194 protein-coding genes, 7 pseudogenes and 1 riboswitch (2 of these 202 running past the window's edge) are annotated in these 230686 nt (G+C 62.7%); of the genes and pseudogenes, 82 read left to right on the top strand and 119 right to left on the bottom strand.

The window, feature by feature from the left end; genetic code table 11:
• From P0D80_RS01730 to P0D80_RS01675, 12 genes are all read right to left on the bottom strand, one after another.
• A protein-coding gene (locus P0D80_RS01730) for a trifunctional serine/threonine-protein kinase/ATP-binding protein/sensor histidine kinase (RefSeq protein ID WP_408280562.1) crosses the window boundary here: on the bottom strand, nt 1-2643 show its start. It extends 2868 nt beyond the left edge of the window; 2643 of the gene's 5511 nt are visible here — the first part of the coding sequence; it begins with the start codon at nt 2641-2643; its stop codon lies off the left edge, out of view.
• Between the two features lie 379 nt (nt 2644-3022).
• Nucleotides 3023-5542, bottom strand: coding sequence for a glucose/quinate/shikimate family membrane-bound PQQ-dependent dehydrogenase (locus P0D80_RS01725; protein ID WP_408280559.1), 2520 nt, complete (start codon nt 5540-5542; stop codon nt 3023-3025).
• Between the two features lie 84 nt (nt 5543-5626).
• On the bottom strand, nt 5627-6730 hold the full coding sequence (locus tag P0D80_RS01720; protein WP_408280556.1) for a porin: 1104 nt from the start codon (nt 6728-6730) through the stop codon (nt 5627-5629).
• 369 nt (nt 6731-7099) lie between these two features.
• Nucleotides 7100-7720 carry a response regulator transcription factor gene (locus P0D80_RS01715; protein WP_408280553.1) on the bottom strand — a complete coding sequence of 207 codons (621 nt, stop codon included), beginning with the start codon at nt 7718-7720 and terminating at the stop codon, nt 7100-7102.
• Between the two features lie 40 nt (nt 7721-7760).
• A complete protein-coding gene (locus tag P0D80_RS01710; protein WP_408280551.1) occupies nt 7761-8447 on the bottom strand; it encodes an orotate phosphoribosyltransferase in 687 nt (228 codons plus the stop codon).
• Between the two features lie 37 nt (nt 8448-8484).
• On the bottom strand, nt 8485-9954 hold the full coding sequence (gene aspA, locus P0D80_RS01705) for an aspartate ammonia-lyase (RefSeq protein ID WP_408280547.1): 1470 nt from the start codon (nt 9952-9954) through the stop codon (nt 8485-8487).
• A 20-nt stretch (nt 9955-9974) separates the two neighbouring features.
• Nucleotides 9975-11033 (bottom strand): dihydroorotase, encoded by a 1059-nt coding sequence (pyrC, locus tag P0D80_RS01700; protein ID WP_408280542.1) that lies wholly within the window; start codon nt 11031-11033, stop codon nt 9975-9977.
• Nucleotides 11034-11060: 27 nt separating this feature from the next.
• Nucleotides 11061-12314, bottom strand: coding sequence for an allantoate amidohydrolase (locus P0D80_RS01695; RefSeq protein ID WP_408280539.1), 1254 nt, complete (start codon nt 12312-12314; stop codon nt 11061-11063).
• Nucleotides 12315-12403: 89 nt separating this feature from the next.
• A complete protein-coding gene (locus P0D80_RS01690) occupies nt 12404-13354 on the bottom strand; it encodes a dihydroorotate dehydrogenase (protein ID WP_408280536.1) in 951 nt (316 codons plus the stop codon).
• Nucleotides 13347-14000, bottom strand: coding sequence for an iron-sulfur cluster-binding protein (locus P0D80_RS01685; RefSeq protein ID WP_408280533.1), 654 nt, complete (start codon nt 13998-14000; stop codon nt 13347-13349). The genes P0D80_RS01690 and P0D80_RS01685 overlap by 8 nt, the downstream gene beginning before the upstream one ends.
• Before the next feature lie 265 nt (nt 14001-14265).
• Nucleotides 14266-15522 (bottom strand): MFS transporter, encoded by a 1257-nt coding sequence (locus P0D80_RS01680; protein WP_132374921.1) that lies wholly within the window; start codon nt 15520-15522, stop codon nt 14266-14268.
• Between the two features lie 338 nt (nt 15523-15860).
• Complete coding sequence (locus tag P0D80_RS01675; protein ID WP_408280531.1) at nt 15861-16919, bottom strand: porin; 1059 nt, start codon at nt 16917-16919, stop codon at nt 15861-15863.
• Nucleotides 16920-17185: 266 nt separating this feature from the next.
• Here P0D80_RS01675 and P0D80_RS01670 point away from each other — a divergent pair, with 266 nt between their 5' ends.
• On the top strand, nt 17186-18094 hold the full coding sequence (locus P0D80_RS01670) for a helix-turn-helix domain-containing protein (protein ID WP_408175732.1): 909 nt from the start codon (nt 17186-17188) through the stop codon (nt 18092-18094).
• Nucleotides 18095-18187: 93 nt separating this feature from the next.
• Here P0D80_RS01670 and P0D80_RS01665 read toward each other — a convergent pair whose 3' ends face one another.
• The 3 genes from P0D80_RS01665 to P0D80_RS01655 all read right to left on the bottom strand — a co-directional run bounded on the left by P0D80_RS01665 (nt 18188) and on the right by P0D80_RS01655 (nt 20525).
• Nucleotides 18188-18511, bottom strand: coding sequence for a hypothetical protein (locus P0D80_RS01665; RefSeq protein ID WP_408280528.1), 324 nt, complete (start codon nt 18509-18511; stop codon nt 18188-18190).
• A gap of 142 nt (nt 18512-18653) precedes the next feature.
• Complete coding sequence (locus tag P0D80_RS01660; protein ID WP_408280525.1) at nt 18654-19985, bottom strand: chloride channel protein; 1332 nt, start codon at nt 19983-19985, stop codon at nt 18654-18656.
• A gap of 165 nt (nt 19986-20150) precedes the next feature.
• Nucleotides 20151-20525, bottom strand: coding sequence for an MAPEG family protein (locus P0D80_RS01655; protein WP_408280522.1), 375 nt, complete (start codon nt 20523-20525; stop codon nt 20151-20153).
• Between the two features lie 401 nt (nt 20526-20926).
• Here P0D80_RS01655 and P0D80_RS01650 point away from each other — a divergent pair, with 401 nt between their 5' ends.
• The 8 genes from P0D80_RS01650 (at nt 20927) to P0D80_RS01615 (ending at nt 33282) form a co-directional block, all read left to right on the top strand.
• Nucleotides 20927-22147 carry an MFS transporter gene (locus tag P0D80_RS01650; protein ID WP_132374926.1) on the top strand — a complete coding sequence of 407 codons (1221 nt, stop codon included), beginning with the start codon at nt 20927-20929 and terminating at the stop codon, nt 22145-22147.
• Between the two features lie 359 nt (nt 22148-22506).
• Nucleotides 22507-23373, top strand: a complete 867-nt coding sequence (locus P0D80_RS01645) for a TetR/AcrR family transcriptional regulator (RefSeq protein ID WP_408280519.1) — start codon at nt 22507-22509, stop codon at nt 23371-23373.
• A 426-nt stretch (nt 23374-23799) separates the two neighbouring features.
• Nucleotides 23800-26298 carry an acyl-CoA dehydrogenase gene (locus P0D80_RS01640; RefSeq protein WP_408280516.1) on the top strand — a complete coding sequence of 833 codons (2499 nt, stop codon included), beginning with the start codon at nt 23800-23802 and terminating at the stop codon, nt 26296-26298.
• Nucleotides 26299-26455: 157 nt separating this feature from the next.
• Nucleotides 26456-27877, top strand: a complete 1422-nt coding sequence (locus P0D80_RS01635) for a 3-oxoacyl-ACP reductase (RefSeq protein WP_408280513.1) — start codon at nt 26456-26458, stop codon at nt 27875-27877.
• 2 nt (nt 27878-27879) lie between these two features.
• Nucleotides 27880-28815, top strand: a complete 936-nt coding sequence (locus P0D80_RS01630) for a MaoC family dehydratase (RefSeq protein ID WP_408280510.1) — start codon at nt 27880-27882, stop codon at nt 28813-28815.
• 140 nt (nt 28816-28955) lie between these two features.
• The gene (locus tag P0D80_RS01625; RefSeq protein ID WP_408280507.1) at nt 28956-30257 is read left to right on the top strand and encodes an acetyl-CoA C-acetyltransferase; all 1302 of its coding nucleotides are present in this window, start codon (nt 28956-28958) and stop codon (nt 30255-30257) included.
• A 135-nt stretch (nt 30258-30392) separates the two neighbouring features.
• Entirely contained in the window at nt 30393-32207 is a 1815-nt protein-coding gene (locus P0D80_RS01620) for an AMP-binding protein (RefSeq protein ID WP_408280504.1), read from the top strand.
• A 37-nt stretch (nt 32208-32244) separates the two neighbouring features.
• Nucleotides 32245-33282, top strand: a complete 1038-nt coding sequence (locus P0D80_RS01615) for a DUF1571 domain-containing protein (RefSeq protein ID WP_408280503.1) — start codon at nt 32245-32247, stop codon at nt 33280-33282.
• Here P0D80_RS01615 and P0D80_RS01610 read toward each other — a convergent pair.
• The 6 genes from P0D80_RS01610 to P0D80_RS01585 all read right to left on the bottom strand — a co-directional run bounded on the left by P0D80_RS01610 (nt 33279) and on the right by P0D80_RS01585 (nt 37666).
• Entirely contained in the window at nt 33279-33719 is a 441-nt protein-coding gene (locus P0D80_RS01610; protein WP_408280500.1) for a hypothetical protein, read from the bottom strand. The genes P0D80_RS01615 and P0D80_RS01610 overlap by 4 nt on opposite strands.
• A 39-nt stretch (nt 33720-33758) precedes the next feature.
• A complete protein-coding gene (locus tag P0D80_RS01605; RefSeq protein WP_408175749.1) occupies nt 33759-35336 on the bottom strand; it encodes an FAD-binding oxidoreductase in 1578 nt (525 codons plus the stop codon).
• A 52-nt stretch (nt 35337-35388) separates the two neighbouring features.
• Nucleotides 35389-35862 (bottom strand): hypothetical protein, encoded by a 474-nt coding sequence (locus P0D80_RS01600; RefSeq protein WP_408280497.1) that lies wholly within the window; start codon nt 35860-35862, stop codon nt 35389-35391.
• 270 nt (nt 35863-36132) lie between these two features.
• On the bottom strand, nt 36133-36984 hold the full coding sequence (locus P0D80_RS01595; RefSeq protein ID WP_408175752.1) for a zf-HC2 domain-containing protein: 852 nt from the start codon (nt 36982-36984) through the stop codon (nt 36133-36135).
• The gene (locus P0D80_RS01590) at nt 36984-37514 is read right to left on the bottom strand and encodes a sigma-70 family RNA polymerase sigma factor (protein WP_132374936.1); all 531 of its coding nucleotides are present in this window, start codon (nt 37512-37514) and stop codon (nt 36984-36986) included. Before P0D80_RS01590 ends, P0D80_RS01595 begins: the two co-directional genes overlap by 1 nt.
• A gap of 14 nt (nt 37515-37528) precedes the next feature.
• Nucleotides 37529-37666, bottom strand: a complete 138-nt coding sequence (locus tag P0D80_RS01585; protein ID WP_165923847.1) for a hypothetical protein — start codon at nt 37664-37666, stop codon at nt 37529-37531.
• A 352-nt stretch (nt 37667-38018) separates the two neighbouring features.
• Here P0D80_RS01585 and hfq point away from each other — a divergent pair, with 352 nt between their 5' ends.
• Nucleotides 38019-38522, top strand: a complete 504-nt coding sequence (gene hfq, locus P0D80_RS01580) for an RNA chaperone Hfq (protein ID WP_408175754.1) — start codon at nt 38019-38021, stop codon at nt 38520-38522.
• Between the two features lie 20 nt (nt 38523-38542).
• Here the strand turns inward: hfq and P0D80_RS01575 are convergent, their stop codons facing one another.
• Nucleotides 38543-38773, bottom strand: coding sequence for a hypothetical protein (locus P0D80_RS01575; protein ID WP_132376922.1), 231 nt, complete (start codon nt 38771-38773; stop codon nt 38543-38545).
• A 331-nt stretch (nt 38774-39104) separates the two neighbouring features.
• Between P0D80_RS01575 and P0D80_RS01570 the strand changes: the two genes are divergently transcribed.
• A complete protein-coding gene (locus P0D80_RS01570) occupies nt 39105-39293 on the top strand; it encodes a hypothetical protein (protein ID WP_132374938.1) in 189 nt (62 codons plus the stop codon).
• Between the two features lie 377 nt (nt 39294-39670).
• Here P0D80_RS01570 and P0D80_RS01565 read toward each other — a convergent pair whose 3' ends face one another.
• Together P0D80_RS01565 and P0D80_RS01560 are read right to left on the bottom strand one after the other, a co-directional pair.
• Nucleotides 39671-40393 carry a DUF2968 domain-containing protein gene (locus tag P0D80_RS01565; RefSeq protein ID WP_408175756.1) on the bottom strand — a complete coding sequence of 241 codons (723 nt, stop codon included), beginning with the start codon at nt 40391-40393 and terminating at the stop codon, nt 39671-39673.
• A gap of 47 nt (nt 40394-40440) precedes the next feature.
• Nucleotides 40441-40509, bottom strand: a pseudogene (locus tag P0D80_RS01560) (helix-turn-helix domain-containing protein); the annotation flags it as partial.
• Between P0D80_RS01560 and P0D80_RS01555 the strand changes: the two are divergent.
• The 3 genes and pseudogenes from P0D80_RS01555 to P0D80_RS01545 all read left to right on the top strand — a co-directional run bounded on the left by P0D80_RS01555 (nt 40487) and on the right by P0D80_RS01545 (nt 42246).
• The gene (locus tag P0D80_RS01555; RefSeq protein WP_408280492.1) at nt 40487-41101 is read left to right on the top strand and encodes a hypothetical protein; all 615 of its coding nucleotides are present in this window, start codon (nt 40487-40489) and stop codon (nt 41099-41101) included. The pseudogene P0D80_RS01560 and the gene P0D80_RS01555 overlap by 23 nt on opposite strands.
• A 188-nt stretch (nt 41102-41289) precedes the next feature.
• Nucleotides 41290-41496, top strand: a pseudogene (locus tag P0D80_RS01550) (ShlB/FhaC/HecB family hemolysin secretion/activation protein); the annotation flags it as partial.
• 264 nt (nt 41497-41760) lie between these two features.
• Entirely contained in the window at nt 41761-42246 is a 486-nt protein-coding gene (locus tag P0D80_RS01545; protein ID WP_408280489.1) for a DUF2147 domain-containing protein, read from the top strand.
• A 112-nt stretch (nt 42247-42358) separates the two neighbouring features.
• Here the strand turns inward: P0D80_RS01545 and P0D80_RS01540 are convergent, their stop codons facing one another.
• The 6 genes from P0D80_RS01540 to typA form a co-directional block, all read right to left on the bottom strand.
• Nucleotides 42359-42808 (bottom strand): transposase, encoded by a 450-nt coding sequence (locus P0D80_RS01540; protein ID WP_408280487.1) that lies wholly within the window; start codon nt 42806-42808, stop codon nt 42359-42361.
• A gap of 160 nt (nt 42809-42968) precedes the next feature.
• Nucleotides 42969-44066, bottom strand: a complete 1098-nt coding sequence (gene zapE / locus P0D80_RS01535) for a cell division protein ZapE (RefSeq protein ID WP_408280484.1) — start codon at nt 44064-44066, stop codon at nt 42969-42971.
• A gap of 89 nt (nt 44067-44155) precedes the next feature.
• A complete protein-coding gene (gene lpdA, locus P0D80_RS01530) occupies nt 44156-45586 on the bottom strand; it encodes a dihydrolipoyl dehydrogenase (RefSeq protein WP_408280481.1) in 1431 nt (476 codons plus the stop codon).
• 150 nt (nt 45587-45736) lie between these two features.
• Nucleotides 45737-47023, bottom strand: a complete 1287-nt coding sequence (gene odhB / locus P0D80_RS01525; protein WP_132374944.1) for a 2-oxoglutarate dehydrogenase complex dihydrolipoyllysine-residue succinyltransferase — start codon at nt 47021-47023, stop codon at nt 45737-45739.
• Between the two features lie 140 nt (nt 47024-47163).
• Nucleotides 47164-50025 (bottom strand): 2-oxoglutarate dehydrogenase E1 component, encoded by a 2862-nt coding sequence (locus tag P0D80_RS01520; RefSeq protein ID WP_408280476.1) that lies wholly within the window; start codon nt 50023-50025, stop codon nt 47164-47166.
• Between the two features lie 375 nt (nt 50026-50400).
• A complete protein-coding gene (gene typA / locus P0D80_RS01515; RefSeq protein ID WP_408175761.1) occupies nt 50401-52227 on the bottom strand; it encodes a translational GTPase TypA in 1827 nt (608 codons plus the stop codon).
• A gap of 318 nt (nt 52228-52545) precedes the next feature.
• Between typA and P0D80_RS01510 the strand changes: the two genes are divergently transcribed.
• From P0D80_RS01510 to P0D80_RS01495, 4 genes and pseudogenes are all read left to right on the top strand, one after another.
• Nucleotides 52546-53061, top strand: coding sequence for a MarR family winged helix-turn-helix transcriptional regulator (locus tag P0D80_RS01510; protein WP_408175763.1), 516 nt, complete (start codon nt 52546-52548; stop codon nt 53059-53061).
• Nucleotides 53062-53110: 49 nt separating this feature from the next.
• Complete coding sequence (locus tag P0D80_RS01505; RefSeq protein WP_132374948.1) at nt 53111-54619, top strand: efflux transporter outer membrane subunit; 1509 nt, start codon at nt 53111-53113, stop codon at nt 54617-54619.
• 81 nt (nt 54620-54700) lie between these two features.
• Nucleotides 54701-55984: an EmrA/EmrK family multidrug efflux transporter periplasmic adaptor subunit gene (locus tag P0D80_RS01500; RefSeq protein ID WP_408280471.1), complete on the top strand. Its 1284-nt coding sequence runs from the start codon at nt 54701-54703 to the stop codon at nt 55982-55984.
• 1 nt (nt 55985) lies between these two features.
• Nucleotides 55986-57578, top strand: a pseudogene (locus P0D80_RS01495) (DHA2 family efflux MFS transporter permease subunit); the annotation flags it as partial.
• A 114-nt stretch (nt 57579-57692) separates the two neighbouring features.
• On the opposite strand, the gene truB reads toward P0D80_RS01495, so the two are convergent.
• From truB to P0D80_RS01450, 9 genes are all read right to left on the bottom strand, one after another.
• Nucleotides 57693-58628 (bottom strand): tRNA pseudouridine(55) synthase TruB, encoded by a 936-nt coding sequence (gene truB, locus P0D80_RS01490; protein ID WP_408280469.1) that lies wholly within the window; start codon nt 58626-58628, stop codon nt 57693-57695.
• A gap of 94 nt (nt 58629-58722) precedes the next feature.
• Entirely contained in the window at nt 58723-59088 is a 366-nt protein-coding gene (gene rbfA, locus P0D80_RS01485; protein WP_408280466.1) for a 30S ribosome-binding factor RbfA, read from the bottom strand.
• A 214-nt stretch (nt 59089-59302) separates the two neighbouring features.
• On the bottom strand, nt 59303-62269 hold the full coding sequence (infB, locus tag P0D80_RS01480) for a translation initiation factor IF-2 (protein WP_408280464.1): 2967 nt from the start codon (nt 62267-62269) through the stop codon (nt 59303-59305).
• Nucleotides 62270-62362: 93 nt separating this feature from the next.
• Entirely contained in the window at nt 62363-63838 is a 1476-nt protein-coding gene (gene nusA / locus P0D80_RS01475) for a transcription termination factor NusA (protein ID WP_091794906.1), read from the bottom strand.
• Entirely contained in the window at nt 63835-64293 is a 459-nt protein-coding gene (gene rimP, locus P0D80_RS01470) for a ribosome maturation factor RimP (protein WP_007182297.1), read from the bottom strand. Before rimP ends, nusA begins: the two co-directional genes overlap by 4 nt.
• Nucleotides 64294-64824: 531 nt before the next feature.
• Nucleotides 64825-66702 (bottom strand): 23S rRNA pseudouridine(2605) synthase RluB, encoded by a 1878-nt coding sequence (gene rluB / locus P0D80_RS01465; protein ID WP_408280460.1) that lies wholly within the window; start codon nt 66700-66702, stop codon nt 64825-64827.
• 64 nt (nt 66703-66766) lie between these two features.
• Nucleotides 66767-67981: an SMC-Scp complex subunit ScpB gene (gene scpB / locus P0D80_RS01460; protein ID WP_408280458.1), complete on the bottom strand. Its 1215-nt coding sequence runs from the start codon at nt 67979-67981 to the stop codon at nt 66767-66769.
• A gap of 370 nt (nt 67982-68351) precedes the next feature.
• Nucleotides 68352-69578 (bottom strand): pyridoxal phosphate-dependent aminotransferase, encoded by a 1227-nt coding sequence (locus P0D80_RS01455; RefSeq protein ID WP_408280455.1) that lies wholly within the window; start codon nt 69576-69578, stop codon nt 68352-68354.
• Between the two features lie 308 nt (nt 69579-69886).
• A complete protein-coding gene (locus P0D80_RS01450) occupies nt 69887-70789 on the bottom strand; it encodes a LysR family transcriptional regulator (RefSeq protein ID WP_408280453.1) in 903 nt (300 codons plus the stop codon).
• 409 nt (nt 70790-71198) lie between these two features.
• Between P0D80_RS01450 and P0D80_RS01445 the strand changes: the two are divergent.
• Both P0D80_RS01445 and P0D80_RS01440 read left to right on the top strand, forming a co-directional pair.
• A pseudogene (locus P0D80_RS01445) lies at nt 71199-71594 on the top strand (transposase); the annotation flags it as partial.
• 298 nt (nt 71595-71892) lie between these two features.
• Entirely contained in the window at nt 71893-72147 is a 255-nt protein-coding gene (locus P0D80_RS01440; RefSeq protein ID WP_132374956.1) for a hypothetical protein, read from the top strand.
• 328 nt (nt 72148-72475) lie between these two features.
• Here the strand turns inward: P0D80_RS01440 and P0D80_RS01435 are convergent, their stop codons facing one another.
• A complete protein-coding gene (locus P0D80_RS01435; protein WP_132374957.1) occupies nt 72476-72799 on the bottom strand; it encodes a hypothetical protein in 324 nt (107 codons plus the stop codon).
• A gap of 266 nt (nt 72800-73065) precedes the next feature.
• Here P0D80_RS01435 and P0D80_RS01430 point away from each other — a divergent pair, with 266 nt between their 5' ends.
• The 3 genes from P0D80_RS01430 to P0D80_RS01420 all read left to right on the top strand — a co-directional run bounded on the left by P0D80_RS01430 (nt 73066) and on the right by P0D80_RS01420 (nt 74798).
• Nucleotides 73066-73785: a YdcF family protein gene (locus tag P0D80_RS01430; protein WP_408280450.1), complete on the top strand. Its 720-nt coding sequence runs from the start codon at nt 73066-73068 to the stop codon at nt 73783-73785.
• 262 nt (nt 73786-74047) lie between these two features.
• On the top strand, nt 74048-74284 hold the full coding sequence (locus tag P0D80_RS01425; RefSeq protein WP_132374959.1) for a hypothetical protein: 237 nt from the start codon (nt 74048-74050) through the stop codon (nt 74282-74284).
• Nucleotides 74285-74540: 256 nt separating this feature from the next.
• Nucleotides 74541-74798: a hypothetical protein gene (locus P0D80_RS01420; RefSeq protein WP_007182306.1), complete on the top strand. Its 258-nt coding sequence runs from the start codon at nt 74541-74543 to the stop codon at nt 74796-74798.
• Between the two features lie 75 nt (nt 74799-74873).
• Here the strand turns inward: P0D80_RS01420 and P0D80_RS01415 are convergent, their stop codons facing one another.
• Nucleotides 74874-75164 carry a putative quinol monooxygenase gene (locus tag P0D80_RS01415; RefSeq protein WP_408280447.1) on the bottom strand — a complete coding sequence of 97 codons (291 nt, stop codon included), beginning with the start codon at nt 75162-75164 and terminating at the stop codon, nt 74874-74876.
• Between the two features lie 518 nt (nt 75165-75682).
• On the opposite strand from P0D80_RS01415, the gene P0D80_RS01410 reads away from it, so the two are divergent.
• On the top strand, nt 75683-77005 hold the full coding sequence (locus P0D80_RS01410) for an EAL domain-containing protein (protein ID WP_408280445.1): 1323 nt from the start codon (nt 75683-75685) through the stop codon (nt 77003-77005).
• Here P0D80_RS01410 and arfB read toward each other — a convergent pair.
• On the bottom strand, nt 77002-77406 hold the full coding sequence (arfB, locus tag P0D80_RS01405) for an alternative ribosome rescue aminoacyl-tRNA hydrolase ArfB (RefSeq protein WP_408280443.1): 405 nt from the start codon (nt 77404-77406) through the stop codon (nt 77002-77004). The genes P0D80_RS01410 and arfB overlap by 4 nt on opposite strands.
• A 153-nt stretch (nt 77407-77559) precedes the next feature.
• Here arfB and P0D80_RS01400 point away from each other — a divergent pair, with 153 nt between their 5' ends.
• Entirely contained in the window at nt 77560-78201 is a 642-nt protein-coding gene (locus P0D80_RS01400; protein WP_408280440.1) for a VC0807 family protein, read from the top strand.
• A gap of 192 nt (nt 78202-78393) precedes the next feature.
• Here P0D80_RS01400 and P0D80_RS01395 read toward each other — a convergent pair whose 3' ends face one another.
• The 3 genes from P0D80_RS01395 to recC are packed head-to-tail and all read right to left on the bottom strand — an operon-like array spanning nt 78394 to nt 87709.
• The gene (locus tag P0D80_RS01395) at nt 78394-80640 is read right to left on the bottom strand and encodes an AAA family ATPase (RefSeq protein ID WP_408280438.1); all 2247 of its coding nucleotides are present in this window, start codon (nt 80638-80640) and stop codon (nt 78394-78396) included.
• On the bottom strand, nt 80637-84329 hold the full coding sequence (gene recB / locus P0D80_RS01390) for an exodeoxyribonuclease V subunit beta (RefSeq protein WP_408280435.1): 3693 nt from the start codon (nt 84327-84329) through the stop codon (nt 80637-80639). The genes P0D80_RS01395 and recB overlap by 4 nt, the downstream gene beginning before the upstream one ends.
• Nucleotides 84326-87709, bottom strand: coding sequence for an exodeoxyribonuclease V subunit gamma (gene recC / locus P0D80_RS01385; RefSeq protein WP_408280432.1), 3384 nt, complete (start codon nt 87707-87709; stop codon nt 84326-84328). Before recC ends, recB begins: the two co-directional genes overlap by 4 nt.
• Nucleotides 87710-87912: 203 nt before the next feature.
• On the opposite strand from recC, the gene P0D80_RS01380 reads away from it, so the two are divergent.
• Nucleotides 87913-90447 carry an FUSC family protein gene (locus tag P0D80_RS01380; RefSeq protein ID WP_408280667.1) on the top strand — a complete coding sequence of 845 codons (2535 nt, stop codon included), beginning with the start codon at nt 87913-87915 and terminating at the stop codon, nt 90445-90447.
• Between the two features lie 133 nt (nt 90448-90580).
• Here the strand turns inward: P0D80_RS01380 and P0D80_RS01375 are convergent, their stop codons facing one another.
• Both P0D80_RS01375 and P0D80_RS01370 read right to left on the bottom strand, forming a co-directional pair.
• Nucleotides 90581-90790: a hypothetical protein gene (locus P0D80_RS01375; protein WP_408175779.1), complete on the bottom strand. Its 210-nt coding sequence runs from the start codon at nt 90788-90790 to the stop codon at nt 90581-90583.
• A 203-nt stretch (nt 90791-90993) separates the two neighbouring features.
• Nucleotides 90994-91467: an Lrp/AsnC family transcriptional regulator gene (locus tag P0D80_RS01370; RefSeq protein ID WP_132376926.1), complete on the bottom strand. Its 474-nt coding sequence runs from the start codon at nt 91465-91467 to the stop codon at nt 90994-90996.
• A 236-nt stretch (nt 91468-91703) separates the two neighbouring features.
• On the opposite strand from P0D80_RS01370, the gene P0D80_RS01365 reads away from it, so the two are divergent.
• Nucleotides 91704-92273: a cysteine dioxygenase family protein gene (locus P0D80_RS01365; protein WP_408280664.1), complete on the top strand. Its 570-nt coding sequence runs from the start codon at nt 91704-91706 to the stop codon at nt 92271-92273.
• 111 nt (nt 92274-92384) lie between these two features.
• On the opposite strand, the gene P0D80_RS01360 is transcribed toward P0D80_RS01365, so the two are convergent.
• The 5 genes from P0D80_RS01360 to P0D80_RS01340 form a co-directional block, all read right to left on the bottom strand.
• Complete coding sequence (locus tag P0D80_RS01360) at nt 92385-95009, bottom strand: mechanosensitive ion channel domain-containing protein (protein ID WP_408280427.1); 2625 nt, start codon at nt 95007-95009, stop codon at nt 92385-92387.
• A gap of 178 nt (nt 95010-95187) precedes the next feature.
• Entirely contained in the window at nt 95188-95835 is a 648-nt protein-coding gene (locus tag P0D80_RS01355; RefSeq protein ID WP_408280425.1) for an NAD(P)-dependent oxidoreductase, read from the bottom strand.
• Between the two features lie 144 nt (nt 95836-95979).
• Nucleotides 95980-96435 carry an Rrf2 family transcriptional regulator gene (locus P0D80_RS01350; protein ID WP_408280423.1) on the bottom strand — a complete coding sequence of 152 codons (456 nt, stop codon included), beginning with the start codon at nt 96433-96435 and terminating at the stop codon, nt 95980-95982.
• 87 nt (nt 96436-96522) lie between these two features.
• The gene (locus P0D80_RS01345) at nt 96523-96996 is read right to left on the bottom strand and encodes a BCAL1086 family glycoprotein (protein ID WP_132374969.1); all 474 of its coding nucleotides are present in this window, start codon (nt 96994-96996) and stop codon (nt 96523-96525) included.
• Entirely contained in the window at nt 96993-97484 is a 492-nt protein-coding gene (locus P0D80_RS01340) for a GNAT family N-acetyltransferase (protein ID WP_408280419.1), read from the bottom strand. The genes P0D80_RS01345 and P0D80_RS01340 overlap by 4 nt, the downstream gene beginning before the upstream one ends.
• Nucleotides 97485-97604: 120 nt before the next feature.
• Between P0D80_RS01340 and P0D80_RS01335 the strand changes: the two genes are divergently transcribed.
• Both P0D80_RS01335 and P0D80_RS01330 read left to right on the top strand, forming a co-directional pair.
• Nucleotides 97605-98186 (top strand): DJ-1/PfpI family protein, encoded by a 582-nt coding sequence (locus tag P0D80_RS01335; RefSeq protein ID WP_132374971.1) that lies wholly within the window; start codon nt 97605-97607, stop codon nt 98184-98186.
• Between the two features lie 126 nt (nt 98187-98312).
• Entirely contained in the window at nt 98313-98636 is a 324-nt protein-coding gene (locus P0D80_RS01330) for a hypothetical protein (RefSeq protein ID WP_408179221.1), read from the top strand.
• A 3-nt stretch (nt 98637-98639) separates the two neighbouring features.
• Here the strand turns inward: P0D80_RS01330 and P0D80_RS01325 are convergent, their stop codons facing one another.
• The gene (locus P0D80_RS01325) at nt 98640-100385 is read right to left on the bottom strand and encodes a sensor histidine kinase (protein ID WP_408280416.1); all 1746 of its coding nucleotides are present in this window, start codon (nt 100383-100385) and stop codon (nt 98640-98642) included.
• 401 nt (nt 100386-100786) lie between these two features.
• Here P0D80_RS01325 and P0D80_RS01320 point away from each other — a divergent pair, with 401 nt between their 5' ends.
• Nucleotides 100787-101974 (top strand): ammonium transporter, encoded by a 1188-nt coding sequence (locus tag P0D80_RS01320; protein WP_408179223.1) that lies wholly within the window; start codon nt 100787-100789, stop codon nt 101972-101974.
• 147 nt (nt 101975-102121) lie between these two features.
• Nucleotides 102122-102183, top strand: a riboswitch (Fluoride riboswitch).
• Nucleotides 102184-102261: 78 nt separating this feature from the next.
• Nucleotides 102262-102642 carry a fluoride efflux transporter CrcB gene (crcB, locus tag P0D80_RS01315; RefSeq protein ID WP_132374975.1) on the top strand — a complete coding sequence of 127 codons (381 nt, stop codon included), beginning with the start codon at nt 102262-102264 and terminating at the stop codon, nt 102640-102642.
• A gap of 190 nt (nt 102643-102832) precedes the next feature.
• Here the strand turns inward: crcB and P0D80_RS01310 are convergent, their stop codons facing one another.
• Nucleotides 102833-103255, bottom strand: coding sequence for a tautomerase family protein (locus tag P0D80_RS01310; RefSeq protein ID WP_132374976.1), 423 nt, complete (start codon nt 103253-103255; stop codon nt 102833-102835).
• A 15-nt stretch (nt 103256-103270) separates the two neighbouring features.
• A complete protein-coding gene (locus tag P0D80_RS01305; RefSeq protein WP_408280412.1) occupies nt 103271-104329 on the bottom strand; it encodes an aminotransferase class I/II-fold pyridoxal phosphate-dependent enzyme in 1059 nt (352 codons plus the stop codon).
• A 366-nt stretch (nt 104330-104695) separates the two neighbouring features.
• Here P0D80_RS01305 and gcvA (P0D80_RS01300) point away from each other — a divergent pair, with 366 nt between their 5' ends.
• The gene (gcvA, locus tag P0D80_RS01300) at nt 104696-105580 is read left to right on the top strand and encodes a transcriptional regulator GcvA (protein WP_408280408.1); all 885 of its coding nucleotides are present in this window, start codon (nt 104696-104698) and stop codon (nt 105578-105580) included.
• Between the two features lie 163 nt (nt 105581-105743).
• Here gcvA (P0D80_RS01300) and P0D80_RS01295 read toward each other — a convergent pair whose 3' ends face one another.
• Nucleotides 105744-106469, bottom strand: a complete 726-nt coding sequence (locus tag P0D80_RS01295) for a haloacid dehalogenase type II (protein ID WP_408280405.1) — start codon at nt 106467-106469, stop codon at nt 105744-105746.
• A 197-nt stretch (nt 106470-106666) separates the two neighbouring features.
• Between P0D80_RS01295 and P0D80_RS01290 the strand changes: the two genes are divergently transcribed.
• From P0D80_RS01290 to P0D80_RS01280, 3 genes are all read left to right on the top strand, one after another.
• Entirely contained in the window at nt 106667-106930 is a 264-nt protein-coding gene (locus P0D80_RS01290; RefSeq protein ID WP_132374980.1) for a PepSY domain-containing protein, read from the top strand.
• A 15-nt stretch (nt 106931-106945) separates the two neighbouring features.
• Nucleotides 106946-107467, top strand: a complete 522-nt coding sequence (locus tag P0D80_RS01285) for a cytochrome b/b6 domain-containing protein (RefSeq protein WP_408280403.1) — start codon at nt 106946-106948, stop codon at nt 107465-107467.
• A gap of 426 nt (nt 107468-107893) precedes the next feature.
• Complete coding sequence (locus P0D80_RS01280) at nt 107894-109246, top strand: dicarboxylate/amino acid:cation symporter (RefSeq protein WP_132374982.1); 1353 nt, start codon at nt 107894-107896, stop codon at nt 109244-109246.
• A 45-nt stretch (nt 109247-109291) separates the two neighbouring features.
• On the opposite strand, the gene P0D80_RS01275 is transcribed toward P0D80_RS01280, so the two are convergent.
• Together P0D80_RS01275 and P0D80_RS01270 are read right to left on the bottom strand one after the other, a co-directional pair.
• On the bottom strand, nt 109292-110122 hold the full coding sequence (locus P0D80_RS01275) for a DUF8737 domain-containing protein (protein ID WP_408179230.1): 831 nt from the start codon (nt 110120-110122) through the stop codon (nt 109292-109294).
• Complete coding sequence (locus tag P0D80_RS01270) at nt 110122-110973, bottom strand: SAM-dependent methyltransferase (protein ID WP_408179231.1); 852 nt, start codon at nt 110971-110973, stop codon at nt 110122-110124. The genes P0D80_RS01275 and P0D80_RS01270 overlap by 1 nt, the downstream gene beginning before the upstream one ends.
• 131 nt (nt 110974-111104) lie before the next feature.
• On the opposite strand from P0D80_RS01270, the gene P0D80_RS01265 reads away from it, so the two are divergent.
• Nucleotides 111105-112040, top strand: coding sequence for a LysR family transcriptional regulator (locus P0D80_RS01265; protein ID WP_408179232.1), 936 nt, complete (start codon nt 111105-111107; stop codon nt 112038-112040).
• Nucleotides 112041-112181: 141 nt separating this feature from the next.
• On the opposite strand, the gene P0D80_RS01260 is transcribed toward P0D80_RS01265, so the two are convergent.
• The gene (locus P0D80_RS01260; protein ID WP_408280397.1) at nt 112182-113144 is read right to left on the bottom strand and encodes a GlxA family transcriptional regulator; all 963 of its coding nucleotides are present in this window, start codon (nt 113142-113144) and stop codon (nt 112182-112184) included.
• A gap of 155 nt (nt 113145-113299) precedes the next feature.
• Here P0D80_RS01260 and P0D80_RS01255 point away from each other — a divergent pair, with 155 nt between their 5' ends.
• On the top strand, nt 113300-114028 hold the full coding sequence (locus P0D80_RS01255; RefSeq protein WP_408280395.1) for a GNAT family N-acetyltransferase: 729 nt from the start codon (nt 113300-113302) through the stop codon (nt 114026-114028).
• Nucleotides 114029-114058: 30 nt separating this feature from the next.
• Nucleotides 114059-114472 carry an SDR family NAD(P)-dependent oxidoreductase gene (locus P0D80_RS01250; RefSeq protein WP_408280662.1) on the top strand — a complete coding sequence of 138 codons (414 nt, stop codon included), beginning with the start codon at nt 114059-114061 and terminating at the stop codon, nt 114470-114472.
• A 93-nt stretch (nt 114473-114565) separates the two neighbouring features.
• Here P0D80_RS01250 and P0D80_RS01245 read toward each other — a convergent pair whose 3' ends face one another.
• Nucleotides 114566-114967, bottom strand: a complete 402-nt coding sequence (locus P0D80_RS01245) for a hypothetical protein (RefSeq protein WP_408179235.1) — start codon at nt 114965-114967, stop codon at nt 114566-114568.
• A gap of 345 nt (nt 114968-115312) precedes the next feature.
• On the opposite strand from P0D80_RS01245, the gene P0D80_RS01240 reads away from it, so the two are divergent.
• Nucleotides 115313-115621, top strand: a complete 309-nt coding sequence (locus P0D80_RS01240) for a DUF4148 domain-containing protein (protein WP_408179236.1) — start codon at nt 115313-115315, stop codon at nt 115619-115621.
• A gap of 962 nt (nt 115622-116583) precedes the next feature.
• Here P0D80_RS01240 and P0D80_RS01235 read toward each other — a convergent pair.
• Nucleotides 116584-117486, bottom strand: coding sequence for a LysR family transcriptional regulator (locus tag P0D80_RS01235; RefSeq protein WP_132374990.1), 903 nt, complete (start codon nt 117484-117486; stop codon nt 116584-116586).
• A gap of 172 nt (nt 117487-117658) precedes the next feature.
• On the opposite strand from P0D80_RS01235, the gene P0D80_RS01230 reads away from it, so the two are divergent.
• The 4 genes from P0D80_RS01230 (at nt 117659) to P0D80_RS01215 (ending at nt 122405) form a co-directional block, all read left to right on the top strand.
• Complete coding sequence (locus P0D80_RS01230) at nt 117659-118912, top strand: MFS transporter (RefSeq protein ID WP_132374991.1); 1254 nt, start codon at nt 117659-117661, stop codon at nt 118910-118912.
• A gap of 11 nt (nt 118913-118923) precedes the next feature.
• Nucleotides 118924-119811: an amidohydrolase family protein gene (locus tag P0D80_RS01225; protein WP_408280387.1), complete on the top strand. Its 888-nt coding sequence runs from the start codon at nt 118924-118926 to the stop codon at nt 119809-119811.
• A 231-nt stretch (nt 119812-120042) separates the two neighbouring features.
• On the top strand, nt 120043-121377 hold the full coding sequence (locus P0D80_RS01220; protein WP_408179238.1) for an MFS transporter: 1335 nt from the start codon (nt 120043-120045) through the stop codon (nt 121375-121377).
• 80 nt (nt 121378-121457) lie between these two features.
• Nucleotides 121458-122405, top strand: coding sequence for a LysR substrate-binding domain-containing protein (locus P0D80_RS01215; protein WP_408179239.1), 948 nt, complete (start codon nt 121458-121460; stop codon nt 122403-122405).
• Nucleotides 122406-122416: 11 nt separating this feature from the next.
• Here the strand turns inward: P0D80_RS01215 and P0D80_RS01210 are convergent, their stop codons facing one another.
• Nucleotides 122417-123220, bottom strand: a complete 804-nt coding sequence (locus P0D80_RS01210; RefSeq protein WP_408280383.1) for a class II aldolase/adducin family protein — start codon at nt 123218-123220, stop codon at nt 122417-122419.
• 440 nt (nt 123221-123660) lie between these two features.
• On the opposite strand from P0D80_RS01210, the gene P0D80_RS01205 reads away from it, so the two are divergent.
• From P0D80_RS01205 to P0D80_RS01195, 3 genes are all read left to right on the top strand, one after another.
• On the top strand, nt 123661-125217 hold the full coding sequence (locus tag P0D80_RS01205; RefSeq protein WP_408179242.1) for a M81 family metallopeptidase: 1557 nt from the start codon (nt 123661-123663) through the stop codon (nt 125215-125217).
• 76 nt (nt 125218-125293) lie between these two features.
• The gene (locus P0D80_RS01200) at nt 125294-126637 is read left to right on the top strand and encodes an MFS transporter (protein ID WP_408280380.1); all 1344 of its coding nucleotides are present in this window, start codon (nt 125294-125296) and stop codon (nt 126635-126637) included.
• Nucleotides 126638-126685: 48 nt separating this feature from the next.
• On the top strand, nt 126686-127654 hold the full coding sequence (locus P0D80_RS01195) for an ornithine cyclodeaminase family protein (RefSeq protein ID WP_408280377.1): 969 nt from the start codon (nt 126686-126688) through the stop codon (nt 127652-127654).
• 75 nt (nt 127655-127729) lie between these two features.
• Here P0D80_RS01195 and P0D80_RS01190 read toward each other — a convergent pair whose 3' ends face one another.
• The 7 genes from P0D80_RS01190 to P0D80_RS01160 form a co-directional block, all read right to left on the bottom strand.
• Nucleotides 127730-128779: a LysR family transcriptional regulator gene (locus P0D80_RS01190; protein WP_408280374.1), complete on the bottom strand. Its 1050-nt coding sequence runs from the start codon at nt 128777-128779 to the stop codon at nt 127730-127732.
• A gap of 1029 nt (nt 128780-129808) precedes the next feature.
• A complete protein-coding gene (locus P0D80_RS01185; protein WP_408280372.1) occupies nt 129809-130480 on the bottom strand; it encodes a DUF429 domain-containing protein in 672 nt (223 codons plus the stop codon).
• Between the two features lie 51 nt (nt 130481-130531).
• Nucleotides 130532-130819: a hypothetical protein gene (locus P0D80_RS01180; RefSeq protein WP_408280369.1), complete on the bottom strand. Its 288-nt coding sequence runs from the start codon at nt 130817-130819 to the stop codon at nt 130532-130534.
• 260 nt (nt 130820-131079) lie between these two features.
• Nucleotides 131080-132357 carry a DUF3734 domain-containing protein gene (locus tag P0D80_RS01175; protein WP_408280366.1) on the bottom strand — a complete coding sequence of 426 codons (1278 nt, stop codon included), beginning with the start codon at nt 132355-132357 and terminating at the stop codon, nt 131080-131082.
• A gap of 10 nt (nt 132358-132367) precedes the next feature.
• Nucleotides 132368-133150 (bottom strand): 3-hydroxybutyrate dehydrogenase, encoded by a 783-nt coding sequence (locus tag P0D80_RS01170; protein WP_408280364.1) that lies wholly within the window; start codon nt 133148-133150, stop codon nt 132368-132370.
• A gap of 18 nt (nt 133151-133168) precedes the next feature.
• On the bottom strand, nt 133169-133948 hold the full coding sequence (locus tag P0D80_RS01165) for an acetoacetate decarboxylase (RefSeq protein WP_408179251.1): 780 nt from the start codon (nt 133946-133948) through the stop codon (nt 133169-133171).
• A 308-nt stretch (nt 133949-134256) separates the two neighbouring features.
• Entirely contained in the window at nt 134257-134745 is a 489-nt protein-coding gene (locus P0D80_RS01160) for a MarR family winged helix-turn-helix transcriptional regulator (protein ID WP_408280362.1), read from the bottom strand.
• Nucleotides 134746-135165: 420 nt separating this feature from the next.
• Here P0D80_RS01160 and P0D80_RS01155 point away from each other — a divergent pair, with 420 nt between their 5' ends.
• From P0D80_RS01155 to P0D80_RS01140, 4 genes are all read left to right on the top strand, one after another.
• Nucleotides 135166-135537: a hypothetical protein gene (locus P0D80_RS01155; RefSeq protein WP_408179253.1), complete on the top strand. Its 372-nt coding sequence runs from the start codon at nt 135166-135168 to the stop codon at nt 135535-135537.
• Between the two features lie 203 nt (nt 135538-135740).
• Nucleotides 135741-136109 carry a hypothetical protein gene (locus tag P0D80_RS01150; protein WP_408179254.1) on the top strand — a complete coding sequence of 123 codons (369 nt, stop codon included), beginning with the start codon at nt 135741-135743 and terminating at the stop codon, nt 136107-136109.
• Nucleotides 136110-136776: 667 nt separating this feature from the next.
• Nucleotides 136777-137331, top strand: a complete 555-nt coding sequence (locus P0D80_RS01145; RefSeq protein WP_408280660.1) for a fasciclin domain-containing protein — start codon at nt 136777-136779, stop codon at nt 137329-137331.
• Nucleotides 137332-137557: 226 nt separating this feature from the next.
• Nucleotides 137558-137842: a hypothetical protein gene (locus tag P0D80_RS01140; RefSeq protein ID WP_408280359.1), complete on the top strand. Its 285-nt coding sequence runs from the start codon at nt 137558-137560 to the stop codon at nt 137840-137842.
• 104 nt (nt 137843-137946) lie between these two features.
• Here the strand turns inward: P0D80_RS01140 and P0D80_RS01135 are convergent, their stop codons facing one another.
• On the bottom strand, nt 137947-138201 hold the full coding sequence (locus tag P0D80_RS01135) for a hypothetical protein (RefSeq protein WP_408280356.1): 255 nt from the start codon (nt 138199-138201) through the stop codon (nt 137947-137949).
• A gap of 604 nt (nt 138202-138805) precedes the next feature.
• Here P0D80_RS01135 and P0D80_RS01130 point away from each other — a divergent pair.
• A complete protein-coding gene (locus tag P0D80_RS01130) occupies nt 138806-140797 on the top strand; it encodes an acyl CoA:acetate/3-ketoacid CoA transferase (RefSeq protein ID WP_408280354.1) in 1992 nt (663 codons plus the stop codon).
• Nucleotides 140798-140868: 71 nt separating this feature from the next.
• Here the strand turns inward: P0D80_RS01130 and P0D80_RS01125 are convergent, their stop codons facing one another.
• Nucleotides 140869-141780 carry a LysR family transcriptional regulator gene (locus P0D80_RS01125; protein ID WP_408280351.1) on the bottom strand — a complete coding sequence of 304 codons (912 nt, stop codon included), beginning with the start codon at nt 141778-141780 and terminating at the stop codon, nt 140869-140871.
• A gap of 81 nt (nt 141781-141861) precedes the next feature.
• Here P0D80_RS01125 and P0D80_RS01120 point away from each other — a divergent pair, with 81 nt between their 5' ends.
• Entirely contained in the window at nt 141862-142785 is a 924-nt protein-coding gene (locus tag P0D80_RS01120; protein WP_408280658.1) for a carbon-nitrogen hydrolase family protein, read from the top strand.
• Between the two features lie 189 nt (nt 142786-142974).
• Here the strand turns inward: P0D80_RS01120 and P0D80_RS01115 are convergent, their stop codons facing one another.
• The 6 genes from P0D80_RS01115 to catA all read right to left on the bottom strand — a co-directional run bounded on the left by P0D80_RS01115 (nt 142975) and on the right by catA (nt 148198).
• Complete coding sequence (locus P0D80_RS01115; protein ID WP_408280348.1) at nt 142975-143373, bottom strand: RidA family protein; 399 nt, start codon at nt 143371-143373, stop codon at nt 142975-142977.
• Between the two features lie 98 nt (nt 143374-143471).
• Nucleotides 143472-144248 (bottom strand): benzoate diol dehydrogenase BenD, encoded by a 777-nt coding sequence (gene benD, locus P0D80_RS01110; protein ID WP_132375013.1) that lies wholly within the window; start codon nt 144246-144248, stop codon nt 143472-143474.
• Nucleotides 144245-145267 carry a benzoate 1,2-dioxygenase electron transfer component BenC gene (gene benC / locus P0D80_RS01105; RefSeq protein ID WP_408280344.1) on the bottom strand — a complete coding sequence of 341 codons (1023 nt, stop codon included), beginning with the start codon at nt 145265-145267 and terminating at the stop codon, nt 144245-144247. The genes benD and benC overlap by 4 nt, the downstream gene beginning before the upstream one ends.
• Before the next feature lie 39 nt (nt 145268-145306).
• Nucleotides 145307-145795, bottom strand: coding sequence for a benzoate 1,2-dioxygenase small subunit (benB, locus tag P0D80_RS01100; RefSeq protein WP_408280341.1), 489 nt, complete (start codon nt 145793-145795; stop codon nt 145307-145309).
• The gene (locus tag P0D80_RS01095; RefSeq protein WP_132375016.1) at nt 145792-147150 is read right to left on the bottom strand and encodes a Rieske 2Fe-2S domain-containing protein; all 1359 of its coding nucleotides are present in this window, start codon (nt 147148-147150) and stop codon (nt 145792-145794) included. The genes benB and P0D80_RS01095 overlap by 4 nt, the downstream gene beginning before the upstream one ends.
• Nucleotides 147151-147262: 112 nt before the next feature.
• A complete protein-coding gene (catA, locus tag P0D80_RS01090; protein ID WP_408280338.1) occupies nt 147263-148198 on the bottom strand; it encodes a catechol 1,2-dioxygenase in 936 nt (311 codons plus the stop codon).
• Between the two features lie 174 nt (nt 148199-148372).
• Here catA and P0D80_RS01085 point away from each other — a divergent pair, with 174 nt between their 5' ends.
• The 3 genes from P0D80_RS01085 to catC all read left to right on the top strand — a co-directional run bounded on the left by P0D80_RS01085 (nt 148373) and on the right by catC (nt 150899).
• Nucleotides 148373-149296 carry a LysR family transcriptional regulator gene (locus P0D80_RS01085; protein ID WP_408179263.1) on the top strand — a complete coding sequence of 308 codons (924 nt, stop codon included), beginning with the start codon at nt 148373-148375 and terminating at the stop codon, nt 149294-149296.
• A gap of 105 nt (nt 149297-149401) precedes the next feature.
• Nucleotides 149402-150529 carry a muconate/chloromuconate family cycloisomerase gene (locus P0D80_RS01080; protein ID WP_408280656.1) on the top strand — a complete coding sequence of 376 codons (1128 nt, stop codon included), beginning with the start codon at nt 149402-149404 and terminating at the stop codon, nt 150527-150529.
• Between the two features lie 91 nt (nt 150530-150620).
• Nucleotides 150621-150899, top strand: coding sequence for a muconolactone Delta-isomerase (gene catC / locus P0D80_RS01075; RefSeq protein WP_408179265.1), 279 nt, complete (start codon nt 150621-150623; stop codon nt 150897-150899).
• A gap of 29 nt (nt 150900-150928) precedes the next feature.
• On the opposite strand, the gene gcvA (P0D80_RS01070) is transcribed toward catC, so the two are convergent.
• Nucleotides 150929-151843 carry a transcriptional regulator GcvA gene (gcvA, locus tag P0D80_RS01070; protein ID WP_408280335.1) on the bottom strand — a complete coding sequence of 305 codons (915 nt, stop codon included), beginning with the start codon at nt 151841-151843 and terminating at the stop codon, nt 150929-150931.
• Between the two features lie 238 nt (nt 151844-152081).
• Nucleotides 152082-152828 carry an SDR family oxidoreductase gene (locus P0D80_RS01065; RefSeq protein ID WP_408280332.1) on the bottom strand — a complete coding sequence of 249 codons (747 nt, stop codon included), beginning with the start codon at nt 152826-152828 and terminating at the stop codon, nt 152082-152084.
• A gap of 721 nt (nt 152829-153549) precedes the next feature.
• Here P0D80_RS01065 and P0D80_RS01060 point away from each other — a divergent pair.
• From P0D80_RS01060 to P0D80_RS01045, 4 genes are all read left to right on the top strand, one after another.
• On the top strand, nt 153550-154386 hold the full coding sequence (locus P0D80_RS01060) for an IclR family transcriptional regulator (RefSeq protein WP_408179268.1): 837 nt from the start codon (nt 153550-153552) through the stop codon (nt 154384-154386).
• Between the two features lie 364 nt (nt 154387-154750).
• Nucleotides 154751-156142: an MdtA/MuxA family multidrug efflux RND transporter periplasmic adaptor subunit gene (locus P0D80_RS01055; RefSeq protein WP_408280329.1), complete on the top strand. Its 1392-nt coding sequence runs from the start codon at nt 154751-154753 to the stop codon at nt 156140-156142.
• Between the two features lie 18 nt (nt 156143-156160).
• The gene (locus P0D80_RS01050; protein ID WP_408280327.1) at nt 156161-159283 is read left to right on the top strand and encodes an MdtB/MuxB family multidrug efflux RND transporter permease subunit; all 3123 of its coding nucleotides are present in this window, start codon (nt 156161-156163) and stop codon (nt 159281-159283) included.
• Nucleotides 159284-159286: 3 nt separating this feature from the next.
• On the top strand, nt 159287-162607 hold the full coding sequence (locus tag P0D80_RS01045) for an efflux RND transporter permease subunit (RefSeq protein ID WP_132375025.1): 3321 nt from the start codon (nt 159287-159289) through the stop codon (nt 162605-162607).
• Between the two features lie 104 nt (nt 162608-162711).
• Here the strand turns inward: P0D80_RS01045 and P0D80_RS01040 are convergent.
• Both P0D80_RS01040 and P0D80_RS52020 read right to left on the bottom strand, forming a co-directional pair.
• Nucleotides 162712-163113, bottom strand: a pseudogene (locus P0D80_RS01040) (IS30 family transposase); the annotation flags it as partial.
• 22 nt (nt 163114-163135) lie between these two features.
• Nucleotides 163136-163225 (bottom strand): annotated as a pseudogene (locus tag P0D80_RS52020) (hypothetical protein); the annotation flags it as partial.
• A gap of 267 nt (nt 163226-163492) precedes the next feature.
• Here P0D80_RS52020 and P0D80_RS01035 point away from each other — a divergent pair.
• From P0D80_RS01035 to P0D80_RS01005, 7 genes and pseudogenes are all read left to right on the top strand, one after another.
• Nucleotides 163493-165043: a type VI secretion system Vgr family protein gene (locus tag P0D80_RS01035; protein ID WP_408280325.1), complete on the top strand. Its 1551-nt coding sequence runs from the start codon at nt 163493-163495 to the stop codon at nt 165041-165043.
• Nucleotides 165022-166245 carry a DUF2345 domain-containing protein gene (locus P0D80_RS01030; protein ID WP_408280654.1) on the top strand — a complete coding sequence of 408 codons (1224 nt, stop codon included), beginning with the start codon at nt 165022-165024 and terminating at the stop codon, nt 166243-166245. Before P0D80_RS01035 ends, P0D80_RS01030 begins: the two co-directional genes overlap by 22 nt.
• A 38-nt stretch (nt 166246-166283) precedes the next feature.
• Nucleotides 166284-167669 (top strand): N-acetylmuramidase family protein, encoded by a 1386-nt coding sequence (locus P0D80_RS01025; RefSeq protein WP_408280323.1) that lies wholly within the window; start codon nt 166284-166286, stop codon nt 167667-167669.
• A complete protein-coding gene (locus P0D80_RS01020; RefSeq protein ID WP_408280321.1) occupies nt 167653-168345 on the top strand; it encodes a hypothetical protein in 693 nt (230 codons plus the stop codon). Before P0D80_RS01025 ends, P0D80_RS01020 begins: the two co-directional genes overlap by 17 nt.
• A gap of 950 nt (nt 168346-169295) precedes the next feature.
• Nucleotides 169296-169856, top strand: coding sequence for a hypothetical protein (locus P0D80_RS01015; protein ID WP_408280319.1), 561 nt, complete (start codon nt 169296-169298; stop codon nt 169854-169856).
• Nucleotides 169853-170521: a hypothetical protein gene (locus P0D80_RS01010; protein ID WP_408179276.1), complete on the top strand. Its 669-nt coding sequence runs from the start codon at nt 169853-169855 to the stop codon at nt 170519-170521. Before P0D80_RS01015 ends, P0D80_RS01010 begins: the two co-directional genes overlap by 4 nt.
• Nucleotides 170522-170603: 82 nt before the next feature.
• A pseudogene (locus P0D80_RS01005) lies at nt 170604-170839 on the top strand (PAAR domain-containing protein).
• A gap of 238 nt (nt 170840-171077) precedes the next feature.
• Here the strand turns inward: P0D80_RS01005 and P0D80_RS01000 are convergent.
• The 3 genes from P0D80_RS01000 to P0D80_RS00990 all read right to left on the bottom strand — a co-directional run bounded on the left by P0D80_RS01000 (nt 171078) and on the right by P0D80_RS00990 (nt 173562).
• Nucleotides 171078-171542, bottom strand: coding sequence for a hypothetical protein (locus P0D80_RS01000; protein WP_408179277.1), 465 nt, complete (start codon nt 171540-171542; stop codon nt 171078-171080).
• 110 nt (nt 171543-171652) lie between these two features.
• Nucleotides 171653-172216, bottom strand: a complete 564-nt coding sequence (locus tag P0D80_RS00995) for a peroxiredoxin (protein WP_132375034.1) — start codon at nt 172214-172216, stop codon at nt 171653-171655.
• Between the two features lie 200 nt (nt 172217-172416).
• Nucleotides 172417-173562, bottom strand: coding sequence for an EAL and HDOD domain-containing protein (locus P0D80_RS00990; protein WP_408280315.1), 1146 nt, complete (start codon nt 173560-173562; stop codon nt 172417-172419).
• A 12-nt stretch (nt 173563-173574) separates the two neighbouring features.
• Here P0D80_RS00990 and P0D80_RS00985 point away from each other — a divergent pair, with 12 nt between their 5' ends.
• The 3 genes from P0D80_RS00985 (at nt 173575) to P0D80_RS00975 (ending at nt 177442) form a co-directional block, all read left to right on the top strand.
• The gene (locus P0D80_RS00985; RefSeq protein ID WP_408280312.1) at nt 173575-173847 is read left to right on the top strand and encodes a hypothetical protein; all 273 of its coding nucleotides are present in this window, start codon (nt 173575-173577) and stop codon (nt 173845-173847) included.
• A gap of 207 nt (nt 173848-174054) precedes the next feature.
• Complete coding sequence (locus P0D80_RS00980; protein WP_408179279.1) at nt 174055-175869, top strand: putative bifunctional diguanylate cyclase/phosphodiesterase; 1815 nt, start codon at nt 174055-174057, stop codon at nt 175867-175869.
• Between the two features lie 115 nt (nt 175870-175984).
• A complete protein-coding gene (locus P0D80_RS00975) occupies nt 175985-177442 on the top strand; it encodes an HDOD domain-containing protein (RefSeq protein WP_408256956.1) in 1458 nt (485 codons plus the stop codon).
• A gap of 136 nt (nt 177443-177578) precedes the next feature.
• Here the strand turns inward: P0D80_RS00975 and P0D80_RS00970 are convergent, their stop codons facing one another.
• Nucleotides 177579-178949, bottom strand: coding sequence for an EAL and HDOD domain-containing protein (locus P0D80_RS00970; RefSeq protein WP_408179282.1), 1371 nt, complete (start codon nt 178947-178949; stop codon nt 177579-177581).
• Nucleotides 178950-179209: 260 nt separating this feature from the next.
• Between P0D80_RS00970 and P0D80_RS00965 the strand changes: the two genes are divergently transcribed.
• Complete coding sequence (locus P0D80_RS00965; RefSeq protein ID WP_408179283.1) at nt 179210-179968, top strand: acetoacetate decarboxylase; 759 nt, start codon at nt 179210-179212, stop codon at nt 179966-179968.
• 131 nt (nt 179969-180099) lie between these two features.
• Here P0D80_RS00965 and P0D80_RS00960 read toward each other — a convergent pair whose 3' ends face one another.
• Entirely contained in the window at nt 180100-180894 is a 795-nt protein-coding gene (locus tag P0D80_RS00960) for an ABC transporter substrate-binding protein (RefSeq protein ID WP_408280308.1), read from the bottom strand.
• 246 nt (nt 180895-181140) lie between these two features.
• The gene (locus P0D80_RS00955; protein WP_408280305.1) at nt 181141-182049 is read right to left on the bottom strand and encodes a LysR family transcriptional regulator; all 909 of its coding nucleotides are present in this window, start codon (nt 182047-182049) and stop codon (nt 181141-181143) included.
• 127 nt (nt 182050-182176) lie between these two features.
• Between P0D80_RS00955 and gstA the strand changes: the two genes are divergently transcribed.
• The gene (gene gstA / locus P0D80_RS00950) at nt 182177-182797 is read left to right on the top strand and encodes a glutathione transferase GstA (RefSeq protein WP_408280303.1); all 621 of its coding nucleotides are present in this window, start codon (nt 182177-182179) and stop codon (nt 182795-182797) included.
• Between the two features lie 63 nt (nt 182798-182860).
• Here gstA and astE read toward each other — a convergent pair whose 3' ends face one another.
• The 14 genes from astE to P0D80_RS00880 form a co-directional block, all read right to left on the bottom strand.
• Nucleotides 182861-183913 carry a succinylglutamate desuccinylase gene (gene astE, locus P0D80_RS00945; RefSeq protein WP_408280300.1) on the bottom strand — a complete coding sequence of 351 codons (1053 nt, stop codon included), beginning with the start codon at nt 183911-183913 and terminating at the stop codon, nt 182861-182863.
• Nucleotides 183897-185237, bottom strand: a complete 1341-nt coding sequence (astB, locus tag P0D80_RS00940; protein ID WP_408179288.1) for an N-succinylarginine dihydrolase — start codon at nt 185235-185237, stop codon at nt 183897-183899. The genes astE and astB overlap by 17 nt, the downstream gene beginning before the upstream one ends.
• A gap of 9 nt (nt 185238-185246) precedes the next feature.
• Nucleotides 185247-186710 carry a succinylglutamate-semialdehyde dehydrogenase gene (gene astD / locus P0D80_RS00935; RefSeq protein WP_408280296.1) on the bottom strand — a complete coding sequence of 488 codons (1464 nt, stop codon included), beginning with the start codon at nt 186708-186710 and terminating at the stop codon, nt 185247-185249.
• Nucleotides 186711-186712: 2 nt separating this feature from the next.
• Complete coding sequence (astA, locus tag P0D80_RS00930; RefSeq protein WP_408280294.1) at nt 186713-187744, bottom strand: arginine N-succinyltransferase; 1032 nt, start codon at nt 187742-187744, stop codon at nt 186713-186715.
• Nucleotides 187741-188799 (bottom strand): arginine/ornithine succinyltransferase subunit alpha, encoded by a 1059-nt coding sequence (gene aruF, locus P0D80_RS00925; RefSeq protein WP_408280292.1) that lies wholly within the window; start codon nt 188797-188799, stop codon nt 187741-187743. Before aruF ends, astA begins: the two co-directional genes overlap by 4 nt.
• A gap of 41 nt (nt 188800-188840) precedes the next feature.
• Nucleotides 188841-190076 (bottom strand): aspartate aminotransferase family protein, encoded by a 1236-nt coding sequence (locus P0D80_RS00920; protein ID WP_342960979.1) that lies wholly within the window; start codon nt 190074-190076, stop codon nt 188841-188843.
• A 191-nt stretch (nt 190077-190267) separates the two neighbouring features.
• Nucleotides 190268-191317, bottom strand: a complete 1050-nt coding sequence (locus P0D80_RS00915; protein WP_132375048.1) for a GlxA family transcriptional regulator — start codon at nt 191315-191317, stop codon at nt 190268-190270.
• A gap of 37 nt (nt 191318-191354) precedes the next feature.
• On the bottom strand, nt 191355-192146 hold the full coding sequence (locus P0D80_RS00910) for an ABC transporter ATP-binding protein (protein ID WP_132375049.1): 792 nt from the start codon (nt 192144-192146) through the stop codon (nt 191355-191357).
• Between the two features lie 81 nt (nt 192147-192227).
• Entirely contained in the window at nt 192228-192941 is a 714-nt protein-coding gene (locus tag P0D80_RS00905; protein WP_106285972.1) for an ABC transporter permease, read from the bottom strand.
• A gap of 4 nt (nt 192942-192945) precedes the next feature.
• Nucleotides 192946-193635, bottom strand: a complete 690-nt coding sequence (locus P0D80_RS00900) for an ABC transporter permease (protein WP_132375050.1) — start codon at nt 193633-193635, stop codon at nt 192946-192948.
• A gap of 269 nt (nt 193636-193904) precedes the next feature.
• Nucleotides 193905-194858 (bottom strand): patatin-like phospholipase family protein, encoded by a 954-nt coding sequence (locus tag P0D80_RS00895; protein WP_132375051.1) that lies wholly within the window; start codon nt 194856-194858, stop codon nt 193905-193907.
• Nucleotides 194859-194886: 28 nt separating this feature from the next.
• Entirely contained in the window at nt 194887-195438 is a 552-nt protein-coding gene (locus P0D80_RS00890; RefSeq protein WP_408280288.1) for a hypothetical protein, read from the bottom strand.
• Nucleotides 195439-195984: 546 nt separating this feature from the next.
• On the bottom strand, nt 195985-197175 hold the full coding sequence (locus P0D80_RS00885) for an acyl-CoA dehydrogenase family protein (protein ID WP_408280285.1): 1191 nt from the start codon (nt 197173-197175) through the stop codon (nt 195985-195987).
• A 22-nt stretch (nt 197176-197197) separates the two neighbouring features.
• Nucleotides 197198-198184 carry an ABC transporter substrate-binding protein gene (locus P0D80_RS00880; RefSeq protein ID WP_408179296.1) on the bottom strand — a complete coding sequence of 329 codons (987 nt, stop codon included), beginning with the start codon at nt 198182-198184 and terminating at the stop codon, nt 197198-197200.
• 187 nt (nt 198185-198371) lie between these two features.
• On the opposite strand from P0D80_RS00880, the gene P0D80_RS00875 reads away from it, so the two are divergent.
• Nucleotides 198372-199283, top strand: coding sequence for a LysR family transcriptional regulator (locus tag P0D80_RS00875; protein ID WP_408280281.1), 912 nt, complete (start codon nt 198372-198374; stop codon nt 199281-199283).
• Between the two features lie 55 nt (nt 199284-199338).
• Here the strand turns inward: P0D80_RS00875 and P0D80_RS00870 are convergent, their stop codons facing one another.
• The 5 genes from P0D80_RS00870 to P0D80_RS00850 form a co-directional block, all read right to left on the bottom strand.
• Complete coding sequence (locus P0D80_RS00870) at nt 199339-200940, bottom strand: rhodanese-related sulfurtransferase (RefSeq protein WP_408280278.1); 1602 nt, start codon at nt 200938-200940, stop codon at nt 199339-199341.
• On the bottom strand, nt 200937-201545 hold the full coding sequence (locus P0D80_RS00865) for a cysteine dioxygenase family protein (RefSeq protein ID WP_408280275.1): 609 nt from the start codon (nt 201543-201545) through the stop codon (nt 200937-200939). The genes P0D80_RS00870 and P0D80_RS00865 overlap by 4 nt, the downstream gene beginning before the upstream one ends.
• A gap of 33 nt (nt 201546-201578) precedes the next feature.
• A complete protein-coding gene (locus tag P0D80_RS00860; RefSeq protein ID WP_408280272.1) occupies nt 201579-202592 on the bottom strand; it encodes an ABC transporter substrate-binding protein in 1014 nt (337 codons plus the stop codon).
• Nucleotides 202593-202653: 61 nt separating this feature from the next.
• Nucleotides 202654-203478, bottom strand: coding sequence for a class II aldolase/adducin family protein (locus P0D80_RS00855; protein WP_408179302.1), 825 nt, complete (start codon nt 203476-203478; stop codon nt 202654-202656).
• A gap of 11 nt (nt 203479-203489) precedes the next feature.
• Nucleotides 203490-204569: an LLM class flavin-dependent oxidoreductase gene (locus P0D80_RS00850; protein WP_132375060.1), complete on the bottom strand. Its 1080-nt coding sequence runs from the start codon at nt 204567-204569 to the stop codon at nt 203490-203492.
• A 307-nt stretch (nt 204570-204876) separates the two neighbouring features.
• Between P0D80_RS00850 and P0D80_RS00845 the strand changes: the two genes are divergently transcribed.
• Nucleotides 204877-205872, top strand: a complete 996-nt coding sequence (locus P0D80_RS00845; protein ID WP_408280268.1) for an LLM class flavin-dependent oxidoreductase — start codon at nt 204877-204879, stop codon at nt 205870-205872.
• A gap of 84 nt (nt 205873-205956) precedes the next feature.
• Here the strand turns inward: P0D80_RS00845 and P0D80_RS00840 are convergent, their stop codons facing one another.
• Nucleotides 205957-207108, bottom strand: coding sequence for an alpha/beta fold hydrolase (locus P0D80_RS00840; protein WP_408280265.1), 1152 nt, complete (start codon nt 207106-207108; stop codon nt 205957-205959).
• 402 nt (nt 207109-207510) lie between these two features.
• Here P0D80_RS00840 and glgC point away from each other — a divergent pair, with 402 nt between their 5' ends.
• From glgC to P0D80_RS00815, 5 genes are all read left to right on the top strand, one after another.
• Nucleotides 207511-208773 carry a glucose-1-phosphate adenylyltransferase gene (gene glgC / locus P0D80_RS00835; protein WP_408179306.1) on the top strand — a complete coding sequence of 421 codons (1263 nt, stop codon included), beginning with the start codon at nt 207511-207513 and terminating at the stop codon, nt 208771-208773.
• Between the two features lie 61 nt (nt 208774-208834).
• A complete protein-coding gene (gene glgA / locus P0D80_RS00830) occupies nt 208835-210295 on the top strand; it encodes a glycogen synthase GlgA (RefSeq protein ID WP_408280263.1) in 1461 nt (486 codons plus the stop codon).
• A 294-nt stretch (nt 210296-210589) separates the two neighbouring features.
• A complete protein-coding gene (pdxY, locus tag P0D80_RS00825) occupies nt 210590-211456 on the top strand; it encodes a pyridoxal kinase PdxY (RefSeq protein WP_132375065.1) in 867 nt (288 codons plus the stop codon).
• 231 nt (nt 211457-211687) lie between these two features.
• A complete protein-coding gene (locus tag P0D80_RS00820; protein WP_132375066.1) occupies nt 211688-212149 on the top strand; it encodes a hypothetical protein in 462 nt (153 codons plus the stop codon).
• A 427-nt stretch (nt 212150-212576) separates the two neighbouring features.
• Nucleotides 212577-213728: a branched-chain amino acid ABC transporter substrate-binding protein gene (locus P0D80_RS00815; protein WP_408179308.1), complete on the top strand. Its 1152-nt coding sequence runs from the start codon at nt 212577-212579 to the stop codon at nt 213726-213728.
• Between the two features lie 55 nt (nt 213729-213783).
• Here P0D80_RS00815 and P0D80_RS00810 read toward each other — a convergent pair whose 3' ends face one another.
• A complete protein-coding gene (locus P0D80_RS00810) occupies nt 213784-215697 on the bottom strand; it encodes a DUF3857 domain-containing transglutaminase family protein (RefSeq protein ID WP_408280261.1) in 1914 nt (637 codons plus the stop codon).
• Entirely contained in the window at nt 215694-216701 is a 1008-nt protein-coding gene (locus tag P0D80_RS00805) for a helix-turn-helix domain-containing protein (protein ID WP_408280259.1), read from the bottom strand. Before P0D80_RS00805 ends, P0D80_RS00810 begins: the two co-directional genes overlap by 4 nt.
• 108 nt (nt 216702-216809) lie before the next feature.
• On the opposite strand from P0D80_RS00805, the gene P0D80_RS00800 reads away from it, so the two are divergent.
• Complete coding sequence (locus tag P0D80_RS00800; protein ID WP_408280256.1) at nt 216810-217370, top strand: hypothetical protein; 561 nt, start codon at nt 216810-216812, stop codon at nt 217368-217370.
• A gap of 27 nt (nt 217371-217397) precedes the next feature.
• Here P0D80_RS00800 and P0D80_RS00795 read toward each other — a convergent pair whose 3' ends face one another.
• Nucleotides 217398-218063: a hypothetical protein gene (locus P0D80_RS00795; RefSeq protein ID WP_132375071.1), complete on the bottom strand. Its 666-nt coding sequence runs from the start codon at nt 218061-218063 to the stop codon at nt 217398-217400.
• Between the two features lie 335 nt (nt 218064-218398).
• On the opposite strand from P0D80_RS00795, the gene P0D80_RS00790 reads away from it, so the two are divergent.
• Nucleotides 218399-218536, top strand: coding sequence for a hypothetical protein (locus P0D80_RS00790; protein ID WP_165923849.1), 138 nt, complete (start codon nt 218399-218401; stop codon nt 218534-218536).
• Nucleotides 218537-218791: 255 nt separating this feature from the next.
• Here P0D80_RS00790 and hutG read toward each other — a convergent pair whose 3' ends face one another.
• From hutG to P0D80_RS00750, 8 genes are all read right to left on the bottom strand, one after another.
• On the bottom strand, nt 218792-219607 hold the full coding sequence (hutG, locus tag P0D80_RS00785) for an N-formylglutamate deformylase (RefSeq protein ID WP_408280252.1): 816 nt from the start codon (nt 219605-219607) through the stop codon (nt 218792-218794).
• 76 nt (nt 219608-219683) lie between these two features.
• Nucleotides 219684-221090, bottom strand: a complete 1407-nt coding sequence (locus P0D80_RS00780) for a formimidoylglutamate deiminase (RefSeq protein ID WP_408179314.1) — start codon at nt 221088-221090, stop codon at nt 219684-219686.
• An 8-nt stretch (nt 221091-221098) separates the two neighbouring features.
• Nucleotides 221099-222322, bottom strand: a complete 1224-nt coding sequence (hutI, locus tag P0D80_RS00775; RefSeq protein WP_408280248.1) for an imidazolonepropionase — start codon at nt 222320-222322, stop codon at nt 221099-221101.
• 97 nt (nt 222323-222419) lie between these two features.
• On the bottom strand, nt 222420-223034 hold the full coding sequence (locus P0D80_RS00770; RefSeq protein WP_408179331.1) for a HutD/Ves family protein: 615 nt from the start codon (nt 223032-223034) through the stop codon (nt 222420-222422).
• A gap of 17 nt (nt 223035-223051) precedes the next feature.
• A complete protein-coding gene (hutU, locus tag P0D80_RS00765; protein ID WP_132375075.1) occupies nt 223052-224740 on the bottom strand; it encodes a urocanate hydratase in 1689 nt (562 codons plus the stop codon).
• A 62-nt stretch (nt 224741-224802) separates the two neighbouring features.
• Nucleotides 224803-225498, bottom strand: a complete 696-nt coding sequence (hutC, locus tag P0D80_RS00760; protein ID WP_012432558.1) for a histidine utilization transcriptional repressor HutC — start codon at nt 225496-225498, stop codon at nt 224803-224805.
• Nucleotides 225499-225519: 21 nt separating this feature from the next.
• On the bottom strand, nt 225520-227043 hold the full coding sequence (gene hutH, locus P0D80_RS00755) for a histidine ammonia-lyase (RefSeq protein ID WP_207915640.1): 1524 nt from the start codon (nt 227041-227043) through the stop codon (nt 225520-225522).
• Nucleotides 227044-227413: 370 nt separating this feature from the next.
• A complete protein-coding gene (locus P0D80_RS00750; protein WP_132375076.1) occupies nt 227414-228310 on the bottom strand; it encodes a LysR family transcriptional regulator in 897 nt (298 codons plus the stop codon).
• A gap of 106 nt (nt 228311-228416) precedes the next feature.
• On the opposite strand from P0D80_RS00750, the gene P0D80_RS00745 reads away from it, so the two are divergent.
• On the top strand, nt 228417-229340 hold the full coding sequence (locus P0D80_RS00745; protein ID WP_408179319.1) for an NAD-dependent epimerase/dehydratase family protein: 924 nt from the start codon (nt 228417-228419) through the stop codon (nt 229338-229340).
• Nucleotides 229341-229537: 197 nt separating this feature from the next.
• Nucleotides 229538-229720 carry a hypothetical protein gene (locus P0D80_RS00740; RefSeq protein ID WP_012432554.1) on the top strand — a complete coding sequence of 61 codons (183 nt, stop codon included), beginning with the start codon at nt 229538-229540 and terminating at the stop codon, nt 229718-229720.
• 84 nt (nt 229721-229804) lie between these two features.
• Here P0D80_RS00740 and P0D80_RS00735 read toward each other — a convergent pair whose 3' ends face one another.
• Nucleotides 229805-230686: the 3' portion of an APC family permease gene (locus tag P0D80_RS00735; RefSeq protein ID WP_408280243.1), read on the bottom strand. It continues 477 nt past the right edge of the window; the window shows 882 of its 1359 coding nt (coding positions 478-1359); its start codon lies off the right edge, out of view; it ends in the stop codon at nt 229805-229807.

Genomic DNA, 230686 nt, shown 5'->3' with positions numbered 1-230686 from the left:
GATCGCGGGATCCGTCGCCACCGGCACCTCGACCAGTTCGCCGATGGGACGCCCGGCCTGATTGACGCGAATGTCCCGCAATCCGTCATCGACGGCCGCCTGGATGTCCTGATCCGTCTCAGGAAAGAGGATGCCGAAATCGCGCAGCGCAACCAGCGCGACCGCGAAGCTCTCGTCATATCTCCCGGCGAGCTGATACAACTCGATCCGCAGGCTGAAGACCTTCGCACGATCGAGATTGGAGCGTGCTCTCGTGAGCATCATGTCGGCCAGCGCGTCGGCTTCCGCAAAATCGCCGGCCAGATATTCGCACTCCGAAAACGCGAGATAGAGTTCGAACGTGCTGTCGTAGCGCTGCGTCCACGCATCCGGCGACAGCAGCGCCACGGCTTGCGCCAGATAGCTGCGAGCGGCCGCGTAGGCGGTCGAATTCATCGCGCGCCGGCCCGCGCTGAGGTTCAACTCGACGACCTGCTCACGCTCCGGCTCCGCCTGGATCAGCGCCGCGCCGCGATTGAGATGGTTGACGATATCGAAGATGGGATCCTCGAGCGCTTCCGGCGGGGTCCGCGACACCAGCGCCCGGCCGATCCGCAGATGCGCGGCGGCCCGCTCGTCGGCGGGAATCAGCGCATAAGCGGCCTCCTGCACGCGGTCGTGTGCGAATTCATAGGCGTTGCCCACGCGAAAAACGAGACCCGTCCGCACGGCTTCCCACAGGTTCGTGTGCATCTTCTCTTCAGAGCCGCCCTGAACCCACGTCAGTGCGGTGACTTCAGCGACGTTGCCGAGACACGCCAGTTGCCCCAACGCGTCGCGCGTCAGCGCAGGCAAGCGGCTCAGCTTCGCCGCCATCAGATCGGCGACGTTCTCGGTAAAACCCTTCGCGCGAATGCGTGGCAAATCCCAGCACCACGCCGCGGCGCGCTGATCGAATGTGAGCAGGTCTTCATCGGCGAGCGCCGTCAGAAACTGGATCGCGAAGAACGGATTGCCGCCGGTCTTCTCATGCACCAGTTGCGCGAGCGGCCCGGCTGTCGCGCTGTCGCAGTGAAGCGAATCGGCCACGAGTTGCGTGACGCTGTCCGGTGTGAGCGGCGCGAGCTCTATCTGCTGCACCTTTCTTTCGGCGTGGCTGATCGACTCGAGCGTGCGCGCAAACGGGTGCGACGCGTCCACCTCGTTGTCCCGGTAGGCGCCGACCAGCAGAACGTGCTTCACGTCCGGATGCGTGACGAGGTGGGCAAGCAGGTCGAGCGTCGCCGTATCGACCCATTGCAGATCGTCGATAAACAGCGCGAGCGGATGCTCAGGTCGCGCAAACACGCCGAGAAAACGTCGAAATACCATCTGGAAGCGGTTTTGCGCATCCTGCGGCGGCAGAACTGGCGCCGGTGGCTGCTCGCCGATGATGAGCGCAAGTTCGGGGATCAGATTCACAATCAATTGACCGTTGGGCCCGAGCGCTTCAATCAGCGCATGCCGCCACGGCTCGACCTCTGCGTCGCTCTGGCTCAGCAGGTTGCGTACGAGCGTCTGGAAGGCCTGTGCAAAAGGCACATACGGAATGTCACGTTTGTACTGGTCGAACTTGCCGGACGCGAACAGGCCGCGTGGCGGCACCAGCACCCTGTGCAACTCGTTGACGACCGACGACTTGCCAATTCCCGGATAGCCCGAGATAAGCACCAGTTCGACCGCCCCGCTACCCACGACACGATCGAATGCTGTCACGAGCGCTTCGATCTGTGCCTCGCGTCCGTACAGTTTTTCGGGAACGAGCAACCGGTCGGACGCGTCGTGCGCCCCCAGCGGGAACGGGTCGACGCGCTGGTGCGCCTCCCATGCCGCGAGGCACGACCGCAGGTCGGCTTCGACACCCGCCGCGGTCTGGTAACGATCCTCGGCGGCCTTGGCGAGGAGTTTCAGCACGATGCCCTCGACCGCCTTCGGAATACCGTCGACGCGCTCGCATGGCGGTGCCGGCCTGCGCGCAATATGGCAATGAATCCATTCCATCGCGTCCGATGCGGTGAACGGCAGCGAGCCGGTAAGCATCTCGTACAGTGTGACGCCAAGCGAATAGAGATCGCTGCGCGTGTCGATCGAACGGTTCATGCGGCCCGTCTGCTCAGGCGCCATATACGCGAAAGTCCCGGCGACGATCTCCGGCGGCGCGGGCGGCTGATGTTCGTGCGGCAGTTGCGACGCGATGCCGAAGCCGGTGAGCCGCACGTTGCCGTTCCCGTCGACGAGCACATTCGCCGGCTTGATGTCTTTGTGAACGAGCCCGCATCGGTGAACGTGACCGACTACTCTCGCCAGATTGACGGCGATGCGCAAAAAACGCGTGAGCTCCAGCGGACGGCCGAGTGAGCGATGGAGGGGCTCGCCGCCGTCGTCGTCGAGAACGAGCATGGGCGGCTCTCTGCGGTGATAGAGCGCGAGCGGCTGAGCGGCCCAGCTGGAATCGAGCAACGAGGCCAATCCGTATTCGTGCTCGAGCCGTGTAATGCTCTGCGTGACCGTACGGGTGGCGACCAGCGCGAGCACCGAGACGGGATGGCGGGGTCTCCGGGCGCGATACAGGGAGAAGTCGCCGTCATCGTGCAGCGGCTCCAACTCATATCCGGTGAGATCCACGGTGGACTCCACTGTCGACCGGAGCTAGTGGTTTGGCGATCGACCGGAGCAGGCCGTCGACCAGAGTTGGCGCTTTAGCGCTTACTCTGGTTCATAGCGCGCTACTCTGGTCCCATGCAAAGCACTGACTCCGATCCCATGCAAGATGGTTGCTGTAAGGCTGCGAATTCCATTTAGAAATTATTGTCCACGCTTCCCGCCTTCCCGGCTATGGCTTGCACCGCCGTCCCATTTATTGGATCACCGCCGGCGTGACGCCAGAAACCGGATCCAAAAAAAACGGCATGCGCGACGCGCTTCTCGCGCGCGCAGCATGCCGCTGCACCAGCCTGGAGCCTTCCGATACGCCGCACTGAAACAACCCGGCGACGCGTGCCGCTTACTGCTGCGGCAACGCGTAGGCAATCACATAGTCGCCAAGCTTCGTGCCGAACGAGCCATGCCCGCCCGCCGCGATCACCACGTACTGACGGCCGTTGATCGAATAGCTCATCGGCGTGGCCTGGCCGCCCGCGGGCAGGCGGGCCTCCCAGACCTGTTTGCCGTTGTTCACGTCGAACCCGCGAATGTAGTTGTCCGCCGTCGCGCCGATAAACGCGACACCGCCTCCGGTGACGATCGGACCACCCAGCATCGGCATGCCCATCCTGAACGGCAGCGGAATCGGCGAACTGTCGCGCACGGTGCCGATGCGCTTCTTCCACACGATCTCGTTGGTCCTGAGATCGATCGCGGAGATGTAGCCCCATGCCGGCTGCTTGCACGGCAAGCCGAACGGCGAGAGGAACGGGTTGATCACCACGCCGTACGGCAGGCCGTATTGCGGCTGGATGCCTGACTCGGTGCCGCTGCCCTTGGCGCCTGGCACCGGCTCCAGCGGATTGCCGGGGCCGCGCGGAATCAGACGCGAGACGAACGGCAGCGCGATCGGGTTCGCGACGGCGAACTGGCGGTCGGTGTCGACGGCAATGCCGCCCCACTCGAACATGCCCAGGTTGCCCGGGAACACCAGCGTGCCCTGCAGCGAAGGCGGCGTAAACGTGCCTTCATACCGCAGCTTGTGGAACATCACACGGCACACGAGCTGGTCGTACATCGTGGCGCCCCACATGTCGGCGTCGGTCAGGTCCTTCGACGGGCGATACGTGAGCTGCGAGAACGGCTGCGTCGGCGCAACGTGGTCGCCGGGGGCGGCGCCTTGCGGCACAGGCGTTTCGGGTGCCGGCACGACGGGTACACCCGTGCGGCGGTCGAGCACGAACAGGTTGCCGGTCTTGGCCGGCGCGTACACGACCGGCACGGTCTGGCCGTCCTTGCCGGTGATGTCGGCGAGCGTGGGCTGCGACGGCTGGTCCATGTCCCACAGATCGTGGTGCGCGGTCTGGTAGAACCAGGCGAGCTTGCCGGTCGATGCGTTGAGCGCGAGCAGGCCGCTGGCGTAGCGCTCCTGATCCGGCGTGCGGTTGCCGCCCCAGATGTCCGGCGTCGTGACGCCCATCGGCAGATAGACGATGTCGAGTTTCGCGTCGTAGGCGGACGGTGCCCACGAGTTGGGCGAATTCCACGTGTAATGCTCGCCCGCGCCCGGAATGTGATTCGGATCCTTCGCGCCCGGATCGAACGCCCAGAGCAATTCGCCCGTGCGCACATCGAAGCCGCGGATGACGCCCGACGGCTCGCGGTTCGAGAAGTTGTCCTCGACCGCGCCCGCCACGACGATCACCTTGCTGGTGATGATCGACGGCGAAGTGGGCTCGTACATGCCCGGCGTCGTGACCGGCTGGGCGTGTTGAAGGTCGAGGTCGCCGTGGTTGCCGAAGCCCTCGCAACGTTGGCCTGTCAGCGCGTCGAGCGCATAGAGGTGGCCGTCGTTGACCGGCAGGTAGATGCGGCGCGTGCAGGCGGCCGTGGCATCGCTCGCTGGGGTGGTAGCGGCTGCGGCGGCGTCGCTCGCTGGCGGGGCGGCAGTTGCGGCTGCGTCGCTCGTTGGCGTGGCAGCCGCGGTGTCGCTCGTCGGCGCGGTAGCGGCTGCTGCTGTATCGCTCGACGGCGCAACCGCGGGTGCGGCCGCCGTGGCGCTAGCCGACAAATCGACATACGACACGCCGCGGCACGTCACGTGCTGGAACGACGGATCGGCCTGCAGCTTCGGATCGAACTTCCACTTGAGCGTGCCCGTCTTCGCGTCGAGCGCGAACAGAATCTGATGCGGCGAGCATAGGTAAAGCAGATCGCCGATCTTGATCGGGGTGACTTCGTTGGTAATCTCGACAGGATCGTTGGGCCCTTTCATATCACCCGTGCGGAAGGTCCAGGCCACCTGGAGATCCTTCGCATTCTCAGGCGTGATCTGCTGCAACGGCGAATAGCGCGTGCCTTCCTGGGTGCGCCCATAGGCGGGCCAGTCGGCGGCGTCGATCGCGGCGCTGGCGCCGCTCGCGGGCGCAGCAGCGCTCAGTGTGCCGTTGACCTGCTGCGGATCGTTGAAGTTCGCGTACACGAGCACGCCCGCCCATGCCACGAGCGCGACCACGAGCGACGCGACACCCAGCTTGCGCTCGCCCTCCAGCCGCCAGCTCATGAGCAGCAGCAGCCATACGCCGAAGATGACGAGCACACCGGAGCGCGGCGCGAGCGCCCAGAAGTCGGGCCCCGACTCCAGCAGAGCCCAGATCGCCGTGCCGATCAGCACGAGCGCATAAAGCACGAGCGCGGCGGGACTGCGCCGCCAAAGCAGCCAGGCCACGCCCAACAGCACGATGCCTGTGATGAGATAGTAGGCGGAGCCGCCGACCGCGAGCAGCCATGCGCCACCGATCAGCAGATAGAGCGCGGTCAGCACCGTAAAGAGCAATGTGATGACGCCGATCACGCCCCGCGAATTCGACTGACTGGTCATGATGATCTCAACCCTCTTGAGTGGATGCAGCCTGCCGCCAGTACCGACGCCGAATTCACGCGCCGGAGCACGGTAAAAAGCATATCAGAACGTGTGCATCATTCCGACGTACACGCCGGTTTGCGATTCGCCGGCTATCGGGCTCGTCGGCGAGGACGAATCGCGCGGCGTCGCGAACACCGAGAACGTACCGTTCCTGCTGTTGTTCACGTAGGCGACGGTCCCGTAAAGAAAGGTACGCGAGTCTAGGTTATAGGTGGTCCCGAGCGCATAGAGCAAGGCATGGCTGCCAGGATCGTGCGAAGCATCTCCGGTACCTTCGCCTACCCGGATATAGAAGCCCGCCGCCGTCATGGCCCAGCGTGGCGTAGCCTGATAGGTGGCGCCCAGCCAGTAGTGGTCGGCGCTGTCGGCCACGCCTGCGGGCGAATCGGGCGCCGCGTAGTGCGTGTAGGCCGCCTGGATCTTGAACTTCTGCACGCGCACGTTCGCACCGACGAAATACTCGCGCGAGGCCGTGAAGATGTTGGATAAGCGCCCGCTCGAATCGCGTAGCTCGTCGTAGATGCCGCGCACGTCGAAGAGCGGTGAATGGTACGTGAGCATGATGCCGTCCGAGCGGCCGAACTCGCCTTCGGCGCCGTTGTTGAAGCCGCTCGCCTGATTGCCAAAGGCATACTGGCCCTGAACGTCGAAGCCATGAAAGACCGGGCTGTGGTACTCGACGTTGTTGCTGGTCTGCTGCCAATTGCGTCCGCGCACGAGCGAAGCCGACGACACGGCCTGCTGCACGAACGGATCGAATTCCCAGACACCGTCGCTGTCGATAAAAAGATTGCGCCCGGCCTGCAACTGGCCCCACGTCTCGTTCTTGAGGCCTACATACGCGCGGCGCGAGAAGAGCCTGCCGCCGCCAGTCGTGCCGTTCATGATCTGCAGCGCGGTTTCGAGGTCAAACAGTGCGGACATGCCGCCACCGAGATCTTCGGTGCCCTTGAAGCCCAGCATGCTGGTACCCCAATCGCCGCCTTCCGCGCTCCAGCGGCTCGAACTGCCACCCGTGCCGTTGGCAATGTGATTCAGGTATTCGACACCGCCATCGAGACGGCCATACAGCGTCACGCTCGATTGTGCCGAAGCAGCCGTGCTGGCCGCGAGCAGGACGATACCGCACAGTTGATATTTCACGAGAGGTTCCAGGTTGATTCTCCTTTCGTTCTCCTTTCTGCCCGAGCCTCCGCTGTGCTGATGGATAGCGTCGTCAGGCACGAGTCAAAGCCGGACCGCCAACACAATCGCTCCCTCCAATCCTCGTTGTGATTCGCCCGGATCGTTGAGCACTTCCATGACGTACGAAACATGGGAATGCACTCTGAGTCTGCATACTACGAGGCGCAGCGGCCACTTGGTATGACATATTTGTTGTAGCCGGTTACCCTGAATCGCTTGCGGATCTGCTGGAAGAGCCGCAATGGCAATGGTCACAAGAATGGTCACGCCGCGGATGCGCGGGTGCAATGCAGTCCACCTTCAAAAGCCAGGCGGCATAGAACGTCGTCAAGGCGATGTTTCGAGTTGCAGCTTGCTTGCCTGCCTGACCAGAGTGGCAAATGAACCCGCCTGCATTTTTCTCATGATGTTGCCGCGATGCACCTGCACGGTGTATTCGGTGATGCCAAGGATGGCTGCCGCCTGCTTGTTGAGCAAACCGCTCGCGAGTAACGGCAACAGTTCCTGCTCACGAGGCGTCAGCGATCGATAGAGCGCCTGCAGCATCGCTGCCTCTTGCGCCTCCTTGCGAAGGACGTGCGCCGTGGCAAGCGCCACCTCGACCGCGCGTATCAACGCATCCTCGTCGAGCGGCTTGGTGAGGAAATCGACAGCCCCGCTCTTCATGGCAAGGACCGCGGACGGCACATCGCCTCTTCCAGTAATGAAAATAACGGGAATCGAAGAGTCCATGCCGACAAGCTTCTGGACTTCCAGGCCATTCATGCCTGGCATTCTCATATCCACGATCAGACATGCAACGACGTTGTGATGCGGCGTGTCCAGAAACGCTTCGCCAGAGTCGAATATCTGGACATCTCTTCCGTTTGCGCGCAACAGCGCAGCGAGTGCTTCTCGCACGCGTGTGTCGTCGCCGACCACATAGACCAGTTCGCTCGCGCAGTCCATGAAACCCCTCTATCGTTAGCGCGTGCCTCACCCGACAGGCTTAACGCGGCGTCCACACGATTCCGCCATGCGCGTGCGACCACGCGACCGGGTCCTTGAGAAACGCTTCCAGTTCGTTCAACGAGCGTTCGTCGACGAGCCCGTCACTTCTGGCAGCAACGAGCACATCGTGCCAATTGGCCAGCGAATGGACGCTCACTCCCCAGCGGTCCAGCACTCCTGCCGTCGGGAACACGCCGTAGTCGAATACCACGAAGATGTCCTTCATCTTCGCGCCGACTTCGTGCAACGCGCGGCAGAACTCCCGCTTCGACTCTCCCGCAGCCATCAGGTCGTCAATCAACAGTACGCGGTCGCCGGTTTCGATCACGCCTTCGATTTGCGTCGAGAGGCCGAGACCTTTGGCCTTCTTGCGCACGTACTGCATCGGCAATTGCAGGGCGTCCGCAATCCAGGCCGCCATCGCGATGCCACTCGACTCCGCGCCGACAATTGCGTCGATGCCCTCGAGACAACCACGCTCACGCAGCAGTTGCAGGCTTTCGCCGACCAGCGCGTGCCGCAGCTTTGGAAACGAGATGAGCCGCCGGCAATCCATGTAGACCGGGCTAGTCCATCCTGATGGCAGGCGGAATGGTTCATCGACGCGGAACTGAACACAACCGGCTTCGATGAGAGCCCTGGCGACGGTCGTGGTCAGTCCGAGCTCCGTGCGTGAAATCGACATACATACTCCGATACTTGTGTTGGCCTGCGCGTTGAAATCACTTTGCAACGGCATCCTGTTCTGCGCCTGCACCCGCGGCAGCAATCAGATCGACAAGGCTGCCGTAAATGCGGGGCTGAATGAGTGCCTCCGGGCGAAGCGCCTCGTCGAGTTGCGCGCCGGTCATCAACTGTCGACGAAGCACGACTTCCCTGATGGTCGTGCCGTGCGCATGCGCTTCCGCCGCAACGGAGGTCGCATTCTTGTACCCGATGTACGGGTTCCGCGCCGTGGCCAGCGCGAGCGAGCGCTCCATGGTCTCGCGCAGATGCCCGGCATTCGCCGTAATACCCTTCACACACTTGTCAGCGAGCGTGATGCACGCCGCAGTGAGATGTTTGAAACTGCGAAACAGCGCATAGGCGATGATCGGTTCGAAGGCATTGAGCTGAAGCTGGCCGCCTTCCGCGGCAAACGTCACGGTGATGTCGCTTCCAAACACCTCGAACGCCACCTGATTGACGACCTCCGGGATAACCGGATTGACCTTGCCGGGCATGATCGAAGAACCCGCCTGCATCGGCGGCAGGTTGATTTCACCGAAGCCTGCTCGTGGTCCGCTCGAAAGCAGGCGCAGGTCGTTACAGGTCTTCGAGAGTTTCACGGCGATACGCTTGAGCATTCCGGAAATCTGAACGAACGCACCGCAGTCCTGCGTGGCTTCGATCAGGTTTGGCGCTGTGCTCAGTTCGATACCCGTGATCCGTTGCAGCGCTTCGAGCGCCTTCTGTGCGTAATCGGGGTGAGCGGTGATGCCTGTGCCGATGGCGGTGGCACCGAGGTTGATTTCCCGAATCAACGCCGACGCCTCACGCAGACGCGCCATATCTTCTTCGAGCATGACCGCGTAGGTTGAAAACTCCTGACCCAGCGTCATTGGAACTGCGTCCTGCAGTTGCGTGCGGCCAAGCTTCAGCAAACCCGCAAACTCCAATGCTTTTTCATCGAATGCCGCATGCAGTTGCGCCATGGCTTCGAGCAGATGCTCGATGGCAAAGAATGTGGCGATGCGCAAAGCCGTGGGATAAACGTCGTTCGTGCTTTGTGCGAGATTGACGTGTTCGTTCGGGTGAAGATGCGCGTACTCGCCTCGCTTGTGGCCCATCAGTTCGAGCGCACGGTTGCAGATCACCTCGTTGGCGTTCATGTTGGTCGAAGTGCCCGCGCCGCCCTGGATCACGTCCACGACGAACTGCTCATGCAGGTGACCCTCACGTATCTCGATACACGCGGCGACGATCGCATCGCGCAATGTTGGCGACAACAGGCCGAGTTCAGCGTTGGCAACGGCTGCCGCCTGCTTCACTGCGGCAAGTGCGATGATCAGATCGGGATAGCACGAGACGGTCGTCCCCGAAATCTCGAAGTTTTCTTTCGCTCGTAACGTATGCACGCCGTAGTACGCTTTTTGCGGCACTTGTCGCTCGCCAAGAAGGTCACATTCGACACGGAATTCCTGACTGCTCATAGCTCTCTCCGGCGGGTCTTTTAATAGGCGTTCGAGTGGTCGACGAGGCGCCAGGGCAATTCGCCGCCTCCCATCAATGTTTCAATCGATTTGCTGTCACCGAGTTCGACGCTTCGTGGCGCGTCATTGCGTTCCCGCGTCAGCGTCACGGTGCCTTCGTTCGGTGGAAGGCCATAAAAACGGCGGCCGTTATCGCTTGCGAAGGCCTCAAAGCGGTCGAGCGCATGTTCTTCGTCGAACACCGTCAGGTAGGCCTCAAGGGCTGTCGGCGCGCTGAAGATACCGGCGCAACCGCACGCGGCTTCTTTGGCGCCGCGCTCGTGCGGTGCCGAATCAGTGCCGAGAAAAAACGACGGTGAGCCGGAGGTCGCGACACGCCGCAGCGCAAGTCGATGCTGCTCGCGCTTGAGGACCGGCAAACAGTAGTAATGCGGCCGCAGTCCCCCGGTGAACATCGCGTTCCGGTTGAAAAGCAGATGCTGCGGTGTGATGGTCGCCGCGAGCCGGCCACTGGTGTCCGCGTCAACAAGGTCAGCGGCCTCTTCGGTGGTAATGTGCTCGAGCACGACCCTGAGCGCCGGAAACCTGTCGAGCAAGGGCTTGAGCGTGCGCTCAAGGAAGACAGTCTCCTTGTCGAAAACATCGATAGCCGGGTCGGTGCTTTCACCGTGAATGAGAAGCGGCATCCCCAGTTCCTGCATGACATCGAGCACGCTTGCGACCTTGTCGATGCCGGTCACGCCGTACTCGGAATGCGTCGTGGCGCCGGCAGGATACAGCTTCACCGCCGTGAACACGCGCGCCTCGAATCCCTTACGGATTTCCGCAGGGTCGGTGTCGTCACACAGGTAGCATGTCATCAACGGCTCGAATGCAGAGCCTGCGGGCAATGCTTCGAGGATGCGCTCGCGATAGGCTCGCGCGGCTGCTACCGTCGTAACCGGCGGTTTGAGGTTGGGCATCACGATGGCGCGGCCGAACTGGCGCGCCGAAAACGGCAGCACGGTGCGAAGCATCGCGTCATCGCGCAAATGCAGATGCATGTCATCCGGGCGCCGGATGGTAATTGACTGAACCATGACTGTTCCTTGACCTGAGCGGACTCGTTAGAGATGGTCGATGGTGTCGGCAAGCACACGCACGCCAAGCATGAAATCGTCGATGTCCATCGCTTCATGCGGATTGTGGGAGCCGTTCTCGTTGCGGATGAACAGCATGCCGCTGGGGATACCCGCGTTTGCAAACAGCGACGCGTCGTGCCCCGCGCCGCTAGGCACGGTTTCGTAGGGCGTCGCCATGCGCTCGCAAGACGCGGCGAGCGCGGCGCAAATCTTCTCGTCCATCGTGGCGGGCGAAGACTCCAGGCGCCGGTCGAATTCGAATTTCACGCCACGTTCGCGCGAAATCGACGCGCACTCGGTACGCATCAACTGGTAGAACCCTTCGAGCGTGTCATGGCTCTTGCTGCGTGCTTCGAAGCTGAAGTGCACCGTGCCCGGAATACGCGAGATGGAATGCTCGGACGGGTCCGTACCCACGATGCCCGTCGTCACGACGAGGTCGATGCCGCGCTCGAGCAGCACGCGCCAATGTTCGTCCAGCCTGGTGATCAGGTCCGCCGCGGCGAACATCGCATCGTGACGCAGCCAGCGAGGGACTGCGCCCGAGTGACCCGCCTCGCCGACACAGGTAATCCGGTTATGCCGGACGTTGCCACGAATGCCCGGCACCACCCCGAGTGCAATCTTGCGGGCGACCATGATGGGGCCCTGCTCGATATGTAGTTCGAGATACGCTTTGGCGCTGGATTGATCGAAGAGCATTTCCTGAGACGCAATGGCGGCGGTGTCCGCGCCAACCTGCTCCATGTAGCTGGCGAGCGACTTGCCCGAGGTTCGATGCTTGAGTTCGAGATCCTGTGCGGAGAGCTTGCCGAAAAGGGAGCCCGAGCCCATATAAGCCTTGCCGAACCATGCGCTTTCCTCCCCGCGAAAGGCAATGACGCGCAGCGGCGTACCCGACGCTCGACCACTCTGCTTCTGCGCAACCAGGCAGAGTAAGCCCGCGATGATGCCGGCGAGGCCGTCGAAGTTGCCGCCTTGCGGCACCGAATCCATATGCGAGCCGACCCAGACGGCCGGCTGCTGCGTGTCCCTATCGGGCAGACTGAAAATAAGGTTGGCGGCGCGGTCGACATCGACATGCAGTCCTTCCTTCCCGGCAAAGTGCCGCAGGTAATCGGCCGCTGCGGACTCGCCTTTGCCATAGCTGTCTCGCGTGACACCTACACCGTCGGATGAGAGTTCGCGAATATCATCGAAGAGTTGCTGCGCGAGCCCGGTGAGGTCAAGTATTTCCATGATGCCCGTCCATTTGCACAATGTGCCGGTGCTATCCGGCACTTTCCCGAAGGCACTCGGTGAGCGAGCCGCCTTCACGCAACGAGGATTCAGCCTGACTGTTGTGCAAACCGCAGCCAGCGGTCGCTCAACTGATGATCCAGCTTCACCTGGCCGGTCAGGTCCCGAATGCTCTCGACGCCCATTTCCGTGCAGTACGCCTCAAGACCGTCGATGATTTTCTGCATGACGCCCGGGTCGCGGAACGATGCCGTTCCAACCTGTACAGCACTCGCACCCGCGAGCATGAATTCGACGGCGTCTTCGGCGGTCTGGATACCGCCACAGCCGATAATCGGAATCCGCACAGCCCTGTAGCACTGATGAACAAGCCGCACCGCGATGGGTTTGATGGCGGGACCGGACAGGCCGCCCATCACATTGCCGAGCTTCGGCTTGCGGGTCCGGACATCGATCGCCATGCCGAGCACCGTGTTGCCCATCACGATGGCGTCCGCGCCGGCGTCTTCGGCTGCCCGCGCGACGGCCGCGATATTGCTCGCATTGGGCGTGAGCTTGACCCAGAACGGGTGATCGGTGCGCCGGCGAATCGCCGACACCGCCTTGTAGGTCGTATCGGGCAGCATGGCGAACGCCATGCCGTCTGCTTCAAGATTCGGGCACGATATGTTCGCCTCGATCGCTGCCACTTCCGGCAACGACATCTCCTCGCAGGCCTCGGCAAACTCGTCGGCGGTATCGGCTGAAATGGAAACGACAACCGGCGTATCGAACTTCAGATACGGCGGCAGCACATGCTCGCGGTAATACTCGAGCCCCTTGCTCGGGATGCCGATCGAATTGAGCATCCCGCTGTAGCTATCCGCCACGCGCGGCGTGGGGTTACCCGCGCGCGACGTTGGCGACACGCTCTTCACCACGAGCGCGCCAAGACGATTGAGGTCCAGCGCTTCCTGGTATTCAATCGCGAAACAGCCTGACGCCGGCATGACGGGGTTGCGCAAAATCATGTTGCCAACCCGGGCGGTTAAATTAGCCAAATTCCACCTCCCCAACCACCTCGCGGATGGGAAACACTGGGCCTTCGCGACAGACGCGAAGGAATTTGCGGTCACCGTCGCAATCGAACAGCCGCACACATGAAAGACAGACGCCCATGCCGCACGCCATGCGTTGTTCCATGGCGACTTCGGCGGTGATTCGCGGATAGTCGGAAAGGACGCGCTGCAACAGCATCAACAGACGATGCGAACCACAGGTATAGACGGCATCAGGACGCTGCTGCTCGATGAGCTCACGCAGCAGCACCTCCATCGCTTCGACCGAAGACGTTCCGTCCGCATCGAAAACACTGCGGACATCCGCCGTCGTGCCCCGCAGAAACTCTTTTTCCATGAGGTCGGCCGGCGAGCGTGCCGACATGACGGCCGTGATGTCGACACCCGCTTGGGACGCTTCCTTGATGAGCGGAGCCATTGTGGCCAGACCGACGCCACGCGCGACCACGAGAATGCGGCGATAGTTGGCGCTGAAGGTAAAGGTGTTGCCCAACGGCCCGACGATGTCCATGTGACCGCCTTCGAGCAAGGTCGCCATCGCCTTCGTACCAACGCCCGTGACGTTGTAGAGAAACTCGATGCGGTTGTCTTCGGGACCCGCACCATAGACACTCATCGGGCGCAGCAAGAACGGTTCGTGTTCCAGCGTAGTCGGGCATTTGAGCTGGTAAAACTGCCCAGCCTTCGTGATTCGCGCGATGGGCGCGTCTGCTTCCAGACGGATGTACTTGTATCGCTGGTTGACCCAGTAGTGCTCTGCGACTCTGCAACGATAGGAAGCGACAATTGCGGCGTTCTCGACGCCGCACGGGCTTGCTGACATGATGACTCCACTCTTGGATAACGCTGCGGACCGGTCAGGTGAACAGAGCGGTTCGCAGCAAACTGTCTGGTTATTCCAGTTCCGCGCCCTTCAACTCGGGAATGAGAAAGATCGTTGCGACCATGTCGAGCACATAGATGCTTGCGAGCAGGGCAATCGCGAGTTGCAGCGAATAAGCAGCGGCGATACCACCCACGACGATAGGACCCAATCCGCCGACCGCGCGGCCGACATTGAAAAGAACGTTCTGTGCGGTAGCGCGCGCCGCTGTCGGATAGGCCTCTGACATCAGGGCACCGTAGCCGCCAATCATTCCGTTGACGAACATGCCCATGAGCGCGCCGGCCCACAGCATCACGCCTGGGTCTGAGAGCTTCGAATAGGTAATGACCATCGCCACCGCGCCAGCCTGGAAGAGCAGGAAGGTCGGCTTGCGTCCAATGCGGTCCGCCAACTGGCCGAAGATATAGACTCCGACCATCATTCCGACGATGGTCACCGATGTCCAGAGTGCCGACTTGGTGAGGCCAAATCCAAGCGTTCTGGCGAGGTAAGTCGGTAGCCAGATCATGATGCCGTAGTAGCCGAAGTTCTGGACCGAACACAGAATGACGATGCCGAGACTCGTGCGGGCGGTGCGTCCGTCGGCGATGAGCAGCCTGAATGCGTTAGGCTTCCTGGCTGATGTCTTCGCACTCCGCACGAACACTTCAGGCTCATGCAGCTTGTTGCGCACGACCCATGCAACGAGTGCCGGCGCCACGCCGAGTAGGAACATGCCGCGCCAGCCGATATGCGGAAGCAGCAGCGGCGTGAGCAGAGAGGCTGCAAGCACGCCGCTCTGCCAGCCGAGCGCGACATACGACGACACGCGCGCGCGATGTCTTGCGGGCCATGCTTCAGCGGCCAGCGCCATGCCGATTCCGAACTCACCACCCAGACCGATACCCGCGACTGTCCGGTAGGCCAGCAAATCCCAGAAGCCGTGAGCGAAGGCACACATCCCGGTGAAGAGCGCAAAAATCACGATGGTCCACGTCAGAACCCGGATGCGGCCGAACCGGTCCGACAGCGCGCCGAACAGAATGCCACCGCCCACCGCGCCAATCAGCGTCCACGTGACCAGCGCACCCGACTGCTGCGTGCTCAGATGCAGATCCAACGCGATGGCAGGCAACATGAACCCAAGAATGAGCAGGTCGAATCCGTCCATCGCGTAGCCGATCGCCGAACCGGCCAGCGCCTTCCAAGCATACTTGCTGGGACGGTCGTCCGCCCCGACTGGCGCGCTGGCATCGTGCCCTGCCGCCCTTGCATTTGCTTCCATGACTTCCTCCAGTGGAGACTTCCTTTCCTGCGATTCGAAAACGGTCTTTGTGGACCCGTGCGTCAACCACAACGCTACGCGTACAAAAAAATAGACGATCAGCGCGCCTGAAATCATCCCGGACGACACAAATCGGGAAACTCCATGCAATGCGCTGTGTAGTGACGTCCCGGGTCTTGAACTACGTAGAAAGGTGGCTGTCTCGGACGCTGAACTCTGTTGGTTCAGAGACTCGTCTAAATATTTAGACTACGCGCTTTTGGCGCACCCTGCAACGCGATTCCCGTTAGTGAAAACCCGTAAGCGCGAATTGGCTGAACGGCGGTCGCGCCACGCACTCAGAAGTTGTGGCGAAGGCCTGCGCCGTATGTCAGTCCCGTGGACTGGCTAGCGTAGTGGTCGTATTTGAACGCCGCGTACACATCGGTACGCTTGGAGAGCGGATAGTCGTATCCGACCGCCCAGGTGGTGCGGTGAACGTCACCACTGTTCGGCCCCGTCGACTTCGAATACACAAAGTCTCCGAGCACCGACCCCACGCCCACGGGAATCGAGACGCCAAGCTGTTCCGAGTTGGTCGTTGTCGTACCCAGCGTCGCCTTGTCGCGGATGTTCATGAAGCCGGCGAATACGCGAACAACATTGAAGTTGTACGACCCGTCGAGTTGAATCGTCTCCTGGCTCTTGAGACCGGGTATAGCCGGCAACGCCGTCGCGATGTCGCCCGCTACACTGCTGTAGTTGATGTACTGATAGTTGGCCGCCAGCACGACCGGGCCGTTCGCATAGTTGAGCGTTCCACCCCACTTGTGCGCACCGGCGTCACCCGCCGTGTTACCGAACGAATAGATGACGGTACCGTTCAGGCCGCCGATGGTCGGCGACGAATAGGCTACGGCGTTGTTCCAGCCGGAATCGCCCACGACGCCCTGCGGACCGAGCCCCTTATACGTGTGGAAAATCCACGGAGAGAACGTATAGGAGTTGAAGAACGGATTGAGGTTGATCGTTGAAATGTACAGAGGCGTTGTCAGCCTCCCCGCACGAATGGAACCATACAGCGTGGCAATGCCGAGGTACGCGTTGCGAGAGAAGAAACTGTCGTTTGTGAAGCGGCCGTACGTGCCGTTCTGCGGCTGGAAATAGCTCTCGAGCACGAAGAATGTGGAATAGCCGCCGCCCAGGTCCTCTGTCCCGCGAAGCCCCCAAAAAGACGTGGACAGCCCGCCCCCTTGAGTCACCACGGCCGCATGGGCGCCAGGGTTTTTGACGGAGCCGACAAACGCGTCGACCAGGCCGTAAAGCTGCACCGAGGATTGCGCGAACGCCGGAGCGCTCAGCGCGGCAGTGCCGAAGAGACAAAGACTCGGCAGGAGTTTGAATTTTGCACCAGACATGAAAAGCCTCTTGTTCGTTTCAGCTGACAGCCGCGTGGTCTTCCGGTTTGCGTCGTCGACATCGCGAACGCGCACCGGGCATCTGTGACGCGCCGCCGGGCGAACGTCACATGAGAATCTTGCGACCGTCTAAATAAAACGACAAGCGTACAAAACGACAAAAACTCTAGAATTTTGCCAAAAACGCCTCAGTATCTTCCCTGGTAATGCAGCTTTGACGACGCCTTGAGGTACAATTCGTTTGGATTTTTATACGAGGATGTATCGTGGCCGAAGTTCTAGGTTTCCGCAAAACAGCGCCCACTTTCGACTTCCTCGCTATCGGCGAGCGCCTTCGCGCCTATCGCATGGCTCGCGGACTTCGCTCCGACGACATTGCTGAACGGCTCGCAATTTCCCGCGCCGCCGTCTACAACCTCGAACGTGGTGAAATCGTCAAGATTGAAACGCTCGAGCGTCTGGCAGCGCTGCTGGAAGTGACGCTTCCCAATCTGCTCGGGGTTGAGTCCGAGTACCACGACTCCGCGGTCAGTTACTTCGAGCGCATGCGCCAGCTCGAATCGCGCTCTACGCGCATCCTCGCCAACTTCGATCCGATTTCATTCCTGCTTACCTCTGAAGCGTACCCGCAGCATCTGCGCTCCATGCTTGACGAGAGCGTCCCCGACGAACTGGTCGGAGAAAGCTCGAAGCGGATCAACAGCGACGTTCTGAAAATTCTGGCCGCACGGCGCAAGGTGTTCGAACAGCAGCGTCCTAGCATCCTCAGCCTGATTGGTCTCCGGCAGATTGAGCAGTTCCTGCATCATGGGCTGGTGGGCCGTTTAGGCCTGCCTTCAGGCGTGCAACTCGAGCGAAAACTTGCGGCACGCAAGGAAGTCGCACACATGATCGAGGTGTTGAACAGCGACCCTATCGGTGTCCAGGTCGGTATCGTGACCGACAATCTGCCGAGTGAGACCTTCCAGATTTTCGAGGAACCGGGCAGCCAGCATGTGGCGGTATCGCCCTTTCGCCTTGGCGAACTCCCGAATGTGCGAACAGGTATTGCGACGATTACAACGTCAGCCGATGCTGTCGCGATGTACCGCGGCCTGATCGAGCGCGTGTGGGCCGGCTCCGCCAAAGGGCGCGACGGCGCGAAGCTCTTGCAGTTGCTACTCGATCGCGGTTAATTCCGTAGGATGCCCCGACCTCGCCGCGGCCGCTGTTAGCGCCGGATGATACGGCCGGCGCTAACAACAATTTTTCAGATGCACGCCGCCAGGTCAGACGACCATGGCCGGCGCCACCTTCGCGGCGAACGCGTTGAGGGCCTCGAGAAAAGCGGCATCCGAGGCTTCGCTGGCCTCTTTCAGTGCCTTTGTATCGTGCCGCAACTCAGCGAGAAATTCATCGACCAAACCGGTGGATACGGCAACGCCCTCGTGACGTTCGCTAAAAGCGTTCGCCCGCTCCGCAAGTAGCACGAGAGCCGCCGATTCACGCCCCGAAGCGGCGGCTGCGTCGCGGCACTGCGACGCGAAGTGGCGGATGTCAGAGAAGCCGACGTGTGAGCGCTCGAGCCACACGCTTGCGAGCTGAAGATTCATTTTGCGTCCCTCAATCGACAATGATGCGACAACGCTGCATGAGCCATGCAGACGTGCCGGAGACCACATCATGCTCCCGTCTAAAAAAAAAGACAACCGGTCGAGCGGCGCTCAACCCGCGTCGTCGTGAATAGCACAAGCCTTACCGCGCTTTGCTCGCGCCACTCCAGCTAAACCCAAAGCTCGACTGCATTGCAGGCGCCCACTTCGCACACGCACGAAAACCCAACAGCGCGCCGCCCACGGCAAACAACACAGGAATCAGAAAATCCTGGCTCACGCGGGTGAATTCGAACATGAGCACCACGGCCGTAATCGGCATCTGCATCGAGGCAGCGAGAAACGCCGTTGCGCCGACCACCGCAAATGCGCCCAACGACGCCCCCGGCCACACGAGGCTCCATAATCCGCCGAGTACGATCGCCAGCAGCGCGCCATTTGCGAGCCCCGGCGTGAGGAGCCCGCCTTCGGCGCCCGCGCGCAAACTGCTCGCGGTGATGACCACCTTCAGCACCAGCAGCATCGCGGCGAGACTGATGGTCAAGCCGCCATCGAATGCCAGTCCCGCAGGTCCCTTGCCATTGCCGAGCAACTGCGGGAAATGCATCGCGAGGACGCCGATCATCGCGAAGTTCAGCAGCGACAACACGGGCAGGCGCCAGTTCTTCGGCGCGGCCGCGCGCGAGCGATTCATCAGTTCCGTGAAGCTCCACGCCGCCACGCCGAAGATCGGACCGCACACCACGGACCAGACCACGAGCGTGGGGCTCAGCGTCATCGACGGCACGAGATATTGATGCTCGTTGCCCAGTCCCAGTTGCGCGACCAACGCGGCCACCGACGAGGTCACGATGGCCGGCACCAGTGCGGGCCAGCCGAAGGTGCCCAGCAAGACTTCGAGCACGAACACCGCGCCGCCGAGCGGCACGTTATAGACCGCGGCCAAACCGGCGCCCGCGCCGCACGCCACCATGATCCGGCTCTGCGCGACCGACAGCCCCGCGCGGCGCGACAGCCAGCCGGCGAACGCCGAGCCGATCTCACGCGGCGCGACTTCGCGGCCGAGCGGCGAGCCGAGCGCCACGGTGACGATCTGCAGCACTGCATGGATCGTCGTGCTCATTACGGGCATCCGCGGATCGTCGGATTTGACGGCCTGGCGAATGCTCACGAGCGGCCGGCCGAATCGATATAGCGCCCACCAGCCGAATCCCGCCACCAGGCCGCAAATCGTCAGCACGAGCAGGCGGCGTTCGGGCGCGGCACCGCTGACGCCCTGTAGAAAACTCTCGGCGCTGATCACGTGCGTCACGCTGTAGCCGTATGCAAGATGCTGGATGCCGTGCAGCAGCAACGCGAGCAGCATGCCGCCGAGACCGGCGCCGATACCCGTGACCAACGTGACTGCGGCGATCACGGCAAACGGACTGCGCTCGCGGCGTACAGGCTCCGAAGTGATTGATTTGACTGACATGGCGCGTCGACAAAAGCGAAATAAGTGGGATGACGACCATGGTATTCCGCGACGCAACATGAATCAAATTGATTTTTCAGCTCGACTGATGCGCAAGTTGCATATATTGAAAATGGCGACTTTCCGGTCCGCACCGCGCGACCGGCGCGATGCCATCGCACAGAATTAGCGAGCGGAAACCAAGAACATCGACACCACGCACGCGACGCCGACAAACCAGACCAAAGAACGCAGCGACGCGAGATTCGCGACATACAGCACGCCGTGCAGCACACGTGCGACGACAAACGTGATCGCTAGCCAGTTGATCCACATACCCGATCCGCCCGCCTGTCCCGCCACGACGATCGCGGCGGTGAACATCGCCAGCGCTTCCCACGCGTTCTGATGCGCCGCATGTGCCCGCGCGCGCCAGCCTTCGAGACCGGCAAGATAAGCGCGTGGCGTGCGATTGTCGTAGCGCTTGCTGACTTTCGCCAGCATGGTCCACGGAAACGGCAACAGCGCCACGATGAGCAGGCATAAATGCGGAATCGTCATAGGTTGGTCTCCCTTGTATGCGCGGCACGAAATGCCGCGAGCCGCTGTTATACCCGCGGGCCCGCACCGCCGCCAACTGGAATTCCGCGAGCGTCACTTCTACGGATAGGCGAATCACCTAAACTCAAAATGACCGGATCACAAGAAAATCACATCCGAAATAGATTACAAATAACAAACTGAATCGCACACACCATTAATACAATAATTACATTTACCCAACATAAAGCGCGCGCAGCATGAAATCCGCTCCAGGGATTAATACGGATAAACGCGCGTTCATTCATGCAAGCGTTTAACAGTCGGCGTACACTCGCTCGAAGCCCATGCCACGGGGCGTGCGGGGCTGCGGAGCCACCTGTCGTCAAACACGGGTGATTGGAGAACCAGGAGAACAATCAATGAGTTGGACACGGGAACAGAGAAACGTCACGATCGCTGCCTATCTGGGCTGGACACTCGACGCATTCGATTTCTTTCTAATGGTGTTCGTATTGAAAGATATTGCGGCGGAGTTCAATACAAAAATCCCCGAAGTCGCCTTCGGCATCATGCTGACCTTGGTGATGCGTCCGCTCGGCGCATTGATTTTCGGCTGGCTCGCCGACAAGTACGGCCGCCGACCCACGCTGATGGTCAACATCGCGTGTTTCTCCCTGCTGGAATTGCTGTCCGGCTTTTCGCCGAACCTGGCCACTCTGCTCGTGCTGCGCGCGCTGTTCGGCATCGCGATGGGCGGCGAATGGGGCGTCGGCGGCGCACTGACCATGGAAACCGTGCCGCCGAAGTCGCGCGGCATCGTCTCGGGTCTGCTGCAGGCCGGCTATCCGAGCGGCTATCTGCTCGCCTCGGTCGTGTTCGGCGTGTTCTATCAGTACATCGGCTGGCGCGGCATGTTCTTCGTCGGCGTACTGCCGGCGTTGCTCGTGCTGTATGTGCGGGCGCATGTGCCGGAATCGCCGGCCTTCAAGACGCTCGAAAAGAAAGCGCGTCCGGGTCTCGTCGCGACGCTCAGGCAGAACGTCAAGCTGTCGCTGTACGCGATCATTCTGATGACCGCGTTCAATTTCTTCTCGCACGGCTCACAAGATCTGTATCCGACTTTCCTGCGCGTGCAGCATCAGTTCGACGCGCACACGGTGTCGTGGATCACGATCGTGCTGAACATCGGCGCGATTTGCGGCGGCCTGTTCTTCGGCGCATTGTCGGAAAAGATCGGCCGCAAGCGCGCGATCTTCATTGCGGCGTTGATCGCGTTGCCGGTGCTGCCGCTGTGGGCCTTCTCGACCACGCCGGTGCTGCTCGCGGTGGGCGCCTTCCTGATGCAGATCTCCGTGCAGGGCGCATGGGGGGTGATTCCGGTGCACCTGAACGAAATCTCGCCCGATGAAATTCGCGCGACGTTCCCCGGTCTCGTGTATCAGCTCGGCAATCTGATCGCGTCGGTGAACGGACCGTTGCAGGCGAGCGCCGCCGAAGCGCACGGCAACAACTACGCGCTCATCATGGCGGTCGTGATCGGTATCGTGGCAGTGGTGATTGCCGCGCTGATTCCGTTCAGCCGCGAGCGCCGCGGCATCGACATGACACAGTCGGCCAAGCAGGTTGCGGCACGGGTTTAAGCGTTCGAACCAAACAGCTATTTTGCCGACGCGTTATCGGGAACAATAGGCGCAAAGGCGGCGCGAACCGCCGCGCGACGCAGAGCACGCGTGAGCAAATAGCAGCAAGGCCAAACAAGGTAGCGAGCAACACGAGGCCGTTCCGATTTCCATCGGAACGGCCTTTTTTATTTCCACGCGGTTTGACGCGCCGCGAGCAGGGAAAGTCTACCTTCATCAGGTCTTCTAGAGGAGTTAGTCGACTGTGACCCCTTGATCGCACACCTCATTTCTTCTTATCCTGAAAAAAACAGCCGTTTCAAATAAGCATTTGAATTGCTTGTTTGCGGGCCGGACGCCCGGTAACTGGGAGACGCGATATGGCAGTTCGCACAACAGGCCGGCATGCCGGCGACACCAAGTCCCGCATCCTCGACGCCGCTGAAACACTCTTTATCGAATGCGGCTATGAGGCCATGTCGTTGCGCCAGATTACTTCGCGCGCCGAAGTCAATCTTGCGGCAGTGAACTATCACTTCGGCAGCAAGGAATCGCTGATTCACTCGATGCTGTCGCGCCGCCTCGACCACCTCAACCAGGAGCGGCTCAAGCTGCTCGATCGCTTCGACACCTTGCTCGGCGAGCGCCTGACCTGCGAGCACGTGCTCGGCGCGATGTTCATTCCGGCGCTGCGCCTGTCGCGCGATCCGCGCGTCGGCGGCAAGGCGTTTCTGCGTTTGCTCGGCCGCGCTTATACCGATCCGTCGTCGTTCATTCGCGACTTTCTCAACGGGCACTACGCCTCAGTAGCGGTGCGTTTTTTCGACGCGTTCCAGCGCGCGTTGCCGCATCTGCCGCGCGAGGAACTCGGCTGGCGTCTGCACTTCGCGATCGGCGCGCTGTCGGGCGTGCTGGCCGGCACCGACACGGACAGCCTGATTTCCGAGTTCTCGCAGGGCAAGTCGATGAACGACCTGCAACTCATCGCACGCCTCGCCTCGCTGATGGTGGCCGCGCTCAAGGCGCCGTTGCCCGACGGCACACAACTCGCCGCGTTCGCCGCGGTACTCGGCGATGCCAGCGACGGCGGCACGGAGTGCGCCGGAGACGGCGGCGCGGAAGGCACGAGCGCGGCACACACTGGAGGCGGATCGGAGTCGCCCTCACCGGCCGTATCGGAAGGTGAACATCGTGACGGCGACATGGAAGCAGGTTCGCGTCAGCACGCATTTCACCGCACAGCTTAACGATCGAGCGCGGCGGGCAGCGCGCCGTCATGAGCCGTCACCCGCACGCGGCGCCCGTGAGAGCGGGCAGACGGATCACTACCGCACCGTGCAGGCAACCCGCGCAATAGTAAGCATGCCGCAGCTTCGAACCCGTAATCGACCGGCAATGCCTACACTACCGGTCAGCGCCAGACAGGCAACAAGTACTCCGTCAACACTCAGCAAGAAGGCAGCCGACCACCATGAACGCCGCATACCTGAGCAGCACGTCTAAGTCCCGCACCTAAGCGACGCCGCGCTGTCGAACGGCATATACGACGCGCAAAAGCAAATGCAGCACGCGCGGCGAGGCAGCGCGAGCATGAGGCAGAAAATCAATAGAACGCGAACCATCCGCCCTACGTGGACGCGTTCGCTCGCACCATCGAAAGAGGAGGAAACGTCATGCCGTGGTTCATCCTGGTACTCGTCATTGCCGCGTTCGCGCTCGTCTACGTTCAGGCGCGCGCGGCATGGTGGCTTGCCTTCATGATCGTGTGGGTGGCGGCCGCGCATGTCAGCGGAGCCGCGGGTGCGGTGGCCACGACGCTGCTCGCCATCGTATTCGTCCTCCCTGCCCTCGTGCTCGCGCTTAAACCGCTGCGCCGCACGTGGCTTGCCAAGCCCGTGCTCGACATCTTCCGCAAGATCCTGCCGGAGATGTCGCCGACCGAGCGCGACGCGATCGAAGCCGGCACGGTCTGGTGGGACGCCGAACTGTTCTCGGGCCGCCCGCATTGGGACTCGTTGCTCGGCTACGGTCCCGCCACGCTGACGGCGGAAGAACAGTCGTTCCTCGACGTCGAATGCGAGCAACTCTGCGATCTCGCGAACGACTGGGAAACCACCATGGTCTGGCAGGACCTGTCGCCGCAAACCTGGCAGTACATCAAGGAACGCGGCTTTCTCGGCATGATCATTCCGAAGCAGTACGGCGGCAAGCAGTTCTCCGCCTACGCGCATTCGCAGGTCATCATGAAGCTCGCCACGCGCTGCTCGGCCGCCGCCGTTTCGGTGATGGTGCCGAATTCGCTCGGCCCCGCCGAACTGCTGTTGCACTACGGCACCGACGAGCAGAAAAACCACTACCTGCCGCGCCTCGCACGCGGCGAGGAAATCCCCTGCTTCGCATTGACGAGCCCCTACGCCGGTTCCGACGCGGCGGCGATTCCGGACGTCGGCATCGTGTGCAAGGGGACGTTCGAAGGCCGCGAGACACTCGGCTTTCGCGTCACGTGGGACAAGCGCTACATCACGCTCGGCCCGATTGCGACCGTGCTCGGCCTCGCCTTTCGCGCGCTCGATCCCGACCATCTGCTGGGCACGGAGGACGAACCCGGCATCACCTGCGCGCTGATTCCGACCGACCATCCGGGCGTGAACATCGGCCGCCGTCACTGGCCGCTCAATGCCGTGTTCCAGAACGGCCCGAACTCGGGCAAGGACGTGTTCATTCCGCTCGACTGGGTGATCGGCGGGCGCGCGCAGGTCGGCAACGGCTGGCGCATGCTGATGGAATGTCTCGCGGCGGGCCGGGCGATTTCGCTGCCGTCGTCGAATGTGGGCATGGCGAAGATCGCTGTGCGCGGCACCGGCGCCTACGCCGCGGTTCGCCGCCAGTTCCGCACCGCCGTCGGCAAGTTCGAGGGCGTGCAGGAAGCGCTCGGCCGCATGGGCGGCAACCTGTACGTGATGGACGCCGCGCGCCGCCTGTCGGCGCACGCGGTGGACCTCGGCGAAAAGCCTTCAGTGATCTCGGCGATCGCGAAGTATCACATCACCGAGCGCGCCCGCATGGTCATCAACGACGGCATGGATATCACCGCCGGCAAGGGCATCTGCATGGGGCCGTCGAACTTTCTCGCGCGCGCCTATCAGCAGGTGCCGATCTCGATCACCGTGGAAGGCGCCAACATTCTCACGCGTTGCCTGATCATCTTCGGCCAGGGCGCGATTCGCTGTCATCCGTATGTGCTGAAGGAAATGGCCGCCACGCGCGAAACGGACCACGCCAGGGCGCTGCGCGATTTCGACGAGGCGTTCTTCGGCCACGTCAGCTTCACGCTCTCCAACGTGGTGCGCAGTTTCGTTTATGGCGTAACGGGCGGCGCCTTCATCGCCAAACCGCGCACGGCCCACGCGCCGCTGCATGCGTACTACCGCGCGGCCACCCGCCTGTCCACCGCGTTCGCACTGCTCGCCGATGTCTCGATGTTCGTGCTCGGCGGCGATCTGAAACGCCGCGAGCGCATCTCAGCGCGTCTGGGCGACGTGCTGTCCCAGCTTTATCTGATCTCCGCCACGCTCAAGCGTTTCGAAGACGAAGGCCGTCAGCAAGAAGACCTGCCGCTGGTCCGCTGGGGTGTCGAGGATTCGCTGTACAAGGCGCAGCACGCGCTCGACGGCGTGCTCGCCAACTATCCGAACCGCCTCGCCGCCGGTCTCGTGCGCGTGCTCGCGTTCCCGTTCGGATTGCCCTACCGCGAGCCGTCCGACCAACTCGGCAGCGAGATCGCCGAACTGATGCAAACGCCGGGCGACGCGCGCAATCGTCTGCTGTCCGATTCATACGTGCCGCATCCGCATGTCGACGCGCTCGGCTACGGCGAGCTGGTGTTCGAGCTGAACCCGCGCTTCACGCAGATCGAGCAGAAGCTGCGCGACGCGGCCAAGCAAGGCCTGCTCGAACCGATGCCGCAGAGCCTGCCGCAACTGGCTGCCTGGACCGACGCGGCGCAGAAGAAAGGCCTGATCGACGCCGACGACCGGCGCGTGCTCGACGACTACGCGCGTTACGGCGCGCAAGTCGTGAAGGTGGACGACTTCCCCGCCGACTTCGACATGCTCGCCAATCTGCAAAAGCGCAAGGAGACGCTGGAAAAGGCGCTGGGGCTCGCGGCCTGAGTTCGGCGCCGGCTTAAAAAAACATCCGGGCAAGGCGCGCCGCGGGCGCCGAACTCGGTGCACACTGACACACGTTCGACGCCCCTCGGGGAGATTTCCTTCGAGGCGTCTCCCGGGGGGGCAACCTCGCGGCGTGGCCAGCGGAGCGACTAATAATATGAACGACTCTTACCTGAACTTCGTCAACTCGCCGTTCGGCGCGCGCCTTGCGCGTTCGCTCGGCCTGCCCAAGCCAGAGGTGCTGCGCCGCTATCGCGCGGACCAGCCCGAATTCGGCGGACTGGTGGCGCTCGGCGCGGGCCGCGAACCGCATCTGCTCGACGCGCTGGCGACACTCGTGGCAAGCATCGGCGTGACGAGCGTCGCGCATGCAAGTGCCGGCTTGTGGGTACCGCTCGCCAACCGTCACGGTCTCATGACAGGGCGTTTCGAACCGGCCGACCCCGGCTCGCAAGGCAAACTCGCAGCCCTGCTGTTCGACGCGAGCGGTATTGAAGACAGTACCCAGCTCGAACCGTTGCACGGCTTCTTCCACGACACGCTGCGCTCGCTCGGCAAGTGCGGGCGCATCATCGTGCTGGGACGGCCGCCGGAAAGCTGCGCGACGCCGCGTCAGTGGACCGCGCAACGCGCGCTCGAAGGCTTCACGCGTTCGCTCGGCAAGGAAGCGCGGCGCGGCATCACTGCAAATCTCGTGTATGTGGAGCAAGGCGCCGAGAACCGCGTGGAAGCGACGTTGCGGTTCTTTCTGTCGCCGCGCTCGGCATACGTGTCGGGCCAGGCCGTGCGCATCGCCGCCGCTAGCTCAGCCACAAGCGGCGATGCCACGCCCGCGTTCGACTGGCGGCAGCCGCTCGCGGGCCGGCGCGCGGTCGTGACCGGTGCGGCGCGCGGCATCGGCGCCTCGATTGCGAGCGTGCTGGCGGCCGAAGGCGCGCACGTGATCGGCATCGACATCCCAACAGCGCGCGACGCGCTCGACGCAACCATGCGTCAGTTGAACGGCACCGCCCTCGCCTTCGATATCGCCGCGCCCGAAGCGCCCGCGCAGATCGCCGCCGCGCTCGACGAACAGGGCGTGGATATCGTCGTGCACAACGCCGGCATCACGAAGGACAAAACCATCGCGAAGATGACCGACGTCGCGTGGCAAAGCGTGATCGACATCAACCTGTCCGCGCAGGAGCGGATCGACGACGCCCTGCTCGCCGCCGGCATCCTGCGCGACGGCGGCCGGATCATCGGCGTGTCGTCGATCAGCGGCATTGCCGGCAATCTCGGCCAGACCAATTACGCCACCTCGAAGGCCGGCGTGATCGGCCGCGTGCAAAGCATGGCGCCGCATCTGCGCGCACGCGGCATCACGATCAACGCGGTCGCGCCCGGCTTCATCGAAACGCAGATGACCGCGAAGATTCCGCTCGCGATTCGCGAAGCCGGCCGCCGCATGAATTCGATGAGCCAGGCCGGCCAGCCGGTCGACGTCGCGCAGACCATCGCGTGGCTCGCGCATCCGGGATCGGCCGGCGTGAGCGGCCAGATCGTGCGCGTGTGCGGACAAAGCCTGATTGGAGCGTGACCATGGGTGAGCCCGGTGATCCGTTCGGCGGCAGTCAACTATCGAACACGGCGCGGCAGGACGCGGTGCGGCCCAAGACCGTCGTGATCGACACCTTGCCCGCGCCCGCGAAGCTCTATGCGCGCGCGGTGTCCGGCATCGTCAAACGCGGGCGCGAGACGCATCTGCCTCCGCTGCGTTTGGTGCGCCCCGCCGTCCCGCTCGACCCGGGGCCGATCTGGCGTTACGCGCGCGTGTGCGGTTTCATCCCCGAGCATGGCGTGCCGCTCACGTATCCGCACCTGCTCGCCTTTCCCTTGCATCTGCTGATGCTGACCGACCCGGCGTTTCCGTGGCCGGCGCTCGGCCTGGTTCATCTGGCCAACCATGTGCGCCTGCGCCGGCCGCTCGCCTACAAGGACATGCTGCGCGTCGAGGTGGAATTCGGCGCGCTGCTGCGTCACGACAAAGGCCAGGCGTTCGTGCTACACACCCGCATGTACCGGCGCGGCGAAGCGGTCTGGGACGGCGACAGCGTCTATCTGAAACGCGGCGTGCCGGCGAGCGGCAGCGTGCTCGATCCGCTCGAACTTCGCCCCGAAGCGCTGCAACGCATTGCACGCTGGCAGCTCGCGTCGCAACTGGGCCGCGACTACGCGAGCGTGTCCGGCGACTACAACCCGATCCATCTGACCGCGCTTTCCGCGAAGGCCTTCGGCTTTCCGCGCGCAATTGCACATGGCATGTGGACGCTGGCGCGTGCCGCCTCCGCGTTGCAGCCGCCGAAGCCGCTCGCGGAAGCCACGCTCAGCGCCGAATTCAAACTGCCGATGCTGCTGCCCGGCGAAGCGTCGCTGTGGAGCGCGTCGCCTTCGCTGATCGAACGCGATATCGAAGTGCGCGACATCGCCGGGCAGAAGCCGCATTTGCGCGGCCGCATGCGATGGAGGCTGCAATGAGGCGCGCGCGGCGTGCGTCTAGTAGTGGAATTCAGGGTGGATGAAATCGTTGTTGGAGCAGGAGCGTCGCCATGAACCGTCACACGATTTGCACCATTCGCATCATTCAATAACCAGCGAACGACCCGAAGGAGCCGAGCATGTCCAACCCGCTGCCAGCCGTACGCCGAGTCGCCATCGTCGGGGGCAACCGGATTCCGTTTGCCCGCTCGAACACCGCCTACGCGACCGCGTCGAATCAGGACATGCTGACCTTCACGCTGCAAGGCCTGATCGACCGCTACAACCTGCACGGCGAACGTCTGGGCGAAGTCGCCGCGGGCGCCGTCATCAAGCATTCGCGCGACTTTAATCTGACGCGCGAATCCGTGCTGTCCACCACGCTCGCCAAGGAAACGCCCGCTTACGACGTGCAGCAGGCCTGCGGCACCGGGCTCGAAGCCGCGATTCTCGTCGCCAACAAGATCGCCTTGCGGCAGATCGAAGTGGGCATTGCGGGCGGCGTCGATACGACATCCGATGCGCCGATCGGCGTCAACGAGCGGATGCGCAAAATTCTGCTCGAAGCCAATCGCGGCAAGAGCACCGGAGAACGCGTCGGCGCGCTGACCAAGCTGCGGCCCGGCATGTTTTTCAAGCCGCTTCTGCCGCGCAACGGCGAACCGCGTACGGGCCTTTCGATGGGCGAGCATTGCGAGCTGATGGCCAAGCGCTGGAACATCTCGCGCGAGGCGCAGGACGTGCTCGCTTACGACAGCCACCGCAAGCTCAATGAGGCCTACGCGCGCGGCTTCGTCAACGATCTGATGACGCCGTACGCGGGTCTCACGCGCGACAACAATCTGCGCTCCGATCTCACGCTCGAAAAACTTGCGAGCCTGGAGCCGGTGTTCGACCGCGACGCCGGCACGCTGACCGCCGGCAATTCGACGCCGCTCACCGACGGCGCTTCCGCCGTGCTGCTCGCGAGCGAAGAATGGGCCGCGCGTCATGGACTGCCGGTGCTCGCGTACCTGAGCTGGTCCGAGACCGCCGCCGTCGACTTCTTCGACAAGAAGGAAGGCCTGCTGATGGCGCCCGCCTACGCCGTGCCGCGCATGCTGGCGCGCGCCGGGCTCACGTTGCAGGACTTCGACCTGTACGAAATCCACGAAGCATTTGCCGCCCAGGTGTTGTGCACGCTCGCGGCGTGGCAGGATGACGAGTATTGCCGCACGCAACTGGGCTTGCCGGGCCCGCTCGGCGCGATCGACCGGACAAAATTGAACGTGAACGGCAGTTCACTCGCCACGGGCCATCCGTTCGCGGCGACGGGTGGACGCATCGTCGCCGGCCTCGCGAAAATGCTCGCGCAACTCGACAAACCAGCCGGCACCGCGCGCGGGCTGATTTCGATCTGCGCGGCGGGCGGCCAGGGGGTGGTCGCGATTCTGGAACGCTGAGCATTGCATGCGTTCCAGTGTTTGCTTCGCCGCATGCTTTTGCTTCACACGCTGCCACACTCGCGTGGATTGCTTCGATGACTGGCCGCAAGACCAGCACACAAACAGATGAAGCCACAGCTTCTGGAGACGACCATGACCGAACCCACTCAAGCCCCGCTTCCGCTTGCCAGCGGAGCCGCGGCGCCGAACACAGCGGGCCCGGCGCCCGCCGCCATGCAGGCTCGGGCGCCGCACCACGCGCCGAACACCGACGGCATCTGGTACGCGTCGTATCCGGCGGACGTGCCGCATGAGATCGACGTCACGCAATACGAATCGGTCGTGCAGTTCTTCGACGAATGCATCGCGCGGTTCCGCGAGCGTGTCGCGTATGTGAGCGTGGGCGCGAGCCTGACCTACGGCGAACTCGGCCGCAAGGCCACCGCGTTCGCCGCGTATCTGCAAAGCCTCGGCGTGAAGCCGGGCGAGCGCGTCGCGATCATGTTGCCGAATACGTTCCAGTACCCGGTGTCGCTGTTCGGCATACTGAAGGCCGGCGGCGTGGTGGTCAACGTGAATCCGCTCTATACGGTGCGTGAACTCGCGCATCAGTTGAAGGACAGCGGCGCGCAAACCATCATCGTGTTCGAGAACTTCGCGAAGACGGTCGAAGACGCACTGCCCGGCACCAGGATACAGAACGTGATCGTGACGGGTTTGGGCGATCTGCTTGCCGACGGCCTGAATCTGAAGGGACGTCTGCTCAATTTCATGCTGCGGCACGTGAAGAAGATGGTGCCAGCGTACAACCTGCCCCAGGCGGTGCCGCTGCTCGAAGCGCTCTCGACTGGCTACTCGCGCCCGCTGACGCCCGTGCACCCCACTCACGACGACATCGCGTTCCTGCAGTACACGGGCGGCACGACCGGCGTCGCCAAGGGCGCGATGCTCACGCATAAGAACATCATCGCCAATCTGCTGCAGGCGAAGGCGTGGTCTGAAGGTCAACTGACCGGCGACGCCGAAACGGTGCTCACGCCGCTGCCGCTCTATCACATCTATTCGTTGACGGTGAACGCGCTGATCTTCATGGGGCTCGGCGGGCGCAATATTCTGATCGCCAATCCGCGCGACATGAAGCGCGTGATGATGATCATCCGTCACGAGAAATTCACCGGCATGACCGCCGTGAACACGCTCTATAACGCTTTCCTCGAAAACGAAGAGTTCTGCAAGCGCGACTTCTCCGATCTCAAGCTCGCGATGGCGGGCGGCATGGCGACGCAGAAGTCGGTGGCCGAGCGCTTCAAGGCGGTGACGGGCAAACCGATCATCGAAGGCTATGGACTCACAGAATGCTCGCCGATCGTGTCGATGAATCCGGTCGACCTCTCCAACATGCGCGACTTCGAAGGTTCGATCGGTTTGCCCGCGCCATCCACCCAGGTCCGTTTCAGGAAGGACGACGGCAATTGGGCGAACATCGGCGAGGCGGGCGAATTGTGCGTGAAGGGACCGCAGGTGATGAAAGGCTACTGGAACCGTCCGGAAGAAACCGCCAAGGTGATCGACGACGACGGTTGGCTCGCCACCGGCGACATCGGCGTGATGGATTCGCGCGGCTTCATCCGGCTGATCGACCGGAAGAAGGACATGATTTTGGTGTCGGGCTTCAACGTCTATCCGAACGAAATCGAAGACGTGATCGCGGCGCATCCGGACGTGCGCGAAGTCGCCGCAATCGGCGTGCCCGATGCCGCGCAGGGCGAACGGGTGAAGGTGTTCATCGTCAAACGCAATCCGTCTCTGACGGCGGAACAGGTGATCGCCCATTGCCGCAAGAATCTGACCGGCTATAAGGTGCCGAAACTCGTCGAGTTCCGCGACGAGCTGCCGCAAACCAACGTCGGCAAGATTCTGCGCCGCGCCCTGCGCGACGAGGAACTCGCCAAGCTAAAGCCTGCCTGACAGGGAAGGCGCTTCGCGTCACCTTTCGGAGAGATTCATGAAGCACCGCCTGTCCGCACGCTCATGCCGCACGCCGGCCTTCATGCGCCTCGCCCGTTTTTCGCCGCAGACCGATGGTTTGCGTGCGAGCTTATTCACGTCCTTCGGTGTGTCATCACAAAGCGTGCGGTCGCGCAAACTGCTGATCGCGGCGCTCATGGCGGGAGCGGCTGCACTGGCCACGCCCACGGCGTTCGCACAAAACGACGACACGCCGCCCGCGCTCGATACCGCCAGTGCCGTCAAGGCGCCGGCCACGCCGTCCTCGCAGGTCGGCAAGCTCACGCTGGATCAGCAGGTCAAATGGCTGCGCGCCGCGCAACAGAGCGGCGCGCTGGAAAAACTCGGCGACGCGCAACTGGTCGCGCTGTTCCAGTCGCTCGATCCGCTCGCGTTGCCGCGCTATATCAAGGAAGGACCGAACGGCTATCCGTCGTACGAGTTCACGATGGCGCGTTCGGAACGCATTCACGGCCAATGGCCCGACAAGCCCGATCATATGCTGGTGCGCGTCGCGCACGACCCGCTGCGCATCTATGCAAAGTGGCTGCCCGACGGCGCCCGCGCCGGCCAGGAAATCATCTACGACGAGTCCAAACGGACCGATGAAATGTATGGGCATCTGGGCGGCATCATGAATGTGATGCCGGTGTGGACGTCGCTGAACGGCGCCCTCGCCCGTGCGCAATCGAACCATCAGGTGCGCGATCTCGGCACGGAATACATTGCGAACCAGTACCTCAGCGAAGGCAAGAAATACATCGAGGCCGGCTTGCCGCGTTCGACCCAGGTGGAAGTCAAAACGATCGACGGCGTGCGCGTGGTGGCCTTCACCTTCGAAACGCCGACCGGCCAGCCGCAGTTCTACGCGAAGAAAGAAACGCTCGGCCTCGATCTGCGGCATCCGTATTTCCGCACCGTCGAGTCTTACGACAACGACGGCAAGATCTTCGAGAAGATCGTGTTCGAAACCATCACGCCAAAAACATTCGACGACTCGACCTTCGACCCGAAGAACAAGGCGTACAAATTCTAGCTCTTGGGCAATACGTGCGGCGCGAAGGCGAACGCAAATGCGACGTGGGCATGCTGCGTATCCGAGCCCGCGCTTTGCTCGTGACTGTGTTCGATCACATGTCCCGCGCTTTTAGCGAGTTGGTTCAGCACGAAGTAATCGGACGCGCGCGTGAGGCCGATCAGCGAAGCCGATAAGAGCGTGGGCGCGGATGTCTGCGTTGCGCAAAGCAGCGGTGCGAGTGTCGTGTACCAGAGCGCGCCGATATCGTCGCCGGCTTCGAACACGGGTAACTGACTGTGTGCGGCATAGCCCGCGAAAGCGGCACCGTACGCGAGCGTGGAGTCGACCACCGCCACAGTATTGCTACGCGCCGCCGCATGCGCGAGCCACGGCCACGCGCTGCCTGCCGCGGTCGAGAGGTAAGCGCCGGTCATCATGAAAGTGCGCCGGTCCATTCATCGCTCCAGTCGTCAGGTTGCGCGTGCGGCCCGCACTCAGGTGTAGCCGCGCCGGTCGCGCCACGCCGCCGGCCAGATGCCCTGCTTGCCCGGCGCGAGAATGCCGTTCGGGTCGAGCGCGTCCTTGATCGTTTCCGAGAACCGCAGCAATGCGCCGTCGTTGAAGCTGTATTGGGCCGCGGCAAAATCCATATACGCGAGATGCGCGCGATATTCGCCGTAGCCCGCCGCGCGCGCGTCGCTCATCAGCGAACGCAATAGCGCGCCGGCCTGCTCGACCTGGTTCGCGTCGTCACGGTCGAAGATCGCCGCGAAAATGTGATGCAGATGTCGCACGCCCGCTGTAAAACCGCCGTAGTAATCGAAGCCGTATTCCGCGGCGCGCGCCTTGACCATCGTGTATTGGCGCAACGCGTCGCGCCCTGTCGCGGGACACACCGGCGCGAAATCCACATGCGCACCCGCGCCGCCGCGCCAGTCGAGCATGCGAAACGCGCTCATCGCCGGAATGCCGGCGAGGTTGCGATCGCCGCCCGCCGTGGGCTGCGCATCGCCCGCGTAGCGCGCCGTCAGGAAGCGCGCCTGCGGCACGCGCGCGAACGCACGCTGCACGACCGCGTGGCGCGCGTCGATCGATTCAGGCGTGCCGTAGAGCGCGAAATGCAGATTCCAGCGGCCCACGTTCAGCTTGTCGAGCATCGCGGTCACGGCGCTCTCGGGCATCACGCCCGGTCCGTCGTACCACTGCGCGCGCGCCGACAAGCCGGCCGCGCGGCGCAAACCGCCTTCGATCACCGCGTGATTGCGGATCGTTTCATCGAGCCGCAACGGCCGCAATATCTCCACGATCGGTTCGAGATCCGCTTCATGCTTAAACTGGATTTCACCCAGCAGATACGCGGGCGGCGCGGGCATCAGCCAGACACCCAGCTTGGTGACGATGCCGTAGTTCGACTGCATGAACATCGCGTCGAACGAGGGTCCGTAGCCCGGCTGATATAACTGCCACGCGGTGCCGATGTCGATCCCGCCCATCCCCGTGCGCAACACATCGCCGTTGGCCAGCACCACTTCCATGCCGCACTGCGACGCCGCGTGATCGCCGTACGCGGTATAGCCGAAGCCACGCTCGAGCGTATTGCCGACCACGCTGCCCCAACCGGCCGCGGGCGGATCGACCCACAGCTTATAGCCCTTGTCGCGCAGATGCGCATACAGATCGAAGTAACTCACACCTGGCTCGACCAGCGCGTACGCCATTGCCTCGTTCACTTCGATGATGCGGTTCATCCTGTGCAGATCGAGCACGACCGAACCGGCGAGACGCGGCGCCGCGCCGCCATACGCGAAATTGCGTCCGGTCGAGACGGTCCAGAGCGGAATGCGAAATTGATTGGCAATGCGCAGCACCGCGCGAATTTCGTCGACGGAGCCGGGCAAGACGGCGGCACTGGCCGAAAACGCTTCGCGCTCGCCGGGCGCGAACGGATCGAGATAGGCGGCGAGGCCGTCCGCCGAGGTCACGACCTGCGGCTCGCCGACAATCGAGCGCCAACCCGCGAGCGCGCGATCGAACTGCGCGGCGGACACCTTCGGCGGCAAGCTGCGAATCAAAGCGTCTCCTTGGCCGCCGCACGAGTCAGCAGCAGTGAATCAGCGGAAGGGATCAGCGGCGCATTCCTCCTCCGCCGCCGTGCGACATGCCGCCCCATGTGTGCATGGGCCGCGCCCCATGCCAACCGCCGCGGCCGCCCATGCCGAACGATCCGCGCACGCCATGCACATAGCGCACATGATCCATGTGATGAAAATGATGAAAGCGGTCGACGAACACGAACGACACGCCGACACCAAACACCACCGGCGGCCCCCAATACCATGGATCGTAGTAGTAGACGGGGCCATCCGCCAAGGCCTGCGCGGCGGCATCGTCCTCGACGATCTGCCACGTGCCGTCCGGTTGCAGGCACGCGCGGCCGGTAATCTGCTGCATGACGCCGTCGATTTCCGCCTGCCCCGCCACAAACCGGCACACCGACGCATCCGATTGCGCCTCGGCCGGCGCCGCGCACGCGGCGCACAGGCACACACAGGCTACGCGGCAATACAGCCCCCTGCCGAACTGATGAAATGTGAGCATGATCTTGCTGCCTTTATGCTGTCCGACGCGCACCGGCGTTGCGACCCGAAAAAACGTGTCGACACCGTGAAGACACCGTCGGTTTGCCTTGCTGAAGCCCTTGCCGTGACCGCGCGCAGACCACGCGGCGACGGCACGATCCAGCAACAGGTAAACGTTGCGTCGCGCGACGCTATTCCGCGCGCGCGGCGGGCGCGCACGCGGTTTCTGTTACCGGGTGTTGCAGAGCCGGCCGATCGACAGGCGGCAGGATCGGAACCGCGTATGCCGCTACTGCCACGACTCCGGTTTGCCGCCGAGCGCGCTGCACACGTCGATGGCGATGGTGCGCAGCTTGCCTTCCGCGATCGGCCCGGACAGCGCGTAGCCCATGCCGTCGTTGACCCAGTAGAAGGTGCGCCGGTTGCCGTCGCGGAACAGGCGGAACGCGGTTTCGTCGCGAGAAATGCCGGTGACGTAAAGCGTGAGCCGCGCGCCGCCGGCGTTCTCATACATGAACTGCGCCGCCGGTCCCGCTTCGCCGGGCAACAGCCGGCCGCCCACCAGCGAGTAGCCGTATTCCTGCAATGACGGCACCGAGAGCGGCCGGTTCAACCGTTTGGAGAGCCAGTTGATCAGATGCTCTTCTTCGTTCGCGGCGACTTCCACCGGATGACGCTGCTCGGGCGTGTACACCGCGTAGGCGATGTCCGCGCGCTCGGCGAAGCTCGGCGGCCGGCTGCCCAGACCGTCCCACGCGCCACCCGTCAGACGCGGCGCGAGCGGCCCGAGGGCGAGCGCAAGCCCGGCGCCCGCCGCCAGCCAGCAGGCCGCGACGCCGGCGCGCTGCCACCACGACGTTCTCCGGCGCAACACGATGAAGGCCGGCTCGTCGGCCGCTTCGCGCTCATGGCGCTCGTTGCGCTCATCACGCTCGCTGCGCTGCGGCGCGCCGCACAGCACGCGCAACGCGGCTTTCTGCGCGCGCCACGCGGCTACGCGCGCGGCGACCTGCGGATGCTGTGCCAGTTGAGCCTCGATCGCGGCGCGCTCCGCGTCCGGCAGTTCACCGTCGACAAACGCCGACAGCGCTCGCAGATCGAGCCCTTCGGGCAAGCTGGCATCGTAGTCGTCGCTGTTCATCACGGGTTTCTCACTACTTTCAACGGTGGACTTTTACGCACCGGCCCCTGAGCCGGTCCCTCCGTCAGCAACGCGCGCATGTGTTCGCGAGCGCGCGAGAGCCGCGACATCACCGTGCCGATCGGCACGCCGAGCGCGCGTGACGCCTCCTGATAAGACAGTTCCTCCACGCAGACCAGCAACAGTACTTCGCGCTGTTCGACGGGCAGACAATATAACGCGCGCTGCAGATCGCGCAGCACGAGGCCGTCGACTTCCCCTTGCGGCGCTTCGAGATTGCGCCACGGCGCGCTCTCGTCGTCGACGGCAATCTCGCGGCGGCCGCGTAACTGGTCGATGTAGAGATGCCGCAGGATCGTCAAGAGCCATGCGCGCAGATTGCTGTCCGGCCGGAACGCCGCCCAACGGGCGAGCGCGCGCTCCGCCGTATCCTGCACGAGGTCGTCGGCCCACGCGCGGTCGCCCGTCAGTGCGCGCGCGTAGCGGCGCAGCTGCGGGAGCCACGAAATCACTTCGGCTTCGAAAGTCACCCGGTGGGCGGCGCTCAGTAGCCGCCGCTGCTGCCGCCGCTCGAACTGGAGGCGCCGCTATCGGTCGCGGACGTACACGCGCTCGTCGCGAGCGTACCGCCCGCGAGTGCCAGCAGAACGAAAACGGCGGAAAGAATGCGCGATACTTTCATGGTGAGTCTCCTTGATGAGCGCCCGGACGCCTGATGCGGCCGGCAAGCCGATCGGCGACGCGCACGATGCAGCGTCGCCATGCCTGATATAACGCGGACAGGCGGTGATTTATTCCGCCCATAGCACGACCATGCGCTATCTTTTTCCGCCATCCGCGCCGCGCAGGCCCGCACGTGGCGGATGAGCACGGCATTCGTCCGCAGATTCGTAACTCAACGTTACAGCCAATAGTTATCAGATGCTTATGCGCCCACAAGCCGTTATAGTGGACGCAGTTCGCCCGCCGACGCGTTCCGCCCCCACACAGGGTAGAATCGCGGCGAACAACCGTCTTTCTAACCTGAATTGTCCATGGCTTCCGCAGAATCGCATCCGCAAAACGACTTCATGAACGCTGCGCGCAAAGAACGAAAGCGCGTCGAGATCTATCTTGTCAACGGCATTCGCCTGACGGGGTGCATCGAGTCGTTCGATCAGTATCTGGTGATGCTGCGCACGCCTGTCGGGCTGCAAGGCATCTACAAGCGCGCGATCTCGACGATCCAGCTCGACACCGGCACGCGTCCGGCTCCCCGCGCGGGGCGTCCCTCGCACGGCGAGCACACCACGCGTGGCCCGCACGGTTCGCGTGAACCGCGCGATCATCGTGAGCCGCGCGAACCGCGTGAACCGCGCGAGTCGTATGGTGCGCCGTCTTCGGACCGGCCTGCGTCGGATCGTAGCAGCGGCACCTCGGACGGCCCGGTAGTCGTCACGCGCCGCCGGCGTCTGTTCGGCACGGGCGGCGACGGTGGCAACCACGGCGGTGGCAGCCATGGTGGCGGCAATCACGGCGGCAATGGCGGCACCGAGTAAGCGGCCGCCGCAGCGCTCGGCTACTCCGGCGAATGGCCGAGCCGCTGCAAGATCTTTTCCAGACGCATCACCTGCAGTTCCGTCAGTTCGAATCCGCATTTGACCGCTAGCACGCGACGGCGCCAATACACGGCGTCCAGCAAGCGCTGCGCCGGTTGCTTCGTTGCCCAATCCAGGTGTTCCAGTTCAGCTTCCACGACGTGTGACGCGTTCAGGCGCTGCGCCGCGCACGCGGTTTTTTTCCGGTTCATGTTGTTCGCTGCCTTGTTGTTCACGGGTTCTGGTGGCGCCCCTCCCGAGCGCGGCACTGCCGGCTCACGGCATGCGTTGCGGTCTGCCGGCCCACGCGGCCGGCGCTTGCTTTTGTTGTCCCGCGCCGCTTTCTGTCGACACACGGAAAACGAGTTGATGCGCAATGGTTTTAAGTCTCGGTTGATGACATTGCGGCGGCTCGGAACTCGTGCGACTCGCGGCTTTGGAGCAGCCGCTTACGGCGCGCGGTCCTATACCGTTCGGCCGATGTTCGCGGCGGCCCGCTTTGCGCTATGCTGATTTGCAGACTCTCTTTCCACGGAGCACGTCATGACCAGCAAAAAGCAACACGAATCTAAAACCGCCGAAACACAGGCATCCGACCAATCCGCCGATAGCCGTCTCGACGAGGCGCTCGAGGAGAGCTTTCCCGCCAGCGATCCGATCGCCGTCGACATGGCGGACCCGCATCATGCGCCGGAGAAGGGAGCGTCTTCGGAGGGAAAGAAGCGGCATTAGAGCTGGCCGTATTTTTGTCTCGCGGAGCACAGGGAAACGAAGCAGCTGCCAAGGCCTGGGCGCCACCGCACGGGCGGTGCGTTGAGCGCGGGCGCTCGTGCGCGTGCAAGACAAATGGGGATATTTGCGCCGCGCCATGCGCGCGCCGCGCGTGAAACGTCACGCGACCACGCGTGGAATAAACGTAGCGAGCTGTTACTGCTGTGGGGATCGAGAATTGAGCGAGTCCGCGAAACGGCGACGCCGCCCGCGTGGACCTCGCGAACTACACGCGTTGCACGAAGATAGCCGAATAACGAGTCATCGTTCCAGTGAGCCGGGCAACACGTTCAACACCACGCCGCCCTGCCCACCGGATGCTCGTCAGACCGCCACACTCAGTGCGCAGGCAAACCGCTTTCCAGCTGACGTTGCAGATCGCGCACCTGACGCTGCGCGACACGCAACTGATCTTGCGCGGCAGCCTTCTGCTGCGCCAGCGTCGTGGCTTCGGCACGCGTCTGCTGCTGCTGGGTGGCCACAATAGTCTGCTGCTGACGCGCGACATCGAGGTCCGCCTGCAAGCGGTTGGCGCGGTCCTGCGACAACGCGATCATCCGCTCCGTGAAGCCTTTCTGCGCCTCGAGTTGCGTGCGGCGAATCTCGACGTCCGACAGTTGCACCGTCTGACGCGCGAAATCCTTGTAGATCGTGTTGGCACGCCCCGCGTCCTGCGTCTTGATGACACGCCAGAAATTCTTCTGCTGGAACAGCGCCACGTAGTACGTCATTTCCTTGCCGTAAAACAGCAAGCTCGCCCCGTAGCTGCCGTTATACGTGGTGCGCAATTCGCTCATTTCCGACCCGTGGATCATCTGCTGCAATTCCGCTACGTTGCCTGCCGCGGATTGCTTCGCCTCGTCGGGCGTGAGCGCCGAGGTCTGTGCCTGTCCTGCCTCTGAGTTAGCCGGCAACGCCGCCGTCGTGCCTGGCTGGGAAAGAACGCCGCCCCCGGCGCTGGCGTTGCTGTCAGACAGAGTCTGCGCATTGACGCCCTGCACTGCCCACATCGAGATGAATGCGACGAGGGCAATTTGTCGTAGTTTCGACTTGTGGTCCATGTAATTCCTGCTTGAACAGTTTTTGTTTTAGTACAACCGTCTCATTATTACTCACTTTCGCGTGTTTCGGGCTCTTCGTCAAAAATTTGATACTTGCGCATCTTCTCCCACAAAACGCCGATCGGGCAGCGTCTGGACGAATCGAATCACACGGTGACCAACGCAGGCTGTTTCGTCAATCCGAACGGCCTGAATGGCGCGATGCCGATTCCCGAGCTGATCACGAGCCTCGTCGGCGGCACGAGCGCAAGCGTCGCCAGTGGGCCGCCCGCCAGCAGCAACCCGTTCGGCCCGCTGCAAAGCTCCCTCGCGAGTCTCGGACTCGGCCGCAATCCGGTCGGCTCGCTGTCGACGCTGCTCGGCGGCACACCGCTGGCCGGCCTGACCTCTGCGTTGAGCGGCACGCCGCTGGGTTCGCTGACTTTCTCGGGTTTTCGCGGTTCGCCGTTGAACTCGCTGACTTCGGCGTTAGGCGGTTCGGGTAGCGCGTCGAATCCGACGTCGATGCTGACGGGCGCGCTCTCCGGCGTCACGAGCGGCAGCTCGGACTCGGGCGGCAGCGGCCAAGCGCTCGCGCCAATGACCGCACTGGCCGACCAGTTGACCGGCACGTTCAGTTCGGCGGCGGGTTCGACGAGTGGTACGGGCACGGCGACGAGTGGCTTGACGATCGTGCTCGGCGCCTTGTTGCCGGTCAGCCATAAGTAGGTAGCCTAAATGTTTTATCGCTGCCGCATGTATCAGTCATTCGATGAGACTTGCCATACGGCTTGTTCATCGAATGGCGCATGCAACCGCGAGCTGCGCAGTGCGCATAAACAGTCCGACTCATCACGTACTCCGCACTTTTGCCGAGAGCGCTCAAGCCCCTCGGAGCACGCGACGTAGTAACCCACGTCTCGCTCGACATGGCGCGCGTCTATCTGCATGCGGGTGCGCCCTTGCCTTCGAAGCTTTCGTCGATCGCGTTCGGCTTCCGCATCTCGGATGCGAAGTACTACAGCCTGACTCTCTCAGTGGCCAAAGCGACCGGCGACGCGCCGGCGAAGAGCACGTCGCGCAGTCCACGCATCGACGCGACGTTCTCGTACCAGCTGAATTGATCGGTAAAAGTGCCGCGCCCTGATTAGAGGGTCCACTATCAAACGGCGCGCGCACTTTCACGTATTCTGCGCTGACGATGTGTCGCTCGCGGCGCCCAAGCCGCAATTCGCAATTCGCAGGCTTCCGGCGGCACACGAAGGCAGCAGAAGTCGAACCTGAGGGACCATGCCAGGCATCACGGTGGCCGTCGTTTGAAGCCCGCCCGAGATGCCAATAACGCCGCGCGACCATGATCGCGCCGTCTTTAATCAAGGAGGAAGACAATGACGCAATTCACCCAACGTGCGCGCGCAGTCGCGCTTCGCACGGTCAAACATGCCGCGCTCGCCGGCGTATTGCTCGCCAGTGCCGTGACGGCCATGGCGCAGGCCGACAGCCCGGTCGGCACGTGGCAAACCATCGACGATCACACCGGCCAGCCCAAGGCGCTCGTGCAGATCGCGCAGGACGGCAGCGGCGCGCTCAGCGGCAAGGTGATCAAGGGACTCGGCGCGAACGACCAGCCGGATCGTCGCTGCACAGCCTGTACCGACGCGCGCAAGGATCAGCCGATCCTCGGCATGACGATCATCAGCGATATGAAGAAGGATGGCGACGCCTGGGATCACGGGCAGATTCTCGACCCGGAAAACGGCAAGCTCTACAAGTGCAAGATGCACCTGGAAGATGGTGGGAACAAACTGGTGGTGCGCGGCTATATCGGCGTGTCGCTGCTGGGCCGCTCGCAGACGTGGGTTCGTCAGCAATGATGCGCGGGTAATTCAGGTACTCGTTGCATAGCCCGTATAACACCATGAGAAACGGCCGACGATCGCAATCGTTCGGCCGTTTCTTTTGTTTGAAGACGCTGGGTTGAATGGGTCATGCAGCGTGTTTGAAGGGCGAATGGAACGCGAACGGCGAAGACGGCAGCGGTTGGCTCGAAGGCGGGCTGTAGACAGCGGGCGCGACAACCGGAGCCTTTTCGGCTTCGACGCTCTTGGGTTTCTCGTTCACGTGCGTACGCATGCGCGCTTCCATCAGGCCGCAAAGCTCTTCGCTCGCTGCGCCGAACAATTGCTCCATGACACGGTTGAGCACGCCGGACTCGTACCATGCCTTGAAGCGGCGATGGCAGGTTTGGTAGGACGGGTATTTGCGCGGCATGGCGGACCAGGTGGCGCCGCTATACATGACCCACAGCACGCCGTTGAGCACTGAGCGCGTATTGGCGAGCGGCCGGCCACGCAGTTCGGAGCGCGGCCGCAGTTCGGGAAGCAACGGTGCGACACGTTGCCATTCTTCGTCGTTGATATCGCGATAGGGATTCATGGTTTCTCCTTTGTCAAAACCTTGACAAAAGATATCCAGTCGTCCGCGGACGGAATATAAGACCAATCCGAATCTTGAAAATACGCCGAGCGACGGCGTGTCATCGGCAGACGGCGTGCGAGCTATCGTAAAAGCACCGCCGGCCGTGGCATGCGACGCCTCAGGTCAGCGACGTATCGACAATCCGCCGCGGTGTATCGAGATACTCCTTCGACTGCATTTCGACGATGCGCGACACCGTGCGCGCGAACTCGTTGGCCATCGGACCGTCCACATACAGTTCTTCGGGCGGCACCGCGGCGGACATCAGCAGCTTCACCTTGTGGTCGTAGAACACGTCGATCAGCCACGTGAAGCGGCGTGCCTCCGAAGCCATGCGCACGGACATCTGCGGCACGCCGGAGAGGATCACCGCGTGAAAGCGGCTCGCCAGTTCAAGATAATCGTTCTGCGAACGCGGACCGCCGCACAAGGTGGCGAAGTCGAACCACACGACGCCGTCGGCGCGGCGCAGCGCCTTCAGTTCGCGCTTTTCGATACGCAGGATCGGGCTTTCGTCGGGCACCGCGGCAAGACGCGCGAACGCGTCGCGCAACGCCTTGTCGGCGGCGGCGCCGAGCGGCGTGTGATACACCTCGACCTGAGCCAGCGTACGTTGCCGGTAGTCGATGCCCGCATCGACGTTGATGACGTCGAGCTTTTCCTTGATGAGTTCGATCGCCGGCAGCATCCGGTCGCGATGCAGCCCGTCCGGATACAGCGTGTCCGGATCGTAGTTGGAGGTCATCACGAACTGCACGCCGTTTTCGAAGAGCTTGTCGAGCAGGCGGTACAGGATCATCGCGTCGGCGATATCCGACACGTGGAATTCATCGAAACAGATCAGCCGGTAGCGCTTTGCAATGCGGCGCGCGAGTTCGTCGAGCGGATCGGCCTGGCCCTTCAGATCTTCCAGTTCACGGTGCACTTCGCGCATGAACTCGTGAAAATGCAGCCGCGTTTTACGGTGCAACGGCACGATCATGTAGAAGCTGTCCATCAGGAAGCTCTTGCCCCGCCCTACGCCACCCCACATGTACACGCCGCGCGGCAGATCCGGGTGAATCAGCAGTTTCTTGAACGCGTTCGAGCGGCGCGACTTGTACTCGGTCCACTCTTCATAGCACCGCTGCAGACGGTCGACCGCTGTGCGTTGCGCCGGGTCCGATTGGTAACCCCGCGTCTGCAGTTCTTTTTCGTAGTATTCGGTGACGTTCATCGTGTTGCTGCAAATAGAAAGGCGGGAGGGAGTGAACCCGCCCGCCTTCGTGGTAATGCCGGAGTACTGTCAGTCAGGCGTGCGCGTGATTACATGTTCAGCGCGCGCTTATCGACGGCCAGTGCCGCCTCGCGCATGACTTCCGACAGCGACGGGTGCGGATGGCAAATGCGGCCGATGTCTTCCGACGCCGCCTTGAATTCCATCGCCACCACGGCTTCCGCGATCAGGTCCGATGCGTTGGCCGAGATGATGTGCACGCCGAGCAGTTCGTCGGTCTTCGCGTCGGCGATCATCTTGACGAAACCATCCGCCTTGTTGATGCCCAGTGCGCGGCCGTTCGCCATGAACGGGAACTGGCCCGTCTTGATCTCGCGGCCTTCCGCCTTCAGTTGCTGTTCGGTCTTGCCGACCCACGCGATTTCCGGTTCGGTGTAGATCACCCACGGCACGCAGTTGTAGTCGATATGCGGCTTCTGACCGTCGATGATTTCGGCGACCAGCACGCCTTCGTCTTCAGCCTTGTGCGCGAGCATCGGGCCACGCACCACGTCGCCGATCGCGTACACGTTCGGCACGGTCGTCGCGCAGTGGTCATCGACGTCGATGAAGCCGCGCTCGTTGGCCTTCAGGCCGATCGCTTCGAGACCGAGGTTGTCGGTGTTCGGCACGCGGCCGATCGACACGATCAGGCGGTCGGCTTCGAGCTTTTGCGCGTTGCCGTCCTTGTCCGTGTAATTGATCGTGACGCTGTTATCCGTGGTCGTCACTTCGCCGACCTTCACGCCCACCTGGATGTCCAGACCCTGCTTCTTGAACTGCTTGGCCGCTTCTTTCGCGAGCGCCTGGTCAGCCGCGCCGAGGAATTCCGGCAGCGCTTCGAGCACGGTCACTTCCGCGCCCAGACGGCGCCACACCGAACCCAGTTCCAGACCGATCACGCCTGCGCCGATCACAGCCAGCTTCTTCGGTGCCGTGTCGAAGCTCAGCGCGCCTTCGTTGTCGGCGACGATCTTGTTGTCGACCGGAATGTTCGGCAGATGGCGTGCCTTCGAACCCGTGGCGATGATCACGTTCTTGGCCGTGACCGTTTCCGTTTCGCCTTCGCCGCTCACCTCGATCTGCACGCCGGTGTCCGACTTGCCGGTGAACTTGCCGTGGCCCTTGAGCCACGTGATCTTGTTCTTGCGGAACAGGAATTCGATGCCCTTGGTCATCTTTTCGACGATGCCTTCTTTACGGGCCATCATCTTCGCGATATCGACCGTCACGTTTTCCACGGAGATGCCGTGGTCAGCGAGGTGATGCGACGCGTTTTCAAATTCTTCCGACGACGCGAGCAGCGCCTTCGACGGAATGCAACCCACGTTCAGGCACGTGCCGCCGAGCTTCAGCGTGCCGGCCGGGTTCTTCCATTTTTCGATACATGCGACGGTCTTGCCGAGCTGCGCTGCGCGGATGGCGGCGATGTAACCGCCAGGGCCTGCGCCGATCACGACGACGTCAAATTCTTTGGACATGACAATCCTTTTGATAACGGAACGGCGCGCGGCCACGCTTCGTGGCGCGCGGCGTTCCTGTACTGCGGAATGCTAGAGGCGTACTGCTTGCGTGTTGCTTATATGGCGCCGGCTTGCACAATGACAAGCCGGCGCCGGCCGAACCGGCGCTTACAGGTCGAGCAACAGGCGCGCCGGGTCTTCCAGCGCATCCTTCATGGCGACCAGCGACAGCACCGCTTCGCGACCGTCGATGATGCGGTGGTCGTACGACAGCGCCAGGTAGTTCATCGGGCGGATCACGATCTGGCCGTTTTCGACCACAGCGCGTTCCTTCGTGGCGTGCACGCCCAGAATCGCGGATTGCGGCGGGTTGATGATCGGGGTCGACAGCATCGAACCGAACACACCACCGTTCGAGATCGAGAACGTACCGCCGGTCATTTCGTCGATCGACAGCTTGCCGTCCTTGGCCTTCTGGCCAAATTCGGCGATCTTCTTCTCGATTTCGGCGAGGCTCAGCTGATCCGCATTGCGCAGAATCGGCACCACCAGACCGCGCGGCGAACCGACAGCGATACCGATGTCGAAGTAGCCGTGATAGACGATGTCGTTACCGTCGATCGACGCGTTCACCAGCGGGAACTTCTTCAGCGCGTGAACCGCCGCCTTCACGAAGAACGACATGAAGCCGAGCTTCACGCCATGTTCCTTCTCGAAGCGGTCTTTGTACTTGTTGCGCAGGTCCATCACCGGCGCCATGTTCACTTCGTTGAACGTGGTCAGGATGGCGTTGGTTTGCTGCGACTCGAGCAGACGCTCGGCGATACGCGCACGCAGACGCGACATCGGTACGCGTTGTTCCGGACGATCCTTCAGCCATTGGTCAGCCGAAGCCGGCGCCTTGACGTCCGGCAGCGACGGCTTGGCAGCCTTCGGTGCGGCGGCCGGCGCCGGAGCCGGTGCGGCCTTGGCAGCCGGAGCACCGGCGGTCAACACGTCGCCCTTGGTGATGCGGCCGTCGCGGCCCGTGCCGGCGACGTCGCCCGCGCCCAGACCCTTCTCGGCCATCAGCTTGCCGGCAGCCGGCGAAGCAGCGGTGTTCGCACCCGTTGCGGATGCGGCCTGAGCCGCCGGAGCCGGTGCAGCGGCGGGTGCCGGTGCGGCTTCCGGAGCGGGCTTCACTTCGGCTTCGACAGCAGCGGCGCCTGCCGTGCCTTCGGTGTCGATCTTGGCGATCACCTGATCAGCCGTGACGGTGTCGCCGTCGTTCGCGATGACTTGCGCGAGCACGCCGGCCGAGGGTGCCGGCACTTCGAGCACGACTTTGTCGGTCTCGATTTCGATGAGAATTTCGTCTTGAGCAACAGCTTCGCCCGGCTTCTTTTTCCACTGGAGCATCGTGGCTTCCGAGACCGACTCGGAGAGCTGGGGAACCTTGACTTCAACAATAGCCATTATGAATATCCTGAATACGTATCGGGTGACGGCGCGCGATCTATGGATCCCTCGACCGCCTGCGAACCTTGACTGCCGCACTGATCTTTCAGATGCGGCACGGGAAAGCGCCCTGCGCTTTCCCGGTTCAGCTCTTGTGATTATTTAGCGATCGACGCGCTCTTGAGGCGGCCGAAAGCGCCTTCGACCAGCGCCTTCTGCTGCTCGTAGTGCTTCGCGTAGTAGCCGACTGCCGGCGAAGCCGAAGCCGGACGCCCGCTGTATGCCAACTTCTGACCGTCCTTCATGCCTTCCTTCAGGTGGTGCTCGATGTAGAACCACGGGCCTTGATTCTGCGGCTCGTCCTGCACCCAGACCACTTCGGTCGCGTTGTCGTACTTCTTCATTTCCGCTTCGAACTGCTTATGCGCGAACGGATAGAGCTGTTCGATACGGATGATCGCGACGTCGTTCGACTTCGATTCACGGCGATGCGCGAGCAGGTCGTAGTAGACGCGACCCGAGCAGGCGATCACGCGCTTGACCTTCTTCGCCTCGATGGCTTCGTCGATTTCGCCGAGGATCGGCTGGAACGCACCCTTGGCCAGTTCCGACAGATCCGACACGGCTTCCTTGTGGCGCAGCAGCGACTTGGGCGTCGCGACGATCAGCGGCTTGCGGAACAGGCGGATCATCTGACGGCGCAACAAGTGGAAAATCTGCGCCGGCGTGGTCGGTTGAACGACCTGCATGTTATGGTCTGCGCACAGTTGCAGGAAACGTTCGATACGCGTGGACGAGTGTTCCGGACCCTGGCCTTCGTAGCCGTGCGGCAGCAGCATCGTCAGGCCCGATACGCGGCCCCACTTCACTTCGCCCGACGAGATGAACTGGTCGATCACGACTTGCGCGCCGTTCACGAAGTCGCCGAACTGCGCTTCCCATGCGACGAACGTATTCGGCTCAGCCGTCGAGTAACCGTATTCGAAGCCGAGCACCGCTTCTTCCGACAACACCGAGTCGATCACCGTGAACTTCGCCTGACCTTCGGCGATGTTCTGCAGCGGCACGTACGTGCCGTCGTTCCAGCGTTCGCGGTTCTGATCGTGCAGCACCGCGTGACGGTGCGTGAACGTGCCGCGGCCCGAGTCCTGACCCGTCAGGCGCACTGCGTAGCCCGATGCGACCAGCGACGCGAATGCGAGGTGCTCGCCCATGCCCCAGTCGAGCTTGGCTTCGCCACGGCCCATTGCGCGACGGTCGTTGATGACGCGCTCGACCAGCGGGTGAACCTTGAAGTTTTCCGGGACCGTGGTGATGCGTTCCGCGAGGCGCTTCAGTTCCGCGAGCGGCACGGCCGTGTCGGCTGCGTCGGTCCACTTGCGGTTCAGGAACGGCACCCAATCCACCGCGTACTTGCTCTTGTAGTTCGAGAGCACCGGGTCGACCGTGTGATGGCCTTCGTCCATCGCCTTGCGGTAAGCCTTGACGAATTCGTCGCCTTCTTCCGCGGTGATCACACCTTGCTGCACCAGCTTTTCAGCGTACAGTGCGCGCGTGCCCGGGTGCTTGGCGATCGTCTTGTACATCAGCGGCTGCGTGACGGCCGGCGTGTCCTGCTCGTTGTGGCCCAGCTTGCGGAAGCAGACGATGTCGACGACGACGTCCTTGTGGAACTGCATCCGGAAGTCGATTGCCAACTGCGTAGCCAGCACGACCGCTTCAGGATCGTCACCGTTCACGTGCAGCACCGGCGCTTCGATCATCTTGACGACGTCCGAGCAGTACAACGTGGAGCGCGAGTCGCGCGGGTCCGACGTCGTGAAGCCGATCTGGTTGTTGATGACGATGTGCAGCGTGCCGTGCGTGCCGTAACCGCGCGTTTGCGCGAGGTTCAGCGTTTCCATCACGACGCCCTGGCCCGCGAAGGCCGCGTCGCCGTGGATTTGCACCGGCAGCACTTGCAGGCCGCTGTCGTCGCCGCGACGGTCCATACGGGCCTTCGCCGAACCTTCGACCACCGGGTTGACGATTTCGAGGTGCGACGGGTTGAACGCGAGCGACAGGTGAACCGGGCCGCCTTCGGTCGAGACGTCCGACGAGAAACCCTTGTGGTACTTCACGTCGCCGGCCGGCAGGTCGTCGTGGTGCTTGCCTTCGAATTCGGCGAACAGGTCAGCCGGCATCTTGCCGAGCGTATTGACCAGCACGTTCAGACGGCCACGGTGAGCCATGCCGATGACGATTTCCTGGACGCCATTGGCACCGCCGTGACGCACGACTTCGTCCATCGACGCGATGAAGCTTTCGCCGCCTTCGAGCGAGAAGCGTTTCTGGCCGACGTACTTGGTGTGCAGGAAGCGCTCGAGGCCTTCCGCGGCCGTCAGGCGATTCAGGATGTGCTTTTTCTTTTCGTTCGAGAAGTTCGGCGTCGAACGGATCGATTCGAGCTTCTCTTTCCACCAGCGCTTCTGTTCCGGATCGCTGATGTACATGTACTCGGCGCCGATCGTGCCGCAGTACGTGTCGCGCAACGCCTTGACGATCTCACGCAGCGACGCGCGCTCGAATCCGAAATACAGATTCGTTGCGCTGAACTCCTGGTCCATGTCGGCTTCGGTGAAGTCGTAGAACGCGGGTTCGAGTTCGGGGATCGCGGGACGTTCGCGGCGCTTCAGGGGATCGAGATTGGCCCATTGCGAGCCGAGGAAGCGATATGCGCCGATGAGGGACTGCACATAGACTTGCTTGCGAGCGGTAGCGAGATCTTCGCCACCAACTGCCGTGCGCGGGATGAAGGCATTAGCCTTGGCCCGTTGAGCAAACGATTCGACGATCGGGCCATGGGCCACGTCGTTGGCATTGCTGCCATCCGATGCAGGGACGTTCTGCAACGCGTCGAAATAGCTGCGCCAGTTCTCGGGCACTGACGCCGGATTATCGAGATACGCTTCGTACATTTCTTCTACGTACGGAGCATTGCCGCCGAACAGATAAGAGTTCGACTGGAATTGCTTCATCATTTTTACGCTCACCTTTCTTCGAGTTTCTCGAGAAATAGCGGGTTACAGAACCTTCCGCGACACGGCCTGACCGTTTAGCGGATTGCGCGAATCAAGTCTTGCTTGGAAGGACCTAAAACTTTGCACCCGGGGAGCATATCACAGAACGGATAGTGCAGATAGCAGACGGATTGCCGCTCAAGCCCGTCGCGACGGGCTTTCGGGCCACTTTCACGGTCCGCAACAATCTTCTGCAGGAAACAGGGACAAACGAGCGGCGAAGCACGTTCAACGGCGCATAAAGTCGCTGAAGTCCAGAAACGGCAAAAGCCACCCGGAGGTGGCTTTTGCTTGACTGCTATGGCGCCGCACCAGCCGGAGCCGATGCCCGCGCGCTTAGTCCACCGCGCCCTTGCGGCTCGCGCTGCGACGCTCGTGTTCCTTCAGGTAACGCTTGCGCAGACGGATCGATTGCGGCGTGACTTCGACCAGTTCGTCGTCGTCGATGAATTCGACTGCGTATTCCAGCGACATCTGGATCGGCGGCACGAGGCGCACCGCTTCGTCCGTACCCGACGAACGCACGTTGGTCAGTTGCTTGCCCTTGATCGGGTTCACGACCAGGTCGTTGTCACGGCTGTGAATGCCGATGATCATGCCTTCGTACAGCGGCTCGCCCGGCGACACGAACATGCGGCCGCGATCCTGCAGCTTCCACAGTGCGTATGCGACTGCCGCGCCGTCGTCCTGCGAGATCAGCACGCCGTTGCGACGCTCGCCGACCGCGCCTTCGCGGACCGGTTGATACGAGTCGAACGTGTGGCTCATCAGGCCCGTGCCGCGCGTGAGCGTCAGGAATTCCGACTGGAAGCCGATCAAGCCACGCGCCGAGATACGGTACTCGAGACGCGTACGGCCGCGACCGTCCGACGCCATGTCGAGCATTTCGCCCTTGCGGCGGCCCAGCTCTTCCATCACGCCGCCCTGGTGGCTGTCTTCCATGTCGACGGTCAGGTTTTCGTACGGCTCGTGCTTCACGCCGTCGACTTCCGTCATCACCACGCGCGGACGCGACACGGCCAGCTCATAGCCTTCGCGACGCATGTTTTCCACGAGAATGGTCAGGTGCAGTTCACCGCGGCCCGCCACTTCGAACGTGGTTTCGTCGCCGGTTTCCTTCACGCGCAGCGCGACGTTGTGATTCAGTTCCTTCATCAGGCGGTCACGGATCTGACGGCTCGTGACGAACTTGCCTTCGCGGCCGGCCAGCGGCGACGAATTGACGAGGAAGTTCATGGTCAGCGTCGGCTCGTCGACGGTGATCATGGGCAGCGCTTCCGGCTGTTCCGGTGCGCAGATGGTCACGCCGATGCCGATTTCTTCGATGCCGTTGATCAGCACGATGTCGCCGGCTTCAGCCGAGTCGACCTGCACGCGCTCCAGGCCCTTGAACGACAGCACCTGATTGATCTTGCGGTTCAGAATCGCGCCATCGGGACCCGAACGCACGGCCACCGACATGCCCGGCTTGATCGTGCCGCGCGTGATGCGGCCCACGCCGATACGGCCAACATACGACGAGTAGTCCAGCGACGTGATCTGCAATTGCAGCGGAGCCGACGGATCCGCCGGGCGAACCGGCACGTGTTCCAGCACGGCTTCGAACAGCGGACGCATGTCGCCTTCGCGCACATCCTGCGTCAGGCCGGCGTAGCCATTCAGACCCGATGCGTACACGATCGGGAAGTCGAGCTGTTCGTCGGTTGCGCCCAGCTTGTCGAACAGGTCGAACGTCTGGTTGATCACCCAGTCGATCCGCGCGCCCGGCCGGTCCACCTTGTTGATCACGACGATCGGCTTCAGACCGAGCGCCAGTGCCTTCTTGGTAACGAAGCGCGTTTGCGGCATCGGGCCTTCGACCGCGTCGACCAGCAGCAGCACCGAGTCGACCATCGACAGCACGCGCTCCACTTCGCCGCCGAAGTCGGCGTGGCCCGGCGTGTCGACGATGTTGATGTGCGTACCTTCGTACTCGACCGCGCAGTTCTTCGAAAGAATCGTGATGCCACGTTCTTTTTCGATGTCGTTCGAGTCCATCACGCGCTCGGCGATCTGCTGATTGTCACGGAACGTGGCGGTCTGGCGGAGGAGCTGGTCGACGAGCGTGGTCTTGCCGTGGTCGACGTGAGCAATGATGGCGATGTTGCGTAGGGCGCGAGTCATAGGAACCTGGAGACAGTTGAGTGCGCCACCAGCAGCATTGTGTACGAAGCCAACAAAGCCCAAAGCGCACTTTTGGGAACCCAATATTGTAGCACGCGCAAATGAAGCTTTCTGGTATTCCCTGATAGACCCGCTGTCGTCCACGCAGCGGACCGTCAGAAACGAAACGTAAGCACGTGGGCGAAACCCTACGCAAAATCACGCGGATTATGACTTGAGCGGGGAAAGTTCCTTGCCTAAGCTGTAATAACACTTGCCGCGTCAATCAACCGGCCTCTATAATCCTGCCTAGTCAACCATTGCATTCGCACGAGAATCATGACGGAGCCGTCCTCTACCCCTACGCCGGACCTCAGCGAATATCAGCTAGGCGAAAGCGTCGGCTATCTGATCTCGCGAGTGAAATCGACCCTGTCGAACCTGGTCACCCAGCGCAGCATGGCCGAACTGGGCATTACCAGCCAGCAAGGCAGCATCCTGTTCATGGTGGCCAGCGGCAAGTGCCTGCTGGCGGCCGAACTGGCCCGTGAATACGGCATCGACGCGAGCGCCGTCACGCGTCTGATCGACCGGTTGGAAAAACGCGGCCTGCTGACACGGGTGCGCAGCAACGAGGATCGCCGGGTCGTGCGCCTCGCGCTGACGCCGGAAGGCCATGCCATCGCCGCCAAAATGCCGGCTATTTTCACCGGCGTGCTGGACAGTCTGCTGGGCGGCTTCACCCCGGAAGAAGTGGGTTTTCTGAAGAGCATGCTGCGTCGCGTGCTCATCAATTCCGGCGAACAAACGGGACTAACCCGTGATGCAGCAAGCAATTTTGACAGCAAATCGTAAGAAATTGCTTGCAGTGTCCATCATTACATTCCACTCAAAGAGTCGAGCGATGAAATCCCTTTCCCTGTCCGCGCCCGCACTTTCGAGTCGGGCCGCTGTCGCCGCCGCGGTGACGGCGCTCGCCCTCACGGGGTGCGCGAACTACTTCGGTATGAAAAGCGACAAGCAGATGTCGTCGCCCGCTCAGTACGAGTCCGCCCAGAGCCTCGCCGGCCAGGGCGGCCAGTGGCCCTCGCTCGACTGGGCCAATCAGTTCGGCGACCCGCAACTGCCCAAGCTGATCGCCGAAGCGCTGGAAGGCAGCCCGTCGATCGCGCAGGCGCAGGCGCGTCTCGCCAAGGCCTCGTCGTATATCGAGAGTTCGCGCTCGGCGCTGTACCCGAAGGTCAACGGCAGCTATTCGTGGACCCGCGAAATATTCTCGGAAAACTCGATCTACCCGCCGCCCTTCGGCGGCACCTGGTACAACGAGAACAACGTGCTTGCGAGCGCGTCCTGGGATCTGGACCTATGGGGCAAGAATCGTCAGCGTCTGGGCCAGGCCGTATCGCAGGAAAAGGCCGCTGAGGCCGACATGCAACAGGCACGCGTGACGCTCGCGGCCTCCGTGGCCAGCACGTATAACCAGCTCGCGCAGCTGTACGCGTTCCGCGACATCGCCGCGCGCGAAATCGCCAATCGCCAGGATATCGGCCGCATTACCAACGGCCGCGTGACCGCCGGCCTCGACACCAATGTCGAGCGGCAAACCGCGAACGGCAACATCGCGACCAGCCAGTCCAATTTGACCGACCTCGACGGCCAGATCACCGTCGTGCGCTACCAGCTGGGCGCGCTGCTCGGCAAGGGTCCGGATCGCGGCCTGCAAATCGCCCAGCCCGCGCTGAACAAGGGCGACATCGTGGCGCTGCCGAACAACCTGCCGGCGGACCTCGTCGCGCGCCGCGCGGATATCGTCGCCGCGCGCTGGCAAGTCGAAGCCGCGATGCACGACGTGAAGGAGGCGAAGGCCGAATTCTTCCCGGACGTGAATCTCGCGGCCGGCTTCGGTTTCGACGCGTTCGGCTGGGGCCGCTTCCTCACCGCGGGCAGCCGCCAGATCCAGTTCGGCCCGGCCATCCACCTGCCGATCTTCGACGCCGGCGCGCTGCGCTCGCAACTGAAGGGTCGCTACGCCGACTTCGATCTGGACGTGGCGAACTACAACCAGACGCTGATCAGCGCTCTCTCGGACGTCGCGACGCAGGTGTCGTCGATCCGTTCGATCGACCAGCAACAAGGCGACGCACAACGCGCGCTCGACGCATCGACCAAAGCGTATCAGCTGGCTGTGATCCGCTACAAGGCCGGCTTGTCGCCGCAGTTGCAGGTGCTGACCGCCGACCAGAACCGCCTCGCCGCCGAACAGACGGTGACCAGCCTGAAGATGCGCCGCCGCGACATGCAGATCGGCCTCATCAAGGCGCTCGGCGGCGGTTTCGACGCGACGCAAACCGGCCTCGTGGTGCCGACCGATGCTCCGGCATCGGCCACCGCCGCGACCGCCGCTGCGAACTGAGCGCTCAAGCCACAGGCAGATCGAACACACGCACGAACATCCGAATAAACGACGACGTCTGAAAGAACCCGGAGCACATCAATGAGCACCACCCAACAGCCCGCGGCTACTACACAGCCGACTCAGTCGGCCCCACAGCCGACGCAACCGGCACAACCACCGGCACAACCACCGACGAACAACAGCAGACGCAAGCGCATGATGACGCTGCTCGTCATCGTGATCCTGATCGCCGCGATCGCTTACGGCCTTTACTACTTCCTCGTCGCGCGCTTCCATGAAGACACCGACGACGCGTATGTGAACGGCAACGTCGTGCAGATCACGCCGCAAGTCACCGGCACGGTCGTCGCCGTGAACGCGGACGACACGCAAACGGTGAAGGCCGGCGACCCGCTCGTCGTGCTCGATCCGGCCGACGCCCGTGTCGCGCTCGAACAGGCCGAGGCGAATCTCGCGCAGACGGTGCGCCAGGTGCGCGGCCTGTTCGCCGACGACAACCAATACCAGGCGCAAGTGGCCCAGCGCCAGTCCGATCTGTCGCGCGCCCAGGACGACCTGAAGCGCCGTATGACGGTCGCGCAAACCGGCGCCGTGTCGCAGGAAGAAATCTCGCACGCCCGCGACGCCGTGAAGAGCGCGCAAGCCGCCGTCGACGCCGCCCAGCAGCAACTGGCGTCGAACCGCGCGTTGACCGCCAACACCACGATCGCGAACCACCCGAACGTGCAGGCCGCAGCCGCGAAGGTCCGCGACGCGTACCTGAACAACGCGCGTAACAACCTGCCCGCGCCGGTCACCGGCTACGTCGCGAAGCGCTCGGTGCAGGTCGGCCAGCGCGTCTCGCCGGGCACCCCGCTGATGGCGATCGTGCCGCTCGGCGGCGTGTGGGTCGACGCGAACTTCAAGGAAGTGCAGCTCAAGCACATGCGCATCGGCCAGCCGGTCGAACTGACGGCCGACGTGTACGGCTCGTCGGTGGTGTACCACGGCAAGGTGGTGGGCTTCTCGGCGGGCACGGGTTCGGCGTTCTCGCTGCTGCCCGCGCAGAATGCGACCGGCAACTGGATCAAGGTGGTGCAGCGTCTGCCGGTGCGGATCGCGCTCGATCCGAAGGAACTCGAACAGCATCCGCTGCGTATCGGCCTGTCCATGCAAGCCGACGTCAGCATCAAGGACGACAACGGCGGCCAGCTCGGCCAGGCGCCGAACACGGTCTATCAGACCAATGTGTTCGAGAAGTACGGCGACCAGGCTGACGCGGAAATCGCTCGCATCATTTCGGATAACGCAGGTCCGAACGGCGGCTCGCAAAAGCCGGCCCAGGCCGGCGGTGCGAAGCCGGTCGCAGCGAAGCTGATGTAAGCCTCGCGACGATTCAGACAAGGCTTCTTTAATGGCTCAGGCTCAGGCGCAAGTCCCTCATCCGCCGCTCGAGGGCGCGCAACTGGTGATCGGCACCATCGCGGTGTCGCTCGCCGTTTTCATGAACGTGCTCGACACGTCGATCGCCAACGTGTCGATTCCATCGATTTCGGGCGACCTCGGCGTGTCGTCCGACCAGGGCACGTGGGTGATCACCTCGTTCGCGGTCGCCAACGCGATCTCCGTGCCGCTCACCGGCTGGCTGACCGAGCGCATCGGCCAGGTACGCCTTTTCATGGCGTCGATCATTCTGTTCGTGATCTCGTCGTGGATGTGCGGCCTCGCGCCGACGCTGCCGTTCCTGCTCGCTTCGCGCGTGTTGCAAGGCGCGGTGGCCGGCCCGATGATTCCGCTGTCGCAAACGCTGCTGCTCGCGAGCTATCCCCGCGCCAAGGCGCCCATGGCGCTATCCATGTGGGCGATGACCACGCTGATCGCGCCGGTGGCCGGCCCGATTCTCGGCGGCTGGATCTCGGACAACATCTCGTGGCCGTGGATTTTCTACGTCAACATTCCGGTCGGCGCGATTGCCGCCGTGGCGACATGGATGATCTTCCGCAATCGCGATTCCGTCATCAGAAAAGCACCGATCGACGGCGTCGGTCTCGGTTTGCTGATCGTCTGGGTCGGCTCGCTGCAAGTCATGCTCGACAAGGGCAAGGATCTCGACTGGTTTTCGTCGACGACCGTCGTCGTGCTGGCGCTCGTCGCGGTGATCGCGCTCGCGTTCTTTATCGTGTGGGAATTGACGGCCGAGCATCCGGTGGTCGATTTGTCGCTGTTCAGCCGGCGTAATTTCACGGGCGGTACGGTCGCGCTGTCGATCGGTTACGGACTCTACTTCGGCAATCTGGTGTTGCTGCCGCTGTGGCTGCAAACCGATATCGGCTACACCGCGACCGAAGCCGGCCTCGTGATGGCGCCGGTCGGCCTGTTCGCCGTGCTGTTGTCGCCGATCACGGGCAAGGTTTTGCCGCGCACCGATCCGCGCTATATCGCGACCCTGTCGTTTCTCGTCTTCGCACTGTGCTTCTGGATGCGCTCGCGTTATACGACCGGCGTCGATACCTACTCGCTGCTGGTGCCCACCTTGATTCAAGGGATCGGCATGGCGGGGTTCTTCATCCCGCTGGTGTCGATCACCTTGTCGGGGCTGCCGGGCAACCGGATTCCGGCGGCGTCGGGCCTGTCGAATTTCGTGCGGATCATGTGCGGCGGCATCGGCACGTCGATCTTCCAGACCGCGTGGGATCACCGCACGATCATGCATCACGCGCAACTGGCCGAACAGGCTAATGCGTACAACCCGGTATTCGACCAGTCGATCCGGCAGATGGGCGCGGCGGGCTTCACTCAACCGCAGGCGTATGGTCTGTTCAACACGATGGCGACGCAGCAGGCCGCGCAACTCGGTGTGAATGATCTGTTCTTCGTGTCCGCCGGCATCTTTATCGCGCTGATCGCGCTGATCTGGATCACCAAGCCGGAACGCGCGGGCGGTGATGCCGGTGCGGCGGCGGCTGCGGCGCACTGAGTCTTCGGCGCTGCTCCGATCCGGCAGACGATATGAAACAGGCGGGACCGCTTGGTAGCGGTCCCGCCTTTTTCTTTGCAGCGCCTTTGTCGCGCTCCGCCGTCTGTGCGACTTTCAGCTCGCCGTCGTGACGACCAGCCGTTCCGGCGCCAGCACGCCCTCACCTTGCTTCGCGACGCCAAGCAGACGCCCTTCCGGTGCGTACACCCTGACGCGCGGCGCATTCACGGCGTCATCTGTGATCGTCAACTCGGACAGCTTCAATCGCTGACCATGAAGAAAGCGGCGCGTCGCGTCTTCGTTCAACTGCACGAGCGGGAACGTCGACAGCAATGCGTCCACCGGCTGCAGCCACGCATCGCGTTCGCCTTCAGTCGCGTCGGACAACGCGTCGAGCGTCACCGAATTGTCGAGCGTCAGCGCGCCGACGCCGGTGCGCCGCAGCGCCACCAGATGCGCGCCGCAACCCAACGCTTCGCCGATATCCTCGGCCAGCGTGCGCACATACGTGCCCTTGCTGCACATCACGCGAAACGTCACGTCCGGCAACGCGCAGGCGAGCATCTCGAGCTTGAGGATCGTCACTTCACGCCCTTCCCGCTCCACCGTCTGACCGGCGCGCGCGTATTCGTACAGCGGCTTGCCGTCGCGCTTGAGCGCCGAATACATCGGCGGAACCTGCGTGATCTCGCCGAGGAATGCCGGCAGAACCGCCTGGACCGCCGCCTCGTCGCACGTCACTTCGCGCGTGTCGATCGCTTCGCCTTCGGCGTCGCCAGTGGTCGTGCGAATGCCGAGGCGCATGGTGGCCTCGTACGTCTTGTCGGCTTCGAGCAGGTCTTGCGAAAACTTGGTGGCTTCGCCGAAACAGAGCGGCAACAAGCCGGTTGCCAGTGGATCGAGCGTGCCGGTGTGGCCCGCCTTTTTCGCCAGATAGAGACGCTTCGCGCGAATCAGCGCGTCGTTGCTCGACAGGCCGAGCGGCTTGTCGAGCAACAGCACGCCGTCGAGCGCGCGACGCGGCACGCGGGGGCGTTGAGGTGCGGTCATGTCAGAAAGACGAAAGTCTTCGATGGATACGGAAAACAGCACTGAGCGCAGGGCGACTCAGGCATGGCAGCGAGCGCCGCGGCGAACAGCGCGCTCAGTCTTCTTTCGCGCGATTGGCGTTCGCTTCGTCGATCAGACGCGACATCTCGACGGCGCGCTCGATCGTCTTGTCGTAATGGAAATGCAGCGTCGGCACGGTGTGAATGTGCAGGCGCTTGAAAAGCTGATTGTGCAGATGGCCGGCCGCGTGCGTGAGCGCTTCGAGCGTCTGCTGCGGATCGCCGGTGAGCGTCGTGAAATAGACCTTGGCGTGTGCATAGTCCGGCGTCAGCTCGACGCTTTGAACCGTGACGATGCCGATGCGCGGATCCTTGACCTCGCGCAGCAGCTCGGACAAATCACGCTGGATCTGATCGGCGATCTGCACATTGCGATTGGGAGAAGAACGTTTTTTAGGCATGGTGTTATGTGATCCGTTCTAACGGATGCAGAAAAGTGGTTCGCGCCGCCGCGCTGCGGGCTTTTTTGTCGAGGCGGCATTCAGGCGGCCCAGAACAGGAGAAACTCGACCGCGGACGCGGTGCGCGACGGACACGGACAAACGCGTGGCCCCAAAAACAACGGGCGGAGCGGGCGTTAAAGCCCGCTCCGCCCCTTGAGCCGTGTCGCGTGAATTACAGCGAACGCGCGACTTCGGTGACCTCGAAGACTTCGAACTGATCGCCTTCGACGATGTCGTTGAAGTTCTTGATCGACATACCGCACTCGAAGCCCTGACGGACTTCCTTGACGTCGTCCTTGAAGCGCTTGAGCGAATCGAGCTCGCCCGTGAAGATGACGACGTTGTTGCGCAGCACGCGCACCGACGACGAGCGCTTGACGAAACCGTCCGTGACCATACAGCCGGCCACCGCGCCGATCTTCGGTACCTTGAAGACCTGACGCACTTCGACCGTACCCGTCACGACTTCGCGCTTCTCCGGTGCCAGCATGCCCGACATCGCAGCCTTCACGTCATCCACTGCGTCATAGATGATGTTGTAGTAGCGAATATCGACGCCGTTGGTTTCCGCCAGCTTGCGCGCCTGGGCATCCGCACGGGTGTTGAAGCCGATGATGACCGCCTTCGAAGCCGTAGCCAGGTTGACGTCCGACTCGCTGATGCCACCCACGGCGCCGTGCACGATCTGCACGCGGACTTCGTCGGTAGACAGCTTGAGCAGCGACTGCACCAACGCTTCCTGCGAACCTTGCACGTCGGCCTTGACGATGAGCGGCATGTACGCCACTTCGCCTTCGCCCATCTGTTCCAGCATGTTCTCGAGCTTCGCGGCCTGTTGCTTGGCCAGCTTGACGTCGCGGAACTTGCCTTGACGGAACAATGCGACTTCACGCGCCTTGCGGTCGTCCGGCATGACGATGACTTCTTCGCCCGCTTGCGGCACTTCCGAGAGACCTTGAATCTCAACCGGGATCGACGGGCCTGCCGACTTGGTCGGCTTGCCGGTTTCGTCGAGCATGGCTCGCACGCGACCGTAGGCGCTACCTGCCAGCACCACGTCGCCGCGGTTCAGCGTACCCGACTGGACCAGGATCGTTGCGACCGGACCCTTACCCTTATCGAGCTTCGCTTCAATGACGAGACCCTTGGCCGGCGCTTCGACCGGTGCTTTCAGTTCCAGCACTTCGGCTTGCAGCAACACGTTTTCCAGCAAGTCGTCGATGCCAGCGCCGGTTTTGGCCGACACCGACACGAACGGCGAATCGCCACCGTATTCTTCCGGCACGACACCTTCCGCGACGAGTTCCTGCTTCACGCGCTCCGGATTCGCATCCGGCTTGTCGATCTTGTTGATCGCAACGACGAGCGGCACGCCGCCGGCCTTCGCGTGGGCGATCGCTTCCTTCGTTTGCGGCATCACGCCGTCGTCGGCTGCGACCACCAGAATCACGATGTCGGTCGCCTTCGCACCGCGGGCACGCATGGCCGTAAAGGCTTCGTGACCCGGCGTGTCGAGGAACGTGATGACGCCACGCGGCGTTTCGACGTGGTAAGCGCCGATGTGCTGCGTAATCCCGCCCGCTTCGCCCGCTGCGACCTTGGCGCGGCGGATGTAGTCGAGCAGCGACGTCTTGCCGTGGTCGACGTGACCCATGACCGTGACGACCGGCGGACGCGGCAGTGCTTCCGCATCGGACACTTCGCCTTCGACCAGCATCGCTTCCGGATCGTCCAGCTTGGCCGCCACCGCGTGGTGGCCCAGTTCCTCGACGATGATCATCGCCGTTTCCTGGTCCAGCATCTGGTTGATCGTGACCATCTGGCCGAGCTTCATCATCGACTTGATGACTTCCGACGCCTTCACCGCCATCTTGTGCGCCAGATCGGCGACCGTGATGGTTTCCGGCACGTGCACTTCACGCACGATTGGTTCGGTCGGCGCCTGGAACGTGGTGTTCTGATCCTGATGCTTGCCGCGACCCTTCGGGCCACCGCGCCAGCCGCGATCGACACCGCCGCTCGTGTCGCCGCGCGTCTTGATGCCGCGGCGCTTCGCTGCGTCGTCTTGCCAGCCGCCCTTGCCGCCGCCCGGCTTCTTCTTGTCGCCGGCGGAAGGCGTGGTCGTGGCAGCCGGAGCCGCAGCAGCCGGCTTCTTGGCTGCCGGACGCGCCGGTGCTTCACCCGCCGGACGCGCCGGCTTGTGCAGCGTGCCCTTGGCTTCCACGGCCTTGGCCGGCTCAGCCGGCTTCGGTGCCGGTTCCGGCGCCTTGACCTGTGCCTTGCGCGGCGTGTTCATCATTTCGCGAATCGCGCGCGCTTCGGCTTCAGCCGCCGCACGACGCTTGGCGATTTCTTCCTGCTCAGCACGCGCTTTCTCGGCAGCCTGACGCGCTGCGTCTTCTGCCTTCTTCGCGGCTTCGCGTTGCGCGGCGCGTTCTGCGGCGGCGCGCTCGTCGTCCTGCTCGCTTTGCTTGGCGACCGCCGGCTCCGCTGCCTTGGCAGCCACCGGTTCAGCCTTCGCGACCGCCGGCTGCGCGGCTTGCGCCGGCTTGGCGGTCTGCGCCTGCTCGCGAGCTGCCGCCTCGGCCGCAGCCGCTGCACGCTTCTTCGCCGCTTCTTCTTCCGCGCGGCGACGCTCGGCTTCAGCAGCCTGCTCGCGCGCCTGACGTTCAGCTTCTTCGCGCTCGAGTTGTTCCTGACGCGCCTTCAACTCCTGAGCCTGCTTTTCGAGCAGCTCGGCTTCGTGACGAGCTTCCTCTTCACGACGCTGGAGTTCGAGATCGTCGACGTCGGCCTCGGCCACATGATTCGATGCATCCCCGTTTTCAGCGGAGGTTTCGTCGCGGCGGACGAAAGTGCGCTTCTTACGCACCTCGACCTGAATGGTGCGAGCTTTGCCCGTCGCATCGGATTGCTTGATTTCCGACGTATGCCGTTTCGTCAGCGTGATCTTGCGCTTGTCAGCATCAGTCGAGCCGTGAGACTTGCGCAAGTGGTCGAGCAGACGCGCCTTGTCCGTTTCGGACAAGCGATCGTCTTCGCTCGCTTTTGTGACGCCCGCCGCCTGCAGCTGCTCAAGCAGCACGCCTGCAGGCATTTTCAGTTCCGCGGCAAATTGGGCTACGTTGTTACTCGCCATTCATTCCTCTTAATGCAAGGACCGATTCCTTGCGGTTAGCATCGGGTCATGCGGCCTGACGGCCGCTTCAATTTAGTGCGCCATGGTCATTTCTCACTGGAACCAGTGTTCACGTGCTTTCATGATCAACGCCTTAGCGGCATCCTCTTCCATTCCGGTCATCTCGACCAGTTCATCCACAGCCAGCTCGGCGAGTTCGTCGCGCGTCTGGATCTGATGTTCGGCCAGCTTGGCGAGCAGGTCGGCGTCCATGCCGTCCAGGCTCTTCAGGTCGAGCGCTACGTTTTCGACCTTCTCTTCATTCGCGATCGCCAGCGTCAACAGCGCGTCGCGCGAGCGATTACGCAGTTCGTGAACGGTGTCTTCGTCGAATGCCTCGATCTCGAGCATTTCGTTGAGCGGCACATAAGCGATCTCTTCGAGGCTGGTAAAGCCTTCGTCGATCAGGATGTCGGCGACTTCTTCGTCGACATCGAGACGCGCCATGAACAGGTCACGCAGTACACCACGTTCCTGATTCTGCTTTTGCGCAGATTCGTCCGGCGTCATGATGTTGATCTGCCAGCCGGTGAGTTCGCTGGCGAGACGCACGTTCTGGCCGCTGCGGCCGATCGCGACCGCCAGTTCGTTTTCGTCGACGACGACGTCCATCGAATGTTTTTCTTCATCGACGACGATCGACTGGACGGCTGCCGGCGCGAGCGCGCCGATCACAAACTGTGCGGGATCTTCCGACCATAGCACGATGTCGACGTTTTCGCCACCGAGCTCGTTACGCACCGCCTGCACGCGCGAACCGCGAATGCCGACGCACGTGCCGATCGGATCGATGCGCTTGTCGTACGCGACCACGCCGATCTTGGCGCGCACGCCTGGATCGCGCGCGGCCGCCTTGATTTCCAGCAGGCCTTGCTCGATTTCCGGCACTTCCATCTCGAACAGTTTCATCAGGAATTCGGGCGCCGTACGCGACAGTTCGATCTGCGGACCGCGCGCGGTGCGATCGACCTTCGCGATGTAGGCGCGCACGCGGTCGCCCACGCGCAGGTTTTCCTTCGGAATCAGCTGGTCGCGGCGCAGCAGCGCTTCGACACGGCCGGTTTCGACGATGAAGTTGCCCTTGTCGAGACGCTTCACCGAGCCGGTCATGATGTGCTCGCCGCGCTCGAGGAAGTCGTTCAGGATCTGTTCACGTTCAGCGTCGCGCACCTTCTGCAGGATCACCTGCTTGGCGGCCTGGGCGCCGATACGGCCGAATTCGATCGACGGCACCGGTTCCTCGATGAACTCGTCGAGTTGGATCTCGGGCTTCTGCTCGCGTGCTTCGAACAGCAGGATTTCCTGATCCGGTTCCTGCAAACCGGCTTCGTCCGGCACCACTTTCCAGCGGCGAAACGTTTCGTGCTCGCCGCTTTCACGGTCGATATGGACGCGGATATCCGCATCTTCTTCGAAGAGTTTCTTGGAGGCCGAAGCGAGAGCCGCTTCGAGCGCGGCAAATACCACGTCTTTGTCGACATTCTTCTCGCGTGCCAGCGCATCCACCAGCATCAACACTTCGCGACTCATTGTTTGCGGCTCCTAAAGTCAACTTTCGGAACGAGGCGTGCTTTGTCCATGTCCGCGAGCGTGAAATCGAGCATCGCGGCGCCTTCCTTCCCTTCAAATTCCAGACCGATCGTCTCGCCTTGCGGAGCATGCAGGATGCCCCGGTACGATTTCCGTCCGTCCAATGGCTTTTTCAATGTGATTACCACTTCGCTGCCTGCGAAGCGTTCGAAATCCGCCAGTTTTTTCAGCGGGCGGTCGAGCCCCGGCGACGATACTTCAAGCCGCTCGTAATCGATGTTTTCGACCGTCAAAACGTGCTGGAGCTGACGCGTGACTTTCTCGCAGTCTTCGATCGCGATGCCGGCCGGCTGGTCGATATAGATACACAACATGCCGCGCCCGGTGCGCTCGAGATCGACGAGCTCGTAGCCGAGTCCCACGACCGTGGTTTCAATCAGTTCCGTCAGTTGCACAGTGCCCTCTTAGATGTTCGCGCAGCGAGCCTGCCGCTTGTTATGCAAACAACCAATGCGGGCCGCGCGCCAAGCCGGCGCACGTTCGTGCTACCCGAGATGCCGAACCACTGAGAACTGATCGGCAAAAAAAAATGGGCTAAACGCCCATCATCTTATTGCCGGTGGTCGCACCTGAGCCGCACATAAAAAGCCGCACGCCCAGCGACTTCGCGATTGTAGCCATTTTTCGGGACAAACGCAAACCGCAGAACGCCGCCCAACGCGCTTTTCCGGTTGATTTCACGGGAATCTTTCAACGATATGACGGCGCTTCGGGCCTTTTGCAAGGCGGCTCATGCCGCCCCGAACCCGAGTTGGACAGGCGGGGCAAATGAAATCCGCCCCCACTTCCATTTACGTCGCGGTTTTATGCGTCACATGAAACCGCGTGACGCCAAACCGATGGCGTCGATCGATTCTGGCGGCTGCCGGCGAAAGATCGCTGAAGAACGATCCACGGCTGACCGCCATGCATGTCTGGCGTGCTGCTTAACGGCCGCGCGAACGGCCGCGGGGTGCGCCGCCGCCACGATTGGCGCCGCCGGCGTTGGCGTTGCCGCCGCCCGCACGGTTGCCAGCGCCGCCGCGATTGCCACCCGGCCCGCGGTTGCCGCCGCCGCTGCCCGGATTGGGACTGCCGCTGCCACCGGCGCGTTTGCCGCCGCCGGCCGCACGGTTGCCATTGCCCGACGGTGCGCGATTGCCATCGACTTCACGGCCGCCACGCGGGCCGCCCGCCGCGCCCCCCATCGGGCCACTGAAACCACCGGCGCCACGGCCGGCGCCGCGATTGCCGTAACCACCGCCGAAACCGGCGCCCGCGCCGCCACCGAAGCCACCGCCTGCCGCACCGCGCCGGCCCTGGCCGCGCGGCGGCTGCTGGTCGAACCGGCCATGCGACATCAGCACGGGTTCACGGCTGATGAAGCCCATCGACGTCTGCATCGGATCAGGCTGCTTGCGCTCCGGCGCTTCCCTGCGGCCACCCTTTTCTTCCGTCGGCGCCTTCAGGCCGACCGATGCCATCAGCGCGCGCACCTGGTTGTCTTCGAGTTCTTCCCAACGACCGCGCTTGAGCCCCTTCGGCAGCGAAATCGGGCCGTGACGGGTACGAATCAGACGGCTGACCATCAGGCCAGCCGCTTCGAACATACGGCGCACTTCGCGGTTACGCCCTTCGGCGAGCGCGACGTGATACCAGTGATTAGTGCCTTCGCCGCCGCCATCGCGGATACGCAGGAAGTTCGCCGGGCCGTCTTCCAGCTCGACGCCGTGCAGCAGCTTCTGACGCATGCCTTCCGCCAGTTCGCCGACCACGCGCACCGCATATTCACGCTCGACGCTATAACGCGGGTGCATGAAACGGTTCGCCAGGTCGCCCGACGTGGTCAGCATCAGCAGACCTTCCGTATTGAAGTCGAGACGGCCGACCGCGAGCCACTTGGCGGTTTTCATCGGCGGCAGATTGTCGAACACCGAAGGGCGGCCTTCCGGATCGGCGTGGCTGACGATTTCGCCGGTCGGTTTGTGATACAGCAGCACGCGTGGCGGCTTGTTGGCCAGCTTGCGCTTGACCGGTTTGCCGTTGATGCGGACCTGGTCGGTCGGCATGATGCGTTGGCCGATGTGAGCCGGCTCGCCGTTCACCGACACGCGGCCGGCGACGATCAGCTCTTCCATGTCGCGGCGCGAACCCATGCCGGCTTCGGCCAGCACTTTATGCAACTTCGGCGCGTCGTCGTCGGCTGCGAGCACGCGCTTGGGCGCGGCCGGCTTGCCACGGCGCAGCATCGGTGCGCGCACGCCGCCGGTGGCGCTGTTGTCCGCGTCGAATGCGGGCGATGTGACGTACGAGAACAGGTCGTCCTGACCGGCGGCTGCCGCTGCCACCGGCGCTTCGCCACCGCGGCGGCTGTTCTGACGCTGCCCGCCTTCGCGCGGCTGGCGCTCGCGCTGACCTTCACGAGGTGCGCCGTCACGCGGTGCGCCCTCGCGCTGCCCGCCTTCACGCTTCGCGCCGCCCGCATTGCGGCGCGGCCCTTGACCCTTGGCGCCCGCGTCCTTGCGCGGCATCCGCACTTGCGCGACGACCTCGCCGTCCGGCGGCGCCTCGGTGATGACCGGCGCTCCTTGCGCGGGCGCGCCTTCGGCGCCCTTCGTCTTCGCGCCGGCGCGGCGCCGGGCGATCAGGCTGCGCGGGCCGCGACGCAGGCCGCGGCGCGGACGGTCGTCACCGTCTGCTTCCGTGGTCTGCGCCGGGCGCTCGCCCTCGCCTGCCGACGCTTGCGTGGTGCGCGTTTCGTCAGCGCGCGCCGACGGCACGGCGCGCTCGGATTCGGACGAATCGGTGTCGTGGGTATGTGTCAAAACAACCTCAAAATGTCAGGTCGCGCACGCCCGTTGCGGGCGTGGCAAAAAAAGTTCGGTTACGTCAGGCGCTGCGCGACTCGGGTTCGTCGTCGGTCAGAATGCCTGCGTCCTGCGCCGCATCGCGACGATCCAGAGGATCGCCGTGCGCCGCCTTGGTCGGGTTCGGCTCGGCGGCGTGCTCCGTATTGCGGAGTACGCCCGAGTCGTGCGCGGGTATTGCCGGATCGGCCTGGGAGACCGGATCGTGATTCTGTGCGGACTCGGCGGCGCCTGCCTGCGGTGCAACGTGTGCTGCATTTGCCGTTTCAGCCGGGTCCTGCGCGGCCGGCGCAATAGCGGCGTCCGAGTGCGACCCGGAGAATGCCAATGCGGTTTGTGCCGCGACTTCCGCTGCGCTGTCGGCCGCCTGCGCCGATTCCACCGGCTCGGTGTGCTGCGTCTGATGCTCTTCTTCAGCGAGTTCGCCAGCGATTTCCGTTCCTGACGCCTCGTCTACTGCTTCAAGCTGGCTGTCAACGGCATGGCTGGCTGCGTCAGCGGAGTCGGATTGCGGCGCTTCGCCCGTGGCTTGCGGAACATTCTCCGACTCGCCATCGGCAGTTGCGCTCGCAAATTCATCCGCAACAGCTTCGCTTGCAACAGCGCCTGCTTCAACTACCACGCCTGAATCCACCAGCTCTTGTTTCGAAACCAAAGCCTGTGCGGCATCGGCGTCGGCGAACTCGATCGCGTGCTGACCGAGCAGATCCGCGTTCAACTGCGCCGACGGATCGGCGAGCGGTGGCAATTCGTCCAACGCTGTCAGCCCGAGGTCGTCGAGGAACTGCCGCGTGGTCGCGTACAGCGCGGGACGGCCCGGCACATCACGATGGCCGATCACTTCGATCCAGCCTCGATCTTCGAGCTGCTTGACGACCTGCGTATTCACCGTGACGCCGCGAATCTCTTCAATATCGCCACGCGTCACCGGTTGCCGGTATGCAATGATCGCGAGCGTTTCGAGCACCGCGCGCGAATATTTCGGCGGTTTCTCAGGATGCAAACGATCCAGATACGAACGCATCGCGGGCTTGCTTTGAAACCGCCACCCCGACGCCAGCCCGACCAACTCCACACCGCGCCCAGACCAGTCCTGCTTGAGGTCTTCGAGCAAAGTCCGAACGGTGTCTGCCGACACGCCGTCGGCAAAGAGCTTGCGCAACTCGCCGAGCTTTAACGGCTCCTGCGCGCAGATCAAGGCAGTCTCGAGGACGATCTTCGCCTCTTGGGTATTCATGCAGCTAGGTCAGACCCTGTGGTCAAAGAACCGGATCAAACAGACGATGTGGAACTGAAGACGCGCTCGCCCGATTCTGATCGGTCATATTGATGGGAGCACGCACCGGGGGGCGGCGAAACAGACAATCGAGCCAAACCCAGCCGGACGGAGCAGCGATATTCCTGAAAGGAACCGCGTGACTGAGCGCCATATTACGCAAAAACAATCAGTGCGTAAAGACGAAATCCCCCGCGCATTGCCCAGCCATGCTTTGGCGGACGTGCTTTTGCGAAAAAGCGGGCTTATTTTGATAAAAACCCGCTTTCTTCGGTTGTTCTTCGCCTGGTTGGTTCAATAGCTTTGCGCAGCCACCTTTTCCGCCACTCACTTATTGCGCCGTTGCGTGTTCCGCAAGGAACCGTTTCAGGCGCTCGACGCCCGCGTCCAACCGCGCCGTGTCGCAGGCGTAGCACCAGCGCACGAAGCCCTCGCCCTGCGGACCGAACGCGCTGCCCGGCGCCACGCCGAGCCCGACGTCGCGCACCATCGCCTTGCAAAGCTCCAGACTGCGCGAGGCGCCCGGCATCGAGAAAAACAGGTACATCGCGCCGGACGGCGTCTTGACGTCGACGCCAGGCACCGTGGCGAGCGCACGCACCAGATGGTCGCGCGACGCCTTCAGGTCGCGCACCAGCTCCTGCGTAAAGCGCTCGCCCTGCTCGATGGCCGCGATGCCCGCTTGCTGAACGAAGGCCGGCGCGCACGAGGTGTTGTACTCGACGAGCTTGCCCAGATCGTCCATCAACGCGGCCGGGGCGACGATCCAGCCGAGCCGCCAGCCTGTCATCAACCACGCCTTCGAAAACGAATTGACGCAGATCACGCGTTCGTCGCGGGTGGCGAGATCGAGGAACGACGGCGCGGTGCGCGAAGGCACGCCAGTCGCATCCGCAGAAGTGTCCGCATAGTAAAGGCGCTCGTAGACCTCGTCCGCCACGATCCAGATACCGTGGCGCCGGCAATGCGCCAGCACGGCGCGCTGCTCGTTGCGGCTCATCACCCAGCCGGTCGGATTGTTCGGCGAGTTGATCAGCAGCATTTTCGTGTCGCGCGTCAGCGCCGCCAGCAACTGCTCCAGGTCGAGCTGCCAGCCGCACTCGCCGTAGCCCAGCGCGACAGTTTCGACGTGCGCGCCGAGAATCTTCGGAATCTCGACCAGATTCGGCCAGAGCGGCGTCACCGCGACGACGCGGTCGCCCGCGCCCACCACGAGTTGCGCCGCCAGCATCAGCGCGTTGACGCCCGCGCTCGTCACCGCGATATGCTCCGCCGACGTCGCGCCGTGCAGGTCGCCGACATAGCCGGCAAGTGCGGCGCGCAGCGGCGCGATGCCGAGGTTGTGCGTGTAGAACGTCGCACCGGCCGCCAATGCGGCACTGGCCGCGTCGCGGATAAAGGCCGGCGTGACGCGGTCGGACTCGCCGAACCAGAAGGGCAGCACGTCGTCGACGCCGAAACCGGCGTTGGCGACTTCGCGGATCTGCGAAGGACGCAGTGCGCGCACAGCGTCGCGCGCGTTCGGGATGGATGGCACGGGCAGATCCGATTCGCTCATCGAGGCTTCCAGGCGGGTAAAGGGCATGGGTTGAAATTCAGCAGAGGCGACAGTTTAGCTTGGTGCTTCTTTTTGGGACGGCGAAGTCGGTGGATAAGATGCGTGGCGGGACGAGCGGTCGCGGACGGGTTGCTGCCAGGCGCCGTGCTTCGAGAACGACAACATTCGTCCCATCGCACCCTCTCCGACCATGCGGCGTCGCGCGCATCACGCGACCGCACCTTTGCTGCCCACGGGAATATCGCATTCCCCCACGCGGCGGTGCCTTTGCCGCCCTAGGGACAACGCGCAAGTCCCACCGCCGCCAGCTAGCTCAAATCCTCTGCCCGTCCCGGCAATTGACGAATCAGTCCCCACACCGCCTCCGCCGCCGGCGACAGCGACCGGTCGCGCCGCCGCACCAGTTCGACCGTGCGCTCCGCGCGCGGCACGAGCGGCCGGGCCACCAGCGACGCGCCCTCCGGCAACGGCAACGCCAGCCACGGCAGCACGCTCACGCCGACGCCCGCTTCGACCAGCCCAAAAACGGTCGCGGAATGCCCCAGTTCCTGCACCACCGTGGCGCTCACGCCATATTCCTGCATCGCGGCGTCGATGATCGGCCGGCTGCCCGACGCGTAATCGAGCATCACGAGCTGCTGGCCGTCGAGGTCCGCCCACGCCACGCGTTCCTTCGCCGCCAATGGATGATCGTCGCGCAAGACGACGCAGAACGAATCGGTCATCAGCGATTCGCTGAGCAGGTCGTCGGCGGAAAACGGACCGATGATCACGCCGAAATCGACCTCGCCAGACTTGACCTTGCGCACCACGTCGCTCTGCACGTCGTCGCGCAGCCCCAGCGCGATGTAGGGGAATTGCTGCACGCACGAGGCCACCACGCGCGGCATGAGCCGGCACGCCACCGTCGGGCTGGCGGCCACCACCACGCGTCCGCGGCGCTGTTCGCCGATTTCGCGGATCTCGCGAAGCGCGTCGTCCAGATCCGTCAGCAGACGCGACACGCTCGATACGAGGTTGCCGCCGACATCCGTGAGCTGCACCTCGCGGGTGGTGCGATCGATCAGCTTGAGGCCGATCTCGCCCTCCAGTTCGCGCACGCAACGGCTGACCGCCGACTGCGTCAGGCCGATTTCATCGCCGGCCCGGCTGAAGCTCTGCAAACGGGCCACCTCGATGAAAACCCTTAGCTGGCGGAGCGTGACATTCATTTACCAACCTCATCAATTGCATCATTTGATGCGTATTGTAAGGCTAAAGATAGCGCCACAGTCGCTTTTCGCAATCTCGCTGCAATGCAGCGATAAGGCGCAAACGCACGCTGGCCGGGCCTGATTGCACAAGATTGGTGATTGTCCCGATTTGCGAGATGGGTTTTTTGGATTCTTATACGCCCCTAGCTAGCGCCCGCGCTGGCCCGCTGTCACAGGGCTTTCAGGCGGTTGGACTCAACTTGGCACACTTCCTGCATTTATCTGCAGACAAGGGTCGGCGCCATGATTCTGACTGCATAGCAGACCGTGGCAAGCCCGACCCTCCTTGGCACTCGCCTATCGAGTGCATGGAGAGTGCGCGGCGCGGGGCAGCGCACCGGAGTTAGCTTCGCTGAGGTGAAACATGATGCTGTTCGACGATTTGAGAGACAACGAGTGGGCGCTGGTCGAGGCGTTGTTCTGTGCGGAGCCAGCACGGAGCGAACGGCGCGGTCGGCCACGCGTGGAAGCGCGCGCGGTTGTCAACGCCGTGCTGTGGGTGCTATCGACAGGCGAAGGCTGGTCCAAACTGCCGGGCCGCTATCCGTCGCCACCGACTTGCCGCCGTCGCTTCGACGAGTGGCAAGCCGATGGTACGCTCGCCGAAATAGTTAAGCGACTCGGCACGAGCGGCCGTGAAATTTCGCTGCGCGGCCGGATTGGCGCGACCGCCGCGAAACCGCCGGCACCGCCGAGCCGTGACCGCCTGCGCGGCGCCTTCTGGACCAATCCGGAATCGTGGCGCGCGCCGGTCAAGATGGCCTGACGCACATTGCTTTTCCTCCGGGCGCCTGCGGGCGCCCGGCGCGTATCAATCCTCAGGTCGACGCGTCTTGGCGCACGCCGTACCTGTCATGGGCACCGCTCTTCGGCGCGCCCAACACAGTCGTCCCTTCCCGTTACACCCAGCCTGCTTGCGCGCTGCTTCAGACGTCTGAAGCAGCGCGATAGTTGCTGGTGAAACATCCATTTACTATTACTTACAGCGTGCTTTCGCGACTGGGCATACCTTATGTGTATGCAAACAGGCCTTGAGTCGATCGGCTTGACGGGAGCTCAGCATGAAACCAATGTCACTGCTTCTGTGCGGCATTGTCGTTTCATCGATGGCCGCACCGGCGCTTGCCCAGCAGCGCCAACAGGCTTGGAACTGGCGGCCGGATCGTCCGGCAACCATCGAAGCCTGGCAGCAAAGCGATTCGCGCGCCCGCGATTTCACACCGCCGGCGCCGCGCGGAGACTTGCGCGGTGATATCGCCAGCAACGTGCGCACACGACCGGAGGCGCCTCGCCAGGATCCGACGCACCGACGTTAGGCGGAGTCGAACGTGAGCAAAGCCCACGGGACTCACTCGCGAAACTCCGTAGCGCATATTGAATAATTGGGGGAACCACCGCGCGTTGTGCCAGTCTGATTTAACGCCATTAGCACAGCGTGGCAGTAGTAATTCCGGTACGCCCGTATCCTCGCGATACGGGCTTTTTTTCAGGCTTTCGCTGCGTGATCGATGGCCGCGCGATTACCTGCGCGCGCGCAAAGACGCACGGCGCGACGCAAGTGTCATGACGCGGATGGACGCAACAATGGAGACACCGCCAGCCGCACGAAGCGGCCGGAAAACAACGCCTGCCAGCCCGCCGGACCTAAGGCCGGACTTCGAGCGCGGCGGTGGGCCGCGTGTCGGCTGTAGCGACAACGTAGTCGTTCATGCGCTGTGCTGTCCAGGTGAGCAGACGTTCGTCATGGGCGAGCCGCGCGAACTCGGCTCTGCCCCGCTCAGTGAGCACGGCGATATCGACAGGTGCGTGGAAACCCGGAGCCGGCGCGACAGTGCGCTGCCGAACGGTGTCCATCAAGCCTAGTGCGCGAAGATATTGGAAAACACCCGGCCTTCTAGCCCATGGGACCTGGCGATATTGCGCCCGCCGCAGCGCTTCAAGTACCGCTTCGTTGGAATACGTGGTCATCTCACTTCTTTCTTAAAGTGCAGCTATGACACATTTATGCCCAACACGTCACCGCGCCACCAGTGACGCGCGTAGCACCCGCCCTTGGCTGGAAGCTGACCGCAACTCGTGCAGTCGAATTCCGCCAGGTGCTGCCTGGTCTCGTTTTCGGAACCCCCGTCTGAACGGCATGTTAGCGTTCTGTCCACGAACTGGCGATGCAACCGGTGCGGCGCCATAGCAAGCCCGTGGATTTGTCCCGAAAGACATACGTTACCGCATTTAAATTGATTCTATTCACTTTATTAGCGCTTTTTTTTGCAGCAATCGTGCTATGGAAAGGCGCCCGCCGACCTCTAGCCGTCTGCACCGTCGCCGTCTTCTGGCTGCTCGCCGCCGGCTGGCTCACCGCGCCCTTGCTGAAATTGGCGCAGCCGCACTGGCGGACCGAGACGCCCGCCACGTTCGCGCCGCGCACCGCGATCATCATGCTGGGCGGCGGCACGATCTACGACGACGACCACGTCCTCGTGCCCCCGCGCGACGTGCTTGCGCGCATTGCGGCGAGCGCCGAGAACTACGCTGCCTGCAAACGCGCGGCGGATACCTGCCATGTGATCGTGAGCGGCGGCAATCCGCAGCGGCATCGCGCGACTGAAGCCGACACCTATCTGCCTTACCTGCTGCGCCGACAGGTGCCACGCTCGGACATCGTGCTGGAAAACAGCAGCCTCACGACCTACGAAAACGCGCGCAACGTTTCCACCATCTTGCAGGGCTCAGATTACGATTCGCTGATCCTCATCACCTCCGCCTACCAGATGCCGCGCGCCTTGCTCGACTTCCATCGCTTCGGCCTCGCGCCACAACCGCTGATCTCGAACGCGATAGGCGCACGTCTCGGTGTACTGCCGCGATATGACAACCTGGTGTCCGCGGAGACTGCGCTGCACGAATTGATCGGCATCGCGCAATTTCACGTCTATCGCGCGATCGGCTGGTTCTGAAATCCACTACTGAAACTCGAACTGCATTACAGGCCGATTATTTAGACATACGAAGAATGCTCTTGAGCGGCAACGGAGTTATCGTGACTTCCCGCTCGACTGACCGCGCATCGCGACCGCCGTTTGAGCGTAACAAGATGTAACGAATTGTCATTGCAGTTACAAAACCGTCTGTTGGAGCGGATATTGCTGGCTAGAATGCATTGTCTTTCCGTTTGGACAGGCAAGTACTCGGGTCCACAACCACTCTGCGGAGGTAGCGATGAAGAAAGTGTCCCTGGCGATCCTGGTTTCCCTCAGTGCCGTAACGGGCGCGGCTTATGCGCAGGACAACGGCGTCATGATGAGCACCGATCCGGCCAAGGCCGCCGACGTCGAGCAGCGCGCGCAAGATTTGCAAAACCGCCAGCAAGCAATGGAAAGCGCACCGGCCAAGCCGATGAAACACCACAAGTCGGCCCCTCACAAGAAGGCCCCCAAGGCCGACGCCGGCTCCTAAGCGCGGTTACCCGACTCACCCGCGGCCGCGCCGCGAAGGTGAAAAGCCGAAGCCGGCACCGTCGGCTTCGGCTTTTTTTGTTGTTTAATGGACTGGCGAAAGACTCGCCAGACGCGGAGCAGCGCACCGCACCGGCTTGTCCCGCGCCGGCGGCTCAAGGCCGGCGGCGCCCGGCTGGCGGTGTGCTAAAGTCGCGCACCGACCGGCGCCTGGCCGGACTCCCCTAACCCGTGCGCACCTTGGTGCGGAGGACAGCATGAGCAACATCCAGCTTGATATCGAATGGACTGAAGCGGCATCTCGCAAAATCGAAAAACTGATGCCGCGCGGCGGTCAGGAAGCGTTTCTGGCGCTGCCGCCCGTCGAATGCCTGCCGATGGAAGGCGACGTGCTGTTTCTCGGCCCGGACGGTAAGCAGCAGCCGTTCATCGTCGCGGAACGCCAGTATCACCATGATGGCGACGCCGACTGGACCATCATCCTGATTCTCGACGTCCCGCAAGCCACGCATTAAAAACAAACGGCGAGCGCCGTGCCGGGCTGATCGCGCCCGGCGGTTCGCTCGCCGTTGTGCAACTCGTCTGAAGGTTCAGGCGATCTTCGACACGACGCGAATTTCCGCGTGTTCCACCCAGTCCGCCACCGTTTTTTTGTACGCCTCGATGTGCGCCGATCTGGCATGCACCGCGAGCGCTTCATGACTTTCCCAACGCTCGACAAACACGAACTGGCGCGGCTCCTGCACGTCGCGGTGCAAATCGTACTGAAGCGCTCCCTGCTCCTTGCGCGTCGGCCCGACCAGCCCTTCGAGCGCCTGCCGCAATTGCTCTTCATAGCCCGGCTTCGCCACCGAGATTGCGACCACCGCGATTTCCGACATGCCTGACCTCCCTTTCACGAAAAGCAGCAGCATACCCGCCGCCCGCCGAACCTGCTGGCGGCCTGCGCGCAAGGCAGCGGCGTGCCTGTTCACGTTTCGGCCGCGCTGACCGGATCGCCCGTTCGAACCTCCCGACGTCCGAGTACCGTCCTTGCCTGGAGTTTGGCGGGTGTCGGCTTGCCGCCCTGTTACCCTCGGTTTCATACAGGCGATTGAGAGCGCCAGGCGCAAGCGGTTTTGCGCGGGGCAAACGGGCGCAAAACTCAAGCCAGACGCCCGATTGGCGTGGAGATCGGCAGCACCGCGGATATGACCCCGCGTCTGTGATTACCCGCACATTCACGCGAATTGCAAACTGTTAGACTGGTTTTGACTAATTCGCCGGAGTCCAGCATGGCTGGCATCGCTCTCCGCGTTTCCGGGCTTTATCCGACCTGCCCAGCGCACGTGTGGGCCGTGCACCCGTTGCGCGCCGAATGGCCTGGCGCGTCCCGTCACCCGCTTGCCGCGATGTCACCATGTCCGCTCTCTTGCCTGCCTTTATGCCATCCGTCAGCGAATTGACCCTGAGCGGCCTGCTCCCGCATCTGGTCCGGGACGAGTCCGGCTGGACCGCGACGTGGCGCGCGCTGACTTTGCACAGCGTGTTCCAGCCGGTGTTGTCGGTGACACACCAGCGCGTGGTCGGGTATGAAGGGTTGCTGCGCGCGTTCGATCCGGTCGGTCTGCCGGTCTCGCCTGACGTGCTCTTTTCCGGCACCCGCTCGGCGGCCGACGCCCGCGAGCTCGACCGCATCGCACGCTGCCTGCATGTGGCGAATTTCATGGAGCAAGGCATCAGCACCGGCTGGCTGTTTTTGAATACACGCCCGCAGGTGTTCGAAACCGGCTGGCCGCAACGCGCGTTCATCGACGAACTGTCGGCGCACTTCGGTCTGCCGCAGGAGCGCATTGTGATCGAAGTGCTCGAGCAGCCCGCCGACGACGAATCCGCCGTCGCCAGCATGCTCGCCGCGTCGCAGCCGCGCGACTTCCTGATCGCGATCGACGACTTCGGCACCGGCTTCTCGAACTTCGATCGCGTGTGGCGCTTCCGCCCTGACATCGTCAAACTCGACCGTTCGCTGGTCGCGCGCGCCGGCAAGCGTGAAGGCGACGACTCGATGATCAGCCACCTGGTCTCGATGCTGCATCAATCCGGCACGCTGGTGCTGGCCGAAGGCGTCGAAACCGACGAAGAGCTGATGATCCTGATGGAGGCCGACGTCGATTTCGTCCAGGGTTTCTGGCTCGGTCAACCGAAGAGTTCCGTGCAGGCGGCCTGCGCGAAGGTGCCTGCGCTGATCGAATCGATGTGGGGCAAGTTCGCCAACTACGAACGCGAGCATGCGGGCCATCAGCGGCTCGGTTTCGAAGGCTTCGCTGAAGCAGTGCTGGCGGCCGCCGAGACTTACAAGTCCACCGGCGATCTGCGCCAGGCGGCGCAAAAGGTCTGGCATCTGCGCGAAGCACGCCGTGTGTTCATCACCGACGGACAGGGCGAGCAGACCCAGCCCTCGGTCACGGCCGCCTCGGTGCCGCCGCCTCCGCTACGGCTCGCGCCGCTCTACACCGATACCCGCAGCAACTGGTCGCGACGGGCCTATTTCAAGCATGCGCTCGCCGCACCGGGGCGCGTCGCGATGATGGGTCCGCATTATTCGCTCGCCGACGGTCAGGACTGCTACACCGCGGCCCTCGCCTTCGAGTACGACGACGGCACGCATGTGCTGTGCGTCGACTTCGTGCCGGCTGCCACGACCGCGGATGCGCGCCCGACGGGGCGCGGCAGCAAGCGCTAGTCGTCCACCCGGCCGCGGCCGGATTTGATCTCACTGCGTTTGGCCTTGCCGTCGAGGCGCCGCAGGTTCGACGCGCGCGTCGGCCGGGTTGCGACGCGCGGCTTGCGCGTCACGCTGACGCTTTCGATCAGTTCATCGAGCCGCGCCAGCGCCGCCGCGCGGTTCATCTCCTGAGTCCGATGCTCCTGCGCCTTGATGATCACGACGCCATCACGCGTAACCCGATGATCTGACAGCGCGAGCAGGCGCATTTTCAACACTTCGGGCAGCGACGAAGCCTGCACATCGAAGCGCAGGTGAATGGCGCTAGAGACCTTGTTGACGTTCTGGCCGCCCGCTCCTTGCGCGCGCACTGCGGTCAGTTCGATTTCGTTCGGCGGGATTGGATAGCGGGATGTCATGACGCGAGCTTGAATCGGGAAACATGAGTGTACACAGCGCGCGACCGATCACCGACTACGGACTATCGAGCGCGTCTGCCGATGCGAAAAACTATTTGCGTCCACGCGGCCAGTTCATCGATACTGCGTTTTTCGCTTACAGCGTAAATTCACATGAAACTCCGTCCAGGTTTTGTGCTGGAACTGGCCGTCAACTTTTTGTTGCCGTGGCTCGCGTACCGGCTTGCGCTGCCGCGCCTGGGCGAGACCGGCGCGTTGGTCGCGTCGGCCGTGCCGCCGATCGTCTGGAGTCTGATCGAACTCGTGCGTTTTCGGCGCGTCGACGCGCTGAGCGTGCTGGTGGTGACCGGCATCGTGCTCTCGGTCGCGGCGATGGCGCTCGGTGGCAGTCCGCGCATGCTGCTGTTGCGCGAGTCGCTGGTGTCCGGCGCGGTCGGCGTGGTGTTTCTGCTCTCGTTGCCGATGCGCCGCCCGCTGATCTTCTATCTCGCGCGCGCCACCGTCGCCCGCGAAATGGAGGGCGGCGCGGCGCGCTTCGAAGCACTGTGGCAGGAGCGGCCTGCTCTCGTCAACGCGATGCGGCTGATGACGCTGGTGTGGGGCATCGGCCTGACTGGCGAAACGGCGCTGCGTGCGTGGATGGCGCTAACGTGGCCGATCGAGCGCTTCCTGGTGGTCTCGCCGTTTATCGGCTACGGAATTTATGGCGGCCTCACGCTGTGGACGTTCTGCTATCGAAAGAGCATGCGTGGGCGCGTCGAGGCGCGTGTGCAGTCGGGTGGCACTGCTAGTTGAGCGGGTTCGGTGCGGAATGCGCTTGGGCTTTTCTGCCGTTCTGCCGTTCTGCCGTTCTGCCGTTCTGCCGTTCTGCCGTTCTGCCGTTCTGCCGTTCTGCCGTTCTGCCGTTCTGCCGTTCTGCCGTTCTGCCGTACCGGCAGCTTAATTTGCGTGATCGGGCCGCCAAGCAGCCCGCGCTAGCCGCACCTACTATTTACCGCCGCGCCACACCTCCGCTATCCGCGCGGCTAATCCCGAGTCGCGTTGTGTCGGCGTCGCAATCGCCTGCGCCAGCACGGCGCGCCCGCCGATCACTTCCACCCGTTCTCGCGCGCGAGTGATCGCCGTGTACACCAGTTCGCGCGACAACACCCGGCTAAATACCGACGGCAGCATCAGCACCGCGTGCTCGAACTCCGAGCCTTGCGACTTGTGAACCGTGAGCGCGAACGCGGTGTCGTGCGGTGGAAGCGCCGCCGGCGACACCGCTCGCAAACCGCCGTCGCCGGTCCGGAAATACACACGCAACGCGCCGCTCGCGCCCGGCAGCGCAATGCCGATATCGCCGTTGAAGAGACCCAGCGCGTAATCGTTGCGCGTCACCATCACCGGACGCCCGGCGAACCACTGCGCGCCCACTGCCAGCGTCACGCCCGCCGCGCGCCGCACCTGCGCCGCCATCACCGCGTTCACCTGATCGACGCCGCGTGGCCCGGAGCGGGTCGCGCACAGAATGCGGAAACGATTCAACGTGTCGAACAGCGGCAATGGGTCAGGCGTTTCGGCTGCTAGCGCTGTGGCAAGCGCCTCGGCGTAGGGCGCGAAACCTGCGGCAAGCCGTGCGACGGTGCGCTCGGCAAGCGTCGCGTGCGTATCTTCGTGAAGCGCTGCAGCGCAAGTTTCCGCGGGATCGGTGTGCAGGACATCGAGCGCGGCGCTCGCCGAGCCGTTACGAATTGCGAGCGACAGTCGGCCGATCGGTGACTCCAGGCCGAACCGATAGTTGCGCTCGAGCCAGACGACGCAATCGGCAAGCGGGCTTTGCGTGGACGAGGCGGACGTCGGCGCTGGTGCTGCGCTTTCGAAAAGGTCACTCGCCGGTGGTTCATCGAAAGCATCCGGCGGACCCGCATAGGCAAACAGATCGTCGTCCGGCGCATCGGGTTGCGCGAAAATATCGGCAGGCTCCGCGCCGGAGCCCCGCGATGCACCCGGCAATGCCTGCGTAAGCCGTGTCTCGTCGATGCCGAGCGCCTCGGCGATCCGCCGCAAACCACCTTGCGTAAAAGCCGGACGCGCGCTGAGTTCGGCGAACACCGCGCCGGCCTCGACGGCGGCGAGTTGGTCCTTGTCGCCGAGCATCACGAGACGCGTCTGCGGGGCAATGGCGTCGAGCAGATGCGCGGCCATGGCGACGTCGATCATCGACGCCTCGTCGATCACGACGACGTCGTAAGGCAAGGGATTGTCCCGATGATGCCGGAAGCGTCCTCCCGGCCCGGAGCCGAGCAAACGATGCAGGGTGTACGACGTCTGCGGCAAACGCGCCGCGAGTTCAGGCGGTAAATCGCCGGCGCGCGCGAGCAAGGCCTCCTGCATGCGCTGCGCGGCTTTGCCCGTGGGCGCCGCGAGTGCGATGCGCAAATCCGCACGCGCATCGAGAAGGCAGGCCAGCACGCCGACCACAGTGGTGGTCTTGCCGGTGCCGGGTCCGCCGCTGACGATGGTGAGTTGCCCAGACAGCGCCATGACCGCCGCGACACGTTGCCAGTCGACTTCGTTGTCTTTGGGCGGACCGAAATAGCGTAGGAGACGCTCGTGTAGCGTTTGGGCGTCGGGGCTCGCGCTCGTGTTCACTCTGGTTCCCGCACCCGCGCCAGCGTCGGCGCCAAGGTTGGCGGCAGCGCTCGCTCTCGCGCCTGTACGCGCATCGGCGTCAGCGCCGGCAAACAATCCCGCGTGAGAATCGTCGTGCGCAGTGTCAAGCGCACGAGTCCGCGCCTCCGCCCGCTGGCCCGCTTCCGCCCCCGCCTCCGCATGCGCCACTAGCGCGCGTGCAAGCCGCCGCTCGTAGTCGTAATAGCGAGCCAGATACAAGCGCCCTTGCCCATCGACCACCAGCGGCCGCAACGCCGCCGCGCTTTGCGAACCATCGCTCGCCATGCCGCTAGCGAACAAGGCCGCGCGAGCTTCGGCGCTCGACGCCTCGAAGCGTCGCGCCAGCACCGCAAGCGGCACGCACACGTGCCCTTCAGCCGTCGCGCGGCTCGCGGCGAATGCACCCCGCGCCGCCCACTTGACCGCCTCAGCCGACGCGCCGCCACGCCGCGCCAGCGCGCCGATGCGGCGCGCGAAACCTTCGGCGAGCGCGATACTGAAATCCGCCGGCGCGGGCAGATTCACGCCGATGTCGTCGAGCTCTGGCGGCGCCGATGTGCTCTGTTCGAACGCGCTCATGCGACACCCCCGATCATGGCCGCGTCGAGCAGCGCAACCAGCTCGAATGCGGGGCGCCGCATATGCACGCCCGCCGGTCCGTCGGCGTCGCGCCAATGCGGACGCACGCCGCGCACGAACAGATACAGATAGCCGCCGATGTGCGTGTCGTACGAATAATCGCGCACCCGCGTTTTCAGATAACGATGCAGCGCGACCGTATAAAGCAGCGCCTGCAGGTGATACGCGTGGCTCGCCATGGCCGCTTCGAGCGGCGCGGCGGCGTAGTCGGCGGCGGTGTCGCCCAGATGGTTCGATTTCCAGTCGACGATCCAGAACCGTCCGTCGTGCTCGACGATCATGTCGATAAATCCTTTGACGAACCCGCGCAACACGCCGGGTTCCAGTGCGACGTCGGGATAGCCGTGTTCGATCAGAAGTTCACGCAACGCGGGGAAATCGAGCGACGGCGCCGCGAACAGAAACTCGAGTTCGTTCAGCCGCCGGCGCGGGTTCAGTTTGGCGAGTGTCATGCCGGGCTGCAGTTCGGCAGTGACCACGTCCCTGAGCAGGTTGTGCATCATCGCCGGCAAGCGTGCGGCGAGTTCAGGCACAGCCGGAGCCGGACGCTCGCGCAACGCCCCGCGGATGGCGTCGGTCCATGTCTGCGGCTCGGTGAAATCAGCGAGTTCGAACATGCGATGCAGACAATCGCCCGCAGCGGCGCCACGCGGAAACGCGAGGATGTCGTCTTCATCGTAGGCCGGCGCCTGTGGCATGGGTGCCGGCGTGACGACGAGCGCATCGGCAATCTCGTCGTGATCGGGACGCACCTCTTCCGCCGGCGCATGCATTTCTTCGGCTTTACTGCCGGCGGCGATCAGGCCGCTGAAACTCGCCATGCGCCACTGATCGCGCAACGGCCGGCGGTTGGCTCGCGCCTGCATTCGCGCGCCGCGGTCCTGAAGGCTTTCGAGCGGCACGCGACGCTGCGGCCTAGGCAGCGCCTGCAACGTGATCGGGCCACCCGCCAGCGCCTGCCAGCGCGCCGACAACGCGGCTTCGTCGGGCGGCTCGGCGAGCCAGTCGCCGAAATCATGACCACCGCCGGCCACGAGCCAGTTCAACACGCTGCGGCGCGACTCCTTGCTGGAGCGCGACGACAGATACGTGCCGGCGACCAGATAGCAGCGGTACACCGCGCGCGTCAACGCCACGTAGACGAGCCGCGCCCTTTCCGCCGCCTGTTCGCGCACCGCGTAACGCGACGCATGCTCGGCCTCCTCGTCGTCGCAACCGTAGTGCAGCACCGCATCGCCGGTTTCGTCGTGATACTCGCGCGCATCCGGCAAACCGGACGACGGCGGCTCGCGCAACGCGCCGTCGTTCAGGAACGGACAGAACACCACCGCGTATTCGAGCCCTTTCGATTTGTGAACCGTGACGATCTGCACGAGGTTGCGATCCGACTCGAGACGCAACTGCGCGTCGTCGCCACCGCCCTGGGTGCGTTGCGCGGCGAGCCAGCGCAAGGTCGGCGCGATACCGGGCTGCGTCGCGGCGCGCGCCTGCACGAGTTCGGCCAGGTGGTTCACGTTCGTCAGGCGCCGCTCGCCGTCCGCTGCGGCAACCAGCCGTTGCGCGACGCGCAGCTCACGCATCAGCGTGCGCCACATCACCGCGAAGCCGCGCTCATGCCACAGCGTGCGGTAGCGCGAAAAACGTTCGACCCAGCCCATCGCGTCGCCGGCGTGCGCGGGATCGTCGGCGACCGATGGCGCGTCGGCGACCTGCTCGAGCCGCCACAGCGCCGCGGCGTCGAGGCCCAGCCAGTCGGTCGCCAGCGCGGCGCGCAGACGGCGCAGATCACCAGGCGTATCGACGGCGGCCAGCACGCGTTCGATCTGTTCGGCGTCGAGCGTCGCGAACACCGACGCCTGCGCCAGCTCCACGCTGCCGACACCCCACGCGGCCAGCACTCGTTTGATCAGACTGCCCTGCTTATGCGTTTGCACCAGCACCGCGATGTTGCCCGGCGCGAGCGGCGCATCGCCGATCGTCACCGCGCCTTCGCGCGCACCGCGCAGGAGCCGCACGATCTCGGCGGCACACGCTTCGCTCGCTTCGCGCTGAGCCTCGCGTTTGGTCAGCGCGGCGTCGCCTTGCGGCAAGGTCCAGATACGGAAGTCGCCTGCGCTCGTGTCCGGATCGGAAAACGGCAGCCTGCGCCGTTCGCCCGCACGCACCGGTTGATAGTCGAGGCCATCCAGCACGAACGCTTGCGGATTCGCTTCGAAGAGCCGGTTGCAAGCCTCGACGATGGGCGCGGTCGAGCGCTGATTGACGGCCAGCGTGTAGCACGCGGAGGCTGCCTCACGCGCCGCCAGATAGGTGTGCAGATCCGCCGCGCGAAAACTGTAGATGGCCTGCTTCGGGTCGCCAACCAGAAACAGCGGACCGGCCGGCGCGAAAATGCGGCTGAAGATCGTGAACTGCAGCGGATCGGTGTCCTGAAACTCGTCGATCAGGGCTGCGGGGTAACGCGTGCGCAACGCATCGGCAAGCCACGGATGCGCCGCGAGCGCGCGGTACAAATTGGACAGCAGATCGTCGAACGAGACGACGCGGCGCGTGCGTTTGCGCGCCACCAGTTCAGCGGGCGCGTAGTCGAGCCAGGTTTGCACGAGCGAGAGCCAGCGCGCGCGTTGCGCGGCTTCGGCCGCGATCACGGCTGCCGCCAGCGCTTCAGCATGCTCGAAGAACGCATGTTCGGGCGGTTCGAACTTGACCTTGGTGGCCTTCTTCAACGCCGAGGCCGTCAGCTTCAACGCGGCCCTCGGCGGCGGCGCATGGCAGTCGCCCTGCGCGAAGTACTCAGTCCATGCAGCGATGGCGGCGCTCACATGATCGGGCTTATGCGAGGTCTTGCTCAGACGGTCTTGCGCCTGAGTCAGCAAACTCACAATCGCATCGCGCTCCGCTTGCCAAAGGTCGCAAGCAGCTTCGAAGCCAGCTTGCGGATCGGTGCCATTGCCGCTCGCGTCGACCTTGCCCCAGCGCAACTGCGCCAACGGTTTCTTCAGACGCCGCGCGAGTTGTTCATCGAGTGAAGCGGGACCGGCGCGTTTGGCCACCAGCCACGCGGCGAACGCAGGGTGCGCATGCGCTACCGGTTCCACCTGCTCACGCCAGAAGTCAGCCGCCATTTCGAAGCGCAACGCCGCGTCGTCGGCTTCCATTTCGAAGGCGAACGGCATGGCGGCGGCAAACGGCGCCTCCTGCAACGCGCGCTGACAGAATGCGTGGATGGTATGGATCGCCGCCTGGTCGAAGGTGCGCAACGCGCGCCTCACCACCTTCAAGGCGTCCTCGCGCTCGATGCCCCGCTCCGGCCCCAGCGTCGTTTCAAAGAGACGGCGGACGAACGGATCGCCGCCGTCGTCATCCATTTCGATGGCGCGGTGCAGTTCGGCCAGACGCCCGCGAATGCGTTCATGCAATTCCGCGGTCGCCGCCTTCGTGAACGTGACGACGAGAATCTGGTCCGCGTTCAGGTTCTTTTCGAGCAGCAGCCGCACGTACAACGCGCAGATATTCCAGGTCTTGCCGGTGCCCGCCGAAGCCTCGATCTGATTCACGCCGTCGAGCGAACAGGCGAACACGTCGAGTTCTTCGGCGACCAGTGCGTAATGCTTCGTGGCGCCGCTCATGACGCGCTCCGCAGATGTTGCATGAGTGGTTTGAACACGATCGCGGCGAGGCTGCCGAACGGCTCGTCGAGCGTCAGCGGCGTGCCGCGCAATGCGATGCGCAAGGCGGGATCGTCGGACTCGCCGCGCACGCGGTCGTTGATCCAGACGCCCTGCGCGGCCGAATCGCTTTCGCTGACTTTGGTCCACGCGCTCTTCGGGAAAAAGCGCAGCGGCAGCATGCGGCCTGCCTTGAACAACGCGGCGAGCGGCGCCAGTTCGTCGAGCGGCGCAGCGACCGGCGTGAGTTCGAAACTCTCGCCGCTGCCATGCCATACGGTGCGGCGCGAGCCGTTCGGCTGCGCGGCGCAATAGACCAGATGCGCGAGCCATGCCGACAGATAGTCGCGTGCGGTAGGTTTGGCGTAGCGGAAAATCACTTGTCCTGTTTCGGTGAGCAGGTTCAGATTGCCGTGCAGTTGCAACGGCGTTTCGGCGCCTTGCCGAAGCAGCGCGTCATGCGGGCCGAACAGCGCACCGGCAAGCTCCTCGCTCGCGGGCCAGCGCGGCGCGATGTCGAGCACGAACGGCAAACGCTCGACACCCGAAGCCACCTCGCGACGCACGCTGTCGGCGAGCTGACGCAACGCACCGAGCTCGCGCGCGCGCCACACCGCGCCAGTCGCGCCGCCCGGCAATTCCGGGCTCGCCGCCGCCACACGGCGCACGCGCTCGAACACGACGTCGTCGTCCGTATCCACGTCGAGCAGCACGGGCAAAAGGCGGTCCGCCAATGCATCGCGCCCCGCGTAATCCAGGTCGAACGGCTCGGTATCGAGCAATTCGCCTTGTGCTTCCGACAACACGATGCCCAGGCGGTCGCGCAACAGCGCCCGCGCCGGATGACGCCAGAAACGCACGAATTCGTCGAAGGCAATCGGTGCCGGCTCTTCCGGCGGCAGCGGTCGATCGAAGAACGGAGCCGCAGCGGCATGCGTGGGCGCAGCCAGCAACGTGGCCAGTTCGGCGCGATCCGCGTCGTAGCTGAACAGCTCGGATTGCGACGAGAAATAGTCCGACGCAAACGCCTGCAACGGATGATCGACAATGAACGCATGCCGCGCGCTCTCGACTTCGGCGGGGCTAGCGCCCTCGCCCGCCGACACCTGCGCGAGATGGTCGAGCAATTCATCGACCAGTGCGGCGGGCGGCAACGGCGCGTTGTCGCGAATGCTGCGACCCGTATAAGCGATGAAGAGACGATCGCGCGCCGCGAGCAGCAGATCGAGGAACAGATTGCGTTCGTCGTCGCGGCGCTGACGGTCGCCCGCCTTGCCGAACGCGGCCATCAGATCGAACTCGTCGGCGCGCGCGAGACTCGGCAACACGCCGTCGTCCATGCCGAGCAGGCAGACGACGCGATACGGCAAGCCGCGCAAACTGGTCAGCGACGAAAACGTCACGCTGCCCCAGGGCACGCCGCCGCGCGCGGGGTCGTCGAGCGCTTCGGTGAGCGCGCCGCGCACCACCGCGGCGGGCAGCGCGACTTCTTGCGCGCCGGCTTGCATCGCGTCGCCCATCTTGTCGATCGCGTCGCGCACGGCGGCGAGCGAATCGGCGAACTCGACGCCGCCGTCGAAACATTGCGCGAGCGTTTCGAGCAGCAGTTGCGTCCACTCGGCAGGCGCGCGCTCGATTGCGCAATTCGCCGCGAAGCTGTCGATGTCGTCGACGAAACGCGACAGGCGGCCGAGCAATTCCGCATCCGAGCCGCCGGCGCCTTCGATCGGCAGCCAGGCGTCCACGGGTTCGCCGCCCTCCGGCATCGCATAGCCGAGATACAGGCGCGTGAGCGCATCCGCGAACGTATGACGGGCGATCGGCACGTGTTCGCCCGTCGGCTCGACCGGGGTGAGCCCGCGACGCGCGCCGGCCGCCGCCAACCACTCCTGCGCGGCTTCGAGCGAGCTGGCGTCGATCCCATAACGCACGGCAATCGCGTCGACGCGCAACCATTCGATCAGATCCGGCGCGCCCACGCTGCGCTCGGGCAAGGCCAGCCAATCGAGCAGCAACCGCGCAACCGGATTGGCCTGCGACGGCGGCAAGCCGGTGATCCGGTACGGAATGCGGCGCGTGTCGCCAGGCGGCGTGGTGCCGAACACGGCGTCGATCAAGGGGCCGGCCGCCGCGAGATCGGACACGGCGACCAGCACGTCGGACGGCTGCAGATCGTCGAACTCATCGAACCAGCCGAGCAGGCGATCGTGCAGCACTTCGAGTTGCCGCGACAGACTGTGGCAGACGTGCACTTCGATGCCGCGTTCGATCGGCGGTTCGTCGGCATCGGTCTCGTCGCGCAGATCGAGAATGCCGTTCTGCACGGCGGCAAGCCAGCTCGGTTGCGGATTCTCGGTGAAATCGCCGGTCTCGCCGGAAGCGGCGCTCTCGGTCAACTCGTGCAGCATGTGCAACTGCGCCTGAGTCTGGCGACCCCACTCGGCAAGCAATGGATGGCCGACTTCCTGATAGTCGAGCTGGCCGGCGGCGTCGAGCGCTTCGACGCGCCCCGCGCTGACGACGTCGAACCAGAACTCGCGGCACGGATTCATCACGTACAGCCGCACGTCGACCCAGCGCGAGAGCGCGCGCAGCAGCGCCACGTGCAACGGCGGCATGGTCGGCAGCGCGAACACGCTGACCGCTTCGGGCCACTGTGCGTTCGAGATCGCCTCGAGATCGAGCGTGCCGATTTCGTCGAGAAAACGGTAGGCAGGCGGCAAGGCGGCCGCGGGAGTCTGCGCGTCGCCCGACAGTTCAGTGAGCACCGCGCGCCACAACGCCGCTTGCCAGCGCTCGTCCTCGCGCGCCGCTTCGCTCGCGCCGACAAGGCGCGGACCGGTATCGTCAGCCGCGCCGCTCGCGAAGATCGAGCCGCCCTTCTGCCATTGCAGCAACCACTCCGGGCGATAGGTCAGATAGTGGTCGAGCACGGTCGCCACGCGCCGCGCGAGTTCGTAGCGCATCGAAGCGTCCGCCGCATCGAGATACGTGCGCAGACGCGGCGACGCACTCCAGGGCAGCGCTTCGTCCACATCGTCCACTTGGCCCAGCAGCCGGTAGCAGCGCCACACGAGCCGGTCCGGCGCGAACGGCGAATGCTTCGGCACCGTGATCACGCCGCCGATCTGCGCCCACAGCCATTGCGCGAGATAACCAAAGTCGACATTCGCGCAGATGCCCTGGCGCGCGGCAATATCGAGCTCGAGCCGGCGCCGCACCGCCGCGCTCGGGACGATCACGGGCTGCGCGGTCCAGGGATCGGACGGCGCTTGTGCCAGGTCGTCGAGCAGCGCGCCGACAAGGGTTTCGTAGCGATTCGAGTAGAAGAGCTGGAGCATGGATCCCGGGGCTTGCGGGCGGCGCGGGCGGAACGCCCAGGCCGCGACTGACATTGAAGCGACAGCATAACAAACGCATCCCCAGGGCAGAACCTGGCCGAACGGACGAGGTCAGATCAGCCATAAAATCAGTTAGACTCGACGGCAGTTTGGGTCTGCCCCTTCAACCGCGGTTTTCTCAGTGAATGGAATCCAGGCAGTCGATGCGCTATTCGGTTGAAATAAAAAAATTCCTCTACAGCCAGTACTTTTATGGCGGCCTGCGCATCGCAGTCGGCGTGTCGTTACCGGCGGTACTGTGTCTGATCGTGTTTCACGATCGCGAACTCGGCTTCACGATCGCGACCGGCGCGCTCGGCGCCTGTGTCGTCGATATGCCGGGCCCGCTCAAGTACAAGCACAACGAAATGCTGGCGTGCACGGTGATCGGCTTCCTGTCCGCGCTCGCCACCGGGCTCGCCACGGTGAACGCGGTGGCGTTGTGGTGCACGGTCGTGCCGCTCACCTTTCTGCTGTCTCTGATCGTCGTGTACGGCAACCGCTGGCCGCAGATTAGCTTTGCCACGCTGTTCATGATGATCATGACGCTGGAAGAGCGCTTCACGCCGATGCAGGCGCTCGTCAATGCGTCGTGGATTCTGGTTGGCGGCCTCTGGTACACCTACTGGTCGACCTTCGTGAGCCGCTGGATGATGCATCGCATCGAGCAGCAGGCGCTGGCCGAAAGCGTGTTCGCGTGCGCCGACTATCTGCTGGCGCGCGCCGAGTTCTACGACCTCGATAACGATCTTGACGAGTGTTATCGCAATCTGGTCGACAAGCAGATCACCGCGGTGGATCGCCAGGACGCCGCGCGCGACATCGTGCTGCGCAATCTGCCCAAGTTCAAGAGCGGCAAGCTCGAACCGCGCCGCGCCATGCTGTTCAATCTGTTCATCAATACGGTCGATCTGCACGAACTGTTCGTCGGCGCGCATACGGATTACCCGTTGGTGCGCAATACGTTCGGCGGCTCCGATCTGCTGGTGTTCTACCGTGATCTGATCCGCAAGGCGGCAGCCGATCTCGAGGAGATCGGGCTTGCGGTGCTGCAAAACCATGCGCCGCGTGGGCGCGTGAACGTCAAGGCGGAATTGCGCGCCATCGAATTCGAAATCGACCTGATGCGCAAGCAGGATCTGCCGGCAAAAAACCACGAGGCTTATTCGGCCATCTCATCGACTTTCCGGCGCGTCTGGAGCGCCACGCGTCTGATCGACAAGATGCGCAAGAGTCTCTCGAGCGAACCCAGCACGACCGAGACCGAATTGCGCCTCGACCAGGCGCTCACACGATTCGTGTCGAGCCGGCGCGTACCGTTCGGGCAGATTTTCTCGAACCTGACGATGGCCTCGCCGAGTTTCCGCCACGCGTTGCGCGTGACGATCGCCGTCGCCGTGGGCTTCTGGCTCGGGCGCCTGCTGCCGCTCACCAACGCCTACTGGATCGTGATGACCACCGTCATCATTCTGAAGCCGGGCTATTCGCTGACCAAACAGCGTAACGGGCAGCGGATCGTCGGCACGCTGATCGGCTGCGCGGCGAGCATCGCGCTGATGATCTTCGTCAAGGAACCGCACATCCTGCTGGTCGTGATGTTCGCGTCGATGGTGATGAGCTACAGCCTGCTGCTGTTCAATTACACGGCGAGCGTGGTGTTCACCTCGTCGTATGTGCTGCTGATGTTCCATCTGCTCGCGCCGGGCAGCATGCGCATCATCGGCGAACGCGCGATCGATACCGTGGTGGGTTGCGCGATCGCAATCGCGGCGAGCCACCTGTTCCCGTACTGGGAATATCGTTTGATGGGCAAGCTCGTCAACAACATGATCAACGCGACTCGCCAGTATCTGGAAGCAAGCTGGTGGTGGAGCGGCAAGCCGGCCGCCGCCGTGGTCGCCACCGTGACCGAAGCCGGCGCGCGGGCCCCGGCGGCGGCGATGGCCGATCCGGCGATCGACTTTGCCAAGCCGGTGCTGGCGACGGTTAATGGAGGTGCAAGCGGAGGTGCAAGCGGTGGCAGAAGCGGTGGCACAAGCAGCGTTGCGAGCGGCAGCGCAAACGCCGCGACCGCCGTGGCTACCGATGCAACAACCAAACCCATTGCCGACGCCGGCGCCAGTGCGGGCACGACCACGGTCAGCAACCCGACCGCGAAGCCGGCCGCCGGCGCCTCCGCTGCCGCCGCAGCCGCGGCGACCGCGCTCGATCGCGACTACCGCTACCGGCTCGCCCGCAAGAATGTTCACGTCGCGTTCGCCAATCTGGGCCAGGCCTTTCAGCGCATGATGCTCGAGCCGAAGTCCGCGCAGAAGTTCGTACCGGAACTGAACGGCCTGCTGGTGCGCAGCCATGTGCTCGCCTCGCAGATCACCGCGGCCGCGCCGCTCTTGCGCACCTCGGTGCAACAGCAGGTCGACGGCGTCTCGCTACAGCCGCTGCAACGTGCGCTGAGTGTCGTGCGCGACAATCTTACCGAAGCTGAAACCGGCAATGCGCCGGCCGCCGATCAGAACGAGCAGATCAAGCTGCTGGGCCGCGAACTCGATGCGATGGTGGTCGAAACGGAGAAGTCGCCGGGCTATTCGGCGGATGCCGTGCATGACATGAAGTTGCTCGCGCATCAATGCAAGCAGATGCTGTCGGCGGCAGCGCAGATTCGCAAGGATGCGAGCGTGATTCGCCTGCCGGACGAGTGAAACTGCGTGGGCCGACATTGCGCCTCGTGCGGTCGGCGTGCCTTTAGCTTTTTAGATGGATTGGCCGTCTGCATGACGGCGAGCGTCTCGCCGGCACATTGAGCGCGACGCTCCAACCGATGTACGCGCTGTCTTACTGAGCCACGCCGCTTGCCGGCTTCGCGGCGTTGGCCGCTGCCGCCGCTTCGGACGAAATCGACGGCGCCGGTGCGTTCTGGCTCTCGAAATCGTGCTTTTCCTTGATGGCGTTATAGAAGAGTGTGGCGATCACCAGCAATACCGCGACCACGATGAAGACGGCAATGCCAAAGGTCGGGTTCTTCTTGCGCGGCGGTTTGTTCATGAGGCGGGCTCGGTTCGCGAGGCAGTCGCGGATGGTGTCTGGGAAGGCGGCATTCTACGCCCACTGAGCTTGCACACGGCTTGCAGTGGGCATGCTCGGTGGCATAGGCGCGCGAGCTTGCCGGAAGCTTCAACGGCTGACCAGGCGTGCCGTACGGTTCGCTGTCTGACGAACGGCAAACGATGCACCCGCCGCCTTTCCCCCTACCTCACCACGGCGGGCCTGACCGGCAGCGCCGTCGAATACTTGATCTGCTCCATCGCAAAACTCGAACTCACGTCGTACAGCGGCACGGCGGCGATTAGCAGCTTGTAGACGCGGTCGTAGTCGTCGATATCGGACACCACCACGCGCAGCAGGTAATCGGTTTCGCCGCTCATCCGGTACACCTCCACCACTTCCGGAATCTCCTGCACGGCATGCGTAAAGGTTCGCGCCCACTCCTCCGTGTGCTGGTTGGTGCGTACCGCGACGAACACCGTCGTGCCCACGCCGAGTTTGCGCGCGTCGCAAAGCGCGACCTGCGCGCGGATCACGCCCGCCTCTTTCAGACGCTGCAGCCGCTTCCAGCAAGGCGTTTGCGACAGATTCACGCGTTGCGCCAGTTCGGCGATCGGCATGGTCGCGTCCTCCTGCAGCAACTCCAGCAGCTTCCGGTCGATGATATCCATTCCCATCGTGACACCCCCATAGGAAATTATTCTACTTTTCAGATTCCAAGGGGAATTATATGGAAACTCTTTCTCCGGGCAAACCGGTATAAATATCGCTATCCGAAAATAACCGATAAGCAGCCTGCCGCTGCCCAACGATCATGAGTCAAGACCTCCGCTCTGCGTCCCTCGAAGGCCTCCCAGCCCAACGCGTGCAGCCTGTTAAAACGGCTCAGACGGGTTCGCGTGAGCCGGTGGACATGCTATTGCGCGCCGGACGCAACGCGCCGCTCACGCGTCTGTGCGGTGCCCTGGATGCGATCTTCGACGCCTGCGCCCATTCTCCCGAACCGTCGGATTCGTCATTCTTCGCCCGCAGCATGCGCACCGCGCTCGCCGACGCCGCGGCAAACCCCGATTTGCTCACGGCGGCGCAACGCGAGGGCTCGCTCGAGAAGTACCGGCGCCATCTGCTGGCTGCCGATCCGCACGGCCGTTATGCGATCGCGGCGCTGGTGTGGCTGCCGCAACAGGCGAGCCCCGTGCACGCGCATCACACCTGGTGCGGTTATGCGGTGGTGGATGGCGCGCTGAGCGAGACAGTTTTCGAATGGAACGGCGCGCAGCATTGCGCGAGCGCCACGCGTACGCAAGCGCGCAACGCTGGCGCGGTGTCGTTCGTGCGAGGCGGCCGCGGCGGGATTCATCAGTTGGGTAATCGCAGCGATGCCCCGGCCGTTTCGCTGCATATTTACGGCGTCGCGGGCGCGCAGATCGCGACGCACGTCAACGACATCGTGCGCGCGGCGGATGTGCCGGCGCTGACCTGAAACGAGGCAGCGCGGCTGCCCCGCACTCCGTGCCTGACGATCTAGTGACGCAGTGACGCGCGAGGCCGACGCCTCGCGCCCTCCCGCAAGAGCCACGCACCGCGTGCGCCATCAAGTCTTCCCGCTCACCTCGCCTGCCGTCGGAATCTGCGGCGGAATCGGCGCGGTTTGCCCGGTCGGCGGCGGCGCCGGCCGCGGTTCATGCGACACATCGCGCGCCATGGCCAGCGGCGCATGCACGGCCCGCGCCGCCGACGCCGCTGCGGTCTGCGCATGCTCGTGCGGGTGCGGAGCGAATCCCGACACCTCGTCGTCCTGCAAAGGCTGCCCTTCGCTATCCTTCGACGACGTGTACACACGCATCTGCGGCACCGGAATCTCGATGCCGGCTTCGTCCATCTTGCGCTTCAGACGCAGATTGAAGGCGCGCGCCACGCTCCACTGCTGCAACGGCCGCGTCTTGATCTGCCCTTTCACGACCATCCAGTTCGGATCGAAACGGTCCAGTCCCCACACCTCGATCGGTCCGAGCATCTCACGGCGGTAACGGAAGTCGGCCATCAGATCGGCGCCGACCTCGCGAATCAGTTGCGTGATCTGATCGACGTCGGTGGAGAACGACATGCGCACTTCGAACACCGCATAGGCGAAGTCGCGCGACAGGTTCTTGACGATCTTGATCTGCGAAAACGGAATCGCGTGAATCGCGCCCTGGCCGTCGCGCAACCGCACCGTACGGATCGACAGATGCTCGACCGTGCCCGCATGGCCGCCGTCCACGTCGATCCAGTCGCCCACCGAAATCGTATCCTCGATGATGATGAACAGCCCCGTGATCAGGTCGGTCACGAGCGACTGCGCGCCGAAGCCGATTGCGAGGCCGATCACGCCGGCGCCCGCCAGCAGCGGCGTGACATTGATGCCGAGATTCGCCGCCGTGACGATGCCGGCGATCGTCATGATCGAGACCAGCAGCACGTTGCGCACCAGCGGCAGCATCGTGCGGGCGCGCATGCTCGGCGCGCGCGCCTTGTTGCGCGGCCCGGCCGGATTGAGTGCCTCGGTGATCGCCGTGTCGACCAGAATCCACAGCAGCCAGGCAATGAACACGGTGGCGACGATCGCCGTCACCGCGTGCGCGATACCGCGCGCCGCGACGTTTTCCTCGATCACCGCGGCGAGTGACACACCCCACAAACGCGCCGCGAGTTCGAAGAAAAACAGCCAGATGAAGAGCGTCACCAGCGTGCCGAAAAAGCGCAGCAAGCGCGTGAGATACGGCGAGCGGCGACGCGCGCGCGCACTGCGCGGACGCGTCAGGCGCAACACGATAGCCGACAGGAAGAACGCCAGCACCAGCAGAGCCGCGGTCACCACCGAAATCTGCAGCACGTTTTCGCTCGAACCCGAACCGCCGAGCGTGGCGACCACCGACGCGGTAGCGAGCACCAGCACGGGCACGTGCCACAACGCGGCGAGCACTTCGAAGGCGTCGGTCGCGGCCTTGTGATTGGTGCGCTGTTCGTAAGGCCGGTTGCGAATCAGATGCGCGACCGGCCGGCGAAACGCGAGCGCGAAATAGCCGGTGAGGACGGCGGCCGTCATGTTGGCCGCCGTCGAAATCAACGCGGCGAGGTTCGAGCCGAGCTGATGCGCGACGTCGTAATTGACGGCGGCGTCGCCGAGCGCACCGCACACGCCGACCACGAACAGCACGCGCCGCGCATGATCGATCAGCAGGCGCACCGCGATCCGCCGATGCCCCGAGCCGAACAGCGAAAACATGATCAGACAGATCGCCGAAAACACCGCCCCCGCGACGATCGCATACGCGACCACCATGCCGAGCGTGCGGCCAAGCGCATCGGGCATGGCGCGCACGAACAATAGCGCGGCCAGGAAGGCGATGATCCAGGGTCCGACACGGCGCAGCGCGAAAATCAACAGTTCGCGCGTGGTGGGATTCGGCTGGAGTCCCATGACGATGCCGAAGCGCCGGTACAGCCGGTGCTGCACATAGATCAGCGCGCCGGCGCATGCGCCCCAGCCGGCCAGCATCGCGAACATGGAAAACAGAATGCGGCCGAAGCTCTCGTGCCCCTGCCCCGAGATGATCGTGTAGAGCTCATTGCCGGCCGCGTTGAAGCGGCCGCCCCAATAGCGGACCGGCGTGCGGCCCTGATGCACATCGGATTCGAACGACGCGATGCCCGACGCGATCGCGCCGAGCAAGCCCGGGCTCGGCTGTGCGGGCACGGGCGGCGCGACCGTTTGCGAGACGTCGCGCAATTTTTTGAGCTGGGCGACGAGCGCGGTGCGTTGGCGGTCGTTGTCGAGCGTGGAGATCACGCTGTCGAGCGAGCGCGCCAGTTCCGCCTGACTCGCCGGCGACGGCGCGGACGCCGCCTCCGCCGCCGAAGCGCCCGAGGCCGAAGACGCGGGCGTCGCCGTCACCGTCGCACTGTTGATCAGGCTCTGCAAGGCCGGAATGACGGGCGTGCCGGTGGCAGCGCCGGCGGCAAGCGCCTTCGCGGGCAGCCAGCCGACACACAGGATCAGCGCGACAAAGACCGCGGCCGCCCATGCGCCGAGCCGCGCGGCGAGTTGCGGGCGCGCGCCGCGACGGGCGTCGCATGCGGCACGGTCGGAAGAAAAATGAAAGACGGCGTGGGTCGCCGGCTGCCCGCCGTTGGACGGCGCAGCCTCGGACTCACGCCGCAACGGGCATGACTGCATGGCAATCCGTAAGAAAACGGGAGACGCCAGTGTATCCGCAGTTTTATCGGGAGCGACCGAACTTGCGTAACCGAATGTTAGGACGCTTGCGCGCGCTCAAACGTTGTGAGGACCGCGCGTGGGTCCTGACGTCGCGCTTGTAACGGCCGCGCGCGGCCGGTTCAGCCTCGTTTCACGCTCAATAGGCGACGGTCGCGATCTGACGGATGAAATGGCCCTGCTCCAGTTCATCGACGAAGGCAATCGCGTAATCTTCGGCGGAAATGCGGCTATTGCCCTCGGCGTCGGCCAGCAGCGTGTTCGCGCCCGTGCGGAATTTGCCGGTGCGCTCGCCCGGCGCGATGATCGCGGCCGGCGCGAAGCAAGTCCAGTCGAGGTCGGTCACGCCGCGGTAGTAGTCGAATACCTTCCGATGCGCGAGCGCGATCGGCTTGTAGGCGTCCGGAAAGCCTTCCGTATCGACCAGTTGCTTGCCCGGCGCCACTTCGAGCGAACCCGCGCCGCCCACCACGACGAGGCGCTTCAGGCCCGCCGCGCGCACGCCTTCGACGAGCGCATGAGTCGCCTTGTCGAGCGCCGCGAGATCGTCTGGCGGCGGCGCATAGGCGCTCGCCACCACGTCGTGGCCGCGCACCGCCGCGCCGACGCTCGCGGCGTCGAGCAGATCGGCTTGCGCCGCTTTCAGGTTCGCCACATCGGTCGGCACGCGCGCCGGATTGCGCGCCAGAGCTGTCACCTGATGCCCGCGGCGGGCGGCTTCGGCGGCGATCCGCGAACCAATCATGCCGGTGGCGCCGAACAACGCGATCTTCAACTGTTTGCTCATTTTCAATGCTCCTGTCGTTAGCATATATGTAACCACATCGATTACATATAACGCGGAAAAAAGAGGGGCTTGAGCCCCCGTTCGTTGCCCGGCGCGTGCTTCGATCGACCACCACGCGCCCTTCCGTACTGCTATTTTGCTACGTCACCCGTGCGAGCGCTTCTTGCGTTCGCGCTGCTTCTCGGCACGCACCACGTCAGCTGTGGCGTCGGCCAGCGTGCGCGCACCGAGCGCGGCCTCCATGGCCTGCTGCGCTTCGTCGATGATGCCGCGCAGTACGCCCTGGATGTTGCGCCCGACCATGCATGCCGGATTCGGCTCCTCGCGATGCAACGCGAATAACTGCGCGTCGTCTACCGCACGGTACACCTCGAGCAGCGTGATCTGGTCAGGGGCTCGGGCCAGCAGCGCGCCGCCGCCCGCGCCGAGCTGCGAGGTAGTGAGCCCCGCCTCTGCCAGCATGCTCAGAAGCCGCCGGATCAGCGCGGGATTCGTATTCACGCTGCCCGCGATCATGTCCGACGAGAGCGGCGCGCCCTCCTGCAACGACAGCAGCGCGAGCACATGCACCGCGAATGCAAACCGGCTACTCGTGTTCACAGCAAACCCGCCCGGCGACGACAATGTGTAACCATAGTAGTTACATTTAATCCGACTGTCAAACGACGACGCACTCCGGCCGGCATATCACTTGTCCATCTGCTTCTGTGCATCGCTCGACTCGCCCGATGACGACGAAGCCGCAGCATTCGTCGACGATGCCGAACTCTGCGCCGACCATTCCTGGAGCTTGCGCCCCGCCGATTCGAGGCTTTGCCCGGTCAGCGACGCGGCCTTGCCGAGTTGCGCATTGGTGGCGCTCGCCGCGCTCTGCAGATTGGCCTGCGCGGTCGAAGCCAGTGCGTTGGGGTCGATATTGATCGTGGGCGCCGAGGCGGAATCGAGGTTCTGCTGCGCAGCGGACTTGGTCGCGTCGACCTGCTGGCCGACGTAGCTGGCGGCCTGATCGAGCTTCTGACCGGCGACCTGGGCTGCGTCGTTGAGCTTGCCGGCAACCTGCCCGGCGGACGCGTCATTCTTCTGACAGGCTGCAAGCCCGCCGAACACGATGGCCACGAACGCGGCACGGCGCAGCAAAGATGAACGTATCGATGAAATCATGATTGAGTGTGAGCCGCGTCGAGCGGCTTCCGCATGCGAAAACGCGCCAATGATACGCCGTTGCGCTGCACGCGCTCCTCAATGAGCATCTCGAAGCCCGCTCGCTCGAAGCTGCGGCGCGCGCTGAGGCTTACGTCGACGCTGAGTTTCGTTGCGCCGGACGCGCGCGCCGCGGCTTCGAGACGCATCAGCAAGCCTGCCGCGAGGCCTTGCCGCGCATGAGCCGGCGCCACATACAGCATCTCGACATGGTCGGCTGGATAAAGCTGTGCGAACGCAGCCGGCCTGCCTTCGCGCCAAGCCACCAGCGTCACGCCGCGTGCGAGCCTTGCGGCAAAAGCCGGCACGTCGTCGGCGGCCGACGCCCATGCGTCGCGCGCCGCCGCGTCGTAGTCTGGGGCGGCAAGCGCGCTGATCGCCGCGCGAAACAGCACGGCGAGCGCTGCTGCATCTTCGGCGCGAAACGCGCGCCATTCGAATGTGTCCATTGCGTGAGCCGTCGCGGTTCTGTCAAACGTAGTGGAGTAGACTGCCTGAGCTTATGAACGTCAATGACGTGAGCGTCAAAGATTATTCGCTGTGTTCCGTTGATCAATTGGAGGCATACGATGGCGGCAAAGAAGATTCTGTTTCTGACCGGCGACTTCGCCGAGGATTACGAAACGATGGTGCCGTTTCAGGCGCTGCAGGCAGTCGGCCACGTGGTCGACGCGGTCTGTCCGAACAAGAAGGCCGGCGACCGGATCAAGACCGCGATTCACGATTTCGAAGGCGATCAGACCTACACTGAAAAGCCCGGTCATCAATTCACGCTCAACGCCACCTTCGACGACGCCGACCCGCGCCAATACGACGCGCTCGCGATCGCCGGCGGCCGCGCGCCGGAGTATCTGCGGCTCAATCACAAGGTAATCGAACTCGTGCGGCAATTCGCCGAAGCGGGCAAGCCGATCGCGGCTATCTGTCACGCCGCGCAACTGCTGGCCGCCGCCGACGTGATCCGCGGCAAGCGCATTTCCGCCTACCCGGCCTGCGCGCCCGAAGTGAAGCTGGCAGGCGGTGAATACGCCGACATTCCCGTCGACGCCGCGATCACCGACGCCAATTTCGTCACCGCGCCGGCGTGGCCCGCGCACCCCGAGTGGCTGCGCCAATTCCTCGTGCTGCTCGGCACGCGCATCGAACTCTGATCCGTCTGGCTGATCCATCGGCGAGCGCCTTCGCGCTCGCCGACGCTCCCCTTATTTGAGACTAGTCCGATAGTACGTAGCGGAAGGCTTTCCTATAGTCGCCGGCTGACTTGGGAGAGTTTTTCAATGCAACTGACCGACTGGATCGTCATTCTCGCCGTCGTGTTGATGGCAATTGCCTTTTTCTGCGGACGTACGCCGGCCAACTGGTCGCGCGAAAACCGCGCGCGTCGTCTGGCAGGCACGCGCATGCTGGCACAAGCCGCGTGTTCGGTATGGGCCGCGCTGCTGATCGCCGCGCGCGGCCTCTTTGCGCTCGACGGCCTGCTCGGTCTGCGCCCGGCGCCGCTGGAAGCCCTGACGGGCGTCGCGATCCTGATAGCCTTCGGCTGCTACTGGTCGATTCGCGGCAGCAGAATGCTCAAACCACGCCGTCTCTTTACCGCGTAACGGCTACGGCGCAGTGATGCCGGGCTGGGCATCCGCGGCATGCGCTGCGCTGCCGCTGCCACTCTTTCGATCGCGATCTTCCAGCCCCGGGCGGGCATCCCGAATGGCTTGAACACTCGCCACCTCCAGTGGCGCTTGCGTGCCGACAGCCGGTTGCGCGATCCGCGCTTCGGCTTCAGGCAGCGACAGATAGAACGTCGTGCCCACGCCTTCTCTCGACTCCGCCCACACACGTCCCCCATGCCGCTCCACTACGCGGCGCACGAGCGCGAGGCCGATGCCCTCGCCCGCCGCCACATTGCCGTGCAAGCGCTGAAACGCGTTGAATAGCCGCGGCAAGGCGACCGCCGGAATACCCAGGCCGTTGTCCCGCACGTAGAAAATCCGCAGCGAGTGCACGCCCGGCGGCGCCGGCGTCGTACCGATCTCGATCCTGCCTTCCCGCGACGGGTCCAGATAATTCACCGCGTTGCCGATCAGGTTCGCGAACACCTGTTCCAGCGCGGTGGGGTCGCCCCACACCGCGGGCAATTCATCCACGCTGACATGAGCACGGCGCGCGCGGATCGAGCCTTGCATCGCATCGACTACGCGCGGCACGATATCGCGCACCTCGACCTTCTGCTGCCGATATTCCACGCGGCCCACGCGCGACAGGCGCAACAGCGCGTCGATGATGTGCGAAGCGCGCAGCACCGCCGTCTGCAGATAGTGCAGCGCTTCGCCGATGTCCTCGTCGACCACCCGTTCGATGCGCTGCCGCGTCTCGGCCGCAAGCGACGACTCGCGCACCGCGGCGCGCAGTTCGTCGCACGAGCGAATCAGTTCCTTCGAGAAGCCTTGCAGGTTCACCAGCGGCGCACGCAGATCGTGCGACACGCTGTAAATGAACATTTCGTTTTCCTGGGTCTGCTGACGCAAGGTCTCGTTGATCCGCGCCAGTTCGCCGGTACGGCGCGCAAGGTCGGCCCGGAAGCGCGCCTGGATGCGCTCGGCTTCGAGCAAGCGCCGGCTGGTCTCGTGCAAGGTCAGATCGAGGCGCGCGATTTCGTCGCGTCCGGGGCCGATTGGCGCCAGCGGCTCATTGCCCGCGAGGCGCCCGGCGTTGTCGGCGAGGACCGCGAGCCGCCCGCGCACGCCGCGCGTGAACAACCAGACCGCCAGCGCCACGAACAGCAGGGAGCCGAACACGGCCGCGACCACCAGGGTCTGCTGCCGTTCGCGGGCGGCGTCGGCGGCATTCGAACGTAGTGTGTCGAGACGCCGCTCTTCCGCCTGGAACGCCGCGAGTTGCTGACGAAACCGGTCGAGCACGTCGGACGGCGCGAGGTCGCGGAAGCGCGCGAGCACGTCGCGCCGCCGGCCCGAATGCAGCATGTCCTGAATGCGATCCGACCATTGCCGGTAAGCCTGCACCGCCTGGCGCACCTGAACCACGCGTTCGACTTGGGCCGGATTGTCGGCGACCAGTTCGGCCAGTTGATCGATGCGCCGGTCGACGTCCATCCAAACGGTCACCGGCGTGGAGAAACGGGCGTCGTTAGCGAGCACCGCGCCGCGCAGCGCCACCGACTCGCCCAGCACCGGATCGAGGATCGCGGTGGTCTGGCGCAGCACCTCTTCGCTGTGGATAGCCCAGCGCTCCGCCTGTGTCGCATCTGCTTGCGCCTTGACCAGTCCGGACAATAGCGCCAACTCGAAGAGGGCCGGAATCGCGATCAGCAACAGCCCTTTAGTGGTCAGTCTCATGCGTGCGCATTGGAGGTCGGTGGCCCGGCAGATCATGCGCGGGGACGGGACATTATGTCGGCGATTGTGCAGGAAAACAAAGAGGGCACGCCATCGGCCAGGCATGCGCCGCCAACGTGCACAACGGGCGGACGCAAAACGTCAGGCGTTTGAATTAAACGTAAATCAAACCGAATAATTCGCCCTGCTTTGGGTCGCGCAGTTCGCGACGAAAAATTCATGCACATTATTTGTGCGTTCTCGTGCGGTTTCAGGTGCAGACGGGTTAACGGCTCGTTGCTCAAAATACACGCCGAATACCATCCAGGTGCCGGCTTGCACCGTGTCGACGCGTTTCGGCACAAGTTTGGCCCACTTCTTGCATTCACTGCCCGCTTTTTTGGCACAAGCAGGACACATCGATGGAAAGTCTGAAAACCGGCACCGACACCCTCTTCCTTCTGCTCGGCGCCGCGATGGTGCTGGCCATGCATGCAGGGTTCGCGTTTCTCGAACTCGGCACGGTACGCAAAAAGAATCAGGTCAATGCGCTGGTCAAGATTCTGGTGGACTTCTCGGTCTCGACGATCGCGTATTTCTTTATCGGCTACACGATTGCGTACGGCGTGCAGTTCTTCGGCAGCGCCGAGTCGCTGGCAGCTCATAACGGGTACGCGCTGGTGCGATTCTTCTTCCTGCTGACGTTCGCCGCCGCGATTCCGGCGATCGTGTCCGGCGGTATCGCCGAGCGCTCGAAGTTCAATCCGCAACTCTTCGCGACGTTCGTGCTGGTCGGCTTCATCTATCCGTTCTTCGAAGGGATCGCGTGGAACGACCGCTTCGGCGTCCAGGACCGGCTCGCCCACGTGTTCGGTGTGCCCTTCCACGACTTTGCCGGCTCGGTCGTCGTGCATGCGTTCGGCGGTTGGGTCGCGTTACCGGCCGTGCTGCTGCTGGGCGCGCGCCATGGCCGTTATCACCGCGACGGCGGCATTGCCGCGCATCCGCCGTCGAATATTCCGTTCCTCGCGCTGGGCGCCTGGGTGCTGGCGGTCGGCTGGTTCGGCTTCAACGTGATGAGCGCGCAGACCATCGACAAGATTAGCGGCCTCGTCGCCGTCAATTCGCTGATGGCGATGGTCGGTGGCACGCTGACCGCGTGGCTCGCAGGCCGCAACGACCCCGGCTTCACGTACAACGGGCCGCTTGCCGGACTGGTGGCGGTTTGCGCCGGCTCCGACGTGATGCATCCGCTCGGCGCGCTGGTGACGGGCGGCATCGCCGGGGTGCTGTTCGTTCATATGTTCACCTGCGTGCAGAACCGCTGGCGCATCGACGACGTACTGGGCGTATGGCCGCTGCACGGTTTATGCGGCGCGTGGGGTGGTATCGCGGCAGGCATCTTCGGCCTGCGCGCGCTCGGCGGCCTGGGCGGCGTTTCGTTCGGCGCGCAACTGGTGGGCACGCTGGGCGGAATCGTCGTGGCGACGCTCGGCGGCACACTCGTGTACGGTGCGATCCGGCTGACGGTCGGGCTGAGGCTCGATCAGGAAGACGAGTACAACGGCGCCGATCTGTCGATTCACAAGATTTCGGCGACGTCGGAGTGAGGTTCGACGGGGAGCGCCGGCGGCGCGCGAGATCCGCCGCACGAATCTCGCCGGCGCCGAACCTGTGGCATCGCTTCGGTCAGCACGTGCCAGCGCCCCGTCCGTGACCGCGCCGACCTGTCCCCACATGCACTGCCAATGTTAGACTTCTGCGCTGGAGATGGCATTCTCCTTTAACCGCCCTCGTGGCTGATGATGCCTGCTTCGTCCGGATGAACGCGGAGGCGGCATCGCGCTCCTCGCTCTGTCCGGTTTGTCGACACGCCGGTTTTGCCAGGCCTCCTCTCATGTATTGGTCCATTCTCGCTGTCGGCATCGGCGGCGCGCTCGGTTCGTTGTTCCGCTGGTTTCTGGGCATCCGCCTGAACGGCATCTTCAGCGGCTTGCCGCTCGGCACATTCGCCGCCAACGTCATTGCCGGCTACGTCATCGGCGTCGCGGTCGCCGGTTTCGCACGGGCGCCGCAGATCGCGCCCGAATGGCGGCTCTTCGTCATCACCGGCCTGATGGGTGGACTGTCGACTTTCTCGACTTTTTCAGCGGAAGTGGTGCAGCGCCTGCAGGACGGCCGGCTCGGCTGGGCGGCGGGCGAGATCGTGATTCACGTAGCCGCCTCGCTTCTGATGACCATTCTCGGCATCGCGACGGTATCGCTGCTGTCGCGCTGAAATCGCGGCGAGCCGCGGCGCTGGAGGCGCACGCGTCGCCTCGCTACGCGTCGCGAAGCTCAGGCATGCCCCCTTGGCCGCGCGAGACGACGCGGTTCCTGCCGGCGAGTTTCGCCGCATACAGCGCGCGATCCGCGTGTTCTAGTGCCATATTGATGTCGTCGATCAAGTCGACGCAGCACACAGTCCACTACTGTGCGTTACCGGCCCTCGGCACAATACGCGGCAACAGTTCCGGCGGTACTCCTCGATACAGCGATGAATTCTCCCGTGCCGTTTCCTGGAGAACGACCATGACGTCGGCCGCGTTCAAGCCAACGCGAGTGCCGAGGTTGTGCTGAATTTGTTCGATCATGTCGTGCTTCATCGAGTCAGGACGACCCGTGCTAATCCAGATTTGAACCAGCACGAAGTCGCGAGTCCGCGGTGTCGCGGAGAAGTTCGGGAAAACGGGATCAACAATGAAGTCGTCGTCTTCGTACTCGTGGATTTTCTGAAAGCGATCATTGCTGGGATAACCAGCGAAAGAAAGCGCGTCCTGAATACAGTCGGCAATAAGCCGCTTTTCCGCTGGAGTACGACCTTTGTATAAAGATATGGTCTGAATGGGCATCGAATTCCTCTACGGCTAGATGAGGCGCAGATCGCGGCCGACGCGCTCGAAAACGCTCAGCGCAAAGTCAATATCGTCGTCCGCGTGTGCCGCGGATGTCTGCGCGCGCAGGCGAGCCGTACCCTCGGGCACGACCGGAAACGCCAAAGCAGGAACGTAGACGCCCCCTTGCTCAAGCAACTGCGAGAACACCTGTGTCATTTCGGCGTCTCCGATCAGCACCGGAGTGATCGGGCTTTCGCTGTTCACCGTCTTGAATCCGAGTTGCGCTACGCCGCTGCGAAATTTCTCGGCAACGTAGCGCATACGTTCCAGCGACTCCAGATCCGAGCGTGCCAGCGAAACGGCGGCCGCCGCCGCTTCTGCCGCTGCCGGACTTATCGAACTGCTGAAAAGCGCCAAGCGCGCTTTCCCTTTGAGTTCCGCGATGCGCTCATTGCTCGCGCAGATATAGCCTCCCCCGACGGCGCCAAACGCCTTCGAGAGCGTCCCTGTGACATAGTCAATTTTGTCCATGCAGTCATGGAGTTCGGCACTGCCTCGGCCCGTGTTGCCCACCACTCCCGCCGCGTGGCTCTCATCGAGGGCGAACATGGTGTTGGAACGGGTCGTCGCTTCAAGAAACTCAGGTAGCGGCGCGGTGTATCCCTCCATGCTAAAAACACCATCGGTAATAAAGAGTTTGCGTTGCTGCGGTTCACCTGAAGACGATTGTTCCAATGCCTGCGAAAAACTCGCCACGCTACGGTGTTTCACTCTCACGACTCGCGCCCGACTTAATCGACACCCGTCGATGATGCTCGCGTGGTTCAACTCATCACTGAAAATCAGATCACCCGCGGTCGTAACGGTGTCGAGTAGAGCGAGATTAGCTGCCGTACAGGAATTGAAGACCACCGCCGCCTCGGTCTGATGAAATTCGGCCAAAGCCTCTTCGAGTCGCCGATGCGCGCTCGTGGTTGCAAGCGGCGGGTTCATCCCGGTGCCGGCGCCATATTGCCGCAAGCCCTCATGAAACGCGGCCAGCACAACGGGGTGGTTTGCCAAACCCCGGTAGTTGTTGGAGCCGAGCACGATGATCTTCTTACCATCTATCCGAGCACTCCCCGATATGGGACTTTGTATCACTCTCAACGACATGAAAATTTCATCCTCCGGCACTAAACGCTGCGCCTACCTCTTCAGTTAAGCCGCCTGGGTTTGCGACGTCCACACCCGATCATGAGCACCCTCATTTGCGCCGATCACCCGCTCCGCAAGTGGTTTGGGCAAACTGCTAATTTTCATTAGAAAATCTGATCCAACGCCGGCGTAATAGCGCCTACGTCTCACCATGCGTTCGAAGCAGAAATTTTCCCGATTTCGTGGTGAAATTGTACTCGCGGCAGAAACCGTCACGCGTTACCATTTCTGAAGGTTAATGATTAGAAATTCTTATCTATGGAAAAGCGGCTACCGCCATTGAATGGGCTTCGCGCGTTTGAAGCAGCAGCGCGTAATCTGTCACTCAAGCTGGCAGCCGACGAACTGTGCGTGACTCCCGCAGCGGTCAGCCAACTGGTGAAGGGCCTCGAGAGCTATCTTGGAGTCGCGCTGTTCGTCCGTGCCAACCGGGGTATTCGTTTGACCCAAGCGGGCGTCGACTATCTACCGGCAATTCGAAACGCGTTCAAACAGATTGGCGATGCAACTCGCCGCATCGCCAAAATTGCGGAAACGGGGACGCTCACAGTCAGCGTGACGCCGTCGTTCGCCTCCTACTGGCTGATTCCTCGTCTCCAAAGCTTTCACGACAAACATCGCAACATCGACCTCCGGGTGATGACCGGCAAGGAACCCGTCGACTTTGCCCACGACGTGATGGACGTAGCGATCCGTCATGGCACCGCGCAGCACGGGAAGTTCTACCGCGAGCGGCTGTGCGCGGTGGATCTCATTCCGGTCGCCAGTCCGACCTTGATCGCGCAGTTCGGAATGCCCGAAACGGCTTCGGATCTGACGCGCTGGCCGCTCCTACATGAGGTCGAGCGAATGAACTGGCATCTCTGGTTTCAGTCGCAATCCGTGCAAGGTATGAGCCTGCCAAGCGGAACCGCGTTCGATGACTGCGCCATGATGCTAACCGCGATTGTTGCTGGACAAGGGGCTGGTCTCGTCCCCGCAGCGATGGCAGCGTCGGCCCTCGGCGACAACAGGATAGTCAAGGTTTGGGATTTTGATTGGCCCGAGGACTATGCCTATCATCTGGTCTTGCCCGATGGAGACCATGGACCCTTGGTGGCTGCTTTCCGCGAATGGATAATCGGAGAGATTGCCAACTCATAGAGGATATCTGAGCATCGCTAGCTGCGTAAAACGCGCCGAGCCAACTCGAACGTCGAAGCGGCGCCCTGAATCTCTTCAAGTGTGAAATCGCGAGCAATGAAGATCGCCGCCACCGGCGCGGCGTATCAAACCGACATGAACGCCGGTGCATCACGGAGGTCGCTTACTTCTGCAGCAGCGCTTCCTGGTGAGCCTTCACGAGGTCTGCCATGCTGTTGAAGCGGAAGTTCACGGCAGGTTGTTCGCCCGGGTTCATCGTCGCGCCGAAACCGGTCTGCGAATGGCGACGATAGATCCAGCACGATGCCAGCCCGAACGCGTTCGCGGGCTTGTGGTCGTGAAACAGACTTTCCGCGGTATGGAGAATCGTCTCCTTCCCGATACCGCGTGCGCTCAGCTTGTCCAGCATGTACTCGAAGTTACGCGGCGACGGCTTATAGGAGCCGACGTCCTCCGCGGTGATGATCGCGTCGAATTCGACCTGAAGCTTCACGTTGCTGTGCGTGAAGCTCTCATTGTCGATGTTCGACAGGATCACCAGCTTGTAGTACTTCTTCAGGTACTGCAGCGCAGCCGCCGAGTCCTCGAATGCCGGCCAGTTACGTATGGACTTGCCGTAGGCGACGCACTCCTCGTGCGTGAAAGGCACCTGCCACTCTTCGGCCAGTCGCTTGTACACGATAGGAAGCAGTTCCTGGTAACGCTTGGCGGGCGTGTAGGCCTGCTGCGACGACTCGTGGCGCGCGTGCGCTTCGAGAACCTGATCCCGCGTCAGCGGCGGACTCACGCGCTCGAGCAGAGGACGCAAGCCTTCGAAGATGCCCGTTTCCCAGTCGATCAGCGTGCCATAGCAGTCGAAAGTCAGCGTATCGAAGTCGGTCAGTTTCATAGTCAATCCTCCTGTTGGTCGGTGAGCTAGACATAGTCTATTGGGCGTGCGCAGCAGCCGTTACTTGTGTTTCTCGCTACCCCCGCGCTTCCTTGATCCACGCTAGTTAGCTTCCATTCGAAGCCTACAATAAGCTTGCGATCCAATCTGGCTGGACGTAAAGTGGGCGCTCGACAAATCAGCAGATGAGATGATGGATGCTTAAGTTCCTGGCGCTATGTGTCGCATTGGGTGTTTCCGGCACGGCGTTCGCTAAAGCCGATTGCCCGGCCCATCCGAAGAGCGAGTGGATGAAGGAATCGGATGCGCGCGCTCAACTCGAAGCAGAGGGCTATAAGATCAAGAAGTTCAAGGTCGACGGCAACTGCTACGAAATCTACGGCCACAACAAAGAGGGCAAAAAGGTCGAGATCTACTACGACACCAAGACGCTTGCCGTCGTGAAGTCCGAGATCGACTAAACTCTGGCGCGCGCGATGCCCGTCAAAACCTGGGACATGGGCGTGCGATTCACGCATTGGACCGTTGCGGGCATCGTCGTGTGGAATCTGTTCGGGCCGACTGATCAGACACATCGGGTACTGGGATATATCGCTGCGGGTCTCGTTGCATGTCGCATCGTGTGGGGGTTTATCGGCACGCCGTACGCGCGATTCTCCGCCTGGTGGCCGACGCCGGCGCGTGTGAAAGACTACGTGCGCTCGCTGGGCGCCGGCAAGCCACTGCGTCATCTGTCGCACAATCCGCTCGGCGGCCTGATGGCGATCGCACTCTGGCTGCTGATTCTCGCACTGGCGGCAAGCGGCTGGCTGATGCGCCTCGACGCCTTCTGGGGTGACGACTGGCCGCATGAGCTTCACACGTATTTGTCAATCGCACTGCAAGTCTGCGTGTGCGTCCATATCTTCGCGGCCGTCGTCATGAGCATCTGGACACGTGACAATCTGATCGGCGCGATGCTGTCCGGCTTCAAACGCGATCCCGCCGACAAGCGCTGACGGCTGCGAGCGCGCTCCGCCGCTAACGACCGCATGCGGGCCACTACGAACGCCGGATACGGCCATTCACCCCCCGGCCCGTTCCGATGGCGCGCTGAATCGCGAATCAGAGGTTCGCAACCTCGCCCCGTATCAAACCCGGCGCAGTCACAGCGTTCGATCACAAAACGGTTTGCTGCGCTGCACGCTCGGGTTTGCCCGGTTGCCGCGGACGGATGCGAAGCATAGGCTTTGTAATACTTTGGTAAGTGTTATTCGCAGGTTGCCGGATAAGCCAGCCGTTCCCGCGATCTGCGCAGGATGCACAGGTGTCACGACCGCGCCGCACAGTTCGGCGCCGGGATACTTCCCCGCCGTCATACGGGTCACGCTGGCGTGTCAAACAATGCTCTGATTGACGACTGAAGTGATTGTTTTGGAGCTCAAATGGCTTCGCACAAACCGCTTTACCGATCACTTTATTTTCAGGTAATCGTCGCGATCATCGCCGGCGTTGTGTTGGGAATTTTCGCCCCGCACACTGGCGAGGCGATGAAGCCGCTCGGCGACGCCTTCATCAAACTGATCAAGATGATCATCGCCCCCATCATCTTCTGCACGGTGGTCGTCGGCATCGCCGGCATGGAAGACATGAAGAAGGTGGGCAAGACCGGGGGATTGGCGTTGCTCTACTTCGAGATCGTCAGCGCTCTCGCGCTGGTGGTCGGATTGGTGATCGTGAACCTGGTACAGCCCGGCGCCGGCATGAACGTGGACCCGAAGACGCTGGACGCGAAGGCCGTGGCTACGATCACCAGCGGGCGGAAGATGGAGAGCACGACCGACTTCCTGATGAACATCATCCCCTCGACCGTGGTCGACGCGTTCGCCAAGGGCGAGATACTTCAGGTTCTGTTGTTCGCGCTCATGTTCGGCTTCGCGTTGCACTCGTTCGGCGGTAGAGGCACATTGATATTCGACTTCGTCGAGAAGATCTCCCATGTGTTCTTCCGCATCGTCGGCTTCATCATGAAAGCGGCGCCGATCGGCGCCTTTGGCGCGATGGCCTTTACCATCGGCAAATACGGCATCGGCAGCATGGTCTCGCTTGGAATGCTGATGCTCACGTTCTATGCGACCTGCCTGTTCTTCATCTTCGTCGTGCTAGGACTGATTGCCCGGTTCCATGGCTTCAGCGTGTGGAAGTTGATCAAATACCTCAAGGAAGAACTGTTTATCGTTCTTGGAACCTCCTCGTCGGAAGCAGCGTTGCCTCGTGTCATGGTGAAGCTGGAGAATCTCGGCGCGAAGAAGTCCGTGGTCGGACTAGTCATTCCAACCGGGTACTCTTTCAATCTCGATGGCACGTCGATCTACCTCACCCTGGCTGCCGTCTTCATCGCCCAGGCGACGAATACGCCGCTTGACCTCACGCATCAGATCACTTTGCTGGCCGTCTTGCTGCTGACCTCCAAAGGCGCTGCGGGCGTTACGGGCAGCGGGTTCATCGTGCTGGCGGCAACGCTGTCCGCGGTCGGACATGTACCCGTTGCAGGCCTTGCGCTGATCCTCGGCATCGACCGCTTCATGTCCGAAGCGCGCGCGTTGACGAATTTCATCGGCAATGCTGTGGCTACGTTGGTGGTCGCCAAGTGGACCCATGAACTGGACGAACCCAGAATGCGCCGGGTCCTGGATAAAGAGACTCCGGAAGAGGCGGACGAGCCGGAAAAGGTGTTTGACCGTACGGACGAACGGATGCCCATTGCTACAGCAGGACCGGGCTCGCACAACATCTAGAGAGCCCGGCAAGTTGCCGCATCTATCGACCTGACAGGCGGGAGCTCAGCCGGCGCGTCGTCGGACCAACTGCCGCAGCGACAGCGCGTGCAGCAGGATCGAAACTGGGACCACGAAAGCAGGGGTCAGCACATCCGGATAAGTGCCGGCGCCGATGCTCGTCACGCTCGGAACGAGCAACTGGAAGGGCCCAGGCGAAGTGATCATCCCCAAGGTAATCGCGACGGCGAAATCGGCGAGGCCGAAGATGTTCCAGCCGATCGCCGCCTTCCGCCCTTGAGCTGTGCCGCTCGCCACGGCGATTGCCGCCGGCACGGCGAACAGGCCGGTCAAGACATCGCCGACGCCCGCCGGCAACGCGAACACGCCTGGCAGCGCCCCATGCAGCCAGGCGGCGAGAGCCCAACCGCCAAATACCCGATAAAGCTGAAGAGCGACAAGCCAGGTCGCCGGCATTCCATCGAGCACCTGCCCGACCCGCCTCGACAACAGCAGCAGCGGCGCGCCGAGCATAACGGGCAGGAAGATCGCCAACGGCAACAACGGCAACGCCGAGGCGCTCGTGCGAAAGACGCCATTGATCGCCGCGCTCCAGACAACAGCGAACCACAGCGTGTCTGGAATCATGACCGCCAGCCAGGTCGTGCGGCGTTGGCGCGGCGTCAGTTCCGCGTTTTCGAGCCCGAGCCACAAACCGACTGCAATAAGCCCATGGACCATCAACTGATGAGCGGTGATCGCAACGCCGCTGGTTGGGATAATCGGCTTCCAGTAGATCAACGCAATCCACAGCACGGTCAACGGAACCAGCCAAAGCAGGCTGCGCCAGGCGGGACGCGGCAGGACGATGCCGGCGGGAATAGAGGCGGCGGTCATCAGTGGTTCTCCAGGTTGATTCGGGTCGTGGTCAATGCAGCCTCGAACACCGCGGTGAGAATGCCGAGTCGGCCTTCCAGGAGATTTCGCGCCAGGTTGGTGGAAAGCTGCGCGAAGTCCGGCCCCATCACCACGCCGAGATTTGGCGAGGGCGGTGGTCCTGACGCACGCAGTTGGGTGAACCAGGCCTTTGCGGCGTCGGTGTCGTTTTGCGATGCCAGCGTGCGGAAGCCTGCCTGTTCAATCGCCTCGCGCGTTGCATCGGCAGTCAGGAGAAAGCTTGTTGTCGACGTGCGCGCCCAGGGAACCGGGTAGTACGGTTCGCTGCCGTTTGCGACGACATCGAACGTCGCGAACCGGCCGGATGGCTTCAGCACGCGTCGGATCTCCCGATAAAGCCGTGCGCGTTCGGCAATGTTCATCGCGACGTGCTGCAGCAATACGGCGTCGAAGCGGCTGCCGTCCAAGGGAAGGTCCAGCGCGCTGGCGGCATGGAACGACACCTGTTCGCTCTGCCCTGTGCGTCGGGTGAGATAGCGTGCGGCATCCACGAACGGTTCGCTCAGGTCGATACCCGTCACCCGGCAGCCATAGGTTGCAGCCAGAAAACGAGCCGGCCCGCCAACGCCGGAACCGACGTCCAGCACCGCCATGTCGGCGGTGATCCCGGCGAGTTTGGCAAGTTCGGCGGTGGCCGCAAGCCCACGGGTGTGAAACTGGTCAAGGGCGCCTAGTTGCTGCGGCGTGAGTTGCTGATCCTCCGGCCCAAAAACTGCGAGCGCGATCTTCAACCGGTCGGTCAGGCCGGTCGCGTAATAGTGATCTCGTACGCCATCAAGTGCATCAGTCATTGCAAGGTTCCTCCACGATCTCAGCGGATTGTTCAGGGCTCGCGAGCCGACACCGGCCCGAGTCCTCATCTGCAGGCGTAGGTGTACCATGGCCTCTCGCGAGCAACTATTCCTCACAATGTTGACGGGCTATGAAGCAGAACTTCACAGTCAGACAAGGCGCGCTCGATGGCGTGGAGGTGTTTCTGAGCGTTGCCCAGCATCGCAGTTTTCGCCGGGCGGCCGCTGAACTCGGAGTGACGCCGTCGGCCGTCAGCCAGACTGTGCGTGTACTTGAAGCACGCATTGGCGCCGCCCTCTTCATACGCACCACGCGTAGCGTCGGCCTGACCGAAGCGGGCGAACGATTTCTTTCGCACGCACAGCCCGCCTTCGAGGCGCTTGTCGCCGCTAGTGAAGTTGCGCGCGGACTTGGCGAGCGGCCCGCCGGGTTGTTACGCCTTTCCGTGCCGCGCGCGGTGGTGCCAATCCTGCTGGAACCGCTGATTGCCTCCTTCTGCCACGCTTATCCCGAGGTCGAAGTGGAGATCGCCGCAAGCAAGGAGCTGGTCGATCTTGCGGCGGAAGGATTTGACGCCGGTATCCGGCTGGGTCAGTTCGTCGACGCCGACATGATCGCGGTACCGTTGACGCCACCGTTACGCCTCATCGTCGTCGGCAGCCCTGCCTACTTTGCGGCGCGCCGCCGGCCCATGCACACGGACGATCTGCGTCAACACGCATGTTTGCGATGGCGGCGATCCAGCGGCGCGCTCGCGCTATGGTCTTTCAACGGCAACGGCCAGCCGATCGAGATCGCCGTATCCGGCCCGCTCATCGCCCACGATTTTCCCACCTTGCTCGGCGCGGCAGTCGAAGGGGTAGGCCTTGCGCAACTCCCTGAGCCGATGGCGGCTGAAGGGTTGAGAACGGGGAAACTGGTGCACGTGCTGGAACCGTTCGCGCCGATGATACCCGGCGTGTTTCTCTACTATCCAAGCCGCCGGCAGATCATGCCGAAGCTGCGCGCCTTCATCGATCATGTGAAGAGCCACCCAGCCGGCGATAGCGAAGGCTCGGGTACATGATGACTATTGGCGTGCCGGGTTGCCATAGGAAGGTCCAGCAGAGCGGTCGCACTCTGACGGATGACGACCGTCTCAGGTCGACCCGCTTGCACCGCTCGCGGCTGGTCGAGGACATATGTCCGATGCGATCCGCTCGCTAAGCTAGCGCATTTCGGCGCGAAGCTCCCGTACCCCACGGCCGAGCCTCCGACGCAGCAGAGTCCGCAATGTCGCCGAATCGGCGTAGCCAACCTCGCTCGCAATTTTCTCGACGTCGTAGCCAATCGAAACGAGGTTTTGCGCCCGCTCGATTCGCAGGTCCTGGAAGAACGCCAGTGGCGACTTACCCAGCACTGCCTCGGTGCGGCGTTGCAACGTGCGGGGTCCGACGGACAATGCAGCCGCTGCCGCCTGAAGCGAAAACCCCGAGGAAAGATTGTCGCGAGCCCATCGCTCGAATCGCGCGACCAATGGATCGGCGTGGGCGAGGTGATCGGGAATGATGTATTCGGCCTGGGATGAACGCTTGTCAATGAGCATGAAGCGGGCAACGAGCGTCGCGAGTTCGGGACTTGCCTGACGCAACAACCATAGCGCAAGGTCGAGATGGCCCATCGCGGAACCCGCCGTCACCACGCGATCCGAGGCGACGACCATGCGTGAATCATCCAGATTGACGGCCGGATAGCGTTGGCGGAAAAAAGGCGCCAGCGACCATGTGGTCGTCGCTTCGCGATTATGCAGAAGCCCGGCTTCGGCCAGCAGGAAAGTACCGATGCAGGCGGCCGCGACGCCGACGCCGTCAGCATGCCAGGTACGCAGGTACGCCATCGCCTCGCGCACGTCCGGACGCCCCAGCGCCTCGATCAGGCGCTCCGGTTGCCTGACATTCGGCGCAGGCACCACCACCCAATCCGGGCGGGGAACGTTGCTTGCCGGTTCGACTGGAGTCGACAATCCATGCGCGGTACGAATGCGTCTGCGTACGCCAACGAGCCTCACATCGAAGGGCGGTGCGGCGAACCCCTGGGCGGCGGCCAGTTCGTTGGCCGTCGCAAAAGTATCCAGCAGTACCGTGAGCCCGGTGTCGAATAGGCCGTCAAGCGCGAAGATGACGAGTCTCATGTCGCAAATAACTCCATTAATGTCATTTGCGACTATAGCCCCGCTCCGATCGGACGTCTAGACTGCACAGCAATGCGGCCGCGGTAATGCGCTTGCGCCGGTTGAACATTCAAGCAATCCGCTGGCACATAGCTGCGCTTGCAAAAGGAGAAGATATGAGTGGTTCGATACAAGCAGACCTCGACCGTCCGATCTGGACGGCCCTCGCAACGAAGCAGGCGCACCTTGGATACGGAGACACGCTTGCCCGTCGATACCACCCCGATGTGGCGCCCTTCGCTGCCCTGGCATTCGAAACCCCTGCGGCATACCAGGCGCTCCTTCAGCTTCTGTTGCCTCACGAGCAGGTAGCTGTCCTCCAATCCGATGAACCGATCGGTCCAATCGACGGGCTTCAAATGACGCGCGTGGGAGTGATCCATCAAATGATCGCCCGGCACCGCGAAGCAAGCGGCACGGACGACCGCGCGGTAAGCCGGATGGGTGACGCGGATGCGAACGACATGCTCGACCTGGTCCAGAAGACCAAGCCCGGCCCTTTCGGCAAGCGAACTCGCGAGATGGGCAACTACATTGGGATTCGTGAGCGCGGGCGTCTAATTGCGATGGCTGGCGAACGGATGTGCGTCGACGGATACGTCGAGATCAGCGCCGTTTGCGTCGATGAAGACTATCGGGGAAAAGGCCTTGCTGGCCGGCTCGTAAAAATCCTGCGTAGAGAAATCGAGCAACGCGGGGAAACACCGTTTCTCCATGTGTTCAGTGACAACATTTCCGCGATTGGGTTGTATGAGCGGCTTGGCTTCGAATTGCGTCGCACGTTCCACCTTACCCGCGTCGGACATGCAGATTCGCTTTCGACTTCAGTTCCTACGTCCATTTAGCGAAAGGTCGAAATGGGCTAACCATCGGTTATTCGGCCACCACGTTGGTCCACAGAAGCGAAGCTGTCTTCTCTCCAGCTACGCTCGCTCTTCGACGTCAACGTATTCGGCATCCAACGGACCCTGCGGGCAGTCTTGCCGGCTTTCAGGGCACAGGGTGACGGCCTGGTCGTCAATATCGGATCGATCCTCGGCCGGGTGACCTTCCCGTTTTTCGGTGTATACGACGCGTCGAAATTCGCAATCGAAGCATTAACCGACAGCTACCGCTATGAGTTGTCGAAGTTGGGCAGCGACGTGGTTCTCGTCCAACCCAGCAACTATCCGACGAATATTTTCGCCAGCGCCCAGCGGCCAGCCGACGCCACGCGAGGCACCCAGTTGATGAAGGATCTCGGTCTCGGACAGTTCGCGGAACCGCGAACGGGCCCGGCGGCAGCTTGAAAACATGTCTCGGCCCGGCGGCAATGCCGGCCTAACGTGCTTGTCACCGTCCGTTTTGTGGCGGCTAACCGAGGTAGGTGTACCAGCCGGAGGCTATCCGAAAACTCGAGCCCATACCGCCCGAAGGCGACGCGCGCGGTTTTCGAAGAGATATGACGCAATCAGCGCCAGGAGGCCTGAAATAGCACCCGTCACGATGTGCTCGAGATACGGGATGCGGTAGTGACTCGCGTGCGAATAGGCGTCGCCTACCGTCGTCAGGACGCCGACGACAAGCGCATTGCCGTATCGATGCGCGTAGAGTTTCTCCACAGGTGTGAAGGTCAAAAGTACGGCCAGGAGTCCGGTAAGCAGACCGGTATGGAATGCAATCGTCCAGTGGGCAAGGCTCATGACATTGCCCCAACTTCCCGGCATGCAAGTCATGCACGCGCTGGTCGGCTGCCAGAAACGCTGAATAAAGAGCCTGGCGCGGCGTTTCCACTCGGTTGACATGATGTATTCCCAACAATGCCGTTGCCACAGCCGACGCCACCATGCGTTTCGTTGGCGCGGTTTCCAGGCCGTTTGACCGGATTGCCGTCAACGCCATGGATGCGTCGAATCTACACGCCGTCGAGGCCGGGTAAGCACGCGTACATGGTCGAATACTACACCGCGATTGGGCGGCCGCCGTCTTGTCCGGAGCCGGTATTCAGCCCTTGCGTTTATCGCCGCGACTCCATCGACGACAGGCAGCGAACGAGCGCTTCCTCGTGAAGTGAGCGTCCGGACTAACCGGCTCATGCCGTCATTCGGGTCGCCGTTGTACAGTGTCGATTGAATGGAAGGAGACGCGATATGGAGAACCCATCGAACAAGTGGCCGATGCTTTGCGTGTTGGTTTTATCGCTCGCCGGCTGCGCGGCGGGCGGCAGCCCGCAAAGCGCGGCGCACTTGAGCACATCGCAATGCAGCGACCTGGCCGCGCTCAAGAACAACGCCCCTTTAACTCCGGAGCGAAACCGCAGCGAACTGGCGGCTCTAAGGAAAGCTGGCTACGATCCATCCAGGTGGTTCGACCCGTACTACCCGGAGGATCTACAGGCGGCACAGCGCCGGGTCGACAGTTGGTTCCAGGCGGAGTGCCAGCAGGCGCCGCCCGCTTGACGCCAAACTCTAGCGTTGAAGGCCATCGAGAAGGTCGAAAAATTGCAAGGCACCCGTAACCTGATCGTCCATACGGCCGGATGTGGCCCGGTGCTGCTCGATGCAATCTGCATACACCGCGTGAAACTTACGAGTTGACGATAGGCGACTCGCGGTCGACGATTTTTCAAGCACCTTTCCAAGCAGTGCATCGAACCGCCTGACGCGGGTCACTCTGCAACAGGTGATTGCGTTCCCTCAGGCCACCCGAAGAGCCGTCAAGTCCGATCGCCGGATGCCTCCAGCGTCAACGATAGCCGTTATTTCGATAACATATCGAGGCCGACATGCCCGTGCCGTGGGGAAACTCGGTATAGTTCGGAAGCGTGGGCATTTCGGTTGCCCCATTCTGAAGGATGTCGATATGATACCAATCGGTGTAGCAGCCTCAGTACTCAGCGGCGTGAGCAGCGCCATCGGTTCCGGGCTGTCGAAGCTGACAGGCCAGAGCTCCACGAGTGAATCGAGCCAGCCGAGTTTTGCGGCACATCTGAAGGCGGCAACGTCACCGAGCAGTCTAGGCAAAAGCGTCCATCACCTTCACGCGCATGGCGCAGTAAGCGCATTGGCGGATCGGTCGCCATCGTCAGCGCAAGCCACTACCGGTTCCGGTACGACAGCGGTCGGCTCGGTTATCAATATCAGCGCTTAAAATACCACCGCATACGAGTCGACCAGCCGTGTCTGGCCGCATTGTGCCCGGCCAGCGGTCGAATCGATCGTCGTGTGAAGGCGCTACATCCGCTCGGCGCGGCGCCCCTCATTGAGGTCGACGGCATGTTGCTCGCCGAATCGGCCAATCGCTAAAAGAACCCACTCTCAGCAACGGCACAGCCGCATGCCAATGCACGCACTTCTGAAACCGTTCGCCTGCCAAAGACTTTCAGTCGCAGTGCCACCGCATGAACCCATTGGCTTTCCGTCTACGCCAGTGAGCTTGCAGGGTAAGGCTCAATCAATTCAGCGAAACGGTCTGCAAGCGTCTGCCTTGCCCGTGCCGGCCAGATCGCGCTGAGTTCGAAACGCGGCAGCGCGGCGCCGTCGACGATCTCGCACAGCCTTACTCCGCTAAATTGCAGCGCCCGCACCGAACGCGGCAGCAGCGACACACCGCACCCCGCGGCGACGCACGCGAGCACGGTCAGCGACCGGTTCGCGTCCTGCACGATCTCCACCTCGCAATCCGCCTGCCGGAACGCGCTCAGGATGCCCGCGCGAATGTTGGGTAACTGGCCCTGCGGGAACCATACAAGCCCGTGCTGCGCGAGCTCGCGTAACGACACAGTCGCGCCGGCCTGCAACGGAAACGTCGCCGGCAACACCGCGACCAATTGCTCCCGCGCGATTAGCTTCTCCCGCATCTTGCCCGCGACCGCCACCGGCGTATGCAGCAAGCCGATATCGATTTCCCCTTTCTCGAGCGCGCTTGCCTGCTCCGCGTTGCTCATCTCGCGCAGCACCAACTCGACATCCGGCACCGATGCGCGCAACGCCGCAATAGCGCGCGGCAGCACCTCGAACAGCGCCGCCGACGCGAAGCCCACCGTCAGACGCCCTGCCCGTTGCGCGCCGATTTCGCGAGCGCGGTGTGAGGCGGCGTCGATTCTCGCGACGCTCATCCGCACGTCCTCGACGATCGCCAGCCCGGCGGCGGTAAGGTCCGCACCACGCCGCGTCCGGTTGAACAGCTTGACGCCCAGGTCCTTCTCCATGCGAGTGAGCGCCTGACTCAGCGCGGGTTGCGCGATGTTCAGCCGTTCAGCGGCGCGCGTGACGCTGCCTGCATCGGCGACGCAGAGGAAGTACTTCAGGTTGCGCATGTCCATATTAGAACGATATGAAAAATGATCATTTGCATCATATATCTTTATCCACCCGCTCACTAGAATGCCTCCACGTGCGATGAGCAAGCAGACCGTCGTCACGAAAATATCGACAGCCTTGGATGGGACCAGAGTCAGGCGCCAAAGCGCCAACTCGGGTCGACAGGAGACAAAGATGAACTGGTACCGCGAAATATCGACGCTCGAAAAACGCACGCTGTGGAGCTGCTTTGCCGGATGGGCGCTCGACGGCGTGGACACGCAGCTGTTCAGCCTCGTGATCCCGACCTTGCTAGTAACCTGGGGCATCGGCAAAGGCCAGGCGGGCTTGATCGGCGGCGCAACGTTAGTCGCCGGCGCGTTGGGCGGACTGCTTGCGGGCATGCTGTCGGACCGGTACGGCCGCGTGCGCGCGTTGCAGATCACCGTGATCTGGTTCTCGCTCTTCACCTTTCTCAGCGCCTTCGCGCAGAACTTCGAACAGTTGCTTGTTCTCAAGGCTTTGCAAGGCGTGGGCTTTGGCGGCGAATGGACCGCTGGCGCCGTGCTGTTGAGCGAGACCATGCGCGCGGAGCATCGCGGCAAGGCGATGGGCATCGTGCAAAGCGCGTGGGGTTTTGGCTGGGCGGGCGCAGTGCTTCTGTACACGCTGGTTTTCTCGTTCGTGCCGCCGGATTGGGCGTGGCGGTTGCTGTTCGGCATCGGCGTGATTCCGGCCGGCCTCGTGCTTTATCTGCGCCGCAACGTGGTCGAACCGCCACGCGCCGCCGCGCCGGTCGCGTCGCCGAGGCAGGCGCTCCCCGCCGCACGGAATATCTTCGACCGGTCGGTGATTCGCACGACGATCGTGGGCGCGCTGATCGGTGTCGGGGCGCACGGCGGCTATCACGCGATCACGACATGGCTGCCGACTTATCTCAAGACCGAACGGCATCTGTCAGTGCTCGGCACCGGTGGGTATCTTGCCGTCATCATTACGGCGTTCATCTGCGGCTGCTTCGTGAGCGCGTGGCTGCAGGACCGCATCGGCCGCCGGCTCAACGTGATTCTGTTCGCCGTGTGCTGCATCGCGACGGTCAATCTCTACGTCTTCCTGCCGATGGGCGACACCGCCATGCTGTTCCTCAGCTTTCCGTTGGGCCTCTTTGCAGCCGGCATCCCCGCCACGCTCGGCGCACTGTTCAACGAACTCTATCCGCAAGGCATTCGCGGTACCGGCGTGGGCTTTTGCTACAACTTCGGACGGATCGTCTCGGCGGGTTTTCCGGTGCTCGTCGGACACATGGGCAACTCGATGCCGCTCGGCTCGGCGCTCGGCATCGATGCCGGCATTGCCTACGGACTCGTGGTGGTGGCCGCGCTCATGCTGCCGGAAACGAAGAACCGCCGGATCGCGACGGTAACGGCCAACGCCGCGAGCCGCGCATAACGGGGAAACACATGATCGACGAACAGATTCAAACGATGCAGACGCAAGACACTGCGGTGGCGGACCAGTGGTATCACACCAAGGATCAGCGAATCGTCGCAATCGACGCGCATGCCCACGTGTTCGTACGCGGCTTGCCGCTGGCGCGGCAGCGTCGCCATGCGCCGGATTACGACGCAACGGTGGATGCCTACGCCGGTCACTTGCTGTTAAACGGTGTCTCGCACGCCGTGCTCGTGCAACCCAGTTTTCTCGGCACCGACAATTCCTTTTTCCTCGATGTGGCAAAGCGCTATCCGCGACGTTTTCGTGGGGTGGCGGTCGTGGATTGCGCAGTCACCGATCACGAGCTCGCGCTGCTCGATAGCACAGGCGTAGTGGGTATCCGATTGAATCTCGTCGGCCTGAAGCTTCCTCAACTGACCGCACCCGACTGGCGGCGGCTGTTCGCGCGTGTCAACGCACTCGGCTGGCATGTCGAGGTTCACCGTCAAGCCGTGGATTTGCATGCCGTTGTCGGGCCGCTGCTCGAGCAGGGCTGCACGGTGGTCGTGGATCACTTCGGCCGGCCCGATCCGCGCACTGCTGCCGACGATCCAGGCTTCACGTATCTGCTGTCGCTTGCCGCTACCGGACGCGTCTGGGTGAAGCTGTCGGCGGCTTACCGGAGCGCGGTGAACGACGACGGCACAGCATTGGGCACCGCTCTCGCGAGCCAGCTTCTCGACGCTTACACACCCGCGCGACTGGTGTGGGGCAGCGACTGGCCGCATACGCAGCATCAGCAACTCGTCGATTACACCGCGACCCGTCGTGCGCTCGATCTGTGGGTTCCGGACGCGGCGCAGCGCGAGTCTATTTTGACCAGCTCGGCGCGCACGCTTTATCGATTCGAATAAGCGCTCGACCGCGGCGGCCAATCCGCCGGAGCGGCACATCACAACGGCAGCGATTTCAGCCATGTCGCCGATCTTTCGGGATCGGCCGGAAACGCGATTGCAAAAAGGCGCCAGTTCCATCCTGTGACGTTTGCTCACAAAGTCAATATTTTTCGTGCATTGTCCTCCCACCGGTCACGGCGCTTAATCTCCCTTGAGAGCAACCCGCAACGCGTAGATCTGGGGAAAACCATGGACCTTGAGGCGCTCAAACCCGCGATTTCCGATCGGTTGATGAAACGGATCGCCTGGCGGCTCGCGCCGCTGATGATCCTGATGTACATTGCGAACCAGCTTGACCGCGCAAACATCGGCTATGCAGCGCTGACCATGAATGCCGAACTGCATATGACAGCGGCGCAATACGGTTTCGCGGCAAGTCTGTTTTTCCTTGGCTATATTCTCTTCGAAGTACCGAGCAACCTGTGCATGCATCGGTTTGGCGCCCGGCTGTGGATGACGCGCATCCTGCTGAGCTGGGGTCTGCTCTCCTCGCTGACGAGCTTCGTCCCCGACTCCCGTTGGCTCTACATCGCCCGCTTCTTTCTTGGCGCATTCGAGGCGGGTCTGTTTCCGGGCATGGTGTACTACCTCACGCTGTGGATGCCCGCGCGCAATCGCGTCTGGATGATGTCGCTGTTCGTGACCGCTATCCCACTGACCGGTGTGCTCGGCGCGCCCGTGTCCACGTGGCTGATGGCACACGCCACCGTGTTCGGCGTGAGCGGCTGGCGCGCGATGATTCTGCTGGAGGGATTGCCCGCGATCATTCTCGGCGTGGTCGCCTATTTCTGGCTGACGGACGACCCTTCCCGCTCGCGGTGGCTTTCCGCCGCTGAAAAGGGCGAAATCGCCGCCGCGCTGGCTGCCGAACGGGCTCAGGCAGCAACCGCCACGTCGTCGTCCGACGTCTCGCGAGCGCTTCGAAATCCGAAAGTCTGGGCCCTCGGCATCGTCTATTTCGGCACCAACGCCGGCATCATCGGCTTGCTCTATTTCCTGCCGCAAGTCATCAAGACGTTTGAAAGCACATTCGGGGTGAAGTACAGCCTCACGGACGTCGGGCTGATCACGGCGATTCCATTCGGCGTCGCTGTCATCGCGATGCTGATCTGGGGCCGTCTGGTGAGCCGCCACAATGTCGGGGCCTGGCATGTGGCCGGCCCGCTGCTGGTGTGCGCAGCCGCGCTCTCGGTGGCGCTACTGCTGAAGTCTCCCTACCAGTCGATCATTGCGCTTTCGATTGGCGCGTCGGCCTGCTTTTGCAGCATCACGACTTTTTGGCAGTTGCCCAGCCGCATACTCACGGATCGGGCTGCGGCGGCCGGCATCGCGCTGATCACGAGTATCGGCGTATCGTCAGGATTTTTGCTGCCGTATTTTATCGGGTGGGTCAAGGATACGACCGGCACGTTCGTGCTTGCGTTCGTCGGCATTGCAGCGACGATGGTGCTCGCTTCCATCGTGGTCATGCTGCTCGAAACGCGCTGGCGCGAGGTCGGCCTGCGCCGGCTTGCGAGCGAATAGGCGTCGCCTGCGCCTCGCCGCACGAAGGGCTATCATCGGCGTATCCATTGCCCATTCCTTTTCGCCAGCAAGGATTATCGATGCGCCGCGGTGTTCCCAGTCTCAGCGCCCTGCAAGCTTTTGAAGCAGCGGCGCGTCATGAAAGTTTTTCGAAGGCCGCGGCCGAGCTGTCGCAGACGCACGGCGCCGTCTGCAAGAAGGTCAACGAGCTCGAGGCGCATCTGGGCATCACGCTCTTCGAGCGAGTCCGTCAGCGGCTGGTATTGTCCGCGGCGGGCGCGGAGTACGCACGGCGGATCCGCGTCCATCTCGACCAGATTCGACGCGATACGCTCGAACTGGTCCGCAAGCAAAGCGAAGTGAAGCTCCAACTGGCCGTCGGCGTCACATTTGCATCTCAATGGCTGATTCCACGTCTGCATGATTTCTACGAGTCCAATCCGGATCTGCAGCTCCACATCATGGGTCGCGACCAGCCGACTTTCTTCGACGATTCGAGTTTCGATGCCGCGATCTATTTTGCGCAGAGCTTGTGGCCTGCAATGCCAGGACAGCCGCTCGTCAGCGACGATGAAATTCTTGCTGTCTGTGCGCCCTCGTTGATCGGTACGCGCGGTACGTTGAGCGGCGAAAGGATCAGCGCGCTGCCCTGGATCCACACCCGCGATCTACCGCGCGCATGGCTTGCATGGTCCGAAACGGCGTGCGCCCAGGTCATCGAACCCAGCACGTCGAACCAGCACTACGACATGTTCATCATGGCGATTAACGCCGCGATTTCCGGACTGGGTGTGGCCTTGCTTCCGCATATCCTGATCGAACGGGAGTTGCGCAGCGGTGCACTCGTCCAGATCCACCCTCATTCGATCCCGAATCCGGAGACCGTCTACTACTCGTTTCCAGAGCAGAAACGCGAGTGGGAGCCGCTCAAACGCTTCGATCAATGGCTAGGCGCCGCGGTTCGCGACTATCGTGACGGCTGCCGCGACCGCGCGGCAGCTATCGAAGCGACGCTTGCGTCACACTAGCAATATCCGCGTCAGGCGAGTTCGCGCAGATCAGGATTGTCGCGCAGGAGTTGCTGATAGAGTCCCTGGAATCCAAGCCATGCTACATAGTCGGATCCCAGTTGCGCGCGCGTGGCCTGCGCCTCCTCGTCGGAGAGCGGCTCGATCGGGCCGGCCGCCTCGGCCAGTAACTGCACCTGGCAGCAACGCTCCATCGCGATGAAACGATACGCTGCGGCATCGACGGATGAGCCGACGGTCAGCAGCCCATGATTGAGCAGAATCGCGGCGCGCTTCGTGCCCATCGTCTGCGCGATCCGGCGACCCTCTTCAGTGGCGAGCACCACTACGTCGCCACGAAATAGCACGTGATCCTCGTGGAAGAGACAGGCTTCCTGATTGAGCGGAGCAAGCAGCCGTGCGCGCGCAGAAAATGCGCGACCGAAAGTCGTGTGTGTATGGGCTGCTGCAACGACATCGGGATTCGCGCCGTGGATGCCGCAGTGAATCGCGGCCGCCGCGGCGTTGACCGGTCCGGTCCCGTGATAAACGTTGGCATCCTCGTCGATGCAAACGAGATCGTCGGGATGAATCGACGAAAAATGCTGTGCGTACGGGTTGACCCAAAACCGATCGTGAAACTCCGGGTCGCGTACCGTGATATGTCCGGCTATGCCTTCGGCGAGCCCGAATCGCGCGAAGATGCGAAATGCGGCAGCGAGTTTGAGCTTGCGATGTTGCCGCTCATCGTCGAGGCTGGCGAATACAGGCGGCTCCGGCAAGCGTCCGCCAATTGGCTTCGGAATCTGCAACTCGCGGACTTCCGCGTGACCCATGACATGCTCCTTCGTGCTGATTGAAGCATTCATTCTCAGCCGCACGGACCGCACGGTCCATCGACGATTTGTCACAAGTTTGCTTCTTGCGCTCACAAGGCGCGGCCCACTTCCCCATGGCTTGGCGAGATCGGCGCCACTCACGCTTGCGGTGCCCATGGCTCTTCGAACGTCCCGGATGCATGCCCGCGACCGATCGCGCGCCGATCGCGTCCACTGCTTTCGTGCGAGACGGTTAACTCCAATGTGAATGAAGCAATCAGTCGACGTTAACCCGCATGGCATTTTGGCAACCAATACTTTTCACGAGCATGCGAATTCAGATATCGACGCTTGCATGCTCGCGGTCAATCGCCGCGTCGTCGAAAGCAACGCAATGATCCGCCGGCCCCCCCACGTGCGATGCCGATCTGGGTGACGCCGGCGCTGAGGAGTGACTGATGAAAAACCCGCGCATTGCCATTCTTGGCTTCGCGATCGAGTCGAACCGGTTTGCGCCGGTGTCCACGCGCGCCGATTTCGTATCGCGCGCCTACTTGCAAGCTACCGCGCTCTTGGACGACGCACGCAAGGAAGCGCCGGTGATGACGCCGGAAATTCCCGCATTCGTTCGAACGATGGATGCGACATCTGAGTGGACACCTGTTCCGATCCTCTTTGCCAACGCAGAGTCGGGCGGCCCGGTCGAACACGCATTCTTTGCCGACACGCTGGGCGAATTCGAACAGCGGTTGCGTGCGGCACTGCCGCTCGACGCTGTCTATATCTGTGAGCATGGCGCCGCCATCACGACCGAAGAAGACGATCCCGACGGCGCGGTTTTCACGCTCGTACGCAATATCGTCGGACCCGCGGTGCCGATCGTCGCCACCGTCGACCTGCATGCGAACGTGTCCGACCGGATGGTGAACACCGTCGACGCGTTGGTCTCATACCGCCGCAATCCTCACACCGACATGGCCGAGCGCGGCGCCGAGGCCGCCCGCATCCTGAGCGAATTATTGAATGGCATGCGTACGGCAGTCGCGCACGTGCGCATGCCCGTCTGCGCCCCGCCCACCCAGTTGCTGACCGCCCCGGGAACCGGACCGTATGCGGAAATGATCCGGCGCGCGGAAGCGCTGGACGACCCGCGGATCGTGAACGTCTCGATTGTCGGCGGCTTTGCGTTCGCGGACACGCCGAAGAACGGCTTGACGGTACTCGTGACCACGCGCGGAGATGCACCGCTCGCACATCAAGTGGCCATCGATCTTGTGTCGTATGCGTGGCAAGAGCGTGCCGCATTCACGCCGACGCTGACGCCCCTCGACGACGCGGTGCGCCTCGCCAAAGCGACCAGCGACGATCCTTCGTTAGCGCCCCTGCTACTCGCCGACGTGGCTGACAACCCGGGCGGCGGCGGGCGCGGCAACACGCCGTTCGTGCTCAAGGCGCTGCTCCAGCACGACGTGCAGGATGCGATTCTCGGCGTCGTCACCGATCCGGATCTGGTGGCGGACGCCCACGTGGCGGGCACCGGGCAAACGCTCGTTGCGCGCTTCAATCGTGCTGAAACCACCGTGTATTCGGAGCCGTTCAACGCGCCGGCCCGCGTGTTGAAACTGCACAACGGCAAAGGTGTCGGCCGACGCGGACAACTGGCGGGCTGCAGCTTCGACCTTGGACCGTGCGCGGCGCTGCAGATCGGCGGCGTGACGGTCATCGTCATCAGCAAGCGACATCAGTGTCATGAGCCGATGTTCTTCGAGATGTTCGACATCGACATTGCGCGTGCGCGCGTCGTCGTATTGAAGTCGCGCGGCCATTTCAGGGCGGCATTCGACGAGTTCTTTTCCGACGCACAGATCGTCAGCGTCGATGCGCCAGGTCTGACTTCCCCGATCCTCGCGCGATTCGATTTCAAGAAGCTGCCGCGGCCCGTCATACCGCTGGACGACATTTCCGCGTGGAGTCCGACGGTCCGCACCGTTCTGCCAAGGAGCGACCCGCGATGAACGAATTACCCCGCGAAGACTTGCTGTCTTCACAGCACGCGCAAGGCACGCACCATTGCAACAGAGGATATTCCCAATGAACGATACGCTAGACGTGACGCGAGTCAGACCACAGACCGCCCGGAAGGTCATCTGGCGTCTGGCGCCGCTGCTGATATTGCTCTACATGGTCAACCAGATGGACCGGGCGAACGTCGGCTACGCGGCGTTGACGATGAATCGCGAACTCGGCATGTCGGTCTCCCAGTTCGGGTTGGCCGCCGGCCTCTTCTACGCCGGGTACATTCTCGTTGCGGTGCCCAGCAATCTGCTGCTGGCGCGATTCGGCGCACGGCTGTGGATGACGCGTATTCTCGTCACCTGGGGATTGATCGCTTCGCTGACCGCATTCGTCGACAGCCCTCACATGCTGTACGCGCTGCGCTTTCTCCTCGGCATTGCAGAGTCAGGATTCTTTCCGGGGATGATTCTGTATGTCACGTTCTGGCTGCCGCGGCAGGAGCGGGTGTGGCTGATGTCGCTGCTGTTTCTCGCCATTCCGCTGTCGAACATGCTGGGTGCACCGATCTCAACCTTCGTCATGGAGCATACGCATCTGTTCGGCTGGTCCGGCTGGCGCTCGATGTTTTTCATAGAAGGATTGCCGGCGATCGCGCTCGGTGTCGTCACGTTCATCGTCATGAAAGACCGGCCCGACGACGCCCGGTGGTTGACCGTCGAAGAGCGCGCCGAACTGAGCCATGCGCTCGCGGTGGAGAGGCAGGAAGCCCAACGGTTGTCGCCGAAAAGCGCATGGCTTGCGTTGCTCGACCGGCGAGTTCTCGCATTCGGACTGATCTACTTCGGGATCAATATCGGCGTCGTCGCACTGTCATTCTTCTTGCCGCAGATGGTCGCGGAGTTCTCCCACCTGTACGCTGTCAAATATTCGGTCTTCCAGGTTGGACTGATTACCGCTGTGCCATTCGCGGTGTCGGCGGTGACCATCCTGTTGTGGGGACACTATGCTCGACGTACCGCGCTCAGCGCCTGGCACGTTGCGATTCCAACGGCGATCGGCGGTTTGTCGTTCGCCGCTGCGCTGTTCCTTTCGTCGCCATACGAGGCCATGGCTGCGTTTACGCTCGGCGCGGTCGGCGTCTACACCCCGCATGCCTCGTTCTGGCAGCTGCCTCCGCGCTATCTCAGCAACGCTGCGGCCGCATCGGGCATCGGCCTAATCAATACGATCGGCACGCTGGCCGGGTTCCTCGGCCCCTACGCTACCGGCTGGCTGCACGACGTTACCGGCTCGTATCGCGTGCCGATGCTCGGTGTTGCGGGACTCATGTGCCTGTCCGCGATGATGGTGCTGTTCGTAGAACGCGCAAACCGTGCGGCATTGCAGCCAGCGCGCGCGCCGCAAGGTAGTGCCTCCTGACGCCGGACACACTGCGTTTGCCATTCTCAAGAATCAAGGTGTACCACAATGCGTAATGATGCCAAGCTGATCCTGATCGACAAACATCAGGTCGAGGCCTTGCTGAAGCCTGACGATGTAGTCGAAGCAGTACGGGAAGCATTCGCTCTTCACAGCCGGGGCGAGGGCCGTGTGTTTCCTGTTGTCCGAGAGCCACTCGTGACAGGGGGCGTGTTCGGAATCAAATCGGGCGACGTGCAGTCGCAAGGCCTGCTCGGATTAAAGGCCGCGGGGTTTTGGCCTTCAAACCGCGGCTTGGGCGGCGAACCGCACCAGGCCACCATTCTCCTGATCGATCCGAAAACCGGCCGGCCCGTGTGCGTGATCGACGGTAATGCAATCACGACCATGCGCACGGGCGCTGCCGGCGGCTTGGGTTTGACTCTCCTCGCGCGTACGGACAGTGCTCGTCTATGCGTATTTGGCACGGGCGTACAAGCACAAGTGCAGGTCGGATTCGCGATGCGTGTGCTCGAGCAGCTTTCCTGTGTTCGCTATATCACCGTGGACGGTGAGCGCGACGTTTCATTTGAAGCCCGGTTCGCCGGACGTTGCGAAGTCCTGCATGCGACCGACCGTAACGCCGCGGTGGCTGACAGCGATGTGGTCGTCACGGCCACGCCGGGCAAAGGGCCACTCTTCGACGCGCATGCAGTGCAACCCGGCACTCATCTCAACTGCGTCGGCGCGGACACCAAAGGCAAACGCGAACTTCCGGAAGATTTGCTGCCGCGCGTCCGCCTTTTTGTCGACGACCGAACCCAGGCGCGCGAAATCGGCGAGACACAATGGGCGCCTGACACGCCATGTATCGAGATCGGCGATCTGATCACCGGCCAGGTTCGGATCGATCGGCATCCTGACGACATCACCCTGTTCGACATGACCGGTATCGCCCTGCAGGATCTGACAGTCGCGCGATTGCTTTACGAGCGTGCCTGCGAAACGGGTACGGCCACCTCACTATCGTGGCCCTGATAGGTTCGCCGCTTCACCGGTAGTCAGACCAGGCGCGCGCCGCTCAGATCGGTGCGGGGTCGCGGCCACATCCGGTCAGCCGGCGCTCGCGCGAGCCGTCGATCCGGCAGCACCAGAGCCCTGTGCACGTTTGCCGCTCCTGGATTGTTCGCTGTCGCCCGGCAACCAGGGTTGTTGCAACGTCGACGCATGCAGAAGGTCGAGAAAACGCTGAGCGCGCAGTGAGCGTCCATGCCGCGAGTTGATCAGCGCGACGATATCCGCGTCCGGCTGCGTCCACGCTTCGAGCAGCGGGACGAGCCGCCCCGCGTGCAGATGCTCGGCCACGTCCCATTCTGAGCGCGAAATTATGCCAAGCCCGGCAAGCGCCCAATCACGCACGGTGCCGCCATCATTGCTCGTTAGCATCGGCTCGATTCTGACGTTCGCCGGTGTGCCCTGGTCTCTCGGCGTGAAACGCCACATGGTCACGTCTTCATCGTTCTCGCGCAGCGCGATACAGTCATGCGTGAGCAGTTCTTCTGGATGCTTTGGTTCACCGCGACGCGCCAGATAGCTCGGCGCCGCGCACAGGATGCGGCGATTAGGTGCGAGACGCCGGCTGACGAGCGACGAATCGCGCAACTTGCCGATATGCACCATCAGGTCCCACATGTCATCCGAGATGCACGCGGGGCGATCGGACAGCATCAGACTTGCGCTCACTTCCGGGTAGAGGGCACGAAATTGCGCAATGACAGGCGCGACGTAACGCTGCCCGAAACCGAGCGGCGCAATCACGCGCAGATGGCCGGCCACGGTGCCGCGCCGCGAAGCCAGCGTGTCTGACAAATTGCCAATGTCATCGCAGATCCGGCGCGCGTGGACCGCAAGCAGCTCGCCTTCGTCGGTGAGCACCATGCGCCGGCCCGATCGATCGATCAACCGCATGCCCAACCGGTTTTCCAGAAGACGAAGCCGCTGTGTGACCGCGGGCGGCGTGACATCGAGCTTGCGTGCGGCATCCGCTAGCGACAAAGCGCTCGCAAGCGTAATGAAAAAATGCAGGTCCTCGGTCGAAATCATTGACTTGGGTATGAGCGCGGCGATCCGACGATGGTATTCCGTGGCGTTAGCGATCGCCATTATTTTTTTACGCCTGACGTGAGCGATTCCTGCCCATCCGTCTTCGTGTGCGCGCAATGGAGGTGGCAGAACCTACGACGGTGGCGGAGATTAAAAGCCGGCGCGCCCACGCAGGGCTGAATCCAAGGTCCGTCGCCATTTTCAGAGTATTACGAGCGGTCAGGCGACCAATCGATGGTCAGAGTAAGGCCGGTCCCTGTCATCATAAATTTGCGTCCCTCGCCTACCGTTGGGGCCGCTCTGGACTTGCGCATTAGTCAATGTTCTTTAGTGGTTGCTCGGTCCTCCACCACCCTTCGTTCGCCGCTTGAAGAGTACACCGAATCCAATGGCGACAAGCAAGGCCACCATCAGAACGGCGCTCATGCCCGTCGTGCTGCGCTTGTCAACCGGACCGGACGCAGCGGAAGCCACAGCAGGTGAAGAGCTCTGCGTTTCAACCGGCTTCGGGAGCGCTACGCCAGCGGCACTCCCCTGGCGAACAAGAGAAGCCTCCGACGTTGGGGAGGCCTGAGATGCGATGGAGGGAACTACGTCCGGCATCGGACCGACGGGAGCCATGTCAGTGGATGAAGCCATTGCCGGAGCCTGTGCAGCGGCAGGACTGGCTTCGGCAGACCTGGCCAACGCCTTCCACTTGGCGAATACCGTATCAATGCAGTGAACGTCGGTGCAGGCGTTTCGCGATTGCCTCCACTGAGCGAGTCGTTCGGGTGAAAGCTTTCCACTGCTCAGGAGAGCCTGTTGTTGCGCGGAGATATCGTCGTATTCATTGTTCAGGATGGCGTGGTCGCAGATGACGCGTTCAGCCGGTTGTCGCGTGGTGGCGCATTGAATATCGCTTGCCCATGCTCCGGTTGAATCGAAAGCCGCCATTGATAGCAGCACTGGCCAAATTCGCTTTAGATGCACCGGCCCTCCTTGAAGATGGTTGCTTTGCTAAGACTACGGTCGCTCGTGAGCGAAATCCTATGCGCCTACAACGGGATCACGAGACCCCGATCGTGCCGTCGCACGGGGCGTGCCACGCTAACCGCGAAAACGGTATTCGCTGGATCCTTTGAGTGTGCCAGCAGGAGCCGGCACAACAATGAACCCACCGAGCTCATCGCCGTACACCACGAATCTCTCGTCAAGCAAGCAATGTGCTGTCAAGGCACACAGCGCCGCATCGACTTCGTCGATAGATTTCAGCGACGTCGCGTCAATTCCAGCATCTTGAAGAATTGCTCGGCGCTGAGTTCGTTTCTGCTTCGCGGACGCGACCGTGGCCCCTAGAAAAGCGCTGGTGATAGCGTGGGGGAACGTCTCAAAGCAGACTCGATCACCGAGTTCTCCGCCATTGTTGAAGAGGGGGAAATGCGGTGCGAATGCCTGATAGACAAGCTCGCCGTTGAACATCCACTCGTAGAATCCGCTTTTACTGGCCATGGCTGTTGCGCGAGTCGGTGTGGCGAACGAAAAGATTCGCTGCCGCGCGAGCTCCTTCTCGGCTTGCCTTCCGGCTTCGCCGACTCGCCACAGACAGGGAGCATCGATGCCCACCGCTCCTACCTCGAATTGGAGGCACTTTTCGACCATTTGTTCCGGCGCCTGCGACCGGAGGTTGCACACAATCTGGGTGTTACGCAGGATAACCAGATGATTTCCTTTCCGGTCGCCGCCAATATCGATTCCAGCTACAGCTCGTTGTGACCTCATAGTTCCCTACTCTCAACGGAGCACGCTTACCTCGGTAGCAATAGCTGATGCTTAATCCGTCGAAAAACGCAGAAGCGACCTCGCCTGTTCAAGCAGAGCGTGTGACGCGGCAAACTCATTGCGTCCAGCCATAGTCAGTGCGGCTTGTCCTGTGCGCTCGAACAGCTCGTCATCAGATGTCGCGACGACACTCACGTCGAGACCAGGACGGTCGTATTGGCGAAAAAATGCGAGCATTTGGGACGCATCGAATCGCGAGTCTTTAGGACCAGACCTCGCTAGAATCTCGGCGGCTGCCGCCAGCTGTCGCGTGGCTTGGAGGATTTTAGTGCGGTCCATGACACTTGCCTCATGAGTCAGAGAACCTGATTGAAATCGAAGGCAGCACGATAGCCGCCGACAGATAGTCTATCTCACCGTGCCGCCTCTCGCGCCCAGAGGGTTGCGGCATGTTCGGCCATACCTGGCCGAAAACAATCGTCATCGCGGAATTGCCTGGGTCGGCGCCCACTATATCCGCAGCAAACAGGAGCGTCTCCGTGTGCGTCGAGCAGCTTAAAACCGCCTGCATCCTCACCCGTGACGCTCATTTGCCGACTCTAATGGGCGTCTGACGGTTCGTTCGTCACCGTGTCAACTAACTCCGGCGTTTGCGGCGCGGATTGGGACGCATCGGAAACTGGAACCGGGCCAGTCTCGTGGCGATGGACATCATGCGTAACGAAGCCGAGGTCATGACTTGGAATCTCGAACCAGTCGGGGTTGCCGAACGAGCGGCGGATGTCCTCGAGGCCGCTCGCCCAGTGTTCTCCCATGGTGTCGTTGCTGAATTCGTAGTCCTTGTAGTGACCTTCAAAAAACTTGTTCTTGTAGATGAGGTGCACGACATTGACCGCACCACCGTCGGCCACTTTCTGTGCCTGCTTGACTAGCGGGTGTGTCCGCCGCACTTTCTCCGGAATGTGTTCAAGCAGTTCCTTGATCAGGCGAGCATGCTTCTGGCTCTGCGACACGAAGGCCGTGATGGCGCGGGTACGGCTCGAGTATTGAATGTCCTTGGCCCTTTCGGCGACATCGAGGAAATCGCCAGGCTGCGTTCCACCTGCGCTCCACAGGTCGACCTGGAAAACCAGCGCGTCCTTGTGCTGGCATTCACGAACGATTTCCGTAAGCGGCGTATTCGAGACCAGACCTCCGTCCCAGTAATATTCTCCGTCGATTTCCACCGCCGGAAAGCCTGGCGGCAACGCGCCAGACGCCATGAAGTGCTCCGGCTCGAGGCGAGTCTGCGTGTTGTCGAAGTACACCAGATTGCCCGTGCGAACATTGACCGCTCCGACGGAGACGCGAACGTCACCGTCGTTGATACGGTCGAAATTGGCGTACTTGAGGAGCGTCGCGCGCAACGCCGTCGTATCGTAAAAGCTCACTTCGGTCGGCGGCTTCTTTGCAATGCCGGCGATGTGTGCGGAAAAACGCGGTGAGAAAAAGCCCTTCTGACCTTCGGTCAAAGCGCGAGCGGCAGCCCACATGCTCGACCATTTTCGGGCAACGTCTGGAAACCCGAACGCTGTCGGCACGAAAGCGCCAACGTGCCCCAGCAAGTCCGCTGGTTGACAGATGGTGCTCCAGAAGCCGCGCAATGCTTCTACGCGGTCCTCCGGTGCATTGCCGGCAATGATGGCGGTGTTCAGGGCGCCAATCGAGATGCCCGAAATCCAGGTGGGTTCGACACCCACTTCAGCAAGCCCCTCATACACGCCGGCCTGATAGGAACCCAACGCGCCACCGCCCTGCAGGACCAAACCGATTTCGTCGTAGGAAGGTAGCTCAAGATGATTCGGCTGCTTTAATGTATTGCGTTGACTGCGGCGCATTGTCGGCTCCTTATTGCATGAACCAACCGTGGCTGACCACAATCGATTGTCCCGTCAGTGCAGCTGATTCAAATCCCGCCAGGAAGGCGACTGTTTTGGCAACGTCGGCTACGGTGGTGAATTCGCCGTCGACAGTTTCCTTCAGCATCACGTCCTTAACGACCTGGGCTTCCGAAATACCGAGCGCTTTCGCCTGCTCCGGAATCTGCTTGTCGACCAATGGAGTACGAACAAAGCCCGGACATACGACATTCGCTCTCACACCGCGCGAGCCACCTTCTTTCGCGACCACGCGCGCAAGACCCAGCAGGCCGTGCTTGGCGGTGACGTAAGCCGACTTCAGCTTCGAGGCTTCGTGTGAATGGACCGAGCCCATGTAGATGATGGAGCCGCCCTTGCCGGATGCGTACATGTGCCTGATAGCGGCCTTCGTGGTCAGAAATGCGCCATCCAGGTGAATGGCCAGCATCTTCTTCCAGTCGGAGTACTCGTAGTCTTCAATCGGGTTGACGATCTGAATACCGGCGTTCGACACCAACACGTCAATGCTGCCGAGTTTGCCGACTGCTTCTTCGATACCAGCGTTGACCGCTTCTTCGCTCGTCACGTCCATCGACACGGCCAGTGCTTTCCCACCTGCGGCGACGATACTGTCCGCGACCTGCTGCGCGTTTGCCAGATTCAGGTCCGCAATGACGACGGCCGCGCCGTCCGAAGCCAGCTTGCGCGCGCATTGCTCACCGATACCGCTTGCGGCGCCCGTCACGAGCGCGACTTTTCCTTGCAACGACATAATTTTCTCCTTGTTGAATTATTGGTTCACGGCGAGCTTCAGCGCTTCCGCCGGGGCGAGGTAGTCGTAAGCGACTTCGCCCACATCGAGGGTGAGATTTGCAATGACGTGCCTGGCGGCCACTACCCTTTTGACAGGCAGGTCAGCAACCGGCGCCAACGCATGTGCGTGCAGATCGAGCGCAGCAGGGCCTTCCCATGCACCGAGCACAGAAACGTCGCGCAAGTAGAAACGTACGAGTTCACAAATCCGCGGTGAGCCATCGACATGAGGGATGACCTTCAACAGATAATTGGGTGTGTCCGCGAGTTTCTTGCGTTCAGATTCGATATCGAGCGGGCGGTACTTGTAGCCCATCGTGCCGGTAGCGACCCGTTGCGTCCCATAGTCGAGTGTGCCCAGCAACGTATCTTTTCCGTCGACGGATAAACGGGGTGAAGCGAGCTTCTTCGGGAAACCCCAAATCTCCCGGCCGCCGGCGATCGGACCTTCGTCATCGAGGTACATCGCGTGCGTATAGCTGGCTTTCCGGCCGGCTTCATCCAGGACCGAAATGACTTGACCACTCTCTGTGTAGTCGCCAAAGCCGGATGAATCCGGCATCCGGATGAACTCGTAGTGGACCAGACCATTGTCGACCGTCAAAGGCTCCGGCACGACCGCGCGAACCGCATCGATGTCGGTCTCGTACGAAATGATGAAGTATTCGCGGTTGAGGAATCGAAATGGTGGACGCGGATAGGCCGGGTTGTGCACCGGCATTGCGAAGGCATTTGCGCGGATTTCATCGAGTGTCACAGCAATTCTTCCTTTGGATAACGAAGGCAGCATCATAGAGGCAAGTCATAGGGGGTTTCAGCGAAGCGCACATGGCGGACGGCGATTCCATGACTGACGTGTCAGGCGTCGAGTGCCCATCCCGCTTAGGTTTGAGCTGTGTTTATGCTTGCCTCGATGCCACATGTTGCAACTTCGCAATACATTGTTGCAGGATGGATTTCGGCGTCGAAGGGAACCCGCGCATACGACTGGGAGTCGCACGCCGACATCGCGTAGTGGCGATGTGGCGGCTGAGCCAGTGCACAGGTTGCGCCGTGGCCGCTTTTCTATTCGCCGATAAGTTTTCCAAGCAGACCATGCAATTCGACCAGTTCTGCAAGCGAGAGTCTGGCGAATCGTCCGCTCAATAGACTGGGCGTCATCTGCTCGAGACGGGTGTACATACTGGCACCCACTTCCGTCAGCGCGACTCTTACTACTCTTCGGTCTTCCACGCCTCGGGAACGCTGCAGCAACAGCCTCTTCTCCAATCGGCCCAACAACCGGCTCATGAATCCCGAGTCGACGCCTAGCACCTCAGACAATCCCGTTGGTGTGTCGGCGACACTTTCACCGATTGCCATCAGGACGGTCGCTTCATTTGCGCTGAGGCCGAGGCTGCTGAAAGCCTGATTCAACTCCCTCAGCAAGGCAGCGCGCGCTCTGACAAGGCGCGATTCTACGTTGCGAACCAAAGAAAAATCGACATCGGCGGAGGCCCCGTGAGGACGCGCCCCGTTCAAGGCAGTGCTCGATTCGGTTGTCGTGACTGGCATTCATGCAGCCCTGATTGCGTTGAACATGGCTCTTCGGAGGAGCGATGGTAGCAAGGCGGGGCCGACGCCGTAATTACATGTTTATGTTGTGACCTCGCGGGGATGTCACTGGGACGCCTTCGCACAACGTCATCGGTAACTTACCTGGCCGGCGTCGCGAAAGGCGCCGTTCCCGATTTGCCCGGGCGCAGCATCGCAGGCGTTTCGACGTGATGCGCGCATCGATCCGGGAAAATCGCGCATTGCAGTCCTCTTTGAACGACTTCGGAACTGTCGACTCTAAAGACAAGGGGCCACCCGGCCTCACGTATGAGCCTCTGCGTGTTGAACTCCATAGAAAGCGGACTCAGCGCTATTTGTCCATGCCTCGTTGCGCCGTCGCTAGTAGTTCGAACGGGCCGCGAGGCGAGGAGAACGCAAATGAACAGGTTCGTTCGTTTTCTGGTCGCTGTCGGGCTAGGCGCGGGTGCGGCCGGCTTCGCGCAGGCGGGCGGTGTGTCTGTGGGCGTCGGCATTGGTGTGGCGGGCCCCGTGTATGCCGGTCCGCCGGTTATCTATGCGCCGCCGCCCGTCATCTACGGTCCACCGGTGATATTTGGACCGCGCCCCTGGCCCGGATACTATCGTTATCCCTATTGGTACGGCGGATATCGAGGCTATTACGGCCGCGGTTACTACGGCCCTGGTTACTATGGGCGTGGGTACTACGGCCATGGGTACTACGGCCGTGGGTACTATGGACGTGGTTATTATGGACGTGGCTACTACGGGCATCCGGGGTGGCGACGCTAGAGCGCACGAGTGACTGTCTCCGCACAACTCCAGCGCATTCGAAATGCGTGCACAGGTCGCTCGTAGCGAACCTTTCTTCCCTACCGACCTGCATACGTCCCCGAAATCGTAGTTCCACGCTGCATGAATGGCGATTACTGACCTAACCTAGCCCGCGCTTCGCGAAAGTGTTGGCTTTGGAGACAGCATATAAGCTGAAATGTTTGTCTGAACCCAACATCGAGTCGTCCGCTCGCACGCTCACGCCGGGCATCAACAAGGCGGGCAGCCCGGCTGGATTGGCAGCCCGAAAACTTCTATCTCCGTCGGCACGGTCGTTGCAACTATGGCTGCCTCAACGGGAGATTGCCATGATGAGCTGCTTGCAGGGTTTCGCTAATTCCATTCCAGCGCGTGCGTCTTCACTTGTCGCCGTCGCTTCTATCGCTGTTGCGGTGGTCTGCGGGACCGGCATCGCAGCATTTGCCGGGTTACTGCCTGCGTCGGATGACGTAGCCGTCGCAGTGACTGTGACACCGCTAATTGACATGCAAATTGACGCTTATGTGAAGCGTGTCGCAGCCATGGATTGAACCGTCAGCCACAAAACAAGCGAGAAACCGGCGACATGCACCGCTCAGTCCGTGCGAGCTACCGCGACCTCGATGCCAGACAGCGGTCAGGAGCGCAGCACTAATTTCAAGCGTCCCAGCTCAGCAGGTCTCGTGTATGACCGATACAGTTCGCCCACCGTGCCAAATGCCAAGGCTGGTTTGAGAGTCGCACCCGGAAGTGCGCTTGTAATCCAATCAAAGGCATTCATTTCACGTTGAGCAGCATGCACCGCTGCAGTGAGCACAGTGAGGGCTCGCTCCGCGGAGTGCCCACCAAGGTCGACGAAGCAGCTCTCAAATGGATGTTTCGTTGCGCTCTCGACGTGTAACGCTGACTTTCGGACGTTCAAATCAATCTCCTTCGCGGATCGCCCGTCCTGTATATCAACTGATTGTGACAATGCATCGCGTTGTCCATTCAATGATGCGACTCGGCTCGCGTGGACGCTCTGGGTGCGACGCGCCCCGATTGCAACTGGACGTGATTTGTTGAAGTAACAGCGCCCGACCTCCCGACAGCATCAAGGCTGGGACACATCAGGCTGCGTCGTCGCGAGCATCCCGTTTTCGAATCCAGTCGCGAGTATTCCCCGTATATGCGGTCAGACCCGCGCAATTACGCGTGGCGACTCTGGAGGAGTACACCATGAAATACAGGACTATATTCGTCGCTATCGCGCTGTGTGCAGCGGTATCAGGCGCCTTTGCCGCCAGTGACACGGTCATGGTCGGCGGTCAGGCCATGTACCCGAGCAAAGACATCGTAGACAACGCGGTCAACTCGGCCGACCACACCACGCTCGTTGCCGCGGTCAAAGCCGCAGGTCTCGTCGAGACGTTAAAGAGTGCAGGCCCGTTCACGGTGTTTGCACCGACGAACGAGGCCTTTGCTGCGTTGCCCGCCGGTACGGTCGATACGCTCGTCAAGCCTGAAAACAAGACGATGCTGACCAGCATCCTGACGTACCACGTCATTCCGGGGCGCTATGACTTCCGCAAGCTCGATCAGGCCATCAAGGCGGGCGGCGGCAAGGCGGAACTGAAGACAGTCAATGGAGAAGAACTGACATTCACGGAGAACGGTCCGCACAACATCGTAGTAATGGATGCCAGTGGCCACACGGCCGACATTTCCACCTATGACGTCACTCAGAGCAATGGCGTCATCATGGTCGTAGACAAGGTTCTGATGCCGAAGTAATAAGAGAAGCGCTCAGCGTCAGACGCTGGAATTCAGCGTAACGCTGTCATTTTCGGTGCCGGGCTCCGACTCACTCGCATGCCTCGCATCTGGGCGCAGCAAATGTCTGCCCTGTTTGCATTGGAGTGGCTGCTCGCGATTCGCCGCTGCGCAACCAGTCAGTGTTTAGCGGCTTACGAGACTTTGGCGTGGCTGACGCACGCGCCTGCATCAAAGGAGAAATACCATGGAAAAGTTGACGACAAAAGTTCTGTTCGCGCGTGTCGCTGTCGCGTCACTCTGCGCGTGCGCCGCGACGCTTGCGCAGGCCGGCGGGAATGGCAACGGTGGAAATGGCAGCGGCGGCGCTCACGGTGCCGCAACCGCAGGGATGACGTATCACAGCGAACCCATCTCGAGCCCCTGGAATCGGGTTCCTGGCGACATGAGCAAGAGCGCGGACACGGCTCATAGAGATATGCCCGGCATGACGCCCGACGACAGCAGTATGTCTAGAAAAACTGGGCAGTAACTGCTTGAAAGTTTGCCGGCGCCAGAAGACTCATGGTCTGCGCGCCCGGCAACAGGTTCGCAAGCGCTCGCTACGTCAGGTACGGAAGTCTGCGGTCCCTCTGTTCATAGAGCCGACCGTCCTGGTACCCGCATGAAGTTCTCGATGAGCCGCAGCAAGTCCGTCTCGTCCGGCCGCGTGCCCCAACGGCTGTATCCCGCAACAGATGCAATGGCGAACCAGGAATGCGGCGGAAACCATTCTGCCCGCACTGTTACGCCGCCGATAATTCGCAGTCGTCCCGTATCGCAGAGGAATTCAGCGTGAATCTTTTCGCCACCGACAGTTTTGCTGGCAACTACTGGCGTGGATCGAAACATAAAGCCCTCCTGCGGTTTCCGACTGCCTAAAGTGGATGCTCGTGTGCTAGCTCTCCCGAAGAAAACGAACATGGCCCGGACGTTTGCATCAACCCGTCGAGCCGGCGGCGAAAACTAGGGTTACTGACGACACCGCATATTGAGAGGCAAGTTGCATGCCGGATGAGCAAACGACCGATAATCGGTCTTTTGCCCATTTTTGCATTTGCTATTGGTTCTGGTCGGGGCAGTTGCGCGGGTCGGATGCACGAAAATGAACAACGCGGCACCCGTTCTGTGCTGCGCCGCGTGCCAGCGTCTGCCGCTTCTGTAATTCCTCTACCAGCGCTTCGGCTGGCTCCATAAACGCTAGGTTTGATATCGATGACTTTGATGGCAACGATTAACGCGTACATCGCGCAGTACCTCCGTCAACGTTCGAAACAGACGGCGCGAGGCGTGTACCCTTACGATTGAGCCACAAATTCATTTCCGAAGCCGGCTCCCCACCAGCGATGAATCTCCTTCACACTACCCAACGCATAGAACCCGTAGTCGAGTTGCAGCAGGTCCGAATAACTACATAGCGCCGGAGCCCGGCTCCACGGTGCGGTTTGGAGACATCATGAGCGCAGGCTTTCAACACCCGTTTCTCGCCACTGCGAACAGCGTCGAGCGAGGCAAAATCGTCAGTGCCCAGCAGGCCGTCAGGCTGATTCGTCCGGGTAACACGGTGGCAACGGGCGGCTTCGTCGGCATTGGCTTTGCGGAAGAAATCGCCGTCGCACTTGAACAGTTGTTCCTCGACTCAACCGCTGAGGATAGCGACGCGCCCCGAAATCTGACGCTAGTCTACGCGGGCGGCCAAGGCGACGGCGCCCGCAAGGGCCTGAATCACCTGGCTCACGAAGGTCTGGTTCGGCGGGTCATTGGTGGTCACTGGGGACTCGTTCCGGGCCTTCAACGTCTGGCCGTTGAGGGTCTCATCGAAGCCTATAACCTCCCGCAAGGCGTTATCTCCCAGCTGTTTCGGGACATCGCCGCGCATCGGCCAGGTCACTTGTCCACAGTCGGACTCGATACGTTCGTCGACCCGCGCAACGGCGGCGGCAAGCTCAACGCCCGCACGACCGAGGACCTGGTTAGCCTGATATCGGTCAACGGCGCTGACTGCCTTCTGTACAAGACATTTCCGGTCGACGTAGCCATCGTGCGTGGTACCACTGCCGATGCAAACGGCAATGTGACGATGGAAAAGGAAGCGCTGACCCTTGAGTCGCTTGCCATTGCAATGGCCGCACGCAACTCCGGTGGCATCGTGATCGTTCAGGTCGAGCGCATTGCCGAGTCAGGGACCTTGAATCCACGACAGGTCAAGATACCTGGGATTCTGGTCGATTGCGTCGTGGTCGCAAAACAGGAAAACCACTGGCAAACCTTCGCCGAGTCGTACAGCCCCGGCTTTGCGAGCGAGCTTCGCATTGCGACAAGTTCGATTCCGACCATGGCATTGACTGAGCGGAAAGTCATTGCACGGCGCGCTTCGTTCGAGCTGATGGCCAATAGCGTCGTCAACCTTGGGATTGGCATGCCGGAAGGGATTGCCAGCGTCGCGAACGAAGAAAATGTCTGCGACCTCTTCACGATGACAACCGAGCCGGGCGTCATCGGGGGTATCCCTGCCGGGGGTTTGAATTTCGGCGCCGCGACCAATACCGACGCCATCATCGACCAGCCCTACCAGTTCGACTTTTACGACGGCGGTGGCCTGGACATTGCATTTCTCGGGCTCGCGCAAGTCGACCGGGAAGGCAACCTCAACGTGAGCAAGTTCGGGCCAAAGCTGGCGGGCGCGGGTGGGTTTATCAACATCTCGCAGGCGGCGAAGAGGGTTGTGTTTGTCGGAACGTTCAACGCCGGCAAGCTGGAAGTGAATATCAAAGATGGGCGCCTGCAAATTCTTCAGGATGGCGTCAGTCAAAAATTCGTGGACGCAGTGGAACATCGCACCTTCGGCGGTCGCTACGCCAACGAACGGCAGCAACCCGTGCTCTACATTACGGAGCGCTGCGTCTTTACCCTGACGCCTGACGGACTCGAACTCGTCGAGATTGCACCGGGGGTCGACCTCCAGCGAGACATCGTTTCCCAGATGGGCTTCGCTCCTGTCATCAAATCGCCGCCGCGCCTGATGGACGCCCGCATTTTCGACAATAAGCCGATGGGTTTGCGAGCAATGCTGCTGAGGCTGACACTCAGTGAGCGGTTCAGCTACGACGCCGATAAAAACATGTTGTTTATCAACTTCGAAGGCCACAAGGTCACGACTGTTGACGACGTTGAAGCAGTCAGAGCCGAGGTCGAACGGGCGGTGTCCGGCCTCAAGGTCCGGCCTCACGCAATCGTCAACTACGACAATTTCTCGATAGCGCCCGAAGTCATCGATGCCTATTCCGAAATGGTGACTGGCCTGGTCGCCCGATATTACTCGGACGTGACTCGATACACGACAAGCAGCTTCCTTCGAATGAAATTGGGGGACGCGCTGCAGCGGCGCAGTGTCGCCACGTACATTTATGAGAGCCCCGAGGAGGCCTCGTCTCACGAGGCACGTTAGCCCGACGGATGCGCTTATGACCATGGAACCAAGACGCGGGCTACGACGAATACTCTGGCCGCGTCTTGCCATCAGACGATGAGAGGAAAGCTTTCCTGAATCGCGGACTGGACCTTGACCACCGCGGAATCGCGCATCGAGCTGGTCCGCCATGCAAGTACGATGGGGTAAATCGGGAGTTTTACCGGGCACTCGATAAGCATCAACCCGGTCAATCTGGAAATCGCCAGCGCCGCATGCCTCGGAATGGTCGCGACTGCACGCGAGCCCTTCAGCAGATGCGGCAAGGAAGCAAAATGTGTTGTTGAGGCTATGACGTTACGCCGTCGACCGAGTGCCGACAGCCCCTCATCCACTATCCCCACGACCCCGCCCGAAGAGACCAGAATGTGTCCGCGAGACACGTATTCATCAAGCGTCAGAGTAGACGCCGCGCGGCGCTTCTCATCCAGCAGACATGCGTAATCGCCTTCACCCACAACCCGATGGTTGAGCCCTCGGCCGGACGACGCACCCGCAAACAGTGCGAGGTCCATTTCGCGATTTGCCAGCGCGTCGCCGGCAATCTGACTATGGGTTTGCCGGAATATGAGCCTCAGTCCCGGCGCGCTCTGCACGAGGCGTTCAATCAAGTGTCGTCCCACAGCAATCTCAAAGTCATCGGACAGCCCAACCGACACCGAGCGTCCGTGAAACGAGGTTGCATCCGGCCAGGCGATAGCGACGGTCTGACGGCATTTGCCGAGCGCTTCGCTCACCAGTGGTTTCAACTCTTTTGCACGCGATGTCGGCGCAAGACCTCGTCCGGTGCGTACGAACAGGGTGTCGGAAAACACTTCGCGCAGCCGTCCGAGCGCCGCGCTCACCGCGGATTGGGTCAGATTGAGCCGAATGGCAGCTCGGCTTGCTCCGCCTTCCTCGAACAAAGCTTCAAAGACCTTGAAGAGATTCAGGTCGACGGCATCGATATCAATCTTGTTCATATCAAATAGTGGCGATATGCATTCACACGATTTTACATCCGGGTAAAGATGCAGGCTCAAACGTTCCTCGAGGAAAACGCCATGTCCAAGTCAACAGTCGCCGCGCTGCAAATCGGTTCCTCTGCAGCAGGGAAAACCCAGACCCTGCAGCACATCCTCTCTTTCGAAGAGCAGATTCGCGCCTCCGGCGCAAAGCTCGTGGTCATGCCTGAGGCGTTGCTGGGCGGCTACCCTAAGGGCGAAATTTTCGGCACCCGTCTTGGCTACCGGTTGCCGGAAGGTCGCGAGGCTTTCGCGCGGTACTACGACAACGCCATTGACGTGCCGGGCGAGGAAACCCAAGCGCTCGCTGACCTCTCGGCTAGGTGCGGCGCTTCAATCGTCATCGGTGTTATCGAACGAGCGGGCAATACCCTCTACTGCACGGCGTTGTTCTTCAACCCAGACGACGGGCTGGTGGCAAAACACCGCAAGCTGATGCCGACGGGCACGGAGCGACTCATCTGGGGACAAGGCGACGGCTCGACCTTGCCTGCCGTGAAGACCGAAGCCGGCGTGGCGGGCACGGCAATCTGCTGGGAAAATCACATGCCGCTCCTGCGCACGGCCATGTATGCAAAGGGTGTGCAGGTTTGGTGTGCGCCAACGGTGGACGAGCGGGACATCTGGCAGTGCTCGATGCGGCATATCGCTCACGAAGGTAGGTGCTTCGTTATCAGCGCATGTCAGGTACAACCTTCGCCAGCACAACTCGGCATAGAAGTGCCGGGGTGGGATGAAAACCGGCCGCTCATCAACGGTGGCAGCCTCATCGTGGGCCCTTTGGGCGAAGTTCTGGCAGGTCCGCTCCGCGGCGAGACCGGATTGGTGGTCGCTGAAATCGACACCGATGAGCTCGTCCGCGCACGATATGACTTCGACGTGGTGGGCCATTACTCGCGGCCCGACGTGTTCTCGCTGTCCGTCGACGAGCGCGCCAAGCGAACTGTCGAGTTCAAGTCGTAGTCGAAATGTCCCCAGGCGATCGGGGGCCTAATCGCGTCATTCAGATATTCGGTGGAGGTAGCGGTCCGAACGGCTCAGCAATGGTTCTGCGACACGATGACACGAACGCTGAGCGAAGTGTGACATTCGACAGTCGCCGGGCCGCGCCGAGCATCCATCCGCCGTCAGCGTTAGTCGGTTTTTCAAAAGTTAATCAGGCAATACAGCGACCGCCTTGATCTCAACAATGTAACCCGCCGCGCCGCCAAGCATGTGCGCGCCGACCGCCGTCCAGGCCGGCAATGGATGCGTAGTCAGGTATTGGTCGCGCACCTTCATGAACAATGGCAGGTCGCGCATGTCAGTGTGGTACGTGGTCACGTCAACCACATCGCTCAATGATGCACCCGCAGCCGCCAGAACCAGCTTGAGGTTTTCGAATGCCTGGACTATTTGCGCTTCGCGGCCTTCGACCAGGTACATGGCCGTGTCTCGACCAATCTGGCCGGACACGTAAATCGTGTTGCCGACCTTCACCGCAGGAGCGTAATGAATCTTCTCGTACACCGCTTCCATCCCCGCAGGGATGATGGCTTCGCGTTTGCTCATGCATACGTCTCCTACGAAAGACGAAAGCTCAATACGTTGCCCACGCCGGTGCATAGCGTGGAGAGGTTCTTCGTGCCACCGGTCTTCCAGCGTTACGATCAGCCCGTGTCACCGCCGGCTACCGGCAATACAGTGCCAGTGATATAACCTGCCTCGTCCGAAGCGAGGAACAGAATCGGCGCCGCCTGCTCGTCGATGCTGCCGTAGCGTTTGAAGAAAGTCGATTCAGTGACCTGCTTCACCGCTTCACCCATCCAGACTTTTTCCTGCTCGCTATCGCCGACAGAGTTACGCGGCACGCGTCGCGGCGGCGCATCAGTCCCACCCGGCGCGGTGGCGACCACGCGGATGTTGTGCTCTGCGTATTCCATCGCCAGCGACTGCGTAATCGCGTTGACACCGCCCTTCGCCGCCGAATATGGAACGCGGCGAATGCCGCGAGTGGCATTCGAGGACACGTTCACGATAGTCCCGCCGCCGCGCTTGAGCAGGTACGGCAAGACTGCATGGCAGGCGTACAGCGTCGGCATGAGAGAGCGACGGATTTCCGCATCGATCTGTGCAGGCTCGAACTCGGCGAAGGGACGCATGCGAATCGCGCCACCCACCCCATTGACCAGAATGTCGATGCCACCAAAAGTGCGCGCGGCGAAGGCCATCGCCGACGCAGCGCCATCGTACGTCTCGAGGTCGGCGACAAACCCCGCTGTGTCCGCACCGTGCGCTTCGGCGGCGACTTCCGACACGAAGTCGGCGCGGTCTACGAACAGCACCCTGCCGCCTTCGGCGGCTGCGCGAAGCGCTACCGCGCGACCGATGCCCTGCGCGGCGCCGGTGACCACCATGACCTTGCCAGCGAATCGTTGCGTGCTCATGCCGTCCTCGGCGCTGCGTTAGGTGTGAACTTCTCGTAGTGGAAGCTGTTGGGCTTCACACCGTTGTCGTCGAAATGCTTACGCACCGCATCGACCATCGGCGGCGGCCCGCACAGGTACACGTCCACGTCACCATCGTTGACGGCCTCCGCCGGCATGTGCTGCGTTACCCACCCCTTGCGAGGATGAGTCGAATCCGTGTCGGCCACGACGGTGCCGTAAGTGAAATTCGGCAACTTCGCCACATAGGCTTCGATTGCATCGACCTGCACGAGGTCGAGGTCGCGCGTTACGCCGTAAATCAGATGAACTTTTTGCTGCGAATTCGCACGAGCCAGCACTTCAAGCATCGACAGGAACGGCGCCAGGCCCGTACCGCCGGCGAGGAACAGCAACGGCCGCTCAACAGCGCGCAGATAGAAGCTGCCGAGTGGTCCGGTCAATTCCACCTTGTTGCCTGCCTGTGCGGATTCGAGCCACGTGCTCATCACGCCGCCGGAAATCTTCTTGATCAGAAAACTGATTTTCGATTCGCCCGGTGCGGACGAAAAAGAATATGAACGGTGCTGACCGCTGCCAGGAACGTCAATGTTGACGTACTGGCCCGGCAGGAATACCGGCACGCTCGCCGACACATCCAGTTCGAGCACGATGGCCGCATCGTTGTGCGCTTCGACCTTCGATACGGTCGCGGCGAACTTGCTTTGCTCAGTCTTGCATGCAGTGGAAGATGCCGGCACCGCAATGACACAATCGCTTTCCGGCACCATCTGGCAGGTGAGTACGAGACCGCCGTCCTTCTCATCCTCGGTCAGCGCATCCTCGATGTAATCGTCGCCCAGGTCGTAGCTGCCGCTCTCGGCTCGGCACTTGCAGGTACCGCACACGCCGTCGGAGCAATCCATCGGCAGGTTGATTTTTGCGCGAAAGGCGGCATCGAGTACCTTCTCGCCCGCCTTGCATGTCACGAAGCGGGTCACGCCGTCTTCAAAATTCAGTGCAATGTTGTAGCTGGACATCTTGCCTCCTGTACTTCTCATTTCCGCGGATGTTTGCACTCAAACGTGATAGACGTCGAGCACCTGGCGGATGTAGTCGTCCTTCAACACGATGCGCTTATAGCAAATCAACAGTTCATCGTTGACTTTGCGCAGAGTGACGAACATCGTGCCGAAAAACTGGTCGGTGGTTTTGTAACGGTGGCTGAGCGTGTTGAAGTTGTAGCGCACGTCCACTTCGCTCTCGCGCTCGGCCAGCACTTCCACATTGGTGACGTTGTGACTGGTTCGCGGTTCAGGCATCGAGGCACTACTGCGTTCGGTCTTGATGCGGAACACACGGTCTTCCAGGCCGCCACGGTCCGGGTAGTACATCAGCGAGATCTGACTCTCGTGGTCGTCCGTGAGCCGGTCGTCGTCGTCCCACGCCGGCATCCAGTAAGTGACGTCCTCGGTATAGCAGGCAAGCCACTCGTCCCATGTTCGGTCGTCGAGCAGGCGCGCTTCGCGGAACAGCGCGGCGCAAATTTTCTGGTAATCGAAGCTCATGCCAGGGCCTCCCCTTGTTCCTTTTTGAGTGCGTCGCGCATCTGGTGCACCCAGTATTCGTGTTGACACACAAACAGGCCTTCGTCTTCGCTGCGCTCGCCTGAGATGCGCGGCTTCAGGCCCATACTTTTCGCATTTGCGTCGGGACCTTCGACCCACAACGGCGCTCCGCGCGACAGGTCGTTCCACAACGCAGTGGTGCCGGCATAGCCAGCCTGGCAAGCGCGAAACTCTTCGAGGTCATCCGCGGTGCCCATACCCGAGACGTTAAAGAAGTCTTCGTACTGGCGGATGCGGGTAGCCCGGTCGGCGGCGCTCTCGCCCTTCGGAGCGAAACAGAAGATGCTGACTTCGGTCTTGTCCACGCTGATTGGACGTACCACGCGAATCTGCGTGCTGAACTGGTCCATCAGGAACACGTTCGGGTACAGACAAAGATTGCGGGTCTGGTTGACGATGAAGTCCGCCTTCACCTCGCCAACGCGTGCCTTGATTTCGTCGCGGTATTGATAGACCGGTCGCACTTCCGGGTTCATCGTCTTGGTCCACAGCAGGATGTGGCCGTGGTCGAAGCCGTACACGCCGGCCACCGACTTGCTCCAGCTGTTCGCATCCACGGCCTTGGTGCCCTCGACCTTGCGCCGGTCCATCGTCGCGGCGTAGTTCCAGTGCACGGTGCTGACGTGGTAGCCGTCGCAGCCGTTCTCCATCTGCATCTTCCAGTTACCGTCGTAGATGTACGATGAATTGCCGCGCAACACTTCCAGCCCGTCCGGGGCCTGGTCGACGATCTGGTCGATGATGACCTTGGTCTCGCCGAGGTAGTCCTCCAGTGCGATCGCGTCCGCGTTGAGGCTGCCGAACAGGAAGCCGCGATAGCTCTGGAAGCGTGCGACCTTCTTCAGGTCATGCGAGCCGTTGGTATTGAATTGCACCGGGTATTCGGTGGTCTTCACATCTTTTACTTTCAGCAGCTTGCCGGTGTTGGCGAAGCTCCAGCCGTGGAAAGGACACGTGAAAGTGCCTTTGTTGCCGTGCTTTTTACGGCACAGCATCGCGCCCTTGTGCGCGCAGGCATTGATGACCGCATGCAGTTCACCGCTTTTGTCGCGAGTGATCACGATAGGCTGGCGGCCAATCCAGGTGGTGTAGTAGTCGTTGTTGTCGGGAATCTGGCTTTCATGCGCGAGGTAGACCCAGTTGCTCTCGAAAATGTGCTTCATTTCGAGCTCGAACAGATCCGTGTTCGTGAAGATGTCGCGGCGGCAACGGAATACACCGTTTTGCTTGTCGTCCTGAACGGCCGTGTGCAGCAGTTCATCAAGTTGCGAGGCTTTGTCGATAGTTGCAGACATGAGTGCTCTCCTACGCGTGCTCCAGGTTATGGGGCACGCGCATCGGTGTCGAAAGATTCTTGCGAAGGATTGAGCGGCAGCAGGGGTACGACGCAGCGGCCGCGTTTAGCGGTCAGGCGGTAGCAGATGCACGCAGGCGATGGACGACCTGGTTATCCTTGCCCTGAATCAGCGGAGTCAACTCGATGTCGAACTCGATTTCCTTATACGCGTCGGCCTTCATTCCCAGCGCAGTGCCGCCGGTCTTTTCGACCACACGAGGAATCAGATCCTCGCGGGTGGCGTAGGCAAAGTCGTCCCAAATCAACGGGTCGCCCTCGATGTTGATTTGCGTCGTCAGCTTGCGGTACTTGTCGGTGGTGACGAAGAAGTGCACGTGTGCCGGACGGTTGCCATGGCGGGCAAGCACATTCAACAACTGTTGAGTCGCACCATGCGGCGGACAGCCATAGCCGACCGGCATGAGCGTACGGAACTCGTACTTGCCATCGACATCGGTGCTGACCGCGCCGCGAAGATTGAACTCGCTCTGCGCGCCAGTCGGGTCGAAGTGCGAATAGAAGCCCTTCGAGTTGGCGTGCCAGCATTCGACCAGCGCCCCTGCAACCGGCTTGCCATCTGGACCGGTTACCGTGCCGCGGATGACCAACGGGCCGGCATCCTCGTCCGGGTTGATATCGATCTTCGAAACGCCATCGCGCACGGGCACGCCGGCGACATAGAGCGGACCTTCGATGGTGCGCGGCGTGCCGCCGGTGATTTCAGCCGCCTTGTCTTCGGCATCCATGCGGATGTCGAGGTATTTCTCCAGACCGAGACCAGCAGCAAGCAGCGCAGCTTCGCCGTCCTGGCCGAGCTTGTTGAAGTAGTGGACGCCAGCCCAGATTTCATCGGGCGTCATGTCGAGGTCGTCGATCGCCTTGAACAGGTCGCCCAAAAGGCGATTGACGATCTGCTTTGCGCGAGCATTGCCGTCCTGGCTACCCACGTTAGCCGCAGCCTTCAGCAGGTCTTGCACTTCCTTCGTATCGAACACTTTGACGCTCATGTCTGCTCCTGAATCTCTATTTTCTGATGGGGTAAACCCTTGGTTTAGCGCCCGTTCGAATATGCCTGAGAGGTATAATGGGTGCTGAAACAGAGTGTGAATGCAGAATAATGGACGTCAGAACGCCTCGTCCAACACTGATTTAGTATCGGTCTATATCCACGAGGTATTGAAATGGAACTGCGGCATCTTCGCTATTTCGTCGCCGTAGCCGAGGAACGCAATTTCACACGCGCGGCACAGCGGCTGAACATGGCCCAGCCGCCTTTGAGCCGTCAGATACAGCAGCTTGAAGAGATTCTTGAGGTGCAGCTATTCCAGCGCGACTCGCGCCCGTTGAAGCTCACCGAGACGGGCAAGTTCTTCTACGCTCATGCCGTCCAGTTGCTGGCTCAAACGTCGGAACTCGAATCCATGACGCGGCGCGTGGGCAACATCGAGCGCAGCCTCTCTGTCGGTTTCGTGGGCTCGACGTTGTACGGCATGCTGCCCAAAATCATCCGGCGCTTCCGCGATGAGAACACGACAGTCGAACTCAGCCTCCACGAGATGTCGACGATGGACCAGATTCGCGCGCTGAAGGACGGTCAGATCGATGTCGGGTTCGGTCGCATCCGGCATGAGGACGCGAACATCCGTCGGGTGATTCTTCGCGAGGAGAAGATGATCGTTGCGTTCCCGGAGGGCCACCCACTCTCGCTGGCCAAGCCAGTCCTCGCTCTCAGCGACCTGGTCAACGAGACCCTGATTATTTTTCCTAAGACGCCACGCCCCAGTTATGCAGACCAGGTGCTGTCGGCATTCGAAGATCGCGGTCTCAAGCCTCGCCGGATATATGAAGTACGAGAGTTGCAAATCGCGCTGGGCCTCGTAGCAGCGGGAGAAGGAATTTCTGTCGTTCCGAGTAGTGTGTACGGCCTGAAGCGAGACGATGTGAGTTACAAGGAACTGGACGACCCTACTCTGGTTTCCCCAATCATCATGAGCATGCGCGCACTAGACGAGTCGCGCGACATTCGGGAAATGCTCGAACTCATCTATCGGCTGTACGAGGAGGAAAAGATACCGCATGCACCTCCCAACGATTTTGGGCGGTGATATTTGTTATACCCGTGAGGTATGGGGCTAGACGTCGACGGTGTTGGACAGGGGCTTATTGGGCACGCAATACTTCATCAACCCCTTAACTCCAACATTCCAGGTATGAACGCCCAAATCACCTCCGTCGAAGCGATTCTGGTTGACCTCCCAACCATTCGCGCGCATCAGCTAGCCATGGCGACGATGCAGCAGCAAACCTTAGTGATCGTCCGTCTGCGCTCGAGCGATGGCATCGAGGGCATTGGCGAAGCGACTACGATTGGCGGTCTGTCGTACGGCGACGAAAGCCCCGAAGGCATCAAGCTGACCATCGACACTTATCTTGCACCTGCGATCGTTGGGCAAGACGCGACCAACATCAACGACGCAATGCTCAAGCTGAACAAGGTTGCTCGCGGGAACCGGTTTGCCAAGTGCGCAATCGAGACGGCTTTGCTGGACGCTCAGGGCAAGCGCCTGGGCGTTCCGGTTTCAACGCTTCTTGGCGGCGCTGTGCGAAAGACGCTTCCGGTCCTGTGGACGCTCGCAAGTGGCGACACCCAACGCGACATCGATGAAGCGGAAACACTGCTCGCCGAACGTCGCCACAATACTTTCAAGCTGAAGATTGGCCGGCGTAGCGTTCGCGATGACGTAGCGCATGTATCGAAAATCAAAGCTGCGCTCGGCGACCGCGCCAAAGTCACCGTCGACGTAAATCAGGCCTGGAACGAGGCTGACGCCGCATTGGGAATCGAAGCGCTTGAAGCTGCTGGCATTGACCTCATCGAGCAACCGACTCCGCGAGAGCAGCGCGGAGCACTCGCCAGGCTTGCATCGCGTTTCATCGTGCCCATCATGGCCGACGAGGCAGTGACAGGCCCGGAAGATGCCCTCGAACTTGTGCGCGGCGCATGTGCGGACGTCTTTGCGCTGAAGATCGCGAAGTCCGGCGGAATCTACGGAATGATGCGTACGGCCGCCATTGCGGATGCAGCCGGCGTGTCCCTCTATGGCGGCACGATGCTTGAAGGCAGCATCGGGTCGATTGCATCGGCACACGGATTCGCCGCGCTCCCGCAACTTGCCTGGGGTACGGAGTTGTTCGGACCACTCCTGTTGAAAGACGACATCGTCACTGCTCGCCCCCATTATCAGGACTTCGACCTTCACCTGCCGGAAGGGCCGGGCCTGGGCCTGCATATCGATGAGGACAAGCTCGCTTTCTATCGTCGCGACAAAAATAGCTGAGCGCAGTCAATCCGGCACCGGGCATATCGACCCACTCCAACTATTGTGCTGGCGAACCTGAGAGACCCCTACTTTTTCGAATGAGAAACACATGCTATATCTCGTAAGAATGGATGTACACCTGCCACACGACATGCCCGTGGCTCAGGCTGACGAAATCAAGGCACGAGAAAAGGCGTACTCACAAGAGCTTCAGCGCCAAGGCAAGTGGCAGCAACTACATCGCGTTGTGGGCGAGTATGCGAACTACAGCGTCTTCGACGTCGACTCGCACGACGAACTGCACACCATCCTCTCAGGTCTGCCGCTGTTTCCGTATATGACGATGAAGGTGGAAGCGCTCGCGCGCCACCCGTCGTCCATCCGCTGAAGCCTGAGACAGGCGTTCGCGTGTGAGCCCTAGCGGGCGCCTGCCTCTGAAATCAGCCATTCTTTGAAAGCGACTACTGGCGCAGAGTTCTCGCCTTCTTTTTTGTGGACGAGGTAGTACGCTAGTTTGCAGCTTTGTGATTCCTGGAATGGACGCACAAGCCGCCCCTCTTCGAGGTCATGTTCGACCAGCGTGGTCCTGCCCAGCGCAATACCGTTCCCTGAAATGGCTGTTTGGAGTGCTGCCGCGGAGTCGTCAATCTGGATGCCGCGATTGCAATCGACTTCGTTGCGACAGCCGGCTTTTTGCAGCCAGGAGCGCCATGTCGGGAAGACACCGGATGTTTGCATCGACACATCGTGAATGAGCAGATGATGCTCCAGGTCGGCAGGCGTCCTGAGCGGATGTTTGCCCATTAGAAGCGCGGGACTGCATACCGGGAAGAACTCGTCTCGCATGAGAAAGGTCGATACCAGGCCTGGCCATACGCCCGAGCCATAGCGAATGCCGACATCGATCCTGTCAGCGGTGAAGTCGAGAAGCCGGTTGCTGGTGTCTATGCGAAGGTCGTAATACGGATGCCTCTGTTGAAACCGCTCGACGCGTCTCAACAACCACTTGTCAGCGAATGCGCCGGGTATCGTCACGGTGAAAGCGATGCGCGATTTGCTCGCTTTCAATTGCTCAACGGCTTCGGACAACAGGTCAAATCCCGCCTGCAGTGCTGGCAGGACTGACCGTGCAGCGTCGGTCAGGGTCAGCCGGGTTGGCCCCGACGTCGCGCGATGAAACAGCTCGACGTCGAGAGTGTCTTCGAGCCCGCGTATCAAATGGCCAACGGCAGCAGGCGTAACGTTGAGCTCCTCGGCGGCCGACGGATAGCTCAGATGACGCGACACTGCTTCAAAGGCACGGAGTGCATTCAGGTTGTTCGGTGCACGCATGTTGCTTGATGGGCCCAAGTCTGGTTGGCCCATCTTCCCAGCGCTGCAATTTATCGTCAACACTGCGGTGGCTTGGACTAAAGTTGCGCGATATCACCGCTCGAACGTGGGCGTATCAACATGCGCTCCTGAACGCAAACAGTCCAAGCTTCGTCGTTTCTGGAAGTGTGCGTTAGCGCCAGTTCGTAACCACCGTTTTCAGCTTCGAGGGCTCGCACAGTCTGGCGCTTTGATGACATCAGAATTGCGTTAAGCCTCCATCGACCACGATTTCTGCGCCCGTCGTGAAGGACGAATCGTCGCTCGCGAGGAACAATGCCGTCCTGGCGATTTCGACGGCTTCGCCGAATCGTTGCAGCGGCACCCGAGCCTGAATGGCTGTCGCCGTTTCCGTCAATTGCGCGTCGGTCAGCCCGAGTTTGGTGTGGAACGCAGTCGCAATCGGGCCCGGGCTAACAGCGTTCACCCGAATGCCGCGCGGCGCTAGTTCAGCGCCGATGGAACGCACGAGGGAGCGAATCGCTGCCTTTGTCGCTGACAGAATCGACAGCCCCGGTGTGCCGACAGCATTCAGAAACGACGTTGTCACCACGATGCTGCCTCCTTTCGGAATGAGAGGCGCGGCCTTCTGAATCGTGAAAAAGAGCCCACTGACATTCAGGGAAAACTGCTCGTCAATCTGTTCCGGCGTGACGGATTCCAGCGGCGCGGCTGTGCCAGCACCGGCGTTCGCGAAGACGACATCGATGCGACCGTATCTGGCACGCACCTCTTCGACCGCACGCTCGATTTCAGCGGGCTTGCGCAGGTCGACGCGGAGCACGAGCGCATTGTCGCCCAAAGCCTTTCCTGCAGCTTCAAGGCGTCCCGGATTGGTACCCGTGACAATGACTTTCGCGCCTTCAGCCTGGAAAAGCTTCGCGGTTTCCAGGCCAATGCCCGAGGTGCCACCGGTGATAAAAGCAACCGTGTTTTGCAGCTTCATGTCGTTCTCCTTCGAGGGTTAGGTGACGAGAACCGTTGTGCGTCCTCGATGGATGCAATATGGCTTTTGGAACGAAGTCGGACAAATGAGAAGAACTCGCGCAGCGGAGTAGAAAAACTAGCGTGGGGCCAGGAAAATCGTTGCCAGGCTTGGATTGCGACAGCTTGATGCACAGTTGACCGTGCGCGTGGCGGCGTCTGTGGAGAGCCAGGACTGAGGGAAAGTCGCGGGCGGAAATCCCGGCATTTCCGTATGGAGCAAACTTTGTTGTGCTTGATTAGCCGAAAAAAAAGGCGTCACGTTGCCGTGACGCCTTAAAAAGTTCTAGCCATTCCGAGGGCCGTGCTAGAACCTGAGAGACGGTATTCGAAAGTTTGGCCTGCGATGCGGCGCCTGTACGGTGCGCGACATGGACTGTTACGGTGGACTATGAGAAGACACTCGACACAGACATTGTGCGGGCCACGGCAGGTTCGAAAACTTCAAAATGCAGAACCTGAAACCGTCTTTCGAAATGAGATTCCATTTTTTATGGTTATGCTGACTAAGTCAAGCAAAATCTAAAGAGGCTCCATTCGTTGCGGCAAAATATTCCGATACAATGAATGTTCTGATGAAAAATGACTTTGATGCCCCATTTTGGGGCCGCCGCTGGCGCTTTGAGAGACGGTGCCAGCAAGGCTGCGAAGAAAAATATTGAAATAAAGTTCCAGAAAAACATATGAACCGACCCACGCCCCCCCGAACCGCCGCAGACCCGGTCAAAGACAAAGACGGCTCCGGCGACGAAGTGACCGCCCTCGCGCGCGGCCTGACCGTGCTGCGCTCCATTGCCGCCGCCGACGCGCCGCTCAGCAACCGCGAACTGACCGAGCTCACCGGCATACCCAAGCCCACCGTGTCGCGGATCACCGCCACGCTGGTCAGCGCGGGTTTCCTGTTCCGCCTCCCCGACAGCGAGCGTTTCGTGCTGACCTCGTCGGTGCTGGAACTGAGCAACGGCTTTCTGCGCAACTTCGACATCCGCGCTCGCGCGCGGCCGTTCCTGATCGAACTCGCCGAACGCACGGCGCTGTCCGTGCATCTGGCCGTGCGCGACCGGCTCGATATGGTGGTGATCGACGCGATCCGGCCGCGTTCGGCGGTGCTGGTGTCGCGCCTCGAGATCGGCTCGCGCATGAATCTGAGCCGCACCGCCATCGGCCGCGCCTATCTGGCCGCGCTCGAAGCGCCGGAGCGGGAAAAATTGCTGATCGGCTTGCAGGCGGCTGAAGGCGACGACTGGGGCCACGTCAGCAGCCGGCTCGAGAGCGCGTTACAGGAAACCATCGAGCGCGGCTTCGCGATTGCCACGGGCGAATGGTACGACGGACTCAACGCGATCGCGCTGGGTTTCACAGGACCGTCGGGCGAACGCTATGCGGTCAATTGCGGCGGCTCCGCCGACCAGTGCCCGCGCGACTGGCTGATCTCGCGCGCGGCGCCGGCGCTGCTCGAGTGCGTCGCCAAAATCGTGCTGGAAATCGGCGGCACACCGGGGCGCCGCCTGGATACCTGAACCGGCGGCGGTTTCGCCGGTCGGCGGCCAAGGTTATTGCAAGGCATCCTGTAACCTTCGTAATCAAAAGAAAAATACGCGGGTGGACTGTTACAGAGCCCGCGACGTAGGATCATGCCTTCCTGTCGCGGGACGCACGCCCGGCCTGCCGTTTTCCCCTTTGATAACGTTCCGGCCGCCTGTTTCGATGCCGCATTGCGTTAACATCTCTGTCCCGCGCCTCGGGTAGCATCGCGCTGAACGAGCGCGGGGCACCCGTTGTCGAAACCGCCTGTCATGCCATTCGCGTGCCGGTCCGCCGAACTGTCGAAACGGCACGAACGCGCGAGCGGCTCACATCCAAGCCAGTCACCTGACCGAACCGATGGACGAACAACAAAAGCATTCGGAAACCACACGCCCTGTTCCTCCGGCTTCCCAACCGTCCTCCAGCGGCGGCCCCGCCGGCACACCGAACCAGCCGCCAGGCATGGTGAAGCGGCACCGCGGCCGCAATATCGCGTTGATCATCGCGGCGCTGGTCATCCTCGGGGTGGTGCTGTGGCGCTGGCATCCGTGGGGCGGTCCCGGCGGCGGCGCGGCCGGCGCCAGCGACGCGAGCGGCGCGCGGGCCGGGCGCGCGGGCCGCGGCGGTGCCATGGCCAATATGTCGCAGCCGGTTCACGTGGCGGCCGCGACGCAGGGCGAAATGCCGGTGGTGATCACCGCGCTCGGCACGGTCACGCCGCTCGCCAACGTCACCGTGCTGCCGCAGTTGAGCGGCGTGTTGCAGGACGTGTATTTCAAGGAGGGCCAGATGGTCAAGAAGGGGGACGTGCTGGCCCAGATCGACCCGCGTCCCTATCAGATCTCGCTCGACAACGCGCAAGGCACGCTCGCGCGCGACGAGGCCCTGCTGCAAACCGCCCGCCTCGACCTGAAGCGCTATCAGACGCTGCTCTCGCAGGACTCCATCGCCAGCCAGCAGGTGGATACGCAAGCCTCGCTGGTGCGGCAATACGAAGGCACGGTGAAGTCCGACAAGGCCAATATCGACACCTTCAAGCTCGACCTCGTGTATGCGCGCATCACCGCGCCGGTGTCGGGACGCGTCGGTCTGCGCCAGGTCGATCCGGGCAACTACGTGACACCGAGCTTGACCAACGGCCTCGTCGTGATTACGCAACTGCAGCCGATCAGCGTGATCTTCACCACCTCCGAAGACAATCTGCAGCAGATCATCCAGCAGACCCAGTCGGGCGCCAAGCTCTCGGTCACCGCGTATGACCGCAGCAACACCACGTCGCTCGAAGGCGGCATGCTCGAAACACTGGATAACCAGATCGACACCACCACCGGCACGGTCAAGCTGCGCGCGATCTTCCAGAACAGCAAGAGTCTGCTGTTCCCGAATCAGTTCGTGAACACGCGCCTGCTGGTCGATACGATCAAGGACGCCGTGATCGTGCCGACACCGGCCGTGCTCAACGGCTCGATGGGCCCGTTCGTGTACGTCGTGAAGGCGGACAACACCGTGACCGTGCGGCCGGTCAAGGTCGGCCCGGTGGATGGCGAGCGCACCAGCATCCAGTCCGGCCTGACCGTGGGCGAGCGCGTCGTGATCGACGGTTCGGACCGACTCAAGGAAGGCGCGAAAATCACGATTCCGGCCGACAAGCCGCGCGGCGCCTCGGGTGCCCGCGGTGCGGCCGCCGCGTCGGGCGCCTCCGGCGCTCACGCGCATCATGGCAAACACGCGGCGCAAGCCTCGCAATAAAGGCACGGCACTTACCGCATGAATCCATCCCGCGCCTTTATTCTGCGTCCCGTCGGCACCGCGCTGCTGATGGCGGCGATCATGCTGGTCGGTCTCGTCGCGCTGCGCTTTTTGCCGCTCTCGGCACTGCCCGAAGTCGACTATCCGACCATCCAGGTGCAGACCTTCTATCCGGGCGCGAGCCCGGACGTGATGACGTCGTCGGTCACCGCGCCGCTCGAGCGCCAGTTCGGGCAGATGCCGTCGCTCAATCAGATGTCGTCGCAAAGCTCGGCCGGCTCGTCGATCATCACGCTGCAGTTCAGCCTCGACCTGCCGCTCGATATCGCCGAGCAGGAAGTCCAGGCCGCCATCAACGCGGCCGGCAACCTGCTGCCGTCGGACCTGCCCGCGCCGCCGATCTACGCCAAGGTCAATCCGGCCGACGCGCCGATCATCACGCTCGCGATCACCTCGAAGACGCTGCCGCTCACCCAGGTGCAGGATCTGGCCGACACGCGTCTCGCCCAGAAAATCTCGCAGGTGGCGGGCGTGGGTCTGGTGAGCCTGTCGGGCGGCCAGCGTCCGGCCGTGCGGATTCAGGCGAACCCGCGCGCGCTCGCCGCGTACGGCCTGAATCTGGACGACTTGCGCACCACCATCTCGAACCTGAACGTCAACACGCCGAAGGGCAACTTCGACGGTCCCACGCGCAACTACACGATCAACGCGAACGACCAGTTGACCGACGCCGACGCCTACAAGAGCGCGGTGGTCGCGTACAAGAACGGCCGCGCGGTGATGTTGACCGACGTCGCCACCATCGTGCAGGGTGCGGAGAACACCAAGCTCGGCGCGTGGGTCGACGGCACGCCCGCGATCATTCTGAACGTGCAGCGCCAGCCGGGCGCGAACGTGATCCAGGTGGTGGACAGCATCAAGAAGCTGCTGCCGCAATTGCAGCAGGCGCTGCCCGCCGCGCTCGAGGTGCAGATCGTCACCGACCGCACCACCACGATCCGCGCTTCCGTGCGCGACGTGCAGTTCGAACTGGCCATGTCGGTTGTGCTGGTGGTGCTGGTCATGTACCTGTTCCTCGCCAACGTCTACGCGACCATCATTCCGAGTCTCTCGGTGCCGCTGTCGCTGATCGGCACGCTCGCCGTGATGTATTTATGCGGCTTTTCGCTCGACAACTTATCGTTGATGGCGCTGACCATCGCAACCGGCTTCGTGGTGGACGACGCGATCGTGATGATCGAGAACATCGCGCGTTACGTGGAGGAAGGCGAAGCGCCACTCGAAGCCGCGTTGAAGGGCTCGAAACAGATCGGCTTCACGATCATTTCGCTGACGGTGTCGCTGATCGCCGTGCTGATTCCGCTGCTCTTCATGGGCGACGTGGTCGGCCGCCTGTTCCACGAATTCGCCATTACGCTTGCCGTGACGATCGTGATTTCGGCGGTCGTGTCGCTCACGCTCGTGCCGATGATGTGCGCCAAACTGCTGCGCCACACGCCGCCGCACGAGAGCCATCGTTTCGAAGCCAAGGCGCACCGCGCGATCGACTGGGTGATCGCGCGTTACGCGGTCGCGCTTACGTGGGTGCTGAACCGGCAACGCTCCACGCTGGTCGTTGCGGTGCTCACGCTGGTGTTGACCGGCGTGCTGTACGTCTTCATTCCGAAGGGCTTCTTTCCGGTGCAGGACACCGGCGTGATCCAGGCGATCACACAGGCGCCGCAGTCCGTGTCGTATGCGTCGATGGCCGAGCGCCAGCAGGAACTCGCCGCGCAGATCCTGAAGAACCCGGATGTGGAGAGCCTGACCTCGTTCATCGGCGTGGACGGCAGCAATATCACGTTGAACAGCGGCCGCATGCTGATCAACCTGAAGCCGCGCGACGACCGCAGCAACACCGCGAGCGAAGTGATCCGCCAGTTGCAGCGGGACGTGGCGCACATTCCCGGCGCGTCGCTGTACATGCAGCCGGTGCAGGATCTGACGATCGACTCGACCGTGAGTCCGACGCAGTATCAGTTCATGCTGACCGATCCGAACATCAGCGAATTCACCACGTGGGTGCCGAAGCTGATCGACCGATTGAGGCAGTCGCCCGAACTCGCCGACGTCGCCACCGATCTGCAGGACAACGGCCAGTCGGTCTACATCGAAATCGACCGCGCCACCGCGTCGCGTTACGGCATCACGCCGGCCACCGTGGATAGCGCGCTGTACGACGCGTTCGGCCAGCGCATCATCTCGACCATCTTCACGCAGTCAAACCAGTATCGCGTGATCCTGGAAGCGCAGCCGGAGATGCAGCACTACACCGAATCGCTGAAGTCGATCTATCTGCCCTCTTCCACGTCCACGGGCGGCCAGGTGCCGCTGTCGTCGATCGCGCGCTTCATCGAGAAGCCCGCGCCGCTGCTGGTCACACACCTGAGCCAGTTCCCGGCCACCACCGTGTCGTTCAACCTCGCACCGGGCTCGTCGCTCGGCGCGGCGGTCAAGGCGATCGACCAGGCGGAGAAGGACGTCGGCTTGCCCGCGTCGTTCCAGACCCGCTATCAGGGCGCGGCGCTGGCGTTCCAGGCGTCACTGTCGAACGAGCTGTTCCTGATTCTCGCGGCGATCGTCACGATGTACATCGTGCTGGGCGTGCTGTACGAGAGCTTCATCCACCCGATCACGATTCTCTCGACGCTGCCCTCGGCCGGCGTCGGCGCGTTGCTGGCGCTGCTGATCACCGGGCATGATCTCGACATCATCGGCATCATCGGTATCGTGCTGCTGATCGGTATCGTGAAGAAGAACGCGATCATGATGATCGACTTCGCGCTCTATGCCGAGCGCGAGGAAGGCAAGCCGCCGCGCGAAGCGATTTACCAGGCGTGTCTGCTGCGCTTCCGGCCGATTCTGATGACCACGCTCGCCGCCCTGCTCGGCGCGCTGCCGCTGATGCTCGGCACCGGCGCCGGTTCGGAATTGCGCCGTCCGCTCGGTATCGCGATTGCGGGCGGATTGATCGTCAGCCAGTTGCTGACGCTGTTCACCACGCCGGTGATCTACCTCGCGTTCGACTCGCTCGGCCGTCGCGCGCGTGAGCGATTCAATCGGGGCAAGCCTACGCCGCCCGTCACCGATGCAGGGAACTGAGCGATGAATCTGTCGCGTCCGTTTATCTCCCGCCCGGTCGCCACCACGCTGCTGGCGATCGGCATCGCGCTGGCCGGTATTTTCGCGTTCACGAAGTTGCCGGTGGCGCCGTTGCCACAGGTCGATTTCCCGACCATTTCGGTGCAGGCCACGCTGCCGGGCGCGAGTCCGGATACCGTGGCGACCAGCGTCGCCAGTCCACTTGAACGGCATCTCGGCTCGATCGCCGACGTCACCGAAATGACCTCGTCGAGTTCGGTCGGCTCGACGCGCATCACCATGCAGTTCGGCCTGAACCGCGACATCGACGGCGCCGCGCGCGACGTGCAGGCCGCCATCAATGCGGCGCGCGCCGATTTGCCGGCAAGCTTGCGCAGCAATCCGACGTACCACAAGGTCAATCCGGCCGATGCGCCGATCCTGATTCTGGCGCTCACGTCGAAAACGCTCACCGCCGGCCAGTTGTACGACTCCGCGGCCACCGTGCTGCAACAGTCTCTGTCGCAGGTGGACGGCGTCGGCGAAGTGGATGTGAGCGGCTCCGCCAACCCGGCCGTGCGTGTCGAACTCGAGCCGAATGCGCTCTCGCACTACGGCATCGGTCTCGAAGACGTGCGCGCGGCGCTCGCCGCGGCCAACGCGAACAGCCCGAAAGGCTCGATCGAATTCGGCCCGAACCGCGTGCAGATCTATACCAACGACCAGGCCAGCAAGGCGTCGCAATACAGGGACCTGGTCATTGCCTATCGCAACGGCGCGGCGGTGAAGCTCTCCGACGTGGCCGAGGTGGTCGATTCGGTCGAAGATCTGCGCAACCTCGGCCTCTTCAATGGCAAGCGTTCGGTGCTGGTGATTCTGTATCGCCAGCCGGGCGCGAACATCATCGACACCATCGACCGTGTGACGGCGATGCTGCCGCAACTGCACGCGTCGCTGCCCGCGGACGTCGACATCGCGCCGGCCGCCGACCGCTCCACCACGATCCGCGCGTCGCTGAAAGACACCGAGCGCACGCTGGTGGTCGCGGTCGCGCTGGTGGTGATGGTGGTGTTTCTGTTCCTGCGCAACTGGCGCGCCACGCTGATTCCGAGCGTGGCCGTGCCGATCTCGATCATCGGCACGTTCGGCGCGATGTATCTGCTCGGTTTCTCGATCGACAACCTCTCGCTGATGGCCTTGACCATCGCGACCGGCTTCGTGGTCGACGACGCGATCGTGGTGCTGGAGAACATCTCGAGACATATCGAGAACGGCGTGCCGCGCATGAAGGCGGCCTTTCTCGGCGCGCGCGAAGTCGGCTTTACCGTGCTGTCCATCAGCATTTCGCTGGTCGCCGTGTTCCTGCCGATTCTGCTGATGGGCGGCATTGTCGGGCGCCTGTTCCGCGAATTCGCGCTGACGCTTTCGCTCGCGATCGGCGTGTCGCTGATCGTCTCCCTGACGCTCACGCCGATGATGTGCTCGCGCCTTCTGCGCGAGCCGCACGAGCAAAAAGAAGAAGGACGTTTCGGCCGCTGGCTGGAACGCGGCTTCGCGTCGATGCAGCGCGGTTATGAGCGCACGCTCGGCTGGGCGCTGCTGCATCCGCGCCTGATCGTGACGATTCTGCTGCTGACCATTGGCCTGAACGTGTGGCTGTACATCATCGTGCCGAAGGGCTTCTTTCCGCAGCAGGACACGGGGCGGCTGATCGGCGGCATTCAGGCCGATCAGGCTACCTCGTTCCAGTCCATGAAAGGCAAGTTCGCGCAGATGATGGAGATCGTCGGCAAGAATCCGGCGGTGGAGAGTGTGGCCGGTTTCACCGGCGGGCGGCAGACCAATTCCGGCTTCATGTTCGTGACATTGAAGTCGAAGTCCGAGCGCAAGGCATCCGCAGATCAGGTGATCCAGCAACTGCGCGCGCCGCTCGGCGACGTCGCCGGCGCGCGGACTTTTCTACAGGCAGTGCAAGACATTCGCGTCGGCGGCCGGCAATCGAATGCGCAGTACCAGTTCACGCTGCTGGCCGATTCGACGCCCGACTTGTACCTGTGGGGACCCAAACTCACTGAGGCGCTGCAGGCGCGCCCCGAACTCGCGGATGTGAATTCCGACCAGCAGCAAGGCGGCCTCGAAGCGATGGTGACGATCGACCGCGCTACCGCCGCGCGCCTCGGCATCAAGCCGGCGCAGATCGACAACACCTTGTACGACGCGTTCGGCCAACGCCAGGTGTCGACGATCTATAACCCGTTGAATCAGTATCACGTTGTGATGGAAGTCGCGCCAAAGTACTGGCAGAGTCCGGACATGCTGAAGCAGATTTACATCAGCACGTCGGGCGGCAGCGCGAGCGGCGCGCAGACCACCAACGCGCCGGCGGGCACGGTGACAGCGGCGACCGCCGCCGCGACGACCTCGTCCACGAGCGCAACGACAGGCGGCACGGCGGGCACGACCGCATCGAGCGCGGCGAGCATTGCCGCCGACTCCGCGCGCAACCAGGCGATCAATTCGATCGCGGCGAGCGGCAAGTCGAGCGCTTCGTCGGGCGCGGCGGTGTCGACTGCGAAGGAAACCATGGTGCCGCTGTCGGCGATCGCGAGCTTCGGACCGGGCAGTACCCCGCTCTCCGTGAATCACCAGAGCCAGTTCGTGGCCTCGACGATTTCGTTCAATCTGCCGCCGGGCGTTTCGCTGTCGACGGCGACTCAGGCGATTTACGACACGATGGCGCAGATCGGCATGCCGGGGACTATCCACGGCAGTTTCCAGGGGACGGCGCAGGCGTTCCAGCAGTCGATGTCCGACCAGCCGATTTTGATTCTGGCCGCTTTGGCCGCCGTGTATATCGTGCTGGGGATGCTGTACGAGAGCTATATCCATCCGCTGACGATTCTGTCGACGCTGCCTTCGGCGGGTGTGGGCGCGTTGCTGGCGTTGCTGCTGTTCAAGACGGAGTTCAGCATCATCGCGTTGATCGGCGTGATTTTGCTGATCGGTATCGTGAAGAAGAACGCGATCATGATGGTGGATTTCGCAATTGAAGCGTCACGGCATGGTTTGTCGTCGCGGGATGCGATCCATCAGGCCTGTTTGCTGCGGTTCCGGCCAATCATGATGACGACTTTTGCTGCGTTGCTGGGGGCGCTGCCGCTTGCCTTTGGACGCGGTGAAGGCGCTGAGCTTCGCGCGCCGCTCGGGATTGCGATTGTTGGTGGGTTGATTGTCAGTCAGATGCTCACGCTTTATACGACGCCGGTTGTGTATCTTTATATGGATCGGATTCGGGTGAGGTGGGAGTCGAGGAAGGCTCGCCGTGCAGGTCCGGCTGCTACTTGATGGTTTTTTTACGCGGCTGGTTTTTTTTGGGTGTGAGGTTGGCCTTTCCTTGAGATCATAGTGGTCTATTAGCGTTGCCCCTGTGTGGGGCGGCGCCAATGGATTCAACCGGTCGATGCAACACCCAAAGTTTCCGCCAGTTTTTCGGCGGGTTCGTAAATTGCAAGGTCTGACGCGGGCTGTCGCAGAAGGCCATTCGTGTTCTCATTGCTGACTCGCTGCCGTGGGCTGTGCGGATCACAGAAATACACCTGCACGTCCGTAGCAATCGAGAAGTTCCTGTGGCTCGCCATCTCGGCCGCGGCCCCATGTCACGACCGAAGTAGTTTTGCCGGCAGTCTGTTGACCTGGTTTATCAGCGCGGACACCACGCTTGCCATGTCCTTGGACGCCAAGTTGACCAGCATCGCACAGCGCGAGTGCTGCTCCACCAGCGTGGCAATATAGGTGTTGTCCGAACCCGTCAGCGGATCGTGCGGGTAGCCGGGCAATGCCGCTGGTCCTATTCGCAACACGATAAACCGAACCCGGCTGGCGCTCGAGCATGCGTGCAATGGCACTCAGCGTCTCACCCTCGCGCCACATCTTCCAGATTTCGTTCTTCTGCTCTGCGCTCATCCAATGCTTTCTTGAATCCGCCGCGCCAGCCGGTCAGTATGCGCCGCGTCATACATTAAATAGTTCTCCATACTCGTGCTGTCCGTCAACCAGTCACCTGGTTATGCGAAGTACCTATCTATTTTTTTGTTTTGACCAGATTTTACAGTCGTCTTATATACGCCTCATAAAAGTCACTTTGATAATGGAGAAAGTGAAGTTTTGAACGGGGGTGGCGTATGAAGTCATGCGGAAGCCGGTTGTATCAGGTCAGTCCACGGAGGGGCCATGTATAGCCCCAACCAGTCACGCACCCTGAGCGTGTCGTGCAATGCGTTCCCGGTTGATCGCGGTGTGCCGGTCCTGTCTCCCGTGCGGCTACGGGGTACGGAGGCGCTCGGCAAGCTGTACAGATACACGCTGGACATGGCGACAACTTACTCGCCGGGGCTTTCCCAGTACAACACCAGATTGCAGATCGTCCCCGACAAACTGGTCGGCAAAGAAATCACCATTTCGATCGAGTTCGACGGGAAGGGAACATTCATTCCGGGGATGCCTGGCGATAGCGGCGCCGGAAGTGTCGGAGCGGGCGTCAGGACGATTACGGGGATCATCGCCAGAGTCGAGATGACCGGTGTCGATGATCGCCGCACGTACTACCGCCTTGTCGTGCGTCCCGCCCTGTGGCTGACCACAAAGACCTCGCGCAGTCGCATATTCCAGAACAGGAGCGTGCTGGATATCACGCGGGACGTGCTGCGCGAGCACCCGGTCCTGTTTGATGTGAAGGTGTCGGCACACGGACTGAAAAACGGCTATCCGGAACGCGACTTCGTCCGCCAGATGTGGGAGTCCGACTTCCATTTCCTGACCAGGCTTTGGCGCGAATGGGGAATTTATTACTTTGAGGATAACAACAGGCTGGTGCTATGCGATGGACCCGGTGTCCATGAGCCGCACAGGAATGCCTATGACTCGATCCGTTATCACGCGCCCGACGGTGCGCGTATCGACGAGGAACATATCCACAAGCTGAAGGCGTCACGCAGGATCACGGCGGCCAGGGTGACTGTTGTCGATTACGACTATACGCGTGGAGCGCAGAAATTCGTCGAGGAACATGATGCGTTCGGAGAACTGCACAAGGCCGAGGAGCGCCACTGGGGTGACTACTCGCAGCCCCTTGCCGGCGCAACGGGTCTGTCGGGCCAGCCGAACAACTATCTGGAGGAAGCACACTATCTCGCAGGCGTGCGCGCTCATGCGCTTTACTCGCGCAACGAACGTCTCAGGGGCCAGGGCAATCTGCTCGGCCTGAAGACGGGCAGGACGTGCTTTCTCACGGATCACCCGGAGTCAGATGTCAATGCCGAGTATCTGGTGCTGTCGACCACACTCGATATCCGCAACGTGAGCGAGACGACGATATCGGGCAAGACACTAGGCGCGGGCCAGTTCCGGTGCGTGACTGACTTCGTGCTGCAGTCGCCGAACCGGTTCTTCAGGAACAGGCCGAAGAAGAAGCCCCGCTGTTACGCCGAGACAGCCGTGGTGGTCGGTCCCAAGGACCAGACGACCTGGGTCGATGCGTACGGCCGGGTCAAGATCTGCTATCTGTGGGACGTGGACAGGCCGAAGGACGAGAATGCGAGCTGCTGGGTGCGCGTGTCCTCGCCGTGGCAGGGCAATTCGTTCGGCTCGATCTACGTGCCCCGTATCGGGCAGGAAGTGACGATCAACTACCACGAAGGCGACCCTGACAAGCCCTATATTGCCGACCGGATGGTCAACCGGTTCAGCAGCCACCGTGGTTACTGCCAGCCAACTACGCACTGAGCGGCACGCGGACGCAGGACCTGAAAGGGTTTCAGGCCAACCAGATCGTCGCCGACGATACGCCCGGCAAACTTCAGGTTCAGGTCAGCAGCGACCATGCGCAGTCACGGCTGATCGTCGGCTACAACACGCGCATCGACGGCAACAAGGGGCGCAAGGAAGCGCGGGGTGAAGGCTGGGAACTGGCGACGGACGCATGGGGCGTGCTGCGCGCCAATCAGGGCATGGTCATCAGTACCGAAACGCGCGCGGGCGCAACGGCCCCCGTCAAGGACATGGGCGAGACGGTGCAACGACTCACGCAGGCGCGCGAACTGCATGAGGATATGGCGGACGTCGCACGGCAGCACAACGCCCAGCAGGACGGCGCTGACCAGCGCGACGCCATTGGCAACATCAAGGCGCAGAACGATGCCATCCGTGGCAACGCGATAGCGGACGGCAATCCATTCCCGGAACTGGCGCGGCCCGACTTGGTGCTCGCGAGCGCGGCGGGGATCGGTATGACGGCGACGCAGAGCACCCATCTTGCAAGCAGGTATGACCTCGCGGTCACGACCGGGCGCGACGTGAGCATTGCATCGGGCAGTTCGTTGTTCGCTACCGTGCGTGGTGCCGTTTCCCTGTTCGCGTATCAGCTTGGCATGAGACTGATTGCGGCAAAAGGCAAGGTGGAGATTCAGGCGCAAAGCGACCAGATAGCGCTCACTGCATTAAAAGACGTGACGATCACCAGCACGGATGGCCGGGTTGTCATTACCGCCGCGAAGGAAGTGTTGATCGGCGCTGGCGGCTCGTACATACGGATTGCGGCGGATGGTATCGAGAATGGCACGCCTGGCCAGATTCTTGAGAAAGCCGCGTCGTGGGATGTGCCCGGGCCTGCAACGATGAGGATGCCATTGCCGCCCCTTCCGCTCAGCGCCTTGCCACAAGCCGCTGATCATCAATATAAGCAGGTCTTTGATATCAGCACGCTCGTTCCGGCCACCAGCATCGGCTCGTCGCTGGAGAGCCAGCCTTATCGCATCTACCTGTCAGACGGCACGATCCAGCAGCAGGGCATGTTGAAGGAAGGCGCTACGGTAGCCGTCCAGACGTCCAAGCCCACAAGAGTCAAATGCGAGATTGGCGCGGGTGATTGGGGGGTTGTCGAGCAAGGTTATGACGGCATCGAACTGGACGACCAGGACGAAGCGTAACTATCGGGCGATAACGTTGAACGCGCTGGAGGGAATCTGTGAATAAACCGCATCATAAAGGGAATGCGCCTACGCATCCGAAAGCTCCGCCAAGTCCGTTTGTCGAAGTGACTATTGTTTTCCGGGATGCACTGAATCACCCTATCGAGGGACTGGCCGTTCGGGTTGCAGCCGGAACCGGCGCACCGCCGGCTGCAGCCTGGACAATCGGACCCGAAACAGACGAGCCGGCGGTCCCGTTCGCGCCTGAGTCAGATACCCCTGCACCCGTGGCTACAGTGAACAACAGTACCGACGCAGTGACGGACAGGGACGGATACGCGATAACGATCCATAACGCCGCGCGCGACCAGCCGCTTGATGTGCTGGTCAGGAACCGACACGGGCAATATGTACTCAAGGCCACGGTAACGCCGACGAAGGACATAGTGGCCTACGCGATCACTAGTCCCGAATATCACCTGGAGGCAGTACCGCAACTTACGCCCAAGGATGCATTCGAACAGGACCTGGCGATTCCGGTAATGAAAGACGGCGAAATCATGACGATGCATCGACTGGTTAACGAGTTCGGCCCTTACATAGGGTCCGCTCAAAAGGTCACGGAGCAGGGAAAGGTGAAAAAGGACTTTCCGACGAAAAAAAAGGAAGTACAGACCGATCCCGCGACCGAGAGACCCAAAACCTCAATCACGATTGAGCATCATTATCGCGTAGTCGATACAGGAATGCCGCACACCATTGCCATAAATCTGCTTACATCCAGGTTAAACTTCCCAAAGACCTTGGATATTTCTGATGCGAAGTACGCCGAGATTGCGAGGAAAATAAATTGTGAAGTTGCTGCTGTTAGGGCTGTCGCCGAGACTGAATCGTCGGGATCAGGATTTTGCGATAATGGGTTGCCAAAAATTCGATTCGAGCGTCATTACTTTTTAAGAGCGTCATTGCCTGAGAATAAAAGGGCGAGTGGCGTTTGGCAGAAGCAAAAAAATCCTTTCCCAAAAGTGCCTGATTTGTCCTGGCCCAAATCAGGAGGCTACAGCGTCGGCGAGCCCTTAGACGATGGGACTTGGACACATAGCGACAGAGACGTTATGTATCAGTACGAGCGCATGATAAGAGCCGCGAATCTCAATTCCGACGCCGCATTAATGGCATGTTCGTGGGGGGCATTTCAGGTAATGGGATGCTTCTACAAGGAGTGCGGGTACTCTTCGCCGGAAGCTCTCGCAAATAGCGTAATGACCGGCATCAACGAACAGTTGGATTTATTCTTTGCTTATGTTTCATATGTCAGCCCAATAGCTCTAGACGCGCTCAAACACAAGAATTGGCAAAGTTTCGCGCAAGCCTATAATGGCGCGGACTGCCCCCCGTCCTACGCTGCAACCATGAAGAAAAATTATGACAAATATAAGTAAATTTGGACGCCTGTGCTCGGTGGCATTGGCTGCACTTGCTTGCAGTTCGGCTATATCTGCCGAGGCATTTATTTTCGACAACCCTTTCTTGGTGGCAATGCACTCTGGAAATAGTATCTATGGATACTATGACTCCCGGGATGAAAGATTTTCGTGTTCATTTCTTTTTTCAGGAATTGGTAAAATCAAAAAAATAAATGAAGGATTTTCTAACCAAATAGACATTGAAACATATAGCTTCGACTTTCAGCGAACCTCTTTCGCTTACAAGGACAGGGACAAGCTGTTCGATGTATCGGGAGATTTATTTATTAGGTCTGGAAAATGGGTTATTAGAACGAAAAAGCCTCAGGGTGCATGCAACGGCATCGGAGCCGATTTCGGGAAAGCTCCCGACGATCCCGCTGTGACGCAATTCTCAGTCGAGAAGCAAATTGACGTTATCGGGATTGGAATTGCGAATAAAAAAACCTTTTTCTATCGCAAGCCAGGTGCAGGAAAAGAGAATCGATTTCTGTTGAGAGGAGATATTGCGCTAATAATTTCGAAGCACGGGGACTATACCTATGTCCGGTTTGCGAACCCCAATACCGTTTCGTCGTCCCGCGATCCTGTTATTACCGGATGGATACGGTCAGTCGATCTGAAAAACCCTCTCCCGCCCGTCGGCCGCTAGTCGGCCGCTAGTCGGCCGCTAGTCGGCCGCTAGTCGGCCGCTAGTCGCAAAGTATCGTGCATTCGATATTTAAGCAAGGATCAACTTTATGATCGACCTTTACGGATGATGGCTGTGTCGTCATCCGGCACGACACGGAAATCGGCGAAGGCGATCACGCGAAGATTACCTACTACTCGGTATACATGCACATGCAGCAGGTGCTTTCGTCCCTTGCGGTGGGCAAGAAAATATACCGCAAGGACCTTATCGGCACCCGGCCAGATTTACGGGCGGTTTCCACAGATCCATTTCGAAATCGTCTGTGACGAGGCAAATCTGAGGAAGATGATCGGGCGCGCCCCTGGATCGCTGGGCAACAGTCCCGCGCGCACGGACGCGGTCTACGGCGACGTGTGGTTCTTCGTCCCTCGCGGCACAAAGCTCTTTGCGAATGAGCCTCACCCGTATCGTGAGGACGATAGCTTTCCGGCTATTGCGACGCTGTATCCCCAGGCGCCTCTCGTTCCGGCTGGAACCAGTCGCGATCTGGTTATCCGCATGCATTACGAGAAGGACTGCACGCTGACGACCTACCGGCAGAATATGGATGGGAGTTGGGCCGTTTGCGGCGCAACGCCTGCGGAAAGCGAGGCAGAGTACAACTTGTACCGGCGGGCCACTAGCCTCCACGGGCGCTTTACGGACAGCAGTCTGGCAGCGATCCCGATCTGCCGCACGAAAGCGAAATCTGGCATTTTCCACCGACGGCGTTTATCCGCCATTTCAGAACCTGCGGATGGTTCAGCAAATCCGAGTTCGGCAAAATCTACACTGCCGCCAATGCTCCCGCGATCGCAAAATATCTTGTCAGCATCAACAAGACATTCCGCAAGTACCGCATCAGCAGCGGATTGCGTCAGGCACATTTCCTCGCGCATTCGTCGGTAGAATCCGGCCAACTCCACTACATGAGCGAACTATATAACGGTGATCCATTTGAGTATTTTCGGCGGTATGAACGCGCGAAGAATTATGTTGGCTGGTTGGGTAACGTCGAATGGAACGACGGCGGAAAATTCAGGGGGCGAGGATTCAAACAACTTACCGGTCGCGCGAACTATGGGATGTACTTCTCTTACCGCGGGTGGGTCGCTCCGCAGAGCGTCGGGGCTAGATGGTGGCACGACCCTCGATGGTGGGGATTCAATCCGCCGTACTCGTCCGGGCAGCATGCAAACCTGCTGCCAATTCACGACACGACCACGATCGCGTCTCTCGTCGCATCTCTAAAGCCGCCAGTTATTGACAACCCAGAGGTCGTAGCGGACGAGCCCCTGACGTCAATTGATACGACTGGTTTTTTCTGGGCCAACAATCGACTTTTACCAATCGCGGACAGCGACAACGTAATCCAACTAACGAACAAAGTGCGCCGGGACCACGCGCAGTCGCCTTCCGACTTTCCGGCAGATGCGCATTTTGATCAGCGTCAATCAGAAACATTGAGAATCAAAGGGATTCTGTTATGAAAAAGATATGGATTGGCATTTTGATTGCTTGCGGACCCTTGTTGCCGGTATCTGCGCAGGATGTTCAAGGAACTTCTATAACCGTAGCCGTTGAAAACGCGAAGTATGTTTTCTCCTGCAACGGTGCCTCCGGTGCTCAATCCATTGCAGTGTCACTGTTGGAGGCGCACGGGGGTGATCAGCGGCTAGTCGGGCCGCAGCGCTTGGATGACGCAGACGATTGTTCGCAAGTGACGTGGACAACGCAGCCAGCCAGTGAATCGGGTGCCCAACTCGTCATGGCCAACCCAGGACAGTTAGGCCTCAATGCACAGATGCTGGTGTACTACGCCGACAAAGACGGCGTTGAGTTTTCTGGATATTTGCCAGTGGCGGCTGATACGTTGACGCCCGGCCAGTTTCGGGTTGTCGGCGCCGACGCCTATGGAGAGTGGGAGCGCACATACGCTTTCAAGAACCACAAATTGAATGTTGCTCAAGAGTTGCTCCTTGTGCAGTCGGGAACAGTATGTGTAGAGCGCAGTGGAACCGTGAAAACGAATCTTCCGTGTGCTGGGTCGACGATTAAGGCAAGCGCAAAAAGCCCGGTTTGTGTCATACAGCAAGATGGCAGAGCGACATTGGCGGCGTCGCGCACCTGTTCGTCGCTAACGTTGCGGCGATGACTGCGTGATCAACCCTTGATTATTCGGGTTCTTCACTGCGTCAATTCGTCGATGCTCCGTCTGCTCCTAACGGTGCAAACCCATGATTGACCTTATCCGACTCGGCGACACCACCGACCACGGCGGCGAAGTCATCACAGCCTCCCAAACCATGGCGTGGCCCGCGAGGGTGACCTCGTCGAGTGCCTGCTGCATCCTGAAGTCCAGCCGAATATCATTATCGAAGGCGACAGGAGGATCACGGATCGCGGGATTCCCGTCGCGCGACAAGGGCATCGCGCAAAGTGTGGATGCAGCCTGATTTCGAGTCTGGTATGAATGGCGAGCCATGCGCCGATTGCCATCACCGATAACTGTCGCAGAAGACCATTCGCGTTCTCATTGCTGCCTCGCTGCCGTGGGAACAAGCTTGCCGCGCGCCTGAATGGCAGACCGCATCAGACCTTGCAATGTATGAACCCCGCCGAAAAACTGACGGAAATGTTAGGTGTTGCATCGACCGGTTGAACCCGCCAATGGCCAACACGGCAAAGCAAACAACCAAAAAAACCCAACCCTAAAGCCTCTGCTCCATAGCAAGCACCAAAATCCGCGCCCATTGTTTAGCCTGCCGCTCATCTCGCATAGGCAAAACCCAAACCTGATGCTTAGGATCCTTGACCTTCAAAACAACCTGCCACTGGGCACCGGGCCGCTGCACCTCTGCCCCAAGCAAGTCAGCAAAAATATAAGCACCCTGCTCTTCGCCCAAACGAATCTCACAAAGCCGCTTGTCGGCAGCGAGCCGCACCGCCCCCCAACTCCCCTTGAGTTCGTGAGTCCAGTCTCCATCCCGAACATTCGCTGCGACTTCTTTCCGACGACGCCACCAATAAGCCAGGGCGGCTACCACGAGCAGGGCAGCCAGCACCGCAACGCCAATAGCAACACCCAGCCCAAAAGCCGCCTGCAAGGCATAAAACGCCCGCACCGCGCCATACCCCAGCGCGATAAGCGCAATCAACGCAACGATAATCGGCATCGCAAGCTCACAAGGCAAAAAACTCAGCCTAGCACGAGCGACGCCCACCTCTCGCCGCAAGAGCACCGCAAGAAACCATTGCGAAAATCACGCGGCGCCCAGCTTGAGCATTAAGGCTGCTTATGCGTCGCAGCCCAATCCTTCACCGCCTTCAGCGTATTCTCGACATGCTTCTCCGGCGACAGGCTCGTGTACTCGTAGATGATCTTGCCATCCGGCGCGATCACATACGACACGCGATTGGCCATCGACGCGTGCATCGGCAAGCCCGCGTCATACTCGCCGATCACCTTCGAATCGGCATCGGCCGCGACCGGGAATTTGCTGCGGCACTCGCTCACCGAAAACTTCGTCAGGGTGTCGATGTTGTCGTGTGACACGCCGATCACCGTCGCGCCATATTTCTTGTACTCATCGACGGCTTCGGCAAACTCGTGGGCCTCGATCGTGCAGCCCTTGGTGAAGGCCGCCGGATAGAAATACACGACCACCGGCCCTTTCTTCAGTTCGTCGGCCAGCGAATAGGTGTAGGTCTTGCCGCCCAGCGAAGCCTGCGCGGTGAATGCCGGCGCCACGTCGCCCGGCTTGAGGGTCGCCGAGGCCGTCAGCGAATGCATGGCGAATCCGACCGACACGGCGGCGACCAGTGCCGCCGATATGAATTTCTTCTTCATCTGCTTTTCTCCAGGCGTGGATGCACGCGGTTCGTTCAATGAACCCAAGGCCGATGCGTTCAGGAGAACGTCGGCCAACTTCGCTATTGGACCACGTACTCACAAGGTACGTCAGAACCAGCCTGAAGGATGCAGAAGTCGTTGCCGTGAACGCGGCCAGCGCAAACGCAGGGAAAGCGCGCGATCGGCCAGTCCGCCCGTCAGGCGGCCGCTTCGGTATGCGCGCCGAACCATGCCGCAGCCGACAGATTCAGCTCGGCCAGCACCTCGGGGGTAAAGGCCACGAAACCGCCCGGCGCGTCGGGGCCCAGCGCGATCGATGCCGCATCGACGCCCTCGCCGGCTGCCTCGGCGAGGCGCAGCAAGGTGCCCAGCTCGCCGCGCCGCGACACGATCGCTTCGCGAATCTGCGGCGCGAGGCCGAGTTTCTCCAGCGCCGCGCCCGGCGAACTGCCGAGCACCACGTGAATCAGGGAAAAAATTCCGGTCATGAACGCGGCATCGGCGAATCCGTCGTCGGCGGGGCGCAGCCAGGCTGCGGCCAGCTCCATGAAGCGCGAGCGCGTCCCCGCCAGTTGCACCAGCGGATCGGCGCGCCACGGCAGGTCACCGGTGTCGGCGTAAAGCAGCAGTTGCGCCCACCGCGCAATCTGCCGCGTGCCAGTGGCAATGATCGCCTCGCGCAGCGACGCGATATTGCGCCCCAGCCCGAATGCGCTCGAATTGACGAGGCGCAGCAGCTGCACCACCACGCTCGGGTTCAGCTTGAGCTCCGCTTCGAGCTCGACGATGCCGGCATCGCGCGACAGCAACGCCAGCAGACGCAGCAGGCCCGGCCGCGGCGAGCGGTTGCGCGGCGCGGCCAGCACCTGCGGCCGCGCGAAAAAGTAGCCTTGAAACAGATCGAAGCGGAGTTCACGCGCGAGCGCGAAGTCCTCGCGCGTCTCGACCTTTTCGGCGATCAGCGTCTTGCCCTGCCCGCGCACCAGCGCCGCCAGGTCCGGCAGCACGGCGCGGTCGGTCTGCAGAAAGTCGATCTTGACGATGTCGGCGTGCGGCAGCGCGCCGATCAGCTCGTCGGACAGTTCGCTCACGTCGTCGAGCGCCACCTGAAAGCCGGCGCGGCGCAGCTCGCCCAGACGGCGGACCAGTTGCGCGTCGAATTTCACGGTCTCGAGGATTTCGAGCACGAACCGCTCGGGCGGCATCAGATGGACGATGTCGTTAAAGAGCAGCGCACGGTCGATATTGACGAAGCCGCGATGCTGGCCCAGCACCGTCGGCACGCCGATCCCGCCGATCGCGCGCGCCACCACCTGCGCCGTCGCCTGGGCGTCGTCGGTCACTTCGGCGTAGTTATGCGCACCGGCTCGAAACAACAATTCGTAAGCATTGAGCGCGCCGTCGCGATCGAGGATCGGCTGGCGGCCCAGATAGACGAATTGCGTGGCGGGCAGCGGTTCAGCGCCTTCGGCGGTTGCGTCGAGCACCTCGATGTGCCGGGCAGTGGCCTTGGCTTGATGGTGTTCAGACATGGAGCATCGGGGCAAGTGTTCGGTAAGCTACGCAGCAGCGACGTCTCAGCCGGCACTGCACAACAGAGGTATGTCCTATTAACGGACATCGAGTAGCCGCACTTTAACTGAATCGGTCCCGGGCCGCCGCCAAGCCGCGCAAGCGTTTCCTTACCACGTGTTTTTTACAGCAGGCGCTAAAGATTTCCCCGCAGGGGTCGTTATCTCGTTCTGATGGGGCGGCCTGATACCTCTCAACCGCCCTTAAACGGCGGGCAGTGAGCCGCCCCGCCTGCAGACGAATACAGGTTGCCAGCGATAAACATGGAAGCGAACAGGATCACCGCGCCCCGCCGGGGCTCCTTGCGCACGGTCATCGACCGGCTTCGTGCGTTCGGCCGGCGCGTGGACGGCAAACCGCAGACGGCCGCAAGCCGCGCTGCGCAACTGGAACAGGTGGTCGGCGCCGTCGACCTGCTGGCGCACGTCGACGACGAACTGCGCTTCATCTATGTGTCCGAGGCCAGCCTGCGCTTCATCGGCTATCACCGCGAGTATCTCGAGACCATCACGCTGCACGACCTGGTAGCGCCGGCGGACGTGCCCCGGCTCGACACCCTGCTGACCCGCGCCGCCGTCTCGGGCAACGTCGAGAAGGCCACACTCGGCCTGATCAAGTCGCTCACTTACCCGATCACCGTCGAACTGCGCGTGGTGCGCAGCAGCCACGACGGCACCGAAGGCTATGCGATCGCCGGTTTCGACGTGTCGGCCTGGCGCGCCACCGAGGAACGCCTGACCCAGGCGCTGCATCTTGACCGCCTGACCAATCTGGCCAACCAGTCGGCGCTGATCCCGGCGCTGCTCGACGCCCAGCAGCAAGCCGACGCGCACGGCACGCCGGCCGCGCTGCTGCTGCTCGACCTCGACGACTATCAGCGCGTGAATCGCGCGCTCGGCTACGACGCCGGCGACGAAATGCTGCGCGACACCTCGCGCCGCATACTGAATATGACGAGCCCGAGCGAGACCGTGGCGCGCGTGGCGAGCGACGAGTTCGCGATCCTCGTGAAGCCCGCCGCCAGCCGCACCGACGCGGCGGCCGCCGCCGAAACGCTGGCGCGGCGCCTCTTGACCGCGATCCAGCAGCCGTATGTGTTCAACGGCCAGCAGGTGCATCTGTCGGCGAGCATCGGCATCGCGCTCTATCCCGACGTGCGCCACGCCAACGACACAGCCGCCCACGACACCCACCTGCTGCGCTGGGCCGACCACGCCCTCTTGCAGGCCAAGGCGGCCGGCGGCAACACGCTCGCCTTCTACGTCCCCGACGACAACCCCGCCGACGCCGAACGCCTTAAGCTGGAGGCCGACCTCTACGACGGTGTGCGCAACGGCGAGTTCTCGCTACACTTCCAGCCGATCACGAGCAGCCGCACGCACGGCGTGGTCGGCGTGGAAGCGCTGATCCGCTGGTTGCATCCGGTGCACGGACTGGTGCCGCCGTCCATGTTCATCCCACTTGCTGAGTCGATCGGCCTGATCAACTTCCTCGGCAACTGGGTGTTGAAGGTGGCCTGCATGCAGTTGATCCAGTGGGACGCGAAAGGCATCGCGTTGCAATACGTGGCCGTGAACGTGTCGCCGCAGCAGTTCCGCGATCCGCGCTTCAAGGACTCCGTGCGCGAGGCGATCGAGTTGACCGGCATCGATCCGCGCCGCCTCGTGTTCGAGATTACCGAAAGCCTGCTGATGCACGACCCGGCGCATGCCAAGGGCCTGCTCGAAGACCTGACGGCAATGGGCATCCGCTTTGCGGTCGACGACTTCGGCACCGGCTATTCGAGCCTGGCTTACCTGCAACGCTTCCCGCTGGCCAAGCTCAAGATCGACAGGAGTTTTGTCGAGAATCTGCTAACCTCCCGGAACGATCAGGCAATCGTTAGCGCTGTCGTGGGCCTCGCTCAGACACTGGATCTCGAACTGGTGGCCGAGGGCGTCGAAACGGAAGCGCAGCGCACCCTGCTCACCGAGATGGGATGCGACCACATCCAGGGGTGGCTCGTCTGCAAGGCGCTGCCCTCCGACGAACTCGCGCAGCGTTTCGAAGCGCGCACGCTTCACTTGCACAGCGCATAGCAATGCAGGCAAAGCACTCATGTAGCGGCTCATGTGCCTGCTCATGCAGCGGAACAAGCCGGCCTCTGGCCGGCGTGGCACTCATTGGAACATGTATGGCTTTGGCGGGACTCACATGGTAAAGGCGGCGGTGCTCGACCGGCTCTGGACGCGAATGAGCGAGCGCGGCGATTTCCCCATGCTGTCGCAATCGCTGCGCTCCACCATGGCGGCGATGAACAATGACGACCTCGACTTCACCGGCCTCGTGCAGGTGGTGTTGTCCGACTTCGCGCTGACGCAAAAAGTGCTGCGGCTCGCCAACTCGGCCATGTACATGGCGTTCGGCGGCAACATCACGACCGTGTCGCGCGCGCTGATGGTGCTCGGCATGGACGCGGTCGGCCATCTCGTGGTCGGCCTGAAGATCGTCGATCACTTCCATCACAGCGCGCCGCGCCGCATCGACGCAAAACTCGAACTGAACCGCACGCTGCTGTCGGGCTGCGTCGCGCGCAAGCTGACCGAACGCGGCGATCTGCGCGCGGGTGAAGAAGCCGTGGTCTGCACGCTGATGCGGCAGATCGGTAAGCTGCTGGTGGTGTTCTATCTCGACGCCGAATGGGATCAGATTCGCCGCCATATCGACGACGGCACGCTCGAAGCCGACGCCTGCGTGCTGGTGCTCGGCGTGACCTTCGACGAAATCGGCGCCGAAGCCGCCGTGCGCTGGCGTCTGCCCGACATGATCCGCTCCGGCATGGGCGAGTTCGACCCGCAAGACGTCACGCAGCCGCGCCAGGTGCAGTGGCTACGCGCCATCACCAATTACTCGACGGCGGTCGCCGACGTGCTCACCCAGCAGAACATGCCGGACTGGGAGCGCGAGCAACGCATCGCCGAACTGGCGCAGGAATATAGCGGCGCGCTCAACACCGATCCGGAAGTGCTGCTCGAAATGAGTGTGGCGCTCGCCCGCGAGGAAGGCGGCGACGGCGTGATGCGCGAAATCGTCGAGTTGCGCGCCAATGCGGATGCGATCGCGCGCGAGGCGCTCAATCCCGAGGCCCGCATCGCGGTGGGCGTCGAAGATCTGCGCGGCCTGCCCGACGGCAGTCCACTCCAGCCGGCGCTGGCGATGGCCGCGGAAACGCTGCTCGCAGGCCTCGGCTTTGCGCGCACCGTGGTGTTCGTCAAGCACAGCAACGGCACCTTCAAGGCGCGCCTCGGTCTCGGGCCGAAGATCGACGCGGCGTTGCCCAAGCTAACCTTCAATACCGCCTTCGAGCCCGACGTGTTTCATCTGGCGATCGCGAACTCGGTGGGCATTTTCATCGAGAACGCACGCGACCCGAAGATGGTCGCGCGCCTGCCCGAATGGTTCCGCCGCTCATTCGACGACGCCCGCGCCTTCGTGCTGCTGCCGGTCGTCGATGAAAGCGACACGACCGTGGCGCTGCTCTACGGCGACTGGTCGCATAGTCAGGAGCCACGGCGCATCTCACAGAAAGAGATGAGCGTGTTGAATGAACTGGCCAAGGAGTTAGGCCGTTTTTTCGGCTTGGGGCAGATGCGGGAAATGGAGACGATGTGAAGACCTGGCGTGATCGTTGATCACGGCGCTTCACTCTCACCTGTTCTGTATTTGCCCGACGCCACGTTGAAGTCGAGTCAGGCTCGCCGAGGCCGCCATGCATGGCATGCCGCGGCCTCCGGACGAGTCACTTTTCTCAATCTTCGATTCTTTCCAGCCCTTCCGCGCTGCGGTCCGCGACACCGGCCCACGCGCCCGCCGCTAGCCCCAGTTCCGCGACCTCTTCCACCGTCAACGGCTGCAAGCGCGCGCACAGCGTTTCGATCTCATCCCATGCGCCGCGTTCGAGCGCTTCGACCGCGCTCAGCAGCAACCCCAGCACACCCTGTCGATGCAGGATGCCTGCCTGGATCGGACGCGACAACGTCAGCACGTTCAAGGTGCTTTCGAGCGAGCCGCCGAACACCGCGTCGACGAATGAAAACACGCCGGTCAGGAACGCCGCATCGGCTTCGTCGCGGCCGGCTTCGGGCAGGCGCTCGATTGCGAGTTCCATGAAACGCGCGCGGGTCGCCGCGAGTTGCAGCAAGGGATCGTCCTCGAGGGCGACTTTGCGGCCGTCTGCATAGAGCAGCAGTTGCGTCCAGCGCGCGATGCGGTTGGTGCCGGTCGCGTTGATCGCTTCGCGCAGCGTCGTGACTTTGTGGCCGACGGCGAGGCCACTGGAATTCGCGAGCTTCATCAGGTGCATCACCAGCACCGGATTCAGCTTGAGTTCGGCTTCGAGCTGCGCGACGGTCGGATCGCCCGAGAGGAGTTGCAGCAGGTTCAGCAACGCATGGCGCGGCGCGCTGACGCGGCGCGAAGCCGAGGTCTGTGCGCGCGCGAAGAAGTAACCCTGGAAGCGATCGAAGCCGAGTCCATGGGCCGTTTCGAAATCGGCTTGCGCGTCGATTCCAGAGGCGACCAGCAGCTTGCCCGCCGACTTGAGCACGCTCGCCAGTTTCGGCAGCAGCACGCGCGGCACGCCCGTGAAATCGATCTTGACGACTTCCGCGTAAGGCAGCAGTTTGGCGAAGGTTTCGTCGGGCTGGGTCACCTCGTCGAGCACGAAGCGATAGCGGCGGCCGTGCAACTTGACGATGCGCGCCACTAGCGCTTCGTCGAACTCGATCGCCGGCGCCAGTTCGAGCATGAAGCGCTCGGCGGGCAGCCGCAGGATCGCGTCGTCGAATAGCATCTCGCGGCTGACGTCGACATAAGCCGGATGCCCGGTCAGCGCGCCGCGCACATTGCCCTGAAGCAGGCCGTGAATGATGGCTCGCGCCACGCGTTGCGCCGGATCGGGCGCGCGGCACGACGAGGCGTCGGCACCACTGTTCGCGTCCGCGGGGGCTCGTGCGGCCTCCAGCATGTCCGCGGTCCATTCCGGTGCGCGCACCTTGATCTCGTAGCCGCACAGCATGCCGTCCCGATTCAGAATCGGCTGTCGCGCGAAGCTGGCATTCAATTGCGCATCGTCCGTTGCACCCGTGTGGCCCGGATTCTCGATTGCGATGGTGGTCATTGCACTCCCCCGCTAAGCGCCGCCCCGGCGCTTACTGCTGTATTTTGATTTTCGCTGCACGTTAGCACGGCCCAAGGTGTGAAGCCCGTGGCCCGCGGTGCGTCTGCCGATTTTAGCTCAGGCCGCCATGCGCGGACACGTCCGTGAAGCAATATCTCGAAATAATTGGAGATGAGTCTGAAAGCGATCCGGCGCAAAATCGCCGATACTCTTGTGCAGTGCAGAAGCGTTCCAACCGCGTTTAACCACCAAGGAAAAACATGGACGTCAAAAGCGTGCTGTCAAATGCCTTCGCCATGCCGATCACGAGCCCGGCATTTCCCATGGGCCCGTACCGGTTCATCGACCGCGAATTCCTGATCATCACCTACCGCACCGATCCGGACAAACTGCGCGCCGTCGTGCCCGAGCCGCTCGAAATCGGAGAGCCGCTGGTGCATTACGAGTTCATCCGCATGCCGGACTCGACGGGCTTCGGCGATTACACGGAAAGCGGCCAGGTGATTCCGGTGTCGCACAAGGGCGTGGCGGGCGGCTACACGCTGGCCATGTATCTGGACGACCATCCGCCGATCGCCGGCGGCCGCGAACTGTGGGGCTTTCCGAAGAAGCTCGCGAACCCGGTGCTCGCCGTTCATACCGACACGCTCGTCGGCACGCTCGACTACGGTCCGGTGCGCATCGCCACCGGCACGATGGGCTACAAGCATCGTCAACTCGATCTGGCGCAGCAGAAGAAACGCCTCGAAACGCCGAACTTCCTGCTCAAGGTGATTCCGCATGTGGACGGCACCCCGCGCATCTGCGAACTGGTGCGCTACTACCTGCAGGACATCGATCTGAAAGGCGCATGGACCGGCCCGGCCGCGCTCGAACTGGCGCCGCATGCGCTCGCGCCGGTTGCCGAGTTGCCGGTGCTGGAGATCGTCGAGGCGCGTCATCTGATTGCCGATTTGACGCTCGGTCTCGGCGAAGTGGTGTTCGATTATCTCGATCAGCCGGAAGCGAACGTGCGTTGAACGATTGAACGGTTGATCGTCGTGGCGAGGCTTCTATCGACGTCAATGTCGTGCCACCGCGCAAATGCAAACGGCCGCAATAGCGGCCGTTTTTCATCACATACAACGAATCGCGTGAGACGCGTAGCGCGTTACTTCAACACCACCTTCACGTCGAAGTACTTCGCCGCGAAACGGTCGATCGTGCCGTCCGCCTTCAGTTCCTTGAGCGCCTGGTTCAGCGCGTCCTTCAAGGCCTTGTCGCCCTTGCGGATGCCGAAGCCGACGCCCGCGCCGAGCAGCTTCTCGTCGCTGACGGCCGGACCGGCGAACTCGAAGCCCGCGCCTTGCGGCTTCTTCAGGAAGCCCTTCGATGCGGCTTCCGCGTCCTGGAACGCGGCGTCCAGACGCCCCGAAGCGAGGTCGGCGTAAATCTGGTCCTGCGTCTGATAAGGCACGACGTCGACGCCGGCCGGCGCCCAGCGCGCCTTCGCGTAGGTTTCCTGGATCGTGCCCTGCAGCACGCCGACATGCTTACCCTTGAGCGAAGCCGGCGTCGGCACGAGACCGCTGCCCTTCTTCGCGATCATCTGATTCGGGATCGTGTAGATCGGATCGGTGAAGTCGATCGCCTGGCGGCGCTGATCCGTGATCGTCATGTCCGAGTTGATGGCGTTGAACTTGCGCGCCTGCAAGGCCGGGATCAGACCGTCGAACGAGTTCTCGACCCACACGCATTTGGCCTTCAGCTTCGCGCACACGGCATTGCCGACGTCGATGTCGAAACCCTGCAGATCGCCCGACGGCGACTTCGATTCGAACGGCGCATACGATGCCTCGACGCCGAAATGCACTTCCTTGATATCGGCAGCCGATGCGGTGCCGGCCGTAACCGTTGCCGCCGCGAACAGCGCGAGCGCAGCCATGTTTCGCCAATTCATCTTCATTACGGGTGTTCCTCTACGGTATTGAATAAGACGGAGCCGAATCCGGGCAAGCATGATTGCCGCGCCAAAAATGCGATTCAAACTCGTGCGGCCGGTGTGGTGCAGCGCAACAGCCGCGAGGCCGCGATTGTACAGGCTTCGTTTGCCGCGCCTGCGGGCGCGCCGCGTGGCGCGTTGCTGGGCACGCGCTTCGGGCTTACGCGTAAAGGTGTAAATAGCTGTCGCGTGCAGGCAAAGACAAACGCGTTAAAGCGCGCCGTCGCCGGCTGCGAAATCGCCACTGAGTTGCTGCGACAGATGCGTATAGACGGCAGCCACATGCGGCAAATGCCGCGACTCCGGATGCGCGAGCACCCAGACTTGCGACTCGGCTTCGTCGAGCGGCGGCGTCAATTGCACGAGATCGTCGCGGCCGCGCGCGAGAAAAGTCGGGAAGATGCCCACGCCGAAACCGCGCACCACGAGTTCGAACACGGCCATCACGCTGTTGGTCTTGTAGCGCGGCTCGACAATCGGGCAATGACGCTTGCGCCATAACACGGAGGGGTGATCGCCGAGCGAGGCGTCGGGAGCGGCCCAGTCGCAGCGCGCCAGCGCATCCACATCGCTCGCGTGGATGCCGCTGCTCCTGGCGGCGAACACCGCGATACGCAGCGGGCCCACGTGCTTGCCGACCAGATGATCCGGCGCGCGGCGCGTGGCGCGCACGGCGATATCGGCATCGCGCTTGGTGAGGCTAGCGAGACTGTTGGCTGCGGTCAGTTCGAACGACAACGCCGGATGCAACGCCGCGAAATCATGCAGCGCGGGCAACACGAGGCCGTAGAGCACGGTGTCGGTGGTCGTCACGTGAACACTGCCGGACACGCGGTCGCTGCTCGCCTGCACCGTGGAGCGCGCCGCGGCGAGTTCGCTTTCGATGCGCTCGGCATGTCGCGCCAGTTGCGCGCCGAGCGGCGTGGCGCGATAACCGCTGCGCGAGCGCTCGAACAGACGCTGTCCCAGCCCGCGTTCGATCCGCTGCACCGAGCGAAAGATGGTCGAGGCGTCGATACCCAAACGCTGCGCGGCTTCCGCCAGCGTGCCGGCGCGCACCAGCGCGAGAATGGTCTGCGTATCCGCCGAAGTCAGTTCGTATTGCGTTTTTGCACGCATGGTTTGGCAAGCCGCCTGTTTATTCGGAATCCGATCCGGGCTACTTTTACCACATGGACTTGTCGGCCGACGAGCCTCGCCACCGGCAGCTGCCGGCAACTTCACTCCCGTTCATAGCGAAACCATCATGAAACTCTATTATTCACCGGGCGCCTGTTCGTTGGCGGTTCACATTGCACTGCGCGAAGCGGATCTCGACTTCGAAGGCGTCAAGGTCAATCTGCAAACGCACAAGCTCGCCAACGGCGACGACTATTACGCGATCTCGCCGCGCGGCTATGTGCCCCTGCTCGAATTCGCCGATGGCTCGCGCCACACGGAAGGCGCCGCGCTGCTGCAATACGTCGCCGATCTCGTGCCCGAGGCGGGCTTGCTGCCGCCTGCGGGTTCGCTGCAACGGCTCGAAGCGCTCGGCTGGCTCACGTATATCAGCACCGAGTTGCACAAGACGTTCAGTCCCTGGCTCCGGCATCAGGAGACCGCCGAATCGACGAAGACCGAATGCCGCGCGAAACTCGCCACGCGTTTTGGCGAACTGGGGCGTGTGCTGGCGACACGCGATTATCTGACGGGACAGTTTTCGGTCGCCGATGCCTATGCGTTCACGGTGCTGAGTTGGGCACGCATGCTGTCGATCGATCTCGGTGCTTATCCGAAGCTGGGTGCGTATCTGGAGCGCGTAGCGGCGCGCCCGAAGGTGCGTGAAGCGATGGTGGCCGAAGGCTTGATCCGCGCGAACGCGGCCTAGGCGGCGGCCTGAGGGAAAACGTTGCGCGCCGAGGCGCGCAACGTTTGGGTCTTGCGTGGTGGCCTACACGAGTTTCGACAGCGTGTCCTGCGTCGTCTCGACGACCATCAAGCCGGCGCGCAAACCGGGCTTGACCGTCGCGTTCGGAAACACGAGCCGCTCCTCGTCGTGCTGCACGACATAGCGATACTCGCCATCGCGCGCGAGCACGGTGTCTTTCGCGAACGGCGTGAAATTCGCCACATCGGCGGCGACCAGCAATTCGAACGCATCGCTTTGCTTGGTGATCTGATCGATGACCGTGAACGCCCGTGGCAGATTCCCCTGCGCCTCACCACGCATGCCGGCCAGCAGATGACGCACCGCGTGATCGGCACCGGCGAAACGCGTCAGATCGTTCTGGCCGAACGGACGCACCTTGCCGAGTTCCAGCGTGCACGCTTCGGCGCCGCATACCTGCGCGGTGAAATGCGAATACGTGTTGCCCTTGGTGGTGTGCAACAGCACCACACTGATACGCGCCTCGCCGAGCCACTCGAACATCGCGCGTGAAAACGGCTTGCCGGTGTGCGGCAGCAACGCGAACTGCTCGAAGGCGGACGCGCGGATCGCGGTGTGCATGTCGATATGCCAGCGCGCGCCGGGTTGATCCGGCGCTGCCGCGAAGAATTGCGTCGCGACCTGCTCCAGCGCGGCGGCACGCGGCGCCTCGTAGCTCTGCGGCACCTGCAGATGACGGCCGCTGAAGAGGCGGTTCAGATCGTCATCGCGATAGCGGCAGGCGTCGCGCATTGCGTCGACGTTGCCGAGAATCACCAGCAGGCGGCAAGTCAACGCGGCGGTGCCCTGCGCGATATCGCGCACCAGAAACCCCAGCAGTTCGATCGGCGCGGTCTCGTCGCCATGCACGCCTGCAGAGACGAGCACGCTGCGCACGCCCTCTTCCTGCGTTGCCGGTTCCATCAACAGCACGCCGTCGTCCAGCCACGACCAGCGCACGCCACCGGCACACGTACCTTGTGCTTCACCAGCGGCCGGCCGCGTGCTCGCCAGCGTGTAGGCGAGGAAATCGTCGAGCATCGAAACCGGCATATCGCGCTCAGCGCTGGAAGTCATACAGCGAACCCAAACCGAGAATCTGCGTCAGTTCGTCGAGCGCGGTGCGCGATTCGGCGAGCAATTGCGGATCGGTCAGATCGGCCGGTGCGAGACGGTCGCGATAGTGTTTTTCGATCCACGCATCCAGACGGCCGAACAACGTGTCGTTGATCCACACGCCTTGCGTGACCGCCGCGCGCTCCGCGTCGTCGAGCACGACCCGCAGGCGCAGGCAAGCCGGCCCGCCACCGTTCTTCATGCTTTCGCGCAGATCGAATACCAGCACGTCGTCGATCGGGCCCGAGCGTGACGTCAGTTCGTCGAGGTAAGCAGCCACGCGCGGGTTTTCGCGGCATTCCTGCGGCACCACCAGCACCTGCTGGCCATCCGGGCGCGTCAGCAACTGGCTGTTGAACAGATACGAGGTGACGGCGTCGGCCACGCTCACCTGCGCGTCGGGCACTTCGATCACGTTGAAGTCCGCCTTCAGACCGGAGAGCTTCGAGCGCAATTCGTCGTACACCGCGTTCTGTTCGACGAACGCCAATTGATGACAGAACAGCGTATTGCGATTGCCGACCGCGATCACGTCGTTATGGAACACGCCCGCGTCGATCACGTCGGGGTTCTGCTGCGCGTACACCGTGGCCGCATCGGCGAGGCCGTGACGGTGCGCGACCGCGCGGCTCGCCTCGAAGGTTTGACGCGCCGGGAAGCGCTTAGGCTCCGGCCCGCGACGATACTCGCTGCGGCCATACACGAAGAATTCGACGCCACGTGCCGCATATTCCGCGCAAAAGCGCGTGTGATTCGCCGCGCCTTCGTCGCCGAGCGCCGGCGTGCCGGGCAGTGCCTCGTGCACCGCGAAACGGTCGGCGTCGTTGAAAATCGCGCGCAGCGTGCGGCGCGTCGATTCATGTTCGATCGCGCGATGCAGCTTGCTGCACAGATTGGCCGGCGTGAAATGCACGCGGCCGTCGTGCGTATCCGCGGACGGACTCACCGTCGCCGCATTCGCGGTCCACATCGCCGAAGCCGAACTCGCCGCGGCCAGCAACTCGGGCGCGTCCTTGGCCACGCGCGCGATCACGGTCGCGTCGTCGCCGGAGAAACCGAGCTCGCGCAACAGACGCATCGACGGACGCTCCTGCGGCGGCAACACGCCTTGATGAAAGCCGAGATCGGCGAGTTGCTTCATCTTGCGCAGGCCTTGCCGCGCGGCCGCCTTCGGATTCGCAACCGACTTCTCGTTGTTCTGCGACGCGACGTTGCCGAACGAGAGTCCCGCGTAGTTGTGGGTCGGGCCGACCAGGCCGTCGAAATTGGCTTCAGTGGCTTGCATCGTCGATCCTTAGAATTGAAGGCCCGGCGAGACGCTCGCGGGCATTTGCAGTTGCGCGCTTTCGACGGATGCCATCGGGAACGCGCAGTAGTCGGCGGCATAGTAAGCGCTCGGCCGGTGATTGCCCGAGCGGCCCGGCCCGCCGAACGGCGCGCCCGACGATGCGCCGTTGGTCGGCCGGTTCCAGTTGACGATGCCCGCGCGGATGGTGCGCTGGAAGTGCGTCCAGAGCGCTTCGTCGTCGGCGAGCAGGCCGGCGGAGAGGCCGAACTCGGTGTCGTTGGCCTGTTCCAGCGCCTCGTTGAAGCTGCCGTAGCGGATGATTTGCGCCAAAGGCCCGAAGTGTTCTTCGTCCGGCAGGTTCTTCACGCTTGTGACATCCAGAATCGCGGGCGTCACGAACCCGAGCTTCGGGTCGCGTTGTTCCATCTTCAGCAGCGCCTTGGCGCCATCGGCCAGCAGACGTTCCTGCGCCGCGACCAGGCGCGATGCAGCACGCGCCGAGATAACAGCACCCATGAACGGCTGCGGATCGGCGTTGTATTCACCAACGGTGATGCGCGAGGTGACCTCGGTGAGGCGTTCCATGAAGCGGTCGCCGAATGCATCGTTCGGCACGAAAATGCGGCGCGCGCAGGTGCAGCGTTGACCCGCCGACAGAAACGCCGATTGAATCGTGTGATGCACGGCGGCGTCGACATCGGCCACCGGTCCGATCACGAGCGGATTGTTGCCGCCCATTTCCAGCGCCAGCACGATCTCCGGGCGGCCGCCGAATTGCTTGTGCAGCAATGTTCCGGTATCCGAACTACCCGTGAAGAACAGGCCGTCGATCTGCCGATGGTTCGCGAGCGCAATGCCGGTGTCCTTCTCGCCATGCACGAGGTTCAGCACGCCTGCCGGCAAACCGGCATCGCGCCAGATCTGCACGGTGAGCGCGGCCACACCGGGCGCGAGTTCCGACGGCTTGAACACGACCGCATTGCCCGCGATCAGCGCCGGCACGATATGCCCGTTCGGCAAATGACCTGGAAAGTTGTACGGCCCGAACACGGCCACCACACCATGCGGACGGTGCCGAAGCACCGCTGTGCCGTCCGCCATCGCGGAGCGCTTCTCGCCGGTGCGTTCGTTATAGGCCTGAATCGAAATCTCGACCTTGGCCGCCATCGACGCCGCTTCGGTGCGCGCTTCCCACAGCGGTTTGCCGGTTTCGCGGCCGATCGCTTCAGCCAGCGCTTCCTTGCGCTCGGTCACGAGCGCGGCGAAGCGGCGCACCACGCCGCAACGCTCGTCGAGGCTCAACGCCGACCACGCGGCGAACGCGCGGCGTGCGCTGCGCACCGCGCGATCGACGTCGTCCGCCGAGGCGCTGTTGCCTTCCCACACCGTCGCGCCCGTGCCCGGGTTGTGCGACGCGAATGCGGGTCCTGTGCCGGCGGCCCATTCGCCGTCGATGAAAAGCTCGCTCATGATCATCCCTGTTTGTGTTTCTGCGGCAGCACGCGCACGAGGTCGCCCGCCTTGAGGTCGAGTGCCGCGGCTTCAAGCGCGCTCAGGCGGAATACGCCGTCCTGCGGCACGCCCGCCACGACGCCGACGCGAAAATCGCTCAACGACGTATTCGACACCATCGATTTCGGTCCATCCTGCGGCGCACTCGACACGCCGATCTCGACCGGCACCACCACGCTCTCGCGCACCGTGCGCAAGTCGGCGATATGGCATTCGAGCACCGGCCCCGCGTCGAAGATATCGACGTGGTTCTCGTAACGCAGCCCTTCCGATTCGAGCATGCGGCGCGCCGGAATCGTGTCGTTGTGCGTGAGGCCGACGCATTGCTGCGCCTCTTCCGGCAACAACTCGACATACACCGGATAGCGCGGCATCAGCTCGGCGAGAAACGCCTTGCGGCCGTGCGAACTCAGGTAGTCCGCCGCGTTGAAATCGATCTGGTAGAAATGCGAGCCGACCGCGCGCCAGAACGGCGAGGTGCCTTCGGCATCGAAATGGCCGCGCAATTCCGCGCACAGACGTTGCGGAAAGCGCTCGCGAAACTGCGCGAGAAACATGAAGCGCGAACGCGACAGCAGGCCGCCCACGCCGCTCGTGCGATAACGCGGGCTGAGGAACAGCGAGCACACTTCAGCATAACCCGTCAGGTCGTGCGAGATGTTCAGCGCGCGCATGCGCGTCCAGATGCCGAGGTCCTGGCTCGCGTGCACCACCGTGCTCACGCGATAGTTGTAGAACGGCTGCTGCAGGCCGACCGAGGTTTCGATTCCGCACACGCCGGCGACGTCGCCCGTGTCGGTGTCTTCCATCACGAAGAAGTAGCCGGCTTCATGCGGCTCGGCCTTGTCTTCCATCGTGCGGCGCGCGCGTTCCACGCGTGCCGCGAGTGCCTCACGGTCCGGCTTGAAGGTGGTGAGACCCGGGCCGGTTTCCTGCGCGAGCCGCATGAGCGCGTCCACATCGCCTCGTTGCACAACGCGAACGACGATCATCGTGCCTCTCCCGATTGTTCTTCCTGATGCGGCTGGTGCAGCGGCACGCAGCGCACCGTGTCGCCCTCTTCCACGCCGAGCGCGGCACGCGCCGCGTGCGGCAACGACGCGCCCGCTTCTTTACCTGCCGGCAATTCGCCGAGCACGCAGCGGAATTCGCCATCGGCGCCGTTATGCGCGATCAGATACGTCGAACCGTCAGCGGCCGCATGGTTCTCGTGCACCACACGCGATTCGTTGCGCGTGACGCAGGCGCTGCGATCCACTTGCGCGGTCAACACCGGACCCGCGTCGAATATGTCGATGTAGCGATCCGTCTCGAAGCCTTCCTCGAGATGAATGTCGTATGCGAGCAAAGCCTTCGAATCCGGCTCGCCGAGCACGCGCTGCGCCGCCTCGGGCAGCAACGGCACATACACGGGATACGTCGGCATCACTTCGGCGATGAACGTGCGGCTGCGGCCGCCCGATTCGATCTCGATGTCGGCGAAGTTGCGGCCGAAGAACTTGCGCCCCACCGCTTCCCAGAACGGCGACACGCCGTTCTCGTCGGTGACGCCGAGCAGCAGCGAAAACACCTCGGGCGTGAAGCGCTTGCGATTGGCGGCGATGTACATCATCCGCGCGCGCGACATCAGATGCGCGGCGGCGTCGCCACGCAGCGACGGATCGATGTAGTAGCCCGCGAGACGGCTCTTGCCGGTCAGCTCATGCGACATGGTCAGCGCGTGAATCTTGCGGTTCACGTGCAGTTCGCGCGACGCATGAATCAGCGCGTCGTTGCGAAACGCGTAGAACGGGTCCGAGTAACCGGCCGCGGCGACGATGCTCGCCGTGCCCATCAGCTTGCCGCTCAGCGCATCTTCGAGCACGAACAGATAGAACTCCTCGCCCGGGAAATCGACCTCCGCGCGAAACGAGTCTTCCGACAACGCGACGCGCGCTTCGAGCGCACGCCGGTCGTGCGGCAGGGAATGCAGCACCGGTTGCGCGGTGCGCGCCATGTGTTCGAGCGCGTCGAGATCGGCGAGGCGGCCTGGGCGTACGAAGAGCATCATCGTTCCTGTTGAATGTGACGCGTGATCAATGCCGTGTATCAATGCGACGCCGCTTCAGCCTTCGCGCCGACGATCGTTTCGATGGCCTTCGCGAGTCGCTCGAAGCCTTCATTCATGTCGTCGAGCGGCATGATCAGCGACGGCACAAAGCGCAGCACGTCAGGACCGGCCATCAACATGATCACGCCATGCTGGCCTGCCGCCGTGACGAAGTCTTTCGCGCGGCCCTTGAATGCGTCGGTCAATTCCGCACCGATCAGAAGACCCCGGCCGCGCACTTCCGTGAACAGGCCGAAGCGTTCGTTCAGCTTGGCGAGGTGGCCCTTCAACGCTTCACTGCGCGAACGCACGCCTTCGAGCAGTTTCGGATCGCTGACCAGTTCGACCACCTTTTCAGCGATCGCCGCGCCGAGCGGATTGCCGCCGTACGTCGTGCCATGCACGCCGACCTTGAAATGCGCGGCCAGTTCGTTGGTGGTCAGCATCGCGCCGATCGGGAAACCGTTGCCGAGCGCCTTGGCGGTGGTCAGGATGTCCGGCGTCACGCCGGTTTCCTCGTACGCGTAGAAATAGCCGCTGCGGCCCACACCCGTTTGTACCTCGTCAAAAATCAGCAGTGCGCCGTGCTGATCGCAGGCTTCGCGCAGCGCCTTCAGGAACGCCGGATCCGCCGGGATCACGCCGCCTTCGCCCTGAATCGGCTCGACGATCACCGCGCAGGTTTGCGCGCCGATGGCTTTCTTCGCGGCTTCGATGTCGTTGTACGGCAAGTGGGTGATGCCGGCCGGCACCGGGCCGAAGCCTTCCGAATACTTCGGCTGGCCGCCGACGCTGACCGTGAAGAACGTGCGGCCATGGAACGACTGGGTGAACGAGATGATCTCGAATTTGTCCGCGCCGTGGCGGTCGAACGCGACGCGGCGTGCCAGCTTCAACGCGGCTTCGTTCGCTTCCGCGCCCGAGTTGGCGAAGAACGCGCGGTCGGCGAACGTCAGGTCTTCGAGGCGTTTGGCGAGGCGCAGCACCGGCTCGTTGGTGTAACCATTGCCGATGTGCCACAGCTTGCCGCCCTGCTCGTGCAGCACGTTCAGCAGTTCGGGATGCGCATGACCCAGAGCGGTGACGGCGATGCCGCCGGCGAAGTCGATATAGTCGCGGCCTTGCGTATCCCAGACGCGCGAGCCGAGACCGCGATCCGGCACGAAGGCGGCGGGCGAAAACACCGGCACCATGACTTCGTCGAAGGTCTGGCGTGTCACTGTCAGGTCGTTCATGGCAAATCCTCGTTACAGGTGAGAGGTAATACAGGTAGTGTAGGAAACCGCACGCGATCCGTCTTGCGCATACGCGACGCTTTCTATGAGGTTCCACGCGAACGGGACGGGTTTAGCGCCTGGCCAGCGCGTTTCTGTCCGCGATTCAGTCCGCGTTTCTGTCCGCGTTTCTGTCCGCGTCTCAGTCAGCTTCAATCCGCCTGATCCGGCGGTTCGATCAGCGCGCCCGGCCGCGGCTCGCTGGCCGCGGCGCCGCTCGCGCCGGTCTGCTTGTCGATCCAGTTCCGACGATCCTCGCGCGGTGTGACACCGAAGCGTTCGCGGTACGCATTCGAAAAGTGCGCCGCCGACGAAAAACCGCAAGCGAGACTAATCTGCACCACCGACTTGCTGGTGCGCTGCAATTGCGTGCGCGCTTTCGAAAGCCGCAGTCCCAGATAGTATTTGGACGGCATCGAGCCGAGATACTGGCGAAAGAGGCGCTCCAATTGCCGCCGCGATACGCCGACCAGACCCGCGATCTCGTCGGTGGTAAGCGGGTCTTCGATATTCGCTTCCATCAGCAGCAACGCGTCGTTCAGGCGCGGATGGCGTTCGCCCGGCGCGGTCACGAACGGAATGCGCTGACGTTCCTCACCCGCGCGCAGCACGCCGACGCCGAGCGTATCGGCAATCCGGTCCGCGAGTTCGGGACCGTGCTCGCGGCCGATCATCGCCAGCATGAAGTCGACGGTCGCCTGGCCGCCCGCACAGGTCGCGCGATCGCGGTCGATTTCGAAAATCTGTTGCGTGACGATGGAGCGCTCGAACTGCTCGGAGAACTGCTGATAGGTTTCCCAATTGACGCTCACGCGATAGCCGGACAACTGCCCTGCCATGGCGAGCCACCATACGCCGTGATGAATGCCGGTGACGAGCGGCGTGCGCTGACCGACGCGCGAGAGGCTGGCAAGAAAGAGGCGGTAATCGGCGAATTGCTGAAAGCGCTCGCTGACGATGATCAGCCAGTCGCACGAGATCGCATCGCCGAAGGCGGCGTCGGCCGGCCAGTGCGCGCCGCCCGCGAGCGGCACCGCGCGGCCGTCCCACGAACACACCTGCACGCGGTACAGCGCGCGGCCGTCGATTTCATTGGCGAGATTGAGCGCGTCGACAATCGGCCCGACGCCCGACATCGACACGGGCGGCAAGGCGACGATTGCGACCTGCGTGGTGCGAGCCGGGCTGGACGTGCGAGCCATCGCTGAGCGAGTCAAACGCTACGGCGTGAGCCGCGCGTTACTTCAGGCTGCCGGAGAGGAACTGCTTGAGCCGCTCGCTGCGCGGCGAGGTCAGGACTTCCGCGGGCAAGCCTTCTTCTTCGGTGCGGCCTTGATGCAGGAACATCACATGGTTCGACACGTTGCGCGCGAAACCCATTTCGTGCGTGACGACGATCATGGTGCGCCCTTCTTCGGCGAGCTTCTGCATGACCTTGAGCACTTCGCCGACCAGTTCGGGGTCGAGCGCGGAAGTCGGCTCGTCGAACAGCATTACGTCGGGGTTCATGGCCAGCGCGCGGGCAATCGCCACACGCTGCTGCTGACCGCCCGACAGATGCGACGGATACTGCTTTTCGAGGCGCGGCGCGAGACCGACCTTCTCGAGATATTCCCGCGCGCGGTCTTCGGCTTCCTTGCGCTTCAGACCCAGCACATGAATCGGCGCTTCGACGATGTTCTCGATCACATTCATGTGCGCCCACAAGTTGAAATGCTGGAACACCATAGCGAGCTTCGTGCGGATGCGCTGCAGCTGCTTGTGATCGGCGACTTCGAGATTGCCGGCACGGTCGGTTTTGGTCTTCACCGTCTCGCCGTCGACGACGATCTGCCCGGCGTTCGGCCGCTCGAGGAAATTGATGCAGCGCAAGAAGGTGCTCTTGCCCGACCCGCTCGCGCCGATGATGCTGATCACGTCGCCCTTATTCGCATTGAGCGACACGCCCTTGAGCACTTCATTGTCGCCGTAGCGCTTGTGGATGTCCTGTACGGCGAGCTTGCAAGCTTCGGTTTGAGTCGTGTGGAGCAAGATGCTCTCCCTTTGAAAATACGGATCAATCTTCGTGACGACGCGAGGATAACGCGCCATCCACTGCAAACACGGCGCGCTTCAATGCGTGCGCACCGCCAGGTAACCCAGCCAATGACGCTCGGCGCGGCGGAACAAAGCCACCAGCGCGAACGACACCACGAGGTAAATCAGCGCCGCGAGGCCGAACGCGTCGAACGACTGGTAAGTGGCCGAGTTCGCGTCGCGCGCCACCTTCAGGATGTCCGGCACCGTGGCCGTGAAGGCGACCGTGGTGGCGTGCAGCATCAGGATCACTTCGTTACTGTACAACGGCAAGGCCCGGCGCAGCGCGGACGGTATCACAATGCGCCGGTACATCGTGAACCAGCTCATGCCGTAGGCGCGGGCCGCTTCCACTTCGCCGTGCGAGGTCGAGCGGATCGCGCCGGCGAAAATCTCCGTGGTGTACGCGCAGGTGTTCAGTGCGAAGGCAAGAATCGCGCAGTGAAAACCGCTGCGGAAGAATGCGTCCAGCACTTGATGCGAGCGCACGAATTCGAGGCTGTACATGCCGGTATAGATCAGCAGCAGCTGCACGTACAGCGGCGTGCCGCGAAACACGTAAGTGTAAAGACGCACCGGCGTGGAGAGCCAGCGCTTCTTCGAAACGCGCGCCACCGCCAGCGGAATCGCCAGCACGAAGCCGATGCCGATCGACGCCACCAGCAGCCACAGCGTGACCGCGAGGCCGGACATGCGCTGGCCGTCCCAGTACAGGAACGCGCGCCAGAATTGATTGAGGATGTCGATCATGGTCTTAGAGCTCCGCGTGCCGCACGCCGATCGAATAGCGCTTTTCCAGCCAGATCAGCACGAGATTCGAAGCGGTGGTGATCGCCAGATAGATCAGCGCGGCGACCAGGATGAAGAAGAACATGTTGAAGGTGCTTTTACCGGCGTCCTGCGCGGCTTTGACCACGTCGGCGAGACCGATGATCGACACCAGCGCCGTCGCCTTCACCAGCACCTGCCAGTTGTTGCCGATGCCCGGCAGCGCGAAACGCATCATCTGCGGGAACAGGATGCGTGTGAACACCCGCGCGCCGCTCATGCCGTACGCACTGCCTGCTTCGAGCTGGCCGCGCGGCACCGCCAGAAAGGCGCCGCGAAAGGTCTCGGTGAAGTACGCGCCGTAGATGAAGCCAAGCGTCAGCACGCCGGCCACGAACGGATCGATATCGAATTGCGGGAGATTCAGCGCGTCGGTGAGATTGTTGACCGCGATCTGGATGCTGTAGAACAGCAGCAGCATCAGCACGAGGTCGGGCACCGAGCGGATCAGTGTCGTGTAGCCGGTCGCGATTGCCCGCAGCGGGCGGCTGAATGAGAGTTTCGCCGCCGCGCCCGCGAGGCCGAGCAGCACGGCGGCCGCCAGCGACAGGACGGACAGCTCGATTGTCTGGATCGTGCCGGCCAGCAACACCGGACCAAAGCCGTATAGGAACACGCGTGTCTCCATCCAGGTTGTTTGAGGATGTCTCGGACGGTATCGGCTTGTGTCTGCCCCACTCGTCCAGCATGGCGCGGAGTCTCACAAGCGAAAATTAATTTCTCAAAGGCGTGCCGGCGCTTTGTTGCGACGCAGCAAAGCGTGCTTTGGCGTGCCGTGCGTCTTGCAGGGCTTGGTCTTGCGGGGAATTGGGATTTGTAAGGCGGGGAACGCGCAGCGAGCGCCGCCGCGATTTAGCAAGTTTCGGGTCGCTTTTTCGATAGACGTCAGTCAATCCCCAACCTTGCCCGAATCGCGGGCAGCATATGTTCCACCGCTGCGCGCCCTTCCTCGATGGCCGGCGCCGCACGGTGAAAGTCGAAAATCCCCATGCCGCCCAAACGCGGCTGGATCAGGATATCCGCCGGCTCACCCGCGAGACGGCTGCGCGTAATCCGCACTTGCATGATGTCGATGCTTTGCGCGATCGAACTCAGCATGGACGGCACGCGCGCGCTCGGCGCGGGCGGCACGCGCACGTCGTCCGTGGCGCGCCCCTCCGCAGGCGCGAGCCAGCGCGGCCACGGCTTGCCGTTGCGGCGAAGTGCGAGCGGCGGCGGCGCGCTCGGATCGATGGCGGGTGTGTCGACCACCGCGCCGCCGAAATCGCGGCCGTTCAGAATATCGTTGTTCAGATCGACGGCGATCACGCAGTCCGCGCGCATGCCGCGCGCCACCGAAACGGGCACCGGGTTGCTCAAGCCGCCATCCACCAGCCAGACACCGTTGTGCCACACCGGCGTGAAAATGCCCGGAATCGCAATCGACGCGCGCACCGCGTCGACCACACTGCCGTCCTGGAGCCAGCTTTCGCGGCCCGAATCGAGTTCGGTGGCGACCGCCGCGAACGGCATGTTCAGTTGCGCGATCGAACGGCCATTGAATTTGTCGGCGAACAGCTGGATCACCTTGCGCCCGCCGAGCAGCCCACCCGAGAGACGCAGATCGAGCAGGCGCACCACCGTCTGCCACGTGAGCCGCGCGACCCACTCCTCGAGCCAGTCGAGGTCGCCGTTCGCGTACACCGCGCCCACCAGCGCGCCGATCGACGTGCCGCAGACCACATCGGGCTTGATGCCCGCATCATGCAGCGCGCGAATCGCGCCGATATGCGCCCAGCCGCGCGCGGCGCCGCCCCCTAACACCAGCCCGATCCGGCTGTATCGACGTCGACGAATCATCTTCTTCCCCGCTTCTCTCTTCTAACTTCTATCGCCCTCGGATCACGTCCGAGCGCGATGTCGTGTACACCTTCTGATACTGGTCGAAATGCACGTTGAAAATGCCTTCTTCGGTCACGCCGCCTTCACGCCACTTCCAGCTCCACACGGTTTCCGGCTTGAGCGGAAACACCGCGACCTGGCCGGGCTTGCCGAGCAGTCGGCGCACTTCGTCCTCGCTCATGCCCATGCGGATCTTCGCGAAGTTGGCAGCCGTCAGCACCTGGGTGATCGCCTGCAATTTGCCGTGACGATCGATGTCGACCATGTACGTATTCAGGCCTTGCGGGCCGCGCGGATATTCGAAGCGTTTGGAACCGTCGGTGAACGTGCGCTCGGTTTCCGGCTTGCCCATCTGGTCGCGGATCTGCGCTTCGGTCGTGACGCCCGGCGTCATGTCCTTGAGCAACAACGCATCCGGTTTGACGGCGTTGAAAAATTCCTTGAGTTTTTGCACGGCTCGGTCGCTCGATTGGTCGTCGCAACCGGTCAGCGCGACGCACGCGGCCAGCATGGCGACAGTCAGCAGTTTGAGGCTCACAGCGAGTTTTTCCTGTACGGACGCAGACTGCGAAGCCCGCATCCCGTTGTGTAGTGTCTGCTACAGGATAACCGCGCACGGGCAAAACCGCGAGCGGACGCGGCACGGCGGTGTGCGCGGTCGTACACGGTGGTGGCGGCAAGAGGCGGCGACGGCGGGAGACAACGTGGCAAAGCAGACGGCAAAGCACGTTAAAAAACCGGCGCCACAAGCAAAAAGGCGACGCTGTGCAAAGCGTCGCCGGGTCGGTCGATACGGTCAACCGGAAAGTGAAAGCGGCCGACTGGCCGCCTGAAAACGAAGCACCGCGGACGACGCGCAGCGGTCTGGTCCCGGGCGAAGCGGTGAGCAACCTTGGCTGCTGACCTTGCGCCATCGCCGGAATGGCAAACCGCTGCTTGATTGGCCGCCCTGGTCCCTCGATAAGCCTTCCAAGTGCAGTTAATCTAAACGGATTGGCGGGTTTAGACGAGAGCGCGTTTACACCGAATTGGCAGATGATTTGCGTTGGGCGGCGAGGCCTTCAACGGCTTTCGACGAAGCATTTCAATCTCGCGAAATCGATGCAAAACCCGCGCGTCCCGCCGCCTGCAGCACCGAGTCGTTTTGCGGCGTGTGAATCCGCGCGCACAGCACGTCGCGATAGTGACGCTCGAGCGGATTGTCGCGCGAAAGACCGGGGTTGCCGCTCGCTTCGATCGCCAGTTGCACGGCCTCGATCGCCTGGTTCGTCACCGTGTATTTGACGAGCGGCGCTTCGTCGAGCGCCGCGTGTTCGGCACGCGCGCTCGCGTCGAGCAGCACGCGATTGCTGAACAGCAGCGCGTCGATGCGGCCGAGCGTCTGCTGGAAGGCCGGCAGGCTCGACAGCGGCGCGCCGAGATTGCCCGGCGTGCGGTCCACTGCCCATTGCGCGAACCAGTCGCGCGCGGCCCGCGCGACGCCGTCGTAGACCGCCGACAACAGCACGCTCATCCACGCCACGCCGAGCGCATCGAGCCCGGCGCCCGGCGCGCCCGGCGGATGCACATCCACTGCCTGCGCGGCCGGCACGAACACGTTGTCGAACACCAGATCGTGACTGCCGGTGGCGCGCATGCCGAGATGATTCCATTCGTTGCCCACTCGCACGCCGGGCGTGTCGCGGTGCACCAGCCACACGCCGACGCGCGGCGGCGTCTCGTCGCTGCGCGCCCACACCGCGAGCCAGGTGAGACCGGGACTGCCGGTCGAATACAGTTTGCTGCCGTCGATCACCCAGCCGTCCGCGCGGCGCTTCGCGATCGTCGACGGCAAGCCGCCGCGCGCGGGCGTGCCGAGTTCGGGTTCGACACGCAGCGAGTTGATCAACGCGCCCTCACGCACCGCATCGCGCGCCACGCGTTCGCGCAGTTCGACCGGCCAATGCGGATTGCCCTGCAAGCGATGATGAAACAGATACTGCATCACCAGCACCAGCGCCGTGGACGGCTCGCCGCGCGCCACCGCGCGCACCACCTTCAAGGCCTGCGGCAGGCTCGCGCCCGCGCCGCCGAGCGCTGCGGGCACCGTCAGCGAAAGCAGATCGAACTCGTGCAGGCGTGAGAGATTCGCATGCGGGAATTCAGCCGTGCGGTCATGGTGCGCGGCGCTCGCGGCGAACTCATTCGTGAGTTGCGCCAGCAATGCGTCGAATGCATCGCTTTCGAACGGCGGATGACGCCGTGTCACGGCGCGGTCGGCAATCGGGGCATTCATGCGGAGACTCCGGCTGGCCGCGTCAAGGCAAAGGGAAGCTGCGATCGAAGCTCGGGCGCACGTCCAGATGCGCGCGGATCACGTTGGCGGCTTCGTAAGTGTCCGCCGTGCGTTGCTGTGCGGCCACGACGCTGTCGTCGATCGCTACCGGATGCACCTGGCCGCGCTGATAGACGGTCTTCAGCACATCGGTCGGCAGGCCCGTGACACGCGACTGCATCGCCGCGACTTCGTCGGGATGCGAGAGCGCCCAGCGCTGGCCGATCGCCACGCGCCGCAGGAAGTCGGCGAGTTGTTCGCGTTTGTCGGTGATCGCGCGTTCAGTGGCGACCTGATAGCTCAGCCCTTCCGACAGACCGACGCCGTTGGCGATGATGCGGTCGTGATCGCGCGCTTCTCCGAGCGCCGTGTACGGGTCCCACACCGACCATGCGTCGACACTGCCCGAGGCGAGCGCCGCTTTCGCATCGGCGGGCGCGAGGAATACGAAGGTGACGTCGGTGAGCGGCACGTTGGCCTTTTTCAATGCGGCCAGCGCGAGGTAGTGGCCGATCGAGCCGCGCGTCGTGGCAATGCGCTTGCCCTTCAGACTCGCCGCGTCGTTGAGCGGCGACTGTGCGCCGACCACGATCGCCAGATCCAGCGGATTCGAGCGCGTCGCCGCGACCGCCCTCACTCGTGCGCCGGCGGCCAGCGCGAAGACGAGCGGCGCGTCACCGAGACCGCCGACGTCGACCGCACCCGCATTCAATGCTTCACCAAGCGGCTGCGCTGCCGGGAAGTTGAACCATTCGATCTTGTACGGCAGGTCTTTCAACTGGCCGGACGCTTCGAGAATGCCGCGCGTTTGCAAGGCTTGATCGCCGACCTTGAGCACCGGCAGATCGGCGGCATACGATGGCGCGGCGCACAGCAACGCTGACGCAGCAAGCGCGGCAACGCCGGGCGTTACAGACCACGCACGTCGCACAACAGATCGGATTGCGAAAGAAAAACGGGAAGTCGTCATGGGCAGCGCGTGTGTCGTGGCAACGAGTTGATTTGCCATCGACGATAAGGCAGGCCTTTGTATAAGACAAACGCATTATTCTGCTAAGCAAATATGCGAAATTTTCTTACGCGGCCGATGCGGGTACGCGCCGACGCGGGTATCATCGAGCGCATTCTTTTGCGCCTCTATCCGCTCACCGCTCATCATGAAGATCGACGAAATCGACGCCTACGTCACCGTGATTCGCTGTCAATCGCTGCAGCAGGCAGCGCTCTCGCTCGGCCTCACGCAACCGGCGATCACGCGCCGCTTGCAGAATTTCGAGGAAGCGCTCGGCGTCGAACTGCTCGACCGCAATACGCGTCCGCTGAAGGCGACGGCCACGGGACGCATCGTCTACGAACAATGTCGCGTGATCCAGCGTGAACTCGACGTGCTGCGCGAGATCGTCGCCACCGACACGCCGCCAGTCGGCACGCTGCGTCTCGGCGTCGCGCAGACGATTGCGGATATCGCGCTGACCGAGGCGATGCGCGTTCTGAAGACGGACTATCCCGACTTGCAGGCGCGCGCGTCGACCGGTTGGGGCAGTCAACTGCTGCAACGCGTCGAACAGGGCGAACTCGACGCGGCGGCGATCCTGCTGCCCAGCAACAAGACCTTCGACGACGCGCTGTCGGCCCGCTCGCTAGGTCGCATCAAACTGGCGGTGGTCGCGCAGAAAGGGCTGCTGAAAAAGCGAGCGCATACGCTGGCGGAATGCCAGTCGATCGGTTGGGTGTTGAACCCGGACGGCTGCGGTTTCCGCGACGGCCTGCAACGCGCGCTCACCGGGCTCGGACTCGCCCTCAAGCTGAACCTGGAAACGCTTGGCACCGAATTGCAATTGCACCTCGTCGCGGACGGCAACGGTCTGGGTCTCGTGCCGCTGCCGTTACTGCAGATGAGCGCCCACGCAGACACGCTCGATATCATTCCGATCAGCGACTTCAAGCCGCTGATCGACATCTGGCTCGTGCAGCCGCGTGTGCTCGGCAAACTGCAACAGCCTGTCGAACGTTTCGGCGCGGCTGTCGAGCGGCAGTTCAAGGAAGCGCGCGCGCAGCGCGCGGCCTAAGCCGCGCCGCCCTCGCTCACTTCGCCTGTTCGACGGTTTCGTCGCAGCAAACCGCTTAGATCACGCGAAACCCATGCGTACCGTCGCGCCCGAGTTGCGCGACGAGCCCATACTCCCATTCCAGATACGCGTTCATCGCTTCGCGCGCGTTATCGGTGCCCTCATAAGGCCGCCGGTAACGATCGATGCGCGCCGACGCCATCCGCGTCTCGCCGCTCTCGAGCGGCAAACCCGCTTCGATCCACGCCGTCGTGCCGCCGCTCAGCACCTGCACCGGCTTGCCGGTCAATGCCGCGACGTCGGGAGCGGCGAAGCGCGCGAGCTCGCCGCTGCCACAGGTCACGACGAAACGCTGCGCATCCGGCAGCTTGTGCAGTGCCTTCTCGAGTTCGCCGCGAATCACGAACCACGCGCCGGGAATATGCCGCTTCACGTAATTCGCGCTGCTGGTGAAATCGAGCACGGCGGTGCCTCGCGATTGCAGCAGCGTGACCAGTCCGGCCGGCGTGATCTCGTCGGCGTCGGGCGCCGTGGGCGCATGGCGAACCGCGGGCGCCGCGCCCTTCTCGCCGAAGTCCGCCGCCATCAAACCATCGACGACATACACCTCGATATTCATCTGCGCGAGCCATGACGCGGTCATGTTCGCGCGCACGCCGTCGTTATCCGCGAGGATCACGCGCGCGCCGCGCACCGGCGCGAACATATCGGTTTCCTGCACGAGCTGGCCGCCCGGCGCGCTGCGAAAACCGGGCACGTGGCCCGCTTCGTATTCTTCCAGCGTGCGCACGTCGAAGCGATACACGGTGCGCACCGCTTCGCCGGCCCAGCGGCGCGCTTCGTCGCGTGAAGTGCGGCCCACCTTCGCGCGATCCGCCACCGTGCGCGCCGAATCGGCGGCGGCCAGACGTAGCTGATCGTCGACCATCGGCTCGAACTTGCGCGAACTGCCGTGCGCGAGCGCCTGGCCACTCAGCGTCCAGCCGATGGTGCCATTGCGCAGCGCCGCAACCGGATTCGGCACACCCGCATTGATCAGCGACTGCGCACCGATAATGCTGCGCGTGCGCCCCGCGCAATTGACGATGATCCGCGTCGCCGGATTCGGCGCAAGCTGGCGCGCGCGCAGCACCAGCTCCGCGCCCGGCACGCTGATGCTGCCGGGAATATTCATGGTGTGATATTCGTCGAAACGGCGTGCGTCGAGCACCACCGCGTCGGCTTCGTGATCGAGCAGCGCCTGCACTTGCGGCGCGGTCAGCGACGGCGTATGACGCACGCTTTCCACCAGTTCGCCGAACGCCTTGCTCGGCACGTTGACGTCCTGGAACAGCTCGCCGCCGGCCGCGCGCCAACCTTGCAAACCGCCTTCAAGCAGAGCGACGTCGGTATAGCCCAGCTCGCCTAGACGGCGCGCGGCACGTTCGGCGAGTCCTTCGCCGGAATCGAACACCACGATGGGCACCGCCTGGCGCGGCAAGCGCACCGGCGCGTCGAGTTCGAGCCGCGACAGCGGCAGATTGGCGGCAAACAGCGGATGACTGCGGGCGTGCGGATCTTCCTCGCGCACGTCGACGAGCGCGATTTCCTCGCGTTCGAGCAGTGCGCGGCGCACGTCTTCGAATGATCGGGTACGAAATGCCTGAACGAAACTCATGAGATCGGGGACTCCTTCGCAACATTCCAGATATTCGGCAACACGTCGTTCGCGTAGCCGGAGACAAAGGGCTTGCGTGCGGCGCCGTCCGGATAGACGGACCGTTTTACCGCGCCGATATTTGCACCGTACACGTGAATGCTGATCGACGTACGGTCACCAAAAGCATTACTCACACGATGAATATCGCCGATGCGCGGCGACACTGCATCCACGGCGCCGGCGTCGAGTCGTTTTGCCGCGCCGTTTTCCTGTAGCGCGCCGTCGGCGGCGATACGGTAACCCTGCGCAATTTCCGCGCCACGCAGCACACCGATCAAACCCCAGACGGTGTGATCGTGCACCGGCGTCGCCTGCCCCGGTCCCCACACAAAACTGACGATTGAAAAACGCTGCCGCGCGTCCACGTACAACAGGTACTGCTGATACCGCTCGGGATCGGGTTGCGCGAAGGCGTCGGGCAGCCAGTCGTCGTGGGCGATCAGTTCGCGCAGCGCGGCGCCGCCGGTTTCCAGCAGATGCGCTTCGGGCGCCGCTTCGTCGACGAGCGACGCAATCCGGCCGGCGAACGCGCGCAGGCGGTCCGACCTCAGGGCTTGAGTCATCGAGTATTCAGAAGGTAGGTTCGAATGGCGCGCTCACGCACCTTTGGCGAGCGCGGTGTTGAAGGTGTCGGTCCACAGCGGTGCGACATCGACACGCCGCTCGATTACGGCGGCACGCGCGAAGGTATCGGCCACCTGCTGCTCGCTCGCAATATCCGCCCCCGTGATGCCGGTGACGCGGCGCGCCTGGCTCTGGTTGCGATAGAGCGAGAGGATCGCCTCCTCCGGCACGCGCAACTCGGCGGACAACACCTTCGCGTACGCGTCCTGATGTTGCGCGAACCACGTGCACGCGCGTTGCAAGCGCACCAGCAGATCCGCGGACGCGGCGCGCCGCAGCGGATCGGCAAGCGTCGCCGGATGCCCGTAGTACAGGTAATTGCCGGACAGATAGCCGTTGGCGTTTTTCAGCACGCGCGCGCCGGCCTGCGAGATCGCGAGCGGCACGTTGTAGCCATAGATCGCCCAGGCATCGAGCGAGCCGGCGTTGAAAGCGGCGAAGCCGTCGCGCGGCGCGAGCGAGGTCGCCTGGATGTCATTGAACGAGAGTCCCGCTTCCTCGAGCATGCGCAGCAAGTAGTAATGCGTGGTGGTCGCGCGCAGATAGCCGACGCGCTTGCCCTTGAGATCGGCGATCGAGCGGATCGTCGAGCCTTTGGGCACCAGCACGACCTGGTTGTTGACATCGTCCTTATAGACGGCGATCACGCGGATCTGCGCGTTCTGCAGGCGCGCGAAGATCGGTGGAATCTCGCTGCCCGAGGCGATGTCGAGCGAGCCGCCGTTCATCGCTTCGACCATCGCGTTGCCCGATTGAAATTCGGACCAGTCGATCATGTAAGGCGTATCGGTCAGGCCCGCGGTTTTCAGCAGCGTGGCGTCGCCGCCTTTGTAAGTGGCGACGCGCAGGCGGACTTTGCTCAGGTCCAGACGCGGCCCGGTTGCGCTGTTGGGCGTGGGCGTGGCAGCAACGGCGGAGCGGGAGATCAGGCCGCTGCCCACTCCGAGCCATGCCGCAGCCGGCAACGCGGCTGACAGCGCAGCCATGAGCCGGCGACGCCGGTGCGAAACCGGCGAATTCGTACGTTGAGTCATCGTGTGGGAGCGTTCAGGTGAGGACGTCGGGCTCGGCTTCGACCAGCCCTTCCAGCAGGCTCTGGAACGCGAACAGCGCGCCGCCCGCGCGGCCGACCTGTTCATGCGTGAGCGTGGCGATGTCGTGCGGAATCGCTTGCGGCGTGCCGGCGGCTTCAGCGAGCAGTTGCGCGTGGCACGCGTTGTCGAGCGCGATGTACCACCACGCCGCCGCTTCCACGCTCGGGCCGGCCGTGAGAATGCCGTGATTCTTCAGGATCACCGCTTTGCGCTCGCCGAGCGCCGCGGCAATCCGCGCGCCTTCATCGGTATCGAGCACGACGCCGCGAAAATCGTCGAACAACGCGTGATCCTGATAGAACGCGCACGAGTCTTGAGTCAGCGGATCGAGCGTACGGCCGAGCGTCGACCATGCCTTGCCGTACAGCGAATGCGTGTGGGCCGCCGCGACCACGTCGGGGCGCGCTTCGTGAATCGCCGCGTGAATCGCGAACGCCGCCTGATTGACCGGCCCCTCGCCGACCACGATCTCGCCCTCGGCATTCACCAGCAGCAGATCGGACACGCGGATGCGGCTGAAATGCTTGCCGAACGGATTCACCCAGAAGTGATCGGGCCATTCCGGATCGCGCGCGGTGATGTGGCCCGCGAGCCCCTGATCGAAACCGTAGCGCGCGAAGAGACGAAACGCCACCGCGAGCCGCTCCTGCCGATAGCGGCGTTCAGCGGCGACGCTCTCGCGCGGCGGTACATCGTCGAACCAGAATTTGCGTTGCGGCGCGTGACGCTGGATTGCCGGTAGTTCCTTGGCGAACGTGGTGAGAGACAGATCGGTCATGGCGCCTCCGTTCACGCCGCCACGCGCTCGACGCGCGCGATACGTTCGCGAGTGGCGGGAATCAGTTCACGGCCGTAGTCGATGGCGTCTTCCAGCGGATCGAAGCCGCGCACGAGGAAGGTCGAGACGCCAAGTGCGTGATATTCGGCGAGCGTATCGGCCACTTGCTCAGGCGTGCCGACGAGCGCGGTCGAATTCGAGCGTCCGCCGATTTCTTTCGCGATACCGGTCCACAACCGCTCGTCCACGCGATCCGAATCGCCCGATGCCGCGAGCAGCCGCCGTGCGCCTTCGCTTTGCGCGGGCCCACCCACGCCGATCCCTTGCGCCGCGCGCAGCCGCTTCGTTTCTTCGAGGATGTGTTCCGCGCGCTCCCAAGCCGCTGCTTCCGTGGCCGCAAGAATCGGCCGGAACGACACCGAGAAGCGCACGGTGCGGCCGTGCTTCGCGGCTTCCGCGCGCACGCGGGCGACCTGCTCGCGCACTTGTGCCTTCGACTCGCCCCACAGCGCGTAGACATCTGCGTGACGGCCGGCGATTTCGAGCGCGGGCGCCGACGCGCCGCCGAAGTACACCGGAATATGCGGCTGCTGCACCGGCTTTACTTCAGAGAAGCCCTGTTCGAAGCGGTAATACTGGCCGTTGTGATCGAAGGGTTTGGCCTCGGTCCAGATGCGCCGCAGGATGTGCAGGTACTCGTCCGTGCGGGCGTAGCGTTCGTCGTGCGAGAGGAAGTCGCCGTCGCGGCGCTGATCGGTGTCGTCGCCGCCCGAGATGATGTGGACCGCGAGGCGGCCGCCCGAATAGTGATCGAGCGTCGCCAGTTGACGCGCGGCGAGCGTCGGCGCGACAAAACCCGGCCGATGCGCGAGCATGAAGTGCACCTTGCTGGTCACGCTCGCCGCGTGCGCGATCGTCAACAGCGCATCGGGGCTAGTGGAATGATGCGGCACGAGGATGCGGTCGAAGCCCGCGGCTTCATGCGCGCGGGCAAACTGTTCGACGTAGTCGATGTCGATAACGGGACCTTGCGCCGCGTGGGTTTCGGACACCTTGCGGGTCTGGATCATGCCGATGAATTCGATGGACACGTGCGTGTCTCCCTGAATGGTTTCTGCCCGGCGGGGCGGTGACGTGACTGGCTGGATGCATGGCTTTCGTGCGAGGGGTTAAGGTAGCAGCGCGACATGCGCTTGTTAAATATTGATCGGCCATATCTATATCGGATTTGCATGTAACGCTCGGACCCTCTAGCGACGCGTTCTGCCTTTCCAACGCCGCGCGCGAGCAAACCCCCTTTCAAGAACGTGGGCATCGCGGCACCGTCAGCAGAAAAACACAACCTTTGCGAGAATGCCCCATCGCGCGAAAGCGCCGGAAACAACAAGTGAACAGACAATGATCCCCTTCTCGGTCCTCGACCTCTCGCCGGTCACCGCGGGCGCCACGCCGGCAGACGCGTTCAGGAATACGCTCGACCTCGCCCAGCACGCGGAAAACTGGAATTACCGCCGCTTCTGGCTCGCGGAACATCACAACATGACGGGCATCGCCAGCGCGGCGACCTCGGTGGTGATCGGTTATGTCGCGGGCGGCACGAAAACGATCCGCGTCGGCTCGGGCGGCATCATGCTGCCGAACCATGCGCCGCTCGTCATCGCGGAACAGTTCGGCACGCTCGCTTCGCTGTATCCCGACCGCATCGACCTGGGCCTCGGCCGCGCGCCCGGCACCGATCAGAGCACTGCCCGCGCGCTGCGCCGCGATCTGCAAAATAGCGCGGAGTCGTTTCCCGACGACGTCGTCGAATTGCAGCGTTATTTCGCCGATCCCGTGCCGGGCCAGCGCATTCGCGCGGTGCCGGGCGCGGGGCTGAACGTGCCGCTGTGGCTGCTCGGCTCGTCGCTTTTCAGCGCGCAACTCGCGGCGGCGCTCGGTCTGCCGTTCGCCTTTGCTTCGCATTTCGCGCCGGATTACATGCTCACGGCGTTGCAGGTGTATCGCTCGCAATTCCGTCCGTCGGCCGCGCTCGACAAACCGTATGCGATGGTCGGCGTCAATCTGTTCGCCGCCGATACGAACGAAGAAGCGCAGCGTCTTTTCACCTCGCTGCAGCAGCAGTTCATCAACCTGCGACGCGGCACGCCGGGTCAGTTGCAGCCGCCAGTCGAACGGCTCGATGCGTCGGAGATGGAATTGAATGGCGTGGCGCACTCGCTTGCCTGCACGGTGCTGGGCGATCGTGAGACGGTGCGCGAAGGCTTGAAGTCGGTCATCGAACAAACCGGTGCCGACGAGTTGATGCTCACCGCACAGATCTACGATCACAAGGCACGGCTGCGCTCGTTCGAGATCGGCGCGCAAGTGCGTGAGGAGTTGGCGGGCGGCAAGTAAGACAGGTAATTACGTCAACGAATGTAGAAAGGGCAGCCAGCGGCTGCCCTTTTTTCGATCTGCGAGAGTCAACCGACTCCTGACTCACCGGTTCGCCGGCACCGCCGCGAGACCGTCCAGCAACGCCTTATGAAACGCCTGCGGATCCTGCATCTGCGGCGCATGCCCCAGATCGGCGAATTCGACGAGCGTCGCATGCGGGATCGCCTTCGCGGCGGCCTTGCCGAGTTCCGGGTAATGGCCGATTTTCGCGCGCACTTCGGCAGGCGCGGCGTCCTTGCCGATCGCCGTGGTGTCTTTCTGGCCGATCAGCAACAGCGTCGGCACGCTCACTTGCCCCAGTTCATACACCACCGGCTGCGTGTAGATCATGTCGTCCAGTAACGCGGAATTCCACGCGACGATCTGTTTGCCCGGACCGCGATACATACCCGCCAGCATCTGCACCCACGGTTCGTAGTTGGCGCGCCACTGCCCCGCGTAATAGTTGGTCTGCTCGTAGCGGCGAATGCCCTCGGCGGTCGTCTTCAGCTCACGCTCGTACCACTGGTCCACGGACAGCGAGGGCACGCCCTTCGCCTTCCAGTCCTCCAGACCGATCGGGTTGACCAGCACCAGTTGCTGCGTCTCGCGCGGATACATCAGCGCGTAGCGAATCGCCAGCATGCCGCCGGTGGAATGGCCGAACATGGTCGCATTGGTCACGCCGAGCGATTCCAGCAACGCATGCGTATTGCGCGCGAGCTGTTGAAAACTGTACTGATAGTGCTCGGGCTTGCTCGACTTGCAAAAGCCGATCTGGTCCGGCGCGATCACGCGATAACCGGCGTCGGTCAGCCGATGAATGGTCGCGTCCCACGTCGCCGCACAGAAGTTCTTGCCGTGCAGCAGCACCGCTGTGCGGCCGTTCGCCTTCGCCGGCTTGATATCCATGTACGCCATATGCAGCGCCACCCCTTGCGAGGTGAAGTCGTACTGGTCGACCGGCGCCGGATAATTGAAACCCTGCAACTCGGGACCGTAAGCCGTACCGGTATCGCCGGCGGCGCTAGTGGCGGCGGAAACGGCCTGGCTGGCCGGACTAGCCACGCTCGCCTCGCTCCGCGCGGCGGCACTCGCGGGCGCGGCGGCGCTCGCGGGTGTGGCGGCGGAAGCCGCTAAAACGGCGGGCGCGGAGGTGGCGGCTAGCGCGCAAACGCTCAACGTGGCGAGCAAGGACAGGCGGCGAAAACTCATCGAAGTTTTTTCTAAAGAGGAAACACGGCAGGCATGCGAGGCAAACGCACGGCGAAACCAACGCCCGAACCCGCGGCCGGGAGCGCACGATTCTACGACGCGCCGCCCGACTCTGCTGCCGCCGGCGCCCGCTGACAGCGGCATGGCGGTCGTGGCACGCATATTGCAACTGCTCACCTCACGCCCTATGTGTCGTGGCGCACGGATCGCCGCGATGCAAGGGGTGATCGTGCGCAAGGTGGGCGCACGCGCGGCATCCGCACAATTCAGACGACTCGCCCGCGGCAAATCAGTGCTAGAACTAGCAGACGGACCCGCGAAGACGGAGCCGCCTCGCAGCACGATTCATCAGTGGAGAGCAAGCGACCAAACCATCCGGGGCATACTAATCAGGAGACAGACATGGACACTCCGGCACGGCTGAACGATCTGCAACGCACTACCCTCGCCATCGTCCTTGCGGGCGGACGGGGCACGCGGCTCGGGCCGCTTACCAACAAACGCGTCAAGCCGGCCGTGCACTTCGGCGGCAAATACCGGATCATCGACTTCGCGCTCTCCAACTGTCTGAACTCCGGCATCCGCCGCATCGCGGTCGTCACGCAGTACAAGGCGCATTCGCTGTTGCGCCATCTGCAGCGCGGCTGGAGTTTCCTGCGCGGCGAGATGGGCGAATTCATCGACTTGTGGCCCGCGCAACAGCGCGTGGAAGGCGCGCACTGGTATCGCGGCACTGCGGACGCTGTGTTCCAGAACCTCGACATCATCCGTTCGATCCGGCCGAAATACGTGGTGGTGCTGGCGGGCGACCACATCTATAAGATGGACTACACGCGCATGATCGCCGACCACGCGGAGAGCGGCGCGGATTGCACGGTCGGCTGTATCGAGGTGCCGCGCATGGAGGCGGTGGCCTTCGGCGTGATGCACGTCGATGAAAACCGCCGCGTGACGGGCTTCGTGGAAAAGCCCGCCGACCCGCCCGCCATTCCCGGCCGCCCGGATACGGCGCTCGCCAGCATGGGCATCTACGTGTTCAGCGCGGATTACCTGTATTCGCTGCTCGAAGAGAACATCTCCACCATCGACACCGATCACGACTTCGGCAAGGACATCCTGCCGCGCGTCGTCACGCAAGGCACGGCGATCGCGCATCCGTTCAGCATGTCGTGCGTGTCGTCGGATCCGAATGTGGAGCCGTACTGGCGCGACGTCGGCACGATCGACGCCTATTGGGCCGCCAATCTCGACCTCGCCTCCACCATCCCGACGCTCGACCTCTACGATCGCAACTGGCCGATCTGGACGTACCAGGAACAGTTGCCGCCCGCCAAGTTCGTGCGCGACCTGAAGGGGCTGCAAGGCTCGGGCAATAATCTGATCGTGTGCGGCGGCTGCGTGATCTCGGGCTCGCAGATTTCGCGCTCGGTGCTGTCCTCGAATGTGAAGGTGAGTTCGTTCTGTAACATCAATGAGGCAGTCTTGTTGCCGCAGGTCACCGTCGGCGCGAGCTGCCGGCTGCAGAAAGTGGTGATAGACCGCGGTTGCGCGATACCGGACGGCACGGTGATCGGCGAAGATCCGGTGAGCGACGCCGAGCGCTTCTACCGTACCGACGACGGCGTCGTGCTGGTCACGCCGGAGGCGTTGCAGCAGAAGACTTAGCAGGACCGGACCGGTTGCCGCCGGCCATCCAACCCGCACTAACAGGACAGAGACGGAGCCTATGACGATTCGCGCCCTGCACGTCGCAAGCGAGCTGCATCCCCTCCTCAAAACGGGCGGTCTCGCCGACGTCGCGGGCGCGTTGCCGCCCGCGCTGATCGAGCGCGGCGCCGATGTGCGGGTGCTGTTGCCCGGCTTTCCGGCGGTGGTCGCCGGCCTGACCGATCTGGCGCCGGTCGCGCAACTGGGCCGCCGCTTCGACGCGCCGGGCGTCACGCTCGAGCGCGGCACGCTGGCGTCGAACGGCCTGGTCGTCTATGTGATCCGCGCGGCCACGCTGTACGACCGGCCCGGCAATCCCTATCTGAACGACGAGCACGTGCCCTACGGCGACAACGCGCAGCGTTTCGCGCTACTCGGCTGGGTCGCCGCGCAACTCGCCCAGCAACTGGACCCGGCATGGTCGCCGCAGATCATCCACGCGCACGACTGGCACGCGGGGCTCGCGCCGGCCTATCTGAAAGCGGCCGAGCGGCAGCACGGCAAGCGCTTCGCGCGCAGCGTCTTTACGGTGCACAACCTCGCGTATCAAGGCGTGTTTCCCGCGCATCAGTTCGGTCAGCTCGGCCTGCCGGACGATTTTTTCAGCGTGCATGGCGTGGAGTTCTACGGGCAACTGTCGTTTCTCAAGGCGGGCCTCTACTACAGCGACCGCATCACCACCGTCAGCCCGACCTATGCTCGCGAAATCCAGACGCTCGCCCAAGGCGGCGGGCTAGACGGTCTGTTGCGGCATCGCTCGCACGATCTGAGCGGCATCCTGAACGGCGTCGACTACACGGTCTGGTGTCCCGCCACCGATACGCTGCTCGAGAACCACTACAGCATGACGCGGCTCGCCGGCAAACTGGCGTGCAAGGAAGCGCTGCAAAAACGCTTCGGCCTCGCGCAGAAAAGCGACGCGCTGCTGTTCGGCGTGGTGAGCCGCCTGACCGAGCAGAAGGGCCTCGACCTGCTGCTCGAGGCTGTGCCCGAAATCGTCAAGCACGGCGGGCAGCTGATCGTCTTCGGCACCGGCGACCCGGCGCTGGAGAACGGTTTGAAACGCGTCGCGCATACGCATCCCGAATCCGTGGCGGTGGAACTGGGATTCGATGAAACGCTCGCGCATACGATTGTCGCGGGCAGCGACGTGATTGCGGTGCCCTCGCGTTTCGAGCCGTGCGGGCTGACGCAACTGTATGCGCTGGCGTATGGATCGCTGCCGCTCGTGCATAGCGTGGGCGGCCTCGCGGATACGGTGGTGGACGCCTCGCTCGAAAATCTCGCCGACGATCTCGCCACCGGTTTCGTGTTCGAGCGATTCGAACCGAAAGGCATTGGCGCCGCGATCCGCCGCGCCTTCGCGCTGTATGAACGCCGCACCGAATGGAAGGCAACCCAGCGGCGCGCGATGCGCCAGGACTTCGGCTGGGGCGCCTCGGCGGAGCGTTATCTGGCGTTGTATCGCGAGCTGGCCTGAGTTCGAACGGCTGTTGGGCAACCCGGGTACGCCGCTTTTTACGTGCCAAGGGCGGCTTCGCAACCGTCCGTCACCATGCTCATGTCTGATGGTTCGGCGCAACAACGCGGGGACCGATCGACTCGCGCAAGGCAAACTCATGTATTGTTTCCTGACGATGCAGAGTGTGCCGATTTCCTGCACCATCTGAAGCAGTCCTGCCGCATGAGGTGTCCGGGTGCTAGCCGGATCGCCGCCGCGGTGCACCCTTCCCGTTTTCATTGATCGCGCATACCCGTTTGCGCGGGCCACACCATGACGAAAAACGTTCTGAGCATCCAGTCACATGTCGTCTTCGGTCACGCCGGCAATAGCGCGGCCGTGTTTCCGATGCGTCGGCTCGGCGTCAACGTCTGGCCGCTCAATACCGTGCAGTTCTCGAACCACACGCAGTACGGCCATTGGACCGGCAGCGCGATCGACGGCTCGCAAATGGAAGATCTGGTCGACGGCATCGGCGCCATCGGCATGCTGCCGCGCTGCGACGCCGTGCTGTCCGGCTATCTGGGCACGCCCGAACAGGCGCAGTCGGTGCTGGAAATCGTCAAGGCCGTGAAGGCCGCCAATCCGCGCGCCTGGTACTTCTGCGATCCGGTGATGGGCGCCGCGAGCGGCTGCAAGGTCGAGCCGGGCATCCAGGAATTTCTCGTGCGCACCATGCCCGAGATGGCCGACGCGATGGCGCCGAACCACACCGAATTGCAGCGCCTCGTGGGACGCGAGATCGAGACGCTGGAAGAAGCCGTGACGGCATGCCGCGAACTCATCGCACGCGGGCCGAAGCTGGTGCTGGTCAAACATCTGCTCGATCGCAACAGTCCCGCCGACCGCTTCAACATGCTGGTCGTCACCGAACGCGAATCGTGGATGGGGCAGCGCCCGCTCTATCCGTTCGCGCGGCAACCGGTGGGGGTCGGCGATCTGACGAGCGCGGTGTTCGTCGCGCGCACGTTGCTAGGCGATTCGATTCGCGCGGCCTTCGAGCACACGCTGGCCGCCGTGAACGCGGTGGTGAAGACGACCTGGCAGGCCGGCCGCTATGAGCTCGAACTGGTGGCCGCGCAGAATGAAATCGCGCAGCCGCGCGAGTGGTTCGATGCGTGGGTCGCGGATACGGCGTAGGTGGCGTGTTTCGCGCAGCACAAGCAATCCGTAATGCGCGCCACGTGACCAGCCGATTCGCGCCGCGTCGCTCGGCTGTCGACCAGAGTTCGGCGCTTGCGTGCAGACTCCGGTCCCATGCAAGATGCTCGCTGTCAGCCGCCCGTCCTATAATGCGTGCCGCGTGGACGAGGCACCTGCCAGCCCACACCGCATTTTTCAGGCATCCGGCATTCAGCAGACGAGGCATCGATGGACGGTTATATCCGCAGCGAGCGGGAAGAATTTTTTGAACAGTTGTGCATCAGCGTCGATGCCGACGAGGCGCACGAACAGGAAGCGATCGAGTTCTTCGAGAGCCAGTTCGACCAGGCCGACTTCGATCCCGCGCAGTGGCTCGACATCGCGCTGTACTACTCGCCGGCCGTGGCGCGCGGCATCGTCGACATGGTGACGCCGGACGACAAGGCGCGCAGCAATATCGCCGAAGTGATCGCCGACAACCTCGACATCTCGTACGGCGAGGACGAGTGCCAGCAGTTCGCCGAGACCATCGAGTTCGCGCTGAACAACGGCGTGCCGGTGGACCTCGACCTGGTGCTCGACGGCTGCCAGCGCGCCCTCGACGATCTCGACACCTGGGCCGACGACGACACCAAGGCGCCACTGCTGCGTCTGCGCGAAGAGTTGTTGCGCCAGCAAGGCGAGCATTGAGCGCCTGGTTTTAAGCTCACAACGAGGCTTGACCTCGGCGCATGGCGCGCGGATTCACTCCCGCCGCTTTGCCACAGTCACACGGCCGGCGCGCTCGCGCCGGTCTCTTAAGCATATGCCGCAATCCGCACCCGCGCGCCGGCGCGGACACGCCGCCAGCGAACGCGCTGCGCCGGCTATGCCGAAATGCTCATTCAAAGTGCCTCGAACTGCCAAGACGACGGCAAATTGGCTTTCTATATTCGCGCCAGATTGACCGACGCTTAAACGCAAATGCGCACAAGTGCGCGCATTCCCGCATTGTTCAAAGCGACCGATCATCCGTAGTCTCTCGATGCGCGCCATGGGAAGTCCATGCTTGCGCGTCGATCCAGCGTTACTGCCTTGCCGCTTTCACAACCTGAAACTGTCGATGGAAGGAGAGACCATGAGTCTTCGCTACACGCTGAAACCGCTTGCCCTGTTCGTTGGCGCTATCTTCGCCATCGTGCCGCCGGCCAGCTACGCCGACGATCTGCCGGTGAAGGTCGGCTTCGCCGCGCCGCTGACCGGAGCCAACGCCGGCTACGGCAAGGACCTGGAGAACGGCGTCCGGCTCGCACTCGAAGAGGCCAACGCGCAAAAGATCAAGATCGGCGACAAGGTGGCCCAATTCCAGATCGTCTCCGAAGACGACCAGGCCGACCCGCGCATCGGCGTGCAGGCCGCGCAGAAACTGGTCGACGCGGGTGTGTCGGCCGTGGTGGGCCACTTCAACTCGGGCACGACGATTCCGGCTTCGCAGGTCTACGAGCAGGCCGGCATTCCGGTGATCGACCCGGCCGCCACCAATCCGATCATCACCGGACGCGGCTTCGCGAACACCTTCATGGTGATTTCCACCGACGCGCAGAACGCCGGCAACGCGGGCGTGTATGCCGTGGAAGTGACCAAGGCCAAACGCATCGCGATCATCGACGACCGGACCGCGTTCGGCCAGGGCGAGGCCGACGAGTTCGAGAAAGCGGTGAAAGCGCACGGCGGCAACATCGTGACGCGTGAGTACACCGACAACAAGGCGGTCGACTTCAGCACGCAGATCACCAAGATCAAATCGACCAATGCGGATCTGATCTTCTTCGGCGGATTGGACACGCAGGCCGCGGGCTTTGCCAAGCGCATGAAGCAGCTGGGCATGAACGCGCAACTGGTGGGCGGCGGCGGCGTGATGGATCAGGATTTCATCAAGCTCGCCGGCGATTCCGCTGAAGGCGTGATGGCCTGGGAATACGGACGGCCACTCGCGCAGCTGCCTGGCGGCAAGGATTTCTCCTCGAAGTTCAAGAAGCGCTTCGGGGTGGATATCCTGTCCTATGCGCCGTTCGGCTATGACGGCGCATGGGCCGCGATCAAGGCGATGCAGAAGGCCAAGTCCATCTCGCCGAACGACTACCGGCCCGCGCTGAAGGCCATCGATTTCGAAGGCGTGACCGGCAAGATTTCCTTCGACAACACCGGCGCGTTGAAGAGCGGCGCATCGACGCTCTATCAGGTCAAAAATGGAGCGTGGGTGCCCATCGTGACCAAGAGCGGGAGTTAGGCGACTTCTGGTCCCGGCACGGGTGTTAATGCTTGCGCCCGTGCCGGCGGAATCGCTACGGGTTCTTCGAATTGGCGACCTTGACCACCAGTTCGGCCTCGAGATCCCGTTCGATTCGAACCAGATCGTCGTGCAGCTCGGCGAATTCACTTGCTGAACACATCTGATGACCAAAGGCGGCGCGCAGGTGCCGCCTGACCTGCAAGACCCGCGCGGCCGGATCGTAGACATAGCTGGATGAAAAGGTCAGAAAGCGGTTTTGCACCGCGGTGTCGGACGGCAAATCCGTCACCCGTACGAAGCGCGGCAGCGTCATTTCCAAGGTCTCGTCGAACTCTCCGCCGATGCACGTCCACGGCTGAGTCCTTGCGGGCTCCGCGAGCCACGCCTGCACCTGCGAGCCCATGCCGCCGGAAAAACTCGTCAAGGCCGGTATCGCCGTGGTGCCGTCGGTCCACACGAAATGCTCCACTTTTCCCTGCATCGACGTGGAGAACGGTCCATTCGTGGCGCTGAGCTCCGCCGTGCGCAATTGCGTTGTGCCGTGCAAACCCGTCTGCAAAAGACGGTTCGCGGCGATCTGCTGCGTACGTTGCCGCGTCGCGCGCCGGAACGTGTTGCGCTCGATCTCGGCGGTAAATCCCGCGTCCTCCGCGCGGTAAGCGTAATTCGCCGCCCCGCTTTCGCCGATGTCGATCTGCACGCGCGCGCTGCGCTCTCGCAACTGCGTGGCCGGCGTGCGCGACAGCTCGCCCTCGCCGACCAGCAACACTGGCCGGTCCATCACGCTCGGCGGCAGATAACCGAAAGCCGTGCCGCCCGCCGTCGTATCCGCATACAACGACAACTCAGGAATCCAGATAATCGCGTGATTGATCGCGCTTGTGCCGTAGCCGGGCACGTCCGGCAAACTGTAGTACGGGCCGAGATTGAGGAGCACCGCCTCGCTACGGATGCCGACCGCGGCCAGCATCGCGCCGTAGAGCGCGACGTGGTCCTTGCAGTCGCCGTAACGATTGCGCAGGATGTCGGTCGCCTTGTGTGGAATCGCCGCCGTTTCGCCGAGAAACAAGGCGACGTAGCGGATATTCAAACGCATCCAGTCGTATAGCCGTTGCGCTTTCACGCGCGGATCGTCGGTGCCGGCGGTCAGCGCTTGCGCGAAGCGGGCAATCGCCGGATCGCTCGCCGTTGCGTCGGCTGCGGGCCCGCGATAGCGCGCCGCAAAACTCGCAAAGTCCGGCACCGTCGACACCATCAGGCGGTCGCCCCAGTTCGCGTAGCCGACCGCGCCCGCTTCGAGCGGCGCATACGGCCCGTGCTGATAGTCGAACTCGTAGCGGGTACGGCCGTTTGCCGTGACCGGCGGCACGGCGACGTAGCCGCGCGCGTCGGCGTAGAGCGGCACGTCGACGGGCAGATCGAAAATCAGGCGCTGCAGTTCGACGGGGTCGCGCGTCGGTTCGACGAGATACGCGAAGGTGCCCGCCTGCAAGGGCTTCGTGCGCGTCTTGCGAAACGCCAGATGCACGCGCGAGCCCGGCTCCACGCCAGGGAAAATCACCGTGCGCAACACGCCGTCTTCGAAACTCGGCGCGCCTGCCGAGCGCGGCTCCTGCACGTCGCGAATCGCCTCGGGACCGACCGGATGCGCGACGCCGTCCAGGTCGATCGTCTCGGCGGCCAGCAACTGCACCTGCTCGATGTCCTTGTTGAACCACACGTAGCGTTGCGCGATATCGTCGACGCCGCTCGTGGTGTTGGCGCGCAGGACGGTGTCGTCGTGTTCCTCGACGGAGCCGTCTTTCTGGATCGTGAAGAGATGGACGTCGCGCTCGATCGTGGAAGGCGCGCGATCGTCGCCGGATGTGGCGGACGCGCTGTCGTCGGCGAACGCGCTGGCGGCGAGGCATACGCCCAGTGCCGACCCGCAGGCCAGCCTGAGAAAAAAGGCCACGCAGCGCGTCATGTGCGCCGCGCCCTGCCCCGCGCGCGCCAGGCTCGCGGACTCGAAGCGAACTCCGCGCGAAACGCGTGATTGAAATTCGACAGATCGTTGAAGCCGCAATCGAACGCGATATCGACGACCTTCGCGCCGCCGTCCTGAAGACGCAGTGCCGCGGCGCGCAAGCGCGCCCGTAACAGGTATTGATGCGGCGTCACGCCGGTCACGCGCTGGAACGTGCGCAGAAAGTAGAACTCGCTCAAGCCCGCGGCGGCCGCGAGGCTCGCGAGCGAATGCGGCGCGCCGGGCGTGTCGTCGATCAGCCGCACGGTCTGCGCGACGCGCGAACAGGCCGTGGCGCTAGCGGGCGCAGCGGGACGCGTCAAGGCGCCGGCCGCTTGCAGCGTCCTGGCGGCCAGTTCGACGGTGAGTTCGTCCCATGCTGTTGCGGCAGAGCCGCTTACGCCGGCACCAGCACTAGCACCAGCACTAGCACCGGCATTAGCTCCAGCGCCGACAGCAGAACCTGCACCTGGATCGGCTCCAACTTCACCCCCAGTTGCACCACCAGCACCGACACATGCACGCGCGATCAACGGCGACAACGCACGCAGCGACGGCAAACGCGCGCGTTTGAATTGCAGATTGCCGCGCGCCAGCCCCGCATCCGCGGCAAGCCGTTCGAAGTACGCCGGCGCATAGTGAAACGCGATGCAACGGTCGCCGGCGCCATGCCGATGCCCGCACTCGAAGCAATCACCCGTGTTGCCGAGCAGCAGCGCGCCGGGCGTGAGCAACTCGCGGCCGGTCGCCGCGCGGTAAGCGAACGAACCCGCCACCACCATCGCGATGCACACGCCGTCGTGCCGCTCTTCGAACGGCTGGTCGCGCGGGCCGAAGGTGCACAACACATCCTCGACGCGCCACCCTGCGCCCCCGGCGAGCGCGCGCGCCGACGTGCCGCCGCGCGCGCCTTCCTGTTCGCGGCGGGCCAGCGCCTGTTGCAGCGTGACGGCAATTTTCCCCAAGATGCACCTCGGCTGAGTCCGTATCGTGGTTTTAGCACATCGGCGGCCGGCGCGTTTCCGTTGGCTCCGCCGATGCCGATCCCACTATGCACCGAAGGAGCACACACGATGAACCGGCTGGAGTACAACCTGGACAGCGGCTTTCACGCCGCCCTGAGCGCGCCCGCGCGCGCCGCGGACATCGACGCCGCCGACGACCTCTACGGCTGGCTGATCGGCAGTTGGGACATGGACGTGGTGCATTACCGCGTCGACCTGGGCAGCGCGCGCCGTCGCGGCGAAATTCATTTCGGCTGGGTGCTGGAAGGCCGCGCCGTGCAGGACGTCTGGATCATGCCGCCGCTCGCCGCACAACGCGACACGCCGACGCCCGGCGACGGGATGTACGGCACGACCTTGCGTGTCTGGGACCCGGCGCTGCGGGCATGGCGGGTCACGTACCTCAATCCGCGGACCGGTCAGCGTGACGAGTTGGTGGGCCGCCGCATCGGCGAGCATCTCGTGCAGATCGGCACACACGCCGACGGCACGCCGATTCGATGGAACTTCACCGACATCACGCCGGATTCGTTCCGTTGGACCGGCGTGGCGCTTGCACAGGACGGCGTGACGTGGACGCTCGAGGCCGAGTTTCACGCTCGCCGCAGGAGCTCCTCTCAGCCCACGTAAGCGAGCGCCAGCTCGCGCCTCGCTGCATCACTCCGTTTCGCCGAGTTGCCCGAGCAAAGCCTGCAATCGCTCCACGTGCCTGAGCAGCAGATGCCGATGCTTTTCGATCTGCTCCAGCCGTCCCGCGAGGTCCGCCTGGATCGGGTCGTCGAGATCGGCGGCGGCGATCACGTCTTCCACCTTGGCACGCATCGTCGCCAGCTCCACCGGCGCGTGAGTCAGATGCCGCTCGAAACGCCGCACGTCCTGAATCGCCACGTCGCGGACCTTGCGAAAGTGCGCCTGACGCCGATGCGCTTCCGCGTCGAGGATTTCTTCCTCGACGCGTTTGGCCGGCCCCGGCTGGCCGAAAATCGGCTCGGGCGGCCGCAGCACCGTCTTCTTTCTCACCGGATGCGCCGTACCGCGAAACCGCGCGAGCGGCTGTTCGTTGTCGATCGCCTCACGCGCGTTGGGCGGGATGTCGTGCTCGGTGTGCGGCACGTTCATCCAGCCGCCCGGCAAGCCGGTGACCGCTTCGATGCCCCGCACGAATTCCTCGCTGAATTCGCGCTGGCCGGACAACATCAGTTTCAGATAGCTCGCGGAGAAGGTCATCATGCGCGCGAGTCGCGTCGCCGCGCCGACCTCGCGGGTCAACAGCACCAGGTTTGCTCGCCAGACCGGGAGCAGCAATTCGTCGGAATCTTCCATCGCTGGGTCTTCCATCTTTTTGCCCGATGTAGAGATCACGCGCCACTCGCGCGTTATCGTATTGAAAGGGTAGACGCATCACCGCATGGCGCGCAATCCCGGTATGCCATTGCGTGAGCGGCGATATGTCGTAATTACACGCCACTGCGCCATTGCGCACCATTGCCCGCTATCCATTGCCGGTGGCGGCTCGCGACGATCGTCGTTGTGAATTGACATCTGCATTTGTTCAGCGTTCCTCCGCTCTGCCCTCGCGATGTGGCATGCTTGCAGGCGGTTACGGCACGCCCCGTGCTGCACCGTTAGTACCCCAACACTGATTTAAGGATTTTGTAATGAAGAAGATCGTCCTCGCCATCGCCGCAGCCGTTGCAGCCCTGAGCGCCATCGCTCCCGCACAAGCTTATGAGCATCATCATCCCGAGTGCCACAAGGTGCGCGTTCATCATCACTGGGAAAAACGCTGCCATTAATGGCGGTGCCACGCTCTGACCGGCACGGCACATCGTAGAGCCCCGCTACAGGCGGGGCTTTTTTTCGCCATCGAGTCGGCGCGGAGCAGGCAGATTTCTTCAACGCGCTATATACGTTCTGCGCGAAAACGACAGCATGCAATCACGGACACATGCTGTTACACCTTTGCGGTGTCGGCCGACGCGCGCACGGCGCCGAGCAACTTGCGCGGCGCCGTGAATCGCGTGGAAAAGAAGAGAAGATGACGCGCGGCGTCACGCCGTCTTGACGCGCTCCAATGCCTTCACGACCAGCGCTTCCAGCAGAGGCTCGACTTTCGCGGCCAGCGTTTCGTCATACGCATATGGCATATGCTCTTCCATATACGTGATCTGCGAGAGTTCGAGTTGCAAGGCATGCACGCCTTGCGACGGCTGGCCATACTCGCGCGTAATATAGCCGCCCTTGAAGCGGCCGTTGGCAACCGCCGTATAGCCGCCGTCGTGTCGCTCGACAATAGCAGCCATATCCTCGGCCAATCCGGCCACCGCGCTCGCGCCATTCGAGGTGCCGAAGTTGAAATCGGGCAGACGTCCCTCGAAAAAACGCGGCACATGCGAGCGGATCGAATGCGCTTCCCACAGCAGCACCTTGCCGTGTTTCGCTTTCAGCGCCGCGAGTTCGCCTTGCAGCGCCTCGTGGTAAGGCTTCCAGTAAGCCTCGCGACGGCGCGCGACTTCAGCCTCGTCCGGCAGATGGCCATCCAGGTACAACGGCTCCTTGTCGAACGTATCGACCGGCAGCAGGCCGGTCGTGTCCTGGCCCGGATAGAGATTCGCGCCGTCGGGCGGACGGTTCAGGTCGATCACATAGCGCGCGTAGGTGGGCGCGAGAATCGACGCGCCCATGCGTTTCGCGAACGCATAGAGACGGTCCAGATGCCAGTCGCAATCGTCGGTGCGCTGCGCGACGGATGTCATCGTCGCCGCGATGTCGGCCGGGATTTGCGTACCCAGATGCGGAATCGAAATGAGGAACGGCAGGCTTCCCCGATGCAGTGAGAAAACCGGCGGAGTGTTCGAAGCAGTCATGTCAGTCCGGAATCGATAGGATCGAAGGATCGGTTCAGCAACTCATGCGAGGCGCGCCGGCAAGTCGGCGCGTCATTCATTTGAGCAGGTCCGCCAGCGCCACGCGATAGCGCGCGTACGCGCCCTCTTCATCGCGATGCCTGCGGTTGTCGACGACCTTGTCGCCGCCCGCGTAAACGTCGCGAATCGGCGTTTCGCCATGCTCGCAGAATACAACGCCCGAGAGCCACGCGTTCGGCGCATGCTCGGCGATGCTCGAATGATCCGCGTCGAGCACCAGCCAATCGGCGCGGCGGCCGGCTTGCAGCGCGCCGACCGCTCGGCCCGTCGCGCGCGCGCCGCCTTCGAGCGAGGCGTCGAAGAGACGATCGGCGACGTGCGTGGCTTGCGCCGACGCCAGTACGTTGCGCTGCCGGCGCGTGAGACGCTGGCCGTATTCGAGCAAACGCAGCTCCGCGCGCCAGTCGACGCCGATATGGCTATCCGAGCCCACGCCGATGCGCCCGTTCGCGTCGAGATACTCCTGCGCCGGAAAAATGCCGTCGCCGAGATTGGCTTCAGTAGTCAGGCACAAACCGGCGACCGCGCCGCTTTTCGCGAGCGCCAGCGTTTCGTTCGCATCGACGTGCGTGGCGTGCACGAGGCACCAGCGGCTGTCGACATCGAAACGATCCAGCAGCCATTGCACCGGGCGCGAGCCTTCGGTTTCGAGGCAGGCATCGACTTCAGCGGTTTGCTCGGCGATATGAATATGAACGGGCGCCGTGTCCTCGATTCCACCGAGTAACGCACGCAACGAATCCGCGGATACGGCGCGCAGCGAATGCGGCGCCACGCCATAACGCAACGCGGCAGTTTCGGGGCGCGCCGCGCGCAACGTGCCGAGCAGATCGAGCAGACTGTCCGGCGTGTTGATGAAACGCTGCTGATCCTCACGCGGCGCGCGCGCACCGAAGCCGCTGTACTGATACAGCACCGGCAGCATCGTCATGCCGATGCCGCTCGCCGACGCAGCATCCACCACGCGTTGCGCGAGTTCGGCCTGGTTCGCGTACCGGCTGCCGGTGGGCGTGTGATGCACGTAGTGGAACTCGCACACCGACGTATAGCCCGCCTTCAGCATTTCAATGTACAGCCATTGCGCGACGCTCGCCAGGCCTTCCGGCGTGATGCGTGCGGCAAAGCGATACATCAGATCGCGCCAGCTCCAGAAGTTATCCGTCGCGCCGGCGCCGGATGCGCGATATTCGGTGAGCCCGGCCATCGCGCGCTGAAACGCGTGCGAATGAAGATTCGGCATGCCGGGCAGTACCGGACCAGCAGCCTTCTGCACGCCGGCGGGCGGCGTCGACGTATCGGGTGTGACGGCGGTGAGCGTGCCGTTTGCGTCCCACTCCAGCAGCACGTTGCGGCGCCAGCCATCCGGCAGGTATGCGTGCTCGGCGAACAGCGATTGATTCGATTGCTTGTGCGGTTCAGTCATCTCAGGCCCTAGCTCAATTCACGCCGCGTATAAACGGTCTCGCCCGCGCGCACGACTCGCGCGCACAGCGGACGTCCAATCCAGTAAGCCAGCTCGGCCAACGAATCGACCGACCACACCGCGAAATCGGCCGCGCGTCCCGCTTCCAGCGAGCCGTGCCGATCCGCCTTGCCGAGCGCGCGCGCCGCGTGCGACGTCACGCCTTGTAGCACTTCGGGCACGGTCATGCGGAACAGCGTGGTGGCCATGTTCATCATCAGCAGCAGCGAGGTGGCGGGCGACGTGCCGGGGTTGCTGTCGGTCGAAATCGCGATCGGCACCTGATAGCGCCGCAGCAATTCCAAAGGCGGCAACTGCGTCTCGCGGATGAAGTAGTACGCGCCCGGCAACAGCACGGCCACCGTGCCGGCTTCCTTCATCGCGACAACGCCGGCTTCGTCGAGAAATTCGAGGTGGTCGGCGGAGAGCGCATGATGGCGCGCCGCGAGTGCCGTGCCGCCGCCGTTCGACAACTGCTCGGCGTGCATTTTCACCGGCAGCTTGTAGCGCTCTGCCGCTTCGAAGACGCGCTCGCTTTGTTCCAGCGAAAAACCGATGCGCTCGCAGAACACGTCGACCGCGTCGACGAGACCTTCGCCGGCGAGCGCGGGCAGCATGGTGTTGCAGACTTCGTCGATGTACGCGTCGGCGCGGCCGGCGAACTCGGGCGGCAACGCATGCGCGCCGAGAAACGTCGTGTACACGGTGACGGGATAGCGCTCGCCCAATTGACGCGCGACGCGCAACATCTTGCGCTCGCTGGCGAGGTCGAGGCCGTAGCCGGATTTGATCTCGACGGTGGTTACGCCTTCGGCGAGCAAGGGTTCGAGCCGCGCAGCCGACTGACGGAACAGCGAGGCTTCGTCCGCGGCACGCGTGGCGCGCACCGTGGAGACGATACCGCCGCCCTGCCGCGCGATTTCTTCGTAGCTGACGCCCGCGAGGCGCTGCGCGAATTCGTCCGCGCGCTGACCGCCGTACACGAGATGCGTATGGCAATCGACGAGACCCGGCGTCACCCACGCACCGTGCAGATCTTCGCGCGGCCATGCGGCGTATTCGGCGGGTAATGCGGAAGCCGCGCCGAGCCACACGATCGTGCCGTCTTCAACGGCGATCGCGGCATCGGGCAGCGTATGTTGGGGATCGCCCTGCGGGCAAAGTTTCAGGTGATGCCAGACGGTTTGCTTCATCGCGTGCTCTTTGCAGCTTGTTGCGTGTCTGTGGTGGTTCGCGTGCGCGTGCCGTGACTGCTGTGACATAAGCGGCGAGCACGCACGCGAATCGTCGTCATCGTTGCGTGTAGCGGATGCTGATTGCGAGCAACGCGCCCGCGCCTTCGACCGTGCATGACAGCGCGTTTGGCGTGTCGATGCGCAGCGTGTCGCCGGTTGCGAGCGACAGCGGTTCGCAATCGCCCGGTTTGACCAATACTGAGCCTTCCGCGCAATACAGCAGGACCGCGTCGGCGGAAAGCGTGCGTTGCGTTACGCCGCGCCATACTTCCAGTTCACCCTGCGCCGCGTTACGCCGCACCATCAGGTTGAAGTCGCGTGTCGCGCCATCGACCAGACGCGCGTCGATCTGCGCCTCGCCGGTGAAACGGGCTATGTCGAGCGCTTGCGTCAACGCGTGCGTCTTCATACCGTGCGCGCTATCCGCTTCATCGAGCAACATGCCCGCGCCGGATAACAACACGAGCGTGCGATCGATACCCGCAAAGCGCGAGAACGGCCCGGCTTGCGCGACATCGGCAACGCTCAACCGCCACACGAAAGCATCGAGCCCCGCGCCTTCGGGAAACGCCGCCACTTCGCGCGTGACGCCGCCGCCGTTCTTCCACGGCGCCGCCACGAGGTCGGCGCCGCGAATCAGCGTGAGGCTTGCCCCGCTGCCGACATGCATGCTGTGAAGCGTCACGCTCAACGGCCCAGCATCGGCAGATTGAGACCTGCCTCGCGCGCCGTTTCCTGCGCGAGTTCATAACCCGCATCCGCGTGACGCATCACGCCGGTGGCAGGATCGTTGAACAGCACGCGGCCGAGGCGTTCTTTCGCCGCATCCGTGCCGTCCGCGACGATCACGACGCCCGAGTGCTGGCTGAAGCCCATGCCGACTCCGCCGCCATGATGCAGCGAGACCCACGAGGCACCGCCCGCCGTATTCAGCAGCGCGTTGAGCAGCGGCCAGTCGCTGACCGCGTCCGAGCCGTCCTTCATCGATTCCGTTTCGCGATTCGGGCTCGCCACCGAACCGGTGTCGAGGTGATCGCGGCCGATCACGATCGGCGCCTTCAGCTCGCCATTCCTGACCATCTCGTTGAACGCCTGGCCCAGACGATAGCGATCCTTCACGCCGACCCAGCAGATCCGTGCCGGCAAGCCCTGGAACGCGATACGTTCGCGCGCCATGTCGAGCCAGTTGTGCAGATGCGGATCGTCGGGGATCAGTTCCTTGACCTTCGCATCGGTCTTGTAGATGTCTTCCGGATCGCCCGACAGCGCGACCCAGCGGAACGGGCCCTTGCCTTCGCAGAAGAGCGGACGGATATACGCCGGCACGAAACCAGGGAAATCGAAGGCGTTTTCCACGCCCATTTCCAGCGCCATCTGACGGATGTTGTTGCCGTAGTCGAGCGTGGCCGCGCCGCGTTCCTGCAGCGTCAGCATGGCTTGCACCTGCTTGGCCATCGACTGCTTGGCCGGCAGCACGATGCTGTCCGGCACGGTTTTCTGACGCTCGCGCCAGTCTTCGACATTCCAGCCTTGCGGCAGGTAGCCGTGAATCGGATCGTGCGCGCTGGTCTGGTCGGTCACGCAATCCGGCGTGATGCCACGCGTCACACATTCGGCGAACACATCCGCTGCGTTGCCGAGCAGGCCGATCGACACCGGCTTGCCTGCTTTCTTCGCTTCCTCGAGCATGGCGAGCGCCTCGTCGAGCGTCGCGGCTTTCTTGTCGACGTAACGCGTCTTCAGACGGAAATCGATACGCGTCTCGTCGCATTCCACCGCGATCATCGAGAAGCCGGCCATCGTCGCCGCCAGCGGCTGCGCGCCGCCCATGCCGCCCAAGCCGCCCGTCAGAATCCATCGGCCCGAAGGATCGCCGTTGAAATGCTGGTTCGCCACCGAGAAGAACGTCTCGTAGGTGCCCTGCACGATGCCCTGGCTGCCGATGTAGATCCAGCTGCCCGCCGTCATCTGGCCGTACATCATCAGGCCCTTGCGATCGAGTTCGTGGAAGTGTTCCCACGTCGCCCAATGCGGCACCAGATTCGAATTCGCCAGCAGCACGCGCGGCGCGTCGGCATGCGTGCGGAACACGCCGACCGGCTTGCCCGATTGAATCAGCAGCGTTTCGTTTTCTTCAAGATCCTTCAGCGACTTGAGAATCTGATCGAAGCAATCCCAGTTGCGCGCGGCACGGCCGATGCCGCCGTACACGACCAGCGCGTGCGGATGCTCGGCGACTTCCGGATCCAGATTGTTCTGGATCATCCGGTACGCGGCTTCCGCGATCCATGTCTTGCAGGTCTTTTCCGCGCCGCGCGGTGCGCGGATCGTGCGGGTGGGATCGAGACGCGGGTCGATGTGTTTCGGGTTGTTCATGATGGCCCTCGGAATGCTTGAAGATGGTCGAAAAAGATTCGGGTACGGCAAAAACGGCGTTGTCAGAAATGTCCGGTGAAGCGATATCGGCTGCCGGGATGCCACAGATTGGCGATCGAAGCGACCTGGCTTTGCGACCACGTGCGCCGATGGAGCACGAGGCAGGGTTCGAGTTCGTCCATGGTCAGCAACTCGCGGGTATCGCCATCAGCGGCCAGCGCCTCGATGCGGTACTCGACCCGCTGCAACGGCGCGACACGCACGAGATACTGATTCGGCGTGGTGTTCGTGAAGTCCTGCAGCGCGTACTCGGGCGCGACTGCCGGATTGACCCAGCGCTCTTCGAGTTGCACCGGCTCGTCGTTTTCGAAATGCAGCACACGTGAATGAAACACCGGACTGCCCGCGCTCACCTGCATTTCCTCGGCGAGCGCTTCGTCGGCGATGCTCGCGCCGATGTGCAGCACGTTCGCCTGATAACGATGACCGCGCGCGACGATTTCGTCGGAGATGCTGCGGATCGCCACCAGTGTGGATTCGTACTTGGGACGGGCCACGAAGGTACCCGACCCTTGCACACGCGTGAGCACCTGTTCCGAGGTCAGCTCGCGCAACGCGCGGTTGACCGTCATGCGCGCCACGTTGAATTCGCGCGCGAGCTCGTTTTCGGAGGGCACCTGGTCGCCTTCACCCCATTCGCCCGCATGAATGCGCGCGAGGATGAAGTCCTTGATGCCCTGGTAGGCCGGTGCGTTCATTGGCTTGATGTGCGTTGAGGCTTACTGTTCGGACACGAAGGAGAACGGGCTCAGCTTCGCGATCGTGCCGTCCTGCACGAGGCGCGTGACCGCCGCGATATCCGGTGCGAAGTAGTGGTCGAGCTCGTAATGCGCGACGTCCTTGCGCACCGCGTCCATCACTTTCTGCAGGCTCGGGCTGGTCTTGTGCGGCGCGCGCAGGTCGACGCCTTGCGCGGCGGCGAGCAACTCGATCGACAGAATGTTCGCGGTGTTTTCAGCAATGTCGCCGAGCTTGCGCGCAGCGAACGTCGCCATCGACACGTGGTCTTCCTGGTTCGCGGAAGTGGGCAGCGAGTCGACCGAAGCCGGATGCGCGAGCGTCTTGTTTTCCGAGGCGAGCGCGGCGGCCGTGACGTGAGCGATCATGAAGCCCGAGTTCACGCCACCATCGCGCACTAGGAACGGCGGGAGGCCCGACAGCGTCGCGTCGATCAGCAGCGCGATGCGGCGTTCGGCCAGCGCGCCGATTTCGGCGACGGCGAGCGCGAGGTTGTCGGCGGCGAAAGCGACGGGTTCCGCGTGGAAGTTACCGCCCGACAGCACTTCGCCGGTGTCCGGGAAAATCAGCGGATTGTCGGAGACGGCGTTCGCCTCCAGCAGCAGCACGTTCGCGGCGTGGCGCATCTGATCCAGACACGCGCCCATCACTTGCGGCTGGCAGCGCAGGCTGTACGGGTCCTGCACCTTGTCGCAATCGGCGTGCGAGACGTTGATGCCCGAGCCTTGCAGCAGCGAGCGGTACGCCTCGGCCGCGTCGATCTGACCTTGATGGCCGCGCAGTTCGTGAATGCGCGCGTCGAACGGCTTGACCGAACCCATTGCCGCGTCCACCGACAACGCGCCCGACACCAGCGCGGTGCGGTACAGGTCTTCGATGGCGAACATGTTGTAGAGCGCGAGCGCGGTCGAAGCTTGCGTGCCGTTCAGCAGCGCCAGACCTTCCTTGGCTTGCAGCGTGAGCGGCTTGAGGCCGACGAGCGCGAGACCTTCGGTGGCCGGCATACGCTCGCCCTTCGCGAACACTTCGCCGACGCCGAGCAGCGTTGCCGACATATGCGCGAGCGGCGCGAGATCGCCCGATGCGCCAACCGAACCCTTCACCGGGATGACCGGCAGCACGTCGGCGTTGTACAGCGTGATCAGCGCTTCCATCACTTCGCGGCGGATGCCGGAATGACCACGGCCGAGGCTCGACAGCTTCAGCGCGATCAACAGACGCACGACCGGACGCGACATCGGCTCACCCACGCCGACGGCATGCGAGAGCACCAGATTACGTTGCAGCAGTTCGAGCTGGTCATGCGGAATATGCGTGCTGGCGAGGCGCCCGAAGCCCGTGTTGATGCCGTAGGCCGGCTCGCCCTTCGCGGCGATATCGGCGACGGCTTGCGCGCAAGCGTCGATCGCGGCGTGGCTGGCGGGATCGAGTTGCAACGCGACGTGTTCGCGAGCGATCTGGCGCAGTTGCGGAAGAGTCAGGTGGCCGGGCTTCAGATTCATCATGGTTGTCGTCCTGTCTATACAATTTGAGAGAAGTCTAGCGACGTCGGCTTGTATATACAACTTGTTTTTTGAGGTTTTGCCCCAGGGGTTTCCATTAGGGCGGGATGCACGCTTGGCTTGGATCTTGCCACTGCGGCGATTTCCGGCGGCCGCGCGCTGCGGATCGCCTTCCGGGCGACGTGGGCCTCAACTTGTATATACACGTTCAAAATGGCAGGCGCGAGACGGACAAAAAGATTTCACTGGCGAACGGGCGCGCTTCGCTGCCTATAAGAGCGTTATAGGAAAGGCTTCTTGTGACGCAAAAAAGCCCGCGTGCTCAGGCGACCCGCGAACTCCTTCTTATTGGGCAAGTAATGGGACAGCGTGGCTAAAGCTTCACGCGCGCCGCGATGAAATCCAGGAAGCACTGCACGCGCCCCGCCAGCGACGCGCTTTGGTAGTACACCGCGCTCACCCGCTGCCGCTCGTCCACCAGCGCGTTGCCGAGAATCGGCACGAGACGCTTCTCGCGCACATCGGCCGCGCTCATGAAATTGGCGAGACAGGCGATGCCCCAACCCGACAGCGCCAGTTGCCGCAACGTCTCGCCGCTCGAGGCGGTGATCGCCGGTTCGATCTTCAGCGACTCGGCCCCGCCCTTGCGCCCTTCCCGCAACGGCCAGCGATTCAAATGCTCCGGCGCCGTGAAGCCGATCAGCCGATGCTCTCGCAACGCTTCCACCGATTTCGGCTCGCCATATTCGGCCAGATACGCCGGACTCGCGAGCACTCTCAGCTTGCTGGTGCCGAGGGCGCGTGCATGCAAAGTCGAATCCTGCAATTCGCCGATACGGATCGCGATATCCACCTTCTGCTCCAGCAGATCCACGATCCGTTCATTGCTGGTCAGCTCCAGCCTGATCTCCGGATACTGCGCCGAAAACGCCGTCATATGCGGCGCCACGCAATGCAGCATGAAGGGCGACGCCGCATCGACACGCAGGCGCCCCGAGGGTCGCTCGCGTCCGCGCGTGACGGACTCCTCGGCCTCTTCCATCGCGTCCAGAATCGCCCGCGCGCGCTGCAGGAAGGTCTCGCCCTCTTCGGTGAGTTGCAGACGGCGCGTCGTGCGCCGCACCAGCGCAGTGTCGAGTTTCTTTTCGAGGCGCGTGAGCGCGCGGCTCACGCCGGAGACGGTTTGGCCCAATTTCTCCGCAGCCGCGGTGATCGAGCCGCTGTCGATCACCGTGACGAACACCAGCAACTCGTCGGTGGATGTTTTCATTGTTGATTTCAAATCAAGATTGATTTGAGACTAACACGGTTTTTGCGAGAATCAAGTCGGCGGATACTGCGTGCATGTCATCGTGTTTCTCATCAAGGAGAACGTCTTGAAGATTTTCATCACTGGTGCAAGCGGTTTTATCGGCGGTTCGATTGCAGCGCATCTGGCGCGCGCCGGCCATACCGTGCGCGGTTTGATCCGCAACCCCGACCATAGCGCCGAGTTGCAACGCCTCGGCATCGAACCCGTGATCGGCACGCTCGACGACCACGCGTTGCTGATCGCCGAAGCGCAAGCCGCCGACGCCGTCATCAATGCCGCGAGCAGCGATCATGAAGGCGCGGTCAAGGCGCTGATCGACGGGCTCGCGGGCTCCGGCAAAACGTTTCTGCATACGAGCGGTTCGAGCATCGTCGGCGATGCGTCGGGCGGCGAAGCGGGTCAGGCGCGTATCTATCACGAGGACGCGCTGCCCGAGCCGACCGCGGACAAGGCCGCGCGCGTCGCCATCGATCAACTGGTGCTCGATGCCGCGCAGCAGAACATCCGCTCGGCCGTGTTGTGCAACACGCTGATCTACGGTCATGGCGCCGTGCCGGGCAGCGCGAGTGTGCAGTTGCCGCGCCTCGTGCGTCAGGCGCAAAAGAGCGGCGTGGTGCGTCATGTGGGCAGCGGCGGCAACATCTGGTCGAACGTGTTCATCGACGATGTCGCCGAACTGTATCGCCTCGCGTTGGATAAGACGCCGGCGGGCACCTTCTACTTCGTCGAAAGCGGCGAGGCATCGTTCCGCGACATGAGCGCCGCGATTGCGCGCGCGATGAAACTCGGCGCGCCGCAAGACTGGCCGCTCGAAGAAGCGCAGAAGGAATGGGGTTATGAAATGGCCTCGTACGGCCTCGGCTCGAATAGCCGCGTACGCGGCGAGCGCGCCCGCAAGCTGCTGGGGTGGCAGCCGAAGCGCACGTCAGTGATCGACTGGATCGAGCACGACATGCTGTCCCCCGAGCGGGCTTCGTCCGCGGTGTAAGCCGAGGGGATTTTCTTTTGGGGCGCCCTACAGGGCACACCCCGAGAGGACTTCTTCCGGGGCGCCCGCAGCGCCCTCCAGGGCGTAATTAGTGTAAGCGTCGCCGTTGCGAATCCGTAAGCTCGACTCGATAGAATCGCGCTCACCTGATCGTGCGATTCGACAATCCGAGCCGCACATGAGCCCGGATTTGATCGATGACTTTGGCGCTGAATTTCGATTGGCTAACCAATCTGCTGGCGATTCTCTTCGTCGTGGCGTGTCTCTACGATGCACGCTACGACGAATACGGTACGTTGACGCTGTCGGCTGCCGCGATGGGACTCGTCGTGATGGCGATCGAACTGTTCCTCAGGCCCGCCTTCGACATGTCGCTTTGAACACGAGCGCTTCGAGCGTGACGCCACGCGCGGCGGCGTCACTCCCACTACGGCCACGCTCACCCATGAGCGCAAGCCGTTCCATCAAACCGCGACTTCCGGCGGCGCCTGACGAAAACAGCGCGTGATCCAGCCGAGATAGCACAAGCCCAACACGAACCACACCGCGCCGAGCACCAGCGCCGTCTTCTCCAGACTCACCAGCAACCAGACGTCTGCGAGCGCGCCAGCCAGCGGGAACAGCAGGCCGCCGATCACACCCATTGCATTCGCACTGCCCTTCGCGTTGAAGAACTGGCGGATCACGCAGAGATTGACAGCCGTGAACGCAAGGAACGCACCGAAGTTGATGAACGACGTCGAAGTCGCCACATCGAGCTTCAAGGCGACCAGACCGATGGCGCCCGCGATCGCGATGTTCAGCGCCGGCGTCTTGAACTTCGGATGCACGAAACCGAAGATCCGTTTAGGCAGCACCTCGTCTCGGCCCATTGCATACAACAGACGTCCCACGCTCGCCTGCGCCGAGATGCCCGAGGCGAACTGCGCGAGAATCAGGCCCGCCAGAAACACCGTGACGAAAATATCGCCGCCCACTTTGCGCGCGACTTCGAAGGCCGCCGAATCCGGGTCCTTGAAGACCGCGCCCGGATTCGCGAGCTGCACCGTGTATGCCGCGATCACGAAGATCGCGCCGCCGATCAGCGCGATCAGCACGATGGCACGTGGCATGGTCTTCTCAGGGGCGATGGTTTCTTCCGTCAACGTCGAGACAGCATCGAAGCCGAGATACGAATACGCGGCGATCGCGGCGCCCGCCATCGTCGCGGAGAGCGGCACGTGCGGCTTGAAGAACGGCTCGGCCGAAATGAGGCCGCCGGGTCCGACGGCCGCCGTCACATAGTGGCAGCACAGCGCGACGAACAACGCGACGATCGCCAGTTGCACCACCATCAGCACGATGTT

Origin of the sequence: Paraburkholderia sp. RL17-373-BIF-A (assembly GCF_046030175.1) — a bacterium.
Taxonomy (GTDB): domain Bacteria; phylum Pseudomonadota; class Gammaproteobacteria; order Burkholderiales; family Burkholderiaceae; genus Paraburkholderia.
This window is presented reverse-complemented; position numbering and strand designations above follow the sequence as displayed.

Bases quoted from the DNA above. Each gene is read 5' to 3' on its own strand.
- P0D80_RS01725 (WP_408280559.1), bottom strand. From the start codon at position 5,542: ATGACCAGTCAGTCGAATTCGCGGGGCGTGATCGGCGTCATCACATTG.
- P0D80_RS01715 (WP_408280553.1), bottom strand. From the start codon at position 7,720: ATGGACTGCGCGAGCGAACTGGTCTATGTGGTCGGCGACGACACACGC.
- P0D80_RS01710 (WP_408280551.1), bottom strand. From the start codon at position 8,447: ATGTCGATTTCACGCACGGAGCTCGGACTGACCACGACCGTCGCCAGG.
- aspA (WP_408280547.1), bottom strand. From the start codon at position 9,954: ATGAGCAGTCAGGAATTCCGTGTCGAATGTGACCTTCTTGGCGAGCGA.
- pyrC (WP_408280542.1), bottom strand. From the start codon at position 11,033: ATGGTTCAGTCAATTACCATCCGGCGCCCGGATGACATGCATCTGCAT.
- P0D80_RS01695 (WP_408280539.1), bottom strand. From the start codon at position 12,314: ATGGAAATACTTGACCTCACCGGGCTCGCGCAGCAACTCTTCGATGAT.
- P0D80_RS01680 (WP_132374921.1), bottom strand. From the start codon at position 15,522: ATGGAAGCAAATGCAAGGGCGGCAGGGCACGATGCCAGCGCGCCAGTC.
- P0D80_RS01675 (WP_408280531.1), bottom strand. From the start codon at position 16,919: ATGTCTGGTGCAAAATTCAAACTCCTGCCGAGTCTTTGTCTCTTCGGC.
- P0D80_RS01665 (WP_408280528.1), bottom strand. From the start codon at position 18,511: ATGAATCTTCAGCTCGCAAGCGTGTGGCTCGAGCGCTCACACGTCGGC.
- P0D80_RS01660 (WP_408280525.1), bottom strand. From the start codon at position 19,985: ATGTCAGTCAAATCAATCACTTCGGAGCCTGTACGCCGCGAGCGCAGT.
- P0D80_RS01655 (WP_408280522.1), bottom strand. From the start codon at position 20,525: ATGACGATTCCGCATTTATGCCTGCTCATCGTGGCGCTGTTGCCGTTT.
- P0D80_RS01650 (WP_132374926.1), top strand. From the start codon at position 20,927: ATGAGTTGGACACGGGAACAGAGAAACGTCACGATCGCTGCCTATCTG.
- P0D80_RS01645 (WP_408280519.1), top strand. From the start codon at position 22,507: ATGGCAGTTCGCACAACAGGCCGGCATGCCGGCGACACCAAGTCCCGC.
- P0D80_RS01640 (WP_408280516.1), top strand. From the start codon at position 23,800: ATGCCGTGGTTCATCCTGGTACTCGTCATTGCCGCGTTCGCGCTCGTC.
- P0D80_RS01635 (WP_408280513.1), top strand. From the start codon at position 26,456: ATGAACGACTCTTACCTGAACTTCGTCAACTCGCCGTTCGGCGCGCGC.
- P0D80_RS01630 (WP_408280510.1), top strand. From the start codon at position 27,880: ATGGGTGAGCCCGGTGATCCGTTCGGCGGCAGTCAACTATCGAACACG.
- P0D80_RS01625 (WP_408280507.1), top strand. From the start codon at position 28,956: ATGTCCAACCCGCTGCCAGCCGTACGCCGAGTCGCCATCGTCGGGGGC.
- P0D80_RS01620 (WP_408280504.1), top strand. From the start codon at position 30,393: ATGACCGAACCCACTCAAGCCCCGCTTCCGCTTGCCAGCGGAGCCGCG.
- P0D80_RS01615 (WP_408280503.1), top strand. From the start codon at position 32,245: ATGAAGCACCGCCTGTCCGCACGCTCATGCCGCACGCCGGCCTTCATG.
- P0D80_RS01610 (WP_408280500.1), bottom strand. From the start codon at position 33,719: ATGGACCGGCGCACTTTCATGATGACCGGCGCTTACCTCTCGACCGCG.
- P0D80_RS01600 (WP_408280497.1), bottom strand. From the start codon at position 35,862: ATGCTCACATTTCATCAGTTCGGCAGGGGGCTGTATTGCCGCGTAGCC.
- P0D80_RS01595 (WP_408175752.1), bottom strand. From the start codon at position 36,984: ATGAACAGCGACGACTACGATGCCAGCTTGCCCGAAGGGCTCGATCTG.
- P0D80_RS01585 (WP_165923847.1), bottom strand. From the start codon at position 37,666: ATGAAAGTATCGCGCATTCTTTCCGCCGTTTTCGTTCTGCTGGCACTC.
- hfq (WP_408175754.1), top strand. From the start codon at position 38,019: ATGGCTTCCGCAGAATCGCATCCGCAAAACGACTTCATGAACGCTGCG.
- P0D80_RS01575 (WP_132376922.1), bottom strand. From the start codon at position 38,773: ATGAACCGGAAAAAAACCGCGTGCGCGGCGCAGCGCCTGAACGCGTCA.
- P0D80_RS01570 (WP_132374938.1), top strand. From the start codon at position 39,105: ATGACCAGCAAAAAGCAACACGAATCTAAAACCGCCGAAACACAGGCA.
- P0D80_RS01565 (WP_408175756.1), bottom strand. From the start codon at position 40,393: ATGGACCACAAGTCGAAACTACGACAAATTGCCCTCGTCGCATTCATC.
- P0D80_RS01545 (WP_408280489.1), top strand. From the start codon at position 41,761: ATGACGCAATTCACCCAACGTGCGCGCGCAGTCGCGCTTCGCACGGTC.
- P0D80_RS01540 (WP_408280487.1), bottom strand. From the start codon at position 42,808: ATGAATCCCTATCGCGATATCAACGACGAAGAATGGCAACGTGTCGCA.
- zapE (WP_408280484.1), bottom strand. From the start codon at position 44,066: ATGAACGTCACCGAATACTACGAAAAAGAACTGCAGACGCGGGGTTAC.
- lpdA (WP_408280481.1), bottom strand. From the start codon at position 45,586: ATGTCCAAAGAATTTGACGTCGTCGTGATCGGCGCAGGCCCTGGCGGT.
- odhB (WP_132374944.1), bottom strand. From the start codon at position 47,023: ATGGCTATTGTTGAAGTCAAGGTTCCCCAGCTCTCCGAGTCGGTCTCG.
- P0D80_RS01520 (WP_408280476.1), bottom strand. From the start codon at position 50,025: ATGATGAAGCAATTCCAGTCGAACTCTTATCTGTTCGGCGGCAATGCT.
- typA (WP_408175761.1), bottom strand. From the start codon at position 52,227: ATGACTCGCGCCCTACGCAACATCGCCATCATTGCTCACGTCGACCAC.
- P0D80_RS01510 (WP_408175763.1), top strand. From the start codon at position 52,546: ATGACGGAGCCGTCCTCTACCCCTACGCCGGACCTCAGCGAATATCAG.
- P0D80_RS01505 (WP_132374948.1), top strand. From the start codon at position 53,111: ATGAAATCCCTTTCCCTGTCCGCGCCCGCACTTTCGAGTCGGGCCGCT.
- P0D80_RS01500 (WP_408280471.1), top strand. From the start codon at position 54,701: ATGAGCACCACCCAACAGCCCGCGGCTACTACACAGCCGACTCAGTCG.
- truB (WP_408280469.1), bottom strand. From the start codon at position 58,628: ATGACCGCACCTCAACGCCCCCGCGTGCCGCGTCGCGCGCTCGACGGC.
- rbfA (WP_408280466.1), bottom strand. From the start codon at position 59,088: ATGCCTAAAAAACGTTCTTCTCCCAATCGCAATGTGCAGATCGCCGAT.
- infB (WP_408280464.1), bottom strand. From the start codon at position 62,269: ATGGCGAGTAACAACGTAGCCCAATTTGCCGCGGAACTGAAAATGCCT.
- nusA (WP_091794906.1), bottom strand. From the start codon at position 63,838: ATGAGTCGCGAAGTGTTGATGCTGGTGGATGCGCTGGCACGCGAGAAG.
- scpB (WP_408280458.1), bottom strand. From the start codon at position 67,981: ATGAATACCCAAGAGGCGAAGATCGTCCTCGAGACTGCCTTGATCTGC.
- P0D80_RS01455 (WP_408280455.1), bottom strand. From the start codon at position 69,578: ATGAGCGAATCGGATCTGCCCGTGCCATCCATCCCGAACGCGCGCGAC.
- P0D80_RS01450 (WP_408280453.1), bottom strand. From the start codon at position 70,789: ATGAATGTCACGCTCCGCCAGCTAAGGGTTTTCATCGAGGTGGCCCGT.
- P0D80_RS01440 (WP_132374956.1), top strand. From the start codon at position 71,893: ATGAAACCAATGTCACTGCTTCTGTGCGGCATTGTCGTTTCATCGATG.
- P0D80_RS01435 (WP_132374957.1), bottom strand. From the start codon at position 72,799: ATGACCACGTATTCCAACGAAGCGGTACTTGAAGCGCTGCGGCGGGCG.
- P0D80_RS01425 (WP_132374959.1), top strand. From the start codon at position 74,048: ATGAAGAAAGTGTCCCTGGCGATCCTGGTTTCCCTCAGTGCCGTAACG.
- P0D80_RS01420 (WP_007182306.1), top strand. From the start codon at position 74,541: ATGAGCAACATCCAGCTTGATATCGAATGGACTGAAGCGGCATCTCGC.
- P0D80_RS01415 (WP_408280447.1), bottom strand. From the start codon at position 75,164: ATGTCGGAAATCGCGGTGGTCGCAATCTCGGTGGCGAAGCCGGGCTAT.
- P0D80_RS01410 (WP_408280445.1), top strand. From the start codon at position 75,683: ATGTCCGCTCTCTTGCCTGCCTTTATGCCATCCGTCAGCGAATTGACC.
- arfB (WP_408280443.1), bottom strand. From the start codon at position 77,406: ATGACATCCCGCTATCCAATCCCGCCGAACGAAATCGAACTGACCGCA.
- P0D80_RS01400 (WP_408280440.1), top strand. From the start codon at position 77,560: ATGAAACTCCGTCCAGGTTTTGTGCTGGAACTGGCCGTCAACTTTTTG.
- P0D80_RS01395 (WP_408280438.1), bottom strand. From the start codon at position 80,640: ATGAGCGCGTTCGAACAGAGCACATCGGCGCCGCCAGAGCTCGACGAC.
- recB (WP_408280435.1), bottom strand. From the start codon at position 84,329: ATGAGCGGCGCCACGAAGCATTACGCACTGGTCGCCGAAGAACTCGAC.
- recC (WP_408280432.1), bottom strand. From the start codon at position 87,709: ATGCTCCAGCTCTTCTACTCGAATCGCTACGAAACCCTTGTCGGCGCG.
- P0D80_RS01380 (WP_408280667.1), top strand. From the start codon at position 87,913: ATGCGCTATTCGGTTGAAATAAAAAAATTCCTCTACAGCCAGTACTTT.
- P0D80_RS01375 (WP_408175779.1), bottom strand. From the start codon at position 90,790: ATGAACAAACCGCCGCGCAAGAAGAACCCGACCTTTGGCATTGCCGTC.
- P0D80_RS01370 (WP_132376926.1), bottom strand. From the start codon at position 91,467: ATGGGAATGGATATCATCGACCGGAAGCTGCTGGAGTTGCTGCAGGAG.
- P0D80_RS01365 (WP_408280664.1), top strand. From the start codon at position 91,704: ATGCTATTGCGCGCCGGACGCAACGCGCCGCTCACGCGTCTGTGCGGT.
- P0D80_RS01360 (WP_408280427.1), bottom strand. From the start codon at position 95,009: ATGCAGTCATGCCCGTTGCGGCGTGAGTCCGAGGCTGCGCCGTCCAAC.
- P0D80_RS01355 (WP_408280425.1), bottom strand. From the start codon at position 95,835: ATGAGCAAACAGTTGAAGATCGCGTTGTTCGGCGCCACCGGCATGATT.
- P0D80_RS01345 (WP_132374969.1), bottom strand. From the start codon at position 96,996: ATGATTTCATCGATACGTTCATCTTTGCTGCGCCGTGCCGCGTTCGTG.
- P0D80_RS01340 (WP_408280419.1), bottom strand. From the start codon at position 97,484: ATGGACACATTCGAATGGCGCGCGTTTCGCGCCGAAGATGCAGCAGCG.
- P0D80_RS01335 (WP_132374971.1), top strand. From the start codon at position 97,605: ATGGCGGCAAAGAAGATTCTGTTTCTGACCGGCGACTTCGCCGAGGAT.
- P0D80_RS01330 (WP_408179221.1), top strand. From the start codon at position 98,313: ATGCAACTGACCGACTGGATCGTCATTCTCGCCGTCGTGTTGATGGCA.
- P0D80_RS01325 (WP_408280416.1), bottom strand. From the start codon at position 100,385: ATGAGACTGACCACTAAAGGGCTGTTGCTGATCGCGATTCCGGCCCTC.
- P0D80_RS01320 (WP_408179223.1), top strand. From the start codon at position 100,787: ATGGAAAGTCTGAAAACCGGCACCGACACCCTCTTCCTTCTGCTCGGC.
- crcB (WP_132374975.1), top strand. From the start codon at position 102,262: ATGTATTGGTCCATTCTCGCTGTCGGCATCGGCGGCGCGCTCGGTTCG.
- P0D80_RS01310 (WP_132374976.1), bottom strand. From the start codon at position 103,255: ATGCCCATTCAGACCATATCTTTATACAAAGGTCGTACTCCAGCGGAA.
- gcvA (WP_408280408.1), top strand. From the start codon at position 104,696: ATGGAAAAGCGGCTACCGCCATTGAATGGGCTTCGCGCGTTTGAAGCA.
- P0D80_RS01295 (WP_408280405.1), bottom strand. From the start codon at position 106,469: ATGAAACTGACCGACTTCGATACGCTGACTTTCGACTGCTATGGCACG.
- P0D80_RS01290 (WP_132374980.1), top strand. From the start codon at position 106,667: ATGCTTAAGTTCCTGGCGCTATGTGTCGCATTGGGTGTTTCCGGCACG.
- P0D80_RS01285 (WP_408280403.1), top strand. From the start codon at position 106,946: ATGCCCGTCAAAACCTGGGACATGGGCGTGCGATTCACGCATTGGACC.
- P0D80_RS01280 (WP_132374982.1), top strand. From the start codon at position 107,894: ATGGCTTCGCACAAACCGCTTTACCGATCACTTTATTTTCAGGTAATC.
- P0D80_RS01275 (WP_408179230.1), bottom strand. From the start codon at position 110,122: ATGACCGCCGCCTCTATTCCCGCCGGCATCGTCCTGCCGCGTCCCGCC.
- P0D80_RS01270 (WP_408179231.1), bottom strand. From the start codon at position 110,973: ATGACTGATGCACTTGATGGCGTACGAGATCACTATTACGCGACCGGC.
- P0D80_RS01265 (WP_408179232.1), top strand. From the start codon at position 111,105: ATGAAGCAGAACTTCACAGTCAGACAAGGCGCGCTCGATGGCGTGGAG.
- P0D80_RS01260 (WP_408280397.1), bottom strand. From the start codon at position 113,144: ATGAGACTCGTCATCTTCGCGCTTGACGGCCTATTCGACACCGGGCTC.
- P0D80_RS01255 (WP_408280395.1), top strand. From the start codon at position 113,300: ATGAGTGGTTCGATACAAGCAGACCTCGACCGTCCGATCTGGACGGCC.
- P0D80_RS01245 (WP_408179235.1), bottom strand. From the start codon at position 114,967: ATGTCAACCGAGTGGAAACGCCGCGCCAGGCTCTTTATTCAGCGTTTC.
- P0D80_RS01240 (WP_408179236.1), top strand. From the start codon at position 115,313: ATGGAGAACCCATCGAACAAGTGGCCGATGCTTTGCGTGTTGGTTTTA.
- P0D80_RS01235 (WP_132374990.1), bottom strand. From the start codon at position 117,486: ATGGACATGCGCAACCTGAAGTACTTCCTCTGCGTCGCCGATGCAGGC.
- P0D80_RS01230 (WP_132374991.1), top strand. From the start codon at position 117,659: ATGAACTGGTACCGCGAAATATCGACGCTCGAAAAACGCACGCTGTGG.
- P0D80_RS01225 (WP_408280387.1), top strand. From the start codon at position 118,924: ATGATCGACGAACAGATTCAAACGATGCAGACGCAAGACACTGCGGTG.
- P0D80_RS01220 (WP_408179238.1), top strand. From the start codon at position 120,043: ATGGACCTTGAGGCGCTCAAACCCGCGATTTCCGATCGGTTGATGAAA.
- P0D80_RS01215 (WP_408179239.1), top strand. From the start codon at position 121,458: ATGCGCCGCGGTGTTCCCAGTCTCAGCGCCCTGCAAGCTTTTGAAGCA.
- P0D80_RS01210 (WP_408280383.1), bottom strand. From the start codon at position 123,220: ATGGGTCACGCGGAAGTCCGCGAGTTGCAGATTCCGAAGCCAATTGGC.
- P0D80_RS01205 (WP_408179242.1), top strand. From the start codon at position 123,661: ATGAAAAACCCGCGCATTGCCATTCTTGGCTTCGCGATCGAGTCGAAC.
- P0D80_RS01200 (WP_408280380.1), top strand. From the start codon at position 125,294: ATGAACGATACGCTAGACGTGACGCGAGTCAGACCACAGACCGCCCGG.
- P0D80_RS01195 (WP_408280377.1), top strand. From the start codon at position 126,686: ATGCGTAATGATGCCAAGCTGATCCTGATCGACAAACATCAGGTCGAG.
- P0D80_RS01190 (WP_408280374.1), bottom strand. From the start codon at position 128,779: ATGGCGATCGCTAACGCCACGGAATACCATCGTCGGATCGCCGCGCTC.
- P0D80_RS01185 (WP_408280372.1), bottom strand. From the start codon at position 130,480: ATGAGGTCACAACGAGCTGTAGCTGGAATCGATATTGGCGGCGACCGG.
- P0D80_RS01180 (WP_408280369.1), bottom strand. From the start codon at position 130,819: ATGGACCGCACTAAAATCCTCCAAGCCACGCGACAGCTGGCGGCAGCC.
- P0D80_RS01175 (WP_408280366.1), bottom strand. From the start codon at position 132,357: ATGCGCCGCAGTCAACGCAATACATTAAAGCAGCCGAATCATCTTGAG.
- P0D80_RS01170 (WP_408280364.1), bottom strand. From the start codon at position 133,150: ATGTCGTTGCAAGGAAAAGTCGCGCTCGTGACGGGCGCCGCAAGCGGT.
- P0D80_RS01160 (WP_408280362.1), bottom strand. From the start codon at position 134,745: ATGCCAGTCACGACAACCGAATCGAGCACTGCCTTGAACGGGGCGCGT.
- P0D80_RS01155 (WP_408179253.1), top strand. From the start codon at position 135,166: ATGAACAGGTTCGTTCGTTTTCTGGTCGCTGTCGGGCTAGGCGCGGGT.
- P0D80_RS01145 (WP_408280660.1), top strand. From the start codon at position 136,777: ATGAAATACAGGACTATATTCGTCGCTATCGCGCTGTGTGCAGCGGTA.
- P0D80_RS01140 (WP_408280359.1), top strand. From the start codon at position 137,558: ATGGAAAAGTTGACGACAAAAGTTCTGTTCGCGCGTGTCGCTGTCGCG.
- P0D80_RS01135 (WP_408280356.1), bottom strand. From the start codon at position 138,201: ATGTTTCGATCCACGCCAGTAGTTGCCAGCAAAACTGTCGGTGGCGAA.
- P0D80_RS01130 (WP_408280354.1), top strand. From the start codon at position 138,806: ATGAGCGCAGGCTTTCAACACCCGTTTCTCGCCACTGCGAACAGCGTC.
- P0D80_RS01125 (WP_408280351.1), bottom strand. From the start codon at position 141,780: ATGAACAAGATTGATATCGATGCCGTCGACCTGAATCTCTTCAAGGTC.
- P0D80_RS01120 (WP_408280658.1), top strand. From the start codon at position 141,862: ATGTCCAAGTCAACAGTCGCCGCGCTGCAAATCGGTTCCTCTGCAGCA.
- P0D80_RS01115 (WP_408280348.1), bottom strand. From the start codon at position 143,373: ATGAGCAAACGCGAAGCCATCATCCCTGCGGGGATGGAAGCGGTGTAC.
- benD (WP_132375013.1), bottom strand. From the start codon at position 144,248: ATGAGCACGCAACGATTCGCTGGCAAGGTCATGGTGGTCACCGGCGCC.
- benC (WP_408280344.1), bottom strand. From the start codon at position 145,267: ATGTCCAGCTACAACATTGCACTGAATTTTGAAGACGGCGTGACCCGC.
- benB (WP_408280341.1), bottom strand. From the start codon at position 145,795: ATGAGCTTCGATTACCAGAAAATTTGCGCCGCGCTGTTCCGCGAAGCG.
- P0D80_RS01095 (WP_132375016.1), bottom strand. From the start codon at position 147,150: ATGTCTGCAACTATCGACAAAGCCTCGCAACTTGATGAACTGCTGCAC.
- catA (WP_408280338.1), bottom strand. From the start codon at position 148,198: ATGAGCGTCAAAGTGTTCGATACGAAGGAAGTGCAAGACCTGCTGAAG.
- P0D80_RS01085 (WP_408179263.1), top strand. From the start codon at position 148,373: ATGGAACTGCGGCATCTTCGCTATTTCGTCGCCGTAGCCGAGGAACGC.
- P0D80_RS01080 (WP_408280656.1), top strand. From the start codon at position 149,402: ATGAACGCCCAAATCACCTCCGTCGAAGCGATTCTGGTTGACCTCCCA.
- catC (WP_408179265.1), top strand. From the start codon at position 150,621: ATGCTATATCTCGTAAGAATGGATGTACACCTGCCACACGACATGCCC.
- gcvA (WP_408280335.1), bottom strand. From the start codon at position 151,843: ATGCGTGCACCGAACAACCTGAATGCACTCCGTGCCTTTGAAGCAGTG.
- P0D80_RS01065 (WP_408280332.1), bottom strand. From the start codon at position 152,828: ATGAAGCTGCAAAACACGGTTGCTTTTATCACCGGTGGCACCTCGGGC.
- P0D80_RS01060 (WP_408179268.1), top strand. From the start codon at position 153,550: ATGAACCGACCCACGCCCCCCCGAACCGCCGCAGACCCGGTCAAAGAC.
- P0D80_RS01055 (WP_408280329.1), top strand. From the start codon at position 154,751: ATGGACGAACAACAAAAGCATTCGGAAACCACACGCCCTGTTCCTCCG.
- P0D80_RS01050 (WP_408280327.1), top strand. From the start codon at position 156,161: ATGAATCCATCCCGCGCCTTTATTCTGCGTCCCGTCGGCACCGCGCTG.
- P0D80_RS01045 (WP_132375025.1), top strand. From the start codon at position 159,287: ATGAATCTGTCGCGTCCGTTTATCTCCCGCCCGGTCGCCACCACGCTG.
- P0D80_RS01035 (WP_408280325.1), top strand. From the start codon at position 163,493: ATGTATAGCCCCAACCAGTCACGCACCCTGAGCGTGTCGTGCAATGCG.
- P0D80_RS01020 (WP_408280321.1), top strand. From the start codon at position 167,653: ATGACAAATATAAGTAAATTTGGACGCCTGTGCTCGGTGGCATTGGCT.
- P0D80_RS01015 (WP_408280319.1), top strand. From the start codon at position 169,296: ATGAGCGAACTATATAACGGTGATCCATTTGAGTATTTTCGGCGGTAT.
- P0D80_RS01010 (WP_408179276.1), top strand. From the start codon at position 169,853: ATGAAAAAGATATGGATTGGCATTTTGATTGCTTGCGGACCCTTGTTG.
- P0D80_RS01000 (WP_408179277.1), bottom strand. From the start codon at position 171,542: ATGCCGATTATCGTTGCGTTGATTGCGCTTATCGCGCTGGGGTATGGC.
- P0D80_RS00995 (WP_132375034.1), bottom strand. From the start codon at position 172,216: ATGAAGAAGAAATTCATATCGGCGGCACTGGTCGCCGCCGTGTCGGTC.
- P0D80_RS00985 (WP_408280312.1), top strand. From the start codon at position 173,575: ATGCGCACCGGCTCGAAACAACAATTCGTAAGCATTGAGCGCGCCGTC.
- P0D80_RS00980 (WP_408179279.1), top strand. From the start codon at position 174,055: ATGGAAGCGAACAGGATCACCGCGCCCCGCCGGGGCTCCTTGCGCACG.
- P0D80_RS00975 (WP_408256956.1), top strand. From the start codon at position 175,985: ATGGTAAAGGCGGCGGTGCTCGACCGGCTCTGGACGCGAATGAGCGAG.
- P0D80_RS00970 (WP_408179282.1), bottom strand. From the start codon at position 178,949: ATGACCACCATCGCAATCGAGAATCCGGGCCACACGGGTGCAACGGAC.
- P0D80_RS00965 (WP_408179283.1), top strand. From the start codon at position 179,210: ATGGACGTCAAAAGCGTGCTGTCAAATGCCTTCGCCATGCCGATCACG.
- P0D80_RS00960 (WP_408280308.1), bottom strand. From the start codon at position 180,894: ATGAAGATGAATTGGCGAAACATGGCTGCGCTCGCGCTGTTCGCGGCG.
- P0D80_RS00955 (WP_408280305.1), bottom strand. From the start codon at position 182,049: ATGCGTGCAAAAACGCAATACGAACTGACTTCGGCGGATACGCAGACC.
- gstA (WP_408280303.1), top strand. From the start codon at position 182,177: ATGAAACTCTATTATTCACCGGGCGCCTGTTCGTTGGCGGTTCACATT.
- astE (WP_408280300.1), bottom strand. From the start codon at position 183,913: ATGACTTCCAGCGCTGAGCGCGATATGCCGGTTTCGATGCTCGACGAT.
- astB (WP_408179288.1), bottom strand. From the start codon at position 185,237: ATGCAAGCCACTGAAGCCAATTTCGACGGCCTGGTCGGCCCGACCCAC.
- astD (WP_408280296.1), bottom strand. From the start codon at position 186,710: ATGAGCGAGCTTTTCATCGACGGCGAATGGGCCGCCGGCACAGGACCC.
- astA (WP_408280294.1), bottom strand. From the start codon at position 187,744: ATGATCGTCGTTCGCGTTGTGCAACGAGGCGATGTGGACGCGCTCATG.
- aruF (WP_408280292.1), bottom strand. From the start codon at position 188,799: ATGCTCTTCGTACGCCCAGGCCGCCTCGCCGATCTCGACGCGCTCGAA.
- P0D80_RS00920 (WP_342960979.1), bottom strand. From the start codon at position 190,076: ATGAACGACCTGACAGTGACACGCCAGACCTTCGACGAAGTCATGGTG.
- P0D80_RS00915 (WP_132375048.1), bottom strand. From the start codon at position 191,317: ATGGCTCGCACGTCCAGCCCGGCTCGCACCACGCAGGTCGCAATCGTC.
- P0D80_RS00905 (WP_106285972.1), bottom strand. From the start codon at position 192,941: ATGATCGACATCCTCAATCAATTCTGGCGCGCGTTCCTGTACTGGGAC.
- P0D80_RS00895 (WP_132375051.1), bottom strand. From the start codon at position 194,858: ATGATTCGTCGACGTCGATACAGCCGGATCGGGCTGGTGTTAGGGGGC.
- P0D80_RS00885 (WP_408280285.1), bottom strand. From the start codon at position 197,175: ATGAATGCCCCGATTGCCGACCGCGCCGTGACACGGCGTCATCCGCCG.
- P0D80_RS00880 (WP_408179296.1), bottom strand. From the start codon at position 198,184: ATGACGACTTCCCGTTTTTCTTTCGCAATCCGATCTGTTGTGCGACGT.
- P0D80_RS00875 (WP_408280281.1), top strand. From the start codon at position 198,372: ATGAAGATCGACGAAATCGACGCCTACGTCACCGTGATTCGCTGTCAA.
- P0D80_RS00870 (WP_408280278.1), bottom strand. From the start codon at position 200,940: ATGAGTTTCGTTCAGGCATTTCGTACCCGATCATTCGAAGACGTGCGC.
- P0D80_RS00865 (WP_408280275.1), bottom strand. From the start codon at position 201,545: ATGACTCAAGCCCTGAGGTCGGACCGCCTGCGCGCGTTCGCCGGCCGG.
- P0D80_RS00860 (WP_408280272.1), bottom strand. From the start codon at position 202,592: ATGGCTGCGCTGTCAGCCGCGTTGCCGGCTGCGGCATGGCTCGGAGTG.
- P0D80_RS00855 (WP_408179302.1), bottom strand. From the start codon at position 203,478: ATGACCGATCTGTCTCTCACCACGTTCGCCAAGGAACTACCGGCAATC.
- P0D80_RS00845 (WP_408280268.1), top strand. From the start codon at position 204,877: ATGATCCCCTTCTCGGTCCTCGACCTCTCGCCGGTCACCGCGGGCGCC.
- P0D80_RS00840 (WP_408280265.1), bottom strand. From the start codon at position 207,108: ATGAGTTTTCGCCGCCTGTCCTTGCTCGCCACGTTGAGCGTTTGCGCG.
- glgC (WP_408179306.1), top strand. From the start codon at position 207,511: ATGGACACTCCGGCACGGCTGAACGATCTGCAACGCACTACCCTCGCC.
- glgA (WP_408280263.1), top strand. From the start codon at position 208,835: ATGACGATTCGCGCCCTGCACGTCGCAAGCGAGCTGCATCCCCTCCTC.
- pdxY (WP_132375065.1), top strand. From the start codon at position 210,590: ATGACGAAAAACGTTCTGAGCATCCAGTCACATGTCGTCTTCGGTCAC.
- P0D80_RS00820 (WP_132375066.1), top strand. From the start codon at position 211,688: ATGGACGGTTATATCCGCAGCGAGCGGGAAGAATTTTTTGAACAGTTG.
- P0D80_RS00815 (WP_408179308.1), top strand. From the start codon at position 212,577: ATGAGTCTTCGCTACACGCTGAAACCGCTTGCCCTGTTCGTTGGCGCT.
- P0D80_RS00810 (WP_408280261.1), bottom strand. From the start codon at position 215,697: ATGACGCGCTGCGTGGCCTTTTTTCTCAGGCTGGCCTGCGGGTCGGCA.
- P0D80_RS00800 (WP_408280256.1), top strand. From the start codon at position 216,810: ATGAACCGGCTGGAGTACAACCTGGACAGCGGCTTTCACGCCGCCCTG.
- P0D80_RS00795 (WP_132375071.1), bottom strand. From the start codon at position 218,063: ATGGAAGATTCCGACGAATTGCTGCTCCCGGTCTGGCGAGCAAACCTG.
- P0D80_RS00790 (WP_165923849.1), top strand. From the start codon at position 218,399: ATGAAGAAGATCGTCCTCGCCATCGCCGCAGCCGTTGCAGCCCTGAGC.
- hutG (WP_408280252.1), bottom strand. From the start codon at position 219,607: ATGACTGCTTCGAACACTCCGCCGGTTTTCTCACTGCATCGGGGAAGC.
- P0D80_RS00780 (WP_408179314.1), bottom strand. From the start codon at position 221,090: ATGACTGAACCGCACAAGCAATCGAATCAATCGCTGTTCGCCGAGCAC.
- hutI (WP_408280248.1), bottom strand. From the start codon at position 222,322: ATGAAGCAAACCGTCTGGCATCACCTGAAACTTTGCCCGCAGGGCGAT.
- P0D80_RS00770 (WP_408179331.1), bottom strand. From the start codon at position 223,034: ATGCATGTCGGCAGCGGGGCAAGCCTCACGCTGATTCGCGGCGCCGAC.
- hutU (WP_132375075.1), bottom strand. From the start codon at position 224,740: ATGAACAACCCGAAACACATCGACCCGCGTCTCGATCCCACCCGCACG.
- hutC (WP_012432558.1), bottom strand. From the start codon at position 225,498: ATGAACGCACCGGCCTACCAGGGCATCAAGGACTTCATCCTCGCGCGC.
- hutH (WP_207915640.1), bottom strand. From the start codon at position 227,043: ATGATGAATCTGAAGCCCGGCCACCTGACTCTTCCGCAACTGCGCCAG.
- P0D80_RS00750 (WP_132375076.1), bottom strand. From the start codon at position 228,310: ATGAAAACATCCACCGACGAGTTGCTGGTGTTCGTCACGGTGATCGAC.
- P0D80_RS00740 (WP_012432554.1), top strand. From the start codon at position 229,538: ATGACTTTGGCGCTGAATTTCGATTGGCTAACCAATCTGCTGGCGATT.